This is a genomic window from Halorarum halophilum (assembly GCF_013401515.1).
Taxonomy (GTDB): Archaea; Halobacteriota; Halobacteria; order Halobacteriales; family Haloferacaceae; genus Halorarum; species Halorarum halophilum.
In genome coordinates this window covers 2,277,612-2,504,870 of record NZ_CP058529.1, presented here as the reverse complement: position 1 = coordinate 2,504,870, position 227,259 = coordinate 2,277,612, and the positions used below count along the sequence as shown (strand labels likewise).

General features: G+C 66.4%; 213 protein-coding genes, 5 tRNA genes, 3 rRNA genes and 3 pseudogenes (2 of these 224 running past the window's edge). 103 read left to right on the top strand and 121 right to left on the bottom strand.

Going from position 1 to position 227,259, the window contains the following annotated elements; all coding sequences use genetic code 11:
- On the bottom strand, positions 1–1,020 hold the 5' portion of the coding sequence (locus HUG10_RS12605) for an inorganic phosphate transporter (protein WP_179169909.1). Its footprint begins 150 nt before the window's first position; 1,020 of the gene's 1,170 nt are visible here — the first part of the coding sequence; the start codon lies at positions 1,018–1,020; the stop codon falls past the left edge of the window.
- A 94-nt stretch (positions 1,021–1,114) separates the two neighbouring features.
- Complete coding sequence (locus HUG10_RS12600) at positions 1,115–1,882, bottom strand: type IV pilin (protein ID WP_179169908.1); 768 nt, start codon at positions 1,880–1,882, stop codon at positions 1,115–1,117.
- A 114-nt stretch (positions 1,883–1,996) separates the two neighbouring features.
- Between HUG10_RS12600 and htpX the strand changes: the two genes are divergently transcribed.
- The 5 genes from htpX (at position 1,997) to HUG10_RS12575 (ending at position 7,065) form a co-directional block, all read left to right on the top strand.
- Positions 1,997–2,863 (top strand): zinc metalloprotease HtpX, encoded by an 867-nt coding sequence (gene htpX / locus HUG10_RS12595; RefSeq protein ID WP_179169907.1) that lies wholly within the window; start codon positions 1,997–1,999, stop codon positions 2,861–2,863.
- 646 nt (positions 2,864–3,509) lie between these two features.
- The gene (rmuC, locus tag HUG10_RS12590; protein ID WP_179169906.1) at positions 3,510–4,502 is read left to right on the top strand and encodes a DNA recombination protein RmuC; all 993 of its coding nucleotides are present in this window, start codon (positions 3,510–3,512) and stop codon (positions 4,500–4,502) included.
- A complete protein-coding gene (gene pspAB / locus HUG10_RS12585; RefSeq protein ID WP_179169905.1) occupies positions 4,502–5,113 on the top strand; it encodes a PspA-associated protein PspAB in 612 nt (203 codons plus the stop codon). The genes rmuC and pspAB overlap by 1 nt, the downstream gene beginning before the upstream one ends.
- Before the next feature lie 162 nt (positions 5,114–5,275).
- A complete protein-coding gene (locus HUG10_RS12580; RefSeq protein WP_179169904.1) occupies positions 5,276–6,469 on the top strand; it encodes a CaiB/BaiF CoA transferase family protein in 1,194 nt (397 codons plus the stop codon).
- Between the two features lie 218 nt (positions 6,470–6,687).
- The gene (locus tag HUG10_RS12575; RefSeq protein WP_179169903.1) at positions 6,688–7,065 is read left to right on the top strand and encodes a DUF7475 family protein; all 378 of its coding nucleotides are present in this window, start codon (positions 6,688–6,690) and stop codon (positions 7,063–7,065) included.
- A 91-nt stretch (positions 7,066–7,156) separates the two neighbouring features.
- Here the strand turns inward: HUG10_RS12575 and HUG10_RS12570 are convergent, their stop codons facing one another.
- The 11 genes from HUG10_RS12570 to HUG10_RS12520 all read right to left on the bottom strand — a co-directional run bounded on the left by HUG10_RS12570 (position 7,157) and on the right by HUG10_RS12520 (position 16,362).
- A complete protein-coding gene (locus HUG10_RS12570; protein ID WP_179169902.1) occupies positions 7,157–7,597 on the bottom strand; it encodes a DUF5518 domain-containing protein in 441 nt (146 codons plus the stop codon).
- A 125-nt stretch (positions 7,598–7,722) separates the two neighbouring features.
- Complete coding sequence (locus tag HUG10_RS12565; RefSeq protein ID WP_179169901.1) at positions 7,723–7,959, bottom strand: hypothetical protein; 237 nt, start codon at positions 7,957–7,959, stop codon at positions 7,723–7,725.
- Complete coding sequence (locus tag HUG10_RS12560; RefSeq protein ID WP_179169900.1) at positions 7,960–8,223, bottom strand: HalOD1 output domain-containing protein; 264 nt, start codon at positions 8,221–8,223, stop codon at positions 7,960–7,962.
- A gap of 120 nt (positions 8,224–8,343) precedes the next feature.
- Positions 8,344–8,823: an Lrp/AsnC family transcriptional regulator gene (locus HUG10_RS12555; RefSeq protein WP_179169899.1), complete on the bottom strand. Its 480-nt coding sequence runs from the start codon at positions 8,821–8,823 to the stop codon at positions 8,344–8,346.
- A gap of 147 nt (positions 8,824–8,970) precedes the next feature.
- A complete protein-coding gene (locus HUG10_RS12550) occupies positions 8,971–9,960 on the bottom strand; it encodes an NADPH:quinone reductase (protein WP_246310137.1) in 990 nt (329 codons plus the stop codon).
- Positions 9,957–10,511, bottom strand: coding sequence for a Zn-ribbon domain-containing OB-fold protein (locus tag HUG10_RS12545; RefSeq protein ID WP_179169898.1), 555 nt, complete (start codon positions 10,509–10,511; stop codon positions 9,957–9,959). The genes HUG10_RS12550 and HUG10_RS12545 overlap by 4 nt, the downstream gene beginning before the upstream one ends.
- On the bottom strand, positions 10,508–11,656 hold the full coding sequence (locus tag HUG10_RS12540) for a thiolase C-terminal domain-containing protein (protein WP_179169897.1): 1,149 nt from the start codon (positions 11,654–11,656) through the stop codon (positions 10,508–10,510). The genes HUG10_RS12545 and HUG10_RS12540 overlap by 4 nt, the downstream gene beginning before the upstream one ends.
- Before the next feature lie 54 nt (positions 11,657–11,710).
- Entirely contained in the window at positions 11,711–12,898 is a 1,188-nt protein-coding gene (locus HUG10_RS12535) for an ABC transporter ATP-binding protein (protein WP_179169896.1), read from the bottom strand.
- Positions 12,899–13,021: 123 nt separating this feature from the next.
- Positions 13,022–13,918 carry a carbohydrate ABC transporter permease gene (locus HUG10_RS12530; protein ID WP_179169895.1) on the bottom strand — a complete coding sequence of 299 codons (897 nt, stop codon included), beginning with the start codon at positions 13,916–13,918 and terminating at the stop codon, positions 13,022–13,024.
- Complete coding sequence (locus HUG10_RS12525) at positions 13,915–14,877, bottom strand: carbohydrate ABC transporter permease (protein ID WP_179169894.1); 963 nt, start codon at positions 14,875–14,877, stop codon at positions 13,915–13,917. The genes HUG10_RS12530 and HUG10_RS12525 overlap by 4 nt, the downstream gene beginning before the upstream one ends.
- A 57-nt stretch (positions 14,878–14,934) precedes the next feature.
- A complete protein-coding gene (locus HUG10_RS12520) occupies positions 14,935–16,362 on the bottom strand; it encodes an extracellular solute-binding protein (protein WP_179169893.1) in 1,428 nt (475 codons plus the stop codon).
- Between the two features lie 455 nt (positions 16,363–16,817).
- On the opposite strand from HUG10_RS12520, the gene HUG10_RS12515 reads away from it, so the two are divergent.
- The gene (locus HUG10_RS12515; protein ID WP_179169892.1) at positions 16,818–17,579 is read left to right on the top strand and encodes an IclR family transcriptional regulator; all 762 of its coding nucleotides are present in this window, start codon (positions 16,818–16,820) and stop codon (positions 17,577–17,579) included.
- Between the two features lie 200 nt (positions 17,580–17,779).
- Complete coding sequence (gene radA, locus HUG10_RS12510; RefSeq protein WP_179169891.1) at positions 17,780–18,811, top strand: DNA repair and recombination protein RadA; 1,032 nt, start codon at positions 17,780–17,782, stop codon at positions 18,809–18,811.
- 139 nt (positions 18,812–18,950) lie between these two features.
- On the opposite strand, the gene sufU is transcribed toward radA, so the two are convergent.
- The 5 genes from sufU to HUG10_RS12485 all read right to left on the bottom strand — a co-directional run bounded on the left by sufU (position 18,951) and on the right by HUG10_RS12485 (position 22,343).
- A complete protein-coding gene (gene sufU, locus HUG10_RS12505; protein WP_179171074.1) occupies positions 18,951–19,373 on the bottom strand; it encodes a Fe-S cluster assembly sulfur transfer protein SufU in 423 nt (140 codons plus the stop codon).
- A 240-nt stretch (positions 19,374–19,613) separates the two neighbouring features.
- On the bottom strand, positions 19,614–20,894 hold the full coding sequence (locus tag HUG10_RS12500) for an aminotransferase class V-fold PLP-dependent enzyme (RefSeq protein ID WP_179169890.1): 1,281 nt from the start codon (positions 20,892–20,894) through the stop codon (positions 19,614–19,616).
- A gap of 94 nt (positions 20,895–20,988) precedes the next feature.
- Positions 20,989–21,240, bottom strand: coding sequence for a hypothetical protein (locus HUG10_RS12495; RefSeq protein WP_179169889.1), 252 nt, complete (start codon positions 21,238–21,240; stop codon positions 20,989–20,991).
- A gap of 54 nt (positions 21,241–21,294) precedes the next feature.
- Positions 21,295–21,597 (bottom strand): DUF424 domain-containing protein, encoded by a 303-nt coding sequence (locus tag HUG10_RS12490; RefSeq protein ID WP_179169888.1) that lies wholly within the window; start codon positions 21,595–21,597, stop codon positions 21,295–21,297.
- Positions 21,597–22,343 carry a tetratricopeptide repeat protein gene (locus HUG10_RS12485; RefSeq protein ID WP_179169887.1) on the bottom strand — a complete coding sequence of 249 codons (747 nt, stop codon included), beginning with the start codon at positions 22,341–22,343 and terminating at the stop codon, positions 21,597–21,599. The genes HUG10_RS12490 and HUG10_RS12485 overlap by 1 nt, the downstream gene beginning before the upstream one ends.
- 74 nt (positions 22,344–22,417) lie before the next feature.
- Here HUG10_RS12485 and thpR point away from each other — a divergent pair, with 74 nt between their 5' ends.
- Positions 22,418–22,975 (top strand): RNA 2',3'-cyclic phosphodiesterase, encoded by a 558-nt coding sequence (thpR, locus tag HUG10_RS12480; protein WP_179169886.1) that lies wholly within the window; start codon positions 22,418–22,420, stop codon positions 22,973–22,975.
- 94 nt (positions 22,976–23,069) lie between these two features.
- Complete coding sequence (locus tag HUG10_RS12475) at positions 23,070–23,873, top strand: formate/nitrite transporter family protein (RefSeq protein WP_179169885.1); 804 nt, start codon at positions 23,070–23,072, stop codon at positions 23,871–23,873.
- Between the two features lie 99 nt (positions 23,874–23,972).
- On the opposite strand, the gene HUG10_RS12470 is transcribed toward HUG10_RS12475, so the two are convergent.
- The 6 genes from HUG10_RS12470 to HUG10_RS12450 all read right to left on the bottom strand — a co-directional run bounded on the left by HUG10_RS12470 (position 23,973) and on the right by HUG10_RS12450 (position 29,670).
- Positions 23,973–25,052 carry a CNNM domain-containing protein gene (locus HUG10_RS12470; protein ID WP_179169884.1) on the bottom strand — a complete coding sequence of 360 codons (1,080 nt, stop codon included), beginning with the start codon at positions 25,050–25,052 and terminating at the stop codon, positions 23,973–23,975.
- A 105-nt stretch (positions 25,053–25,157) separates the two neighbouring features.
- Positions 25,158–26,447 carry an adenosylhomocysteinase gene (locus HUG10_RS12465; RefSeq protein WP_179169883.1) on the bottom strand — a complete coding sequence of 430 codons (1,290 nt, stop codon included), beginning with the start codon at positions 26,445–26,447 and terminating at the stop codon, positions 25,158–25,160.
- Positions 26,448–26,628: 181 nt separating this feature from the next.
- Entirely contained in the window at positions 26,629–26,982 is a 354-nt protein-coding gene (locus HUG10_RS12460) for a hypothetical protein (RefSeq protein ID WP_179169882.1), read from the bottom strand.
- Positions 26,983–27,080: 98 nt separating this feature from the next.
- On the bottom strand, positions 27,081–28,415 hold the full coding sequence (locus tag HUG10_RS12455; protein WP_179169881.1) for an amidohydrolase: 1,335 nt from the start codon (positions 28,413–28,415) through the stop codon (positions 27,081–27,083).
- A 26-nt stretch (positions 28,416–28,441) separates the two neighbouring features.
- Positions 28,442–28,576 (bottom strand): hypothetical protein, encoded by a 135-nt coding sequence (locus tag HUG10_RS22030; protein ID WP_281375644.1) that lies wholly within the window; start codon positions 28,574–28,576, stop codon positions 28,442–28,444.
- Positions 28,573–29,670 (bottom strand): peptidase, encoded by a 1,098-nt coding sequence (locus HUG10_RS12450; RefSeq protein WP_179169880.1) that lies wholly within the window; start codon positions 29,668–29,670, stop codon positions 28,573–28,575. The genes HUG10_RS22030 and HUG10_RS12450 overlap by 4 nt, the downstream gene beginning before the upstream one ends.
- A gap of 80 nt (positions 29,671–29,750) precedes the next feature.
- On the opposite strand from HUG10_RS12450, the gene hisG reads away from it, so the two are divergent.
- Positions 29,751–30,602, top strand: a complete 852-nt coding sequence (gene hisG / locus HUG10_RS12445; protein ID WP_179169879.1) for an ATP phosphoribosyltransferase — start codon at positions 29,751–29,753, stop codon at positions 30,600–30,602.
- A gap of 52 nt (positions 30,603–30,654) precedes the next feature.
- Here the strand turns inward: hisG and HUG10_RS12440 are convergent, their stop codons facing one another.
- Genes HUG10_RS12440 through HUG10_RS12430 form a run of 3 tightly spaced genes read right to left on the bottom strand, consistent with a single transcriptional unit; the run spans position 30,655 to position 32,541 of the window.
- A complete protein-coding gene (locus HUG10_RS12440) occupies positions 30,655–31,626 on the bottom strand; it encodes a CPBP family intramembrane glutamic endopeptidase (protein WP_179169878.1) in 972 nt (323 codons plus the stop codon).
- A complete protein-coding gene (locus HUG10_RS12435) occupies positions 31,623–31,976 on the bottom strand; it encodes a DUF7473 family protein (RefSeq protein WP_179169877.1) in 354 nt (117 codons plus the stop codon). The genes HUG10_RS12440 and HUG10_RS12435 overlap by 4 nt, the downstream gene beginning before the upstream one ends.
- Before the next feature lie 4 nt (positions 31,977–31,980).
- Complete coding sequence (locus tag HUG10_RS12430) at positions 31,981–32,541, bottom strand: TATA-box-binding protein (protein WP_179169876.1); 561 nt, start codon at positions 32,539–32,541, stop codon at positions 31,981–31,983.
- A 133-nt stretch (positions 32,542–32,674) separates the two neighbouring features.
- Here HUG10_RS12430 and HUG10_RS12425 point away from each other — a divergent pair, with 133 nt between their 5' ends.
- Entirely contained in the window at positions 32,675–33,682 is a 1,008-nt protein-coding gene (locus tag HUG10_RS12425; protein WP_179171073.1) for a methyltransferase domain-containing protein, read from the top strand.
- A 29-nt stretch (positions 33,683–33,711) separates the two neighbouring features.
- On the opposite strand, the gene HUG10_RS12420 is transcribed toward HUG10_RS12425, so the two are convergent.
- The 3 genes from HUG10_RS12420 to HUG10_RS12410 are packed head-to-tail and all read right to left on the bottom strand — an operon-like array spanning position 33,712 to position 35,774.
- Positions 33,712–34,098 (bottom strand): hypothetical protein, encoded by a 387-nt coding sequence (locus HUG10_RS12420; RefSeq protein WP_179169875.1) that lies wholly within the window; start codon positions 34,096–34,098, stop codon positions 33,712–33,714.
- Between the two features lie 39 nt (positions 34,099–34,137).
- Positions 34,138–34,734: a protein sorting system archaetidylserine decarboxylase gene (locus HUG10_RS12415; RefSeq protein ID WP_179169874.1), complete on the bottom strand. Its 597-nt coding sequence runs from the start codon at positions 34,732–34,734 to the stop codon at positions 34,138–34,140.
- Positions 34,731–35,774, bottom strand: a complete 1,044-nt coding sequence (locus tag HUG10_RS12410) for an AAA family ATPase (RefSeq protein WP_179169873.1) — start codon at positions 35,772–35,774, stop codon at positions 34,731–34,733. Before HUG10_RS12410 ends, HUG10_RS12415 begins: the two co-directional genes overlap by 4 nt.
- A gap of 165 nt (positions 35,775–35,939) precedes the next feature.
- On the opposite strand from HUG10_RS12410, the gene HUG10_RS12405 reads away from it, so the two are divergent.
- A complete protein-coding gene (locus HUG10_RS12405; RefSeq protein WP_179169872.1) occupies positions 35,940–36,140 on the top strand; it encodes a DUF7542 family protein in 201 nt (66 codons plus the stop codon).
- A gap of 62 nt (positions 36,141–36,202) precedes the next feature.
- Positions 36,203–36,808, top strand: a complete 606-nt coding sequence (locus HUG10_RS12400; protein ID WP_179169871.1) for a hypothetical protein — start codon at positions 36,203–36,205, stop codon at positions 36,806–36,808.
- A gap of 15 nt (positions 36,809–36,823) precedes the next feature.
- On the opposite strand, the gene HUG10_RS12395 is transcribed toward HUG10_RS12400, so the two are convergent.
- The gene (locus HUG10_RS12395) at positions 36,824–37,621 is read right to left on the bottom strand and encodes an alpha/beta fold hydrolase (protein WP_179169870.1); all 798 of its coding nucleotides are present in this window, start codon (positions 37,619–37,621) and stop codon (positions 36,824–36,826) included.
- A gap of 203 nt (positions 37,622–37,824) precedes the next feature.
- Between HUG10_RS12395 and rnz the strand changes: the two genes are divergently transcribed.
- On the top strand, positions 37,825–38,775 hold the full coding sequence (gene rnz / locus HUG10_RS12390; protein ID WP_179169869.1) for a ribonuclease Z: 951 nt from the start codon (positions 37,825–37,827) through the stop codon (positions 38,773–38,775).
- 116 nt (positions 38,776–38,891) lie between these two features.
- Positions 38,892–40,859: a DUF460 domain-containing protein gene (locus HUG10_RS12385; RefSeq protein WP_179169868.1), complete on the top strand. Its 1,968-nt coding sequence runs from the start codon at positions 38,892–38,894 to the stop codon at positions 40,857–40,859.
- 248 nt (positions 40,860–41,107) lie between these two features.
- Here HUG10_RS12385 and ilvA read toward each other — a convergent pair whose 3' ends face one another.
- On the bottom strand, positions 41,108–42,328 hold the full coding sequence (ilvA, locus tag HUG10_RS12380; protein ID WP_179169867.1) for a threonine ammonia-lyase: 1,221 nt from the start codon (positions 42,326–42,328) through the stop codon (positions 41,108–41,110).
- 487 nt (positions 42,329–42,815) lie between these two features.
- Here ilvA and HUG10_RS12375 point away from each other — a divergent pair, with 487 nt between their 5' ends.
- A complete protein-coding gene (locus HUG10_RS12375; RefSeq protein WP_179169866.1) occupies positions 42,816–45,158 on the top strand; it encodes a DEAD/DEAH box helicase in 2,343 nt (780 codons plus the stop codon).
- Here HUG10_RS12375 and HUG10_RS12370 read toward each other — a convergent pair.
- Positions 45,101–45,796, bottom strand: coding sequence for an HAD family hydrolase (locus HUG10_RS12370; protein WP_179171072.1), 696 nt, complete (start codon positions 45,794–45,796; stop codon positions 45,101–45,103). The two genes, HUG10_RS12375 and HUG10_RS12370, sit on opposite strands and share 58 nt — an antisense overlap.
- 210 nt (positions 45,797–46,006) lie before the next feature.
- Here HUG10_RS12370 and HUG10_RS12365 point away from each other — a divergent pair, with 210 nt between their 5' ends.
- The 3 genes from HUG10_RS12365 to HUG10_RS12355 all read left to right on the top strand — a co-directional run bounded on the left by HUG10_RS12365 (position 46,007) and on the right by HUG10_RS12355 (position 49,917).
- Positions 46,007–46,765, top strand: a complete 759-nt coding sequence (locus tag HUG10_RS12365; RefSeq protein WP_179169865.1) for a topoisomerase DNA-binding C4 zinc finger domain-containing protein — start codon at positions 46,007–46,009, stop codon at positions 46,763–46,765.
- A 522-nt stretch (positions 46,766–47,287) separates the two neighbouring features.
- Positions 47,288–48,319: a tRNA-intron lyase gene (gene endA, locus HUG10_RS12360; RefSeq protein WP_179169864.1), complete on the top strand. Its 1,032-nt coding sequence runs from the start codon at positions 47,288–47,290 to the stop codon at positions 48,317–48,319.
- Complete coding sequence (locus tag HUG10_RS12355; RefSeq protein ID WP_179169863.1) at positions 48,316–49,917, top strand: tryptophan--tRNA ligase; 1,602 nt, start codon at positions 48,316–48,318, stop codon at positions 49,915–49,917. Before endA ends, HUG10_RS12355 begins: the two co-directional genes overlap by 4 nt.
- Before the next feature lie 69 nt (positions 49,918–49,986).
- Here HUG10_RS12355 and HUG10_RS21800 read toward each other — a convergent pair whose 3' ends face one another.
- On the bottom strand, positions 49,987–50,535 hold the full coding sequence (locus HUG10_RS21800) for a DUF5518 domain-containing protein (RefSeq protein WP_246310136.1): 549 nt from the start codon (positions 50,533–50,535) through the stop codon (positions 49,987–49,989).
- Positions 50,536–50,914: 379 nt separating this feature from the next.
- Between HUG10_RS21800 and pheS the strand changes: the two genes are divergently transcribed.
- The 8 genes from pheS to HUG10_RS12310 all read left to right on the top strand — a co-directional run bounded on the left by pheS (position 50,915) and on the right by HUG10_RS12310 (position 60,659).
- On the top strand, positions 50,915–52,420 hold the full coding sequence (gene pheS / locus HUG10_RS12345) for a phenylalanine--tRNA ligase subunit alpha (RefSeq protein WP_179169862.1): 1,506 nt from the start codon (positions 50,915–50,917) through the stop codon (positions 52,418–52,420).
- The gene (gene pheT / locus HUG10_RS12340; RefSeq protein ID WP_179169861.1) at positions 52,420–54,207 is read left to right on the top strand and encodes a phenylalanine--tRNA ligase subunit beta; all 1,788 of its coding nucleotides are present in this window, start codon (positions 52,420–52,422) and stop codon (positions 54,205–54,207) included. The genes pheS and pheT overlap by 1 nt, the downstream gene beginning before the upstream one ends.
- A 205-nt stretch (positions 54,208–54,412) precedes the next feature.
- Positions 54,413–54,565, top strand: a complete 153-nt coding sequence (locus tag HUG10_RS12335) for a hypothetical protein (RefSeq protein WP_179169860.1) — start codon at positions 54,413–54,415, stop codon at positions 54,563–54,565.
- Between the two features lie 348 nt (positions 54,566–54,913).
- The gene (locus HUG10_RS12330; RefSeq protein WP_179169859.1) at positions 54,914–57,334 is read left to right on the top strand and encodes an ATP-dependent DNA helicase; all 2,421 of its coding nucleotides are present in this window, start codon (positions 54,914–54,916) and stop codon (positions 57,332–57,334) included.
- Positions 57,331–57,828: a KEOPS complex subunit Cgi121 gene (gene cgi121 / locus HUG10_RS12325; RefSeq protein ID WP_179169858.1), complete on the top strand. Its 498-nt coding sequence runs from the start codon at positions 57,331–57,333 to the stop codon at positions 57,826–57,828. Before HUG10_RS12330 ends, cgi121 begins: the two co-directional genes overlap by 4 nt.
- A gap of 252 nt (positions 57,829–58,080) precedes the next feature.
- Entirely contained in the window at positions 58,081–59,025 is a 945-nt protein-coding gene (locus tag HUG10_RS12320) for a D-2-hydroxyacid dehydrogenase (RefSeq protein ID WP_179169857.1), read from the top strand.
- 97 nt (positions 59,026–59,122) lie between these two features.
- Positions 59,123–60,349: an MFS transporter gene (locus HUG10_RS12315; RefSeq protein WP_179169856.1), complete on the top strand. Its 1,227-nt coding sequence runs from the start codon at positions 59,123–59,125 to the stop codon at positions 60,347–60,349.
- Between the two features lie 212 nt (positions 60,350–60,561).
- A tRNA-Gly gene (locus HUG10_RS12310) sits at positions 60,562–60,659 on the top strand.
- Positions 60,660–60,741: 82 nt separating this feature from the next.
- On the opposite strand, the gene HUG10_RS12305 is transcribed toward HUG10_RS12310, so the two are convergent.
- The 4 genes from HUG10_RS12305 to HUG10_RS12290 form a co-directional block, all read right to left on the bottom strand.
- Positions 60,742–61,164 carry a hypothetical protein gene (locus tag HUG10_RS12305; protein ID WP_246310135.1) on the bottom strand — a complete coding sequence of 141 codons (423 nt, stop codon included), beginning with the start codon at positions 61,162–61,164 and terminating at the stop codon, positions 60,742–60,744.
- Positions 61,161–61,541, bottom strand: coding sequence for an amphi-Trp domain-containing protein (locus HUG10_RS12300; protein ID WP_179169855.1), 381 nt, complete (start codon positions 61,539–61,541; stop codon positions 61,161–61,163). The genes HUG10_RS12305 and HUG10_RS12300 overlap by 4 nt, the downstream gene beginning before the upstream one ends.
- A gap of 349 nt (positions 61,542–61,890) precedes the next feature.
- Positions 61,891–61,963: transfer RNA gene (locus HUG10_RS12295), tRNA-Gln, on the bottom strand.
- Between the two features lie 33 nt (positions 61,964–61,996).
- Positions 61,997–62,164: a hypothetical protein gene (locus HUG10_RS12290; protein ID WP_179169854.1), complete on the bottom strand. Its 168-nt coding sequence runs from the start codon at positions 62,162–62,164 to the stop codon at positions 61,997–61,999.
- Positions 62,165–62,203: 39 nt separating this feature from the next.
- On the opposite strand from HUG10_RS12290, the gene HUG10_RS12285 reads away from it, so the two are divergent.
- Positions 62,204–62,797: an IMP cyclohydrolase gene (locus HUG10_RS12285; protein WP_179169853.1), complete on the top strand. Its 594-nt coding sequence runs from the start codon at positions 62,204–62,206 to the stop codon at positions 62,795–62,797.
- Positions 62,798–63,003: 206 nt separating this feature from the next.
- On the opposite strand, the gene HUG10_RS12280 is transcribed toward HUG10_RS12285, so the two are convergent.
- Positions 63,004–63,513, bottom strand: coding sequence for a hypothetical protein (locus tag HUG10_RS12280; RefSeq protein WP_179169852.1), 510 nt, complete (start codon positions 63,511–63,513; stop codon positions 63,004–63,006).
- Positions 63,514–63,751: 238 nt separating this feature from the next.
- Between HUG10_RS12280 and HUG10_RS12275 the strand changes: the two genes are divergently transcribed.
- On the top strand, positions 63,752–64,435 hold the full coding sequence (locus HUG10_RS12275; protein WP_179169851.1) for a metallophosphoesterase family protein: 684 nt from the start codon (positions 63,752–63,754) through the stop codon (positions 64,433–64,435).
- Between the two features lie 38 nt (positions 64,436–64,473).
- On the opposite strand, the gene HUG10_RS12270 is transcribed toward HUG10_RS12275, so the two are convergent.
- Positions 64,474–65,838 carry a tryptophanase gene (locus tag HUG10_RS12270; protein ID WP_179169850.1) on the bottom strand — a complete coding sequence of 455 codons (1,365 nt, stop codon included), beginning with the start codon at positions 65,836–65,838 and terminating at the stop codon, positions 64,474–64,476.
- Between the two features lie 309 nt (positions 65,839–66,147).
- On the opposite strand from HUG10_RS12270, the gene HUG10_RS12265 reads away from it, so the two are divergent.
- Both HUG10_RS12265 and HUG10_RS12260 read left to right on the top strand, forming a co-directional pair.
- Positions 66,148–67,224, top strand: a complete 1,077-nt coding sequence (locus HUG10_RS12265; RefSeq protein WP_179169849.1) for a hypothetical protein — start codon at positions 66,148–66,150, stop codon at positions 67,222–67,224.
- A 35-nt stretch (positions 67,225–67,259) separates the two neighbouring features.
- Positions 67,260–67,526 (top strand): annotated as a pseudogene (locus tag HUG10_RS12260) (ribonucleoside-diphosphate reductase subunit alpha); the annotation flags it as partial.
- A gap of 184 nt (positions 67,527–67,710) precedes the next feature.
- Here the strand turns inward: HUG10_RS12260 and HUG10_RS12250 are convergent.
- The gene (locus tag HUG10_RS12250) at positions 67,711–68,889 is read right to left on the bottom strand and encodes an aspartate kinase (RefSeq protein WP_179169848.1); all 1,179 of its coding nucleotides are present in this window, start codon (positions 68,887–68,889) and stop codon (positions 67,711–67,713) included.
- Between the two features lie 182 nt (positions 68,890–69,071).
- Here HUG10_RS12250 and HUG10_RS12245 point away from each other — a divergent pair, with 182 nt between their 5' ends.
- Together HUG10_RS12245 and HUG10_RS12240 are read left to right on the top strand one after the other, a co-directional pair.
- Positions 69,072–69,506 (top strand): DUF2391 family protein, encoded by a 435-nt coding sequence (locus tag HUG10_RS12245; protein ID WP_179169847.1) that lies wholly within the window; start codon positions 69,072–69,074, stop codon positions 69,504–69,506.
- 111 nt (positions 69,507–69,617) lie between these two features.
- Positions 69,618–70,199 carry a DUF7090 family protein gene (locus tag HUG10_RS12240; RefSeq protein WP_179169846.1) on the top strand — a complete coding sequence of 194 codons (582 nt, stop codon included), beginning with the start codon at positions 69,618–69,620 and terminating at the stop codon, positions 70,197–70,199.
- Positions 70,200–70,217: 18 nt separating this feature from the next.
- Here HUG10_RS12240 and HUG10_RS12235 read toward each other — a convergent pair whose 3' ends face one another.
- The 5 genes from HUG10_RS12235 to HUG10_RS12220 all read right to left on the bottom strand — a co-directional run bounded on the left by HUG10_RS12235 (position 70,218) and on the right by HUG10_RS12220 (position 73,104).
- A complete protein-coding gene (locus HUG10_RS12235; protein ID WP_179169845.1) occupies positions 70,218–71,102 on the bottom strand; it encodes a DUF7089 family protein in 885 nt (294 codons plus the stop codon).
- A 3-nt stretch (positions 71,103–71,105) separates the two neighbouring features.
- A complete protein-coding gene (locus HUG10_RS22280; protein ID WP_449272351.1) occupies positions 71,106–71,195 on the bottom strand; it encodes a hypothetical protein in 90 nt (29 codons plus the stop codon).
- 285 nt (positions 71,196–71,480) lie between these two features.
- On the bottom strand, positions 71,481–71,996 hold the full coding sequence (locus tag HUG10_RS12230) for an OapC/ArvC family zinc-ribbon domain-containing protein (RefSeq protein WP_179169844.1): 516 nt from the start codon (positions 71,994–71,996) through the stop codon (positions 71,481–71,483).
- Between the two features lie 77 nt (positions 71,997–72,073).
- Complete coding sequence (locus HUG10_RS12225) at positions 72,074–72,463, bottom strand: DUF2073 domain-containing protein (protein ID WP_179169843.1); 390 nt, start codon at positions 72,461–72,463, stop codon at positions 72,074–72,076.
- Positions 72,463–73,104: an Era-like GTP-binding protein gene (locus HUG10_RS12220; protein WP_179169842.1), complete on the bottom strand. Its 642-nt coding sequence runs from the start codon at positions 73,102–73,104 to the stop codon at positions 72,463–72,465. Before HUG10_RS12220 ends, HUG10_RS12225 begins: the two co-directional genes overlap by 1 nt.
- A 1,382-nt stretch (positions 73,105–74,486) precedes the next feature.
- On the opposite strand from HUG10_RS12220, the gene HUG10_RS12215 reads away from it, so the two are divergent.
- Entirely contained in the window at positions 74,487–76,205 is a 1,719-nt protein-coding gene (locus HUG10_RS12215; protein ID WP_179169841.1) for a Cdc6/Cdc18 family protein, read from the top strand.
- A 96-nt stretch (positions 76,206–76,301) separates the two neighbouring features.
- Here HUG10_RS12215 and HUG10_RS12210 read toward each other — a convergent pair whose 3' ends face one another.
- Positions 76,302–77,156, bottom strand: a complete 855-nt coding sequence (locus tag HUG10_RS12210; RefSeq protein WP_179169840.1) for a S26 family signal peptidase — start codon at positions 77,154–77,156, stop codon at positions 76,302–76,304.
- 178 nt (positions 77,157–77,334) lie between these two features.
- Between HUG10_RS12210 and HUG10_RS12205 the strand changes: the two genes are divergently transcribed.
- Both HUG10_RS12205 and HUG10_RS12200 read left to right on the top strand, forming a co-directional pair.
- Positions 77,335–79,101, top strand: a complete 1,767-nt coding sequence (locus HUG10_RS12205) for a DNA-directed DNA polymerase II small subunit (RefSeq protein ID WP_179169839.1) — start codon at positions 77,335–77,337, stop codon at positions 79,099–79,101.
- Positions 79,102–79,369: 268 nt separating this feature from the next.
- On the top strand, positions 79,370–80,380 hold the full coding sequence (locus tag HUG10_RS12200) for a hypothetical protein (protein ID WP_179169838.1): 1,011 nt from the start codon (positions 79,370–79,372) through the stop codon (positions 80,378–80,380).
- 57 nt (positions 80,381–80,437) lie between these two features.
- Here the strand turns inward: HUG10_RS12200 and HUG10_RS12195 are convergent, their stop codons facing one another.
- Positions 80,438–80,860 carry a hypothetical protein gene (locus tag HUG10_RS12195; protein WP_179169837.1) on the bottom strand — a complete coding sequence of 141 codons (423 nt, stop codon included), beginning with the start codon at positions 80,858–80,860 and terminating at the stop codon, positions 80,438–80,440.
- Between the two features lie 84 nt (positions 80,861–80,944).
- Here HUG10_RS12195 and HUG10_RS12190 point away from each other — a divergent pair, with 84 nt between their 5' ends.
- On the top strand, positions 80,945–81,673 hold the full coding sequence (locus HUG10_RS12190; protein WP_179169836.1) for a class I SAM-dependent methyltransferase: 729 nt from the start codon (positions 80,945–80,947) through the stop codon (positions 81,671–81,673).
- A gap of 56 nt (positions 81,674–81,729) precedes the next feature.
- Here HUG10_RS12190 and HUG10_RS12185 read toward each other — a convergent pair whose 3' ends face one another.
- Entirely contained in the window at positions 81,730–83,295 is a 1,566-nt protein-coding gene (locus tag HUG10_RS12185; protein ID WP_179169835.1) for an FAD-dependent oxidoreductase, read from the bottom strand.
- Between the two features lie 261 nt (positions 83,296–83,556).
- Between HUG10_RS12185 and HUG10_RS12180 the strand changes: the two genes are divergently transcribed.
- Complete coding sequence (locus HUG10_RS12180) at positions 83,557–84,201, top strand: dihydrofolate reductase family protein (RefSeq protein ID WP_179169834.1); 645 nt, start codon at positions 83,557–83,559, stop codon at positions 84,199–84,201.
- A 15-nt stretch (positions 84,202–84,216) separates the two neighbouring features.
- Here the strand turns inward: HUG10_RS12180 and HUG10_RS12175 are convergent, their stop codons facing one another.
- From HUG10_RS12175 to HUG10_RS12165, 3 genes are read right to left on the bottom strand one after another with little or no spacing between them, the layout of a single operon-like run.
- Positions 84,217–85,308, bottom strand: a complete 1,092-nt coding sequence (locus HUG10_RS12175; RefSeq protein WP_394354962.1) for an ABC transporter ATP-binding protein — start codon at positions 85,306–85,308, stop codon at positions 84,217–84,219.
- Positions 85,298–87,055 carry an ABC transporter permease gene (locus tag HUG10_RS12170; protein WP_179169832.1) on the bottom strand — a complete coding sequence of 586 codons (1,758 nt, stop codon included), beginning with the start codon at positions 87,053–87,055 and terminating at the stop codon, positions 85,298–85,300. The genes HUG10_RS12175 and HUG10_RS12170 overlap by 11 nt, the downstream gene beginning before the upstream one ends.
- Positions 87,016–88,167, bottom strand: a complete 1,152-nt coding sequence (locus tag HUG10_RS12165; protein WP_179169831.1) for a thiamine ABC transporter substrate-binding protein — start codon at positions 88,165–88,167, stop codon at positions 87,016–87,018. Before HUG10_RS12165 ends, HUG10_RS12170 begins: the two co-directional genes overlap by 40 nt.
- A gap of 471 nt (positions 88,168–88,638) precedes the next feature.
- Here HUG10_RS12165 and HUG10_RS12160 point away from each other — a divergent pair, with 471 nt between their 5' ends.
- On the top strand, positions 88,639–89,781 hold the full coding sequence (locus HUG10_RS12160; protein WP_179169830.1) for an AI-2E family transporter: 1,143 nt from the start codon (positions 88,639–88,641) through the stop codon (positions 89,779–89,781).
- Positions 89,782–89,835: 54 nt separating this feature from the next.
- On the opposite strand, the gene HUG10_RS12155 is transcribed toward HUG10_RS12160, so the two are convergent.
- Positions 89,836–90,615, bottom strand: coding sequence for a sulfurtransferase (locus HUG10_RS12155; protein ID WP_179169829.1), 780 nt, complete (start codon positions 90,613–90,615; stop codon positions 89,836–89,838).
- 253 nt (positions 90,616–90,868) lie between these two features.
- Here HUG10_RS12155 and HUG10_RS12150 point away from each other — a divergent pair, with 253 nt between their 5' ends.
- Complete coding sequence (locus HUG10_RS12150; protein WP_179169828.1) at positions 90,869–91,735, top strand: sulfurtransferase; 867 nt, start codon at positions 90,869–90,871, stop codon at positions 91,733–91,735.
- A 248-nt stretch (positions 91,736–91,983) separates the two neighbouring features.
- On the opposite strand, the gene HUG10_RS12145 is transcribed toward HUG10_RS12150, so the two are convergent.
- A complete protein-coding gene (locus tag HUG10_RS12145; RefSeq protein WP_179169827.1) occupies positions 91,984–93,543 on the bottom strand; it encodes a stage II sporulation protein M in 1,560 nt (519 codons plus the stop codon).
- Positions 93,544–93,633: 90 nt separating this feature from the next.
- Here HUG10_RS12145 and HUG10_RS12140 point away from each other — a divergent pair, with 90 nt between their 5' ends.
- The gene (locus tag HUG10_RS12140) at positions 93,634–94,260 is read left to right on the top strand and encodes a transcription antitermination protein (RefSeq protein WP_179169826.1); all 627 of its coding nucleotides are present in this window, start codon (positions 93,634–93,636) and stop codon (positions 94,258–94,260) included.
- A gap of 25 nt (positions 94,261–94,285) precedes the next feature.
- On the opposite strand, the gene HUG10_RS12135 is transcribed toward HUG10_RS12140, so the two are convergent.
- A complete protein-coding gene (locus HUG10_RS12135; RefSeq protein ID WP_179169825.1) occupies positions 94,286–94,555 on the bottom strand; it encodes a DUF7553 family protein in 270 nt (89 codons plus the stop codon).
- A 272-nt stretch (positions 94,556–94,827) separates the two neighbouring features.
- Here HUG10_RS12135 and uvrB point away from each other — a divergent pair, with 272 nt between their 5' ends.
- A complete protein-coding gene (uvrB, locus tag HUG10_RS12130; RefSeq protein ID WP_179169824.1) occupies positions 94,828–96,897 on the top strand; it encodes an excinuclease ABC subunit UvrB in 2,070 nt (689 codons plus the stop codon).
- 42 nt (positions 96,898–96,939) lie between these two features.
- On the opposite strand, the gene HUG10_RS12125 is transcribed toward uvrB, so the two are convergent.
- On the bottom strand, positions 96,940–98,343 hold the full coding sequence (locus tag HUG10_RS12125; protein WP_179169823.1) for an MATE family efflux transporter: 1,404 nt from the start codon (positions 98,341–98,343) through the stop codon (positions 96,940–96,942).
- 189 nt (positions 98,344–98,532) lie between these two features.
- Here HUG10_RS12125 and lipA point away from each other — a divergent pair, with 189 nt between their 5' ends.
- The 4 genes from lipA (at position 98,533) to HUG10_RS12105 (ending at position 103,554) form a co-directional block, all read left to right on the top strand.
- Complete coding sequence (gene lipA / locus HUG10_RS12120) at positions 98,533–99,471, top strand: lipoyl synthase (protein ID WP_179169822.1); 939 nt, start codon at positions 98,533–98,535, stop codon at positions 99,469–99,471.
- A gap of 327 nt (positions 99,472–99,798) precedes the next feature.
- A complete protein-coding gene (gene pdhA, locus HUG10_RS12115; RefSeq protein ID WP_179169821.1) occupies positions 99,799–100,914 on the top strand; it encodes a pyruvate dehydrogenase (acetyl-transferring) E1 component subunit alpha in 1,116 nt (371 codons plus the stop codon).
- A 2-nt stretch (positions 100,915–100,916) separates the two neighbouring features.
- A complete protein-coding gene (locus HUG10_RS12110) occupies positions 100,917–101,918 on the top strand; it encodes an alpha-ketoacid dehydrogenase subunit beta (protein ID WP_179169820.1) in 1,002 nt (333 codons plus the stop codon).
- Between the two features lies 1 nt (position 101,919).
- Entirely contained in the window at positions 101,920–103,554 is a 1,635-nt protein-coding gene (locus HUG10_RS12105) for a dihydrolipoamide acetyltransferase family protein (RefSeq protein WP_179169819.1), read from the top strand.
- A gap of 229 nt (positions 103,555–103,783) precedes the next feature.
- On the opposite strand, the gene HUG10_RS12100 is transcribed toward HUG10_RS12105, so the two are convergent.
- Positions 103,784–104,467, bottom strand: a complete 684-nt coding sequence (locus HUG10_RS12100; RefSeq protein WP_179169818.1) for an SDR family NAD(P)-dependent oxidoreductase — start codon at positions 104,465–104,467, stop codon at positions 103,784–103,786.
- A 356-nt stretch (positions 104,468–104,823) separates the two neighbouring features.
- On the opposite strand from HUG10_RS12100, the gene HUG10_RS12095 reads away from it, so the two are divergent.
- Entirely contained in the window at positions 104,824–107,496 is a 2,673-nt protein-coding gene (locus HUG10_RS12095; protein WP_179169817.1) for a valine--tRNA ligase, read from the top strand.
- Between the two features lie 50 nt (positions 107,497–107,546).
- On the opposite strand, the gene HUG10_RS12090 is transcribed toward HUG10_RS12095, so the two are convergent.
- Together HUG10_RS12090 and HUG10_RS12085 are read right to left on the bottom strand one after the other, a co-directional pair.
- Positions 107,547–108,605 carry a quinone-dependent dihydroorotate dehydrogenase gene (locus tag HUG10_RS12090; protein WP_179169816.1) on the bottom strand — a complete coding sequence of 353 codons (1,059 nt, stop codon included), beginning with the start codon at positions 108,603–108,605 and terminating at the stop codon, positions 107,547–107,549.
- Positions 108,606–108,669: 64 nt separating this feature from the next.
- Positions 108,670–108,867 (bottom strand): AbrB/MazE/SpoVT family DNA-binding domain-containing protein, encoded by a 198-nt coding sequence (locus tag HUG10_RS12085; protein WP_179169815.1) that lies wholly within the window; start codon positions 108,865–108,867, stop codon positions 108,670–108,672.
- Between the two features lie 239 nt (positions 108,868–109,106).
- On the opposite strand from HUG10_RS12085, the gene HUG10_RS12080 reads away from it, so the two are divergent.
- The 6 genes from HUG10_RS12080 to HUG10_RS12055 all read left to right on the top strand — a co-directional run bounded on the left by HUG10_RS12080 (position 109,107) and on the right by HUG10_RS12055 (position 115,437).
- Positions 109,107–109,415, top strand: coding sequence for a non-histone chromosomal MC1 family protein (locus tag HUG10_RS12080; protein ID WP_179169814.1), 309 nt, complete (start codon positions 109,107–109,109; stop codon positions 109,413–109,415).
- An 813-nt stretch (positions 109,416–110,228) separates the two neighbouring features.
- Positions 110,229–111,702, top strand: a 16S ribosomal RNA gene (locus tag HUG10_RS12075).
- Between the two features lie 111 nt (positions 111,703–111,813).
- Positions 111,814–111,885, top strand: a tRNA-Ala gene (locus tag HUG10_RS12070).
- Positions 111,886–112,093: 208 nt separating this feature from the next.
- Positions 112,094–115,011 (top strand): 23S ribosomal RNA (locus HUG10_RS12065).
- A gap of 107 nt (positions 115,012–115,118) precedes the next feature.
- A 5S ribosomal RNA gene (gene rrf, locus HUG10_RS12060) occupies positions 115,119–115,240 on the top strand.
- The 16S, 23S and 5S rRNA genes sit together here with 2 tRNA genes alongside, the layout of an rRNA operon.
- Before the next feature lie 121 nt (positions 115,241–115,361).
- Positions 115,362–115,437, top strand: a tRNA-Cys gene (locus tag HUG10_RS12055).
- 50 nt (positions 115,438–115,487) lie between these two features.
- Here HUG10_RS12055 and HUG10_RS12050 read toward each other — a convergent pair.
- Positions 115,488–116,057, bottom strand: coding sequence for a DJ-1/PfpI/YhbO family deglycase/protease (locus tag HUG10_RS12050; protein ID WP_179169813.1), 570 nt, complete (start codon positions 116,055–116,057; stop codon positions 115,488–115,490).
- A gap of 204 nt (positions 116,058–116,261) precedes the next feature.
- Between HUG10_RS12050 and HUG10_RS12045 the strand changes: the two genes are divergently transcribed.
- The 4 genes from HUG10_RS12045 to HUG10_RS12030 all read left to right on the top strand — a co-directional run bounded on the left by HUG10_RS12045 (position 116,262) and on the right by HUG10_RS12030 (position 119,222).
- Positions 116,262–116,702 (top strand): hypothetical protein, encoded by a 441-nt coding sequence (locus HUG10_RS12045; protein ID WP_179169812.1) that lies wholly within the window; start codon positions 116,262–116,264, stop codon positions 116,700–116,702.
- Positions 116,703–116,704: 2 nt separating this feature from the next.
- A complete protein-coding gene (locus HUG10_RS12040) occupies positions 116,705–117,382 on the top strand; it encodes a DUF7546 family protein (protein ID WP_179169811.1) in 678 nt (225 codons plus the stop codon).
- An 86-nt stretch (positions 117,383–117,468) separates the two neighbouring features.
- Entirely contained in the window at positions 117,469–118,809 is a 1,341-nt protein-coding gene (locus HUG10_RS12035) for a hypothetical protein (protein WP_179171070.1), read from the top strand.
- A 116-nt stretch (positions 118,810–118,925) separates the two neighbouring features.
- Entirely contained in the window at positions 118,926–119,222 is a 297-nt protein-coding gene (locus tag HUG10_RS12030) for a DUF7410 domain-containing protein (RefSeq protein WP_394354992.1), read from the top strand.
- Positions 119,223–119,519: 297 nt separating this feature from the next.
- Here the strand turns inward: HUG10_RS12030 and ftsY are convergent, their stop codons facing one another.
- The 5 genes from ftsY to HUG10_RS12005 all read right to left on the bottom strand — a co-directional run bounded on the left by ftsY (position 119,520) and on the right by HUG10_RS12005 (position 122,765).
- Positions 119,520–120,635 carry a signal recognition particle-docking protein FtsY gene (gene ftsY, locus HUG10_RS12025; RefSeq protein WP_179169810.1) on the bottom strand — a complete coding sequence of 372 codons (1,116 nt, stop codon included), beginning with the start codon at positions 120,633–120,635 and terminating at the stop codon, positions 119,520–119,522.
- A gap of 3 nt (positions 120,636–120,638) precedes the next feature.
- Positions 120,639–121,136 (bottom strand): prefoldin subunit alpha, encoded by a 498-nt coding sequence (gene pfdA, locus HUG10_RS12020; RefSeq protein ID WP_179169809.1) that lies wholly within the window; start codon positions 121,134–121,136, stop codon positions 120,639–120,641.
- Between the two features lie 524 nt (positions 121,137–121,660).
- A complete protein-coding gene (locus HUG10_RS12015) occupies positions 121,661–122,326 on the bottom strand; it encodes a translation initiation factor IF-6 (protein ID WP_179169808.1) in 666 nt (221 codons plus the stop codon).
- Positions 122,327–122,336: 10 nt separating this feature from the next.
- The gene (locus HUG10_RS12010) at positions 122,337–122,612 is read right to left on the bottom strand and encodes a 50S ribosomal protein L31e (protein WP_179169807.1); all 276 of its coding nucleotides are present in this window, start codon (positions 122,610–122,612) and stop codon (positions 122,337–122,339) included.
- Positions 122,613–122,765 carry a 50S ribosomal protein L39e gene (locus HUG10_RS12005; RefSeq protein ID WP_179169806.1) on the bottom strand — a complete coding sequence of 51 codons (153 nt, stop codon included), beginning with the start codon at positions 122,763–122,765 and terminating at the stop codon, positions 122,613–122,615. It abuts the gene before it with no gap.
- A 200-nt stretch (positions 122,766–122,965) separates the two neighbouring features.
- Between HUG10_RS12005 and HUG10_RS12000 the strand changes: the two genes are divergently transcribed.
- A complete protein-coding gene (locus tag HUG10_RS12000) occupies positions 122,966–124,084 on the top strand; it encodes a DNA primase (protein WP_179169805.1) in 1,119 nt (372 codons plus the stop codon).
- 68 nt (positions 124,085–124,152) lie between these two features.
- Here the strand turns inward: HUG10_RS12000 and HUG10_RS11995 are convergent, their stop codons facing one another.
- Positions 124,153–124,356 carry a DUF7472 family protein gene (locus HUG10_RS11995; protein WP_179169804.1) on the bottom strand — a complete coding sequence of 68 codons (204 nt, stop codon included), beginning with the start codon at positions 124,354–124,356 and terminating at the stop codon, positions 124,153–124,155.
- A 174-nt stretch (positions 124,357–124,530) separates the two neighbouring features.
- Between HUG10_RS11995 and HUG10_RS11990 the strand changes: the two genes are divergently transcribed.
- Positions 124,531–125,190, top strand: coding sequence for an SWIM zinc finger family protein (locus tag HUG10_RS11990; protein WP_179169803.1), 660 nt, complete (start codon positions 124,531–124,533; stop codon positions 125,188–125,190).
- Between the two features lie 23 nt (positions 125,191–125,213).
- Here the strand turns inward: HUG10_RS11990 and hjc are convergent, their stop codons facing one another.
- The 4 genes from hjc to coxB all read right to left on the bottom strand — a co-directional run bounded on the left by hjc (position 125,214) and on the right by coxB (position 129,798).
- A complete protein-coding gene (hjc, locus tag HUG10_RS11985) occupies positions 125,214–125,705 on the bottom strand; it encodes a Holliday junction resolvase Hjc (protein ID WP_179169802.1) in 492 nt (163 codons plus the stop codon).
- A gap of 338 nt (positions 125,706–126,043) precedes the next feature.
- Positions 126,044–126,307, bottom strand: coding sequence for a cytochrome C oxidase subunit IV family protein (locus HUG10_RS11980; RefSeq protein ID WP_179169801.1), 264 nt, complete (start codon positions 126,305–126,307; stop codon positions 126,044–126,046).
- A 9-nt stretch (positions 126,308–126,316) separates the two neighbouring features.
- The gene (locus HUG10_RS11975) at positions 126,317–129,004 is read right to left on the bottom strand and encodes a cbb3-type cytochrome c oxidase subunit I (RefSeq protein ID WP_179169800.1); all 2,688 of its coding nucleotides are present in this window, start codon (positions 129,002–129,004) and stop codon (positions 126,317–126,319) included.
- A complete protein-coding gene (gene coxB / locus HUG10_RS11970) occupies positions 129,001–129,798 on the bottom strand; it encodes a cytochrome c oxidase subunit II (RefSeq protein ID WP_179169799.1) in 798 nt (265 codons plus the stop codon). Before coxB ends, HUG10_RS11975 begins: the two co-directional genes overlap by 4 nt.
- Before the next feature lie 149 nt (positions 129,799–129,947).
- On the opposite strand from coxB, the gene HUG10_RS11965 reads away from it, so the two are divergent.
- Positions 129,948–130,472, top strand: coding sequence for a DUF6789 family protein (locus HUG10_RS11965; RefSeq protein ID WP_179169798.1), 525 nt, complete (start codon positions 129,948–129,950; stop codon positions 130,470–130,472).
- 51 nt (positions 130,473–130,523) lie between these two features.
- On the opposite strand, the pseudogene HUG10_RS11960 reads toward HUG10_RS11965, so the two are convergent.
- A pseudogene (locus tag HUG10_RS11960) lies at positions 130,524–131,747 on the bottom strand (mandelate racemase/muconate lactonizing enzyme family protein).
- Positions 131,748–131,844: 97 nt separating this feature from the next.
- On the opposite strand from HUG10_RS11960, the gene HUG10_RS11955 reads away from it, so the two are divergent.
- A complete protein-coding gene (locus HUG10_RS11955; protein ID WP_179169797.1) occupies positions 131,845–133,137 on the top strand; it encodes a lactate racemase domain-containing protein in 1,293 nt (430 codons plus the stop codon).
- 77 nt (positions 133,138–133,214) lie between these two features.
- On the opposite strand, the gene HUG10_RS11950 is transcribed toward HUG10_RS11955, so the two are convergent.
- The 7 genes from HUG10_RS11950 to HUG10_RS11920 form a co-directional block, all read right to left on the bottom strand.
- Positions 133,215–134,414, bottom strand: coding sequence for an ABC transporter ATP-binding protein (locus HUG10_RS11950; protein ID WP_179169796.1), 1,200 nt, complete (start codon positions 134,412–134,414; stop codon positions 133,215–133,217).
- 94 nt (positions 134,415–134,508) lie between these two features.
- Positions 134,509–135,378 carry a carbohydrate ABC transporter permease gene (locus HUG10_RS11945; RefSeq protein WP_179169795.1) on the bottom strand — a complete coding sequence of 290 codons (870 nt, stop codon included), beginning with the start codon at positions 135,376–135,378 and terminating at the stop codon, positions 134,509–134,511.
- 1 nt (position 135,379) lies between these two features.
- A complete protein-coding gene (locus tag HUG10_RS11940) occupies positions 135,380–136,327 on the bottom strand; it encodes a carbohydrate ABC transporter permease (RefSeq protein WP_179169794.1) in 948 nt (315 codons plus the stop codon).
- A 27-nt stretch (positions 136,328–136,354) separates the two neighbouring features.
- On the bottom strand, positions 136,355–137,908 hold the full coding sequence (locus tag HUG10_RS11935; RefSeq protein ID WP_179169793.1) for an ABC transporter substrate-binding protein: 1,554 nt from the start codon (positions 137,906–137,908) through the stop codon (positions 136,355–136,357).
- Between the two features lie 109 nt (positions 137,909–138,017).
- Positions 138,018–138,836, bottom strand: a complete 819-nt coding sequence (locus HUG10_RS11930) for a fumarylacetoacetate hydrolase family protein (RefSeq protein ID WP_179169792.1) — start codon at positions 138,834–138,836, stop codon at positions 138,018–138,020.
- Positions 138,837–139,244 (bottom strand): cupin domain-containing protein, encoded by a 408-nt coding sequence (locus tag HUG10_RS11925; protein ID WP_179169791.1) that lies wholly within the window; start codon positions 139,242–139,244, stop codon positions 138,837–138,839.
- 225 nt (positions 139,245–139,469) lie between these two features.
- Positions 139,470–140,267 carry an SDR family oxidoreductase gene (locus HUG10_RS11920; protein WP_179169790.1) on the bottom strand — a complete coding sequence of 266 codons (798 nt, stop codon included), beginning with the start codon at positions 140,265–140,267 and terminating at the stop codon, positions 139,470–139,472.
- A 169-nt stretch (positions 140,268–140,436) separates the two neighbouring features.
- On the opposite strand from HUG10_RS11920, the gene HUG10_RS11915 reads away from it, so the two are divergent.
- Both HUG10_RS11915 and HUG10_RS11910 read left to right on the top strand, forming a co-directional pair.
- On the top strand, positions 140,437–141,315 hold the full coding sequence (locus HUG10_RS11915) for a hypothetical protein (protein ID WP_179169789.1): 879 nt from the start codon (positions 140,437–140,439) through the stop codon (positions 141,313–141,315).
- A gap of 295 nt (positions 141,316–141,610) precedes the next feature.
- On the top strand, positions 141,611–142,735 hold the full coding sequence (locus tag HUG10_RS11910) for a GNAT family N-acetyltransferase (protein WP_179169788.1): 1,125 nt from the start codon (positions 141,611–141,613) through the stop codon (positions 142,733–142,735).
- Positions 142,736–142,833: 98 nt separating this feature from the next.
- Here HUG10_RS11910 and HUG10_RS11905 read toward each other — a convergent pair whose 3' ends face one another.
- From HUG10_RS11905 to HUG10_RS11890, 4 genes are all read right to left on the bottom strand, one after another.
- A complete protein-coding gene (locus HUG10_RS11905; protein WP_179169787.1) occupies positions 142,834–143,556 on the bottom strand; it encodes a DUF7344 domain-containing protein in 723 nt (240 codons plus the stop codon).
- A gap of 101 nt (positions 143,557–143,657) precedes the next feature.
- Entirely contained in the window at positions 143,658–145,700 is a 2,043-nt protein-coding gene (locus HUG10_RS11900) for a bacterio-opsin activator domain-containing protein (RefSeq protein ID WP_179169786.1), read from the bottom strand.
- A 4-nt stretch (positions 145,701–145,704) separates the two neighbouring features.
- A complete protein-coding gene (locus tag HUG10_RS11895; protein ID WP_179169785.1) occupies positions 145,705–146,157 on the bottom strand; it encodes a response regulator in 453 nt (150 codons plus the stop codon).
- Between the two features lie 39 nt (positions 146,158–146,196).
- Positions 146,197–150,732 carry a PAS domain S-box protein gene (locus HUG10_RS11890; RefSeq protein ID WP_179169784.1) on the bottom strand — a complete coding sequence of 1,512 codons (4,536 nt, stop codon included), beginning with the start codon at positions 150,730–150,732 and terminating at the stop codon, positions 146,197–146,199.
- 54 nt (positions 150,733–150,786) lie between these two features.
- Here HUG10_RS11890 and HUG10_RS11885 point away from each other — a divergent pair, with 54 nt between their 5' ends.
- Together HUG10_RS11885 and HUG10_RS11880 are read left to right on the top strand one after the other, a co-directional pair.
- Entirely contained in the window at positions 150,787–151,083 is a 297-nt protein-coding gene (locus HUG10_RS11885) for a hypothetical protein (RefSeq protein WP_179169783.1), read from the top strand.
- A gap of 121 nt (positions 151,084–151,204) precedes the next feature.
- Positions 151,205–151,696: a DoxX family protein gene (locus HUG10_RS11880; protein WP_179169782.1), complete on the top strand. Its 492-nt coding sequence runs from the start codon at positions 151,205–151,207 to the stop codon at positions 151,694–151,696.
- A 199-nt stretch (positions 151,697–151,895) separates the two neighbouring features.
- Here HUG10_RS11880 and HUG10_RS11875 read toward each other — a convergent pair whose 3' ends face one another.
- The 3 genes from HUG10_RS11875 to HUG10_RS11865 all read right to left on the bottom strand — a co-directional run bounded on the left by HUG10_RS11875 (position 151,896) and on the right by HUG10_RS11865 (position 153,309).
- Positions 151,896–152,270 carry a DUF7344 domain-containing protein gene (locus tag HUG10_RS11875; RefSeq protein WP_179169781.1) on the bottom strand — a complete coding sequence of 125 codons (375 nt, stop codon included), beginning with the start codon at positions 152,268–152,270 and terminating at the stop codon, positions 151,896–151,898.
- 93 nt (positions 152,271–152,363) lie between these two features.
- On the bottom strand, positions 152,364–153,023 hold the full coding sequence (locus tag HUG10_RS11870; protein WP_179169780.1) for a helix-turn-helix domain-containing protein: 660 nt from the start codon (positions 153,021–153,023) through the stop codon (positions 152,364–152,366).
- Positions 153,024–153,203: 180 nt separating this feature from the next.
- A tRNA-Arg gene (locus HUG10_RS11865) sits at positions 153,204–153,309 on the bottom strand.
- A 101-nt stretch (positions 153,310–153,410) separates the two neighbouring features.
- Between HUG10_RS11865 and HUG10_RS11860 the strand changes: the two genes are divergently transcribed.
- Together HUG10_RS11860 and HUG10_RS11855 are read left to right on the top strand one after the other, a co-directional pair.
- Positions 153,411–154,013 carry an AAA family ATPase gene (locus HUG10_RS11860; RefSeq protein WP_179169779.1) on the top strand — a complete coding sequence of 201 codons (603 nt, stop codon included), beginning with the start codon at positions 153,411–153,413 and terminating at the stop codon, positions 154,011–154,013.
- Complete coding sequence (locus HUG10_RS11855) at positions 154,010–154,441, top strand: RNA-binding domain-containing protein (RefSeq protein ID WP_179169778.1); 432 nt, start codon at positions 154,010–154,012, stop codon at positions 154,439–154,441. Before HUG10_RS11860 ends, HUG10_RS11855 begins: the two co-directional genes overlap by 4 nt.
- Before the next feature lie 51 nt (positions 154,442–154,492).
- On the opposite strand, the gene HUG10_RS11850 is transcribed toward HUG10_RS11855, so the two are convergent.
- The gene (locus tag HUG10_RS11850) at positions 154,493–155,668 is read right to left on the bottom strand and encodes an alpha-hydroxy-acid oxidizing protein (protein WP_179169777.1); all 1,176 of its coding nucleotides are present in this window, start codon (positions 155,666–155,668) and stop codon (positions 154,493–154,495) included.
- Between the two features lie 153 nt (positions 155,669–155,821).
- Between HUG10_RS11850 and HUG10_RS11845 the strand changes: the two genes are divergently transcribed.
- Positions 155,822–156,253: a nuclear transport factor 2 family protein gene (locus HUG10_RS11845; protein WP_179169776.1), complete on the top strand. Its 432-nt coding sequence runs from the start codon at positions 155,822–155,824 to the stop codon at positions 156,251–156,253.
- 76 nt (positions 156,254–156,329) lie between these two features.
- Here HUG10_RS11845 and HUG10_RS11840 read toward each other — a convergent pair whose 3' ends face one another.
- The 3 genes from HUG10_RS11840 to HUG10_RS11830 form a co-directional block, all read right to left on the bottom strand.
- Positions 156,330–156,482, bottom strand: coding sequence for a hypothetical protein (locus HUG10_RS11840; RefSeq protein ID WP_179169775.1), 153 nt, complete (start codon positions 156,480–156,482; stop codon positions 156,330–156,332).
- Positions 156,483–156,551: 69 nt separating this feature from the next.
- A complete protein-coding gene (locus HUG10_RS11835; RefSeq protein ID WP_179169774.1) occupies positions 156,552–157,109 on the bottom strand; it encodes a magnesium transporter in 558 nt (185 codons plus the stop codon).
- Positions 157,110–157,164: 55 nt separating this feature from the next.
- Positions 157,165–157,749: a magnesium transporter gene (locus HUG10_RS11830; protein WP_179169773.1), complete on the bottom strand. Its 585-nt coding sequence runs from the start codon at positions 157,747–157,749 to the stop codon at positions 157,165–157,167.
- Between the two features lie 168 nt (positions 157,750–157,917).
- Here HUG10_RS11830 and surE point away from each other — a divergent pair, with 168 nt between their 5' ends.
- Positions 157,918–158,763 (top strand): 5'/3'-nucleotidase SurE, encoded by an 846-nt coding sequence (surE, locus tag HUG10_RS11825; RefSeq protein ID WP_179169772.1) that lies wholly within the window; start codon positions 157,918–157,920, stop codon positions 158,761–158,763.
- Positions 158,764–158,811: 48 nt separating this feature from the next.
- On the opposite strand, the gene HUG10_RS11820 is transcribed toward surE, so the two are convergent.
- The gene (locus tag HUG10_RS11820; protein WP_179169771.1) at positions 158,812–160,077 is read right to left on the bottom strand and encodes an MFS transporter; all 1,266 of its coding nucleotides are present in this window, start codon (positions 160,075–160,077) and stop codon (positions 158,812–158,814) included.
- A gap of 115 nt (positions 160,078–160,192) precedes the next feature.
- Here HUG10_RS11820 and HUG10_RS11815 point away from each other — a divergent pair, with 115 nt between their 5' ends.
- Together HUG10_RS11815 and HUG10_RS11810 are read left to right on the top strand one after the other, a co-directional pair.
- Complete coding sequence (locus tag HUG10_RS11815; RefSeq protein ID WP_179169770.1) at positions 160,193–160,504, top strand: hypothetical protein; 312 nt, start codon at positions 160,193–160,195, stop codon at positions 160,502–160,504.
- A 108-nt stretch (positions 160,505–160,612) separates the two neighbouring features.
- Entirely contained in the window at positions 160,613–161,629 is a 1,017-nt protein-coding gene (locus HUG10_RS11810) for a nucleoside recognition protein (RefSeq protein WP_179169769.1), read from the top strand.
- Between the two features lie 13 nt (positions 161,630–161,642).
- Here the strand turns inward: HUG10_RS11810 and HUG10_RS11805 are convergent, their stop codons facing one another.
- Positions 161,643–162,749, bottom strand: a complete 1,107-nt coding sequence (locus tag HUG10_RS11805) for a mandelate racemase/muconate lactonizing enzyme family protein (RefSeq protein ID WP_179169768.1) — start codon at positions 162,747–162,749, stop codon at positions 161,643–161,645.
- 91 nt (positions 162,750–162,840) lie between these two features.
- Entirely contained in the window at positions 162,841–163,479 is a 639-nt protein-coding gene (locus tag HUG10_RS11800; RefSeq protein ID WP_179169767.1) for a LysE family translocator, read from the bottom strand.
- 112 nt (positions 163,480–163,591) lie between these two features.
- Between HUG10_RS11800 and HUG10_RS11795 the strand changes: the two genes are divergently transcribed.
- From HUG10_RS11795 to HUG10_RS11785, 3 genes are all read left to right on the top strand, one after another.
- Positions 163,592–164,983 carry a signal recognition particle protein Srp54 gene (locus HUG10_RS11795; protein ID WP_179169766.1) on the top strand — a complete coding sequence of 464 codons (1,392 nt, stop codon included), beginning with the start codon at positions 163,592–163,594 and terminating at the stop codon, positions 164,981–164,983.
- Positions 164,984–165,502: 519 nt separating this feature from the next.
- Positions 165,503–166,093 carry a DUF7474 family protein gene (locus HUG10_RS11790; protein WP_179169765.1) on the top strand — a complete coding sequence of 197 codons (591 nt, stop codon included), beginning with the start codon at positions 165,503–165,505 and terminating at the stop codon, positions 166,091–166,093.
- Positions 166,094–166,135: 42 nt separating this feature from the next.
- A complete protein-coding gene (locus tag HUG10_RS11785; protein WP_179169764.1) occupies positions 166,136–167,452 on the top strand; it encodes an MFS transporter in 1,317 nt (438 codons plus the stop codon).
- A gap of 30 nt (positions 167,453–167,482) precedes the next feature.
- Here the strand turns inward: HUG10_RS11785 and HUG10_RS11780 are convergent, their stop codons facing one another.
- From HUG10_RS11780 to HUG10_RS11755, 6 genes are all read right to left on the bottom strand, one after another.
- The gene (locus HUG10_RS11780; RefSeq protein WP_179169763.1) at positions 167,483–168,100 is read right to left on the bottom strand and encodes a hypothetical protein; all 618 of its coding nucleotides are present in this window, start codon (positions 168,098–168,100) and stop codon (positions 167,483–167,485) included.
- A 108-nt stretch (positions 168,101–168,208) separates the two neighbouring features.
- Positions 168,209–168,826 (bottom strand): HAD family hydrolase, encoded by a 618-nt coding sequence (locus HUG10_RS11775; protein ID WP_179169762.1) that lies wholly within the window; start codon positions 168,824–168,826, stop codon positions 168,209–168,211.
- A gap of 86 nt (positions 168,827–168,912) precedes the next feature.
- A complete protein-coding gene (locus tag HUG10_RS11770; RefSeq protein WP_179169761.1) occupies positions 168,913–169,656 on the bottom strand; it encodes a DNA polymerase sliding clamp in 744 nt (247 codons plus the stop codon).
- A gap of 1,188 nt (positions 169,657–170,844) precedes the next feature.
- A complete protein-coding gene (locus HUG10_RS11765) occupies positions 170,845–171,384 on the bottom strand; it encodes an SLATT domain-containing protein (RefSeq protein ID WP_179169760.1) in 540 nt (179 codons plus the stop codon).
- On the bottom strand, positions 171,384–172,322 hold the full coding sequence (locus HUG10_RS11760; protein WP_179169759.1) for a CBASS oligonucleotide cyclase: 939 nt from the start codon (positions 172,320–172,322) through the stop codon (positions 171,384–171,386). The genes HUG10_RS11765 and HUG10_RS11760 overlap by 1 nt, the downstream gene beginning before the upstream one ends.
- A complete protein-coding gene (locus HUG10_RS11755; RefSeq protein WP_179169758.1) occupies positions 172,322–173,104 on the bottom strand; it encodes an apurinic/apyrimidinic endonuclease family protein in 783 nt (260 codons plus the stop codon). The genes HUG10_RS11760 and HUG10_RS11755 overlap by 1 nt, the downstream gene beginning before the upstream one ends.
- A 159-nt stretch (positions 173,105–173,263) precedes the next feature.
- Here HUG10_RS11755 and HUG10_RS11750 point away from each other — a divergent pair, with 159 nt between their 5' ends.
- From HUG10_RS11750 to HUG10_RS11705, 10 genes are all read left to right on the top strand, one after another.
- Positions 173,264–174,001: a TrmB family transcriptional regulator gene (locus HUG10_RS11750; protein ID WP_179169757.1), complete on the top strand. Its 738-nt coding sequence runs from the start codon at positions 173,264–173,266 to the stop codon at positions 173,999–174,001.
- Positions 174,001–174,453 (top strand): type II toxin-antitoxin system antitoxin SocA domain-containing protein, encoded by a 453-nt coding sequence (locus HUG10_RS11745; protein ID WP_179169756.1) that lies wholly within the window; start codon positions 174,001–174,003, stop codon positions 174,451–174,453. Before HUG10_RS11750 ends, HUG10_RS11745 begins: the two co-directional genes overlap by 1 nt.
- A 352-nt stretch (positions 174,454–174,805) precedes the next feature.
- Complete coding sequence (locus tag HUG10_RS11740) at positions 174,806–174,961, top strand: hypothetical protein (RefSeq protein ID WP_179169755.1); 156 nt, start codon at positions 174,806–174,808, stop codon at positions 174,959–174,961.
- Positions 174,958–175,293 carry a hypothetical protein gene (locus HUG10_RS11735; RefSeq protein ID WP_179169754.1) on the top strand — a complete coding sequence of 112 codons (336 nt, stop codon included), beginning with the start codon at positions 174,958–174,960 and terminating at the stop codon, positions 175,291–175,293. The genes HUG10_RS11740 and HUG10_RS11735 overlap by 4 nt, the downstream gene beginning before the upstream one ends.
- A 228-nt stretch (positions 175,294–175,521) precedes the next feature.
- The gene (locus HUG10_RS11730) at positions 175,522–175,800 is read left to right on the top strand and encodes a hypothetical protein (protein WP_179169753.1); all 279 of its coding nucleotides are present in this window, start codon (positions 175,522–175,524) and stop codon (positions 175,798–175,800) included.
- A gap of 20 nt (positions 175,801–175,820) precedes the next feature.
- Positions 175,821–176,120: an SWIM zinc finger family protein gene (locus HUG10_RS11725; protein WP_179169752.1), complete on the top strand. Its 300-nt coding sequence runs from the start codon at positions 175,821–175,823 to the stop codon at positions 176,118–176,120.
- Between the two features lie 378 nt (positions 176,121–176,498).
- Positions 176,499–177,368: a hypothetical protein gene (locus HUG10_RS11720; protein ID WP_179169751.1), complete on the top strand. Its 870-nt coding sequence runs from the start codon at positions 176,499–176,501 to the stop codon at positions 177,366–177,368.
- Position 177,369: 1 nt separating this feature from the next.
- Entirely contained in the window at positions 177,370–178,011 is a 642-nt protein-coding gene (locus tag HUG10_RS11715; protein ID WP_179169750.1) for a PH domain-containing protein, read from the top strand.
- Positions 178,012–178,220: 209 nt separating this feature from the next.
- Complete coding sequence (locus HUG10_RS11710) at positions 178,221–179,654, top strand: hypothetical protein (RefSeq protein ID WP_179169749.1); 1,434 nt, start codon at positions 178,221–178,223, stop codon at positions 179,652–179,654.
- Positions 179,655–179,723: 69 nt separating this feature from the next.
- Positions 179,724–180,422 (top strand): SOS response-associated peptidase, encoded by a 699-nt coding sequence (locus HUG10_RS11705; RefSeq protein ID WP_179169748.1) that lies wholly within the window; start codon positions 179,724–179,726, stop codon positions 180,420–180,422.
- Between the two features lie 303 nt (positions 180,423–180,725).
- Here the strand turns inward: HUG10_RS11705 and HUG10_RS11700 are convergent, their stop codons facing one another.
- The 9 genes from HUG10_RS11700 to HUG10_RS22180 all read right to left on the bottom strand — a co-directional run bounded on the left by HUG10_RS11700 (position 180,726) and on the right by HUG10_RS22180 (position 190,598).
- Positions 180,726–181,049 carry a hypothetical protein gene (locus tag HUG10_RS11700; RefSeq protein WP_179169747.1) on the bottom strand — a complete coding sequence of 108 codons (324 nt, stop codon included), beginning with the start codon at positions 181,047–181,049 and terminating at the stop codon, positions 180,726–180,728.
- 360 nt (positions 181,050–181,409) lie between these two features.
- Entirely contained in the window at positions 181,410–181,667 is a 258-nt protein-coding gene (locus tag HUG10_RS11695) for a hypothetical protein (RefSeq protein WP_179169746.1), read from the bottom strand.
- A 103-nt stretch (positions 181,668–181,770) separates the two neighbouring features.
- Positions 181,771–183,648: a DUF262 domain-containing protein gene (locus tag HUG10_RS11690; protein ID WP_179169745.1), complete on the bottom strand. Its 1,878-nt coding sequence runs from the start codon at positions 183,646–183,648 to the stop codon at positions 181,771–181,773.
- A gap of 1,036 nt (positions 183,649–184,684) precedes the next feature.
- A complete protein-coding gene (locus tag HUG10_RS11685; RefSeq protein WP_179169744.1) occupies positions 184,685–186,424 on the bottom strand; it encodes a helix-turn-helix transcriptional regulator in 1,740 nt (579 codons plus the stop codon).
- A gap of 290 nt (positions 186,425–186,714) precedes the next feature.
- Entirely contained in the window at positions 186,715–187,434 is a 720-nt protein-coding gene (locus tag HUG10_RS11680) for a recombinase family protein (protein ID WP_179169743.1), read from the bottom strand.
- On the bottom strand, positions 187,427–187,753 hold the full coding sequence (locus tag HUG10_RS11675; protein WP_179169742.1) for a hypothetical protein: 327 nt from the start codon (positions 187,751–187,753) through the stop codon (positions 187,427–187,429). The genes HUG10_RS11680 and HUG10_RS11675 overlap by 8 nt, the downstream gene beginning before the upstream one ends.
- Positions 187,754–188,502: 749 nt before the next feature.
- On the bottom strand, positions 188,503–189,087 hold the full coding sequence (locus tag HUG10_RS11670) for a hypothetical protein (protein WP_179169741.1): 585 nt from the start codon (positions 189,085–189,087) through the stop codon (positions 188,503–188,505).
- A 292-nt stretch (positions 189,088–189,379) separates the two neighbouring features.
- Complete coding sequence (locus HUG10_RS11665; protein ID WP_179169740.1) at positions 189,380–189,805, bottom strand: DUF6884 domain-containing protein; 426 nt, start codon at positions 189,803–189,805, stop codon at positions 189,380–189,382.
- Positions 189,806–189,884: 79 nt separating this feature from the next.
- Entirely contained in the window at positions 189,885–190,598 is a 714-nt protein-coding gene (locus tag HUG10_RS22180; RefSeq protein WP_179169739.1) for a hypothetical protein, read from the bottom strand.
- Between the two features lie 193 nt (positions 190,599–190,791).
- On the opposite strand from HUG10_RS22180, the gene HUG10_RS11655 reads away from it, so the two are divergent.
- From HUG10_RS11655 to HUG10_RS11640, 4 genes are all read left to right on the top strand, one after another.
- Entirely contained in the window at positions 190,792–191,718 is a 927-nt protein-coding gene (locus HUG10_RS11655; protein ID WP_179169738.1) for a hypothetical protein, read from the top strand.
- A gap of 282 nt (positions 191,719–192,000) precedes the next feature.
- Positions 192,001–194,076, top strand: a complete 2,076-nt coding sequence (locus tag HUG10_RS11650) for an N-6 DNA methylase (RefSeq protein WP_179169737.1) — start codon at positions 192,001–192,003, stop codon at positions 194,074–194,076.
- 2 nt (positions 194,077–194,078) lie between these two features.
- Complete coding sequence (locus HUG10_RS11645; RefSeq protein ID WP_179169736.1) at positions 194,079–194,882, top strand: hypothetical protein; 804 nt, start codon at positions 194,079–194,081, stop codon at positions 194,880–194,882.
- Complete coding sequence (locus HUG10_RS11640; RefSeq protein WP_179169735.1) at positions 194,879–195,535, top strand: HFX_2341 family transcriptional regulator domain-containing protein; 657 nt, start codon at positions 194,879–194,881, stop codon at positions 195,533–195,535. Before HUG10_RS11645 ends, HUG10_RS11640 begins: the two co-directional genes overlap by 4 nt.
- 581 nt (positions 195,536–196,116) lie before the next feature.
- On the opposite strand, the gene HUG10_RS11635 is transcribed toward HUG10_RS11640, so the two are convergent.
- The 3 genes from HUG10_RS11635 to HUG10_RS11625 are packed head-to-tail and all read right to left on the bottom strand — an operon-like array spanning position 196,117 to position 200,949.
- Positions 196,117–197,331, bottom strand: coding sequence for a restriction endonuclease subunit S (locus HUG10_RS11635; RefSeq protein WP_179169734.1), 1,215 nt, complete (start codon positions 197,329–197,331; stop codon positions 196,117–196,119).
- Complete coding sequence (locus tag HUG10_RS11630; protein WP_179169733.1) at positions 197,324–198,730, bottom strand: type I restriction-modification system subunit M; 1,407 nt, start codon at positions 198,728–198,730, stop codon at positions 197,324–197,326. The genes HUG10_RS11635 and HUG10_RS11630 overlap by 8 nt, the downstream gene beginning before the upstream one ends.
- Positions 198,727–200,949: a type I restriction endonuclease subunit R gene (locus tag HUG10_RS11625; RefSeq protein ID WP_179169732.1), complete on the bottom strand. Its 2,223-nt coding sequence runs from the start codon at positions 200,947–200,949 to the stop codon at positions 198,727–198,729. Before HUG10_RS11625 ends, HUG10_RS11630 begins: the two co-directional genes overlap by 4 nt.
- A 142-nt stretch (positions 200,950–201,091) precedes the next feature.
- Between HUG10_RS11625 and HUG10_RS11620 the strand changes: the two genes are divergently transcribed.
- Complete coding sequence (locus tag HUG10_RS11620; RefSeq protein ID WP_179169731.1) at positions 201,092–201,640, top strand: TATA-box-binding protein; 549 nt, start codon at positions 201,092–201,094, stop codon at positions 201,638–201,640.
- 17 nt (positions 201,641–201,657) lie between these two features.
- Here the strand turns inward: HUG10_RS11620 and HUG10_RS21670 are convergent, their stop codons facing one another.
- Positions 201,658–202,809 carry a hypothetical protein gene (locus tag HUG10_RS21670; RefSeq protein WP_218780590.1) on the bottom strand — a complete coding sequence of 384 codons (1,152 nt, stop codon included), beginning with the start codon at positions 202,807–202,809 and terminating at the stop codon, positions 201,658–201,660.
- Between the two features lie 207 nt (positions 202,810–203,016).
- On the opposite strand from HUG10_RS21670, the gene HUG10_RS11610 reads away from it, so the two are divergent.
- On the top strand, positions 203,017–203,499 hold the full coding sequence (locus HUG10_RS11610) for a hypothetical protein (RefSeq protein ID WP_179169730.1): 483 nt from the start codon (positions 203,017–203,019) through the stop codon (positions 203,497–203,499).
- Between the two features lie 204 nt (positions 203,500–203,703).
- Here the strand turns inward: HUG10_RS11610 and HUG10_RS11605 are convergent, their stop codons facing one another.
- The 3 genes from HUG10_RS11605 to HUG10_RS11595 all read right to left on the bottom strand — a co-directional run bounded on the left by HUG10_RS11605 (position 203,704) and on the right by HUG10_RS11595 (position 206,131).
- Positions 203,704–204,570: a hypothetical protein gene (locus tag HUG10_RS11605; protein WP_179169729.1), complete on the bottom strand. Its 867-nt coding sequence runs from the start codon at positions 204,568–204,570 to the stop codon at positions 203,704–203,706.
- Between the two features lie 124 nt (positions 204,571–204,694).
- Positions 204,695–205,726, bottom strand: a complete 1,032-nt coding sequence (locus HUG10_RS11600; protein WP_179169728.1) for a tyrosine-type recombinase/integrase — start codon at positions 205,724–205,726, stop codon at positions 204,695–204,697.
- Positions 205,727–206,131 (bottom strand): hypothetical protein, encoded by a 405-nt coding sequence (locus tag HUG10_RS11595; protein ID WP_179169727.1) that lies wholly within the window; start codon positions 206,129–206,131, stop codon positions 205,727–205,729.
- A gap of 53 nt (positions 206,132–206,184) precedes the next feature.
- Here HUG10_RS11595 and HUG10_RS11590 point away from each other — a divergent pair, with 53 nt between their 5' ends.
- Positions 206,185–206,964 (top strand): 23S rRNA (uridine(2552)-2'-O)-methyltransferase, encoded by a 780-nt coding sequence (locus HUG10_RS11590; protein WP_179169726.1) that lies wholly within the window; start codon positions 206,185–206,187, stop codon positions 206,962–206,964.
- Positions 206,965–207,121: 157 nt separating this feature from the next.
- Here HUG10_RS11590 and HUG10_RS11585 read toward each other — a convergent pair whose 3' ends face one another.
- From HUG10_RS11585 to HUG10_RS11575, 3 genes are all read right to left on the bottom strand, one after another.
- Positions 207,122–207,571, bottom strand: a complete 450-nt coding sequence (locus HUG10_RS11585) for a nucleotidyltransferase family protein (protein ID WP_179169725.1) — start codon at positions 207,569–207,571, stop codon at positions 207,122–207,124.
- Positions 207,572–207,736: 165 nt separating this feature from the next.
- Positions 207,737–208,474 carry a queuosine precursor transporter gene (locus tag HUG10_RS11580; protein ID WP_179169724.1) on the bottom strand — a complete coding sequence of 246 codons (738 nt, stop codon included), beginning with the start codon at positions 208,472–208,474 and terminating at the stop codon, positions 207,737–207,739.
- On the bottom strand, positions 208,467–208,646 hold the full coding sequence (locus HUG10_RS11575) for a ribbon-helix-helix domain-containing protein (protein ID WP_179169723.1): 180 nt from the start codon (positions 208,644–208,646) through the stop codon (positions 208,467–208,469). The genes HUG10_RS11580 and HUG10_RS11575 overlap by 8 nt, the downstream gene beginning before the upstream one ends.
- A gap of 445 nt (positions 208,647–209,091) precedes the next feature.
- Between HUG10_RS11575 and HUG10_RS11570 the strand changes: the two genes are divergently transcribed.
- A complete protein-coding gene (locus tag HUG10_RS11570) occupies positions 209,092–209,697 on the top strand; it encodes a MaoC family dehydratase (RefSeq protein WP_179169722.1) in 606 nt (201 codons plus the stop codon).
- An 89-nt stretch (positions 209,698–209,786) separates the two neighbouring features.
- Here the strand turns inward: HUG10_RS11570 and HUG10_RS22105 are convergent, their stop codons facing one another.
- The gene (locus HUG10_RS22105) at positions 209,787–212,558 is read right to left on the bottom strand and encodes a twin-arginine translocase subunit TatC (protein ID WP_179169721.1); all 2,772 of its coding nucleotides are present in this window, start codon (positions 212,556–212,558) and stop codon (positions 209,787–209,789) included.
- A gap of 309 nt (positions 212,559–212,867) precedes the next feature.
- Between HUG10_RS22105 and HUG10_RS11560 the strand changes: the two genes are divergently transcribed.
- The 3 genes from HUG10_RS11560 to HUG10_RS11550 all read left to right on the top strand — a co-directional run bounded on the left by HUG10_RS11560 (position 212,868) and on the right by HUG10_RS11550 (position 217,257).
- Positions 212,868–214,385, top strand: coding sequence for a twin-arginine translocase subunit TatC (locus tag HUG10_RS11560; RefSeq protein ID WP_179169720.1), 1,518 nt, complete (start codon positions 212,868–212,870; stop codon positions 214,383–214,385).
- A 123-nt stretch (positions 214,386–214,508) separates the two neighbouring features.
- Positions 214,509–216,470 (top strand): ATP-binding protein, encoded by a 1,962-nt coding sequence (locus tag HUG10_RS11555; RefSeq protein ID WP_179169719.1) that lies wholly within the window; start codon positions 214,509–214,511, stop codon positions 216,468–216,470.
- A 148-nt stretch (positions 216,471–216,618) separates the two neighbouring features.
- Positions 216,619–217,257 carry a histidine phosphatase family protein gene (locus HUG10_RS11550; protein WP_179169718.1) on the top strand — a complete coding sequence of 213 codons (639 nt, stop codon included), beginning with the start codon at positions 216,619–216,621 and terminating at the stop codon, positions 217,255–217,257.
- Between the two features lie 54 nt (positions 217,258–217,311).
- On the opposite strand, the gene larE is transcribed toward HUG10_RS11550, so the two are convergent.
- Positions 217,312–218,292, bottom strand: a complete 981-nt coding sequence (larE, locus tag HUG10_RS11545; RefSeq protein ID WP_179169717.1) for an ATP-dependent sacrificial sulfur transferase LarE — start codon at positions 218,290–218,292, stop codon at positions 217,312–217,314.
- Positions 218,293–218,974: 682 nt separating this feature from the next.
- Between larE and HUG10_RS11540 the strand changes: the two genes are divergently transcribed.
- The 4 genes and pseudogenes from HUG10_RS11540 to HUG10_RS22175 all read left to right on the top strand — a co-directional run.
- Positions 218,975–221,086 carry a helix-hairpin-helix domain-containing protein gene (locus HUG10_RS11540; protein WP_218780589.1) on the top strand — a complete coding sequence of 704 codons (2,112 nt, stop codon included), beginning with the start codon at positions 218,975–218,977 and terminating at the stop codon, positions 221,084–221,086.
- A gap of 167 nt (positions 221,087–221,253) precedes the next feature.
- Entirely contained in the window at positions 221,254–222,381 is a 1,128-nt protein-coding gene (locus tag HUG10_RS11535) for an ORC1-type DNA replication protein (RefSeq protein ID WP_179169716.1), read from the top strand.
- A 502-nt stretch (positions 222,382–222,883) separates the two neighbouring features.
- Positions 222,884–223,879 (top strand): tyrosine--tRNA ligase, encoded by a 996-nt coding sequence (locus HUG10_RS11530; protein ID WP_179169715.1) that lies wholly within the window; start codon positions 222,884–222,886, stop codon positions 223,877–223,879.
- 62 nt (positions 223,880–223,941) lie between these two features.
- Positions 223,942–224,043 (top strand): annotated as a pseudogene (locus tag HUG10_RS22175) (hypothetical protein); the annotation flags it as partial.
- 58 nt (positions 224,044–224,101) lie between these two features.
- On the opposite strand, the gene HUG10_RS11520 reads toward HUG10_RS22175, so the two are convergent.
- Positions 224,102–224,281, bottom strand: coding sequence for a DUF7470 family protein (locus tag HUG10_RS11520; protein ID WP_179169714.1), 180 nt, complete (start codon positions 224,279–224,281; stop codon positions 224,102–224,104).
- A gap of 111 nt (positions 224,282–224,392) precedes the next feature.
- Between HUG10_RS11520 and eif1A the strand changes: the two genes are divergently transcribed.
- The 4 genes from eif1A to HUG10_RS11495 all read left to right on the top strand — a co-directional run bounded on the left by eif1A (position 224,393) and on the right by HUG10_RS11495 (position 227,031).
- Positions 224,393–224,683 (top strand): translation initiation factor eIF-1A, encoded by a 291-nt coding sequence (gene eif1A, locus HUG10_RS11515; protein WP_179169713.1) that lies wholly within the window; start codon positions 224,393–224,395, stop codon positions 224,681–224,683.
- Between the two features lie 218 nt (positions 224,684–224,901).
- Positions 224,902–225,309, top strand: coding sequence for a DUF7344 domain-containing protein (locus HUG10_RS22275; RefSeq protein ID WP_449272350.1), 408 nt, complete (start codon positions 224,902–224,904; stop codon positions 225,307–225,309).
- A gap of 181 nt (positions 225,310–225,490) precedes the next feature.
- Entirely contained in the window at positions 225,491–226,363 is an 873-nt protein-coding gene (rio1, locus tag HUG10_RS11500; RefSeq protein WP_179169710.1) for a serine/threonine-protein kinase Rio1, read from the top strand.
- 95 nt (positions 226,364–226,458) lie between these two features.
- A complete protein-coding gene (locus HUG10_RS11495) occupies positions 226,459–227,031 on the top strand; it encodes a hypothetical protein (protein WP_179169709.1) in 573 nt (190 codons plus the stop codon).
- Here HUG10_RS11495 and HUG10_RS11490 read toward each other — a convergent pair.
- Positions 227,012–227,259, bottom strand: partial view of a hypothetical protein gene (locus tag HUG10_RS11490; RefSeq protein WP_218780588.1) — the end only. It continues 907 nt past the right edge of the window; only the last 248 of its 1,155 coding nucleotides appear in the window; its start codon lies off the right edge, out of view; its stop codon occupies positions 227,012–227,014. The two genes, HUG10_RS11495 and HUG10_RS11490, sit on opposite strands and share 20 nt — an antisense overlap.

Below are 227,259 nucleotides of genomic sequence, written 5' to 3'. Positions count from 1 at the left end.
GACCTCCCGCTCGCCCTCGCTCTCGGCGGTGAGCGCGTTCACCGACACCTCCGGGCGCTCGCCGCGGACCGCGTCACCGACGCTCGTCGTCCTGGTGGCCCGGCCCCAGCCGAGTCCGACGATGCACATCGTCGCCGAGACGGCCAGCGACGCGGGGATGTCGATGTACGAGAGGAACGTGATGAGGCTCGCGGAGACGACCTCGACGATGAGCGCCGCGAGCAGCGGCAGGTCGGTGAGGTCGTTGCCGACGGTGTCGAGCGTCCGCCTCGCGATGGTGAACGCGCCGAGGCCGATGGCGCCGCCGGCGACGAGGATGCCCGCCTCGATCGAGAGGTTCGCCTCGGGGCTCCCGACGAGCGGCGCGACGGCGTTGGCGGCGTTCGACGCCCCGGCGGAGAACGCCATGTAGCAGGCGATGACGACGACGACCACAGTTCCGACCAGTTCGCGGGTCGTCGTCCCGGGCGCGCGCCGGACCCGCGGGACGCCCCCGCCGACGGCGAACTCGACGATCGGACCGTCGGAGCGGTCGATGGCGAACTTGGCGTCGAGGTACGGGTAGAGGTAGCGGCCGATGACCGCGCACAGCCAGAAGGCGATGACGGGCGAGACGAGCCACCAGCCGACGATGCGGACCATCACGTCCGAGTTCAGGGTGTTCGTCGCCGCGCCCAGGCCCGCGATGGCGCCGACGGCGGTCATCGAGGTCGAGGCGGGGACGCCGAACGTGTTGGAGATGAGCAGCGCGAGGCCGACGAAGAAGAGGACGGCGACGCTCGCGACGAGCGTGAACTGGCCGGAGGGGACGATTCGACCCCCCATCGTGGCGATGACGCCACGGCCGACCGTCCACGCGCCCGCGAGCGCGAACCCGGTCATCAACCCCGCCGCGGTGAGTTTCGAGACGAGTCCGCTGCCGACCGCGGGGCCGAACGCGACGCCGGTGGAGGAACCGCCGATGTTGAAGCCGACGAAGACGGCGACCGCGAGCCCGACGAGGAGGAGGAGTTCGACCACAGCGACCAGAGCGGCCGATGCGAGATAAGTCCCACGTCCGGAGCACGCCCGCTAGGACGAGGTGACAGACCGGGCTGCTCGGACGTTGGGGGAGCTACCAGGGCCACCAGTTCCAGCCGCCGTCGCCCCGGTCGTCGGGGTCCTCCTGGCCGTCGTCGTCACCGCCCCACCAGTCGTCCCACCAACCGCCGTCGTCGTCGTCCACGTCGACCCGCCGGGTCCGCCCGTCGCCGCGGTAGAGGACGACGCGGAGGTCCGAGAACCGTTCGTCGGTCCGGAGCTCCACGCGGACGTTCTTGTGGTCGGGATTCGTCGCCTCGAAGAACTGTACTTCGGGCGGGGTCGGCACCGGCGTAGACGTGGCCGTGGGCTTGTCGGTCGGGGTGGCGGTCGATGTCGCCGTCGGCGTGGGGGAGTCCGTCGGCGTCGCGGTCGGCCCCGATCCGACCCGGACCGTCGTCCGGTCGACGACCGCCCCGGAGGGGCCGTGGACGACGAGGAGGTCGAGCTCGACCGCTCGGTCGAACGGGAACGGGATAGCGCCGTAGCGCCACGTCGATCCCGGCCGGAAGACGGCCCCGCCGCCCGCGAGCGTTCCGGCGGTGAACGGGCGGGTCGTGCTCCCGTTCGGGCCGCGAACGACCAGCGAGAGGTCGGAGAGGGGGGCGGCGTCGCCGCCGGCGTGCGTGACGGAGACGGCGGTTCCGTCGGCGTCGAAGCGGTAGTCGCCGAGCGCGGGCGCGGTGGACTCGGCGTTCGACATCGACTCGACGACGGCGAACCCGACGGTGAAGGCGAGCAGGAGAACGACGGCGGTGACCGTCACCACGCCGATGGCCTCGGTCTGTGCGCGCCCGGACACGGGATTCGTCTCCAGCGGTCCGCAGTAAAACGCCGTCGCCCCGAATATCGCGCCCTGATAGTGGGGACGGGCCTCCACGACAGCGTTTAAGCCGTGAAGCGATTACGATGGGGTATGGAGTGGAAAACGGACTGGGGCCTCCGCGGCCGCATGATCTTCACGATGTTCCTCCTGTTCGCCCTCTACATCGTCTTCGCGGCGGTGATCTCACAGACGAGCTACGCCGGTTTCCTGATCCTCATGGTACCGTTCCTGTTCGTCCAGTTCTTCTTCAGCGACAAGCTGGCGCTGTACTCGATGGGCGCCAAGAAGGTGAGCGAGGAGGAGTATCCGGGACTGCACGCGAAAATCACTCGGCTGAGCCAGCAGGCCGACCTGCCCAAGCCGAAGGTCGCGGTGGCCGACTCGCGCGTCCCGAACGCGTTCGCGACGGGGCGCTCGCAGAAGAGTTCGGCCGTCTGCGTCACGACGGGTCTCCTTCGCACCCTCGACGACGAGGAGCTGGAGGGCGTGCTCGCCCACGAACTGGCCCACGTGAAGAACCGCGACGTGATGGTGATGACCATCGCCTCGTTCCTCTCGACAATCGCGTTCATGGTCGTCCGCTGGGGCTGGCTGTTCGGCGGCGGGCGCAACCGCAACAACGGCGGCATGCTCGTCGCCATCGTCGCCTCGCTGGCCGTCTGGATCGTCTCGTTCTTCCTGATCCGGGCGCTCTCGCGCTACCGCGAGTACTCGGCGGACCGCGGCGGGGCGGCCATCACGGGCAAGCCGGGCGCGCTCGCGTCCGCGCTGCTCACCATCGACGGCCGGATGGACAAGGTGCCCGACGACGACCTCCGCGAGACCTCGGAGATGAACGCGTTCTTCATCATCCCGCTGAAGAGCGGGGTCGTCGGGAAGCTGTTCTCGACGCACCCGAGCACCGAGAAGCGCGTGGAGCGCCTTCGGAACCTGGAGCGGGAACTCGAAACGGTCTGATTCTTCTTCCGTTTCGACGTTTCCGGATGGGCGTGAGGTTCGGTTTCTCGAATGAGCGTTTCGACGAACGGGAACGGCTCGAAAGCCCCCCGACTTCTGCGCTCGCGCGGCACGCTCTGCGCTCCTCGCGCTCAGTCGCTCCACTCCTTCGCGCTGCGGTGCTTGAGGCGCCGTGCTTCGCACAGAAGCCGGCCCCTTTCAGTCCCGCCCCGTTGGACGGTCAGCCGCCATTATGTGCTGTCCCCAGGCCTCCCCGGCGGGCGCGGCTCGCTCACTCCGGTCGCTCGCGGTGCGCCCGCACGCATCCTATCGACCGTCGGCCGACAAACGATGGAGGAGACTACCGACGGCGTGCACACTCGGTAGTCGGGCTCCGTCGCTCGGTCGAACGTCCAGCGGGTGGGACTGAAAGGGGCCGCGGATCTCGGCGAATCCCGAGGCCTCAAGCACCCGCAGGAGGGAGGCCGCAGGCCGACCGACGAGGAGCGCAGAGCGTCTCGCGGGAGCCGAGACCCGCGGGGGCTTTCGTAATCGTGTCGAGTCCAGTAGAGCCAGTCACACGTGGAGCACTTGCAACGACGATCACACGAAGTCACCCGACGAATACGAACGAATCCTTTTACGGAGAGTTTCCGTACGCCGGTGTATGCTCCCGCTCCAGTCGGGCGGCACCACGTCGACGGTGCTGCTCGTGGCCGCCGTGACGCTGCTGCTCGTCGTGGCGTTTCTCCTGCTACAACTCTGGCTCTCCGTCCGGTCGCTCAGTGCCCAGGACACCGACGTCGAGGTCGACTCGGACGCGCTCACCACGGCCGTGAGCCGGACGTTCACCGACCTCGAGTTCGCCGAGAAGGTGGACCGCATCGAGCAGCACGCGGGGAAGATGCGGAGCCTCCACTCGGACCTCGACAGCATGCTCCGGGACCCCCGGAAGCGCGGCGCCTTCGGCGAGGAGCAGCTCGACGTGCTGCTCTCGGACCACCTGCCGCCCGAGATGTACGGCCTCCGCGAGCGCGTCGTCGACGGGAAGACGCCCGACGCCCACATCCGCACCTCGTCGGGGCTCGTCTGCGTTGATGCGAAGTTCCCGCTGGACAACTACGAGCGCGCCGTCGGGACCGACGACGAGGACGAGGCCGCCCGCTACCGCGACGCGTTCGCGCGCGACGTGGAGTCGCAGCTCGAGAAGATCGCGACCGACTACGTCCGTCCCGCGGCGGGCACGACCGACTTCGCGTTCGCGTTCATCCCCTCCGAGAGCGTCTACTACCACCTCGTCACCGAGGAGTACGACCTGCTCCGCGAGTACACGCGCCGCGGCGTGCAGGTGGTCTCGCCGCTCACCTTCGGCCACAAGCTCGAACTCATCAAGGCCGACGTGCAGGCGCGACAGCTCTCCGAGCAGGCCGAGGAGGTCGCCGCCGAACTCGACTCGCTCCGGGACGCGTTCGCCTCGGTCGAGGACGAGTGGGGCGTCCTGCAGACGCACGTCCGGAACGCGGCGAACAAGGCCGAGGACGTTGACCGGCAGTACCAGCGGCTCCGCGGTGAGTTCGACCGGATCGACGGGCCGTCGCTCGCGGCCGACGGGGAACTCGCCGCCGACGGGCAGGGCGCTGCCGACGGGGAGGGGAGCTGATGGGGCTGTTCGACTCCGTCAAGGCGGCGCTCGGCATCAGCGCCGAGAGCGACGCCACGCGCGACGCGGACCCCGACGACCTGTTCGGGATGAGCACCGCCTACGTGACGATGGAGGCCGACCTCGGCTTCGCCCCGGTCGGCGAGGCCGCGCTCTGCTTCTCCTCGGTCGACTCCACCGACTTCGCCTCGACCGTCGAGGAGGTCGAGGACATCCTCCACGCCGGGAGCGAGGAGACGGGCACCGAGTTCCGCCGGCACGAGGACGACCACGGCTACCACTGGGTCGTGCTCGCCGACGACGACCCCGAGGACCTGGTCACCTCGGTCCACTTCGCGGCGGATACGTTCGTCGAGCGCGGATACGGCTCGCGGCTGCTCGCGGCGGTCTTCGGGTTCGAGCGGACGAGCGATTCGAGCGACCGAGCCTACTGGGTGTACTCGTTCCGCCGCGGCGCCTACTACCCGTTCGCCCCGAAGGACGGCGAGCACGACAAGCGGATCGAGGGCAAACTCGAGTCGGTGCTCGACGGGGAACTCGACCTCGAACCCGAGAAGGAGTACTGGTACCCCCTCTGGCCCGGCCGCCGCGGCGGCCACCCCTGGGAGTAGGTCGGCCACCCCGAACCCGAACCGGAACCGGGGCCGTCCGAAGGGTCTGGTAACGTCTCGAGTCCATCCGGAGGGTCGATTGACCCGCCGAGTCCGCCCGACTGCGGCGACGTGAACGCGAAGCGGGGCAATGCTTTTTTCAGCGGCAGACGGCCGTCCCGTATGGACAACCGGATCTTCGAGGACCTGCTCGTCGTCGACCTCTCGACGTTCGTGACGGGCGGGTTCTGCTCGCTGATGCTGGCGAACCAGGGCGCCGACGTGGTGAAGGTGGAGCGCCCGGGCGTCGGCGACGACATCCGACACTCCGGGCCGCCGTTCGTCGACGGCGACTCGCCGTACTACTGGACGGTCAACTACGACAAGCGCTCCGTGGAACTCGACCTTAAGTCCGCTGAGGGGCTCGCCGCCCTCTACGACCTGGCGGCCGAGGCCGACGTGTTCGTGCAGAACTTCCGCCCCGGCACGGCCGAGAAACTCGGCGTCGACTACGATCGCATCCGCGAGGAGAACGAGGACGTGATCTACTGTGCCATCTCGGCGTTCGGCCAGACCGGCCCGTGGAGCCAGCGACCCGGCTACGACCTCCTCGTCCAGGGCATGTCCGGCATCATGTCGGTCACCGGCGAGGCCAACGGCGGCCCCGTGAAGGTCGGGCTCCCGCAGACAGACCTCATCACCGGGATGTGGGCGGCGTTCGGCATCTCCTCGGCGCTGTACCGACGCGAGCGCACCGGCGAGGGCGAGTACATCGACCTCGGGATGCTGGACGCCACGCTCCCGTGGCTCACGAAACAGGCCGGCAAGGTGTTCGCCGGCGAGGAGCCCGGGCGGATGGGGACGAAGGACCCCGTGCTCGCGCCGTACCAGTCGTTCGAGACCGCCGACGGCCACATCAACGTCGCCTGCCTGAACCAGAAGCTCTGGCGGGGCTTCTGCGAGGCGATCGACCGCGGGGACCTCCCCGAGGACGAGCGGTTCGAGACGAACGCCGACCGGGTCGGACACATGGACGAGCTCGAACGCGAGATCGAGTCGCGGCTCGCCGACCGGTCCACCGACGAGTGGATGGACGTCTTCGTCGAGGCGGGCATCCCCGCCGGCCCGGTCCGGGACGTCGAGGACGCCCTCTACAACGAACAGACCGAGTCGCGGGGGGTCATGCGCACGCTGGAGAAGGGCGGCACCGAGGTGCCGGTCATCGAGCACCCGCTGAACTTCGCGCACAGCGACAGCGGCTTCGAGTCGCCGCCACCGGACCTCGGCGAACACACTCGCGAGGTGTTCGCCGACCTGGGCTACGACGAGGACCGACTCGACGAGATGGCCGAGGCGGGCGCGTTCGGCGACGACTGAGGGCCGGTTTGGAATCTCGAAGCGACTCTCTTCGACGGATCGACGACAGACGAACAGTGGCGTGTGGGAGGACAGGTGTCGCGCTGTTCGCCCAGTACGGGGGAGCGATCCGTCGTCGAGATCCGTGACCTGGCGTCACTCGGCCGTCGGTAGTTCGACTACCCAATCGTCGCGAACCTGGTCACGATACCTTCCGTCCACCGAGAACGACCAGTTCCATGGCTGGTCAACCGGCTACCTCGCAGGAGTCCCGATCGGTGGTGAGTCCCCCGTCGCACTATCTGGGCTACGTCGTCGTCCTCGCGGCACTCGCCTCGGCCGCGATCCACCTGCTGCTGGCACCACGAGTGATGGCGTTCGATCGGACGACGGGCGTCCTCTTCTATCTGAACGGCCTCGGCTGGATCGGGGGAGTTCTCGTGTGCCTCAGCCGCTACTGGCGGCGTGAGCTCTATCCCGTCGCCGCCGGATACGCGATCGTAACGATCCTCGCCTTCTTCGACATGGGCGAGCAGGTCAACCCGCTCTCTATCGCCTCGAAAGTCGCCGAAGCCGTCGTCGCACTCGTCACGCTCTACCTCTATACGTCCGACTAGACCGCGCACGACCGCGGACCACCTCACCACTACTTCTTTCCGGAAGAACTCTCATTACGGAGCGTCCGTCCAACAACCCGTCGTAGGATCGTTACGGCGCGTTCGCGCCGGTCTTCCGTCGTGAGGCGACGGTGTCCGCCACCCACCCGCCGACACGACCGCATGCCAGACCGAATACGGGGGAGACGCACAGGACCAGCCCGATAGCAAGGACCCAGAAGAGGACTCTGGACGGCGGCCACGCCGCCGCCGTACCACCGACCGCGGCACTGACTACTGTCACAACGAGCGTGAGCACTGCGAGGACGCCACCGAGGAAACCGGCGCGGAGTCCGGCATCGTCCGGGTCCGTCGATCGGACTGCGGCGATAGCTCCCGCGATGAACGCTCCGATCACCATGATACCGCCACCGACGGTCGCCTCCGAGTTCGGCAGCCAGTTCACGATGGCGGCGACGGGCAGCGAGGCCAGCGCGCCGATGAGCGCGAATCGCCACGTCGACGGGGCGGTGCGGAGGAGCGACGGGGACATTCGTATCCGGAAGTCATCGAGAGCCATCATATAATCTTCGTACGGGCGGACGAAGCGCTGCTCACCACGTGTCCAGGCACTCTAGGGACCGATCGTGTTCCGGCAGTTCCCGAACGTCGAATGACTCATCTGTCGGCTGACTGCTGCCCCTCTCGCGAACTGATCTCGTTCGCAGTCCGCGGTTCCTCCGTGCAGGACGCAGGTTGGGTCGGCCCAGTGTTCAGTTGATCAGCCGCCAGCTCGACGTTGATGATCTCGACTTCACATCCACGATCCGCGTGTTCGTTGAAGTACTCCTGTGCCTGCTCGAGTTCCTCGATCAGCTCCCGTTCTTCACAGGTGTCACAGAGACACTGAAACATCTACCGCGTCTCCGTGTTTTCACGCACCTCAACCGCGCCGTCACCGTGGGCCTTCACCACCCACTGCTCGTACGGGAACGTCACGCTGATCCGTCGGTCGGCGTTCCCGAGTAGCTGTTCGAGGGCCCCGGAGTCGATCACGTCGAACAGCGGTAGGTCGAGGCTGGCTACGCCCACGTTTTCGGCCGCCGAGAGAGCAGTGAGAACAGTGTGTAGGATCTCGTCCGGATGGCCCTCAGTCGAAAATCTCGCTTGCGTTCGCATCACGTCCACCGAAGTTGGCCGTGACCAAAGCATTTGTCCAAACATGATTTCTGAGTAAGCAATTCGATATATATCCTTCTTATTTCTAACCCGCGGGCTCGAATACAGGAGCCGAGTTTCCTACTTCCAGGAAACCATGTGTTCGCCGAAGTGGTTGAACGGGCGTCGGTGAATTCGTCGGACGAGGCCCTCACGCTCGATCGTGAGGCCCAGATCGTCGATCCGCTCGGTGACCTCGTGAAGGTCTTCGGAGTGGTTCGTCACGACCATGATCCGAACGTTCTCGCGGGCGCTCAGCATCTCCTCTACGTCCACGACGTTGTGGAGTTCGAGCGCCTCCTCGGCGAGTTTCGCACGTTCCTTCACGGGAGCCGTGCAGACGAACTTGACCCGCAACGGGAACCCCGCCTTCTCGTAGTCGATGAGCGGGACGTAACCCTCGATGATCCCTCGGTCCTCCAGTTTCTCGATGCGGTTGCGGATCGTCGTGTCGGAGACCGGGAGTTCGTCCTCCATGTCGACCGGCGAGATGTGGCGCGCGTCTTCCTGAAGCAGATGGAGGATCCCGAAGTCGAGTTCGTCGAGTGGGTCCGTAGACATGGACGGAGTACGACAGACCGGGGCAAAGGATTTTCCGACAATCGCGGTACGACCGAACGATAGCCGCGCACTACCGAGCGGCGGTGTCACGTCGATTCGCGTCCGAGGAGACTGGTTGCGACGAAGCCCGAGACCGACCCGGGCGGATCAGGGTTCCAGCAGCACCTTGCCGCCTGTTCCCGTGGACTCCACCGCGCGGTGTGCCTCCGCGGCCTCCGGGAAGGGGTAGACGTCGGCCACGCGAACGTCGAACGTCCCGTCGGCCAGTCGCGGCGCCGTCCGTTCGAGCAGTCGCTTCTGGTCCTCGGCCGAGGCGACGATGGACATGAACCGGAGGTCGGCGTCGGCGATCTTGGCGTCCATCGACAGCGACGGCGACAGTTCGATCGGCGCCTCCTCGCCGATGACGACGACGCGTCCGCCGCGCGAGAGGAGGTCGAGGTCCCCCGCGAGGTTGCGGTCGGCGTGGGTTTCGAGGACGACGTCGACCGCGTCGACGCCGGCCGCTCGTACCGCCCCGGCCATGTCGTCGGCCCGGTAGTCGACGACGGCGTCGGCGCCGGCGTCCTCGACGAGTTCGGCGTCGTCCGGACGCGCGGTCGCGACCACCTCGGTGCCTGCGTGGCGGGCGATCTGGACCGCCGCGTTACCGACGCCGCCGGCGCCGCCCTGGATCAGGCAGGCGTCGCCGACCGTGAGACCGCCGCGGTCGACCAGCGCGCGCCAGGCGGTCGGGTACACCATCGCCGCCGCGGCGCCCGTCCGGAACGGGACGGCCTCCGGGAGGTGTGCGAGGCGGTCCGCGGGCACCGGGACGTACTCAGCGTAGCTCCCCTGTTCGAACAGACCGAGACCCGTCGCGAACGCCCGGTCGCCGGGTGCGAACTCGTCGACCCCGGCGCCGGCGGCGACGACGACGCCGGCCACGTCTGAGCCGACGACGTGGGGCAGGCCGTCCGCCGGCTCCGCGGCCCCCTCGCGCACGTACGTGTCGATCGGGTTGACCGACGCGGCCACTGTCCGGACCAGCACCTCGCCGTGTCCGGGTTCGGGCGTTGCGACCTCGGCCTCCGCGAGGATGTCCGGGCCGCCGTGGTCGTCGATTCGGACCGCGCGCATCCGGTCGGGGACCGTCACGACTCGCGCACCTCCCTGCGTGCCCGTTCGTCCCCGGTCCCCGTGGGGGCGTCCTCCCCGACGCCGCGCAGTCTGGCGCCGTAGATGCCGTCGCGGAGCGCCGATGATCCGGTCAGCTCCACCGCGTCGCCCACCTCGGGCCGGCGCTCGCCGGTCGGTAGCTGGGCGAGGACAGCCACGCCGCCGCCGAACTCGGCGAGGCCGAGGGGGTTCTCGTCGCGCACGTCGGCCGGCGTCACCCGGGCCGTCGTGGCGGCGCGGAGCGTGCCGACCCCGAGTTCGTACGTCGCGTGGTCCCCGCCGCCGCAGTCGGGACACCGCGCCCGGGCGTAGAACCACCGTTCGTCGCAGTCAGTGCAGACGTAGGCTGCGTCGGGCGCGTCGTGAGCGTGCATATCGTACTCGCCATACGCGTCCGCGTCGGCCTCGTCCGTGTTGGCCCCGTCCTTGTTGCCGGGTGGGTTGGCGGTCCCGTCGGTGTGCGCGCGCCTCTCGTCCGTCTCGTCAGTCTCGTCAGTCTCGTCGGTTCGATCGTATGGTTCGTCTGTCACGTGTCGGCCTCCAGTATCGTACAGATGCTGTTGTTCCCGAACCCCGCGACGTTGACCGCCAGCCCCGTGTACGCCGGGGTGGCCTGCCGGCCGACCGCCTCGCCGCGGAGTTGCCAGACCAGTTCGACCAGCTGGGCCACGCCCGTCGCACCCAGGGGGTGACCGCGGGCCTTCAGCCCCCCGCCGGGGTTGACCGGCAGCGTCCCGTCGACGGCGGTCTCGCCGTCGAGCACCGCCTTCCAGGCCGCCCCCGGCCCGTAGAAACCCAACTCCTCCAGTTCGAGCAGCTCCAGCACCGTGAACGCGTCGTGGACGCAGGCGACGTCCACGTCGGCGGGCGAGATGCCCGCCGCGGACAGCGCCCGCGTGCCGGCCTTCGCGACGCTCTCGACCCTGAGGACGCTCTGCCGCTCCGGGACGGCGTGGGTGCCGGTCGCCCCCGCGACTCCCGTGACGCGGACGTCGCCCTCTGGGGCGAGCACGACCGCGGCGGCCCCGTCGCTCGTGGGACAGCAGTCGTAGAGGCGGAGCGGGTCCGCCACGGCGGGCGAGGACTCCACCTCCTCGCGGGTGACCGGCGTCCGGAACTGGGCGTAGGGGTTGGCAGCCGCGTTGCCGTGGTTCTTCACGGCCACCTCGGAGAGCGCGGCGCGGTCGGCGTCGTGCTCCCGAAGGTAGGCGTCGGTGGCCACGCCCGCGAGCGACGGCAGGGTGACGCCGTGCCGTCGCTCGGTCCCGTGGACGATGCTCCCGACGATCTCGGTCGACCGTTCCCGGTCCACCGCGGACATGTGCTCGCCGCCGACGACGAGGACGCGCTCCGCGTGTCCGGCGGTGACGGCCTCGACGCCCCGCTTGAACGCGCTGGCGCCGGACGCGCTGGTGTTCTCGACGCGGTCCGCGCTCGCGCCCGTCGCGCCGACGCTGTCGACGAGAGCGTTCGCCAGCCCGGAGCGGTCCGTGAACGCCTCCGCGGCCATGTTGCCGACGACGACCGCGTCGAGTTCGGTCGGGGTCACGTCCGCGTCGGCGAGCGCGGCGAGCGCGGCGCGTTCGACGAGGTCGAGCAACCGGTCGTCGGTCTCGCTCTCGAAGGGCGTCATCCCCACGCCGGCGACGGTCGGGGCGGCGTCGCTCACGGCCATCGGACCCGTCGCCGCCGCGGTGTTGGAACCGTGTTCGAGCGGGACATGGCGGGATCAGTCCGACGTACTCCCCCGGCGTTCGGTCGCCGCGTCGTCGGTCGTCGCGGCGGCCGACGGGCCGGTGCGGGCGATGGTCGACCCGGACACGTCGTCGAAGACGTACCCCTCGTGCCGGTCGAGAGCGACGCCGACGGTGTCGCCGTCGGAAAAGCGCGTCGCGGCGTCCTCGACGACCCTGATCTCGCCGACCGGCGAGTCGAGATAACAGAGGCTGTCCTCGCCCATCGGCTCGATCAGGGAGAGGTCCGCGTCGAAGTCCCCCTCCCCCTCCGGGACGAGGCCGATGGCCTGCGGTCGGAAGCCGACCTCCACCTCGTCCGAACTCCGCTCGTCGATGCTCGTCTTCTCCTTCCGTTCGGCGTCGCCGGCGGCCTCGCGCAGGTCGAGCGACACCGCCTGCTCGCCGATGGCGACCGACACCGTCGACCCGTCGGTCTCGCCGCGCCAGACGTTCATCTCGGGCATGCCGACGAAGCCGGCGACGAACCGGTTGTTCGGCTCGTTGTACACCTCGTCGGGCGTGCCATACTGCTCGATGACGCCGTCGCTCATCACCGCGATCCAGTCCGAGAGCATCATCGCCTCCTCCTGGTTGTGGGTGACGTACACGACCGTCTGCTCGGTCTCCTCGACGACGCGCTTGAGCTCCTTGCGCATCCGGACCTTCAGCTTCTCGTCGAGGCCGGTCATCGGCTCGTCCATCAGGAACGCCCTCGGCTCCCGGACGATGGCCCGGGCGATGGCGATGCGCTGGCGCTGGCCGCCCGAGAGCTCGGCGGGGTGCTTCTCGACGAGCTCCTCGACCTCGAGGATCCGCGCGACCTCGCGGGCGCGCTCGTGGCGCTCGTCCTCGGGGACGCCCCGCACCTTTAGCGGGTAGGCGATGTTCTCGATGCACCGCATGTGCGGGTACAGCGCGATCTCCTGGAACACCATGCTGATGTCCCGTTCCTGGGCCGGGAGGGGGGTCACGTCGTCCTCGTCGTAGGAGACCGTCCCCTCCGTCGGCGACTCCAGGCCGGCGATACAGCGCAGGGTCGTCGACTTGCCACAGCCGGACGGGCCGAGCAGCGTCAGGAAGTCCCCGTCCGGAACCGTCAGCGTGGACCCCTCGACAGCGACCTCGTTCCCGCTCGGTACCTCGTACACCTTTCGCAACTCGTCGATGCGTATCTCGGACACGTTAGTTCACCTCGTCGCTCGATCGTTCGTCGGTTCGACCGTCGATTCGACCGTCAGTCCGGCGGCCGAACCGACTGCCGATTCGGTTGCCAGTTCGACCGCGACCGCGGCGCGCGAGGGCGGTCATCCGAGACCACCCACGCTGAACCCCCGGAGCAGGTAGCTCTGGAGGAAGTACACCAGCAGGAACGCCGGCAGCGCCATCATCACCGAGGCGCTCATGATGAGCCCCCAGTGGACCGCCTGCTGTTCGATGAAGCCGATCATCCCGATAGGGAGCGTCTTCATCGACTCCTGGGTCAGCAGGAGGTTGGCGAACGTGAAGTCGCTCCAGGAGATGGCGAACGAGAAGATGGAGACGGCGATGATGCCCGGCAGGGCCATCGGGACGGCGACGTCCCGGAGGGCGCGCAGGCGGCTGGCGCCGTAGATCCACGCGCTCTCCTCGTAGCTGATGGGGACGGTCTGGAAGAACTTCCACATCAGCCAGATGTCGAACGGCAGCGCGTGGGCCGTGTGGGCCAGGACGATGCCAGGGTAGCTGTTCAGCATCGCGAGGTCCCGCCAGATCATGAACATCGGCAGTCCGAGCAGCAGCGGCGGGAACATGTAGGAGAACAGCACCGACTGGGCGAGCCGCTTCTTCCCCGGGAAGCTGAACCGGGTCAGCGAGTAGCCCGCGAGGGTGCTGGCGACGACGCTGATGAGCATCGTCCCCAGCGCCGCGACGATGCTGTTCGCGTAGAACCGCACGAAGTTCGTCTCCGTGAACAGCCCCTCGAAGTTCTCCAGGGTCGGGTTCCGCGGGACGAACAGGAACGTGTTCGAGAACAGCTCCAGTTCGGGCTGGATCGACGCCTTCAGCATCACGTACGTCGGGAAGCCGACGACGACGACCGTCACCAGGATGAGCAGCCTGAAGAACCACTTCGACAGGCGCTTCTGGAGGTCGTAGGGGACCCGACGGACGTAGTAGTCGATGAGCCGCTCCATCGGCGACTTCGACGTGGAGTAGCTCATTCGACGCGCACCTCCTGTTCGGGGTTGAACTTGCCGAAGTAGACGGCGGCACCGATGACCAGCGTCAGGAACAGCGTCGACGCGATGGCCAGCGACTCGCCGAGGTGCCACTGGTTGAACGCCACCTTGTAGGCGTACACCGGCAGCGTCGTCGTCGCGCCGCTCGGGCCGCCGCGGGTCATGATCCAGACGATGTCGAACTTGTTGAACATCCAGATGCCCCGCAGCAGGACGACGAGGACGATCATCCCCTTCAGGTTCGGGAGCGTAATGTCACGGAACCGCTGCCACGCGTTGGCGCCGTTGACGCGGGCGGCGTCGTAGTAGCCGGAGGGGATCGCCTCCAGGCGGGCCAGCGTCATCATCACGACGAAGATGGACCACTTCCAGCTCGCGGCGACGATGATGGCGTACATCGCGATGTCGGAGTTCCCCAGGAAGTTGATGGGGCCGCTCAGGACGCCGAAGCGCGTCCCGAGGAGGTTGAACACCCCGTAGTTCGGGTTCATCATCCACTGGAAGACGAGCCCGACCACGATGACCGGCACCAGGTACGGGAGCAGGACGACCGCCCGCGCGAACGCGTTGCCGCGGAACGATCGCTGCAGGATGAGCGCGAACGCCACCCCGAGCACGATCTGGAGCGCGACCGACCCGAAGCCGAACACCACGGACTTGCCGGCGGCGGTCCAGTAGAAGCTGTCCTGGAGGAAGATGTGCTCGTAGTTCGAGAGCCCCGTCCAGTTCCACACCGGGTTGAAGGCGTTGATCTCGAAGAAGCTCCCCGCGAGCGCCCAGCCGATCGGCAGGACGGCCACGAAGAGGAACAGCACCATGACCGGCGAGAGGCTCCCGTAGCCGAGGAAGACCTCGTTGTCGAGGAGCGCCGCCAGACGGTCCTGTCGGGTGTCCTCCTCGTGCGTGGCGTCGAGCCCGCCCGTGCTCGTCGCCTCATCCATCGTCGGATTCCCCCGGCCACACCGGCCACCGATGACGTCGGTGAGGGCGGCCGGCGTTCATTTGTCGAATCCGTCCATGATGCTCGTCGCCTGCTCGCCGGCCTGGTCGATGGCCTGGTCGATCGAGGTGTCGCCGTAGAGGACGTTGTAGATCATGTTGCCGAAGACGTTCTCCGAGAACACCGGCGACGCGAGCGCGTTGTTCGGGTCCGTCTCGCCGACGAGGGTCTTCGCGTTCTCGACCATGGTGACGACGTCGTCGATGCGGATGTGGTCGTTGGGCCGCACCCACTCGTCGATGAACTCGTTGTCGAGGAACTCCTCGTCGTCGACGGCGGCCGGGAACGGCGGGAGGTTGTGCAGCGGCGCGATGTGGAGGAGTTCGTAGAGGGGTTCGGGACGGGACATGAACTTGATGAACTCCCGCGCGCCGTCCTTGTTCTCGGCCGGCTCGAACATCACCCAGCCCTCCGAGAACGCCTGGTGGGTCTGCTCCTCCTTGTGCGGCGGGCGCATCAGCCCCGTGTCCTCGGCGACCGCCTCGTTGTTCTCGACGGCCTGCTGGAGCGGCCGGGCGCCGAAGTACTTCACCTCGTTCACCTGTTCGGACCAGAAGGACTCGATCTGCTCGCTGTAGGCGTAGCCCGACCCGTCGACGGAGTACTGGTTCAGTTTCTCGATGTACTCGAGCACCTCCTTGGTCTTCGTGCGGTCCTGTCCCTTGTTCATCACCACCTCGACGTTCCCGCCGTTCCGGGCGAAGATCCGCCCCCCGTTCTGGAACATGTGGTCGATGTAGTACTCGGTGCTCATCAGGCTCTGCGCGGCCGGGACGACCGTGCCGCGGCGGTCCTCCACGCCGTCGGTGGCCTTCACGCCCTCGAGGAACTCCTGCCAGTTGGGGTTCCGGGGCGCGAATCCGGCGCCGTCCTGCCAGGCGCTCACCCGGTACCAGTCCATCGTCATGTTGACCCAGATGGGGACGACGTACTGGCTGCCGTCGAGCTGGAAGAGGAAGTCCTCGTTGAACGAGTAGCCGTACTTGTCCTCCATCCACGACGCCTCGTCGCTGAGGTCCGCGAGGACCCCCTGGAGCGCCATCCCGCCGCCCTTCTCGGGGGCCGTGGTCGTCAGTTCCGGCGGGTTCCCCGCCTGGAGGAGCTTCGAGATGCGGGCCGACTGGCTCGACCCGACGCCGACGAACTCCAGTTTGACGCCGTAGCCCGTCTCCTCGCTGAACCGCTCGGCCCACTTCTGGTAGTACTGCTTGAACGCAGAACTGTTCTCGGCCGAGAGGAAGTGGACCTCGCCCTTGTCGCCCGAGATCGTCTTCTGTTCGCCGGCCGGCGTTCCGCCGTCGCCGCCGTTACCGCCGCCGCCGGGACCGCCGTCCGAGTTTCCGGTACAACCCGCCAGTCCAGCCGTCAGTACCCCGGCGGCTCCCGTCCGCTTCAGGAAGCGCCGGCGCGTGTCTCTCTTTGCCATGGTATGCTACCACAGGGAACGGTATGGATACACCGCATAAATTCGTTACTAATGATTTGTTATATATGATTTCTTTAATATTCGATACAGGCACTTTCACGCGCCCTATCCTGCCGATAGGGAGATTAGGTGATTGTATTTTTTATGATGCAATGGGAGAAGAGGGCGGGGATCGCCTCCCTGGGGAGGGGAGCCCTCCAGGATCGCCCGATGACCGGTGGAACGTGCGTTCTACATCGAAGAATCGCTTCGAAGTCCCCAGGCACGGCCGCGTGACGGTCCTGTCCCACATCGATCGACCAGTGAGGACCCCTCTGCCGTTCCGTCACGTGAAACGGAACCGACCGGGGAACAGGGGTCAACTGACCCCGAAACCGCAAATACACCGTGCGGTCCGCGTGAAACTATATTCCGTAATGTGGGATATTTATCCGTGATGCGTGCGAACAGGGACCATGGCCGCCCAGCACGGGACGATCGGCGCGGTCGAACGCTCGCTCGACGTCGTCGACCACCTGCAGGAGGTCGGCTGGACCGACCTCGCCGAGATCACCGCCGAGTTCGACTGCGCGAAGAGCACGATCCATCGACACCTGGAGACCCTCGAACGCGCCGAGTACGTGGTCCGCGAGGGGAACGAATACGCGCTCAGCCTGAAGTTCCTGGAGCACGGCGAACTCGCCCGCGTGCGCGAACCGGCGTACGAACTCGCCGCCACGAAGGTCGAGGAGGTCGCCGCCGAGACCAACGAGCGGGCCCAGTTCATCGTCGAGGAGCACGGTCGCGGGGTCTACGTCCACCGCGCGACCGGGGAGAAAGCGGTCGACGTCAACACGCACCTGGGAAAGCGGGTACCCATCCACGCGAGCGCGGCGGGCCACGCCATCCTCTCGGAACTCCCCGAGGAGCAGGTCGACGCCATCGTGGAGCGTCACGGGCTGGAGCCGTTGACCGACCGGACCATCACCGACCGGACGGCACTGTACGAGGAGCTCGACCGCGTCCGCGAACGGGGGTACAGCATCAACGACCAGGGGTTCGTCGACGGCCTCCGGGCCGTGGGCGTGCCGATCTCGGACGGCGACGGCGGGGTGCTCGGCGGCCTCAGCGTCGCCGGTCCCATCAACCGGTTCCGCAACGAGCGGTTCGAACGCGAACTGCCCTCGCTCCTCCTCGGCGTCGCGAACGAGCTCGAACTCCGGATCGCCTACAACTGACTCACGGTCCGCCGGCCGAGTCTCTGGACGACACGGTTCTACTTCCCGAGCGTCGACGCGGTCCGTCTCGTCCTGCCGCCCCTCTTCACGTCTGAACCCTCGGAGACGCACCGACGTGACCCCTCCGAGGCACCGCGTTTTCACTTTCACTTTGGTGTTAACGAGGGTTTATGTGCGGAGCCGCACAAGCCGGGAGTACGATGGCAGAGGACGACCTCGAAAGCCTCCCCGGCGTCGGGCCGGCGACGGCCGACAAACTAGTGGAAGCGGGTTTCGAAAGCTACCAGAGCATCGCGGTCGCCAGTCCCAGCGAGCTCGGCAACACCGCGGACATCGGCGACTCGACGGCGAACGACATCATCCAGGGCGCGCGGAAGGCCGCCGACGTCGGCGGGTTCGAGTCCGGCGCACAGGTGCTCGAACGCCGCAAGCAGATCGGGAAGCTCTCGTGGCTCATCCCCGAGGTGGACGAGATGCTCGACGGCGGGCTCGAGACGCAGTCCATCACCGAGGTGTACGGCGAGTTCGGCGCCGGCAAGTCGCAGGTGACCCACCAGATGGCGGTGAACGTCCAGCTCCCCGCGGAGTACGGCGGGCTGGAGGGTAGCTGTATATTCATCGACTCCGAGGACACGTTCCGCCCCGAGCGCATCGACGACATGGTGCGCGGGCTGGACGACGAGATCCTCGAGGCGCTCCTCGAGGAGCGCGAGATCGAGGGGAACCCCGGCGACGACGCGGCGATGGAGGCGCTGCTGGAGGACGTGCTCGACAAGATCCACGTCGCGAAGGCGTTCAACTCCAACCACCAGATCCTCCTCGCCGAGAAGGCCAAGGAGGTCGCGAGCGAGCACGAGGACGACGAGTTCCCGGTCCGCCTGCTGTGCGTCGACTCGCTCACAGCTCACTTCCGCGCCGAGTACGTCGGCCGCGGCCAGCTCGCCGACCGCCAGCAGAAGCTGAACAAGCACCTCCACGACCTGATGCGCGTGGGCAACCTGTACAACTCGGTCGTGCTCGTGACGAACCAGGTCGCCTCCAACCCCGACTCCTACTTCGGCGACCCGACCCAGCCCATCGGCGGGAACATCCTGGGCCACACCTCCACGTTCCGGATGTACCTCCGCAAGTCGAAGGGCGACAAGCGCATCGTTCGGCTGGTCGACGCCCCGAACCTGGCCGACGGCGAGTCCGTCATGCGCGTCCAGGACGCGGGCCTGAAGCCGGAGTAGCCGGGCCGAGTCCCCCCGACACACGCGTCCCTCCAACTCGCTATCGGTTCGACCGAGATCCCGAGTAGCCGCGCCGCTCGACGGAGCGCAAGCGTGATCGAAACGACGGGAGCGAAAAACCTGGAACCCGCGGCCGGCGCTACTCCTCGGTCTTCGTGACGTCGAGGTCCTCGATCTCGCCCTCGTGGAGCTTCGCGCCGTCCTGGGCGACCTGCCGGGCGAGCACGGCGCACTTGATGCGCATCGGGGAGATGTCGACGCCGAGCATCTCGGTCACGTCCTCGACGTCGAGTTCCTCCAGTTCGTCGAGGGTCATCCCGCGGAGGCGCTCGGAGAGCATCGACGCCGACGCCTGCGAGATGGCGCAGCCGTCGCCCGAGAACGAGACGTACTCGATGGTCTCCCCGTCGTCCTCCAGCCGGACGTCCACGCGGATGGTGTCGCCACAGGAGGGGTTCTCCCCGACGTGTGAGAACGTGGGGTCGTCCATCTCGCCGTAGTTCCGGGGGTTCTTGTAGTGGTCCAGGATCTGCTGGCGATACATATCGGAGCCGCCACCGATTCCCATTGTTGGGAGATATAGGCGAGTCGGCCCGAAAAGGCTACCGCCCTACCTGTTACGCTGCACGGGCGGCTCCCTCGCGGTGGGCGTGCTGGTGCTTTCGGCACTCCGCAATCCACCGCGAACGAGGGTCAGCGGAGCCGACCCGAGCGAGCGGCTCTTTTTATGTGACTTTTTCGAGGATGGTTCGCGGAGGGAGCGAGCGTAGCGAGCGATCGGAGAAACCCGACGAAGAGAAATTTACGCGAAGAGCTGTCGGGCGTCGTCGACACCCTCCACGAGCGCGTCGATCTCCTCGCGGGTGTTGTACACGTAGAAGCTCGCGCGGGCCGAGGCGGCCGCGCCGAGGACGTCGTGCAGCGGCTGGGTGCAGTGGTCGCCGGCGCGGATGGCGACGCCGTGCTCGTTGAGGATGCTGGAGAGGTCGTGGGCGTGGACGCCGTCGACGTTGAACGAGACGAGACCGGCGCGCTCGTCGCCCGGCGGGCCGTAGATCTCGATGTCGTCGAACTCCGAGAGCCGGTCGTACGCGTACCGCGCCAGCAGCGACTCGTGTTCGTGGACCCGTTCCATCCCGACGTCCTCGAGGTAGTCGATGGCGGCGTGGAGCGCGATGCCCTGCTCGATGACCGGCGTGCCGGCCTCGAACTTCCAGGGGAGGTCCTCCCACTGGGTCTCCTCGAAGGTCACCTTGCGGATCATCGAGCCGCCGTAGAGGTACGGTTCCATCTCCTCGAGGAGGCGCTCCTTCCCGTACAGCACGCCGATACCGGTCGGGCCGCACATCTTGTGGCCCGAGAAGGCGAAGAAGTCAGGATCGAACTCGCGCACGTCGACCGGCATGTGCGGGACCGACTGGGCGCCGTCGACGAAGATCAGCGCGTCGTGGTCGTGCGCGAGGTCCGCCAGTTCCGCGACGGGGTTGACCGTTCCGAGCGTGTTCGAGACGTGGACGGCGCTCACCATCGCCGTGTCCTCGTCGATCAGCTCGCGGGCGTGGTCCATGTCGAGCCGCCCGTCGTCGGTGACCCGGATGAAGCGCGCCTCCGCGCCGGTCTTCCTCGCCGTCTGCTGCCAGGTGACGAGCGAGGCGTGGTGCTCCATCTGGGTGAGCACGACATTGTCGCCCGGTCCGATCTCGTTCAGCCCCCACGCGTACGCGACGAGGTTCTCCGCCTCGGTCGCGTTCTTCGTGAAGACGATCTCCTCGCGCCCCGCCGCGCCGACGAACTCGGCGACCCTGTCGTGGGCCTCTTCGTAGGCCACGCTGGCCTCCTGGCTCAACTGGTGGATGCCGCGGTGGACGTTCGAGTTGTACGAGCGGTAGTAGTCGGCGATGGTGTCGACGACCTGGTCGGGCGTCTGGCTCGTCGCCGCGTTGTCGAGGTAGACGAGCGGCGTCGTGTCGTCCTCGTCCTCGCCGGGGACGGTCGCGTCGCCGCCGACCTTCCGGTCAAGGATGGGGAAGTCCGCCCTGATCGCCTCGACGTCCAGGGGATACGGTTCCTGTGCTGGTTCCATTACCCGAAACGAGGGGTCGGAGGGGTAACATCCCTTCGGTCCTCGCGGCGTTATGAAACCGTTCCCCCTTACGCGCCGGCCGGAGCGGCCGAGATCAGGTTTCGCTCCCCTCCCGCACGTCGTCGTCCCGGAGCCCCTCGTCCGTCCGGAAATCCTCGTCGCCGACGCCCACGAGGAAGCCGAGGACGTACGACAGCAGCGCGTACAGGCCGAGCCCGACGACGACGAGCGCGCCGAGCCCCACGATCGGGTCCAGGGCGACGAGGTAGAACGTCGCGAGCAGGAGGAGCAGTGCGAACATCCCCAGGAGGGTGTCGATGCGGACGAGGAGGTCGGTGGTCACCATACCTCGGCCGACACCGCAACGGCCCAAAAAGGGCGGGGAGAGACCGCCGAGTCCCTACCTGAGCCAGAGCAGCTGCGCGTGGACCGTGTCGCCGACCTCCAGCACGCGGTCCTCGTCGATGATGCCGGCGTCGATGGCCACGGAGACGCACTCCTCGCCGACCAGGTTCGCCGTGCTCGCGGCCAGCAGGCTCTCGACGACCCGGTCCTCGTCGGCTGGCTCCGCGTCGTTGCCGCCGTAGAACTCCTCCGTCACCTCCAGGGTGACCGCGCCGTTCTCGTACGTCTCGCCGAGGCAGTCCGGGTCGCAGACCGACACCAGCGTCCCCTCGGGCGTGTCACGCTCCTTCAGCAGCATCAGCGGTCCTCGTACTCCTCGACCAGTTCCTGTTCGGCCTGCTGGCGGAGCTCCTCGGCGCGCTCGGCGACCGCCTCGGCCTCCTCCTCCTCGCCGAGTTCGTCGAGCGCACGGGCCTTCTCCTCGAGCACCTCGGCGTTGCGCATGCCGAGCCGGATGGCGTTGTCGAACGCGTTGACGGCGTCCTCCAGCAGGCCGCGCTCGACGAGGAAGAAGCCGCGGTTGTACCACGCCTGGGCGAACCGCGGGTCGATCTCGACGGCGCGCTCGGCGTGTTCGAGCGCCTCGGCGCTCTCGCCGAACTCCCAGAGCGCGTACGCCAGGTTCGTCTCCGCGCTGGCGGCGTGCTCGGAGTCGTCGTCGATGCGCAGCGCCTCCCGGTAGGCGCCGATGGCCTCGTCGTACTCCTCGAGCTGGGCGTGCGCGACGCCCTTATTCACCCACGCCTCCTGCTCGTCGAGGCTGTCGTCCTCGGCGAACTGGGCGGCCCGCGCGAACGTCTCGGTCGCCTCCTCGAACCGGTTGATGCCCATGTAGGAGAGCCCGACGTCGATGAGGCTCTCCACCTCGACCTGGTCCTTCGCGATGTTCCGCTCGTCGAGGAGGTCGGTGAGGACCCGGGTGTCGACGGGGTCCACCTGGGAGGGGTCGGCGTTCAACTCCTCCGGATCGAGGGTGAACTCCTCGTAGTCCTCGTCGAGCCCCTGTCCGGACGAGAACTCGTGGTCTCGCTCCTCGTCGGTCATACTATCGGATTGGCGAACCGTGCGGGTAAGGCTTGCGCGTCGGGCTTTTCACCGTTCGGCTCCCCAGCCCTCGTATGCCACGGCTGTTCGTCGCGCTCGACCTCCCGGACGGACTCGCCGACGAGTTCGCCGCCCTCCGGGACGACGCCCCGGACGCGCCGAGCCTCTCGTTCACCGACCCGACCGACGCGCACGTGACGGTGAAGTTCCTCGGCGACACCCCCGAGGACGAACTCGACGACCTGCTCGACGCGCTGGAACGCGCCGTCGCCGACGCCGACGTGGGGTCGTTCCCGGTCGAGGTGGGCGGACTCGGCGCGTTCCCGAGCGAGGAGTACATCCGGGTCGTCTGGACCGGGGTCCGGGAGGGCGCCGACGAACTGACGCGGCTCCACGAGGCCGTCGAGCGCGAGACGACCGCCCTGGGGTTCGACCCCGAGGAGCACGAGTTCACGCCCCACCTGACGGTAGCGCGGATGAGCGACGCACGGGGGAAGGACGCCGTCCAGCGGTTCCTCCGCGGGAACGACCCAGACGTGGGGTGGTTCGAGGCGACGGAGCTCCGGCTGAAGGCGAGCGAGCTCTCGTCGGAGGGGCCGACCTACCGGACCGTCGCATGGTTCGAGGTGTGAGTCGGGGACGGTCCCGCCGGGGCGAATCGAATTGGGGCGACGCGCCGGTCGCGAACCACGAGGGTTCATCCCTCGCGCGTCCGAACGGGCGGCCATGGACGACGCGGAAGGGGCCGTCGCGAGCGAGGAACGCGTCGCCGATCGGACCATCGTCGGACGGCTCGTCGAGACCGGCGTCCACGAGATGGAGCGTCCGAACTCGTCGCTGTTCCTCTCGGGACTCTCGGCCGGCCTCGACATCGGCTTCGGCCCGCTGCTCGTAGCCGCGACGCTCACGCTCACGACGGACGTGTACGCGGAGCCGACGACCCGGCTGCTCACCTCGTTCGCCTACGCGTTCGGGTTCGTGCTCGTCATCCTCGGCGGGACCCAGCTGTTCACCGAGCACACGTCGCTCGCCGTGCTTCCCGTCCTCGACGGCGAGGCCGGGCTGGACGACCTGGGCCTCCTCTGGGGGCTCGTGTTCGCGGGGAACGTGATCGGCGGCGCCGCCTTCGCCGCCTTCGCGGTCTGGTTCGCGCCCGAGTACGGCCTCGCCGAGGTCGCCGCGTTCGAGGACTTCGCCGAGCCGTTCATCAAGCAGACGGCGATGGCGCTCCTCGGCGGCGCCGTCCTGGCCGGCTGGCTGATGGGGCTGGTCGCGTGGCTCGTCGCCGCCGCGGACTCCTCGCTGGCACGGTTCACGGCCGTCGTCGTCATCACCGGCGCCATCGGGTTCGCACACCTCCCTCACTCGATCGCCGGCAACGTCGAGGTACTGATGGCGGTGTTCTCCCCAGCGGATGTCAGCATCCCCGAGTACCTCCGGTTCATGGTCCTGACGACCGCCGGCAACGCCGTCGGCGGCGCGGTGTTCGTCGCGCTCCTGAAGTACGGCTACGTCGTCCGCACGAGCTGACGAGGGACCGTGCCGGGGAGTCCCGACCGTTCCCCACCGGCCTTCACCGTCCTCCACCGGCCCCACTGATTCCGACCGGTCCACGACGCGGTTCCCGGGTCAGGCCCCGGTCGCCCGACCGCTCGTCGGCGCCCCGTCGTCGAGCGGGTCCTCCATCTGTCCCATCACCGCCTCGAACGCGTCGGTGGCCGTGAGCAGGCCGACCACCTGACCCTCGGCGACCACGAGCGCGAGTTCCTGCCGTTCGTCCTGGAACTGATCGACGGCGTCGCTGACGGTCGTGTCCGGCGAGAGCGTCATCGGCGACGCGGCGAGCTCCTCCAGGGTCGTCTCCCCGGCCCGCAGTTCGTCAACGGCGTCGAGGACCGTCGGGACGTACACGATGCCGACGAACTCCTCGGGCTCCTCGCCGACGATCGGGTAGCGAGTGTGCGGCGAGGACGCCAGCCGCTCGAAGTTCTCCTCGGCGGAGGCGGTCGTCGAGAGGAACACCACGTCGTCGACGTCGACCATCACGTCCACGACCGGGCGCTCCCCGGCGGTGAGCGCGTTCAGCACCTCCTCGTGACGCTCCCGGGAGAGGTCGCCCTTCTCGAGGAGCGTGTCGAGCCGGTTTCGGAGCTGCGCTCGGCTCTCAACCCGGTCCTCCTCCGCCTCGAGCCACGCGCCGGTCATCTCCACGCCGAAGAGGGCGAGCGTCCACTTCGCGATGTGGTCGCCGACCCACATCACGGGGTAGAGGAGCTTCGCGAAGTAGTACAGCGGCGTCGCACCGTACCGACAGACGAACTTCGTCCGCTCGACGCCGAGGTACGTCGGCGTCTGCTCCCCGTGGGTGAGGTGGACGAGGTTGATGATGAGGAACGCGATGATGCCGCCGGCGCCGACGGACGCCCAGAACGTGTTCGCGAGGTAGGGCTCGAAGATGGCCGCCAGCGCCGGTTCGGCGACGATGCCGACCGCGATGGAGGAGGCGGTGATACCGACCTGGCAGGTCGTGAGGTAGATCTCCAGGTCGTTGGTCATCTCCCACGCCCGGCGGAGCCCCGGCGCGTCGAACTCGGATTCGGGGTACTGTCGGACCCGGGTCAGCGCGAACTCGATGGCGACGAAGAAGCCGTTCGCCAGGATGAGCGCGACCCCGGCGAGGAGCCTGACGGCGATGACGGCGGCGTTCATGGTCGTAACTGGTGACCGGCATCACAAGACGGTGGTGGCCCGCTAGGGTGGAGGAACGAACCGGCCGAGTACCGGCGGGGCGGGGCCGACGTGGAGTCGGTCCGATCAGGTCCCGTGCTGCCAGGAGCCCATGTACTCGCGCTGTTCGTCGGTGAGTTCGTCGTACGCGACGCCCTCGGCCGCCAGTTTGATCTCCGCGACCTCGCGGTCGAGGTCGTCCGGCACCTCGTGGACGCCGGCCTCGTAGTCGTCGCCGTGCTCCACCAGTTCGCGGACGCAGACCGCCTGGACGCCGAAGCTCTGGTCCATCACCTCGACCGGGTGGCCGAGCGCGATGGGCGCCGCGAGGTTGACGAGTCGCCCCTCGGCGAGCACGTTCAGCCGGCGACCGTCGGGCAGCTCGTACGCCTCGACGCCGTCGCGCGCCTCGTAGCGGTCCACTGCCAGGTCGTCGAGGTCGTCGAGGTTCACCTCGATGTCGAAGTGGCCCGCGTTGGCCAGCAGGACGCCGTCGGGCATGACCTCGAAGTGCTCGCGCGTGACCACGTCGCGGTTGCCGGTCGTCGTGAGCACCACGTCGGCCTCCGCGGCGGCCTCGGCCATCGGCAGCACCTCGTAGCCCTCCATGTGCGCCTCGAGCGCCCGGCGGGGTTCGACCTCGGTGACGACGACGTTCGCGTTCTGGCCGGCCGCCTTCTTGGCGACGCCCTTCCCGCAGTAGCCGTAGCCGGCGACGACGACGGTCTTGCCGGCCCACGAGAGGTTCGTCGTCATCGCGATGGTCGCGAGCGAGGACTCGCCGGTGCCGTGGACGTTGTCGAAGAGGCGCTTCATCGGCGTGTCGTTCACGGCGAAGATGGGGTACTCGAGCGCCCCGTCCGCGTCCATCGCGCGCAGGCGGTGGACGCCCGTCGTCGTCTCCTCGCAGCCGCCGACGATGGAGTCGATGAGTTCGGGGTAGTCCTCGTGGACGGCCGCGACCATGTCCATCCCGTCGTCGACGGTGAGGGTCGGCTCGTGGGAGAGCACCGACTCGATGGCGGCGTAGTAGCCCTCGTCGTCGACCTCGCGGACCGCGTAGGAGGTGATGTTGTCGTGCGCGTCGAGCGCCGCGCTCACGTCGTCGTGGGTCGAGAGCGGGTTGCAGCCCGTGATGGCGACCTCGGCGCCGCCGTCGGCGAGCAGTTCGACGAGGTTCGCGGTCTTCGCCTCGACGTGCATCGCCATGCCGATGACCTGGCCCTCGAAGGGTTTCGACTCCTCGTAGTCCTCGCGGAGGTTCGAGAGGATGGGCATGTGCTGGAGCGCCCAGTCCATCTTTCGTCGTCCCTCCTCCGCGGCTTCGTCGGGGTCGTCGAGGTGCTCGGTGACCGGCGCGTAGGACGTTTCGCTCATATCACGTGGGTTCACGTGGTCGGGCCTTAACGCCGCCGAAGGAGGACCTCGGTGTGACTGCCCCGATGGCATTCACATTCACACGTGCGGGCGGGGCCAACGTGTGGGCGGGTAACCCACTCGGGGACCGGGGCTGATGGGGCCGGGAGACGCCCGATGCTGGTACGGACGACCGTTCGAGTCAGTCCGTCACGCGCAGCGACAGCTCCTCGGACTCGCAGAGTTCAGCGATCCGGTTCGCTAGCTTTCCCGCCTGCGCCTGGTGTGATCCCATACTGAACTGGAGCAGCCCGGCCCCGCCGCCGCCGGAGAGGATCGTAACCAGCGACGTCTCCTCGTCCAGCCGGTCGAGGAGTACCGTCGCCTGCTGGTCCGAGTTGTTTCGAAGGTAGTATCGTTCCACGACGACGACGTCGAACCCGTCCCCCTCGTACAGTTCCACGCTCCCCTTCCGCTCCGCTTTCAGCTCGCTGTAGAGGGCTCCCGGCAACTCGTCTACTGCGGGGCCATGGACGGTGAGTTCCCGTTTGTGCATCCGTCCTCCCGGTCGCACATTCCGCCTATATAACTGGCGACGGACACTACCAGTAGCACCGATCTCGGCGGGCGGGGATACCGCGGCGGCCGACGGCGTCAGCCCTCGGCCCGCGCCACCAACTCCCTCGCGGCCTCCTCGGCACGCTCCCGAACCGCCTCCTCGTCCAGCGTCAGCACCTCCCGATCCCGCATCAATACCTCGCCATCACACACGGTGTGGCGAACGTCGCTCCCCCGAGCAGCGTAGGCCAGGTGCGAGACCAGGTCGTGCTGTGGCGTCAGGTGAGGTGCCTCCAAGTCCACGACCGCGAGGTCGGCCTTCGCGCCCGTCTCGATCCGGCCCGCATCGAAGCCCAGCGCCTCCGCGCCGCCCTCGGTCGCCATCCGGACCGCCGCGTCGGCGTCGACCGCCTCCGCGTCGTCCGCGGCGAGCTTCCCGAGCATCGCCGCGTCGCGCAGCTCGTCGAACATGTCGAGGTCGTTGTTCGAGGCCGCGCCGTCGGTGCCGAGCGCGACGTTCACGCCGGCGTCGAGCAGGTCCTGGATGGGCGCCATCCCGGACGCGAGCTTCATGTTCGACGCCGGGCAGTGAGCCACGGTCGTGCCGGTCTCGGCGAGGCGCTCGATCTCCCCCGCGTCGAGGTGGACGCCGTGGGCGACCCAGGTGTCCTCGGCGAGGAGGCCGAGGTCGTCGGCGTACTCGGTCGGTCGCACCCCCGCCTCCTCCTCGACTGGGTCGAGGTAGGCCTCGGTCTCGTTGAGGTGGAAGTGCAGTGGGATGCCCGCCTCGCGTGCCTGGGGGACGAACTCCTCGAAGTACTCGGTGCCGACGGTGTGGGGCGCGTGGGGCATCACTGCCGTTCGAACCCGGCCGTCCGCGGCGCCGTCGAACTCCTCGGCCACGGACAGCGACTCCGCGAAGTCGGCTCGGGCCGCCTTCTCGTCCTTGCCGACGGTGACGACGCCGTGGCCGACCCGCGCCCGGAGGCCGGCCTCCCGGACAGCCTCGACGACCTCGCCGACGTGGAAGTACATGTCCGCGAACGCGGTCGTCCCGCTCCGGATCATCTCGACGGCCGCGAGCCTGGTGCCGGCGGCGACGTCCTCGGCGGCGAGTTCGGCCTCGGCGGGCCAGATGTCCTCCTGCAGCCACGCCTCCAGCGGCTTGTCGTCGGCGTAGCCGCGCAGGAGCGTCATCGCCGCGTGCCCGTGGGCGTTCACGAGGCCGGGAATCACGAGGCCGCCCGAGGCGTCCAGCGTCTCGTCGGCCGAGTCGACGAGGTCCGGGCCGACATCAAGAACTTCGCCGGAGTCGGCGTCGACCAGTACGTCGGCCTCGGCGATGGAGTGGTCAGATGCCCGAGACGACCTCGTTTCGTCGTCTCGGTGCGGGAGGAGGACGCGTCCGCCCGCGACTGCGAGGGTGCTCATGTCCCGGCCTGCGCAGCGCCGAACCCTCAATCCGTCGAAGGAGTCGGTGTCCCGTCCTCCCCGGTTCCGCCGCCGGTGCCGTCATCCCCTTCGTCCCCGCCGGCACCGCCGCCCGCCCGGTCCCGGATTCGGTCGATGCGGTCGCCGAGCGGGACCTTCACCGAGAGCGGATTCGGCACACGGCGGCGCGACGGTTCGAGGTTGTGGAACGCGGCGTATCGCTCGAACGCGTCGGCCAGGGCGTCCGCGCCGACCCGATCGACGGCGTGGTCGTCGGCCGCGAGGATGCCCGACGGGCGAGCCAGAGCCCGCCGACGAGCGCGAGGGCCGCTGCGATGAGCAGGGGCCACCGTGGTCCCCAACCAGACAGCGCAGCCACGAGCGGAAACACGGCGCCCACGAGCGCGCAGAACCGACGGACGAGAACGCGCGATCGCACCCGCCCGGCCTGGACCGCGAGCAGGGCGGTCGCCGCGTCGTCGTCGAACGCGTCGAGGAACGTGCTCGTGACGAACAGCCGGCGGTAGCCCGGCGGCCCGCGGACGAGCGCGCTCGCGGTCTCCTTGTCGTCGGTGTCGAGCACGCGGACGTCCCGGACGTCGAGGCCGGCGCGATCCCGGAGGGCGGCGAGGCGGTCGGCGTCGGCACCGGTGGGGCGGCTCGTCGACCGGAGTACAGCGACGAGCCACGGCGAGGCGGCGACGAGGACACCGACCAGGACGAGGAGGCCGGCAGCGACGGCGAGTGGGGAGTCGGCCCCGCCGAGACGGAACGGTGCGAACGCGAGCGCGAACAGCAGGCTGAGGCCGAGGAGGTAGCGCGCCATCGTCGCCAGGCTCCCCCGGGTTCCAAGGTCGATGTCGCGGGCGTCACTCACGGCGCGCACCGTCGGTGCGTAGACGGCCAACCCGACGATGCCGGCCGCGAGCATCGTGAGGAAGTCGGCGAGGACGACGCGGAGCGGTCCGGAGCCGGGGCCGACCAGCGGGGCACGCAACGCCGCCCCGAAGTCCAGCAGCGAGAGGACGCCGTAGGCGAACAGCCCGAACGGCGCGACGACGCCGAGGTATAGCAGGCGGAACTTCCCAACCGGGTTCGACAGTCGCCGGACGATGGCGGCGCCGACGAGACCCAGGACGAGGCCGACGAGACAGGGCACGACCCAGGCCGCGAGTGGCGGCCCGAGCGCGGGGGCTTCGGCCGTCGAGCCGGACTGGAGGACGACGGAGGGCGGGAACCGGTGGAGGGCGAGCACACCGGGGGCACAGAGCGATCGGGCAAATGCGTTCCGCTAGGAGGGAAAGACAGTTCCCGACCGACGCCCTCGACTCGCCCATGCGCATCGCCGTGCCCAACAAGGGGCGCCTGCACGAGCCGACGATGGACCTCCTCGAACGGGCCGGCCTGCACGTGGAGGAGACCGCCGACCGACAGCTGTACGCCGACACCGTCGACCCCGACGTCTCCGTGCTGTTCGCGCGCGCCGCCGACATCCCCGAGTACGTCGCCGACGGCGCCGCCGACCTCGGGGTCACGGGGCTCGACCAGGCGCGCGAGTCCGGGCAGGACCTCGCGGACCTGCTCGACCTCGGCTTCGGTCGCTGCCGACTCGTGCTCGCGGCGCCCGAGGACGGCGACATCACCGAACCCGGCGACGTGGCGGGCAGGACCGTCGCGACCGAGTTCCCGCGAATCACCCGCGACTACCTCGCCGAGCGCGGCATCGACGCGGAGGTCGTCGAGGTGACGGGCGCCACCGAACTCACCCCGCACGTGGAGATGGCCGACGCCATCGTGGACATCACCTCCACGGGCACGACGCTACAGGTGAACCGGCTCGCGGTCGTCGACGAGGTGCTGGCCTCCTCCGTCCGCCTGTTCGCCCGCCCCGACGTGGTCGACGACCCGAAGGTCGGCGAGGTGGAGACCGCCTTCTCGTCGGTAATCGCCGCCGACGGGAAGCGCTACCTGATGATGAACGCCCCGAGCGACCGGCTGGAGGACGTGAAGGACGTCATCCCGGGCATGGGCGGGCCGACCGTGATGGACGTGGCGGACGGCGAGGAGGACCACGTCGCGGTCCACGTCGTCGTCGACGAGCGCGACGTGTTCGGCGTTATCTCGGACCTGAAGTCGGTCGGCGCGAGCGACATCCTGGTCACCGAGATCGAGCGGCTCGTGGAGTAGACGGACGAAGTAACGAGTTTCTGCGGTCCGTGTCGGCCGACCGGCCAACCGATCAGCGGCGGTCGAGCGTCAGCACCCGACCGTCCAGCCCCCGCCCACCGCGCCACCGGACCCACAGGACCGTCGCCGCGATGCCGACGCAGAGCGCGAGCGTGCCGAGCAAGCCGGCCTCGGGGCCGAACGAGCCGCCGGTGACCACACGGGGGCCGGTCGGTTCCAGCGCGAGCAGGCTCGACTCCACGTTCAGCCCGCTGACGGGGAAGCCGAACACGCTCCCCTGCGCGTAGTTCCACGAGATGTGGACGCCGATCGGCAGGGAGAGCCGCCCGGTGAGCAGGTAGCCGAGGCCGAGGAAGACCCCCGCGAACGTGATGCCGAGCGTCGAGACGGCCGTCGAACCGGGGTTGGCGAGGTGGGCCGCACCGAACACGCCGCTGGAGGCGAGCAGGGCGAGGGCGGCCGCGCGGATCGACCCGGCGTGGCGCCCGAACCACTCGCCGAGGTTCGTGAGCAGGTAGCCCCTGATCAGGAGCTCCTCGTACACCCCGACCCCGACGAACAGCGCGAGCGTCGTCAGCAGGCCGATCGGCGGACCGACGAGCACCCCGGCGAGCCGGTACCAGCCGGCAGCGAGGCCCACGACCGCGACGAGCGCCTGGAGGCCGACGCCGAGCACGAGGCCGAAGCCGAGGTCCGCGAGCCAGCCCCGTTCCCGACGGAGGCCGAGGTCCGAGAGCCTGCGTCGGTCGACGAACCGGGCCACGAGTAGCACGGCGAGTGTGACGGCGACCGGCACCGCGAGGCCGGCGACGACGGTGAACGCGACGCCCGAGAGGGGGAGGACCAGGAGGAGGAACGACGTGCCGACCGCGAGGATCCCCACGACGATCAGCGCGGCGAGCAGGCGGAGCGGCGCGGTCGGGCGGCGCTCGTCGGCGATCCAGACGAACCGGCGGAGTCGGGGGAACCGGGCCGACCGATCGGGACGGTCCGACGGGCCGGGGGAGTCGGGCGCGCCGGTCACAGCGGGGCGTCCTGGTACAGCGCGAGCGAGTAGTTCGCGAACAGGGCAACGACGACGGTGAGCGTGTAGTGCATCGCGGTCACCAGCGCCGTCCCGCGGCGGTTCAACTCGTAGGCGAGCGAGACGGCGACGAAGTCGACGGCGAGCGCGAGCGCGATGACGGCGGCGACGGGCAGGACGGCGGCGGTGAGGCCGACGCCCGCCATCGCAATCCCCGGGAGCACGGCCCGGCGGAGCTCCGCGGCGTCGCCCATCACGAAGTAGGCGGCTGTGTTGGCGATGAACGTGGAGAGGAGGGCGATGAGGAGGAACCCGGCGACGACCCGGCCCGGCGAGGTCTGTAGGAGCATCCCGTCAGCCGAGCAGGCCGAGGTCCGAGAGCCGTTCGGTGATGACGTCTACGGCCTCCTCCGCGTCGACAGGCTCCTTCCCGCCGGTGATCACGAGCTTGCCCGAGCCGAACAGCAGCGCCACGACGTCGGGTTCGCCGAGGCGGTACACCAGCCCGGGGAACTGCTCCGGCTCGTACTCGATGTTCTCGAGGCCGAGGCCGATGGCGATCGCGTTGAGGTTGAGCGAGGCGCCGAGATCCGCCGAGGTGACGATGTTCTGGACGGTGATCTCCGGCTCGTCCTCGATGGGAATGTCGAGCGCGCGCAGCTCGTCGAACACGAGGTGGAGCGCCTCGTGGACCGCGTCGGTCGATTTCGCCCCGGTACAGACGATCTTGCCCGAGCGGAAGATGAGCGCGGCGCTCTTCGGGTTCTGCGTCCGGTACACCAGCCCGGGAAACTGTTCTGGGTCGTAGTCCGCCCCTTCGAGGTCCATCGCCACCGTCTGGAGGTCGAGTTCCTGCCCGATTCCCGTCGACGCGACGACGTTCTCGATGTGTATCGACTCCTTTGCGTCGGCCATCTCTCGCTTTAAGCGACGTATTTAAGGCTTAAAGTAGTACCGCCACCGGACACCGGCACGACAGGGCGCTCTCGATGTCGGCGGAGGCGGGCGAGTCGCGGGGTTGATACCCGACGCCCGCGACGTGCCGCCCGTGTACGGCCTCGAACTCGCCGGCGAGGAGGACGCCTTCGCGGCCCGCGAGGCGGCGACCACCGCGAGCGACGTGGACGTGGTCGCCCCCGGCCTCGCCGTCGCGGACGCGGTCGACCGGGAACGGGTCCGCGGCCTCGCCTACACCCGCCGCGCGCTCGACCTGCTCGGACGCGGGGAAGCCGACATCGCGAGCGCTCGCGCCATCGTCGAGGCGGCCAGCCTCGGGGGACCACGCGGCGACCCCGACGCGGCCGACGCCGATCGGGAACCGACCGTCGCGGTCCGCGCCCGCGTCGTCCGCGACGGGGCAGACGTGAGCACCGGCGCGGCCGAGCGCGAGTGCGGCGCGGCCCTCGTCGACCGCGGCTTCGCCGTCGACCTCGACGACCCGGACCGCGTCCTCCGGGTGCTGTTCGCGGGCGACGTCTGCCTCGTCGGCTGGGTCGTCGCCGAGTCGGTCCGGGACTTCTCGACACGCAAGCCGACCGACCGGCCGTTCTTCCAGCCCGGGAGCATGGCGCCGATGGACGCCCGGGCGTACGCGAACCTCGCCGGCGCCGGCCCGGAAACCCGGATTATCGACCCCATGTGCGGGACCGGCGGGGTCCTCATCGAGGCCGGCCTCGTCGGCAGCGCCGTCGTCGGCAACGACGCCCAGCCGAAGATGGTCCGGGGCGCCCGCGAGAACCTCGCACGGTACCTCGACGACGGCTTTGAACTCGTCCGCGGCGACGCGACCGAGCTGGGGATCCGGGACGACGCGGTCGACGGCGTCGTGTTCGACGCACCCTACGGCCGGCAGTCCAAGATCGCCAGACACCGGCTTGAGGACCTCGTGGCGGGCGCGCTCTCGGAGGCGGCGAGGGTCGCGCCGCGCGGCGTGCTGGTGGCCGACCGATCGTGGCGCTCGGAGGCGGAAGCGGCCGGGTGGACGGTGACGGACTCGTTCGAGCGTCGCGTCCACCGGTCACTGGTTCGGCACGTACTGGTTCTGGAGCGCGGGTGAGCGGCCGAACTACGGGTGACCGTGGCCCTTCACGCGAATCGGCGGTAGGTGTAGTACCCGAGCGGCGGCACCGAGAAAACGTACAGCGGCGGAAGGGCCGACGCGGCGAGGTGGACGAAACCGAGAAGGGCGGCGAGCGCCGGCTGCGGGGAGAAGGCGGCATCCCCGCGGCGGAGCGCCCTCGCATCGAGGACGAGCGCCGCGATGACGAGGAGCGCGACGACGACGCCCGCCCACGAGAGGACCGCCGAGAGGAGGAACGCGAGGACGGCCGCCAGCGCCTCCGTCTCGCCGGCGTGGCCCCTCAGCGAGAGGCCGAAGAACAACCGGGTTCCGGCGGTGGAGCCGAGCGACGCGAGCGGGGCGAGCGGGAACAGGGCGACGCCGTAGCGCCAGGGTGGGACAGAGGAGGGCACGGGCGGCGCTACGACGACGGGGTCTAAAACCGCCCCGGGTCACTCCGGGCGTGCGAGGATCGACCGGCCGGCACGAACCTTCTCGCCCTTCTGCACGCGAACGTCACCGAGGTCGTATCCCGACGGCAACACCACGTCGGCCCGCGAGCCGAACGCGATATGACCGATCCGGTCGCCGCGGTCGACCTCGTCTCCACGGGAAACGTAGGGGGAGATGCGGCGGGCGAACCAGCCCGCGATGAGCGCCCCGTCGACGTCGCCGACCGTGAACTCGACGCGCTCGTTGTGGACGGAATCCTTCGAGAACGCCGGTTTGTGTGCGGCGCCGCGGTGGTCGAGCCGCGTCACCTCGCCGCTCACCGGAGCGCGGTTGACGTGGACGTCGAACGGGCTCATGAACACCCCGACGCGAACGCGGTCACCCTCCTCGCGTAGCACCGTGACTCGGCCGTCTGCCGGCGAGACGACGCCCTCGCCGGCGGGAGTCCGTTCGGGGTCGCGGAAGAACCAGGCGAGGAAGCCGGCGAGCGCGACCAGCGCGAGGCCGACCGGCGCGGCGATGAGGAGCACCGGGAGGCCGAGCAGGAGCGGTGGGAGGACGTACCGCCAGGCGCCGGGGGCGAATCTCGCGCTCATGCCTCGCCGCGGAGCGGTTGCTCGGTCGTCCGGCGACCCGCACCCCACGCCGCGAGCAGGTGGGTGAGGTGGAGGCGGTCGTCGAGGCCGTCGGAGAGGTCGAGGTCGACCTCGCCGGCGAGCGCGTGGAGACGCGCGACGGCGTCGGGCGACGCGTCGGACTTCGACCGGGCGACGCGGCACAGTTCGCGGAGGAGGTCGTTCCCCTCGAACCCCTCGTCCGAGAGCAGGTCGTCGAGGGTGCTCCGGGCCCCCTTCAGGTCGCCCTCCCGGGCGGCATCCAGCGCCGAGAGCACCTCCTCGTCGGTGCCGATCTCGTTCAGCGTCTCGTAGGCGCCCTGCATCGTCACCTCGTCGTGCTCGACGGCGGTGGCCTGGGCCGACAGCACCGCCTTCCGGAGGTCGCCGTCGGCCGCGCTGGCGACGTACTCCAGCCCGTCGTCGTCGTACTCGACCGACTCGGCCTCGCAGACGTCCGCGAGGACGCCGATCGTCTCGTCGGTCGTGGGCACTCGCATCGGGACGGGGAAGCAGCGCGACCGGATCGGCGGGATGAGCTTCGAGGGCTGGCGCGTCGTGATGACGAACTGGGTCGTGCGGTGGTACCGCTCCATCACGCGCCGGAGCGCCTGCTGGAAGTCCTCGCGGATCGCCTCGGCGTTGTCCAGGAGCACCGTCTTGTACCGGCCGGACATCGGCGCGTTGGCGGCCGACTCCTTCAGCACGCGGTTGATCATGTCGCGTTTCGCCATGCGGCTCCGACCCTGGAGGAACGGCTCGAAGCGCGGGTCGGTGCGGATCTCCTTCTTCGTGCGGTCGAAGAAGTCGGCGACGTTGATCTCGATCAGGTCGTTGTCCGCGTCCTCGTGCGTCTCGCGGGCGAGCGCCCGCACCGCGGCGGTCTTGCCGACGCCGGGCGGGCCCTGCACGACGAGGTTCATCGGCTCGTCGACCGCGCGGGCGAGCCGCTCGCGCACCTCCGGCTGGGGGAGGTCCGCGAGGTCGGGGGCGTGCGTCTCGGTCCACAGCGGGCCGTCCATTGGGTCCCGGTAGTGGGCGGGGGGGTATGAACGTGGCCGTTCGGCCCCGGAAGACACCCACCGGGCGACGCAAACGGCGAGACGAGGGGCCCCTTCGAACCGGACGGGCGACGGGGCTTCGACCGGAGCAACGGGATTATCGTCCCGCCGCGCCTCCGTCGAGATATGACGGAACGCAAGGCGACCGTCACCTGTCCGACCTGCGGGCTCGAGGAGTCGTTCGGGACGCTCGCGGCGGCCCGGTCCCGCATCGAGGAGCATCGGGAGGGGACCGGCCACGACCCCCTGTGGGAGCTGAGCCGGCTCGCATCGGGGGTCGAACGCGCCGGCAACGAGGCCGGCGTCTGCGGGCGTCTCGACCCGTGAACCCCTTCGATGGCTGACGGATCCAACAGAACCATTGTACCGCGGGTGGACGGGGGGAACGCATGGTCTCCCGTACCACCACGATCGCGGTCGCCCTCCTCGCGTTCGTCGGCGGCGCCGCCGCCGGCGGCGTCACGACGGCCGTGGCCATCGACGACCCGTTCTCCGAACAGCCCGAATCCGCCCTCCAGAGCTTCGAAACGACCGCCGTCGGCTGCGTCGACCCGACCGAACCCGGCAGGGTCGACCGAACCGAGAGCACCCCGAACGACTCGGGAAGCGACCTCACGCTCCGCGAGAACCTCACTGTCCCCTCCCCCGAGGCCGGCCTCGACGCCCGCTTCGATCGCATCGCGCCGGAGACGTACCTCCTCGAGGTAGAGACGGTTCCGGGGAAGAGCGAGGCGACCTGCGAGTCGGGCCGATCCGAGGCGCGCTTCGCCGCGAACATGACCCTCCCCGACGAGTACACCCTCGTCCTGCTGCACGACGGCGAGTACGTCGGCGTGAACTACGCGTCGTCCGACGTCGCCGGCGGGAGCGCCGGCGCCGGTCGGAGCGTGTCGGGGGGCGACGCGGCCGGCGGTGATGCGGCCGGCGGAAACACGGACGACAACGAAACGGTCGGTGGCTCCGCCGGCGACGAGGCGACCGGTACCGAGTCCTGACCAGCGTCGTCCCCCCTACAGCGAGTTCACGAACTCGGTCAGCACCCGATTGAACCGTTCGGGTTCCTCGACCGTGGGGCAATGGCCGCTCCCCTCGAAGCGCTCGAACCGGGCGTCCGGAACGAGGTCGGCGGCGTACCGGACGGCCGCGACCGTCCGCCACTTCTCGTCCGCCCCGGCACACACCAGTGTCGGGACGTCGACGTCCGGGAGCACGTCCCGGTAGTCCCGGAGCAGTTCGAGGAGCATCGCGGCCTGGATCGGCGGCGGGGTCCGGGTACCCTCGTCGAGCATCATCGTTCGTAGCTCCCGGGACGGAGAGTCCTTCAGCAGGGCATCGATGTGGTCCTCGGTGAGACCCACGGGGTCGGTCTGGACTCCGACGAGGGCCGTCCTGAGCCCCTCGACCGTGTAGGTGCCGTGGTCGTAGCCCTCCCGTTGCAACGGCGACGGCTCCATGTCGACGTCCACCAGCGCCCGGATGCGGTCCGTTCCGAACTGGTCGACGTAGTCCCAGGAGACGAGCGCACCCATCGACCAGCCGACAACGACGACGTCGTCGAGGTCGAGCCGTTCGAGGACGGTACGCAGATCGCGAGCGTGCTGGGCCAGCGTGTGCCCTAGCTCCGTCTTCTCCGAACGGCCCTGTCCCCTGAAATCGAACGCCACCGTCCGGTGCTCGTCCGAGAGTCCCGTCAGCTGCGGCTCGAAGTAGCGGAGACCCGCCGCCATCCCGTGGAGGAAGACGATCGGACGCCCGTCTCCGAGATCCTCGTAGTAGAGTCCCGCGCCATTGCACTGTACGACCGGCATGACGCGAGTCGGTGACGCGACCCGATAGCTGTAGTTACAGGTTCGATACCGACGCTTGCCACGTACTACGGGGCCCGACGCCCGCGTCACGGTCGGGGGAGACGGTCGAGAAGGGACAGTCATGGCAGCGTGCACGCGGGGGCCGGACGAGGGGCCGACGGCGTTTCGACAGCGTTTCACCGGGGGCCGCCCGACTCCCGCCAATGACGCTGCGGGTGACCTTCCTCGGGACGAGCGGCGCGGTACCGACGGTCGAGCGCGCCCCCAGCGCGATCCACGTCAACTGCGAGGGCGAGGAGCTCCTGTTCGACTGCGGGGAGGGCACCCAGCGGCAGATGATGCGGTACGGCACCGGATTCGGCCTCTCGCACGTCTTCCTCACGCACCTCCACGGCGATCACATCCTCGGGCTGCCGGGGCTCGTCCAGAGCCTCGACTTCAACGACCGCGAGGAGGCGCTCGCCATCCACGGCCCGCCGGGGTCGAAGCGGACCATCCGCCAGCTCGTCCACGCCGGCGGTCACGACCCGAACTTCCCGATCCGGATCGACGAGGTCCGCCCGGGGAACGTCGCGCTCGCCCGCGAGGAGTACCAGGTCCGGACGTTCGAGACCGACCACCGGACGACCTCGATGGGGTTCGTGCTCGCCGAGGCGGACCGGAAGGGCCGCTTCGACCGCGAGAAGGCCGAGGAGGAGCTGAACATCCCGCCCGGCCCGGCCTACGGGAAGCTCCACGGCGGCGAGCCCGTCGAACTGGACGACGGCACGGTCGTCCGGCCCGAGGAGGTCGTGGGACCGCCCCGACCCGGTCGAACCGTCGTCTACACCGGCGACACCCGTCCGGTCGAGGCGACCGTCGAGGCCGCCGCCGACGCCGACCTGCTGGTCCACGACGCGACGTTCGCGGGCGACGACGCTGACCGCGCCCGCCAGACGGCCCACTCGACGGCCGTCGAGGCCGCCGAGATCGCCCGGCGGGCCGGCGCGAAACGGCTGGCCCTGACGCACATCTCCTCGCGGTACGCGGCCCGCGCGGGGCTTCTGGAGTCCGAGGCGAAGGAGGTGTTCGCGGAGTCGGGATTCGACGGTCAGGTGTTCGTCCCCGACGACGGCGACGAGGTGGAGGTGCCGTTCCCCGACGCGGACGGCTGAGGAAGGACTGACCCGTTTCGCGCAGCGGAGCTACCGGGTCGGGACGCCCCCGGTCCTCGCCGTCGGCGGTCGGTTCCGGCGGGGCCTTTTTAGCCCCGAACCGCCAACGAGAGGGCGTGAACGCCCGGACGAGCGTGCTCGACTCCCTCGTCTACGGAGTCGACGTGCAGAGCGGTGACATCCGGGGCGACGCGCCCTCCTACGCCCTGGTCACCTTCGACGGTGAAACGCTGGAACGCGACGTGGTGAGCCACCGGAAGCTCCGCCGGCTCATCGACGCCGAGGGGCCGGCGCTGGTCGCGACCGACAACATGTACGAACTGGCCGAGGACAAGGACGCCCTCGTCCACTTCCTCCGCGCGCTCCCCGCCGAGACGACACTCGTGCAGGTGACCGGCGCCGAGCGGCCCGAACCCCTCTCGCGGGTCGCGTCCCGCCACGGCGTCCCGTACGGCAAGGACCCGATGAAAGAGGCCGAGGCAGCGGCGCGGCTCGCGGCCGCGAACGTCGGCTACGCGGTGCGCGCGTTCGCCGACACGACGACCGTCAAGGTCTCGCGCGGCCGGTCGACCGGAAAGGGCGGGTGGAGCGAGGACCGGTTCACCCGCCGCATCCACGGTAACGTGAAGCGGCGCGCCCGCGAGGTCGAATCCACGCTCAAGGAGGCGAAACTGGAGTACGAGATGGAGGTGAAGGAGAAGTACGGCGGCTACGGCAACGCCGTCTTCACCGTCGAGGCACCCCCGCAGGACATCCCCGTCTCGCGCAACCGCTCGGGCGACACCCGGGTCGAGATCGAGCAGGAGCGCCGCGACGGCGTGGAGTTCGAGCCGCTGGCCAAGCGCCGGGACCACGTCATCGTCGGCATCGACCCCGGGACGACGACCGCGGCCGCCATCCTCGACCTCGACGGCAACGTGCTCGACACCCTCTCGACCAGGACCGCCGACACGGCGGAGGTCATCGAGTGGCTCGTCGAGCGCGGCCGGCCCGTCGTCGTCGCCGCCGACGTGCACCCGATGCCCGAGACGGTCGAGAAGTTCCGGCGCTCGTTCGACGCCGCCGGCTGGGCGCCCGACCGCGACCTGCCGGTGGACGACAAGCTCCAGCGGACCGAGGACGTCGCCTACGAGAACGACCACGAGCGGGACGCGCTCGCCGCGGCGCTGTACGCGTTCGACGCCCACGAGGACCAGTTCGAGCGCATCACGCGCAAGACGCCCGCCGGGGTGGAGCGCGGCGAGGTCATCGCCCGCGTCGTCGCCGGCGGGCTGTCGGTGGAGGCCGCGCTCCGGAAGCTCACCGACGAGCCGGAGGAGAACGAGGAGGAGTCGGGCCACGAGCCGCGCGAACTCACCGAGGAGGAGAAGCGCATCCGCGACCTCGAGGCCCGAGTCGACCGCCTCCAGGACCACGCGGACGACCTGAAGGACGACCTCGACGCGAAGGACGACGAGATCGAGGAGATGGAGGCCGAACTCACCGACGCCAGGCGCGAGGAGCGACGCGAGGCTCGGCGGGACCGCGAGGTGACGCGCCTCCGTCGCGAGAACGACCGGCTGGAGCGCGAGCGCGACGAGGCCAGGGAGGAGGCCGAGGAGCTGGAGGGGAAACTCGACCGACTGAAGGCGCTCTGGAAGCTCGACCACGACAACTTCGCGGACGTGGCCGAGGGCCGCGACCTCGTCCCGGTGAAGGTGGTCGAGCAGTTCACCAAGTCCGCCATCGAGCACGCGCAGGAGTCGTTCGGGCTCGCCGCGGGCGACGTGGTCCTCCTCCGCGACGCCTCGGGTGCCGGCCGCGCGACCGCGGAACTGCTCGCCGAAACCGAGCCCAGGGCGGTGCTCCGGACCGGCGGGCTCTCGGACGTCGCCGACGAGGTGCTGTTCGAGCACGAGATCCCGGTCGGGCCGGCCGACGACGTGGGGACCCAGGAGGTGGACGAACTGGCCGTCGCCCGCGAGAGCGACGTCGAGGCGCTGATCGACGACTGGCACGACCGGGCGGTAGAGCGCGAGCGCCAGCAGACCGTCGACATGGTCGACGAGATCATCTCCGAGCATCGGGCGAGCGGGGTCGAGTGAGCGAGCGATAGCGGGCGCGAACGATTCCGGAGAACGGCCAGTTGACCCCGTACAGCCCCGAGAGAAACGGTTAGTAGCAGACTAGAGACCCCGCTGTCGAACCGAGGGTGCGAACAGCTCACGAACGCATGACGGCGGCGCAAGAATTCTCCCGATCCAACAGTTCTCTACCCCCCTGTTTCGGGTGGAACGAGGGAAGTTACCACGGTGAGTAGTACCAATTACGAATCCGAGCGCTCGGCGTCCGTTCAGTTCACTCGCTCGACCTCGTAGCCCCCCTCGCGCACGGCCGAGAGCACCTGGTTCGCGTGCTCGCGGCCGCTGGTGACGACGCGGAAGACGAGGTACGCCTCGCCGACGCGGAGGTCGTCGACCGCGCGGTCGTGCCGGACGTGGCGAATGTTGGCACCCTGCGCGGCGATGCGGTCCGAGAGGCTCGCCATCTCACCCGGCTCGTCGTCGATGCGGACCCGCAGGTGGAGGAGCTGCTCGCGGTCGGTCATCGCGTGGGTGAGCACCGTCTGCAGCAGCGACATGTCGATGTTGCCGCCGCCGAGCAGCGGGACGACCGTCTCGCCCGCCACATCCACGTCCGGCGAGAGCATCCCCGCGACGGAGGTGGCGCCGGCGCCCTCGACGAGCTGTTTCGCGCGCTGGAGCAGCGTGAGGATGGCGTCGGAAATCTCGTCGTCGCTGACGGTGACGACCTCGTCGACGTGCGCCTCGATGTGGTCGTAGGTGAGCCCGGAGATGGCGCCTGTTGCGATGCCGTCCGCGATGGTTCGCGTCTCCGCGATCCCGACCGGTTCACCCTTGTCGAGGCTCTGCGGGACCGTGGCGGCCTCCTCGGCTTGCACCCCGACGACGCGGACCTCGGGCGCGACGGCGGCCAGCGCAGTTGCGACGCCGGAGATGAGCCCGCCGCCGCCGATGGGGACGACCACGGTGTCCACGTCGGGCACCTGCTCGGCGATCTCGAGCCCGAGGGTTCCCTGGCCGGCGACGATGTCCGGGTCGTCGTAGGCGTGGACGAAGAGGCTCCCCGGCTCCTCGGCCAGTTCCTCGGCGCGCGCGAGCGCCTCCTGGAACTCCCCGCCGTGGAGGACGACCTCCGCGCCGTAGCCCCGTGTGGCGTTCACCTTCATCTGCGGGGCGTTCCGCGGCATGACGATCGTCGCGGGGATGCCCTCGTGGGCGGCCGCGAGCGCGACGCCCTGGGCGTGGTTGCCCGCGCTGGCGGCGACGACGCGCTCGGCCTCGCCGGCCTCGGCGACCCGGGAGAGCTTGTTCGAGGCGCCGCGGGTCTTGAACGAGCCGGTTCGCTGGAGGTGCTCCATCTTGAGGCGCACGTCCGCGCCGGCGCGCTCGGAGAGCGAGCGCGAGCGCTCGACGGGCGTCTCGCGGACGATGTCGGGGTCGAACCGTTCGCGCGCCGCCCGGATGGCGGTGATATCGACGGCGTCGGTCATGGCCTCGGGTCGTCGCGCTGTTACAAAAATTGCGGGAATCCGCGTGTGTTGACACGGGTGAAGACGGTCGGAGTACCGCGGTTGCGTCCATGGACGCCGCCAGCCCGTCGATCTGCAACTCTGTCGGTGTCGATATCGTCACCGCTACTACCGTCGTGACGAGCGCGGAAGCCCCCGTGGCGCTCGCCGACCGACGGTCGAGGGGATGCGGCGGGCGCGACCGCGAGCGACCGCAGGGAGCGAGGAGCGCAGAGCGTGCCGCGCGACCCGAGAGCCCCGGGGGCTTTCACGGTCCCCACTACGGGAGCCCTACGCTCGACACCCCATCCGGCGCCGACGACGATTCCACACCTACCGAACACGAATCGGATCCAAATCACGGCAACCCGCACACGGAAGGAAACACCTATCCGCGAAACCCCCCCGACAACTACACAGCCCTCGGGCCGGTCCCCGTGGACCGGCCCAGAAGTCGAACATTCATCAAATGAAGGTCGCAGACGCCATCCCCGAGTTCGCCGACGCCTTCGGCTTCGAGGAGTTCAACCGGATGCAGCGGGAGGCGCTGCCCGGCCTGCTCGAGTCCGACGAGAACGTCGTCGCCGCCGCGCCCACCGCCTCGGGCAAGACCGCCCTCGCCGAACTCGCCATCTGCGAGACGCTGCGCGAGGGCGGGACGGCCCTCTTCATCGCCCCCCTCCGCGCGCTGACCAACGAGAAGGAGGCCGAGTGGGACCGCTTCGAGTCGCTCGGCTACTCCGTCTACGTCGTCACCGGCGAGCGGGACCTCAACCCCCGGCGCGCCGAGCGCGCGGACATCCTCGTGATGACGCCCGAGAAGGCCGACTCCGCGACGCGAAAGCACGAGTCGGCTCGCTACGGCTTCGTCACCGACGTGGACTGTTGCGTCATCGACGAGGTCCACCTGCTCGACTCGGAGAAGCGCGGCGCCGTCCTCGAGGTCACCATATCCCGGCTGCGCCGGCTGTGTGACCCCCGGATCATCGCCCTCTCGGCGACGATGCCGAACGTCGAGGACGTCGCCGAGTGGCTCGACGCGCCGCCCGAGACCACGTTCGAGTTCGGCGACGAGTACCGCCCGGTCGACCTCGAAACCGGCGTCAAGACGTACACCCACGGCGACAACACGTTCGCCGACAAGTACCGCCGCCTGTACCGCGCCCTTGACCTCGCGGAGCCGCACATCCGCGACGACGGCCAGTCGCTCGTCTTCGTCTCCTCCCGGCAGGACACCGTCATGGCCGCGAAGAAGGCCCGCGACGAGGTGGCCGAGCGGGACGTGCCGATGGGCGCCCGCGGCGACTACGACTTCCACACCGAGGCGAAGGACCTCAACAACGACACGCTCCGCCAGTCCGTCCCGGACGGCGTCGCGTTCCACCACGCCGGGCTCTCGAAGAACGACCGCGACAAGGTGGAGGAGTGGTTCAAACAGGGGAAGATCCAGCTCCTCTTCTCCACCTCGACGCTCGCCTGGGGCGTGAACCTCCCGGCCCGCTGCGTCGTCATCCGCGACACGAAACACCACGACCCATTGGAGGGCGAGGTGGACATCTCGGAACTCGACGTGCTCCAGATGCTCGGCCGCGCCGGCCGGCCCGGCTACGACGACGTCGGCTACGGCTGGGTCGTCTGCGACCGCGCGGACGCGGACAAGTACCGGCGCCTCCTGCGGGAGGGGAAGGACATCGAGTCGCGGCTCGCCGCCGAGGTGGACTCGCACCTGAACGCCGAGATCGCGCTCGGCACCATCACCGGCCTCGACGACGTGATGGACTGGCTGGAGACGACGTTCTACTACGTCCGCGCCCGGTCGAAGCCCGACGAGTACGGCTTCGAGGGCATCCGCGACCGCGTGCGCGACACGCTCGACTCGCTCGTCACGCGGGGGTTCGTCGAGACCGACGAGTCGCTCGCGGTCGCCGGCACGGCGCTCGGGCGCCTCACCTCGAAGTACTACATGCGCCTCGACACCGCCGAGCGGTTCCGCGAGTTGGCCCGGCAGGAGACCATCGACGAGGCCGGGATCCTCCGGGCCGTCGCCGGCGCCCGCGAGTTCGACTCCGTGTCCGCGCGCTCGTCCGAGCGGGACGCCGTGGACCGCGTGCTCTCGGACGTCTCGACAGACCTGGAGGGTGGGAACCGCAAGGTGCTGGCCATCCTCCGGGCCGCCGTCGAGGGAACCACGCCCTCGGACCTCCGCTCGGACGCCTGGGTCATCCGACAAAACGCGCTCCGCCTGCTGGCCGCGCTCGGCGAGTTCCTCGACGAGTTCGCCGGCCCGCGCGCCGCGAACCTCGCAGCCCGCGTCGAGGCCAGGGTCGAGCACGGCGTCCCCGCGGACGCGGTCGGGCTGACGGCCGTCGAGGGCGTCGGTTCGAGCCGCGCGGAGAACCTCGCCGCGGGCGGCATCACCTCCCCCGCGGACGTCGTCGACGCCGGCGTGTCGGAACTCACGAACGCCGGCCTCTCGGAGGGCGTCGCCGAACGCGTGGTCCGGCAGGCGAAGGCGCTCCCCCGGGCCGTGGTGGAGTGGGGCTCCTTCCCCGACTCGATCGGCGTCGGCGAGAACGACATGCGCGAGGTGACCGTGCGCAACGTCGGCGGCGGCGCCCGCGCGGGGATCCGGGTGACCGCGAACGGCGTGGAGATGCACGAGAAGTCGCTGTACCTCGGCGACGAGACGACCGTGCCGGTGGGCGTGTTCGGCCCGCCCGGCGAGGCGGAGATCGAGTACCGGATCGAGGTCGTCTACCCCGAACTGCCGCTGCTGCCCGAGGCCGACGCCCGGACCGTCTCGATCGACTGACGCACCGCCGCGAACAGTTCCTCCGGCCCCTCGACGACCTCGTCCGCCTCCGAGAGGTCGGTGTCGGCGTTGTGCTCGTCGCGGTAGGCGATCACCCGCGCACCGGCACGGTGTGCGGCGAGCACGCCGTTCCGCGAGTCCTCGATCACGACCGTGTGCTCGGGCACCGTCCCGAGGTCGTCGATCGCGTCCTCGTACACCCCCGGTTCGGGCTTCCCCAGCCCATCGAACTCGTCGGCGGAGGCCACGAGGTCGAACTCCAGATCGAAGCGATCCAGGACGATGTCGAGCCAGTGGAGGGGCGAGGAGGAGACGAGCGCCACGGGCACGCCAGCGTCGCGGAGGTCGTCGACGAACTCGCGGGCGCCGGGAAGCAGGCGGACGCGCTCGCCGTACACCTCGGTCGCGGTCTCGTCGTACAACTCGACGAACTCCGCCTCCGAGACGGTTACCTCGTACTCGTCGTCGAGGTAGTCGTAGATCTCGCGGTAGTTCATCCCGGTGACCTCGTCCAGGTCGGGGAGTTCGCCGGCGAGGACGGCCGGGAAGATGCGGTCGCGCTCGGCCGGGTGCCAGTAGTCCTCGGAGTCGACGAGGACGCCGTCCATGTCGAAGCAGACGGCGACCGGCGGGTCGATCGGACCCGACGAATCGGTGCCGCCCGCCGACCCGGTGGTGTCGGCCGAATCGGTGGTGTTCGCGGAGTCCGTCGCGTCGGCGGCCTCGTCGGCGGACCGGTCGGCCTGGGAGTCGCTCTCGCTCACAATCCCCTGTTCGCGCCCGCCGGCATCGTCCTTGCGGCTGGCGGGTCCGAGGGTCCAAGTAGGGTGACGGGACCAGGACCCCCCATGCCCGAGACCCTCCGCGTCTTCGCCGGCGACTGCAGCACCAAGTTCGACGCCCCGCGCGGTCAGCGCCTCCAGCGCGGCCACGTCCTGGTCGTCGCCAAGCCCGATAAGACGCTCCTCGTCCACGACGCGAACGGCTACCAGCCCCTCGCGTGGCTCACCCGCGCCGACTCGCTGACCGTCGAGGCCGACGACGACGGCTTCTCCGTCACCGCCCGCGACGGCGACCAGGTCCTCCGCGTCTGCTCGCACGGCCCGGGAGAACGCGCGACGTTCCCGGCGACCGAGGGCGGCACCCCCGTCGGCGAGTGCCCGGACTGCGGGAGCCCGATGGTCAGGGCCGGCGGCGACGTGGTCTGTCTCGACTGCGAGGAGCGCTACGGCCTCCCGTCGGGGGCGACCGTCACCGACGAGGCCTGCGACGACTGCGGCCTCCCGCTGATGCGCGTCTCGCGCGGCGAGACGTTCGACCTGTGCATCGATTACGCGTGCGACTCGCTCGCCGCCCGGGTCCGGGAGGCGCTCGACCGGACGTACGACTGCCCGGACTGCGGCGAGGACCTCCGAGTCGTGGAACACCGGGGCCGGACGTTCCTCGGCTGCGACGCCCACCCCGACTGCCAGACGGCGTTCTCGATCCCAGCGGGCGAGACCGTCGGCACCTGCGTCTGTGGCCTGCCCCTATTCGAGACGGCGACCGGCGTCAGGTGTCTCGACGGCACCTGCGAGCACGGTTCGGGCGCGAACGCCGGGCCCTGAACCATCGACGAACGCGGTTCCTTGGACCGGACCGCGACTGCCGGATTGTCGACCGAACGGCGACTGCCAACCCCTCCGACGGATGGCGCGCCAAAGTGTCCACTTCCGTCGAAGCTGATCCCTTCCATCGTGGCGCGCGGCGGCCGCGCCCCGTGCGCGGCCGAACCGCGCGAGGGGTGAGCGAGCCGAAGTTCTCGTGAGCGAAGCGAGCGAGAGCACGCGGGTCGAGCGGAGCGAGTCCCGCGAAGGCGAGCGAATCGGCTGGGGAGGACGAGGCAGTGGGTGGGACTGAAAGGGGCCGCGGCCATCGAGTCGGGGGCCTCGCTGTGCTCCTCAGCTCGGTCGCTGACGCTCCCTCGCCTGCGGTGCTTACTTTGTCCGCCTTCCTCGATGGCCGCGGGGGCTTTCGCGGTCGGCACGGTAGCGTTCGCCGAGTCACGACCAACTCGACCAGCAAATCCGAATCAGAATCGCTCACGCGGGACCGCAGACCCTAAACCCGAACCCCACCCCACACCGACAATGGAAGCCACGCTCCGCGACGACGTCGTGGTCGCCTCAGGCGACGCCCGCCAGCGGTTCCACGACTCGCGCGGCTACGGCCGGGCCCGCGGCGCCGAGGTCACGCTCGCCCGCATCGAGGCCGCCCATCTGCTGTACCGCGGCGACCTCGAGTCCGTCGACGGGAGCGGGTTCCGCGAGTTCTTCACCCGGTCGGTGGCGGAGGGGAAGCGGTTCGCCGCCCGGTTCCTGGTGTACGCCGACCTGCGCGAGCGCGGCTTCTACGTCACACCCGACCGCGACGGCTGGCCGGGCGAGGGCGCCGACCCGCTCCCGGACCTCACCGTCTTCGCCCGCGGGGAGAAGCCCGGCGGCGACGTGGCCTACCGGATTCGCGTCGCCGGCGAGCGCGAGGAGCTCCCGGCCCGCGACCTGGCCGACCTCTCGCTCGCCGTCGTCGACGAGGAGAGCGAGGTGACGTACTTCGACTGCGCGGCGGGCGGGGGCTTCGAGGGCGACACCGAGTACGACCTCCCCCGGTCGCTCGACGCCGACCTGCTGGAGGACCGCGTCGTCTGCTGGGACCCGCCCGAGTCGCTGTACGAGTCGGCGTTCTACGGCCAGCCGATCGCGGGGCGGGACGCCGCCGTGGTGGCCGGCCTCCAGCTCTCGCTGCTCGAGGCCGCCGACCTCGCCGAGCGCGGGACCGTGGCCCTCGATCCGGACGCGGTCGTCGAGCGCGGCCGGGAGGTCGAGGGGAGCAGGTTCGATCGCCGGCTGACCGTCTACCGACGCCTGCGCGACCGGGGCGTCGTCCCCAAGACGGGCTACAAGTTCGGCGCCGACTTCCGCACGTACGACGCGGTCGAATCGGTGGCGGACCTCCCGCACTCCGAGGCACTGGTTCGGGTCGTCGAGCCCGACCACCGGTTCCACCCGCGGGACCTCGCGCTAGACGTGCGCCTCGCCGGCGGCGTGCGGAAGCGAATGGTTTTTGCGCTGGCCGGCGACGATTCGGTCGCGTACCTGACGGTCGCACGACTCACCCCATGACGAGCGACGATTCCGCCCCCGACGGGGGCACGGCCGACGAGGTATCGAGCGGGGAAGCCGACGGTGGCGTCGCGCTCGACCCCTGGGGCTCGGCGACCGTCGGCGACTACCGGAACCTGTTCGAGGAGTTCGGCATCGAGGAGTTCGACGAGATCATCGACCGCGTCCCGGACCCCCACTACCTGATGCGCCGCGGCGTCATCTTCGGCCACCGGGGGTACGACGCCGTCGCGGACGCGATGCGCGAGGGCGAGGACGTCGCGGCCCTCTCGGGGTTCATGCCGACCGGCGACCCCCACATCGGCCACAAGCTGGTGTTCGACGAGCTGATCTGGCACCAGGAGCACGGCGCCGACACGTACGGCCTCATCGCGGACCTGGAGGCCCACTCGGCCCGTGGGATGACGTGGGCGGAGATCGACGAGCACGCGAGGGACTACCTGCTCTCGCTCCTCGCGCTCGGGTTCGACGCCGAGGAGGGGACGCTGTACCGGCAGTCCACGAACCGGGAGCTGCAGGATCTCGCGTTCGAACTCGGCGCCAAGGCCCGCTTCGCGGAGTTCGAGGGCATCTACGGCTTCGGCGGCGGCACCTCCGTCTCGCACATGCAGTCGGTCGTCACGCAGATGGCCGACATCCTCTACCCGCAACTGGTGGACGAGCCGAAGCCGACGGTCATCCCCGTCGGTCCGGACCAGGACCCCCACGTCCGCTTCTCGCGGGACATCGCGGCGCGGATGCGCTACTTCAAGGTGACCGACGCGTTCGCCAGCTTCGAACTCGACGACGACGAGCGCCGGGTGGTGGCCGTCGCGTACGACGACCGCGAGGAGTACGCTGCGGACGCGGACACGCCGCGGTGCGAGGAGGCGGCCGAGTACATCCGAGGCGACCCGGGGGGCCTCGACGCGGCAGCCGACGTGATCGACTCGACGATCGAGAAGCTCGAGAACGCCGGGATGGAGCCGCTCCGCCCGCGCGTCCGCTTCTTCGACCGCAACGCGACCGACGAGGCGTTCGAGGCGCTCATCGAGGCCGTCGACGGGGAGAAGCGCGTCTTCGAGGCGCACGTCGACGCCTTCGACCTCGACCGGACGGCGGCCGAGGAACTCGCCCGCGAGATCGAGGTCGACCACGACGGGTTCGGGTTCGTCGCGCCCTCGTCCATCTACCACCGGTTCATGACCGGCCTCACGGGCGGGAAGATGTCCTCCTCGGTGCCCGCCTCGCACATCTCGCTGCTCGACGACCCGGAGGACGGCTACGACAAGGTGATGGCCGCGACCACCGGCGGGCGGGACACGGCCGAGGAGCAGCGCGAACTCGGCGGCCGGGCCGACGAGTGCCCCGTCTACGAGCTGTACGCCTACCTCCTCGCGGGCGACGACGACGACTTCGCCGAACTGGTGTACGACGAGTGCGTCGGCGGCGAGCGCCTGTGTGGCGACTGCAAGGAACAGGCCGCCGGGCTGATGCGCGAGTTCCTCGCCGAGCACCAGGAGAAGCGCGAGGAGGCCGAGGAGGTGCTCGCCGACCTGGACATCGACCTCGACGTGGACGCGAGCAGGCGGGGCATCGCGCCGACCGCAGAGGAGTAGAGGAGCGTCACGTCGGCCGTCGGTTCGGTTTCCGTTCGGGTTTCTCGGGGGTTCGAAGGATCCGGAGCGTCAGCGACGATCGGCGTCCCACCCGTCGTCGGTCCGACTGTCGCGGCCGCGAACGTCCGCGTCGCCGGCGGCGGCGTCCCGCTCGTCGACGCCGGCGGGCGATCCCTCGAACGCCGGGCGTTCGGAGGCGGGGACGCGCTCGTCGCGGGCGGACTCCGGCTTGCGGTGGACGGGTTCGGGCGAGGTCCGCGCCGACCCGTCGAACTCCTCGTTGAGGTACGCGCCGAGGAGGCCGCCGAGCGCGCCGAGGCCGACGCCGTACAGCAACGCGACGAACAGCACGACGACGAAGAACACGACGAACGCCAGCGCCGCCCGACCCGGCGCGGCGATGACGAACACCGCGGTGACGAGCACCGCGAGCACCGCGAGCGGGACGGCGGCGATAGCGCCCGAGAGCGCACCGACGCGGAGCCCCTCGTCCGTGTCGCCGCCCTGGAGGTAGCCGGCCAGCGCCCCGCCGAGCGCCGGCGAGAACGGGAGGAAGAACAGGACGATGGAGGCCACCGCGCCGATCGCGGCGTTCTTTAGGGTGTCGTCGGCGGGCATGACGTGGAGTGGGCGACGTGAGAGGATAAAAACGCCGACGGCGTCGGGCCGGTGCCCAGCGAGGACGAGTCGCGCCCACGGCAACGCTTTTGTTCGAGAGGGTCACAGTCGGCGGTATGGCGCCCGAACCCGCCGCCGACCGCATCGCCCCCGAGACGACCACCGGCGGGTTCGGCTTCGACTTCTTCCGCGCCTGAGGGCGGCGGACCCGAGCGGGACCCGGGAGGGCCCGCGGCGCGAAACCGTCCCGTTCGGCGCGGCGCTCGGCTGAGGGTCCCCTCCCTCGCCCGGGCGGCTCATCGTCGGGCGGCGTTCTACCGCCGCCCGAGCTACTAACGGAACGCCTATCGGACGACACGCCACACACCAAGCCAAGAAGATGCCACGCTCAGAGGCAGAGGTCACGCTCCTGCAGGCCGCCAGCGCGACCGACGCGAAGACGGTAGAACAGCTCGCCGCGGAGACGGACCTGAAACCGGAGACAGTCACCCGCGCCGCCTTCGACCTCCGGGACGACGGGCTCGTCGCGGTCGAGGAGGCGACCGAGGAGTCCGCGACCATCACCGACGAGGGCCGGAGATACGCCGACGACGGGCTCCCCGAGGTCCGGCTCTACCGGGCCGCCGTCGACGCGGACGCCGACGAGGACCCCGTACAGATGGGCCAGGTCATCGGCGCGTCGGGGCTGGAAGGCCCCGAGGTCGACATCGCGCTCTCGAACTTCGCCCGGAAGGGGTACGGAACCATCGACTCCGGCGAACTCTCGGCCGACCCGGACGCCGACCCCGATTCCGACGCCGAGGCAGCCGCGCTCGCCGCGCTGGCGGCCGACGAACCCGTCGCGGACGACGACGTGCTCTCCCAGCTCGACCGCCGAGGGCTCGTCGAGGTGACCGAACGGACCGTCCGCTCGGTGACGCTCACCGACGAGGGCGTCACCGCCCTGATGGAGGGCGTCGAGGTCGCCGAGACCGCCGACCGCCTGACGCCCGAGATGCTGACCTCGGGCGAGTGGACCGACGCCGAGTTCTCCGAGTACAACGTCGAGGCCGACGCGCCCGACGTCGAGGGCGGGCGCAAACACGTGCTCCGCGGGGTCGCGGACCGCGTGAAGGACGTGCTCGTGGGGATGGGCTTCGAGGAGATGGAGGGCCCGCACGCCGACGCGGACTTCTGGATCAACGACTGCCTGTTCATGCCCCAGGACCACCCGGCGCGGACCCACTGGGACCGCTTTGCGCTGGACGTGCCGCCGGTCCGGGAGCTCCCCGAGCAGCTGGTCGAGCGCGTCGAGGCGACCCACCGCGAGGGCGTCGGCGAGGACGGCGACGGCTACCACTCGCCGTGGTCCGAGGACTTCGCGCGGGCCATCGCGCTACGCGGCCACACCACGTCGCTGACGATGCGCTACCTCTCGGGGTACGCTGGAGAGAACGTCGACCCGCCGAAACGCTACTTCTCGCTCGAGAAGGCGTACCGGAACGACACGCTGGACGCGACCCACCTGCTGGAGTTCTTCCAGATCGAGGGGTGGGTGATGGCCGAGGACCTCTCGGTGCGCGACCTGATGGGTACCTTCGAGGAGTTCTACCGCCAGTTCGGCATCACCGACATCGAGTTCAAGCCCCACTACAACCCGTACACCGAGCCGTCCTTCGAGCTGTTCGGGCGGCACCCCGAGACGGGCGAGGTGATCGAGATCGGTAACTCCGGCATCTTCCGCGACGAGGTGCTCGAACCGCTCGGCGTGGAGTGCGACGTGATGGCCTGGGGGCTCGCGCTGGAGCGGCTGGCGATGCTCACCACGGGCGCCGAGGACATCCGCGACCTCCACGGCACGCTCGCGGACATCGAGTTCCTGCGGAACGCGGAGGTGACCTACTGATGCCCGTCGTCGACATCGACACGGACGAACTGCGCGAACTGACCGGCCACGAGGAGAAGAGCGACGAGGAGTTCGAGGAGGACCTGTTCGCGCTCGGGCTGGAGTTCGAGGGCGAGACCGACGAGGGCGAACTTCAGTTCGAGTTCGGCCCGGACCGGCTCGACCGGCTCTCCGTCGAGGGCGTCGCCAGGTCGCTCCGGTACCAGTACGGCGACGCGCGCGGCGTCCACGTCCCGGACCCGAACGACCCGGACTGGACCATCGAGGTGGACGAGTCCGTCCCGGACGAGCGACCGTTCGTCACGGGTGCCGTGGTCCGAGGGCTGGACCTCGACGAGTCGGCGCTCGACTCGCTCATCCAGCTCCAGGAGAAGCTCCACGCGACGATGGGGCGCGACCGGGCGAAGGGCGCCATCGGCATCCACGACCTCACGATGCTGAAAGGGGAGGTGCTCCGGCAGGAGGGCGAGACGGCCGGCACGACGGGTGGTCCGGCTTCCCAGCTCAGCGGGACGCCGAACACCATCACCTACCGCGGGGTCGACCCGGACGGCGACCGCTTCGTCCCGCTCGATTCGGACAAGGAGCTCACGCCCGCCGAGGTGCTGGCGGAGCACCCGACGGGCGGGAAGTACGCCGACCTCGTGGAGGGGCTCAACCGCTACCCCGCCATCTACGACGAACTCGGCCTGTTCTCGTTCCCGCCGGTCATCAACGGTCGCCGGACGGAGGTCTCCACGGACTCGCGGGACCTGTTCGTCGAACTCACCGGCACCGACCAGTGGACCATCGACCGGATGTGCGTCATCATCTGCTACGCGCTCGCCGCGCGCGGCGGGACGATCGAGGAGGTCGAGGTCGTCTACGACGACGGCGCGACCCACCCCGACGAGTACGGGCCGGAGCTGATCCGCCCGGACCTGGAGACCGACGAGAAGTCCGTCACACACGAGCGCATCGAGTCGATCCTCGGCATCGAGCTGGAGCGCGAGGAGGTGGTCGACCTGTTCGAGCGCTCGGGGCTGGACGCCGCATACACCCTAGGAGAGGAGGAGACGACCTACGACGTGACGATCCCCCCCTACCGCGTCGACGTGCTCCACCCGCTCGACCTCGTGGACGACGTCGGCCGGGCCTACGGCTTCAACACGCTCGAACCGAAGTACCCCGACATCGGCACCATCGGCGGGCGCCACGAGCGCTCGCGGCTGGAGGACGCCGTCCGGACGACCCTGATCGGCCTCGGCTTCCAGGACACGCTGAACTTCCACATGACCAGCGCCAATGAGAACTACGAGCGCATGGGAATCGAGGAGGGGAACGACGCCTTCGGCGCCGGCGAGCGCGCCGAGATCACCTCCCCGTACAGCGAGGACTACACCCAACTGCGGACCTGGGCGCTCCCCTCGCTCGCGCAGGTGCTGGAGAACAACACTCACCGGTCGTACCCCCAGGACCTCGCCGAGGTCGGCTTCGTCGCCCACCGCGACGACGAGGTGAACACGCGCGTCGCCGAGGCCCACCACGTCGCCGCCGCGGTCGCCCGGACGGACGCGACCTACGAGGACGCGAAGGCGCGCCTCCAGGCGCTGTGTGACGACTTCGACGCCGACCTGGCGACCCCCGCGATCGATCATCCGAGCTTCATTTCGGGTCGAGTTGCGGAGATCGTAATCGACGGGGAGTCGGTCGGCGTGATCGGGGAACTACACCCCAAGGTGCTGGTCGAGCACGACATGGAGGTCCCCGTCGCCGCCTTCGAGTTCGACCTCTCCGCGTTGGCCTGAGGGTTCGTCTCGGTCGGCGTCGTTTCGGTTGCGTTCGGTTTCGCGTTTTCGACTGCTAACAGCCCCGAAGCCCCCGGTTTCTGGACTCGCGCGCCTCGCTGCGCTCCTCCGTCGTTCGGGCTTCGCCCTCACTCCCTGCGGTGCTTACGTCGTCGTGCTTCGTCCAGAAACCGGCCCCTTCGATTCCCACCCCGCTGGTAGGAGGATGGAACGTCGTGAAACCGGCCAGCCGGTCCGCGTTCCACCGGAAGTGAGGGGGTCGACGCTGGACCGGAAGACCGGCGTCGACGCGGTTGCAGTCGGCGCGCGTGACGGCGAGCCCCGGAGGGGCGAGGCGACGCGCGCGAGGGATGAGTGAGCCGGCGCGCCCCTGTGGCGCGCCACAGAGAGTGAATCGGTTGGGGAGGCTGTGGCTGTGGTGCGGGTACGGTGGGCGGGACTGAAAGGGGCCGTGGCTGTGGGCGACGGCGCGGACCGTCAAGCACCGCAGGAACGAGGCCGAAGGCCGAGTGACGAGGAGCGCAGCGGCCGCACCGAGCCGACAGCCGCGGGGGCTTTCGCGGTCTGCACTACGGTAGCCACACACCCGGTCCCACAACCGACAGCACCGACGAAGAAACCGAATCCACCCGAAACGACAGCACCGAATAATCACTTCCACCCCGGGTCCGACAGTTTAAACCACGGAACGGCGCTAGGGGACCCAATGAAGCCATCCGACCTCTCGACCCTCCCGCCCGGCGTCCCCGAGGCGCTGGAGGAGGAGGGGGTCGCGGAGCTCTACCCGCCCCAGGCCGCGGCGGTGGAGGCCGGCGTCGCCGACGGGGGGTCGGTCGTCGCCTCCGTGCCGACGGCCTCGGGCAAGACCCTCATCGCTGAGCTGGCGATGCTGTCGGCGGTCCAGCACGGCGGGAAGGCGCTCTACATCGTCCCGCTGCGCGCGCTCGCCTCCGAGAAGAAGACCGAGTTCGAACGCTGGGAGGAGTACGGAATCGACGTCGGCGTCTCCACCGGGAACTACGAGTCCGACGGCGAGTGGCTCGCCTCGCGGGACATCATCGTCGCCACCTCCGAGAAGGTCGACTCGCTCGTGCGCAACGGCGCCGCGTGGGTCGACGACCTCACCTGCGTCGTCGCCGACGAGGTCCACCTCGTGGACGACTCCCACCGCGGCCCGACCCTGGAGGTCACCCTGGCGAAGCTCCGCCGGGTGAACCCCGGCCTGCAGGTCGTCGCGCTCTCGGCGACCGTCGGCAACGCCGACGAGGTGGCCGACTGGCTCGACGCCGAACTCGTCGAGTCCGACTGGCGCCCCATCGACCTGAAGATGGGCGTCCACTACGGCAACGCCATCAACTTCGACGACGGGAGCCAGCGCGAGGTGCCCGTCGAGCGGGGCGAGAAGCAGACCGAGGCGCTCGTGGCCGACGCGCTGGACGAGCGCGTCGAGGGGCAGGGCGGCTCCTCGCTCGTGTTCGTCAACTCCCGCCGGAACGCCGAGGGCGCGGCAAAGCGGATGGCGGAGGTGACGAGCCGCCGCATCACCGGGGGCGAGAAGGCCGACCTCCGCGAACTCGCGGAGGAGATCCGCGACGTCTCCGACACGGACACGAGCGAGGACCTGGCCCGCTGTATCAGGAAGGGCGCCGCGTTCCACCACGCCGGGCTCGCCTCGAAACACCGCTCGCTCGTCGAGGACGCGTTCCGCGACCGCCTCGTCAAGTGCATCTGCGCGACGCCGACGCTCGCCGCCGGGGTCAACACCCCCGCCCGCAGGGTGGTCGTCCGTGACTGGAAGCGCTACGACGGCGAGTTCGGGGGGATGGCCCCGCTCGACACCCTGGAAGTCCACCAGATGATGGGACGCGCCGGCCGGCCGGGGCTCGACCCCTACGGCGAGGCCGTCCTGCTGGCGAAGGACCGGGACACGATGGACGAGCTGTTCGAGCGGTACGTCTGGGCCGAGCCGGAGCCGGTGCGCTCCAAACTGGCCGCCGAGCCCGCGCTCCGGACGCACGTGCTCGCGACGGTCGCCTCCGGGTTCGCCACCTCGCGGGAGGGGCTGCTCGACTTCCTCGACCGGACGCTGTACGCCAGCCAGACCGACGACGACGCGCGGCTGGCGGAGGTGACAGACCGCGTGCTGGAGTACCTGGAGGTCAACGACTTCCTCGACCGGGAGGGCGGGACCCTGACGGCGACGAGCATCGGCCACACCGTCTCGCGGCTCTACCTCGACCCGATGAGCGCGGCCGAGATCGTCGACGGGCTGGAGGCCGCCGAGGCCGGGCGGACGTCGCTCAGGAAATCCCCCGCCGGCCGGCGACCCGACGCGGAGGCGGCGGATGCGGGGGAGGACGACGCGGCCACCCCCGAAGAGGCCGGGTTCGTCACGGGGTCGGAGCTCGCCGACGCCGCAGCGGATGAGGAGGAGGGCGGGGAGATCACGCCGCTCGGCCTCTACCACCTCGTCTCGCGAACCCCCGACATGTACCAGCTCTACCTCAAGTCGGGCGACAAGGAGACGTACCGGGAGGAGTTCTACGAGCGCGAGAACGAGTTCCTCGGCGGCGCCCCCTCGGAGTTCGAGGACGTCGCCTTCGAGGAGTGGCTCTCCGCACTCAAGACCGCCCGGCTGCTCGAGGACTGGGCCTCGGAACTCGACGAGGACCACATCACGGAGCGCTACGGCGTCGGCCCGGGCGATATCCGCGGGAAGGTCGAGACCGCCGAGTGGCTGCTCGGCGCCGCAGAACAGCTCAGCACCGAACTCGGCCTCGACTCCACGGTCGCCATCCGCGAGGCGAAAAAGCGCGTGGAGTACGGCGTCGGCGAGGAACTGCTCGACCTCGCGGGCGTCCGCGGCCTCGGGCGCAAGCGCGCCCGGCGGCTCTACGAGGCCGGAATTCAGTCCCGCGCCGACCTCCGGGAGGCGGACAAGTCCGTCGTGCTCGGCGCACTCCGCGGGCGGCGCAAGACCGCCGAGCGCGTGCTGGAGAACGTCGGCCGGAAGGACCCATCGATGGACGGCGTGCAAAAGGACGCCAGCGCGTCGGCGGCCGCGACCGCCGCTGCGGACGGCGACGGGGACGGGGACGGACAGGCCACGTTCGGTGATTTCTCGTGAGGCTCGTCGAGGGGGTCGCCCAAGTCAACGACCTCGACGACTTCCTCGCAGACCTGGACGAGGTTTCCCGGGCGACCGGGACGACCGTGCAAGCGTTCGACGCCGGGTACGTCGTCGACCGAGCGCACCTCGAACGGGCGGTGGAACTCGCTGACCGGGCGTTCGACCGCGGCGAGAACGTCGCCCGCGACCGCGGCGTCGAGATCATGCTGTACGCCGCCGGCCGCCGGCAGATCGACCGGGCGCTCGCGATGGGCGTCTCCGAGGGCGAGGTGCCGGTCGTCGCGGTGTGCGTCGGCGACGACGAGGGGGCCGAGGCGGATGCGGCGGGGGGAGTTCGCGACCTGCTTGAACCGGGCGAGACGCTCGGCAACTACGACGAGGAACTGGTCAGGGAGTTCTTCGACGTGACCGACCGGGAACTGGCCGCGACGGCGGGCACACTCCCCGACGTGGTCCTCGAGCGAGTCGCGCTGCTGGACGTGGAGAAGTAGCGTCATCGGACGTTCGAATCGCAGTATCGAGATTCGTCTGACGCGCGACTGACGAACGTCGGACACACCCCTTCGTTTCCTGTGGAGAGAGCTATACGAGATCGGGGGAGGTGTTGCAGTTGAAACAAGTGTCCGGAGGTGGAGAGGTGACGTATCCTACCGTAGCCATCGGCCCACAGGCGAGATCGATTCTCGGAACCCCCTCAGTTCGGGACCCGACACGCGTTTACTCCCGGCGTCGAATCCTCCCGCATGCCAGTCGTCGTCGTCCGTCACGATCAGCCGATCGCCGAGGAACTCGAGGGAGCGCGGCCGGGCCTCTCGGTCGTCGACGCCGACACGAGGGCCGACGCGCTCGCGGTACTTCCGGACGCGGACGCCTTCGTCATCAATCCGACGAACTGGGACGACGAGTACCTCGACGGGCTCCAACCGGGGACGTGGGTGCAGGCGACCAGCACCGGCTACGCGGCGTTCCCCCTGGAGGCGTTCGAGGAGCGCGACATCGTCTTCACGAACGCCGTCGGGAACTTCGGTCCGCCGGTCGCGGACCACGCGTTCGCGCTGATCCTCGCGCTGGCACGGGGCGTTCCCGCCTGTCTCGACCAGCAGCGTGACCGCCGGTGGGACCGCGCCGTGGGGGACGCGCTCGTCGACCTCCAGGGACGGACGCTCACCGTCGTCGGCCTCGGCGACGTCGGCGAGTCGGTCGTCCGCCGCGCGCTCGGGTTCGACATGGCCGTCTACGGGACCAAACGCGACCCGGACAGCTACGGCGGCCGGCTTCCCGACGACCGGGTGCTGCCCGCCGACGACCTCCACGAGGTACTTCCCGAGACGGACGTGCTCGTGCTCGCCGTTCCGCTGACGGACGGGACGCGCGGTCTCGTGGACGATGACGCGCTGAGCGCGCTCCCCGACTCCGCCCTGCTCGTCAACGTCGCCCGCGGCCCGGTCGTGGACACGGAGGCGCTGCTGGCGGCGCTCGACGCGGGCGAACTCGCCGGCGCGGGGCTGGACGTGTTCGAGGCGGAGCCGTTGCCCGAGTCGTCGCCGCTCTGGGACCGGGACGAAGTCGTCGTCACGCCCCACGTCGCCGGACGGTCCCGGAACTTCGTCGGGCGGTTCGTGGAGCTGTTCCTCACCAACTACGACCGGCGAACCGCGGACGAGGCGTACGTAAACCGGATCGTCTGAGCCCCTCGGACACGCCGGCTCGGAACCGGAACCGTCGAATCGGGGACGGTTGCCCGCTCACCAAGGTTGATACGACGGGCTGGCGAGCCACACTGTCGTGTCGAGTCACGAGGGATCGGCAGGGAGCACGAGCGCCGACGGGGCGGGGACGGCGGATCGAGCTCCGTGGGGCCTCCTCGTCGGCGCGAGCCTCATCGCGGTGTCGCTCGGGGCCTACGAACTCGTCCCGGCGAGCGTCACGCCGCTCCTCCGCGAATCGCTCGGCGTCGGGCCGTCCGCGGCCGGCCTCCTCGTCAGCGTGACGTTCGGGACGGCCGTGGTCGCGAGCCTCCCCGTCGGCGTCGTCCTCGACCGGACGGACTCCCGGCGGGCGATCGCCGCGGCGGTCGGACTGCTCCTCGTCGCCGGCGTCTGGGGATGGCAGGCGGGCGCCGACGGCTCGTACCCCTCGTTGCTCGCCTCGCGGGTGCTCGGCGGCGTCGCCTACGTCGTCGTCTGGAACGCCGGCATCGACGTGGTCGGCCGGTCGTTCCCGGCGGACCGCCAGGCGACGGCGGTGGGGACGTTCACCGCGAGCGGCCCGCTGGGCTTCGCCGTCGGACAGGGGGTCGGTCCGATCATCGCCGACGCGCTCGGCTGGCCGGCCGTCTTCCCCGCGTTCGCCGCGAGCGCGCTCGTCGGGCTGACGCTGTTCTGGCCGACGAGCCGGGGACGCGGGCGGGCCGTCGACACGCCGACGCCGACCTTGTCCGACCTCGGCGCCGTCGTCACGAACCGGCGGGTCTGGATCGTCTGCGGGCTCGGGTTCCTCGCCTACGCGGTGTACCTGTTCATGAACAGCTGGGCGCCGTCGTACCTGACGGAGGAGCTGCGACTGTCGCTCGCGGTCAGCGGCGTGCTCGCCGCGCTGTTCCCCGCAGTCGGGATCCTCTCGCGGGTGACCGGCGGCCTCCTGTCGGACAGGCTGTTCGACGGACGACGCAGGCCGGTCGTCCTGCTCGCGTTCCTCGTGTCGACGCCGATCGTCGCCGGGTTCACCGCCCTCCGGACGGTCCCAGTGGTCGTGGCGGCGCTCCTCGTGGCCGGGTTCGCCATCCAGCTCTGTCTCGGGCTCGTGTTCGCCTACGTGCGCGAGCTGGTCGAACCCGCTGTGGCCGCCACCGCGGTCGCGTTCCTCACGAGCGTCGGGCTGGCCGGGGCGTTCCTGTCACCCATCGCGGCCGGCGCCCTCATCGGCGCCACGGGATACGGGGCCGCGTTCGCGGTCGCTGGCGTGCTCGGCCTGCTGGGCGTGGTTCTCGCGTGGTACGCGCCCGAGTCGTAGGGCACAGCGGTTATACGTGGAGCACGTCAAGGCCGCGTATGGATCGACAGCAAGTGCTCGCCATCGTGCTCGTCGGGCTGATGGTGTTCTCCTCGCTCGCCTACGCGGTCATGCTGTTCTGAGGCCCCGTCGTGATCCGGAGACGGGGATGAAACGGGGTTAACCGGGGAGTTACTAATCGTGTCCCCCCCGGAGGACCAGGTGCACAGCGTGGTAGGGTAGCTCGCTGGCAAGAGCACCACCCGTCCGAACGAGGTGGAGGCTGGTGGGAACCCGCTAGCCCCGTGTGGTTCGAATCCCACCCCTACCGTTCCCCCGAATCAACGGGCAGGAAGCGACCGCCTGGAGTCTCCTGACGAGTTCTCGAATACAGAGTGGAGAAGCGAGGGGAGCTACGAGCCCGGGACGCCCAGCGCGTCGGGCGTGACGATGCCGAGCTGGGAGAGCCCGAAGAGGATGAGAACGGCGACGATCCAGGCGACGAGCCCGATCCCGATCGCCGTCCCCCAGCCGCCGGGGTACTGCCAGTTGATGACGGCGATCCACGCCACGAGCATGAGAAGCGGGCCGAGGAGGGGAATCCACCCGAGGAACAGCCCCACGAGGGTGTACACGATCGCCCCGATCAGCGCCGTCACGGTGGCCCGACGGAAGCCGGTGTCGCGGTCGACCAGCAGCTGTGCCCCGAGGTGGATCGCCGCCGCCCCGACGAGGAGGCTGACGAGGAAGATGAAGACGGCGCTGACGATCCCCTCCGAACTGACCTCGGCCTGCAGAAGCGCACCGTTGACCACCCCGCCGAGACTCGCTATCATCGGTCCGTGTCGTCGTCGGTTCCCATCCCAGACTCCGAATCCTGTCCGAATTCCGACTCCGATCGGGACTCCGACTCCCGTCCGGACTCTTCACCCTGGCTGGATTCCGAGCCGTAGTTGGATTCGGCGGTGTCCTCGACCGGGTTCCACTTGAACTTGAGCACCATCTCCTCGGTGTCCTTACGGAGTTTTCGGGAGCGTTCGGTCACCGTCGCCTCCGACTCGATGCTGTCGGAGGGCGACAGGTGTACCGCCTTGTTCCCGACCGGCACCCGAACGCTCCCGCTTCCCGAACCCAGTTCGTCGGCGATCGACCGTAGATAGTTGGCCGTCTCCTCTCGAGTCATCTCGGTGGTGTGGGTGGTCGTTTCGGCCATGGTTGCATTCCTCTTGCTACGGGAGGATGACGCATCAATATGGTGGCTTATATAGCCGTATTCGGTCGTTCTACGCCCGTAGCACCCGGAACCGGGACGTGTTCTTAATTAGTTGACGGGATTCGGGTTTCTTTGACGGCACCTCGACGTCGCTCGAACCAGTGATCGCTCGGGGTCTCGCGCGCGCCCGTTCATCGCGCTCGCACCAGCGAGTAATCGTCGGGATTCGCCCGAAAACCGCGTGCAGGGACACGGAACGTGGCCACGCCGGGGACGCGCGGCACTCCAGCCGAAGCGCGGCTCACGCTCGGGATACACCTGTGGCTGAAGGGTTCGAACGTCGGAGGAGTAGTCCCAGAAGGATTCGAACCTTCGTCGTTGCCCCCAGAAGGCAACAGGATTGGCCACTACCCCATGGGACTGCGTACGGGAGAAGAGCGTTCGATAACTAAACCCTATCGCTTTCCGAGGACGGCGGCGCGTCCGGGGACGGTCCCCGAGGGTAACGGCGTTTCCGGAAGGGGGTGGGACTGCCCGAGCGTCGTCGCGAACTCGCCTTTCGCCGTCCGGAACGGGAGGCGGTCGAACGGCGAACCGAAGCCGACCCGGTCGAACGTGCACACACCGCCACCTATTTGCGCCGAGAATGCGCAGCTCCGTGCATGTACATCGGCCGCTTCGTCGTCGTCGGCCCGAAGGTCGGCGCCTACCGCGTCTCCTCCCGCTCGTTCCCGAACCGCGAGATCGTCCGCCGCGGCGACGAGACGCTCACAGTCGGTCCGACCGACGACGCCGAACCGACGGACAACCCCTACGTCTCGTACAACTGCGTCCGGATCGCGGGCGGCGACCGTCGCCGGGCGGCCGTCCTCGGCAACGGCTCGCACGTCGACCCGATCGCGGAGAAGTACGACCGGGGCTACCCGGCGCGGGACGCGCTCGCCGAGGCGCTGCTCGCGCTCGACTACGAGAAGGACGACTACGACACGCCCCGGGTCGCCGGTGTCGTCGACGGCAACGCGGGTTACGTGGGCATCGTGCGACGCGACGCACTGCTCGTCCGCGAGGTGGACGAACCGCACCTCGTGGCGACCTACGAGGAGGACGAGCCCCGACCGTTCGAGTTCGAACCGAACACGGCGGTCGCGGCCGCACGGACGGCGTACGGGCTCGACTACGAGCACGCCGTCTGCGCCGCGGGCGTCCACGTCGGCGACGACAGTACGGGGTTCGGAATCGAGAACAGCGACGAGTGAGCGGTCACGCGGGCGACGGGGACCACGCTCGACGCTGGAAACCCGACGATTGGGGTAGTCGCCGGTACGGTCCCGTTCGAAATCGCCCTCGAACCGGCCGCGACGGAGGCGGGGTCGTCACTCGAGCGAGCAGCGTGGAAAATCGATGGTTTCGCCGGCCGAGCGTTCGACGACCTGTCGGTCGCCGTTCGCCGCGGGCCGCACCGTCACGCCGCGGGCCGTTCGGACCGGTCGCGGGTCGCAGTTCTCGACCGCTCCCGGGTCAGCACGACCCCGAAGATTGCCCCGAGGAGCACGCCGTAGACGAGGTGCGTGAGGAACCCGATCGGGAGCAGGAACGGGACCGGAAGCGCCGCAGCGCCGACCGCGTTCGCCCAGACGGGGAGGACGATACCGGCTGCGACGAGCTCCAGGACGATACCGTAGGCGGCGCCCAGGCCGGTGATCCGCAGGACTCCGTACTCACGGAACGACGTGCTCGTGATCACGCCGGCGAAGAGCAGGGCGAAGACCACGCTGTGGAACAGGTGGGCGAACCACCCGGCCGCGACGGTCGGCTGTCCGTAGAGCGCCCCGACGAGGGGCATCGCGTTCATCAGGAAGTGCATCAGCAGGCCCATCCCGACGCCCGCGACGAGCCCGCCCGCGGCGGCTCCGCCCCAGAGCGTGGGGGACCGCATCGCGATTCCGGGGGATTGGTAGGTTTGCGAACTCACTGTTGTTCACCTCGTATGCATACGCCACGGAGGGAGAAAAACATATATTATCCGATACTACCCCATTGCGGCCCCGCGAGACGGTGTTTTCCGGCCCACCAGGTCGATCTTCACCGCCCGAACAATTTATCTGATGTCCTATATGATGCACCTCACCCGGAAGGGGGATACCATCCGCCGACGGCCGCGGTCGGCACCGGGGACCACCGCTAACTGCCCCGGACCCGAAACGGGGGGCATGAAGCTGGGCGTCATCTCGGACGTGCACGGCAACCGGGTCGCACTCGAGGCCGTCCTCGACGACATGCCCTCGGTCGACGGGCTGGTGTGCGCCGGCGACGTCGTCGGTTACAACCCCTGGCCGGCCGAGTGCGTCGCGGAACTTCGGGAGCGCGACGTGCCGACGGTGAAGGGGAACCACGACCGCGCCGTCGTCGCCGGGTCCGCGTCGGGGTTCAACTCGATGGGCCGGGCCGGCGTGGAGTACGCCCACCGCGAACTCGACGCGGAGGCGCTCGACTGGCTCGACGACCTCCCGGAGGGAATGACCGTGGCGGACGGCCGGGTCGCCGTCGTCCACGGCCACCCCGAACGCCGGGACCACTACACCTACCCCGAGGAGTTCGACCCGGAGCTGCTGGCGGCCGCCGGCGCGCCCGGCGGGGACGACCCGGACGTCCTCGTGCTCGGTCACACGCACGTCCAGGCGTACGAGCGGTTCGCAGAGGGCGTCGTGATGAACCCCGGGAGCGTCGGCCAGCCGCGGGACGGCGACCCGCGGGCCGCCTACGCCGTACTCGACCTCGACGACCTGACGGTCGAGGAGCGGCGCGTGGAGTACGACGTCGACGCGGTCGCGGAGGCCGTGGAAGCGGCGGGGCTGCCGAAGCGGATCGGAAGTCGACTGTACGACGGGCGGTAGAACCGTCGCGGCGGGATGCGGGGTTCGGCGACGTCCGCCTACTCCACGGGCCGCAGTTCGGCCGAGAAGTGCCGAAGTTCGGGGACGGGCGGCTCGGAGACGACTTCGAGGCCCCGGACCTCCCGGCGCCGGTCGAGGAGCGCGGCGCCGGCGTCGGCGACGTGCTCCAGGTGCTCGCGGGCGTACGTCCGGCGGGGGAGCGCGAGTCGGACGAGCTCCGGCCGGTCGACCCCCGGGAACGCGAAGCTGCCGAGTTCGACGCCGCGGACGCCCCCCTCGCGGTACAGTTCGCAGACGAGCGCCTGGCCGGGGTACTCGTCGGGGGCGACGTTCGGGAACAGGTCGCCGGCGTCGAGGTACACCGCGTGGCCGCCGACGGGGCGGTAGACCGGCAGTCCGGCCTCGGAGAGCAGGTCGCCGAAGGTCGCCACCTGGTCGATGCGCGCCTCGGGGTACGGCGGTTCGACGACCTCGCGGAGACCGACCGCCATCGCTTCGATGTCCCGGCCGGCCATCCCGCCGTAGGTCGGGAACCCCTCGTAGAGGATGCCGCGCTGCTTGGCGCGCTCGAACAGCTGGGCGGCCGCCTCGCCGCCGGGTTCCTCGGCGACCGCGACGAACCCGCCGACGTTCGACAGCCCCTCCTTCTTCCCGCTCATGACCAGCGCGTCCGCGTACGAGAGCTGTTCGCGGGCGATGTCCGCGACGGAGGCGTCGGCGAACTCGGCCTCGCGGCGCCGGACGAACTCGGCGTTCTCGGCGAACCGACAGGCGTCGATCACGAACGTCGCCCCGATCTCGCGGGCGAACTCGGCGACCTCGCGGGTGTTCGCGACGCTCACCGGCTGGCCGGCGGTGGAGTTGTTCGTGATCGTGAGCACCACGACGGGGACGTTCTCGTGGCCGACCTCGTCGACCGCGGCGCGGGCGCGGTCGAGCGAGAAGTCGCCCTTGAAGTCGCCCGCGATGTCGGGGTCGCGGGCGCCCTCGACCGGGCAGTCCACCGGTTCACCGCCGAGGTTCGCGACGTGCGCGCGGGTCGTGTCGAAGTGCGCGTTGTTGAGCACGACGTCGCCCTCCTCGACCAGGCAGCCGTAGAGGACGTTCTCGGCGCCCCGGCCCTGGTGGCAGGGGACGACGTTCGGAAACCCCATCACGTCCGACACCGCCTCCTCGAGGTGTGCGAACGACCGGCTGCCGGCGTACGACTCGTCGCCGCGCATCAGCGCGGCCCACTGGGCGTCGCTCATCGTCCCGGTGCCGCTGTCGGTCAGCAGGTCGATGTACACGTCCTCGGCGGCGACGTTGAACGCGTTGTAGCCGGCCTCCTCGAGGACCGCGTCGCGGCGCTCGCGGGAGGGGAGGGTGATGGGCTCGACCATCTTCGCCTTGTAGTTGCGCATGGTCGCCCTCGGCCGGGCCGCGCCTTAGATACCCCACGAGACGTAGTGGACATCGTTCGACACCTCCGGACGGCGATGGACTGGTCGGCACGGCGAGGGACACCTGTCGATGGATATCGGCGACCGCGACGCGAGGGTCGGTCGGAACTACCATCTAGCGTACAGGAAATAGCTTCAGCGAACCCTTTTGCTCGCGACTTCCGACGATCGTCGTATGCCGACCGACGAGGACCCCCGTTCGGACAGCACTCACCGACACCCCCTCCAACCGTCGTTCCACCTGAAACGCCCACACTGCCGGAGGCCACGATGACTGTCTGGCGAACCGCCGACCCCTCCGCGCGGCTCGCCGACCCTGCCGACGCCGCGCCGCCGCGCGAGACGACGCTCGCCGACGCCCAGGAGGAGGTGAACTTCGTCGTCTTCGAACCCGGGTGGCTCCCGGACGACTGCCGCGTGACGGCCGTCTCGCTGCGCCCCGAACAGCCGCCCGGCCGCCCCGGCGACGTTTCCGCCGCGGACATCGGACAGACGCCCCACAGCGATGGAAACCCGTGCAGCGTCCGCGTCGTCGTCGGGGGTGAGGATCGGCGGTTCCGGCTCAAGCAGTTCCTGTACGACTGGGCGCCCCCCGCCGCGAGCGTCGCGCCGCTCTGGCGCACGCCAGAGCCGACGCCGTTCGCGTGCGGCGACACCGTCGGCTGGCTGGGAACCGACTACGAGGACCGGCGGGGCGCCTGCGTCCAGCGCGACCGGACGCAGGTCGAACTCTCCGTCCTCGACGGCGGCTTCGACGACGAGGAGGTGCGGGGCGTGATGGACGGGTTGACCCGCGCGGCGCCGGACGCGGCCCGGGTCGTGCACGACGTTCCGTTCCACCAGTTGAGCTACTGGGTCCGGTACCGGTGCCGACCGGTCGCCGTCCCCCACGGCCTGTGGGACCACTCGCCCGTCCGACCCTACGAGGCGAGCCGCCCCCTCTCCCCCAGGGCGCTGGCCGGCGATCCGCCCGTCCGTCCGCTGGTCCCGTCGGATGATGGGTTCCGCCTCGACTCGGCAGTCGCGTTCCCCGAGGGCGACGCGGTCGAGTGCGTCTTCCGGCACCGTGAGAACGGGAGCGACCACCTCTGGCTGGCTGCGGCAACACCGGACAGCCCACTGGCGCCCTCGATCCCGCCGGAGCCGTCCGAGCAGTCTGCGGGGACGCGTCGGGCGGTCGACCTGCGCGGGACGACCGTCCACTACGCCGCGCTGACCGAGCAGAACGGCGCCTGGGAGGCGTTCTGGGTCGAGGACGGCGTCCACTACGCGGCGTGGGCCGGTTCGTCCCCGATTCTGGATGGCGATGAGTTCCGCGCGCTGGTTGAGTCGCTCGGCGCTCCCTAATGACCGATGGGCGGATCGCCGAACCGCTAAACAGGCAGTCAACGAGCGTCGAGTCCACCGGGACCGCCCCCTTCCGCAAGATCTCGAACGACGTGACGGGCGCCATCAACCGCTCCGGAAAGCGCCGGGGCGCGGCTTGCGCGTATCTGGAGGCGTGACACCTCGACTTCCCGCCGTTCCTCGACCTGAAGCGCAACACGGGCGACGAACGCTGACGGATCCACGACATGAACACCGCCGCGTGGGTTCCCGACCTGTTCGTGAAGCAGTTTTGCGCCGGCAAGCGCGGGACGGCGTCCTCGCACCTGACGTTCGTCGCCATCGACGCCGACGAGCACGTCCGGCCGGTGCCGGAGCTCGCCGTCGAGACGGACCGCGAACGGGAGTTACAGCGGTCGGCGCGGCGAGCCGAGTGACGTTCGAAAGTCCGGGTCGGCTTCGAAGTTCGAGTGAGGTTCGAACGGTTCGAGGGCGGAGCTGTCGGGGCTAGAACTCGCCCTGCACGATCTCGAGGACGTCCTCGCGGTCGCTCCAGTCTACGAACAGCGCGACCGACGTGGCCGAGGTGATGATGTCGTGGACGGTCATGTTGGCCGCCGCGATGGGGCCGACGATGTCCGAGATGACGCCGGGCCGGTTCGGCAGTTCCCCGCCCATCACGCGGACGACCGCGAACTCCCCCTCGACGGTGACCGAGGAGAGCGACTCGTCGCCGACGACCTCGTCGTGGAGGGTCGCCTGCGCCTTCTCGGCGATGCCGGTGTCGACGTAGAAGGTGATCGAGTCCATCCCCGAGGCGACCGCGTCGATGTTGATGTCCTCGTCCCGGAGCGCGACCGAGAGGTCCGCGAGGATGCCCGGCCGGTTCCGGATCGCGCGGCCCGCGACGGTGATACACGCGAGCGACTCCTCGCGCATGTCGATGAGGTTCTCGAAGGTCCCCTCGATGCGGGTGCCGCCCGCGAGCAGGTCGCCGTGCTGGTAGTGGACGACGCGGACGTCGAGGTCCTCGTCCTTGTAGACGAGCGCCGAGGGCGCGACGACCTCCGCGCCGCGGAACGAGAGGTTCCGCAGTTCGTCCACCGTGATGCGCGCGACGTTGCGCGCCCCCTCCACCACGCGGGGATCGCCGGTCATCACGCCCTCCACGTCGGTGACGATGACGACCTCGTCGGCGTCCATGAACTTCCCGAGCATCACCGCGGTCGTGTCCGACCCGCCCCGGCCGAGCGTCGTCACGTCGCCGGCGAGCGTCTGTGCCAGGAACCCGGTGATGACGGGGACCGTGTTCTCGAGGTCGGCCGCGAGCTTCGCCGCGCGCTCGCGCGTCGCCTCGGCGTCGAGTTCGCCGACCTCGTTGGTGATGACCGGCCAGTCCTCGCTACCCGGTTCGAGGAACGTCGCGTCGACGCCGCGGGCGGTGAGCGCCGCCTTCAGCATCCGGACCGACGTGCGCTCGCCCATCGAGACGATCTCGGCACGGTCGGCGTCGTCGACCTCGAACTCGATCTCGTCGAGCAGTTCGTCCGTCGTCGACCCCATCGCCGAGGCGACCACCGCGATCTCGTGTCCCGACTCCACCGCCTTCGCGATGGAGTCCGCAGCCCGCGCGACCCTGTCACCGGAGCCGAGAGAAGTCCCCCCGAACTTCGCGACGACCCGCATCTACCGTCGCACCCCCGCGCAGGGGTGCGAAGTGCCATCCGAGTGCATGGGGGCCGTAACACTGGTCGGCGTTTAACACTGTCCTCCGTCCCGAGGATTGCCGCGGTCGAATCCCGAGACGGCGTCGATGCACTCCGACGAGGCCTCGGGACGTTTTTATCCCGTCGTCGGCACGTAGGTTCATGGTCGGACGGAACCGCCGGTTCAAGCTCGCCGACACCGCCCAGCAGGTCGTCGGCGGCTTCCTGCTCGCGGGGCCGTTCGTGGTCACCGAGGAGGTGTGGACCCTCGCCGCCAGCATGGCGTGGTACCAGGCGGTCGCGACGGTGGTCATCGTGTTCGGCATCGGCTACGGCGCGCTGTACAAGGCCGACGCCGACCGCGACCCGGACCGGGAGACGGAGATCGCCGGGGTGCCGGTCCGGTTCGTCTCGCTCATCGCGGTCTCGTACCTTTCGGTGCTCATCCTCGCGCTCGCGTTCGACGCGCCCGAGACGTTCCTCGCGGAGACGTACGGCGACGGGACGCTCGCCCAGGCGCTCGTCACCCTGAAAGCGGTCAGCGTCGGCGCCGTGTTCTCCGTGGTGGGAGCCGCGACCGCGGACTCGGTGTTCTGATCGACTCGTTTCCGATCCCTACGTGTCGGGTGCGTGAACGCACGTCGCCCGCCGTCCCCGGAGTCCACGGAGTCCCCGCAGAATTAAGTCCGGGTAGGCGGACGTTCCGACATGGATTACACGCTCGCCATCGGGGACGAGGAGACCACGATCCCGGGGGGCACCGGCCTGCTGCTCCTCCACCCCAGCATCGGCGAGACGGACCGCATCGACACCGACTTCCTGAAGACCGACACCGACCGTTTCCTGGTCGTCTCGACCCGAACCACCGCCCGCGAGGTCGAACAGAAGCTCGAACACTACGACGTCGACGAGTCGCGTGCGGATATCCTCGACACCATCTCGGTCGAGCGCGGCTACTCCCGACGCTCCTCCGACCACTTCCACTACGTCTCCTCGCCCGACGATCTCGAAGGGGTCGTCATGCAGGTCGAGTCGTTCCTGGCGAGCACGGCCGGCAAGCGCCGCGTCAGCGTCGACTCGCTCACCGAGATGGCGTACTACGCCGACGTGGACGGGGTGTACGAGGCGGCCGCGGCCATCCTCGACCTGCTGGTCGAACACGACGCGGTCGGACTGTTCCACCTCTCGAAGGAGGTCCACGACGAGGAGACGCTGGACCGGTTCCGCAACCTCTTCGACGGCGTCATCGACCTCGAGGAGGGCGGGTCGGAGTCGGTCGAACTACGATAAGTCGGGGTGTCCTCGCGGTCAGGCGAGTTTCTCGAACGTCTTCTCCGCCCACTTCACCGCGTAGTCTGCGCCGTGGGTCCGGTAGGCGGCGGTGTCGAGCGCGGCGAACGGCGCCGGCAGGTCGAGGTCGTGTTTCACCGTCGAGCAGGCGTACTCCGTCGCCGCCGGGAACGACAGCTCGCCCCTCGCGACCTCGCCCGGCAGGCCGTCGAGCCGACCGGTCAACCGCTCGCCCGCGTCGACCCACGCCGCGTGGAGTTCCGGGTATCGGTTTCGTTCATCCGGGGGGTCGTTCCATTCCGTGTCGCTCCCGTCCCTGTCGCCCCCGTCCCTATCGTCCTCGTCTCCACCCCCGCCCCACGAGACGAACTCCGGGCGGGTGTGGAGTCCGACCCAGGCGTCGAACAGCGCCGCGGCGAGCTGGTACACCTCGCCCGGGCCGAGCGGGACCGCCGCGTCGAGGTCGCGGTACCGCTCGCCGAAGAACGGGAGGAAGTGCTCGGGGACGTCCGCCGACAGTTCGACGAACGCCTCCGCGACGAGGAACGAGCGGAAGGGCTCGGGCGTCCCCTCGGCGCGCTTCTTCACGATGACGGTCGGCGGGACGGTCTGGCGGGTCCGGACGACCGTGCCGTCGCCGGGCATCCCGACGGTGAAGTCGCCGCCGGCGTACCGCCGGAGGGCCTGCGGCGCGTCGTCGGGGAGCCACTCGGCCGGGTAGCTCGCCGGGTCGAGCGCGTCGACCAGGAGCCCGAGATCCTCCGCGGCGGCCGGCGGAACCGTCTCGAAATCCCTGTCCGCGTCGAGGACGAGACAGTCCGGCGCGTACGCGTCGCGTACCGCCGCGAGTTCGGTCGCGAGCCCGTCCGGGGGGTCGTCCCCGAGATCGCGTCGCGAGAACACGGTCTAGGCGAACGCGAGCACGAACACGAGCCCGATCGACAGGGTCGCCGAGATGCCGACAACGCCGAGGACGATCTTCGTCGCCTTGCTCATGGTACACGGTGGTCGCGGGCGCGGCATAAAGGCTTCAATCCGTGTCCGTCGACGTGCGCCGGTCCCCTCCGGTCGATGTAGACCAGTCGGGATCGGCCGGAGCACCTACGCCGACGCCCGCTGGCGCGACGTGCTCGCTGTGGATGGATGCTGGAGAGACGGTCGGAGACAGATGGCTGGATGGACGAGACCGGATCAGAACGGTGGATCGAGACTGCGAGCGAGGAGCGAGGGTCGAGTCCGTCGCTCGTGAGTTCCGGGGTTCGTTCCTCGCCTCCCCCCGGCTCACTCGTCGTCGGCGCCCCAGGTCTCGGGCATCTCGATGACGTACCGGCCGTCCTCGCGCAGGGAGATGATGTACTCCTCGCGGTCGTACAGCTCCATCAGGTTCAGCTCGTACTGCCCGGGGTTGAGGATGCGGATGGACTCGAACTGGTCGTTCAGTTTCTCCCGCAGTGCCGCGATGTCCGGGTCGTCCTCCTCGGACTCCGGGTCGTCCGTCGCTTCGGAGGCGGCCGACGAACCGGCGGCGCTCGACCCGGCGGACGCGTCGGCGGCGTCGGAATCGCCAGCCGTGCTGGGCAGTTCCGACGGGCTGACCATCTCGCTGCGAGCCGCCGCCTGCGCGCCGTCCTCCTCGCCGTCGCCGACTCCTTCGGGCGCGGGACCGCCGGCCCCCTCGTCGACGCTCCCCTTCGGCCTGAACTGGAACTTGTTGCTCCCGCAGTTCGGACAGCCCGTGAGCATCTCCTTCGACCCGTCGGGGAACGTTCGACCGCAGTTTGTGCACTGGTGGGGCAATCTACGTCCTCGCTGGGGCGGGCTCGGCTCCCGAGGTGGCTCGGCTCCGATCCGTCGTGGTGCGTACGCTCGTCATCCTACTTCCTCGAGACGAGCGCGCTGATGAGGTTCTCGTCCTTGTGGAGCGTCTCGATCTGGTTCGCCGGACCGATGACCGTGAGCTTCTTCGCCTCCTCGTCCTTGCCCATGATCCGGCCGAGGATCCCCCCGCTCTTCGCGTGCGAGTGCGGGTACGTCTCGATCTCGATGCCGGTGAAGTCGTCCGGGCTGATCTCGGTCATCGTCACCTCGATGAGCTTCGACTCCTCCTCCGGTGAGAGGCCCTCCTCGAGGACGACGATGTCGCCGTTGCGCACGGTGTCGAGGATCAGCCGGATCTTCTCCATCGACGTCAGCCCGTCCATCCGCGCGCCGCTGATCAGGTCGATTCGGACGGCGTCGTCGTCGGGAGCGGTGGCTTCGGGCATTATGCGAAGTACTCCGCGATCTTCTCGTACACTTCGTCCATGTTGTCCCCCTCAAGCGCCGACAGCGGTACCGTCTCGTGTTGCGGGAACGCGTCGGAGATGCGCTTCACGTCCGACCCCTCCAGGTCGGTCTTGTTCGCGAAGATGAGCACCGGGAGGTCCTGGCTCTCGATGATGCCGATGAGCATCGTGTTCACCTGCGTGAACGGGTCGGTCGAGGAGTCGAGCACGTAGATGACGCCGTCGACGTCCTCGCGGAGCCAGTGCATCGCCTCGGCGACGCCTTCGGTCGCCTCGCGGGACCGCTTGACGGCGTCGTCCTTCTCCATATCGTGGTCGAGGAACTCCTTGTAGTCGACCTTCGTGGTGACGCCCGGCGTGTCGACGATGTCGATGGTCACCGTCTTGCCGTTCCGCTCGATGGTGACGTTCTCCTTCCGGCGGGCGCGACGCGTCTCGTGCGGGATGTGGCTCTCCGGCCCGACGGCGTCGCCCGTCCAGTCGCGTGCGATACGATTCGCCAGCGTCGTCTTGCCGGCGTTCGGCGGCCCGTAGATACCGATGCGCTTCGGTTCGGCCTCCGAGAAGAGGCCGTCCGTGACGCGTGATATGCTGTCTCTGAGATTCGTGAGCAGACCCATCCTGACCTCCGTCCTCCCCTGGTAGGAGGGCGTTACCCCACCAAACCGGGGACGACACTTAAGCACTACGTCAGACGCCACCAGGCAGGCGTTTCGGGGGCCGACGAGGGGGATTCTGTTCCCGATGGGAGTGCGATCCAGTCGCGTCGCCGGGGACAACCCCTATCGGATCGCGGGGATCGATCTCGTGTATTGCCCTCGGTTTCCCCTCGAAACCGTCGGTGGAGCCGCGTCGGATGGCTACTCGGGAGGGCGGGGGCAACGTACCGCCAACTCGATTACCACGGGGCGGACGTTCGATGAGCGGGGTGAGTCGGGGTTCGCGAGAGTCGGTCGGACGGGTTCGGTCTCTCGTCGGACGACATCGCTCGATCGGAAGGGACGGCCCGCCGTGCCAGTCGTGTAGGCCAACTCCATGGCGCGGTAAGCCGAGGGGAGGACGGCGGCGGAGGTCGGTTACGGCGAGTCGGGACGGCGGGTGGGGACGGCGATGACGGGTCTGGTGCCGAGGGACGGGGGCGAGTGCCGAGCAGCCCCCTCCCCTACCCCCTCGTTTCAGGTGGAACCCGTCGGAGGGCGGGTGGTGGTCAGGTCGCTCGACCTCTCTAGACACCACACCGAACAGAAATAAAGCTAACTTGCTAGTCGTGCGGATATTGTTATCTCTGGAGTGGGATAAAGGTACCGGGTCCTAGAACCCCCTCCCCCACCCCACTGTTCCGCCTCTCCACCGGAAACGAAGGGGTGGGGGGGTTACCCGACCCGACTGAACCCGTCCACCGTCCATCGGTCCGACCGAACGACCTCCCCACCGTTTCCCGTCCGCGTCGAACGACACAGGGAGACGACGCGCGGCCACTGCCCGTGACCGACACCCCCGTTTCGGGTCTACCACCCCGTCCCTCCCCGTCCCCCCTCGACGAACCCCTTCCTTCGATTCGTCTCTGCGAGTCTACACGACGGTCGCCGCGGCATCGGGAGCTCCTATTTCCGCAGGAGCAGGCGAACGATCGGGGTTCGACTCCGCCGGTTTCGACGATCGTGTCTCCACGAGAACTGTCGATAACAGGCCGCACGCGGGGAGTTCGACTGCCTTACCGATCCCGAGAGGAGTAGGTTCGATCGACGAATCCGGCATCTCGCCCGGGGAATACACCGAGAATTTCACCGGTGGAACGCAGACGATCATCGAAGCTGGACCCGCCTGGTCCCGGATGAAGGGCAAAGCTTTTACTGGACCTGTTCATCTGCTTCGCCTGCATCATTTGGACGCCGGAGGCCGGTCTCGATATGACGAAACCGACGCTTCGAGGGGGTTCTCCCCCGTTTCACCGGCCTCGCGCACCGGCGTTCCAATCGAAACGAAGGGGAAATGGGAACCGATGACAAGGGACGAATCGAACGAGACTGACGGAGACACGGAGGTCGGGGAGCGGGGGGACCGGATCGACCGTGACGACGTATCGACGCGGACGGACGCGAGCGACGACTCGGATACGAGCGAGCGCGCGTCCGCTGGTGAGACGCCGTCCGACGAAGACCCCTCGGAGTCGGTTCCAGTCGAAAACGTCCCCTCGGAGGGGGGAACCGCCGGGGACGCTACCGGCGACGGCGCGAACGTCGGCGACACCGGCGGTGCCTTCGAGTTCGGGTCGCGGACCCGCACCGAGACGGAGGTCGACCTCGACGTCGACGAGGTGCTCGCCGACGAGGAGGACAACACCGGTCTGTTCGACGACCTGCTCTCGGGCGAGCCGATCTTCGAGAACAAGGAGGTCCTCCGACCGTCCTACACGCCGCACGAACTCCCCCACCGGACGGACCAGATCAACAAGATGGCGACCATCCTCGTCTCGGCGCTGCGCGGGGAGACGCCGTCGAACATCCTCATCTACGGGAAGACGGGGACCGGAAAGACCGCCTCCGCGAAGTTCGTCTCCCAGGAACTCGAGTCCACGAGCCAGAAGTACGACGTCCCCTGCGAGGTCGAGTACATCAACTGCGAGGTGACCGACACGCAGTACCGCGTGCTCGCCCAGCTCGCGAACAAGTTCATCGAGAAGAACAAGGCGGTCATCGACAACCGACTGTCCGAACTCCGGGACCTCCGGTCGCACGCCGCGGAGAACCTCGACGCCCTCGCGGGCACCGAGTTCGCGTCCGTCGACGACGTGGCCGACCGCATCGCCGACCTGGAGGGCGACAGGGAGGAGATCGAGGAGGTTCCCATGACCGGATGGCCGACCGACCGCGTGTACACGACGTTCTTCGACGCCGTCGACTACCACGAGCGCGTGGTCGTCATCATGCTCGACGAGATCGACAAGCTCGTCGAGAAGTCCGGCGACGACACGCTGTACAACCTCTCGCGGATGAACTCCGAGCTGGAGAACTCCCGCATCTCCATCATGGGCATCTCGAACGACCTGAAGTTCACCGACTTCCTCGACCCCCGGGTCAAGTCGAGCCTCGGCGAGGAGGAGATCGTCTTCCCGCCGTACGACGCGAACCAGCTCCGCGACATCCTCCAGCACCGCTCGGACATCGCGTTCAAGGACGATGCGCTCACCGAGGACGTCATCCCGCTGTGTGCCGCGTTCGCCGCCCAGGAACATGGCGACGCACGCCGCGCGCTCGACCTGCTGCGGACGGCGGGCGAACTCGCGGAGCGCTCGCAGGCCGACCTCGTCGAGGAGTCCCACGTCCGGCAGGCTCAGGACAAGATCGAACTCGACCGCGTCGTCGAGGTCGTCCGGACGCTCCCGACCCAGAGCAAAATCGTCCTCTTCTCCATCATTCTGCTCGAGAAGAACGGCGTCCACAACGTCAACACGGGCGAGGTGTTCAACATCTACAAGCGCCTCTGCGAGGAGATCGACGCCGACGTGCTCACCCAGCGCCGGGTGACCGACCTCATCTCCGAACTCGACATGCTCGGCATCGTCAACGCGGTCGTCGTCTCCAAGGGTCGCTACGGGCGCACGAAGGAGATCTCGCTCTCGGTTCCGATCGACGAGACCGAGGCCGTGCTCCTCTCGGACTCCCGCCTCGGCGACATCGAGGACGCCCAGCCGTTCGTCCAGGCACGGTTCGACAACTGACCGAACCCCTCGATTAGACCCCTTCGTTTCCACTGAACGGGGCGATTACTGCTATCGATTCTGAGGATAGAACGCTCCAGTCGAAACGATCGGATTTTACGCCGGAACGCGCGACGGACTCGCTGACGATAGTGAACCGTTAACGCTCGGCGACAGGGCTGCGGACGGCCCTTCGGAAGCCGACACCTGCGCTGGAACGGTAGTCTCTACAGGATCCGTTACTGCCGCTTCCGCCGAGGAACCGCCGACACCGGTCGGCCCCGGCGACCCGGCGACCGCGTCGACCGGTACCGGGGGGGACGTGGTCGCCGCGCCGGAGAAGACGAGGCGGATCCACCCGAGGTACGGCACGCGGACACGCGCGATCCCCCGCACCCACTCGGTCTTCACCGGTCGGGCGATGTTGAGCGCCTGGTCGTACTGCGCGTTGTTGTCGCCCTTGGTGATGAACCCGTCGTAGGGGGCGGGGCAGTAGCGGACCTCCTCGCACGAATCCCCTTCGACGTAGTCGGGGTTCGCCTGGTCGAACCAGTTCTCGCCCTCCTCGACGTGGAGATGCGCGCGGTGGATGATGGGGGACTGGCCCCGTCGCTCCCGGTCCGGCGTCTGGTAGATGATCACCGAACCGTAGCCGTCGAACGTCCGGTACCCCTGGTCCTCGCCGATCGATTCGGTGACGATGCCGGTGTCGCCGACGGCGAACGAGGGGGAGAAGCGATCGGGTTCGGTCATGAACACGAGATCGCCCGGATGCATGTTCGGCTCCATGCTCGGCGACTCGACGGCGACCATCGGCGGCCAGACGCCGGCGATCGCGAACAGGAGGAGTCCGACGAGGGCGACGGCGAGCGCGGAGGAGAGCACCTCCCGGGCGAACAGGAGCGGGCCCGAATCCGCCCGGAGAAACCGCGTCAACGGGTCCCCGTCGGGGGACCCTCGGTCGTCGGTCATTGCCCGCCATTCCGCCGCGCTGGTTTTGAACCTTCTGGGTTCACCCATTTCGATTCGGACGAACGAACTCGAACGAGGATCGTCGACGTCGGTTTTCAGGTAGGGTCAGTCCCCCACGTTACTGACCACCTGTTGCCGTTCGCTACCCTTTTGCCCTCGCCCGTTGACTGCGTTCCTTGTGCCACTGGAGACGCCTTCCCGGGTCGTGCAGGCGCTCGCGGGCCGCGGCTACAACGCCGAACGGGAAGCCGTCACCCTCATCGCGGAGGCCGAATCGCCGACGCTCGCGCTCGACGCCGCCATCGAGGCGGCCCCCGAGGACGCGCTCGTGCTGACCCGCGACCACGTCCGGTCGGCGCTCGCCACAACCCCCGCGCCGGATCCCGACGGGGTCGCGGCCGACGGCGCGTCGACGACCGAGCAGGCGCCGACTGAAGGGGCGACAACTGAGCAGACGCCGACCGAGCACGCGCCGACCGCGGACTCCGGTACGTCGACGTCCAGTGCGTCGACGTCCAGTACGCCGACCTCCGGGGCCTCGGCGTCGACGACCACGGATCCCGCCGCGTCCGCGTCGGCGACGGGATCCACGGGGACCTCCGATTCCGCGGGAACCGGCGGCGGTACCGCCACTGCGGACCCCTCCACTTCGACTGGAACTGCGGCCGGGCAGTCGGGCGGTTCCGCAGCCTCGGCTCCAGTCGAAACGGAGGGGTCGTCGCGCGTCGGGGGCCGGGACCCCCCGGCCCCGGGCATCGCGAACGACGTGACCGGCCGGTCGACGGGGACGGGCGAGTACGACGAATTCGTCCGGGTGTTCCGGGACCGCTACGACCGCCTAGCGGGGCAACTCCGCGGACGGGTGAACCACCGTCCCGCTGAGGCCATCCAGGACATGCCCGGCGGGAGCGAGGCGGAGCTGATCGGCCTCGTCAACGACATCCGCTCGACCGCCTCGGGCCACTGGCTGATCGAACTCGAGGACACCACCGGGACGTTCCCCTGTCTCGTGATGAAGGACCGCGACATCGCGGACCTCGTCGACGAACTCCTCATGGACGAGTGCATCGCCGTCCAGGGGACGCTCGCGGACGACGCGGGCATCATGTTCGTCGACGCCATCCACTTCCCGGACGTGCCCCGCACGTACCGCCCGAACACGGCCGACCGGCAGGTCGAGGCGGCGCTCATCTCCGACGTCCACGTCGGCTCCCAGGAGTTCATGGCCGACGCCTGGCATCGGTTCGCCGACTGGCTCCACACCGAGGAGGCCGACCGCGTCGAGTACCTCCTCATCGCCGGCGACATGGTCGAGGGGGTCGGCGTCTACCCGAACCAGGACGAGGAGCTCGACGTAGTGGACATCTACGACCAGTACGAGCGCTTCTCGGAGTACCTGAAGGAGGTGCCGGGCGACATGGAGATCGTGATGATCCCTGGCAACCACGACGCGGTCCGGCTCGCGGAGCCCCAGCCGGGGTTCGACGAGGAGCTCCGCGACATCATGTCGGCCCACGACCCCCGGATCTCGGGGAACCCCTCGACGGTCTCCGTCGAGGGCGTGAACGTCCTCATGTACCACGGCGTCTCGCTCGACGAGGTCATCGCCGAACTCCCGGCCGAGAAGGCGAGCTACGATGAGCCGCACAAGGCGATGTTCCAGCTGCTGAAGAAGCGCCACGTCGCCCCGCAGTACGGCGGTCACACCCGGATCGCGCCCGAGGAGAAGGACTACCTCGTGATGGACGAGGTGCCGGACGTGTTCCACACCGGGCACGTCCACAAGCTCGGGTGGGGGAAGTACCACAACGTCCTCGCGGTGAACTCCGGGTGCTGGCAGGCGCAGACCGCCTTCCAGAAGTCCGTCAACATCGACCCGGACGCCGGCTACGCGCCGATCCTGGAACTCGACACGCTGGACATGACCGTCAGGAAGTTCTCCTGAACCTCTTTTGCGGGGGTCCTCCTCGCTCGCTCGTCGAACCCCCGCAAAACCCGTCCATGTTGTGGGATTCCTCTGGAATCCCACTACTAACGGGAAATCGAAGATTTCCCGTGATGCCAAAATTCCGCTCGCTCGGTCGCTTCGCTCCCTCGTTCGCGGAGGGTGACCTGGCGACACCGTACCGCTCCCGCACGACCACCGTCTCCACTGCGGGCGAGTCCGGTCGCTTCCACCCCGATTAAGTGACACTCCCCCGTCCGGACGGTAGATGGCCGACTCACCCGAGGACTCGGAGGACGCCCGAGCCGAAGGGTACGGTTTCGAGTGGGTCGAGTCTGCGGAACCGTCGGACGTGGGAACGTCTGACGCACCCAGCGATTCTCCTGCGGAAACGGAGGTCACGGTCCGGATCTCGGGCGAACCGTCGCGGCGACTCGGCGGACCGGCCGAGGACGAACGGGGGGATTCGAACGAGCCGTCGGAATCGGGATCGACCGCGTCCGCGGAACTCCCGCGACCGCCGGCGGCGTTCCGCGAATCGGATCCGACGGGCGCCTCGTGGTGGCAGGTGCTCGCTGTCGGGACCGTCGCGTGGGCGTTCGTCGCGACCGCCTGGAGCCTCCCCTTCGCCATCGGCGACCTGCCGGTCCCGTCGCTCTCGGGGGGGCTGTCCTCCGCGGCCGAGGCGGGCGTCCTGGTCGCGCTCGCGGCGGCGGCGCTGGTGCGCCTGGTCGTCCTCCCCGCCGCACTGCTCCGTGACGCGACGCTGCTCCGACGCGCCGACGCGGTCGAGTGGTCGCCATCGCGCCGGTTCTACGGGCCCGCCGTTGTCCTGGCGCCGCTCCCGACCTGCTGTCTCTACCTGCTGAAGCGTCGGCGCTACGTCGGCACCCCGACGACGCGGTACGGGGACCGGTTCGCCTTCTACGAGGGGCGGACGGTCCCGTCGAACTGGTGGGTCATCGTGGCCGTCGGGGTCCTCCTCGGCGGCGTGACCGAGGTGCTGGTCGCCGTCTCCGAGGGGATCGATGCGCTCCCCGACGGCGTCGGGATGGTGCTGAGCGGGCCGTTGCTGGCCGCGGTCGCCGGCGTCCTGTTCCTTCGGGTCGTGCTGGTCCCGCTCGCCTTCTACCACGACGCGACTGCCGTCCGCCGGGCCGACGTGGGCTGGCGGCCGCTCGCGCTCTGGTACGCCATCGGGGGCCTGGTGCTCGCGCTCCCGTTCGGCCTATTCTACCTGTACCGACGGGTTCGCTACACGGACGTCGGGCCGTTCTGACTGAAGAGACGAGCTACCGGCCGGCTGTACAGCGTGACCGTCGCGACGAAACGGGTTTCAGGGCGCTTCGAGCCGGTAGCGGGTGGTCTGCTCCCCCTCGAATCGCGGGCCCGTCCCGACCCGGTGGAACCCCGCGCTCTCGGCGGCCTCGCGCATCTCGTCCTCCCCGTCGAGCACGAGGAGTTCGACGCCCATCGCCTCGCTGGACGCGAAACGCAGGGGTTCCTCGAGCAGGCGGGCACAGACGTCCCTGGCGCCGCCGAACTGGGTCACGTGGACGGTGCCGTCCCGGGCGTCGAAGCTGAGAAAGCCCAGCACGTCGTCCGGGTCCGTCTCCTCCTCCCCCGGGTCCGCGGGCGAGTCGTCGAGCGCGACGTAGACCGTCCGGTCGTGGATGACGCTCCGCATCGCCTCCGTCGGCGTGTCGGCGATGGTCGCGAGCGCGGCGGCGTCGGCTTCGACCGCGTCTCGGACGTGCATGTGAGCCGCTGGTTTGGCACCGACTACCGTAAGTCCCGCGGACGCCACCGCGGGGCTTACGTCCGCCGACCCGCTCCCCCCGGTATGAGCGTTCGCCAGGAGTTCGACGCGTGGGCCGCCGACGGCCGGGACCGGGGGATGGAGGAGCGGCACTGGCAAACCGCGAAGCACGCGCTCGCCAGGATGCCGGCAGGGCCGGGCGACACCGTCCTCGACCTGGGGACCGGCAGCGGCTACGCGCTTCGTGCGCTCGCGGACACGAAGGACATCGCCCGGGGGTACGGCCTCGACGGCTCCCCCGAGATGGCCCGGAACGCCCGCGAGTACACCGAGGAGGAGCCCTCGGCCGCGGACCTCGGCGGAGAGACCCCGGCCGCCTCGACCGCAGACCTCGGCTTCGTCGTCGGCGACTTCGGTCACCTCCCGTTCGCCGACGACTCGATCGACCACGCCTTCTCCATGGAGGCGTTCTACTACTCGGCCGACCCGCACGAGACGCTCCGGGAGGTCGCCCGCGTCCTCCGGCCCGGCGGGACGTTCCACTGTGCGGTGAACTACTACGAGGAGAACGTCCACAGCCACGCCTGGCAGGACAACATCTCCGTCGACATGACGCGCTGGGACGCCGACCAGTACCGCGAGGCGTTCGAGGAGGCGGGGCTCGCGGTCGCCTCGCAGGACAACGTCCCCGACCGCGACGTGGAGATCCCGCCGGCCGAGGAGTTTCCCACCGAGAACTGGGAGACCCGAGAGGAGATGGTCGAACGGTACCGGACCTACGGAACCCTGCTCACCGTCGGCGTGGCACTCTGAGATCTGAGCGTCCCCCGACTTCTTCGTCGCTCAGTCGTCGCTTCGTCCCCGCCCCGTCAGTCGTCCTTCGTCGGGAGGTCGTCGACGGCGGGCCCGTCGATGACGTGTCCGTCCGCCTCGAACCGGGAGCCGTGACACGGACAGTCCCAGGTCCCCTCCCCGTCGTTCCAGCTGACGACACAGCCCATGTGCGGGCACACCGCTGAGACGGCCTGCAGGTCGCCGTCCTCGCCGCGCGATACGCCGATCAGGTCGGTGCCCCGGCGGACGACCGTTCCCTCGCCGGGCGAGAGGTTCCGGAGCGTCTGGTTTCCGGGCGAGGAGAACGGTTTGCGCGCCCAGTCCTCCACGTACTGCCGGCCGACGTTCAGGTTCTCCCGGAGGAGCGTCCCCGTCCCCTCCCCGTCCGGAACGCGGGCCGGGTCGAACGACTGGGCCCAGTCGTTCGACCGGCCCCGGACGAGATCGGCTATGAGTCTCCCCGCGGCGGTGCCGTTGGTCATCCCCCACCCGCCGAACCCCGTCGCGACGTACAGGTCCTCGCGCCGCTCGAGTTCGCCGACGTACGGCCGTCGGTCGACCGACACGAAGTCCTGCGTCGACCACCGGTACGGGACCGCGGAGACGTCGAAGTGTTCGTGGGCCGACGCCTCGACCCGGTCGAACCGCTCGGCGACGCTGCCGCCCTGACCGGTCTTGTGGTTCTGTCCGCCGACGAGCGTCAGCGTCCCGTGCTCGTCGGTCTCGCAGGTCCGGACCGAGAGGTACGGCTCGCCGGCGCGGTAGAAGACACCCTCGTCGGGCGGGTCGGCGGCGTCGACGGCGACGACGTAGGACTTCTTCGGGTGGAGGCGGGCGAAGTAGAACGCCGGGTCGACCATCGGGAAGTGCGTGGCGAGGACGACGGCGTCGGCCGCCAGTTCCCCCCGGTCGGTGTCGACCCGACACGGGCCGTCGGAGCCGTCCTCGACGTCCACGGCCCGGGTCTCCTCGTAGATCCGCCCGCCGTCCTCGACGACGGACTCGGCGAGCGCGAGCAGGTATTTCCGGGGGTGGAACTCGGCCTGGTCGTCGAACCGGACGGCCGCCGCGGGCTGGTCGGGGAGTGGGATGGAGTCGACCGCCCGCGCGGGGATGCCGAGGTGGCGCGCGGCGTCGGCCTCGGCTCTGTAGCGTCGGCGCTCGTCGGGGTCGTGCGTGTAGACGTACGCCGGGAGCCGACGGAACCCGCAGTCGACGTCGAGGTCGTCGGCGGTCGACTCCACGTAGTCGATGGCGGCCTCGTTCGCCTCCGCGTAGGCGCGGGCGACCGTCGCGCCCGCCAGCTCCATCAGGTGTCGGTAGATGACCCCGTGCTGGGAGGTGACCTTCGCGGTCGTGTTGCCGGTCGCGCCGGAGACGATGCGGTCACGTTCGACGAGGGCGACCGACCGGCCCGCGGCGACCAGTTCGGCGGCGGCCGTCAACCCGACGATGCCGCCGCCGACCACCGCGACGTCGACGTGATCGCCGTCCGAGAGCGGGTCGTAGTCGGTCGCGGGGCTGGTCCCCGTCCAGACCGAGGTCCTCGTTCCGTCGGGGCGGGACGCGTTCGGGTCGTGAAACTCGTCGGTGGGGGACATGCTGGGACACCCGCAGTTCGGCCCGTAGTCGTAAACCACCGCGGCCGGGAGCAGCAAGCCGCGTTCCGAACGTCCGCCGGCGGCCGCTGGCAACGCTCCCGCGACGACCGCTGGCGGCGCCCCTGCGATCACCGCTGGCGGCGTTCCCCAGACGGTCGAATCCGAACCGCGGTAGAGCGGCCCCAGTGTCGGCAGTAGGACCGAGTTTTGCCGTCCGGACCGCCTCATAACAAGGTGATCCGGGGCCGACCTTCGACGACGATGACCGACACGGAACCGGACCGAACTGACGAGGAGGACGGCGCGGGGACCGCCCGGCGGTCGGTCGTCGTCTCGAACTTCGTGACGGTGGACGGTTGCTACGCCGGCCCGGACGGGGAGATCGACTGGTTCGTGTGGAACGACGAGACAGAACGGTACTCCAGGGACCAGATCGACTCCTTCGACACCATCCTGTTCGGACGAACGACGTACGAACTGATGGAGGAGTACTGGCCGACCTCCGCGGCGGACGAGGAGGACCCGGCCATCACCGAGGCGATGAACAGCCTGCCCAAGGTCGTGTTCTCGGAGACCCTCGAACGGGTCGACTGGGAGAACTCGCGCCTGGTCGACGGGGACGTCGAGGACGAGGTCCGGGAACTCAAGGCCCAACCGGGCGAGGACATCGTGATCTTCGGGAGCGGCAGTCTCGTGCAGACGCTGACGAACCTCGGCCTGATCGACGAGTACCGGCTCTTCGTCAACCCCGTCGTCCTGGGGCCCGGGAAACGGCTGTTCGAGGACGTCGAGGCCGAGGTCGACCTCGAACTGCTGGACTCGCGGACGTTCTCGAACGGCGTGGTGTTACTCGATTACCGGACGGCGGAAAGCGAGCAGGAGGCCCCCGCGGACGGTTCGACGTGAGTGGACCGCCGACGCTCACTCCACGGGGACCACGTGCGCGTCCGCAGGGTCGAAGCCGAACGTCACGGTCCCCGAGAGGTCGCGGTCGGTCTGGGCGGTGAGCGGCGCCCCGTCCCAGTCGCAGTGGACGCGCGTCGCGTCGCCGAGGAACTCCGTGCTCGCGACGGTCGCGGTCAACCGGTTCTCCCCGTCGTCGACGCGGAGGCGTTCCGGGCGGACGCAGACGGTCGCGCGGTCGCCGACGGAGAGTCCCGGACCGTCGACGACGAGGTCGTGCCCGCGGACGCGGACGGTGGCCCGGTCGCCGTCCGCGGCGACGACGCCGCCGTCGAACACGTTGTTGTCGCCGAGGAACTCCGCGACGAACTGGGTGTTCGGCTCCCGGTATAGCCGCCGCGGCGGCCCGACCTGCTCGACGCGACCGCCGTTCATCACCGCGACCCGGTCGGAGACGGCGAGCGCCTCCTCCTGGTCGTGGGTGACGTAGACGGTCGTGATCCCCAGTTCCTGCTGGATCTCCCGTACCTGCACCCGGAGGCGCTCGCGCAGGCGGGCGTCGAGCGCGGACATCGGCTCGTCGAGCAGCAGCAGGCGGGGGCCGGGTGCGAGCGCGCGGGCGAGCGAGACGCGCTGGCGCTGGCCGCCCGATAGCGTCGCCGGGTCGCGGTCGCCGAAGCCCCCGAGGTCCACCAGGTCGAGGAGGTCGGCGACGCGCTCGTCCCGCCCGACGCCGCCCGGCGCGTCCGAAAAGCGCAGGCCGTACGCGACGTTCTCGGCGACGTCCATGTGCGGGAACAGGGCGTAGTTCTGGAAGACGACGCCAACACCGCGGTCCTCGGGTGGAACCCCGCGCATCGACTCGCCGGCGATGTCGACGGTCCCGGCGGTCGGCGTCTCGAACCCCGCGATCGACCGGAGCGTCGTGGTCTTCCCGCAGCCGGACGGCCCGACGAGGGTGAAGAACTCGCCCGGTTCGACGTGGAGGTCGACGCCGTCGAGCGCGGCGGTCGCGCCGTACTCGACCCGGAGCCCGTCCAGCCGCACGTCGGCCGCGGACCGTCCGCCCGTTGCCGAATCCCTGCCGGTCGCGGACTCCTCATCGGCCACGGAAGCCACCCCCGACGCGCTCGATGACGACGAAGGAGGCGGCCGTCACCGCGAGCAGCACCGTCCCCATCGCCGTGGCGGGGCCGAGCCGTCGGCCGATGAACCGCTCGACGGCGACGGGCATCGTGTACGTCCCGCCGCCCTCGGCGAGCACGACCGTCGCGTCGAACTCGCCGACGCTGATGGCGAACGCGAACGCCGCGCCCGCGGCGACGCCCGGCCAGACGAGCGGGAGTTCGACGTCGAGGAGCGCGCGGACCCGCGAGGCGCCGAGGGACCGGGCCGACTCGACGAGCGTCCGGTCGAGGCCGTCGAGCGGCGGCGCGACGTTGCGGACGACGAACGGGTAGGCGGCGACGGCGTGGGCGGCGACGATGGCGGCTGGCCCAGACGCGGAGAACCGGTAGCCGAACGCCTCGATGCCGAACACCAGCCCCCGGAGCAGGCCGAGCCCGACGACGATGCCCGACACCGCCAGCGGCGCCATCGACAGCGCGTCGACGAGCGTCCGTCCGCGGAACTTCCGGGTCGTGAGCACGGCCATCGAGACGCCCATTGGGAGCGCGACGACCAGGGTGGCGACGCCGAAGAGGAGGGAGTTCAGGACCGCGGGGAGGGGTTTCACCTGGAACGCCGCGCCCGACACCTGCCGGCGGAGCAGGAACCGGTAGGCGTCGAGCGTGAGTTGCCCGTCGACGGTGAGGCTCGCGTACACCATGCTGACGAGGGGGCCGAGGACCACGACGGCGACGATCGCCGCGTAGCCGGCGATCGCGAGCCGGGAGGCGAGTCGTTCGCGGGTCCAGGCGGCCGCGCTCGTCCACGACTCGGGAACGAGTCGCTCTCGGGTGAGCGGCCGAACGTCCCGGCGCTCAGCGGTCTGTGCCCGTTCGTACCGGAGGTACAGCGCCGTGAGCGAGAGCGACACCGCGGACTCGACGGTCGCGAGCGCGGCCGCGTCGGCGTAGTCGAGCTGGCGGACCGCCGAGTAGATGAATACCTCGACGGTGGCGTAGCGCGCCCCACCGAGCGCGAGCACGATGGGGAAGGAGGCGAACGTGAACACGAACGTCAGGGTCGCGCCCATCAGCACTGCCGGCAGGAGCTGTGGGACGACCACGTCCCGGAACGCCCGCCGGGGCGACGCGCCCAGGGATCGGGCCGTCTCGACCGCGCCCGCGTCGACGGACTCCCAGGCGGCCGTCGTCACGCGGGTCACCAGCGGGGCGTTGTAGAAGGCGTGCGCGAGGATGATCGCGCCGAGCGAGGGGAGGAGGTCGAGTTCGCCGAGGCCGAGCGCCCCGAGCACGTCGTTGAGGGTGCCCGCCGCGCCGAAGGTCGCGTAGAAGCCGACCGCGACCATTACCGACGGGAGCACGAACGGCACCATCGTCAGCGACTTCAGCGTCTCGCGGCCCCGGAACTCGAAGCGGGCGAGCACCCACGCGCCCGGCAGGCCGAGCGCGACGCTGGCGAGCGTCGAGAGGAACGCCTGCCAGGCGGTGAACCCGAACACGCGGACGACGTAGAACTCGTTGCCGAGTACGTCCGCCAGGGGGCCGAAGGTGAACCGGCCGTCCTCCAGGACCGCCTCGACCAGCACCGTCGCCACGGGGTAGTAGAACAGCAGGACGAGGAGGAGGGCCGTCCCGACCGCGAGCAGCGGGAGCGCCCGCCGTTCGAGCGCGCCGGCCCGTCCGACCCTGCTCACCCGCCGGCGAAGCGCCGCGCCCACTGGTCGGTCCATTCCTCGCGATTTCCTTGCAACTCGTCGTACGTGAAGGTGACCGGTTCCGGCGGCTCCTTCGCGTACTGCGAGTAGTCCTCGGGCAGCGGGGCGTCGTCGATGGCGGGGAAGGCCACGTTGCGCTGGGCGATGCCGGCCTGGATCTCGGGCCGGAGCATGAACGCCATGAACTCCCGGGCGAGCCGCGGGGCGTCGCTGTCGGCGAAGCGGGCCATCCCTTCGGGGTTCGCGTACCCCTGGTCGTTCAGGAATCGGATCTGGTGCTTCTGGAGGTCCTTGTCTTCGGCGGCCGCGTACACCTGGTCGGTGGAGTAGGAGACGACCATCGGCGCCTCCTCGTTCTCGTAGGCGCTGTAGGTGTCCGACCAGCTCCCGAGCACCGTCACCCCGTTGTCACGGAGGCGGTCCCAGTAGTCGAGGTAACCCTCGGGGCCGAACTGCTTGATCGTGTGGAGCATGAACGCCTCGCCGGTCGCGGTCGTCGTGGGGTTCTGGACGATGAGGTCGCCCTCGTACTCGGACTCGGTCAGCCCCTCGAACGTCTCCGGGGCGACGAAGTCGCCGCCGTCCATCGTGGCGTTCCAGACGAGCGAGATGTAGCCGGTGTCGAACGGCACGGCCCGGTCCTGCGGGTCGAACATGAGCCCGTCGCGGACGCGGTCGAGCCCCTCCAGATCACCGGCCTCGGCGAACAGTGGGTCGGTGAACTTCCCCTCGCCCCGCCGGTTGTCGGCGTCGATGAGTTGGCCGGTGTCCAGCCCGACGTACACGTCGGCCTCGAAGTCGACGCCCTGGATGGCGCGCTCGAGGTAGTAGTTCAGCTCGCTCTCGGGCGTCTGGTAGACGAGCGTCGCGTCGAACTCCTCCTCGAACTTCCGCTTCAACCACGCGCCGGGGCTCGTGCTCGGGGCGTCCACGAACGGCGGGTACGCCGCCACGACGAGCGTGTCCGCCGTTCCGGGCGTCCCGGTCCCCGTCGTCGTCCCCGTCGGTTCGGCGCCGCCGTCGGGCGTGTCGCTGCCGTCGTCGACCGGATCGGCCTGACAGCCGGCGAGGAGCGCCGCGCCGCCCGCGCCCGCGGCCGTCAGGAACTGACGTCTGGTTCGACTCATTACCCGGTGGTTTCGGGCAGTGGTATTTAACGGACGTGGTCTGTGATGATTCGGATCGTGAGGCTCTATTTCCGTATGGTATCCTCATTCACCCCGCCTCACTTCTTCGGCCGTGAAGATCCAGAACACTACACCCGAGCGTGATGAGAGCCACACTTACCTCGGAGCACAGCTCCTCGGAACTCACCCTCGCTCCCGTCGGTCGCTCGCGTGAGCCTCCCCAGCCGATTCGCTCGCCTTCGCGGGACTCGCTCCGCTCGACCCGCGTGCTCTCGCTCGCTTCGCTCACGAGAACTTCGGCTCGCTCATCCCTCGCGCGCGTCTGCTCGCCCTCCGGGCTCGCAGTCACGCGCGCCATCCGCGACGGGAACGAAACGCCGTTTCTCGACATCGACTCGAGTAGGAGTGTCCTATCAGATCGCAACTCTCGGTAGGACAACCGTTTTGACCCGTGGGAACCCGGATGCGGACGTGCAGCCAAGTCGTCGGACCGTCCTCGCCGCGCTCCTCGCGGCGATGCTCGCGCTCACGGCGTTCGTGCTCGCCGACGTGCTCGCGACGGTCGTGTTCGCGATCACCGTCGCGTACGTCCTCTACCCGCTCCAGCAGGCGCTGAGGGGGCGTGGGTTCTCCACGCGCGCGGCGGCGGTCGCGGCGACGGCGACGGCGTTCCTCGCCATCCTCGCCATCGCGGTGCCGTTCGTCTACCTGCTCTACTCCCGACGGGCGGAGTTCGTGGCGTTCCTGCGGTCCATCCCGTCGGAGATCCCCGTCGAGGTCTCCGGGTTCTCGTACGTCGTCGAGACCGCGCCGCTCCTCGACGCCGCGGTCGCGGCGATCCGGTCGCTGGCAACGTCGGTGGCGACGACCGCGCCCGTGTTCGCGCTCAAGGCGCTCCTGCTCGTCATGGTCGTCTACGGGCTGTTGTACGCGCCCACCGCCCCCCGCGTGGCGCTGCTCCGACTCTGTCCCGGCGAGTACCACGACGTGCTGTTCGCGCTCCACCGGCGGACGGCGAACACGCTGCGGGCCATCTACGTGCTCCAGGCGGCCACGGCGTTCGGGACGTTCGTCGTCGCGTTCGCCCTCTTCGCCCTGCTCGGCTACAGTTCGCCGTTCGCGCTCGCGGTCGTCGCGGGGATGCTCCAGTTCATCCCCGTGCTCGGGCCGAGCATCGTCATCCTCGCGCTCGCGGCGATGGACGTCGTCGCCGGCAACGCCGTCCGGGCGCTGCTCGTGGCAGGGCTGGGGCTGTTCTTCGTCGGGTTCGTCCCCGACGCGGTCATCCGCCCGCGGCTCGCCGGCGAGACGACCGACCTCCCCGTGTCGGTGTACTTCGTCGGGTTCGTCGGCGGCCTGCTGTCGCTCGGCGCCATCGGGTTCGTCGTCGGCCCCCTCGTCGTCGCGCTGTTCGCTGAGGTCGTGAACCTCCTCTCGGACGGTCCCGTGAGCGAGCAGACGAAGCTCTCCGACCGACCCGCGGAGGAGGGGAGGGGGCGGTCGGTCGACGACCCGTCGGGACTGTCGGGCGGGTCGGTGACCGACTCGCTGGGCGCCACGGAGACGGCCGACGCCGGCGACGGCGTCACCCCCACCGACCCGACGGACGGGTGAGGCGGGAGCCGGCGGTGCCGGTCGCCCGCCCGAGGAACGGGCAGTCCGGGGAAGTTACGCGCCGGTCTCCATCGCGCCGCCGCGCTCCTCCCACTCGGTGAGGCTCCCCTCGTAGAACGCGAGGTTCCCGTACCCCAGGTGCCGGAGCACGAGGTACGTGTGGCTGATCCGTCGCGCCGTGTTGCAGTAGAGGAGCACCCGACGGTCGGGCGCGATGCCCCGGTCCGCGAGGACCGACTGGAGTTCGTCCCGCGGTTTCAGCCCGCGCGAGTCGGCGTCGACCAGTTCCATCCAGTCGAGCTGGACCGCCCCCGGGAGGTGGCCCTCCTCGTACTCCCACGCCTCGCGGGTGTCGACGAGTACGATCCCGTCGTCCGCCAGCGCCGCCTCCACCTCCTCGAACGTGACGAGGGGGGACTCGTCGGACTCGTGTGGCTCGTACTCGGTCGGCTCCGGGTCGGGGACGTCGGTCGTCACCTCGTGCTCGCGGCTCCAGGCGGAGTAGTCGCCGTCGAGCAGGTGGAGCTTCCCAGTGTCGTGGCCGTACAGCTCCGCAGTAACGAGGAAGCGTGCGGCGAACACGCCGTGGGTGTCGTCGTAGGCGACGACCTCGTCGTCCGCGTCGATGCCGGCGGACGAGAGGAGGTCCGCCCAGCGGTCGGCCCCGGGGAGCATCCCGGCGTCGCCGTCGCGACTCCGGAACTCGGCGAACGGGATGGAGACCGCGCCGGGGAGGTGGCCGATGCCCTCGTACTCCCAGCCGTCGCGGACGTCCACGACGCGCACGTCGTCGAGGCGGTAGGCCAGCCGCTCGGCCGAGACGAAGGTGTCCATACTCCCACTTCCGTCCGCCGGGTCAAAAGCGCGGCCGCACCGGCGAACCCGGACGACCGTCCGATACGCCGGCATAACTTGCCGCACCTGGCCGGACGCCTGGTCGGCGCACCCCCGCCTCGTCGGGATGGCAACCTGACACGTTTCCCGCCGCCCGAAACTACCGGAAACATCGTCCGGTACGTGGAACGAATGGCCGGCTCTGCCGGGGCGAGGGGTATTATGCTCCGGGGAGTCGTACGGTAGAGTCGCAATGACAGATTACGCAAAAGACGTTCTTGTGTCGGCGGACTGGGTGGAAGATCACCTCGACGAGTTCCAGTCGGACGACCCCGAATACCGGCTGGTCGAGGTCGACGTGGACACCGAGGCGTACGGCGAGGGCCACGCTCCCGGCGCCATCGGCTTCAACTGGGAGACCCAGTTGCAGGACCAGACGCGACGCGACATCCTCACGCAGGAAGACTTCGAGGAACTGAACGGCTCGCACGGCATCAGCGACGACTCCACGGTCGTCCTGTACGGCGACTCCTCGAACTGGTTCGCGGCGTACACCTACTGGCAGTACAAGTACTACGGCCACGACGACGTCCGCCTGCTCGACGGCGGCCGCGACTACTGGGTGGAGAACGACTACCCGCTCACGGACGAGGAGCCGGACTTCCCGGAGACGACCTACGAGGCGGAGGAGCCGGACGAGTCCATCCGCGCGTACCGCGACCAGGTGAGCGACGCCATCGACGCCGGTGTCCCCCTCGTCGACGTGCGCTCGCCCGAGGAGTTCAGCGGCGAGATCCTCGCCCCGCCGGGCCTGCAGGAGACCGCCCAGCGTGGCGGCCACATCCCGGGCGCCCGCAACATCTCGTGGGCCGCGACGGTGAACGAGGACGGGACGTTCAAGAGCGCCGACGAGCTGCAGGAGCTGTACAGCGAGGTCGTCGAGTCGGGCGACGACGAGATCGTCGCCTACTGCCGCATCGGCGAGCGCTCCTCGATCGCCTGGTTCGCGCTCCACGAACTGCTCGGCGAGGACCAGACCGTCAACTACGACGGCTCCTGGACCGAGTGGGGTAACCTCGTGCGCGCGCCGATCGAGACGGGCGAGGCGCAGCACGACTGAGGCGCTCGGACTTTCGACCCCGATTTCTTTCGAACGCTGTTCGACGAGCTGCGCTTCGGTGACTCACACGAGGAAGCGTCTCGTAAAGACTGCTACGTGCCCGAAAGCCCCCGCGAGTCTCGGGTCGCGCGGCCGCCGTGCGCCACGATGCATGATCTATCCTCGACTGAGAAGTGGGCACGTTGGCCCGCCAGTCGCCGGTTTCGACCGGCTTCCGCGACCGCCGACGATCCAGCCTGCACCGAACCTCACCCCAGCACGTACGCCGCGATCCTCGGCGTCAGGAACGCCTCGACGAACGAGGCGAGCACCAGCACCAGCGCGAGGCCGACGAGCACCCACGTCGCCCGCCGGAGCTCCGCGGCGACCGCGGCGGCGTCCGACTGGCCGCGGACCGCGCGCCACCCAACGACGCCCAGGTGAAGGCCGAGGCCGCCGGCGACGGCGATGGCCGGGAGCTCGAGGACGCCGTGCGGCGCGACGAGTGCGATGAACGCCAGCCGGTCGAACAGGCCGGCGAGCGCCCCGATGAGCACCCCGTTGAACAGCAGCGACGCGGCCGCGGGGACGCCGAACGCCAGCCCACCGAAGGCCGTGCCGGCGGAGACGAGCCAGTTGTTCGCGGCGATGTTCGCGAACGGGCCGATGGGGACCACGCCGAACACGCCCGCGACGTCCGCCGGCGGCGGGATCGAGACGCCCATCGGCGCCGTGTACGCGTAGCCGCCGGCGATGCCGGCGACGATGAGGAGCGCCCCGAGGACGTTCGCAATCGGGTGGTGGCGGACGAAGCGCCACAGTTCGCGCCAGCCGCCGCGGACGCCGCCCCGGAGGCGACTCCCGACCGTCCGTCGGTCGGCGGCCGCCGGGAGCCCCCGGCCGGCGTAGAGCGCGGTGGCGAAGGCGTCCAGCAGCGGCGCGACCGCGAGCGCGAGGATCACCCCGCCGATTCGACCCGCGCCGGCGACGTTCAGCAGTCCGACGAGGATCGACGCCCCGACGTACGCCCCGGCGGCCACGAGCACGAACGCGACCGTCACCCCAGGGTTCCGGCGGACGAACCCCACGCTCCCCCTGATCGCCCCCATCGCGCCGACGCCGTCGACGACGACCGCCGGACCGGAGAACGCCAGCAGCAGCAGCGTCGCCAGCACGACGAGCAGCCCGGCGAGCGCGAGGAGGCCGCCGACTGCCAGCCCGGCGGCGCCGCCGAGCAGGACGCCGACCGCGAGCGGGACGGCGACGGCGAGCCCGACGACGGCGATGCGGACGAGCACCAGCCCGAGGTACGACCGCCACCGGCCGGCGGTGGCGACGCCGTCGACCAGCGGCGGCCGCTCGTCGATCGCGGCCCAGAGGGTGCCGTAGGTGACGGCGCTGGCGACCGACTGCGCGAGCAGCGCCACGACCGCGGTGACGACGAGACCGGCGACGAGTAGCGCGCCGACCTCCGGAATCAGGAGCCCGTCGACGGCGGACTGGAGCTCCGGGGAGAGCGCCGGATCGGAACCGCCGCCACCGCCGAATCCCTCACCGAACCCGCCGGGGATACTGCCCTCGCCCTGCCCGCCACCCTCGGTCAGGACGGCCTCCTGGTCGGCGAGCGCCTGGACCAGCGGCTCGATCCGGCCCATGGAGGCGAGCAGGCCGACGGCGGCCGCGAACGCGGCCAGGAACGGGACGCGGGCGACCGGCACGACCGCGGTCGCGAGGAGGTAGGCCGACACGACGGCGACGGGGTGGTCCACGAGCACGCGACCCGCTGCGGTCAGCGCGTCGGAGAGCGACGGGGACCGGTCGGTGGACATGGCCCACATCTCGTCCCCCCGTCACGTAACCCTACCGTCGAAGCGGCCGACTCCGGGGGTTTCAAGCGCGTCACGGCCCAACCGACGAGCATGGACGGCGACACCCTTCTCTCCGACCTGCGCGACGACCACGAGACGGCGCTCTCGCGGTTAGGCTCCTCGAAATCGCTGTACGCCCTGACCGGCGGCGAGATGGCGGCGGACGCGGTCCGCGAGGCCGCGGCGGCGGAGGCCGAAGCGGCCGCCAAGCGGTTCGAGGCCTGGAGCGCCGACGAGGCCAGCGGCGACGCGGCGGCCCTGTTCGGCGACGTCGCCGAGGACGCCCGGGACCACCGCGACGCCGTCGCCCCGAACGGTTTCGACGCCGACGACGCCCGGGAGTTCCCCGAGTACGGCGTGCTCGCGGACCTGCAGTCGACGCCCGCCCGCGCCGGCGGCCTGCTGGCGCGCTGCCTGCTCGGGGACGCGCGGGCCGGGCAGATGGTCGGCTTCTTCGTCGGCAACGCGGACCCGACCGCGGCCGACGACTTCCGGGGCGTCCGGAACGACGTCTCGGACCGCCTCGACGACGCCGCGGACCTGCTCGACGCCGTGTGCGAGACCGACGAGGAGTGGGACGAGGCGCGCGAGGCGGCCGACGCGGTCGTCGAGGCGGCCTACGACGACTACGTCGAGACGCTCGAGGGGATGGGCGTGAAGCCGAAGAACGTCTGCTAGCCCCTGCTCGCCCCTCGACGGTACGTTAGACCCCCGAGACGCCCTCCCGGTAGGTGTTGATCCGGTCCACCGCCGTTTCGACGTGCTCCTTCGCCTCCCCGTCCAGCTCCTCGCCCAGTTCGCGGACGACGTGCGTGTGGCGGTCGAGCCACCCGTGGTCGGGGCCGTGCTCCCTGGTCGCGGCGTCCGCGAAGCGGTGCGCCTGCTCGCCCAGTTTGTCCCGCGTCTCCCCCTCCGCCCCCTCGGCGGCCTGGCGAAGGTGATCGCTCGCCTCCTCGAGTTCGGTTCGAACCATGTGCCGGGCTACCGCGTCGACCGACAAAACCGTACTCACTGCCCGGCGAGGGTTTTTATCCGAGTACGGGACCACCCCCGCCGTGACGTGAGAGCCGTCGCGGGGCGATGCGCGGTTGCGCGGCACGCCGTCCCGCGGACGAGACGCCCCGGTCCCTCCACGTGGTGTCTCCAGTTCGGCGGCCCGTCTCGAACCGGGTCGTCGCCCACCCGTGCCGCCTGTCAGCCACGGCGACCGCGCCCGTCAAGTGACTCGGGCCCCTGACTCCGACGATGAGCGAATCGCAGGGTCCGCTGACGCCGGACCGCCCCGGACTGGACCGCCCGCTTCGCGTCGACGCGCCGTTCGACCCGGCCGGCGACCAGCCCGAGGCGATCGAGAAGCTGGTCTCGGGCTACCGAGGGGGGATGGACAAGCAGACCCTCCTCGGGGTGACCGGGTCGGGGAAGACGAACACCGTTTCGTGGGTCGCGGAGCAACTTGACCGGCCGATGCTGGTGCTCGCGCACAACAAGACGCTCGCGGCCCAGCTGTACGAGGAGTTCAAGAACCTCTTCCCGGACAACGCCGTCGAGTACTTCGTCTCCTACTACGACTACTACCAGCCGGAGGCGTACGTCGAGCAGACGGACACGTACATCGACAAGGAGATGTCGCTGAACGAGGAAATCGACCGGCTGCGCCACTCGGCCACCCGGTCGCTGCTCACCCGCGACGACGTCATCGTCGTCGCGTCGGTCTCGGCCATCTACGGGCTCGGCGACCCGGCGAACTACCGCGAGATGTCGCTGGAACTCGAGGTCGGCGAGGAGGTCGGCCGCGACGAGCTCCTGGCCCGGCTCGTCGACCTGAACTACGAACGCAACGACGTGGACTTCCAGCAGGGTACCTTCCGCGTGCGCGGGGACACCGTCGAGATCTTCCCCATGTACGGCCGGTACGCCGTCCGCGTCGAGTTCTGGGGCGACGAGATCGACCGCATGATGAAGGTCGACCCGATGCAGGGCGAGGTCGTCTCCCAGGAGCCGGCGGTGCTGATCCACCCGGCAGAGCACTACTCCATCCCCCAGCAACGGCTGCAGACGGCGATCGAGGAGATCGAGGAGCTGATGGAGCGGCGCGTCCGCCGGTTCGAGCGCGACGGCAACCTCGTCGCCGCCCAGCGCATCGAGGAGCGAACCACCTTCGACCTGGAGATGCTCCAGGAGGCCGGCTACTGCTCGGGCATCGAGAACTACTCCGTCCACCTCTCGAACCGCGAGTCGGGCGACGCGCCGTACACGCTGCTCGACTACTTCCCGGACGACTTCCTGACGGTCATCGACGAGTCGCACCAGACCATCCCGCAGATCAAGGGGCAGTTCGCGGGCGACAAGTCCCGAAAGGACTCGCTCGTCGAGAACGGCTTCCGGCTCCCGACCGCCTACGACAACCGTCCGCTCACCTTCGAGGAGTTCGAGGAGAAGACGGATCGGACCCTCTACGTGAGCGCGACGCCGAGCGACTACGAGCGCGAGCACTCGGAGCAGGTGGTCGAGCAGATCGTCCGCCCGACCCACCTCGTCGACCCCGCGGTCGAGATCGCGTCCGCGACCGGGCAGGTCGACGACCTCATGGACCGCATCGACGACCGCATCGAGCGCGGCGAGCGCACGCTGGTCACGACGCTCACGAAGCGCATGGCCGAGGACCTCACGGAGTACCTCGAGGAGGCGGGCGTCGACGTCGCGTACATGCACGACGAGACGGACACGCTCGAACGCCACGAGCTGGTGCGCTCGCTCCGACTGGGCGACATCGACGTGCTCGTCGGCATCAACCTCCTCCGGGAGGGGTTGGACATCCCCGAGGTGAGCCTCGTCGCCATCCTCGACGCCGACCAGGAGGGGTTCCTCCGCTCGGAGACGACGCTCGTCCAGACGATGGGCCGGGCGGCGCGGAACGTCAACGGTGAGGTCGTCCTCTACGCCGACGACACGACCGACTCGATGGCGGGGGCCATCGAGGAGACCAGGCGCCGTCGCGAGATCCAGCGCGAGTTCAACGAGGAGCACGGCTACGAACCGCGGACGATCGAGAAGGAGATCGGCGAGACGAACCTCCCCGGCTCGAAGACCGACACCTCGGGGGTCACCGACGGCGACGTCGCCGACGAGGAGGAGGCGCAGGCGCGCATCCAGGCGCTCGAGGAGCGGATGCAGGAGGCGGCGAACAACCTCGAGTTCGAACTCGCAGCGGACATCCGCGACCGCGTCCGGGAGCTCCGCGAGGAGTTCGAACTGGCCCGCGAGGAGGAGGGCGTCGCGCCGCCGGAGCCGGGCGTCGGGGACGCCGAGTTCTGATCGGAAGCCCGGACTGAGGGCGGATTCACGGCGTTCGGCGGTTCAGTCGGCGGCGTCGGCGCCGCACGAGGACGTCGCCGCGCGGTCGAGCATCCCGTTGTCCGTCGAGTAACGGAAGTACGCGCAGAGCCCGACCGCCGCGACGACATTGGAGACTGTGACGGCCCAGAACGGGCCGTGCGCGCCGTACCCGAGGCCGAACGCGAGGACCGCGGCGACCGGGATGCGGACCGTCCAGTACTGGAGCATCGTCGAGTACATCGAGATGCTCGTCCTGCCGGCGCCGTTGAAGCCGGCTTCGACGGTGTAGATCGCGCCGAGCGCCCAGTACCCGAGCGCGAGTATCTGGAGGTACGCGATGGTGTACTCGAGGGTCTCGCCCTCGATTCCGGGCACGAACACCTCGGCGAGGAACCCGGGTACGAACCACTGGACGATGCCGAGAACGCCGACGCCGACGGCGCCGACGCCGACCCCGAGCCACGTCGCCCGCGTCGCCCTGTCGGGCCGGTCGGCGCCGAGGTTCTGGCCGACGAGCGTCGTTCCCGCAGAGCCGAGCCCGATTGCGGGCACGAACGCCACCGTCGAGATACGGGCGCCGACGGTGTACGCCGCGAGCGCGGCGCCCCCGCCGGTCACGGAGATGATGCTCACCATGACGAGCCGCGCGATCTGCCGGCCGCTCTCCTGGGCGGCCTTGGGCGCACCGACGTCGAGCAGGGCGCGGAACTCGTCGACGTCGATGCCGACCGCGTTCCGGGTCAGCGTGAACCCGCCGCGGCCGGAGAGGGCGACGCCGAGCGCGATGAGGAGTCCCACCGCGTAGGCGACGAGCGTCGCGTAGGCGGCGCCGGCGATGCCGTACGCGTCGAAGCGCCACATCCCGAACATGAGGATCGGGTCGAGCACGACGTTCACGACGATGGCGACGAGGTTCACGACGAGCGGGGTCCGCGAGTCGCCCGACCCCACGAACGCCGCCTCCATCGCGTCGCTCATCCCGCTGAACGTGTAGGAGAGCACCATCGTGCCGAGGTAGATCGCCCCGAGCTGGGCGACGCGGTCGCCGGGCTGGAACAGCTGCGTGATGTCGAGGGCGAACGCGTTGACGACGCCGGCGAGGAGCAGCCCAACGACGCCGGCGCCGACGAGGGCGTGGAACGCGGCGCGACGCGAGCCGGGGAGGTCGTCGGCGCCGACGCGCTGGGAGACGACGATCTGCCCGCCGAGAAACACCGCCATCGTGCCGGCGGCGAACAACCCGAGGAGCGGCATCACGAGGCCGACCGCGGCGACCTGGTCCTCGCCCAGTCGGCCGATCCAGAACACGTCGATGACCTGCTGGGCGACCAGCGCGAGCTGCTGGGCGACGATGGGAACCGAGAGGAACGCGAGCGCTCGCCCGAGCGATCCCTCGGTGATGTCCTTCGACGACACGTCCAGCATCCCGAATCATTCGACAGTTTGGTACCAACAATAAATGGTTATCGGTCCGAATCATACGGCCTGATGCCCCGTCGCGGACCGATCCAGTCCCGAACCCGACGCAGTTCGCGGGCGCTCCGTCAGCGGTTGCCAACGGTTCCTCACCGTCCACATCCGCATCCTTTTGCCCAGGGGGACGAAAGGGATGCCATGAGCAGTCGGCGGCGCAAGCCGGATTGGCTGAAGATGCGCCCGCCCGCGGGCCAGCGCTTCACCGAGATCAAGTCGACCCTCCGGGAGCACGACCTCCACACGGTCTGCGAGGAGGCGAACTGCCCGAACCTCGGGGAGTGCTGGTCGGGCCGCGACGGCCCCGGCACGGCCACGTTCATGCTGATGGGCGACCGGTGCTCGCGGGGCTGTAACTTCTGCGACGTCGAGACCGGGGGGATGGAGGCGCTCGATCCCGACGAGCCGTCGAACGTCGCGGAGGCCGTCGTCGAGATCGGCCTCGACTACGTCGTGCTCACCTCCGTCGACCGGGACGACCTCGCCGACGGCGGCAGCGCGCACTTCGCCGAGACCATCCGGGAGATCAAGCGCCGCGACCCGGAGACGCTCGTCGAGGTGCTCATCCCCGACTTCGGCGGCGACGAGGCGGCCGTCCGCCGTATCGTCGACGCCGGGCCGGACGTCATCGCGCACAACGTCGAGACAGTCGAGCGCCTCCAGTGGCCGGTCCGCGACCGTCGGGCGAACTACGGGCGGACGCTCGACGTGCTCGAACAGGTGAGCTGCGAGTCGGACGTGTACACGAAGACGAGCATCATGCTCGGCCTCGGGGAGTACGACCACGAGGTGTACCGGACGCTGCGGGACCTCCGGGAGGCCGACGTGGACATCGTCACGCTCGGCCAGTACCTCCAGCCGTCCCGCTCGCACCTCGACGTGTTCGAGTACGTCCACCCGGATGTCTTCGAGACGTGGCGACGGGTCGCGGAGGGGGAACTCGGCTTCCTCTACTGCGCCTCCGGTCCCATGGTCCGCTCGTCGTACAAGGCCGGCGAGTTCTTCGTCGAGGCGCTCCTCCGCGAGGGTCGGAGTGTCGAGGAGGCCCGTGCGCACGCCCGAGCGGCCAGCGGTGACTGACTCGGTAACAGTGCCGAAGCGTTCGGCATCGTCGCCGCGTTCGAGCGTGTCGTTCAGGCCGGTTCGACCGATGGGACGCCGATTCGGCGCCGCCGGCCGGCCGAGCCGCGCCGTCCTTCCCTATCGTTTGTCAAAAACCACGCGGGATTCCGGGGGTCATCAGGGAGGGATTCGACGCAGCGCCGCGAAAAGTTCCCATCCTCAAATTCGATCGGGCATCGATGGACACGTCTGGGAACGGAGGCAGTATTTCTGCTCACAGTAAACTATTTACGAAAACACTATGGCGCGGGCGGGCCAGATTTGGGGTATGCGAAGGAGGACAGCGTGAGCACGCTCGAGCGCGACCCCCGTGAGGGTATGGTCCAGGTCCTCGACGAGGAGGGCGGCGTCGTCGGCGACGTCCCCGCCCTCGACGACGACGAGCTCGTCGAGATGTACCGGAACATGAAACTCGCGCGCCACTTCGACACGCGCGCCGTCTCCCTCCAGCGGCAGGGCCGCATGGGGACGTATCCGCCCCTCTCCGGCCAGGAGGGCGCCCAGGTCGGCTCCGCGATGGCGCTCGCGGAGGACGACTGGATGATCCCGTCCTATCGCGAACACGCGGCCGCCCTCGTCCGCGGCTTCGGCCTCACGAGGACGCTGCGCTACTGGATGGGCGACGAGCGCGGGAACGCCCCGCCCGAGGACGCCAACATCTTCACCGTCGCGGTCCCTATCGCCTCCCAGATCCCCCACGCGACGGGGATGGCCTGGGCGGACAAACTGAAGCACGGCGGCAACCCCGAGAACGCCTACATCTGCTACTTCGGCGACGGTGCCACCTCCCAGGGCGACTTCCACGAGGGGCTCAACTTCGCCGGGGTGTTCGACACGCCGAACGTCTTCTTCTGCAACAACAACCAGTGGGCCATCTCGGTCCCCCGCGAGCGCCAGACCGCCTCCGAGACCCTCGCCCAGAAGGCCGTCGCGTACGGCTTCGAGGGCGTCCAGGTCGACGGCATGGACCCGCTGGCCGTCTACAAGGTGACGAGCGAGGCGCTGGAGAAGGCTAAATCGCCGGCCGAGGGCGAGCTCCGGCCGACGCTCATCGAGGCGGTCCAGTACCGCTACGGCGCCCACACGACCGCCGACGACCCGTCAGTGTACCGCGAGGACGACGAGGTCGAGCGCTGGAAGGCGAAGGACCCGATCCCGCGGATGGAGAAGTTCCTGCGGAACCAGGGCATCCTCGACGACGAGCGGGTCGACGCCATCCGGGAGTCCGTCGAGGAGGAGGTCGCGGCCGCCATCGAGGAGGCGGAGTCGTCCGTCCGGCCCGACCCGAGCACGATGTTCGACCACGTGTTCGAGGAGATGCCGTCCGAGCTGGCTGAGCAGGCCGAGGAGCTGGCGGCGCTGCGCGAGAAGTACGGCGACGAGGCGTTCCTGGAGGAGTGACAATGAGCACGCAAGAAACAGAGGCGACGCAGAACCTCACGCTGGTACAGTCGGTCCGAGACGCGCTCGCGACCGAGATGGAACTGGACGAAGACGTCCTCGTCATGGGCGAGGACGTCGGCAAGAACGGCGGCGTCTTCCGGGCGACCGAGGGGCTCTGGAAGGAGTTCGGCGAGGACCGCGTCATCGACACGCCGCTCGCGGAGTCTGGCATCATCGGCACCGCGGTCGGCATGGCCGCGATGGGGCTGAAGCCGGTGCCGGAGATCCAGTTCTCCGGGTTCATGTACCCGGGCTTCGACCAGATCGTCTCGCACATGTCCCGCCTGCGCACGCGCTCGCGGAGCAGGTTCACGCTCCCGATGGTGCTGCGGGCGCCCTACGGCGGCGGTATCCGCGCCCCCGAGCACCACTCGGAGTCGAAGGAGGCGTTCTACGCCCACGAGGCCGGCCTGAAGGTGGTCATCCCCTCGACGCCGTACGACACGAAGGGGCTGCTCATCTCGGCCATCCGCGACCCGGACCCGGTCGTCTTCCTCGAGCCGAAGCTCATCTACCGCGCCTTCCGCGGCGACGTGCCCGAGGGCGACTACGAGGTGCCCATCGGCGAGGCGTCGGTCCGCCGCGAGGGGAGCGACGTGTCGGTGTTCACCTACGGCGCGATGACCCGGCCGAGCCTGGAGGCCGCCGAGGAGCTCGCGGACGAGGGCATCGACGCCGAGGTCGTCGACCTGCGGACCGTCTCGCCGATGGATCGCGAGGCAATCGTGGAGTCGTTCAAGAAGACCGGCCGCGCGTGCGTCGTCCACGAGGCGCCCAAGACCGGCGGGCTGGCGGGCGAGATCACCGCCACCCTGCAGGAGGAGGCGCTGCTGTACCAGGAGGCGCCCGTCCAGCGCGTGACTGGCTACGACGTGCCGTACCCGCTGTACGCGATGGAGGACTACTACATGCCCAACGCGGCCCGCGTGGCCGACGGGATCAAGGACGCGGTGGAGTTCTGAGATGGCGACGAAGGAGTTCAAGCTCCCCGACGTCGGCGAGGGCGTCGCCGAGGGGGAGCTCGTCAACTGGCTCGTCGCGCCCGGCGACACGGTGTCGGAGGACCAGCCGGTCGCGGAGGTCGAGACGGACAAGGCGCTCGTCGAGGTGCCGAGCCCGTACGACGGCACCGTGAAGGAACTGCTCGCCGAAGAGGGCGAGATGGTCCCGGTCGGGAACGTCATCATCACGTTCACCGTCGGCGGCGACGCCGAGGCCGACGAACCGTCCTCGGAGTCGGGTGCGGACGCGGAACCCGACGCTCCGACCGAACCCGACGCGTCGGCGGAACCTGGCGCGTCCGCCGAACCCGAGGCGCCTGGCGCGGAGGCGGACGCCGTCGAGGCCACCGAGGGGCGCGTGTTCGCGCCGCCCTCGGCCCGCCGCCTCGCGCGGGAACTGGGCGTGAACGTCGCCGCAGTCAACGGGAGCGGCCCGGGCGGCCGGGTCACCGACGCGGACGTGCGCAACCACGCCGAATCCGGAGGAACGGGCGAGACGGGCGGCGAGGCGAAGGCGTCGAAGGGCCCCAAGCAGGTCGACATGAGTTCGGGAAAATCCGCCGTATCGCGGCGCGAGGACGCGGACGGCGAACCGGCGGGTGCGGGGACGGGTGGCGCGTCCGCGTCAGCCGCCCCGAGCACCGTCGAGCGGGCCGGGCGCGAGCGGACCCTCGCGGCCCCGGCGACCCGTCGCGTCGCCGACGAGGAGGGCGTGGACCTGAACGACGTGCCGACCGACGAGACGCGGGACGGCGAGGCGTTCGTCACCGCCGAGCAGGTCCGGAGCTACGCCGCCGATGTGGCGGCCGCCGAGGAGGCCGAGGCTGCCGGAGCGGGCGGCCCGAGCGCGACAGCCGGGGCCGGAAACGGCGCCGCGGCGGGAGCGTCGACGGCGACTGGCGGCGAGGAGACCGTTCCTTACCGCGGCGTCCGCCGGACCATCGGCAACCAGATGGCCGAGTCGAAGTACACCGCGCCCCACGTCTCCCATCACGACACGGTCGTCATCGACGACCTGGTCGAGGCGCGCGAAGAGCTGAAGGAACACGCCGCCGAGCGGGACGTGAAGCTCACCTACCTCCCGTTCGTGATGAAGGCGCTCGTGGCCGGGCTGAAGGAGTTCCCGGTCCTCAACTCCGAACTCCGCGAGGACGAGGAGGAGATCGTCCTGAAGAAGGAGTACAACGTCGGCATCGCGGTCGCGACTGACGCGGGGCTGATGGTCCCGGTCGTGAAGGACGTGGACCAGAAGTCCCTGCTCCAACTGGCCGAGGAGGTCAACGACCTGGCGAGCAGGGCGCGGGAACGGAAGCTCTCCCGCGAGGAGATGCAGGGCGGGACGTTCACCATCACCAACTTCGGCGCCGTCGGCGGCGAGTACGCCACGCCGATCATCAACTACCCCGAGACGGCCATCCTGGGGCTGGGCGCCATCGACGAGCGCCCGGTCGCCGAGGACGGCGAGGTCAGGGCCGCCCACACGCTGCCCCTCTCGCTCTCCATCGACCACCGCGTCATCGACGGCGCCGAGGCAGGCCGGTTCACGAACCACGTGATGGAGTACCTGGAGAACCCGCAGCTCTTATTGTTGGAGTAGTGGGTTCTCGTCGGTAGTCCCGCTTAAGCTCCCGCTCTACCCTCACCGTTCTCAGCTGTCAACGCTGACGTTACCGGGGTGACGACCGCGAAAGCCCCCGCGGCCCCTTTCAGTCCCATCCGACCCCCACCACGTCCTCCCCAGCCGATTTGCTCGTCGCTGACGCTCCTCGCTCATCCCTCGCGCGCATCCGGCCGCGCACGAGGCGCGGCCACCGCGCGCCAGTCCGCTAGAACTCCTCCACGTGGGGCCGGAGGTCGAGTTCGAGCGTCCACGCGCTCCGGTCTTGCTCCGCCAGGTGCCAGTAGCTCTCGGCGATGGCGTCGGGGTCGAGGTACTCCTCGGCGTCGGCCGCCGCGCCGGGCGGGCGGATGCCGCCGTCGATGACGACGTGCGCGACGTGGATTCCCTTCGGACCGAGTTCCCGGGCCATCGACTCCGCGAGCCCCCGTGCGCCGAACTTCGCCATCGAGAAGCCGACCGCGCCCTCGCGCCCGCGCACGGACGTGGTCGCGCCCGTGAAGATGATCGTCCCGCCGTCACCGTCGAGCATGTCGTCGACGGCCTCCCGCGAGCAGAGGAACCCCGCCCGCGGGCCGACCTCGTACGCCTGGTCGAACGCCTCGCGGTCCGTCTCCTGCAGCCCCGTCCACGAGGCGGCGCTCGCGTTGTTCACGAGGACGTCCACCGGACCGAGGCTGTCGCGCACGGTCTCGAACGCCGCCTCGATCTCGTCCGGTTCCGAGAGGTCCGCGGGCGCGGCGACCGCCTCGGTCGGGAGGTCGTCGGCGAGGTCGCGGAGGGAGTCCTCGCTGCGGGCGATCAGGCCGAGTCGACAGCCCTCGTCCGCGAACTTCCGGGCGACCGATTCGCCGAGACCGGGGCCGACGCCGGCGATGACAGCCGTCTGCATGCACGAACTGTGACGCGCAGAAGGCAAAGCCGTTCGGGGGCTCGGGGGTAGGGTCCCACCGCGTCCGATCGCTGTTCGATCGCTGGCGGTTGGCGCGCGTGACGCGACGCGCCCCCGGGCGCGAGCACACGTGCGCGAGGGATGAGCGAGGAGCGCCAGCGACGAGCGAATCGGTTGGGGAGGTTTGTGGCTCTCATCACGCTCGGGAGTAGTGATTCGCCCGTTCACACAGGAACCGAAGCTGAATACGTCGAGGAACCCCTCAACTTCTCCAGTCCAACTCGGCACACGATGCGCCACGAATCCCCCGAACAATCGAGTCGTTTAACAGCGGCTCGCGGGTACTACCTCCACGAATGCCCAGTGGAGACTACGACCCCGATTCCGTCGAGCCGAAGTGGCAGCGACGCTGGGTCGAGACCGACACCTACGCCTACGACGAGGACGCGGCGACGGACCCGAACACGACCTTCTCCATCGACACGCCGCCGCCGACCGTATCGGGCAGCCTCCACTGGGGCCACGTGTACGGCTCCATCCTCCAGGACACCGTCGCGCGGTACAACCGCATGCGCGGGCGGGAGGTGTTCTTCCCGTTCGGCTACGACGACAACGGCATCGCCTCCGAGCGCCTGACCGAGGAGGAGCTCGACGTACGCCACCAGGACTACGAGCGCCGGGAGTTCCAGCAGCTCTGCCGGGAGGTCTGCGAGGAGTACGAGGCCGAGTTCACCGAGAAGATGCAGCAGCTCGGCATCTCCATCGACTGGAACCAGACGTACCGGACCATCGAGCCGCGCGTCCAGCGCATCTCGCAGCTCTCCTTCATCGACCTGTACGAGAAGGGCCGCGAGTACCGCGAGAAGGCGCCCGCCATCTGGTGTCCCGAGTGCGAGACGGCCATCTCGCAGGTCGAGACCGAGGACGACGAGCGGGACTCCCACTTCCACGACATCGAGTTCACCGTGGCCGACTCGGGCGAACCGTTCACCATCTCCACCACACGCCCCGAACTCCTGCCGGCCTGCGTCGCCGTGTTCGTCCACCCGGACGACGAGGGGAACCGGCACCTCGTCGGGGAGGAGGCGACGATCCCGCTGTTCGGCCAGGAGGTGCCCATCATCGCCGACGACCGCGTGGACATGGAGACGGGTTCCGGCATCGTGATGTGCTGTACGTTCGGGGACCAGACCGACATCGAGTGGTACCAGGCGTACGACCTGGACCTGCGGATCGCCATCGACGAGTCCGGCCACCTCACCGGCGTCGCGGAAGGGTACGAAGGGCTCAGTTCCGCCGAGGCCCGCGAGGCCATCGTCGAGGACCTCGACGAGGAGGGCGCGCTGCTCGACCGCCGGGCCATCACCCACACGGTGAACGTCCACGAGCGGTGCGGAACGGGCGTCGAGTTCCTCGTCACCGAGCAGTGGTACGTGAAGATGCTCGACCGGACGGAGGAGTACCTCGCGGCCGGCCGGGAGATGGAGTGGTTCCCCGAGAAGATGTTCACCCGGTACAAGCACTGGATCGAAGGGCTCCAGTGGGACTGGCTCATCTCGCGCCAGCGATCCTCGGGCATCCCGTTCCCGGTGTGGTACTGCGGGGACTGCGGGGAGGTCGTCGTCGCCGAGAAGGACGACCTGCCGGTCGACCCGCTCTCGGACGACCCGCCGGTCGACGCCTGCCCCGAGTGCGGGGGCGACGAGTTCGAACCGGAGGACGACGTGCTCGACACCTGGGCGACCTCCAGCCTGACGCCGCTCATCAACTCCGGGTGGGACTGGGAGGGGGACGCCGAGGGGTTCTCGATGTCCAACCCGGAGCTGTACCCGATGGACGTGCGCCCGCAAGGCCACGACATCATCAGCTTCTGGCTGTTCCACACCGTCGTCAAGTGCTACGAGCACACCGGCGAGGTGCCGTTCGAGTCGGTGATGATCAACGGGATGGTGCTCGACGAGAACCGCGAGAAGATGTCCAAGTCGAAGGGGAACGTCGTCGCGCCCGACGAGGTGCTGGCGAAGTACCCCGTCGACGCCGCGCGGTTCTGGGCGACCGGCTCGGCGGTCGGCGACGACCTCCCGTACCAGGAGAAGGGCCTGCGAGCCGGCGAGAAGCTGATGCAGAAGCTCTGGAACGCCTCGAAACTCGTCGACTCGCTCACGCCCGACGAGGACCCGGACGTCGCTCGAGAGGACCTGCGGGAGCTCGACCGCTGGCTGCTCGCGGAGCTCGACGACCTGATCGGGACCGTGACGGGGCAGTTCGAACGCCGGGAGTTCTCGAAGGCCCGCGACGACCTGCGGAGCTTCTTCTGGCACACGTTCTGCGACGACTATCTCGAGGTGGCGAAGACGCGGGTTCGGGACGCTCCTGACGACGACCCCGCCGCCCAGTACACCCTCCGCGTCGCCCACAGGCGGTTCCTGAAACTGTTCGCACCGTTCCTCGCCCACGAGACGGAGGAGCTGTGGCAGGAGCTGTACGCGGACGCGAACGCCGACGTGGGGGACGCGACCGCGGGGGACGGCGGCTCCATCCACCGTACCGACTGGCCCGACCCGTTGGGGGTCGAAGCCGACCGCGCGGCCGGCCGGACGGCCACGGCGGTCATCGGCGCGCTCCGCCGCTACAAGAGCGAGCGCGGGCTCCCGCTGAACGCCGAACTCGGTCGCGTCGAGGTCTGGGGCGAGGGCGACGTCGCGGCCTTCGCGGACGACGTTCGCGGGGTGATGAACGTCGCGGACCTCGACGTGCTCGCGGGCGAACCGGAGATCGAGACGGTCGTGACCGGGATCGACCTCGACTACTCCCGGGTCGGCCCGCAGTTCGGGTCGAAGGTCGGCGACATCGACGCGGCCATCGCCGAGGGCGAGTACGAGGTCACGGACGGGGAACTCCGCGTCGCCGGCGAGACGCTCGGCGCTGACCTGTTCGAGATCGAACGCGAGCGGCGGTACGCGGGCGAGGGCGACCTGCTGGAGGCGGAGGACGCGGTCGTCATCGTCCACGGGACCGCCGAGAACTGAGTCGCCGTCGCGAACCTCCACCTCCCCTCCACCGCACTCGCGCCGCTCTTCTAGTCGAGGTCCGCGCCGACGGCGTCGGCGACGGAGTCGAAGCCGTCCCGTTCCAGCAGGCCGAGTAGCCCCTCGTTGATGTCGCGGGCGAGGCCCGGCCCCTCGTAGATCAACGCGGTGTACAACTGGACCACGCTCGCCCCCGCCCTGATCTTCCGGTAGGCACCCTCGGCGTCTGAGACGCCTCCGACCCCGACGACGGGGACGTCCGTTCGCTCGGCGATGAAGCGGACGAGCGAGGTGGCCGACTCCTCGATGGGCTCACCCGAGAGCCCGCCCGTCTCCGCGCGGTTCGGGCTCCGGAGCGAGTCCGGCCGCTCGGTCGTCGTGTTCGTCGCGACGACGCCGTCGAGGCCGAGGTCGTCGACGACGGCGAGCGCCTCCTCGATGGCCGGGCGGGGGAGGTCGGGGGAGAACTTCACGAGCAGCGTGTCGGCGCCGGCGTCGAGCAGTTCGCCGAGGATCGCCTCCAGGGCGTCGCGGTTCTGGAGTGAGCGCAGGCCGGGCGTGTTCGGGCTGGAGACGTTTACGGCGACGTAGTCGGCGTGCTCGCCGACGCGCTCGAAGGTGTACAGGTAGTCCGAGGGGGCCTCGTCGAGGGGTGTGGACTTCGACTTCCCGACGTTGACGCCGACGGGGACGTACGGGAGGTCGCTCGCTGCGAGGCGAGCGCCGATCTCGTCGGCGCCGTCGTTGTTGAAGCCCATCCGGTTCACGAGCGCGCGGTCCTCGGGGAGACGGAAGAGTCGGGGTCTCGGGTTGCCGGCCTGTGCCTCGGCGGTGACGCCGCCGACCTCCACGTGGCCGAACCCGAGCGCGGCGAGGAACCGCGGGACGTGCGCGTTCTTGTCGAAGCCGGCGGCGACGCCGACGGGCGTAGGGAACGAGCAGCCGAACGCACTCGTCTTCAACCGGTCGTCCTCGACGGCGTACCGGGCCCGAACGGCGTCCTCGACCGGCGTTCCCTGCGCGGCCCGCATCAACTGCGCGGTCAACCCGTGGGCCGTCTCCGGGGGGAGCGCGAACAGCGCCGGCTTGGCGAGATCGTAGGCCCTCATCGAACCCACCCACGGCTGGCGGGGGTTTGAACGCGCCGGCTCGTTCCGGAGTCAGTCCGGTGGCTCAGAAGTCGTGTTCGACCTCGTCGGGGTCCGCTGCCTGGATGATGATCTTCCCGTCGCGGACCCGAACGAACACCTCGTCGCCGATTTCCAGGCCCGCGACGGCGAGTTCGTCCTCGTGCAGGTTCACGTGGACGTTGTGGTACTCGCCGTTCTCGTCTTTGGCGCCACTCGGGCTGAGCGTCTTTTTCCGGACCATCGCCTTGTGTTACACCACGCTTCGCCGCACGGAATACATAAGTGTTGTTTCCGGTACGCGGTGCGGCGACGTGCGCGCGAGATACTACCCCCGGTGCCACCCCGCCGTCACCCCCGGGTTCTGGGCCCGAATCGACGGACGGCGCGCCTATGATACAAAAAGCTTTCTTCGAACAGTCCTCATTTCCCCGATATATTTATAACACAGTGTGTGCTGGCGTCACATGGAGGCGAAAAACCATGGTACGTGAGGACGGTAAGCGAAATTTCGCACTGCGCGAGACTGACGGGGACGAGGAGAGTGTCTACTCGGGGAACACCCCCAGGCAGGCGGCACTGAAGGCCGCACGCCGCCTCGAACCCGGGAACTCCGAGGAGGCCGCCGACCGGACGGAGCTCCGTCTCCGCGAGAAGGGGACGGACAAGGTCCACATCTACGACGGGTGGGCCTGGCGCGAGAGCGCGCCGGACAACAAGCCCGACTGGATGCCCGGCGAGATCACCGAAGCGAACGTCTCGAAGAAGGGCATCGAACATCTCGAGAGCTAGTCGGCGACGTTCTAGTTGTTCTTTGCGTACGCGCACGATCCGAAACACCCAGCCACTTTTCCGCGAATACGACCGGCGAACACGCCGCCCTGCCGTGCCCACCGTGAGTCACTTCCTAACCGTCGAGCGATCACGTCCGGAGAACGGTCCCATCCGTTAGCCACCGGGTACGGCTCCTCCACGCCGAAGCCGGCACGGGGCGACGTACACGGTTCTCCATGAGTCGGTCCACCGTGAAACCGCATGACGGTGTGTCGATGAAACGACGGCCTTTTACGTAACCCTCCCATCCGAATGAATGCGAAGGTCGCACGGGGCGCACCCGGGCGACACGGCACGCCCCTCAGGGGCGATGTCGAAGCTCATCCAACGCCCTTAAGTATACCAAGGCATTTCGGTACGAACGTGAATGGCAGACCCAAGCGGGGTCGAGCCAGGAACGATCCGGTGCCCTTAAGTGTATCAGGGGGCTTGGATTGAATGCGAAAGACACGACGCGAATCCGTCCGGTTCAACGCCGGACGAGTTCGCCGACGTTCGACGGACTCCGAAGGGCTTATACCCTTGCCGGGCGTTCGTTGAAATCCGAAAGAAATGAGGATTCCGCCCCTGCGGTCCGCCGCAAGACGGTATCTGATGTTAGCCTCGATAGTTCGGTGACACCCGATCGGTGTCACCGAGCTCGGACCACGCAATGCAGCGAATCGCGTCTTCGGATGCGATTCATTTGGTGATTCACGTCTTACGACGTGATCTTGGAGAACCACGTTTCACAACGTGATTCCCGCCACCCCGCTCCCTTACGGGAGCGACATTCCGGTTGATCCTGCCGGAGGTCATTGCTATCGGGGTCCGATTTAGCCATGCTAGTTGTACGAGTTCATACTCGTAGCAAATAGCTCCGTAACACGTGGCCAAACTGCCCTACGGACTGGAATAACCTCGGGAAACTGAGGCTAATTCCTGATACGGTTCCCATGCTGGAATGCCGGGAACCCGAAACGTTCCGACGCCGTAGGATGTGGCTGCGGCCGATTAGGTAGACGGTGGGGTAACGGCCCACCGTGCCGATAATCGGTACGGGTTGTGAGAGCAAGAACCCGGAGACGGAATCTGAGACAAGATTCCGGGCCCTACGGGGCGCAGCAGGCGCGAAACCTTTACACTGCACGCAAGTGCGATAGGGGGACCCCGAGTGCGAGGGCATACAGTCCTCGCTTTTCTAGACGGTAAGGCCGTCCAGGAACAAGAGCTGGGCAAGACCGGTGCCAGCCGCCGCGGTAATACCGGCAGCTCGAGTGATGACCGATTTTATTGGGCCTAAAGCGTCCGTAGCCGGCCGAGCAAGTCTGTCGGGAAATCCACCAGCTCAACTGGTGGGCGTCCGGCGGAAACTGCTTGGCTTGGGACAGGAAGACCCGAGGGGTACGTCCGGGGTAGGAGTGAAATCCTGTAATCCTGGACGGACCGCCGATGGCGAAAGCACCTCGGGAGGACTGATCCGACGGTGAGGGACGAAAGCTGGGGTCTCGAACCGGATTAGATACCCGGGTAGTCCCAGCCGTAAACGATGTCTGCTAGGTGTGGCGCTGGCTACGAGCCACCGCTGTGCCGTAGGGAAGCCGTGAAGCAGACCGCCTGGGAAGTACGTCCGCAAGGATGAAACTTAAAGGAATTGGCGGGGGAGCACTACAACCGGAGGAGCCTGCGGTTTAATTGGACTCAACGCCGGACATCTCACCAGCTCCGACAGTAGCGATGATCATCAGGTTGATGACCTCTATGTTGAGCTACTGAGAGGAGGTGCATGGCCGCCGTCAGCTCGTACCGTGAGGCGTCCTGTTAAGTCAGGCAACGAGCGAGACCCGCGTCCCTAATTGCCAGCAGTACCCTTGTGGTAGCTGGGTACATTAGGGAGACTGCCGCCGCCAAGGCGGAGGAAGGAACGGGCAACGGTAGGTCAGTATGCCCCGAATGAGCTGGGCTACACGCGGGCTACAATGGTCGAGACAATGGGTTCCTACCCCGAGAGGGGACGGTAATCTCACAAACTCGGTCGTAGTTCGGATTGTGGGCTGAAACCCGCCCACATGAAGCTGGATTCGGTAGTAATCGCGTGTCAGAAGCGCGCGGTGAATACGTCCCTGCTCCTTGCACACACCGCCCGTCAAAGCACCCGAGTGAGGTCCGGATGAGGCCCCCGTTGGGGGGTCGAATCTGGGCTTCGCAAGGGGGCTTAAGTCGTAACAAGGTAGCCGTAGGGGAATCTGCGGCTGGATCACCTCCTATAGACCGGGACCAGGGCGACGCCCTGGCCCACTTCGCTTGGTCCGGCTCGTGACGCCGATCGGGCACCTTCGAACTATCGAGGCTGACGACGTTACCCCCCGACGGGGGTGGGCCCGTAGCTCAGCGGTAGAGTGCCTCCTTTGCAAGGAGGATGCCCTGGGTTCGAATCCCAGCGGGTCCATGTCCTCGGGGCTCATCGTGAACCGCTCCCCTTAAGTGTGGGAGGGCTCTACGATGAGTCCCGAAGCAAGACCGATGCACCATCCCGCGAAAGCGCGGTTGGGAAGGGTTGAACACGGACACGGAAGACACCGTGACGTGTGATGAGACTGTATGTACGTGCAATCCAGACGCCCACTGGACCCGTTCATCGGGTCACAGTGACACACATCAATTGGCTACTGTGCCAGCTGGTGGATGGCTCGGCTCGAGAGCCGACGAAGGACGTGCCAAGCTGCGATAAGCTCCAGGGAGTCGCACGGAGACTAAGAACTGGAGATCTCCTAATAGGAATCCTCATAGCAATTGCTTTGCGCAATGGGGAACGTCCCGAATTGAAACATCTTAGTAGGGACAGGAAGAGAAAGCAAACTGCGATGTCGTAACTAACGGCGAGTGAAAGCGACACAGCCCAAACTGAAGCCCTCACGGGCAATGTGGTGTTCGGGCTGGTAACAAGCGGATCGTGTTCACGAGAAGTCTCCTGGAACGGAGCGCGATACAGGGCGACAGCCCCGTATCGTGAAGACGATCCGCGGACCAGTACCCAGAGTAGCGGGGGTTGGATATCCCTCGTGAATTTCCCAGGCATCGACTGGGAAGGCTAAACACTCCTCGAGACCGATAGCGAACAAGTAGCGTGAGCGAACGCTGAAAAGCACCCCGAGAAGGGCGGTGCAATAGGGCCTGAAATCAGTTGGCGATGGAGCGACGGGGCACAAAAGGTCCCGTGACGAACGACCGAGGCGCGAGCCTCCAGTAGGACTCACGGGAAGCCGGTGTTCCGTCGTACGTTTTGAAAAACGAACCAGGGAGTGTACTTCTTCGGCGAGTCTAACTTGATCATCAAGGAAGGCATAGGGAAACCGATACGGCCGCAGCGCTTTGCGTGAGGGCCACCGTGTTCAAGCGCGGGGAGTCGAAGTGGTACGACCCGAAACCGAGCGATCTATGCGGGGGCAGGGTGAAGCGCACCGAAAGGTGCGTGGAGGCCCGTTAGGGTTGGTGTCCTACAATACCCTCCCGTGACCTGCGCATAGGGGTGAAAGGCCCATCGAGCTCGGCAACAGCTGGTTCCAACCGAAACATGTCGAAGCATGACCTCTGCTGAGGTAGTTCGTGCGGTAGAGCAACCGATTGGAAGACCCGCCTCCGAGAGGAGTCGGCCTTCCTGTCGAACTCCGAACACACGAACGCTGGAGACGCAGAGAGTCCGGTGTCCCGGGGTAAGCTTGGGCACCATGAGGGGAACAACCCAGAGCCTGGTTAAGGACCCAAAGTGTGGACTAAGTGCGATTCGAAGGTTGTCTCGAGCCCTAAACAGCCGGGAGGTGAGCTTAGAAGCAGCAACCCTCTAAGAAAAGCGTAACAGCTTACCGGCCGAGGTTCGAGGCGCCCAAAATGATCGGGGCTGAAGTCCACCTCCGAGACCTGGCGGCGCGATTCACATCGCGATCCTGTAGGTTGGCGTTCTGTTTGGGTGGAAGTACGGGCGAGAGCTCGTGTGGACCGGACAGAAACGAAAATCCTGGTCACAGTAGCAGCGATATTCGGGTGCGAACCCCGAAGGCCTGAAGAGTAAGGGTTCCTCGGCACTGCTTATCAGCCGAGGGTTAGCCGATCCTAAGTCCCGTCGTAATTCGAGCGGGACAAAAGGGTAACTGGTTAATATTCCAGTGCTACCACGCACTGAACGCCGACGCTTTGGAGTCGGTCGAGCCGGACCTTCGTCCGGTCGAATCCTCAAAATCCGTGGAAGCCGTAATGGCACGAAGCGGATGAACGGGGAAATAGCGCAAGTCGACTCAATCTAGAGCCCGTGAAAAGGCAAGCGTGGTATTCGTACCGAGATCCGACACAGGTACTCTGGCAGAGCAAGCCAAGGCCAACGGGATCAACCGACGTTAGGGAATTCGGCAAATTAGTTCCGTACGTTCGCAATAAGGAATGCCTGCCCTCCACGGGGCAGGTCGCAGTGACACGGGCGCTCCGACTGTCTAGTAACAACACAGGTGACCGCAAATCCGCAAGGACTCGTACGGTCACTGAATCCTGCCCAGTGCGGGTATCTGAACACCTCGTACAAGAGGACGAAGGACCCGTCAACGGCGGGGGTAACTATGACCCTCTTAAGGTAGCGTAGTACCTTGCCGCTTCAGTAGCGGCTTGCATGAATGGATCAACGAGAGCGCCACTGTCCCAACGTTGGGCCCGGTGAACTGTACGTTCCAGTGCGGAGTCTGGAGACCCCCAAGGGGAAGCGAAGACCCTATAGAGCTTTACTGCAGGCTGTCGCTGGGACGTGGTCGCTAACGTGCAGGATAGGTAGGAGTCATTACACAGGTGCGCGCGCCAGCGCGTCGCCGAGACATCACTGAAATACTACCCGTTAGTGACTGCGACCCTCACTCCGGGAGGAGGACACCGGTAGCCGGGCAGTTTGACTGGGGCGGTACGCGCTCGAAAAGATATCGAGCGCGCCCCAAGATTTCCTCACGCGGGTCGGGAACCCGCGGAAGAGCGCAAGAGCAAAAGGAAGTCTGACAGTGTCATTCCCAACGAGTGACGCTGACGCGAAAGCGTGGTCTAGCGAACGGATCAGGCCTCTCCATGAGGCCGATTTACGACAGAAAAGCTACCTTAGGGATAACAGAGTCGTCACGCGCAAGAGCACATATCGACCGCGTGGCTTGCTACCTCGATGTCGGTTCCCTCCATCCTGCCCGTGCAGAAGCGGGCAAGGGTGAGGTTGTTCGCCTATTAAAGGAGGTCGTGAGCTGGGTTTAGACCGTCGTGAGACAGGTCGGCTGCTATCTATTGGGGGTGTCAAGGTACTTGACGGGAACGTTCGTATAGTACGAGAGGAACTACGAATGGTTGCCACTGGTGTACCGGTTGTCCGGAAGGGCAGATGCCGGGAAGCTACGCAGCACGGGGTAAGAGCTGAACGCATCTAAGCTCGAAACCCACCTGGAAAAGAAGTACCACTGAGGTCACTCGTAGAAGACGAGTTCGATAGACTCGGGGTGTACGCGCCGAGGCAACGAGGCGTTTAGCCCGCGAGCACTAACAGACCAAGCCACATTCATCTGCACTGCGGCCCATGAACGGGTCCAGGCGTTAACTGGATTGCACGTACATTACAGTCTTCAACCGACGCAGGCGTTACATCGGATCGTTCCCGATGGTCGGCCTTAAGGCGGCCACAGCGGCGGGGAAACACCCGTACCCATCCCGAACACGGCAGTTAAGCCCGCCAGCGTTCCGGCGAGTACTGGAGTGCGCGAGCCTCTGGAAAATCCGGTTCGCCGCCTACCACTCATACATCATCGAAAGCCCACCAGCACCGCGCTGGTGGGCTTTCTTCATTTTCGGAGACGCGTCGAAAAGCGGCGAATCCGCTAGGCTTAAGCGCCGCAACCGTCTTTCAATGCACGCGCCAAGGTGGCAGAGTTCGGTCAGACGCGACGGCCTGCAGAGCCGTTCTACGCCGGTTCAAATCCGGCCCTTGGCTTTTCACGATTTCGCACGATCAGACCGTAGAGCAGCAGCTTTGTCTGCCGGTCACTCGGCGCCCGCTGCGAACTCCTCGACGATCGTCTCGCAGAACGCGGGGAGGTCGTCCGGGTTCCGACTGCTCACGACTCCCCCGTCAGTGACGACCTCCTCGTCGACCCACTCGCCGCCCGCGTTGTGGACGTCGATCCGCGGGCTCGGATAGGACGTCAGCGTCCGGCCGTCGACCACGTCCGCCTCGACCAGCGTCCAGGGGCCGTGACAGATCACCCCGACCGGTCTGTCGGCCGCGACGTGTTCGCGCAGTAACTCCACCGCGTCGTCGTCGACGCGGAGTTTGTCCGCGTCGACGGTGCCCCCGGGGACGATCAGCGCGTCGTACTCGTCGGGGGAGACCTCCGAGAGGCTTCGCTCGACCTCGTACGTGTCGCCCGGATCGAGGTCGTCGTTGACGGTGTCGGCCTCGCCGGTCTCGACTCCCAGGACGTCGACGCGGGCCCCTGCGTCGGAGACAGCTTGGTTCGGCTCGGTGAACTCCACCTCTTCGGTACCCTCGGGCGCGAGGGAGACCCCGACCCTCGTCCCCTCGAGACGCTCGGACTCGGTCTCGCTCGTCACACGGACGGACGAGCGGAATCCTGGTTGTTGTTCCACTTGCTTCCGCAACTTCGCATTGTTGGGGGTGATCGGTGGTTTCCACCAGGAGTACCGTCACGCTAGAGGGCGACGTGACCGCCAGCGACCCGACGAACCGAGAGCGCCGGGGCCCGATCGCGACAATATTTATACCACTCCGGCTCTTCAGCAGTGCTAACTATCCCCATGGAAGCGAGTGGCTATCTCCTCAGCGGGGTTCTGACCGGGCTGTTCCTCCTGGGGACGGTCCTCGTCCTCGCGCGGAACCGGAACTGGCAGCACTACTCGCCGGCCGGGGACGCTTCGGGCGTCGGCGAAACGGTGGAGCGACTGGCCGGGAGCCCCGGCACGTGGATCGGGGGATTCGTCCTCCTGACGCTCGGTCTCGGCCTTGGGACCCTGGTGGTCGTCGGCGGCCTCCCGGTCCCCGAGGGTGTCCAGGGCGCGGCCACGGTCGCGATGGCGGTGGTGGTCCTCGCCGTGCTCGCCGGCTACGTCTTCCTCGGCGTCTACCACTCCGTCCGGTACCGCGGACTCTACCGATCGCAGGCAGCGGCGGCGGGCATCTGGATTGTCGCCACCCTCGCTGTCGCGGGCATCGCCGTGATGCTGCTCACCGCGGGGTGAGCGTGAGCGTCACGTTCGCCCGACTGTGGGACCCGGAGTTCCGGCACCGGCACGGCTGGCTGCTCGGCGTCGTCGCGCTCGAGTTGCTCTCGGTGGTCGCCTACTTCGGGCTCACGTCTGCACGGATCACCGACCTCCGCTACGTCCTCTACCCGTTCGTCTGGATCACGGTCGGGATCTGGGCGGTCGCCGCAGTCGACGTCCGATCCGACGCGCCGACGAGCCACCGCGTCGCGGCCGCGGTCGTCGCGGCGGCCTACTTCCTCGTCCTGGCGTGGCTGGCCGGCCTGATCGCGGTGTATCTCGGCGGGCACGCCCACGCCCACTCGCACATCCACGGGCTCCAGATCGGGATGGCCGCTCCCGGATGGGGGCCGCGGGTCGCCTACGTCACCCACGCGTTCCACGTGTACTTCGTCCCGTACCGCGTCATCGGCTTCCTCGCGCTGGCGTACCTCGTGTACGCGACCGTCGTCGACGCGACGGGTGCGGCCCTCTCCGGGGCGCTGGGGCTGGCCTCCTGTGTCGGCTGCACGTTCCCGATTTTCGCGTCGCTCGCGGCCGGCGTCGTCGGGCCGAGCGTGGCCGCGACCGTGACCGACCTCTCGGTGGACCTCTCGACCGCGGTGTTCCTCGCGGCCGTGGCGCTGCTGGTCGTCCGTCCGGGGTTCCGGCGGTGAGCGACGCGGGGCGTCCGGGTGGCGGGCCGCACGACCGATCGGCCGTTCGCCGGGGTTCGGTTCGACTCGCCGCGCTCGCCGTCCCGCTGTTCGTCTCGCTCGCGATCGTGCCGGTCGTCCGGGCCCACGTCGGCGGACTCGGCGGGACGATGGAACCGGTCGCCGTGCCGACCTGGCTCGTCATCACCACCGGCGGCGGCGTGGTCGGCGCCTCGTTCCTCTTCACCAGCCTGCTCACTGACCGCGGGCCGATGCACTCCGTGGCGGGGTGGCGCGGTCGCGTTCCCGGCGTTCCGTCCGTCGCCGATCTGTTCTCCAACGTCGGCCGTCGCGGACTCCAGGCGATCGGCGTCGTGGGGGTCCTGGCGGTCGTCGTCTCCGGCCTCCTCGGCCCGCCGACGTCGACGGCGAACCTCGCCGTCCTGCTCACCTGGGCCGGCTGGTGGGCGGGCTACACGATGACGGTGTACCTCGTCGGCGACTCGTGGCCGGCGGTGAACCCCTGGCGGACGCTCGCGGGCCTCCTGCCGACGCTCGACCGCGAGTACCCCGGGCGGTGGGGCGGGTGGCCGAGCGTCGCCGGCCTGCTCGCGCTGGTGTGGCTCGAAGTGACGAGCCCCGTCACCGACGACCCGCGGCTCCTGGCCGGCCTCGTCCTCGGCTACACCGCGGTCACCCTCGCCGGTGCGGCGGCGTTCGGCCGCGAGGCGTGGTTCGGCCACGTCGACCCGGTCGCCAGGGTGTTCCGGTGGTACGGACGCCTCGCGCCGATCCAGCGCACCGACGACGGCCTCGAACTCGTCGTCCCTGGCGCGGGGCTCGTCCGGACGACGCCAGAGCGGGAGGACGCCCCGGCGTTCGTCGTGGCGCTGCTGTGGGTGACGACGTTCGACGGTCTCGTCTCCACGCCGGCGTGGGCGGCGGTCGCCAGGCCGCTTGTCGGTCTCGGCGTCCCCTCGCGCCTCCTCTCGCTGGTCGCGCTCGTCGCCGGGTTCGGGCTGTTCTACGCCGCGCTCGTCGGCGCATCCCGGCTGTCCCGCGACACGGCGGACAGCTACGTGACCGCGGACTACGTCCGGCGCGCGCTCACCCCGTCGCTCGTCCCCATCGCGGCGGGCTACCACCTCGCGCACTACCTCGGCTACTTCCTCGGTCTGGCGCCCGCGCTCCTCGTTGCGCTTTCAAACCCGCTCTCGGGGGTCCCGGGGCCAACGTTGCTCCTCCCAGGATGGTTCGGGGGGCTCAGGCTCTCGTTCGTCGTGGTCGGCCACCTCGTCGCGGTCGGCGTCGCGCACGTCGTCGCCTTCGAGACCTTCCCGGGGCGCCTCCAGCCAATCCGGAGCCAGTACCCCTTCATCGTCCTGATGATCGCCTACACGATGACCAGTATATGGATCCTCACTCAGCCGTACGTCCAGCCAGTATGACCGACGCACGCGATTCCCCAGACCTCGCGAGCACCGCCGGCACCGCCGGGAGCGGGGACTCCGCCTCCACCCGGGTGGGGACGGACCGGTCCCGGGGCATCGTCAACGGCCCCCCGATCGGTCCGGTGGAGTCCCGCCGGGACGTGCCGACCCGGGTTCCGGACGGTGAGACGCCCGGGGGGCGGTGTCCCTACTGCGACCGCCCGTTCCGGACCGAGCGCCTGCGGGACCTCCACGTCGGCGAGGTCCACGGGGACGAACTGACTGACGCCGAGCGGGAGGCGCACGATGAGGCGGACGAGGCGGAGCTCGACGAGCTGTTCTTCTACCACATCAAGGTCGTCGTCCTCATCGGCCTGCTGTTCTCGGCGTTCGTGCTCGGCTACACGGTCGTGTTGAGCGGGGGCGTGTAGACCCTCGTTGAGACGAGGGGTCGTCCCTAGCGGTACGGCGGCGCGTGCCGGCGCGGCTCCGTTCACGCGAGCGAAGCGAATGTGAACTCACGGGACCGAAGGTCCCGGGTAGTCCGCGCCGGATGCGCGCGAGGGATGAGCACCACAGCGCGAGCAACGCGAGCGCGATGAGCGCAGTCGGCTGGGGAGGGCGTGGCTCTCATCACGTCCAGGTGTAGTGGTTCGCATCTTCACGGCCGAAGCCGCACGACGATACCGAACAGGAGGGCTCGACGAAAAACCGAATTCGACCGCTACCTACTCCTCGCCGAGTAGTTCGTCGACCAGCGCCTCGGGGTCGAACTGCACCAGGTCGTCGTACTCCTGCCCTGTCCCGAGGAACAGCACCGGCTTCCCCGTCACGTAGGCGATCGAGATCGCCGCCCCGCCCGAGGAGTCGGCGTCGGCCTTCGAGAGCACGACGCCGTCGATCTCGGCGGCGTCGTTGAACTCCGTCGCGCGTCGCACCGCGTCCTGGCCCGCGACCGACTCGTCGACGAACAGCGTCAGGTCGGGCTCGACGACGCGGTCGATCTTCTCGAGCTGGGCCATCAGGTCGTTGCTCGTGTGGAGCCTGCCGGCGGTGTCGCCGAGCACGACGTCGATGTCGTTCGCGTCGGCGTACTCCACGCCGTCGTAGATCACGGCCGCCGGGTCGCCGCCCTTGTCGTGGGCGATGAGCTTCCGGCCGAGCGCGTCGGCGTGCTCGCCGATCTGCTCGTTCGCGCCGGCGCGGTACGTGTCGCCGTTCGCCAGCACCGACGAGTAGCCTCGGTCCTCGAGCCACTCCGAGAGCTTCGCGATGGTCGTCGTCTTCCCGACGCCGTTGACGCCGGTGAAGACGACGGTCACGGGTTTGTCGGCCGCGGCGATGCGCTCCTCGAAGTCGAACTGGCCGACCGAGATGACCTCGAGCAGCGCGTCGTGGAGCGCCTCCGTGACGAGCTGGTCGGTCGTCTCGATCTGCGCGCGCGCCTCCCCGAGCATCTTCTCGCGGACCGTGTCGAGGATCTCCTCGGCGACGGTCATCTCCACGTCGCTGCCGAGCAGCGCGAACTCGAGGTCGCGCAGCGGCTCCTGGAGGTCCTCCTCCTCGATGATGACCTTCCCGGTGGCGAACGCCTTCGCGCGCGTGAACCGGCTCGCGGTCGGGCCGTCGTCATCGTCCGGCTCCTCCTCGATGGCTCCGCTCTCGTCCGGCTCGGCGGGCGCGGTATCGGCTTCGGTCTCGGCGACCGCCCCTGCGTCCTCGCTCTCGGCTTCGGCCCGCTCGTCCGCCTCGGCCTCGGCTTCCGCCTCCGCGGCCTTCTCCTCGACCTCCTCGGCCGCGTCCTCGCGGAACGAGGAGAGCTTGTCCTTCAGGCCGTCGAACATCGCCTACTCGTCCTCGTCCCCGGGTTCACCCTCGCCCTCGCCCATCATCCCCTGCATCTGCTGCATCTGCTGTTGCTGCATCTGCTGTTGCATCTGCTGGGCCTGCTGTTCGAGCTGCTGGCTCTCGGCCTGAAGTTCGCCCTTCTCGGACTGGAGCTCCGAGATGCGGTCGTCGAGCGCGTCGCGCTTGCGGTCGAGCGCCTCGGCGGCGTCGCCCTGGGACTGCTCGGCCGCGTACCCGCCGCCGAGCGAGACGATGATCTCGTCGATGTCCGAGACCTCCGCGCGGACGTACGCGCCGCCGCCGAGGGGCACCTGCACCGTCGAGCCGGTGTCGAGCGTCTCGATGGCCTCCTGGGCCTCGTCGATGTCGCGCTGCTCCTGGCGGATCTCCTCGATGTCGGCCTCGACCTCCTCGATCTCGGCGTCGATCGCCTGGAGTTCCTGGGAGAGCTGCTGAAGCTGCTGCTGACCCTGACCGCCGCCGCCACCGAGGCTCATGCGGCCACCTCGAGGGTCGCGCGCCGGTTGCCGCGGGTCCGGACCTCACCGCTCACGGGACACTGATTCATGCCCAAAAAACGCCCCGCGAGCGGGAAGTACCTTCCGACTCGGCTATTCGCGCGACTGCACGCGGTGGTTCGGATGTCGGTCGCCGTGACGCCGGCATGGTGTGGACTTCGGTATCCTCGTGACCTCGTTCAGTCCCGTCCGTGGTCATTCCGGGTCAGCGTCGCCGCTGGTCATTCGATCGATCGAGTTCTCGCGGTTGGGGCGCGTGACGCGAGCCCCCTCGGGGGCGAGCACACGCGCGCCAGGGATGAGCACCGCAGGACGCGAGCATGAGCAAGCGTCCGAGGAGCGCAATCGGCTGGGGAGGCCGGTGGTGTCTCATCACGCTCGGCAGTAGTGGTCTGCTAGGCCACGAAGCTGATCGATGGGTAGCGGCAGTCTTGGTTTAGCAGTCGATCAGCTCTGTCCCACCAAACAGATCCCAAAAACGCCAATCGAAACCAAAATCGCGCCTACTCGATGAAGCCGAGGGTGTCCTCGATGCGGCCGAGTTCCGGGCCGGTGGTGTCCTCGCCGACGACGTAGCCGTCGTCGTTGGCGAGCAGGCCGGAGCCGACGAGCGGGGCGCCGTAGTTCACGGTGCCCAGGTCGGCGTACACGTCGAGGTGCTCCTCGACGGCCTCTAGCTCCTCCTCGCGCGACTGGGGGTGGCACAGCACGCCGGTGTTGTTCGCCACGGCGGCGGTGCCGACGGTGTTCACGTCCGCGAGCGAGCCGCGCTCGACCGGCACGTCGAGGGTCCGCTCGACGACGCCGACAGCCTCGTCCGTGAGCTCCGGGTGGACCCACGCGCCGTAGTCGTTCGCGAGCACGACGTTGCCGGCGGCGTTGAGCCTCCCGGGGAGCCGTTCGACGGGGTCGCCGGTCGCCTCGCGGATGGTCTCGAGTTCGCGGTCGGTCGCCTGCCGGGAGACGAGCGTGCCGTTCTCGTTGCCGGCGGTCAGCGCGCCGACGGTGCCGGAGCCGCCGACGGTCGTCGCCGTCGCCGGGAGGTCGAACTCGTCTGCGAGGTCCTCGATGCGGTCCTCGCCCGCGTCGGGGCGCACGAGCAGGCAGCCGGTCGAGACGTGCGCGTAGACGCCGACGTACGACGAACCTTCGAAGGAGACGCGGAGCACGACGAACCGATTACGCGGGCTCGGCCTCGACGACGACTTCGCCGTCCTCGTCGAAGCGGGCCGCGCGAACGCGGAACGTGCTCGGCGGGTTCTGCCTGCCGCGCTCCCAGATCGCCTCGTTGACGGCGGGGTCGAGCCTGACGTCGCCCTCCTCGACCGAGAAGTGCTTGGCGAGGTGGCCGCGGATGAGCGACATGGCGCGGTCGCCCCGCTCCTGTTTCGGTGCCTGCTTGGCGTCGCGGAGGGGGACGGTGACGACCCGCTCCTCGAAGTCGTTGGCGCTCATTTACTCGTCCGTGTCGCTCCGCCGCCAGTGGCGACGCTTGGGGTTTCGCGTGACGTCCATGTCGGTCTTCATCATCACCCAGGCCGGGACGCGGCTGTTCTGCCGCTCCAGCTTGGCCAGCCGCTTCTTCTTGGCCTTCGATTTCTTGGTCATGGTATCGCGGGAGTTGGCCCGGACGGCTTAAATTCTTGTCCATCCGCCGTTCCGCGCGTTCGGGTGGCGGTCCGTCCTCCACCGGGATCGGATCGGCTCCCGAACAGGCGGACCCTACCAGTCGCCGCCGAACGGCGCGACCGCGACGATGGGAAGACCGTCGTGCTTAACCCACCCCGCTCGCAACCCGGAGTCCAAGTATGGACCCGCGCTACGCCCGCTACCCGTTCTTCGGGAACGCCCGCGAGGCGGTCCGCGAGGCGGGCGTGGACCTCGCGACGCTCGTCGCCGAGCGCGACCCGGCGGTCGAACGGGGGCGCGAACGCGTCGAACGCGCGCTGGTCGAGGGAACCGTCGCCTCCGAGACGCCCCATGAGTGGGACACGCGCGAGGAGTTGCTCTCCTACCCACTCGCGCGGATCCTCGTCTCGCTGCTCGACTCCCCCGCCGCGGTGGAGAAGTACGCCGGCGCCGAGGCCCGGACGGCCCACGAGCGGTTCACCGCGGACGTCGCGCGCGACGGCCCGCCGGACCCCGCCCGGGCCGACCTCCACACCCTCCTCCGGGAGTTCGACCTGGCCGACCGGACGCGCCCGGAGGACCCGCCCGCCGGCGCGCCCGAACCCCAGTGGTTCCGGCTCGGCGTCGGCGCGTACCTCGAGTACGTCGACCCGCGCTGGGGCGACGACTGGCGGCTGGTCAACCGGGAACTCGCGGGGGGCGAGGTGCGGGTCCCGCGCGACGGGCTGTTCCGCGTGCTCCGGGAGGCCGTCCGCGAGCGCGTGTCCGAGGGGCTCCCGTTCGAGGGCGTGAGCGAGGAGCTCTCCGAGGAACTGGAGACCGAGATCGCCGATCTCCGGGACCTGCTCGCCGAGCGCGCGACCGTCGCCGACTTCGACGTCGTCGCGCCCGAGCACTTTCCGCCGTGTCTCGCCCGCCTGCTCGACCGGACCCGGAACGGCGAGGGCGACGAGTTCGACCCGCAGGAGCGGTTCGCCCTGCTGTCGTTCCTCGCCGGCCTGAACCTCGACGTGGGAGGCGTCGTGACGCTCACCGAGGGCGGGCTCTCGCCCGATCGGGTGGCCGCGGAGTTCGCGTACCTCCGCGACGAATCGGGGGCGCAGTACCCGCCGCCGTCCTGTGAGACGCTTGGCGCCTACGGCGTGTGCGACAACGAGGACGAGCACCGCCGCGTCGCGCCGCACCCCCTGGAGTTCTACGCCCGGCAACTGCGCGAGGCCGACGAGGTCGTGGACTGGCGGGAGCGGCGGCGGAACGCGGGTACCGGTGCCGACGCGGACGCGGATGCGGACGCCTGAGCGGGGAGTGGGCCGAAGGCGGAACGGAAGGCGGCGTCAGAATGGGCCGGAAGCGGTTCGAGCGGAATCTACGAGGCGTCGAGGAACAGGCCGACGAGCGCCATCAGGACCACGAACAGCGCCACGATGCCGACGAGGGCGTAGCCGCCGACCTCGTTGAGGTGGTGGTCGTTCGTGTACTGACTCCCCACCACGACGACGAGCGCGATGAACACGCCGACCGCGCCGACGGAAACGGCGATCTTCCGGCGCATCTCCGCGTCGATTTCCATGCCGCCGCCTTCCCCGGCACCCGGCAAAAGGGCTTCGAAGCGCCTCGCAACACCGTGTTGGTTCCACTGTAGACGCCAGGGAAACCCACCCGAACGGGGTGGACTGAGGGGTGTGACGTTGCACGTGAAACGAGGGTTTAGGTCCGTCGAGCACGTAGAGACGGTCGATACGGGATGACGCACTCAGTACACACATCCGCGTCCGCAGCCCGTCACACGCTCCCCGACGACGGCCTCACCGGCCGGGCCGGGCGGGCCCGCCGCGAACCGATGGCGGTGCGGGCGCTCCGGGACGACACGTACCTCGTGGACACCGAGCACGACAGCTACATCGTCGACCTCGACGCCCGCTCGTGCAGCTGTCCGGACCGAACGATTCGAAACGCCCGCTGCAAGCACCTCCGCCGCGTCGCGATGGAGGTGAACGAGGGGCTCGTGCCGCCGCCGGGCAAGCGCGACGGCGCCTGCGCGGTCTGTGGCGAACCGATCTTCGTCCCCGTCGGGAAGGGGAGCTACCTCTGTCCAGTCCACCGGCCGGCTCGCGGCGAGTTCGTCCGGGACCGCGAGTCCGGAAGCCTGCTGCTCGTCACCGACGTGACGAGCGAGCGGTCCGACGAGCGCGAGACGGACGACGGCCGGCCCATCGCCGAGTACGACTCGAACCGCGACTACGGCGACCACGAACCCGTCGTCGAGGCGGTGTACGTCGGCCGCGCTCGTGCGGCGGACGGCCACCTCGACGTGTCCGGCCTCCGGCGCTACTCGTTCCCCGCCTCGCGACTGAAGCGGATTCCGGACGATATAGCCCCGAACCTCGCGGTCGTCGGAGTCTGACGGGGTCCTCGGAGAACACTCCTCTACTCCAGCATCTCGGCGGCCTCGTCCGCGGAGAGCACGCCCTGCTCGACCGCGTTGAGGACCTCGGCGACGGAGCGGTCGCTCCCGGCCTCCTCGCCCGCCGCCTTCAGGTCCTCGATTGTCTGCCCGTCCTCGATGGCGGTCTCCTTCTTCACGCGGTAGTTGCCGCCGTCGGTCGTGTGGAGGTCGCTCGGGTGGAAGAAGTACCAGTCCTCGCGGTCGAAACGCACGCCGACCTTCGGGCTCGCGCCGAAGTTCCGCGCGAAGTAGATGAGGGCCTCGACCTCCTCGCCGGTGAGGTAGATGGGTTTCCCGGAGGAGGACTTCGCCTCGACGGCGTAGAAGACGTCGGCGTCGCCTGCCAGCACGTCGGGGAGTTCCCGGTCGGTAGAGGAGCCGCTGGCGGGCGCGCGCATCACCGCGAACCCCGCCTCGTCGAGCCTGTTGACGAGTTCGCGCTCGCGGCGGTCGCCCTTCGGATTGCCCGGCATTTCTGGTGCAACTCCGGGAGGGCTCCGGATAAAGGGGACGGAAGCGAGGTGAAAGTGAACTACGGGTCGAAAGGCGGCCCACTGGCGGTCGGCGCACGTGACGCGAGCGCCCCCGTGGCGCGAGCACACGTGCGCGAGGGATGAGTGACCGAGCGAAGCGAGGGAGCGAATCGGCTGGGGAGGGCGTGGCTTTCATGACGCTTGGAATTAGCCCGTTGCTCCGAAACCGATGTACTCCGAAACCGACGTAACGACCTCGAAGGGATTCCCTCCTAATAGAACTCGAACGTCACCACAGCGATCGAACACCGACCGCGAAAAAACCGAACTCCCCGAACCTACATGATCGAGTACGACGCGGCGACGGTCAGCGCCAGCGCCGCAAGCAGCCCGCCGAGCATCACGTACGACACCGACCGCGGCTCCGAGCGGAGGTGCTGGTAGTAGCCCGCGACCACGATCGCCTTCGCGGTCGAGACGACCATGATGATCGCGAACGCCGTCCAGTAGGTGAACCCCTCGAACTGCTCGATGAGCACCTGCAGGGTCGCCAGTACGAACAGGACCACGTATATCGCCGTGTACAGTTTTGTTGACGTCATTTTGATCACCTAGAGGATGTAGAACAGCGGGAACAGGAACAGCCAGACGATGTCGACGAAGTGCCAGTAGAGCCCGAAGTACTCCACCGGGCGCTCGTCGTCCAGGTACGCCCCCTTGACCGCCCGGATCAGCATGTACAGCGTGATGAGCAGGCCGACGGCGACGTGGGCGCCGTGGAGCCCCGTCGTGAGGTAGAACGTCGACGACGCGACGTTCGTCGAGAGGTTCCAGCCGTGCGGGAACGCCTCCGAGTGGACGTGGAACAGGTGCTGCCACTCCAGCGCCTTGTTGATGAGGAAGCCGACCCCGAGCAGGAACGTCGCCGCGAGGCCGCCGACCACGCCCCACCGCCTGCCCTTCTCGGCCGCGACCAGGGCGAGCACGACGGTGAAACTGCTCGTCAGGAGCAGGTACGTGTTGATGAGCCCCGGGAGCGGGACGTGCGCCGCCGGGATGAGGTGGTGCCAGCTCTGCCACCCCTCCGCGACCCGGATGAACACGTACGAGCCGATGAACGCCCCGAACAGCACCACGTCGGAGGCCAGGAAGATCCAGAGCCCGAGCTTCGTGTTCTCGATGTTCTCGAACGGCCAGCTCGATCCGAACGGGCCGGTGAGCCCCTGGAACGGCTCGCGAGTCATCCCGACCAGCCCGTAGCCGAGCACGACGACCCCCACCGCGAGCAGCCCCGCGTAGGCGCCGCCGGCGATGCCGGGGACGAAGCTCCCCTCCCGGATGCCCGAGAGGCCCAGCAGGGCGAAGAACCCGCCGAGGCCGACGACGAACGGCCAGATGCTCGCGTGGTCGGCGCCGTGATCGTCGTGGGCGTGCGCCGCGTCGTCGACGTGCGCGCTGGCCGGCAGGCCGCCGTCCGCGGCGCTCGGCCCGCCCGAACCGATCGACGGGCGGAGGTCGTCGACGAACGAGAGCGACCCGCTCGCGTAGCTCGGCCGACCGGGGAAGTTGTCGAGCGGTGGGGGCGAGGACACCGCCCACTCGGCGGTCGTCGCGTGCTCCCAGGGGTTGTCCGGCGCCGGGTCGCCGGCCCAGAGGCTCTTGGTCAGGTTCCAGAACATGATGAGGAACGAGCCGCCGAGCAGGAACGCCCCGACGGTCGCCGTCTGGTGGTAGCCGGCGAGTGCCATCGGGTACTCGAAGACGCGACGGGGCGTCTCCCAGGCGATGAACATCGGGAAGTACAGCACGTTGAACCCGACGAAGAACACCGCGAAGTGGACCTTCCCGAGGAACTCGTCGTACATCCGGCCGGACATCTTCGGGTACCAGTAGTACAGCGCCCCGACGAGCGCGGTGACGCCGCCGACCATCACGTAGTGGAAGTGCGCGACGACCCAGTAGGTGCCGCGGAACTCGTAGTCGAGCACGACGGCGCCGAGGAACACCCCGGTGATGCCCCCGATGATGAACACGAGCAGCCCGCCGAACGCGAACAGGAACGGGGTCGTGAACCGAATCCGCCCCTTGATGGTGGTGTAGATGAGCGCGAACACCATCAGGTCGAACGGCAGCGAGATGCCGATGGTGGTCGCCATGAACAGCGTCTTGATCTGGAGGTTGATCGCCGTGAGGAACATGTGGTGCATCCAGACGACGAAGCTCTGGAGCGCCACCAGCAGCATCGCCGCGATGAACCACTTTCGGCCGACGATGCGGCGCCCGGTGAACGTCTGGAATATCTCCGCCATCGCCCCCAGCGCCGGGAAGAAGACGATGTACACCTCCGGGTGGCCGAAGAACCAGAACAGGTGCGCCCACAGCAGCGACCCGCCGGCGCCCGTCGCGGCGAAGTAGGTCGTCCCCAGCAGCCGGTCGGAGGTGAGGATCATCATCGCCGCCAGCAGCGCGGCGAACGCGAACAGCATCATCCAGACGGTGAGCAGGATGGATATGCTGAACAGCGGCATGTCCCTGAGCCGCATCCCCTCCGCGCGCATCCGGTGCATCGTCGTGAGGAAGTTCACCGACGACACCGTCACCGAGGCGACGAACATGATCATCGCGAGCACCGTCGTCGTCGCGCCGGGTTCGGGCGTGTACAGCGGGATGTTCAGCGGCGCGTACATCGTCCACCCGCCCGAGAAGGTGCCGCCCTGGAAGAACGAGACGAAGAACAGGGCCCCGGAGAACAGGTAGAGCCAGTAGGAGAGCGCGTTCAGCCGGGGGAACGCGAGGTCCTTCGCCCCGAGCTGGAGCGGGACGACGTAGTTCGCGAAGCCGAACGCGAACGGCGAGAGGAACCAGAACACCATCAGGAGCCCGTGGGCGGAGACGGCCTGGTTGTAGGCGTTCGCCGACAGGAAGCCGGTGCCGGGGACCCACAGCTGCAGCCGCATGAGCAGGGCCAGCACGCCCCCGAAGACGAGGAAGAACAGCGCCGTCACCGTGTAGAGGATGCCGACGTCCTTGTGGTTCGTCGTGACGAACCAGCGCGTCAGCGTCTCGGCTCCCGGCAACCCGTGGTGTTCGTCGGTCTCGGCGGCCGCCCCGGCCGTCCCGTGGCCGCCGTCGGCCTCGACTCCCGCGTCGCCGCCGTCGGTCGCCGGCGTCGGGTCGGTGCCGTCGTCGTCGTCGGTCGTCGGGGCCGTGCTCGCCCGCCCGTCACTGCCGGCGTCGTCGCCATCACTTCGGGCGTTCGGGTCGTCGATCCGGTCGTCGGTGTCGTCGTTCGTCGTCATGCTCCTCCGAGCGCGTGTGCCGTACTGTTGCTCGCCGTTCCGTTGCCCGCCGTCCCGTTCCCGGCGGTGCCGTTTCCGCCCGATGCGGTGCCGTTCTCGGCGGTCGTGTTCGCGTACCAGGCCTCGTACTCGTCCTGTGGCATCACCTTCACCTCGGCGGTCATGTACGAGTGGCCGACGCCGCACAGCTCGTAGCACTGCGCCATGTACGTCCCCCGCTCGTCGGCGATGAACCACGTGTCCGTGGTCTGGCCCGGGATGGCGTCGGACTTCACCCGGAGCTCCGGGACGCCGATGTTGTGGAACACGTCCTCGGAGGTGATCGAGAGCTTCACGTTGGTGTCGACGGGGACCCGGAGGGTCGAGTCCTGGTAGCCGTTCGGGTAGATGAACTTCCAGCCGAACTGGAACCCGACGACCTCGACTTCGACGGTGTCCTCGGGCGTCGGCGGGTCCTCGACGAACGCCAGCGCCCCGTACGTCCAGGCGATGAGCGAGATCACGATGACGGCGCTCAGCGTGAACGAGACGAACAGTTTGCCGCCGCCACCGCTGCCGGTGGGGAGTTCCCCCAGCGTCGGGAGGTCTTCGTTCCCCCGCTTCACGTCGGCGTCCGCCCGGTACTTGTAGGCGTTGTAGAGCATGTAGCCCACGACGACGACGCCGACGAGCGTTCCGAGCACGAGGAACACGTCGAAGATCTGCTGGAACACCTGTACACGCGTTCCCCGCGGGACGATGCCGTTCTGGAGCGGCGCCAGGCCTACGCCCGCCCCGGTGTGATCGAGTATCATGACATCCGTTAACCCAGCACGTTGCACCCAATCCCCCCCATGTACACTTATTCATTGCGGAGAATGCCCCCGGAAGTCGGCCAGAAGTGGTCGTTAAGCGGTCGAACGCCGGGACAAGCCTTTTATCATGAACGATGGTACCACACACCATGGAAGAGGAGAACTCACCGGGGACCGTTCAGGACGTCGAACTGGGCGAGGAGGAGGCCGAACCGGACTTCGACCACCTGTTCGGCGTCATCACCGACGGGTTCGTCGGCGCCGTCGGCGGCGCGGTCGGCACCGCGATCGTAACCGTCGGCCTGCTCGTCGCGCGGACGTTCGGCGCCTTCGAGATGACGGCGTTCGCCGAACTGGCCGAGATGACGGGGACCGTCGTGTTCTACCCGCAGCACCCGGTCGCGGTCGGCTACTTCGTCTTCCTGGCCGGCGGGATGGTCGTCTGGCCGCTGCTGTTCGCGTCGGCCGGGTCGTACCTGCCGGGGGATCGCTTCGCCACCAGAGGGATCACGTTCGGCGCCGTCATCTGGACCGGGTTCGCGATGGCGTTCTACGACCCGTCGTTCTGGCTGCCCGGCTACGTGTTCTTCACGCTCGTCGCCCACCTCGGCTACGGCTTCGGGCTCGGCGCGGTGTTCGACTACCTGTCGACCCGACCGGACACGCTGGTCTGAGCCGATCCTCCCGGTCCACCGACTCCGGCTCTTCTCCCGCCGCGCCGACCGTCACGACCAGAGGTCGCCGTCGCCCTTCGCGTGTTCGGCGGCCACGTCCTCGTCGAGTTCGACGCCGAGCCCCGGCGCCTCGGGCACGGCGACGTACCCGTCCTCGATGAGGGGGTCCGAGCGCGTCACGAGGTCGTCCCACCAGTCCACCTCCAGCGCGTGGAACTCCAGCACGCCGAAGTTCGCAATCGACGCCCCGAGGTGGACGCACGCCATCGTCCCGACGGGGCCGCAGACGTTGTGCGGCGAGAAGACGATGTAGTTCTCCTCCGCCCGGTTCGCGATGGCCCGCGACTCCGCGAGCCCCCCGCAGGTGGTCGGGTCCGGCGTCACGACGTCGACCGCGAACTCGTACAGCAGTTCGGAGAACTCGTGGACGCGGAAGCGGTTCTCCCCGGTCGCGAGCGGCGTGCTAGTCGAGCGGGCGACCTCCCGTTGCGCCTTCACGTTCTCCCGCGGGACGACGTCCTCGAGCCACATGAGGCCGTACGGCTACAGCGCGCGGGCCAGCCGCTTGGCGGCGTCGAGCGAGTAGTCCCAGTGGCAGTCGAACGCGACCTCCACCTCGTCGGGGACGGCCTCGTCGACGGCGGCGACGATCTCGCGCTTGTCCTCCACGTCCGCGGCCGATAGCCGGCCGTTGAACGGGTCCGGCTCGTTGTCCGTCGGCGTGTCGAGGTCGAACTTGATGGCGTCGAACCCGAGTTCGACGGCCTGCTCGGCGGTCTCGGCGTACGCCGCCGGCGTGTAGGACTCCTCCTCGCCGTACTCGGTGTAGCCGGTGTCGACCGCGTACGCCTCGCCCGCGTGGAGGTCGCAGTAGATGCGAACCTCGTCGCGGTACTTCCCGCCGAGGAGCTGGTAGGTCGGCACGTCGAGGAGCTTCCCCGCGAGGTCCCAGAGCGCGATGTCCACGACGGCGATGGCCCGCAGTATGGCGCCCTTCCGGCCGATCTGGACGGTGCCGTCGAACATTTCGCGCCAGAGGCGCTCGGTGTCGCGCGGGTCCTCGCCCTCGACCATCGGCGCGAGCACGTCCGTCACGGCGTCGGCGACGAGCCCCGCCCCGCCGTACCCGAGCGTGTAGCCGAGCCCCTCGATCCCGTCGGCGGTTCGGACGTACGTGATGGCGTGGTCGCGCTCCTCGACGGTCCGCGTCGCGAACGAGACCGGCTCGTCCAGCGGGATGGACACGGCGAAACTCTCGACCTCGGCGATTTCCATGCGGGACGGTTCGGTTCGAACCGGCAAATCTCTATGCCACATGGTAGCACGAACCACTTCCGACACCGTTTACCCGCCGCCCGTCACACTACCTCACATGCGATTCCCGGACGCAAGCGTCGTCGACGCGATGCTCCATCCGCCGGCGCTCCCCCGGTTCGCGTCGGTCCGGTACGAGCCGGAGACGCCGGAACTGGCGGACGTGGAGGCGGCGGCTCGGGGTGAACTCGCCGAACTCCCGCTCGGCGACCTCCCCGGGGGAGCGAGCGTCGCCGTCGGGCTGGGGAGCCGCGGCATCCACGACGTCGTCCCAATCGCGCGGGCGGTGATCGACGAACTGGAACGGCGCGGCTTCGAGCCGTTCGTCGTCCCAGCGATGGGGAGCCACGGGGGCGCGACCGCCGAGGGACAGCGACGGACCCTCGCCGGCATCGGCCTCACCGAGGAGGCGCTCGGCTGCCCCGTCGACGCGCGGATGGACACGACCACCCTCGGCGAGTCGGCCGTCGGCGCCCCGGTCCCGTTCTCGACGGCCGCGCTCGAGGCCGACGGCGCCCTCGTGATCAACCGCGTGAAGGCCCACACCAACTTCACGGGCCGGTTCGAGAGCGGGCTGACGAAGATGGCGACCATCGGGCTGGGCAAACAGCCCGGCGCGAAGGCGGCCCACGAGCACGCGCTCGTGAAGGGATACGTCCGCGTCCTCGCGGCCGCGCTCGACGTGGTTCGCGCGGAGGCGCCGCTGCTCGGGGGCCTCGCCATCGTGGAGAACTTCCACGACCGGACCGCCCGCGTCGAGGGCGTCCCCGCGTCGGCGCTCCCCGACGCGGAGGAGCCGCTGCTGGAACTGGCCGACGAGTACATGCCGACGCTCCCGTTCGACGAACTCGACGTGCTCGTCGTCGACGAGATCGGAAAGGACGTCTCCGGCGCGGGGATGGACACCAACGTCGTCGGCCGGTACAGCGTGCTGAACGCGGACGACCCCGAGCACCCCGCCATCAAGCGCATCGTCGTCCGGGGGCTCACCGAGGCGACCCACGGCAACGGCAACGGCATCGGCCTCGCGGACGTGACGACCCGCGCGGTCGCCGAGGAACTCGACCTCGACCAGGTGTACACGAACGCGCTCACGAGCGGGTCGCTCAGCAAGGCGAAGCTCCCGGTCGTCCTCCCCGACGACGAGCACGCGGTCACGGCGGCGCTCTCCACGATCGGCACCTACGACCCGGCGGACGTCCGCGTCGCCTGGATTCGCGACACGGCGTCGCTGTCGTCGTTCCGCGTCTCCGAGGCGCTCGCGCGCGACCCGCCCGCCGGCGTCACCGTCGAGGGCCGGGAGGAACTCTCGTTCGCGGACGGCGAGCCCCGCTTCGAGCCGCTCGGGTAGGCCGGATCGGTCGGGTAGGTCGGACCGGCCGAGGCGGTCGAACCGGTCGAGTACCGCCGCCGCGAGGAGCGGGACCGCTACCGGAGGACGTTCTCGCCGGTCCGGCCGTCGAACAGGTGCGCCTTGTCGAGTTCGACGCCGAGGGTGACCCTGCCCCCGATGGACACGTCGCTCTCGTTCGAGACGCGCGCCGTGAACTCGGCGTCCTCGTCGTCGGGGCGGTCGACCGGCGCGACCGTCACGTCCATGTGCGGCCCCATCGGCTCGATCACCTTCACCAGCACGTCGAACGTCGCTCCCTCGCCGGGGTCGCCCTGGACCGCGACGTCGAACAGGTGTTCGGGTCGGACGCCGAACTCGGCGTTCCCGAGGTCGCCGGTCCACTCGCGGAGCTTCGCGTCGTGCTCGTCGGGCAGGCGGAGGTCGAACGCGTCGGAGACGACCCACCACTCCCCGCCGCGCTCCTCGACGCGGGCGGTGAAGAAGTTCATCGGCGGCTCGCCGATGAAGCCCGCGACGAACTTGTTGGCCGGCGCGTTGTACAGCTCCTGGGGCGGCGCGAACTGCTGGAGCTGCCCGTCGTCGAGCACGACGACGCGGTCCGAGAGCGTCATCGCCTCGACCTGGTCGTGGGTGACGTACACCGAGGTCTTCCCGACGCGGTCGTGGAGCTTGTTCAGTTCGGTCCGCATCTCGATGCGGAGCTTCGCGTCGAGGTTCGACAGCGGCTCGTCGAACAGGAACACGGCGGGGTCGCGCACGATGGCGCGCCCGAGCGCGACGCGCTGCTGTTGCCCGCCCGAGAGATCCGACGGGCGGCGGTCGAGCAGGCCGGGGATGTCGAGCGACTCGGCGACCTCCTGAACGCGCTGTTCGACCTCCTCGTCCGGGTACTTCCGGATCTGGAGCGGGAACGCGATGTTGTCGTGGACCGTCTTGTGCGGGTACAGCGCGTAGTTCTGGAACACCATTGCGATGTCGCGCTCGCGGGGGTCGAGCCCCTTCACGTCGCGCCCCTCGATGACGATGTCCCCTCCCGTCGGCTCCTCCAGCCCCGCGATCATCCGCAGGGTCGTCGTCTTCCCGCAGCCCGAGGGCCCGACGATCACGACGAACTCCCCGTCGTAGATCGTCAGGTCCAGGTCCTCGACCGCGACGACGGTCGAACCGTCCTCCTCGGTGAACGTCTTGGTGACGTCCCTGAGTTCGACGCTGACGTCGCGATCCGTCCGTTGCGTCGTCCGCTCGTCCGCTTTGGGTCCTGCTGTGTCGCTCATTGGTCGATGGTCTCCGTGGTCGGTCGTGCGGCCGGTGCTTCCGGAGTCCCGTTCGCACGGGTGATCCGCGTCGCCGGGGGCGAGTGGGGCCCGGTCATCCCTTCATCCCTCCCGTCATGCCGACGACGATGTACCGCTGGAAGAAGACCACCACCAGCGCCGACGGGATGACGGAGACGATGGAGGCGGCGGCCATCGCCGCCCAGTCGATGCCCGCGTCCCCGACGAACAGGAACGTCGCCACCGGGATGGTCATCGAGGTGAGGTCGGTGCTGACGGTGAACGCGAACAGGAACTCCCGCCAGGAGTAGAGGAAGGTGAGGATGGTCCCCGCGGCGAAGCCGGGCAGGACGACGGGGAACACGACGTGCCAGAACGCCTGGATCTTCGTGCAGCCGTCGACCCTGGCCGCCTCGTCGAGGGACTGGGGGATGGTGATGAAGAAGTTCCGCATGATGTAGATGACGAGCGGGAGCCAGAGGTAGACGTTCGCGATGACGATGCCCGTCTTCGTGTTCAACAGCCCGAACGTCGTCATGATCCGGTAGTACGGCGTCACCAGCCCGATGGGCGGGAACAGCCGCGTGAACAGCACAAACACGAACACCGCGTTGTCGAACGGGAACCGGAACCGGCTGAACACGTAGCCGGCCGGCGTCCCGAGCACCATCACGATCGCCGTCGACACGGAGGCGATGATCACGCTGTTCACGACCGCGCGCCAGAACCCCCGATCGATGAGCGCCCGCTCGTAGGCTGCGATCGTCGGGTCCAGCGGCAGGTACGTCAGCGCGAGGACGCCCTGCGAGGTCTTGAACGACGTGATGAGCTGCCACACCAGCGGCGAGATGGTGAAGAACACGGCCGCGAACAGCACCAGATGAACGACGTACCGGCTCTCGACGGCGTCCCACATTCGCTGTCGACGCCGGTACTTCTCGACGGTGAAGTCTGCCCCCGCCATGTTACACCTCGATCTCCTGCATCCGTGCGAGGATGAAGTAGACGTACCCCGTGGCGACGAGCAGCGTCACCGCGACGAGGAACACTGAGACCGCCGAGGCGAACCCGTAGTCGAGCAACTGGATGCCGAAGCGGTGGATGTAGATGGCGAGGGTCTCGGTCGCGCCGCCCGGCCCGCCGCCCGTCGTCGAGAACGGGATGGCGAACGCGCGGAACGCGAACATCCAGGTGATGAGCCCGGCGACGAAGAACGACGGCCGCAGGTACGGTAGCGTGACGTGCCGGAACGTCTGCCACGTCGTCGCGCCGTCGGTCTTCGCGGCGTCGTACATGTCCTGCGGGATGGACTGGAGTCCCGCGAGCAGCACGATGGTCGCGAACGGGATGCGCGACCACGAGTCGGCGAGGATGACGACGATCATCGCGGACACGGAGTTCGACAGCCAGGAGTACCCGGCGTCGAGTACCCCGAGGTCGATGAGGACCTTGTTGACGACCCCCAGCTCGCCGTTGAACATCCACTGCCAGGTGACGCCGACGATGGACAGCGGCACCGCCCACGAGATGAGGATGAGCGTCGAGTAGGCGTCCCGCAACCGCTGGTTGACGAGCTTGTTCAGCGCGAGCGCGACGATCAGCCCGGCGCCCACCGAGACGACGAGCGAGCCGAACGAGTAGACGAGCGTGTTCTCGACCGCGTTCCAGAACGTCGGGTCGCCGAAGATGCGCCCGTAGTTGTACGCCGGTTCGAACGTCTCGCCGAAGCCGCGCGTGTTCTGGAGCGACAGCCACAGCAGCATCACCGCCGGGTAGATGAACACGAGGAACAGCGCTACTAGCGACGGGCCGAGCAGCACCGTCCGGATGTGGTCGTTCACCCAGTCGGAGATCGTGCCGGTGAGGCCGCCGCCGTGGGGGCCGACCTCGCCCTCGAACTCCTCAGTGGCCATGGCGGGTCGGTGAATACCTCCAGGTCATCAGTTGTTGACCTCGGAGTCCACGAAGCTCTGCACCTGGTCCATCGCCTCCTGCGGGGACATCTCGCCCTGGATCGCCCGCTGGGCCGGCGAGAGCATCTGCTGGAACACCGAGGCCATCTGCGGGAAGAGCTCGAGGACGCCGTTCTCGATGGCGTTCCCCATAACCTCCCCGAACGTGACGAAGTCGTTCTCCGCCGAGTCGGTGTAGACCTGGTCCATGTACGAGATGTTCCCCTCGTAGGTGAACTCGAGCCACTGGGTGAAGTAGCTCAGTTTCAGGTCGCCGTACAGCATCGAGGCCAGCTTGTGGCCGGTGTCCGAGAACCGGTTGATGCTCGTCGTGTTCGGCGCGACGAGTCCCGCCTGGGTCGGCGACGGCCCCGCGTTGGCAGCCGGCGGGACGACGACCTGGTACTGGGAACCGGCCTCGTACTCCTGGAGCAGCCGCGGGATGAAGTCGCTGAACGCGGTCGTGTACGCCAGCTGTCCCGACGCCATCAGATCCACGATATCCCCCTCGCCGTACGAGATGACGTCGCTGGGGACGTAGCCCGCGTCGCGCCACTCCTTCATCTTCTGGATGACGCGGACGGCCTCCGGGGAGTTCATCACGACCGTGCCGTCGTCCTGGACCATGCGCCCGCCCTGCTGGAAGAGGAGCTCCCGGAACGAGTACGCCAGGTACGTCGAGGTGCCGGCGTAGTACGCGAAGGCGTTCAGGTCGGTCCCCTTGAACGCCTCGCCGAGCTCCTCGAGGAGGTCCCAGGACCACTCGCCCTGGAACCGCGAGGGGTCGATCCCCTGCTCCTCGACGAGGTCCGTCCGGAGGTGGCCCATGCTCGCCTCGCCGATGTTCGGGTAGCCGAAGGTGTGGGTCCCCTCGTACTGGGGGTCCAGGTCCCACTGGACGAGGCTCTGGAGCGCCGGGATGTACGGTTCGTACCCACCCTCCGGGTAGAGGACGTCCGTGGCCTCGAGGTAGCCCTGCTCGACGAACACCGGAACGAGGATCCCGTCGACGTTGAACGCGTGCGGGCTCGGCTCCTCGGACGAGAGGAACTGCTGCTCGCGCGTGTTCGCCTGGTCGACGCCGATCTCGATGACGTCCAGCTCGATCCCCGTTTTCTCGGTGAACATCTCGTGGGCGGCCAGTGTCGCGGGGTCGAACTCCATGTTCGCCGCGCCGTGGTTGAGGATCTGGAGCGTGTCCACGTCGCCGGCGGCGGTGTCCTGCCACCCCTCCGGCGGCGTCCACACGTCGTTCTCGACGGCGCTCTGGAACGCCTCGCTGTCCGTCCAGGTCGTGGCGCTCTGGCGGTCGGGAACCTGCCGGCGCGCTTCGATGGGCCAGCTGTCCGCGGCGCCGATACGGCGCTGCTGCCAGTTGTTCGCGAGCCCCAGCCCCTCCGCGGTCGAGAGGAAGTCCTCGCTACCACCGCCGCCACCACCGCCACCGTCTCCGCCGAATCCCATGCAGCCGGCCGTCGCGGCCAGCCCCGTCGCGCCTGCCGTCACCAGAAACGCCCGCCGGTTCGTGCCGTGGTCTGACATACCGCGTTAACAATTCGCAGGACGGAATATAGTTGTTTTCACGAGAATGCCATTTGATATTTATATGACGGAAAGTTACCAGGAAGCGACCAGGGACGAAAGAACCGCGCTACCGAACGACGTCCGCAGCCACCGTCCCGACCTCGTCCACCTCGGCGCGGACTCGGTCACCGGGGTCGATGGGGTGGGCACCCGGCGTGCCCGTGGAGACGACGTCGCCGGGTTCGAGCGTCATCACGTTCGAGTGGAACGCCACGAGCTCGCGCGGCGAGAAGTGCATGTTCGCGACGACGTTGCGCGACTCGACGGCGTCGTCGACGACCGTCCGTACCTCCACGTCCTCGAGGTCCATCCCGGGGCCGGGAACTGCGAGGTGCGGGCCGAGCACGAGGAACGTGTCGTAGCTCTTCGCCCGCGTGAGGAACCGCGGGTTCCGTTCGAGCACGTCCTCGGCGGTCATGTCGATGATCGGCGCGAACCCCGCGATCACCTCGTCGGCCTCGTCGACGCTCACGTTCCGGCACGTCCGGCCGATGACGACCGCGAGTTCGGCCTCGGCGGTGACGCGCTCCGACTGCGACTCGGGCGGCAGGCGGATCGGACCGCCCGGGCCGGTCACCGCGCTGCTCGGCTTGAAGAAGCTCGCCGGCTCTTCCGGCGGGTCCTCTGAGAGGTCCGCGGCGTGGTCGGCGTAGTTGAGCCCGATGCCGAACAGCTTCCCCGGCTCCCCGACGAACGGGCCGAACGACAGGTTCTCGCGGGGCATCCGCCCGGCAGGGACGTCGTCGAGGTCGCGCAGGCCGCCCGGTGCCCGCGGGAGGACGTCGCGGACGCTCGACGCGTCCGGGTAGGCGGCCTGGAGCGGGACGAACCCCTCCTCGTCGCCGACGAGCGGCCGACCGTCGGCGCTCCGGGCGAGGTACTGCATCTACTCGCCCGCCTCCCGCTCGCCGTCGTCTGCTTCCCCGGCCTCCTCCTCGTCCCCCGCGTCGTCCTCGCGGTCGGTCCAGAAGTCGAACGAGCGCCCCGGCGCGAACACGTCCAGGCCGACGGCCAGTTCGTCGCCCGTGTTCTCGACGCGGTGGGGCTCCGACGACTCCAGCAGCACCGAGTCGTACTGCCCGAGCGTCACCGAGTCGTCCTCGGTGTGGATGGTGAGTTCCCCCCGCAGGACCATGCACACCTGTTCGTTCCCGTGATCGTGCATCGGCGAGGAGTGGCCCGGCGGCTTCTCGAACCACTCGAAGCTGAACTGGTCGCTGCCGGCGAGCGCGCGCCGCTGCCAGCCCTCGTCGGGTTCGTACGTCTCGGCCTCGTCGAAGTCGACCGGCTTCATGGAGTAGAGAGGGCACTCGCCGGTATTCAATGGTCGTGTCGGTTGGGTAGTTACGATCCATTTGGTCGGATGGTGTTTGACTGCTACCGGGGTGACGACCGCGGAAGCCGGAGGCTTTCGAGGCGTTCGTGTCGCGTACAGAGCCAGATGCGCTTCGGGCCGTACAGAACCGCCCAAACAGTCGCTCAGATCAGAGAGTACGAAACGAGAAACCGACGGATGAGGTTAGAGATTCGACGCGCCCGAGCCGCCGTCGATGGGGATGGCGACGCCGTTGACGAACCCGGACTTCGGCGAGGAGAGGAACGCCACGACGTTGCCCAGTTCGATCGGGTCGCCGATGCGCCCGAGCGGGACCTCCTCGCCGCGGGCCGCCAGCGCCTCATCGTAGGAGTCGTAGTCGCCGCGCTCGACGGCGTCCTCCATCAGGTTCTCGATGCGCGAGGTCTCGTGCGAGCCGGGGAGCACCGCGTTCGACCGGACCTCGGGGGCGAGTTCCGTCGAGAGCGTCTTCTCGAGTCCGACGACGCTCATCCGGACGGAGTTCGAGAGCACGAGGTTGTCGATGGCCTCCTTCACGCTCCGGGAGGTGATGTTCACGATGGTGCCGCCGCCGTCCGCGCGCAGCGGGTCAGCCGCCTCGCGCACGAGCCTGACGACGCTCATCACGAGCAGGTCGTACGCCTCGTACCAGTCCTCGTCGGTCGTCTCGAGGAACGGGCCGGCGGGCGGCCCGCCCGCGCTCGTCACGAGGTGGTCGAGCCCGCCGAACTCGTCGACGGTCCGTTCGACCAGCGCCGCGACCTCCGCCTCGTCCGTGAGGTCGGCAGGTTGCCCGACGACCGTCGCGCCGTCCGTCGCCTCCGCGGCGACGTCCTCGACGGCCGCCTCCAGGCGCTCCTCGTCCCGGCCGTTCATCACGACGTTCGCACCCTCGCGTGCCAGCGCCAGTGCGCTCGCCTTCCCGAGCCCGCTGCTCGATGCCGTCACGAGCGCCGCGTTCCCGCCGATATCGAAGTCCATACCTGGACCTCACCGCCGATTCGCAAAAAAGCCCCGGGCGGGCGGAGCCAGTGGATGCGGTCGTGACGGGGCGGGTAGACGGTCGGGTCAGAGTCGATGGACGACCGGACCGTCGCGGTCGTCCTCACAGAAAGTAACGGTTAAACGCCGGGCGCCCCGTCCTCCCCGTATGCAACGACGCGCCGCCGCCGTCTACGTCGCGTTCTTCCTCGTCGTGGGCGCGGTGTCGTTCTCCCTCATCGCCACCGCGAGCGCGCCGCACTTCTCGGTGGAGAACCCCGAGCACACGCTCCAGCAGGGGGAGAGCTTCACCGTCGACGGAACCGAGTACAACGTCCAGAGCATCGAAGCCGAGATGTCCGGCGGTGGGGGCGGCGGCCACGGCGGCGGTGGCGGCGAGACCCTGGAGCGCTCGGGCGCCCTCAACTGGACGAACACCTCGGCCCGGCAGACGCTGACGTGGGAGAACGGGTCGACCGTCACCTACGACGGCCAGGACTGGAACGTCACCGTCCCGACCGGCCAGAACGAGAGCGTCACGCTCAGCGAGGTACAGAACCGCCAGGCGATCCTCCAGAACGACTCCGCCGTCGAGAACCAGACGACCACCGTCGACGGCCAGGAGTACGTCGTCCGCTCGGCCAACGGGAACGGCTCGCGGGAGCTGATCCCCGCCGACGAGTACTTCCCCGCCCCGGAGGAGCGCACCTACTCGCAGGGCGACGAGGTGCCGAACGTTGAGAACAACACGGCGACCGTCGACACCGTCAACTCCAGCGGCGCGACGCTCGCGTGGACCGCCCCGCAGACGAACGAGGTCGAGGTCGAGGATCGGGCGAACGTCACGGTCGGCTCGACCACGTACTTCGCCTACTTCCCGGACAACGAGACGATGGTGCTCACCCAGCAGTTCGACCAGTATCAGGCCTACCAGCAGGAGTCGACCGACTACAAGACGCACAAGGACGGGCTCTGGGGCGTCACGCTGCTGAGCGGCCTCATCTCCATCTTCATGATCGGGCTGGCGTACCTCCCCTCGCGGTACTGAGATCGGATCGGCCGTTCGGAGGGCGCTTTTCGGGGTCGCACGGTTCCTCACTCATCGTACCCTTTCCGACGATTTCGACGATTGTGTCTGGTTGATATCGTTCGCTCCGCTCGACAAGGTAGGCTTACCTCACGGACGGTTCCGGAGCTAACGGACTCGATGGCCGGCAAACCCCATTTGTAGCGGCGCGACCGCCCGACGGGAACACCTACCGGCTGGTGACATCCCGACCGTCGAGGCGCCACTGAGGTAAGCTCCGATTACTAAACCCATCGGATGCGGTACGTAGAGGCCCATGACCGCCTCCGTCGAGGAACGGAACGATTACGACGTCCGATCCTACCGCCCGGACGACAGGGATGGGTTCCTCTCGCTGTACGAGCGCGTGTGGGGGCGAACGAAGGGGGCGGACTGGTTCGAGTGGCGGTTCGAGGAGAACCCGTACGCGACGGACGTCGAGATGGTCGTCGCGGAGCGGGACGGCGACCTCGTCGGCGCCGAACCGCTGCTCCCGCTCCCGCTTCAGTTCGGGGACCGCGACCTGTTCGCCTACCAGCCGGTCGACTGGATCGTCGACCCCGACCACCGGCGTCGAGGGTTGTTCACGCGGATGACCGAGCGGCTCATCGACCGCTACTCGGCGCGGGCGGACCTGCTGTTCAACTTCCCGAGCGAGATGCTCCTCCCGGGGCTCCGGAAGTTCGACTGGCGGGTGGTCGGCCCCTTCCCGCAGGCGTACCGGATGCAGAACCCGAGCGCAGTGGTGACCCAGAAGAAGGAGACGAGCGACCTCCCCGGAAGCACCGTCGTGGCGGGAGTGACCGAGCCGTTGCTCCACGGCTGGCTCCGCGTCCGCGACCGGCTCAGGGGGAGCGTCGACGACTTCACGGTCGAGCGACACGAGTCGGTTCCGGTCGCGGAACTCGCGACCCTCACGGCGGACGCCCGACCGGACCGGATCTCCGTCCCCCGCGACCGGGCGTTCTACGAGTGGCGCTTCGACAACCCGCGCTGGGAGACGACGACGTACCTCGCGCGTCGGGACGGCGACCCGGTCGCCGCCGTCGTCGCCGCCACGGAGCACCTCGACGGGTACACGTGCACGCAACTACTCGACGTCCAGCCGATGCGGGAGGGGGAAAGGGAGTCGGACGCGATCGCTGCGCTGCTCGCGGACCTCGTGCGGGACTACCGGGACGTCGACCTCCTGAAAGCTTCGTCGTCAGTCCACGAGGAGGTGCTTCGCGCTCGGGGGTTCCTGCGCGACGACGCGTTCCCCCTCTCGCGGGTAGCGACCCGGACGACGCAGGTCGTTCGGCCGCTCGCGGCCGACGGCGACCCGAAGTGGCACGTCGACGGCCGCGACCTCACTGACCCCGACGCCTGGCGGCTCGCGCTCGCCGACCTGGACGTCGAGTGACCGGTTCTGCCCCGGTTCGACGCCTCTCCCGTCCGCCGGGCGACGTCGTTACTCGCTGTCCAGGGCGACGTCGTTACTCGCTGTCCAGGGCGACGTCGTTACTCGCTCGGGTCCGACACGGCGACGTTGCTCGTCCCCTCGACGACGAGGTCGTAGATCTCGGGGACCGACTCGAACTCGACGGTTCGCTCCGCGGCGTCGTACTCGACGATGCCGACGTCGTCGAGCTTCGGCAGGTGGACGTGGTGGAGCGAGGCGACCGCGGACGTGACCGCCCGCTCCGGGGGCGGGGAGCCGGCCGTTCGCCCGACGGCCGCGACCGCCGACGCGAGGTCGTCGAGCGCGAACGCCCCCTCGTGCTCCCGGAGGATCGAGACGACGAGTTCCCGGGCGGAGTCCGCCAGGAGCGTGTCGACGACCTCGTCCGTCCGTCCCGTCGCGAACGCCGATTCGATGGCGTCGAAGGTGGGGTCGTCCGCGAGCCAGACCGCGGGTCCGACGCGGGGCTCCTCCTCGTCGTGCTGGTACACGACGAGGCCGGTGTCGGCGAGCGCCGGCACGTGCTGGTGGTGAAGTCCCGTGAGCGCCCGGTTGCGCCGTGCGTCCGTCACCTCGTCCGTCGCGACTCCCTCCTCGCGCGCGACCACGTGGGTCGCCAGGTCGCTCATGGCGAACTCTCCGTGGTCGCGGAGCGTCGCCAGGACCGCCCGACGACGGGGGACCGCCGCGGCCGCGAGGAGTTCGGCGTCCGAGCGTGAGCGTTCTAGGCATCCCTGGTTCGTCGACGATTCACAGGGCACCTCCGGGGGGGCTTCGCTCATACACCTTCCCTTCGACGGATACCGCATAGCCCCTCGGCCTAATTGTTTACCGTCCACCGCGTCGTCGGGTTTTCCTCCGCGATGACGGTCGCCACCGCCGGTCAACGCTCCGTGTCCGACGCCTCGAACACCGCCTCCAGGAGCTTTCGTTCGGCGGCCCGCAGGTGCTGGTGGAACGTCGGCGCGGAGACGTCCAGCGACTCCGCGACGTCTTCGCCGGAACTGTCCCGCGGCCACTCGAAGAAGCCCGAGAAGTACGCCGCCTCCAGGGCGCTCTGCTGGCGGAGGGTCAACTGCTCGTCGAACGCCTGCCGGACGTCGACCTGCGCCTCAGGTCGCCGCTCCGTGCGCCGCTGGGCGAGCAACTGCGTCATCGGGTACGCCTCCTGCATCGTGTCGACGACAGACCGTACGTTCGCGCCCGGCGGGAGGTGGACGGTCACTTCGAGCGCCCCGTCCTCGATGGTGGCGCGGTGGACGCGGCCGTGCGCGGACGCGATGGCCGTGAGCATCGTCGACCCGGAGAGGGTGAGTTCGAACCGTATCTCGTCGCCGCCCTCGGACAGCACTGTCACCGACTCCCAGGACGGGTCGTGCTCCCGCACCGCGTCGAGGACGTCGATGGCGTCGGCGCCCGCCCGCCCGTAGACGGCGTACCGATCGTCCCCGAGCGGAACGACCCGTTCGAAGGAGATCGAGTCGTCCGTGCCGCCGGCGACGCCGAGCGAATCGAGGTAGTTCTGGACGACGAACTTCACCTCGATGACCTCCTCGCTCATCAGCGCCTGCTTCCGTTCGATGGCCGTGATGGCGTGGCCGACGACTTGCCCGAGCTGACCGATGACCGCCCGCTCGTCGTCGCCGAAGGCGTAGCGGCGGTCCGAGTAGACGTTCAGGACGCCGTACAGCATCCCGTCGTGGACGAACGGGATGGCCGCCGACGAGTGGATGCCGTGTTCCTCGGCGTGGTCCCACCAGGGCTCGTAGTCGGGGTCCTCGTGGACGTTCCGGGCGACCTGGATGGTCCCCGTCCGGATCGCCCGGCCGGTCGGCCCCTGCCCCGTTGACCCGTCGTCGACGGTGATCTCCACGTCGCCGAGGTAGTCCTCGACGCCGGCCTCCGTGCGGACGACGACCTTCTCGGAGGCCGCGTCGACCTCGCCGATCCACGCGAACGAGTAGGAGTCGCTGCCGGCCAGCGCCTCGCAGACGGCCCGTTCGAGCTCCTCCCGGGTCGCCGACTCGATGACCCGGTGGGTGATCTCCTGGACGACGCCGTTCAGCTGGTTCAGCGCGGCGAGCTCCTCGCGCTGCTGTGCCAGTTGCTCCTCGCGCCGCTTCCGCTCGGTGACGTCCGTGGTGTAGAGGACGATGCCGTCGATGAGCTCCTCCTCGCGCAGGTCGCGCCCGCGGACCTCGAGGACGACCCACGAGCCGTCCCTGTGTTCGAACCGGAACTCCATGGAGGGGGCGTCGTCGGTCTCCAGGACCCGCTTGAGCGACTTCCTCGCCCCCTCGCGGTCGTCGGGGTGGACGTACTCGAACCCGTTCTCGCCCGTCAGCTCCCCGGGCTCGTAGCCGAGGACGGTCTCGACCGACGGGGTCACGTACTGGATGGTCCCGTCCAGGTCGACGACCGCGTTGACGTCGGTCGACTCCTCGATGAGCACCTCGTACCGCTTCAGCTCGCGCAGGTGGGCTCGGCGCTCGACGGCGTGGTACACCGTCCGGATCAGCAGGTCGCTGTTCACCTCGTCCTTCACGAGGTACTCGTCGGCGCCGCTGCGCAGCGCCTTGAGCCCACGTTCCCGGTCGCGGAGCCCGGTGAGCACGACGACCGGGGCCGATGCCCGGTCGAGTGTGGTCGAGAGCGTCTCCAGCCCCTCGCTGTCCGGCAGGTCGAGGTCGAGCAGCACGACGTCGACCGCGACCTCGTCGAGCAGGTTCAAGCCCGCCTCGAGCCTCGACTCGTGGTGGATGGTCGGCGCCGTCCCGTCCTCGTCGAACACCTGCCCGTCTCCCACCTCCTGGCTCCGGACCCGGGCCGAGAGCTCGGTGGCCTCCTGGAGCAGTTCGGTGATGTACCGGGCGTCCCCGGGGTTGTCCTCGATCAGCAGGAGCTGGAGCGGGTCGTCGTGGCTCATCGGATCACTCCACCGGGTCCGGAAGCCGGACCAGCGTGAACCAGAACTGCTCGAACGATCTGACGAGCTCCATGAACTCGTCGGGGTTGATCGGCTTCGTGAGGTACGCGTTCGTGTGCAGTTCGTAGCTCCGCACGATGTCCTCCTCGGCCTCCGAACTCGTCAGGATGATCACCGGGATCGACGTGAGGTCGGGGTCGTCCTTCACCGCTTCGAGCACCTCGAGACCGTCCACCTTCGGGAGGTTCAGGTCGAGGAGCACCAGTTTCGGCCGGGGGGCCGACTCGTGCTCCCCGCGCTGGTGGAGGAAGTCGAGCGCGGCTTCGCCGTCGGTGACGACGTGCATCGTGTTGTTGATGCGGGCCCCGGTGAACGCCTCCTTGGTGAGTCGCACGTCGCCGGGGTTGTCCTCGACGAGGAGGATGTCGACGGGTTCACACGACGTCTGCCCGGTCATCGGCACCCTCCCCCGGCCCGAACGGCGGTGGCGAAAGCGTCAGTCCTCATCTTGTCCTCCGAACGGGATGGTAAACCAAAAGGTCGCCCCTTCCCCCTCCTCGGACTCGACCCAGATGCGCCCCCCGTGGCGTTCGACGATCTTCTCGCACAGCGCGAGCCCGATGCCCGTCCCGGGGTACTCCTCGTTCGTGTGGAGCCGTTTGAACACCTCGAAGATGCGGTCGACGTGCGCCGGGTCGATGCCGATGCCGTTGTCCGAGATCCGGAACACCCACTCGCCGTCCCCGCGTTCGGCGTCGATCTCGACCCGCGGGGGCTCATCGTCCCGGTACTTGATCGCGTTCGAGACGAGGTTCTGGAACACCTGCTCGAGCTGGTTGCGGTCCGCGACCACCGTCGGCAGGTCGCCCACATCGATCTCCGCGTCGTTCTCCTCGATCTGCAGGCGGAGGTCGTCGAGGGCGTTCGAGACCGCCGCCCCGCTGTCGACGGGTTCCAGCGGTTCGGCCTCCGTCTCGACGCGTGAGTACGCGAGCAGGTCGTTGATCATCTCCTTCATGCGCTCGGCGCCGTCGACGGCGAAGTCGATGAAGTCGCGGGCGTTCTCGTCGAGTTCGTCCGCGTACCGCCCCTCCAGCAGCTGGAGGTAGTTCGAGATCATCCGCAGCGGCTCCTGCAGGTCGTGGGAGGCGATGTAGGCGAACTGTTCGAGCCGCTGGTTCGACTCGCGGAGTTCGGCGACCGTCTCGTTCAGTTCCTCCTCGTACCGCGCGCGCTCGATGGCGGTCGTCAGGATGTTCGCGACGCTCTGGACGAAGCTGACGTCCTTTGCGGTGAACCAGGTCCGGTCGGTGTCGTGGGTGCCGAGGACCCCCCACGGGTCCCCCGGCGGCCCGATGATCGTGCTGATGCCGGCCGACACGTCGTGCTCGACGAGCAGATCCGGGCCGCTGAACCGGGACTCCGTCGCGAGGTCGTCGACGACGACCGGCGCCGTCGAGTCCAGCGTGTACCCCGCCTGCGAGTCGCTCCCGGTCCCGACCGTGGCGTCGCCGACTAGCCCCTCGCGCCAGCCGACCCCGGAGCGCAACAGCATCTCGCCGTCCTCCTGCAACTCGAGCACCTTCGTGTAGTCGGTGTCGAGGGTGTCGGCGACCGCCTCGACCGCCTCGTCGAACAGGTCGGCGAGCGAGGGGTTCTCGAGCGCGCGCTGGCCCAGTTCGGACACGACGTCCTGCTGGCGCGCGCGGGCCTCGAGTTCCCGCTCGTGCTCCTTCCGCTCGGTGACGTCGACGAGGACGGTCTGTGCCGCCGGTTCGCCGCCGTAGGTGACGGGGATACTGGCGATGAGTACGTGCTTGACCTCGCCGTCGGCGGTGACGATCCGCCGCTCCGTCGGCGGGACCGACTCGCGGTCCTCCAGCATCGATCGGATGCGCCCCGTCGACTCCTCGCGCTCGTCGGGGTGGATGTACTCGATCGCGGGCGTCCCCACCAGCGACTCGGTGTCGTCGACGCCGATCAACTCGGCCGTGGCCTCGTTGGCGAACTGGATCTCGCCCCCGGCGTCGTACGTGACGATGGCGACCGGCGCGACGTCGACCAGCCGGCGGTAGCGTTCGCGCTGTTCCTCGATCTCGCGCTCGCGCTCGACGCGGTCGGTGACGTCCTGCACCATCAGCATCCCCGCGAAGATCTCGCCGTTACCGTTCCGTACGGGGAGCGTGTGCGCCTGCAGGTGGCGGTCGTGGTACTCCACCTCGAAGGTGGACTCCTCGCCCTCGAGGGCCCCGCGGAAGTACGGCTCGACCTCGGTGAGGAGGTCCTCCGGGAGGCGCTCGTCGACGGTGGCCCCGATGGCCTCCTCCAGGTCGATGCCCACCTTGTCGACGAGTTCGCCGCCCGCGGCCGTGTAGCGCAGGTCCTCGTCGAACAGGCCGACGAGGCCGTCGGGGAAGTGCTCGACGAGCGTCCGGTACCGGCGCTCGCTCTCCTCGAGCGCGCGCTCGTACGCCTTCCGCTCGCTGATGTCCCGGACGACGCCGACGCGTTCCGCGTCCCCCTCCTCGTCGGGGAGCATGGCGAACGTCGCCTCCGCGGTGACCGTCCCCCCGTCGGCGGTCGCGATCTCCGCCTCGATCTTGGCGGTATCCGTCTCGCCCGCGAGCAGTTCGCCCTCGAGTTCGCGGGCCGACGCCGCCACGTCGTCGTCGATGACGAGCGAGACGTGGGAGCCGACGAGTTCCTCGCGCGAGTACCCCGTCAGCTCGGCGTACGCCTCGTTGACCATCGTGAATCGCCCCTCGCCGTCGACGGTGTAGACGCCGTCGTTGACGGTCTCGACGATGGTGCGGAAGCGCTCCAGCTCACGCTCGTACCGCTTCCGTTCGGTGACGTCCTGGGACATCCCCATCGCGGCGAAGACGTCGCCGGAATCGTCCCGGACGGGGACGACCTGGAACTGGAAGAACCGGTCGCCGAGTTCGAGCTCGAACGTGCCGAACTCCCCGTCGAGTGCCGCCTCGTAGCGCGGGACGAGTTCGTCGGCGAGTTTCGACGGCAGGACCTTCTCCGCCGGCATCCCCTCGAGCTCCTCGACCGTGACGTCCGCCACGTCGAGGGGGGTGCCGCCGACGGTCCGGTAGTTCAGGTCCCCGTCGACGAGGGCGACGGCGCCGTTGGGGAAGTGCTCGATGAGCGTCCGGTACCGCTGCTCGGACTCCAGGAGCTGGCGCTCGCGCTCCTTCCGCTCGGTCACGTCCCGGAAGTACACCGACAGGCCCGTCTCCGAGGGATAGGCGTTCAGCTCGAACCATCCGTCGAGCGGCTCGAAGAACGTCTCGAAGGTGACCGACTCCTGGGTGTCCATCGCCCGCCGGTACTGGTCGCTGATCTCCCCCGCCGCGGCCTCCGGGAACTCCGCCCAGACGGACTTCCCGAGCAACTCGTCCGCGGAGCGCTGGAGGAGCTCCGCGGCCCGATCGTTGACGTGGGTGAACCGCCACTCCTCGTCCAGCGCGTAGAACGCGTCCGAGATCCGGCCGAGGATCTCGCTCAGCTCGCTCTCGAGCTCGTCCGTTCGCTCCTTGAGCTCGGTGATCTCCTTCCCCGTGGTGATCACGCGGTCCACGTCGCCCTCCGGCCCGACCACCGGCGCGGCGTTGATGGAGAACCAGATCCGTTCGCCGTCCGGCCGCTCGATCGCGATCTCCTCGTCGTAGACCGGTTCGCCCGTCTCGAGTACCCGGGCGGTCGGGCGCTCGTCGAGGGCCAACATCGTCCCGTCGGCGTCGGTGACGGCCCAGTCGTCGGTGATCTCGGTATCCTCGACGATCTCCCGTTCGCTGAGCCCCAGGACCTGCTGTGCCCGACGGTTCGCGAGGACGGTCTCGCCGTCCGCGTCCTGGACGGCGATGGAGACGGGGGCGGTCTTCAGCAGTTCCTCCGTCTGGTTCCGCTCCCGGCGGAGCTGGCGCTCCCGTTCCTTCAACTCGGTGATGTCGTCGCCGGTGGTGACGACCCGCTCGACCTCGCCGTCGTCGTTCGTGAGCGGGATGGCGTTCATCGAGAGCCACCGCCGCTCCCCGTCCGGCCGTTCGATCTGGCACAGCCGGTCCGGCACCCGCTCCCCGGTGGCGAGCGCCTCCGAGTAGGGGTGCTCCTCGGCGCTCATCGGCTCGCCCTCCTCGTCGAAGAACGGGAGGTCGGGGACCGAGTGGTTCGCGACTTCCTCCTCCGTGATGTCGAGGATCTCCGCGACCCCGCTGTTGGCGCGAGTGACGTTACCGTCGGCGTCGCGGACCATGATGCCGACCGGGGTGGTGTCGAGAACCTGGTCCAGCAAGTCGCGCTCCTCCTCGAGCGCCCGCTCGTAGTTCCGGCGCTCGGTCAGGTCGCGCGTCACCTTCGTGAACCCCGCGAGCGAGCCATCGTCGTCCCGGACCGCGGTGACGGTGACGTTCGCCCAGAACCGAGAGCCGTCGGCGCGCACGCGCCACCCCTCGTGCTCGGCGCGGCCCTCCTCGCGTGCGGTCTTCAGGATGTTCGCCGGGATGCCCCGCCTGACGTCGGTGTCCTCGTAGAAGACGGTGAAGTGCTCGCCGACGATCTCCCCCTCCTCGTACCCCTTGATCCGTCTGGCGCCCTCGTTCCAGCTGACGACGACGCCGTCGGGGTCGAGCATGAAGATGGCGTAGTCCTCGACCGCGCTCACGAACGCGCCGAACTGCTCCAGAACCGGCTGGTCCCCCTCGACGGACGGGACGGCGGCGGTCTCCGTCACCGCCGCGTCGGTCGACTGTTCGTCCGTCGGCTGTCCGTCCCGCGATGGTTCGTCCGCCGATCGGTCGGGGGGCGATCGCCACCAGATGCGACTTCGCGCCCCCGTCTTCTTGCTGTGGAGCTCCCCCTGCTCGCTCAACTCCTCCAGTTTCCGGTGGGCGGTCCGTCGCGTACAGTCGAGTTCCTCCGCGACCTCCGTGGCGGTCAACGGCGTACACGGTTCGTCCTGCCGTTCGAACACCTCCAGGGCGGCCTCCAGCGTCGTCTCCGGCGTCGGTCCCGGCGTTCCCATTACCCCACCATAGTAGACCAGCCCTATAACTCGTCCGTTGACGGAAGCGTTCGGATGGGGAGACGCTACTCCCGACTGACGAGGGAAGGCGGCACCGTGCGGACGTTCGGGGACAGGATGGAGACGAACAGTGACCGGTTCACTGTGGGTAGCCCCCGGTTTCGACTGGAACGCCCCGTCACCGACGCACCGTTCGTGTGCTCGGATCTCGACGGCGGTGGCGGTAGGGACACAGTGACGACGAGCGCCCGCCGAACGAGGAGAGTTACCAAGCGACAGCGCCGGAGTACGGTCCCCCTGCCGGACGTGACGATCGGTGGGGGTGTGGTCGGCGGTCGGTCGGGGACGTAGTCGGCGGTCCGATGCGGATCGCGCTCGCGGCCAGCGAACGTACCACATCCACGATATTTGCTGTCGGGGAACACGGAAATTAATTAGCGGACGGCGGGTGTACCCGAACTAGGTCCGACACATGTCATCGACCACTACCCCACGGAATCCGGCGAACGATCGATCGACCAGCATCGGGCTCCTACTGCTCCGGGTCGCCCTCGGCGTCGTGTTCGTGGTGACCGGCGTCGGCAAGGTGTTCCAGGTCGGGCCGGACGCGGTCCCCGTCGCCGCGCTGGCGGGGCTGATCTCGGGTCTCGGCTTCCCCGCGCCGACCGCCCTCGCGTGGTTCGTGAGCCTCCTGGAGATGGTCGGCGGCGCCCTCCTACTGTTCGGCTTCCTGACGAGGTTCGTCGCGGGCCTGCTCGCAGTCGACATGGCCGTCGCCACGTTCCTTTATCACCTTCCGAACGGCTTCGCCGTCGCGGACGGGGGCTACGAGTACACGTTCGTGCTCCTGTGTGCTACCGCCGCGCTCGTCTTCACCGGGCCGGGGCGCTACTCGCTCTCCTACGGCGTGCTCGGCGGGGAGTTGCTGCCGGTCGGTGGCGACTCATCTCGGAGCCACTCCTGACCGGCGAGTTTTCCGAGAACGGGCGTCTCCAGAATCGGGATCGAACCGACCGAGAGCGACGCGGTGGGAGGGGGCTACCCTTCCGGAACTGGTCCGGGAGCCGTGATCTGGCGACGACCGTCGCGACACGGGCGGTTCGTCGTCCGCCGACGCGATCCCGAAACCACGGCGGTACGTCGGTATCGCGTCGGTCCGTGCCCTACTCGGTCCGGAGCACGGGGTCCGCGATCGGGAGGGTCCAGCCGGGCCACACGAGGTCGCGGTCCTCGTCGATAGCGACGAAGCCCGCCCGGCTGAGCTTCGGAAGGTGAACGTGATGGAGCGACAGCCGAACCTCCCGCTCCAGTTCGTCGCTCCGCCTCTCAGATCCGGTGCCGGTTTCCAGCGCCGCGACCTCGCTGGCGAGTCTGACCCGTCCGACGGGTCGGGCCTCCGTGAGCAGCACCGTGAGGACGTGTCGCCGTCGAGTCGACGAGAGCGCGTCGAACAGGTTGTCCTCCTCGACGTCGGTGAGCGTCGTGAGGTGTTCGACCAGCTGTGCCGGCGACGGTTCGGCGGGCGCGTGTTCGCTCATCCTCTCACACGGTGCGAGTGGACGGTATCGGATACGAGTTGTAGTTGTTCGAACCACCGTTTTATAAGGATCGTCGACGGACCCGCGATTCGGCTACAACAGGTCGTTCGCGGACGAGCCGAGGACGTTCCGAAGGACCTTCTCGTTCCCCCTGCGGATCCGCTTCGAGAGCGCCTGCTGGGTGATGCCGAGGTCCTCGGCGAGGTCGTCGAGGCTCGCCTCGCTCGGGGTGGCGAAGTAGCCCCTGTCGAGCGCCAGCACGAGCGCTTCCCGCTGGTCGTGGGTCAGATCGAACGCCCGCACTCGGGAGGTCTCCTCGGTGAGCGTGTAGACGCGCTCGACGTGGACGGAGACGTCGTGTTCGGTGAGGTAGTTGTAGAACGCTGCCAGGGCTTGGTGGTCGGGGAACCGGACCCGGAAGTGCCACGTCCCGTTGCTCGTTCCTTCGAGGATTGCCCCGCCCATATCGTGTATTCCCTTCAGCAACACTCCGGTCTCCCCGACCCAGTCGACGCGGTAGTGCACCATGTCGTCGATCCGGTCGAGGGCGGTGAGGCCCGTCACCAGATCGCTCTCGCGGACTTGTGTTTCGAGCGCGTCGAAGTCACCCCCTGACGCCCAGAAAAAGGGGATGGACGACCCCCCCATCGGCACGAGCCGTTCGAGTTCGATGACCATTCCGGGGATGCCCCCGAGCGCCGTTCCCAGCGCGAACTCGTCCGAATCGATGGTGAACTCGAGGATGACGCTCACGAGTGTGCCTTATTCCGTCCCCAGGCGGAAAGGCGTGCGCCCTGCTAATGTGGCGTAGAAGCGGGCGCGACGGGATTTGAACCTCGGTCGCACGGTCGCCTCGTTTCACTCGGCGCTGCGTGCTCCCTGGTTCGGAATCCCGTGGGTCGCCCTCCGAGTCTCGCTATCGCTCGACCACTACGGGCGCGACGGGATTTGAACCCGCGACCGTCGGATGGCTCCCCACACCGGAAGCCCGGTGCGGTTAGAAGTCCGACGCTCTCAATCCGGACTGAGCTACGCGCCCTCGTCCGAGCAAACGCGGGCAACGGCAAAAACGACCCGATTCACCCCCCACGCTCGGCGGTCCCGCAGGTCTTAACACCGACAGCGGCGAACCGGGGAGCGATGCGAGTCATCGGTACCGTCGGGCTGCCCGGCAGCGGCAAGGGCGAGGTCGCCGCCGTCGCCGAGGAGGAGGACGTGCCCGTCGTGACGATGGGCGACGTCATCCGCGAGGAGTGTCGCAGCCGGGGACTCGACCCCGCCGAGCACCACGGCGCGGTCGCGAAGGCGCTCCGCGAGGAGGACGGCCCCGCCGCCATCGCCGAGCGGACCGTCCCGGCGGTCCGGGAGGCCGCGTCGCGGGCCGGGGCCGACGCCGTCCTGGTCGACGGCCTCCGCTCGATGGTCGAACTGGCGCGCTTCCGCGAGGCGTTCGGGGAGAGCTTCCTCCTCGTCGCCATCACGGCGCCGTTCGACCTCCGGGCCGAACGGCTCGGCGCCCGCGGGCGCGACGACTCCGACCTCGACGTCGAGGCGCTCCGGAAGCGCGAGGAGCGCGAACTCGACTTCGGCATGGGCGAGGTCATCGACGCGGCCGACGTGACCATCGACAACACGGGAACGCTGGAGGCGTTCCGACGGCATGCCCGGGATCTGCTCGTCGAGGACATCGAGCGATCGGCGGCCGACGGGACGCGGGAGGCCGACGCGGGGGGTCGAACGTGACGACCGTCTACAGCATCGACGCCCGGATCGAGGTACCCGTCCGGGACACCGAGGTCACCGCCCGCGTCGCCGACGCGGTCGAGAACCTCTTCCCGAACGCGGAGTTCGAACACGAGCCGGGCACGCTCGTCGCCGAGACCCACACCCTCGACCCGTTCTCCGATCAACTCCACGAACAGGAGATCCTCGACACCGCCCGCCGGGAGTTCGCGAAGGGCACGACCGAGGACGGCTTCTCGTTCTCGCTGAAGAAGCAGGCCGCCTTCCAGGGCGTGATCAACTTCTCCGTCGGCGAGCCGGACGAACTCGGCGACATCGAGGTGACGGTGACCGTCCGCGAGCCGACCGTCGAGGAGTATATCGACCACATCGCGCCGCCGACCGAGGACGGGCGGCCCGTCGACCCGAACGGCAACCGGCGGCGGTAGGCCGAAGCGTCGCGCGCCCCCTTTTCCCGAAGCACTGTTCCCGTACCCTGCTCAATCCGCGAGCACCGACTCGTCCACGTCGGACAGTTCTGTACACCCGATGAGCCCCATCGCCAGGTCGAGGTCGGCGAGGAAGTTCTCGCACACCTCCCGGACGCCGTCGGCGCCCCCGAGCGCCAGCCCGTACACGTACGGCCGGCCGAGCAGCACCGCGTCGGCGCCGAGCGCGAGCGCCTTCAGCGCGTCCGCGCCGCGGCGGATGCCGCTGTCGAACAGCACGTCCGCGTTGTCCCCGACCGCGTCCACGACGTCCGGGAGCTGATCCAGCGCCGCGACCGCGCCGTCGACCTGTCGGCCGCCGTGGTTCGAGACGACGACGCCCGCGGCGCCCGCCTCGACCGCCCGCTCCGCGTCGGCGGGGTGCAGGATTCCCTTCGGCACGACCGGCATGTCGCTGTACTCGCACAGCCACTCGAAGTCGTCCCAGGTGAGCGTCGGGTCGCCAAACACCTCGATGAACTCCTTGACGGCGGCCAGTTCGTTGTCCTGGACGTCGCCGTCCAGCCGGTCGCGGAACGTCGGGTCCGAGAAGTAGTTGGCGACGCCCTCGCCGTCGAGGAACGGGAGGTACGCCCGCTGCATGTCGCGCTCGCGCCACGCGAGCATCGGCGTGTCGAGCGTCACGACGAGCGCCTCGTAGCCCGACTCGGTCGCGCGATCGACGAAGCTCTTCGCGAGGTCGTGGTCCGCGCTCCAGTACAACTGGAACCACCCCGGCGCGTCTCCGAGTTCCTCGCGGACGTCCTCCATCGTCGTCGACGCGGCCGAACTGGAGACCATCCCCATCCCCAGGTCGTCGGCGGCGCGGGCGGTCACGCGCTCGCCCTCCTCGTGGATGATGGACTGGACGCCGACCGGCGCGAGCATGACGGGGTGATCGAGGTCCGTCCCGCAGACGGTGGTCGAGAGGTCGCGCTCGCTCACGTCGCGGAGCACCCGCGGGAGCAGGCGGCGTCGACGGAACGCCTCGCGGTTCCGGTCGACGGTGTCCTCCCCGCCCGCGCCGCCGGCGACGTAGTCGAACGCCTCGGGCGTGAGGGCGTCGAGGGCGGCCGCCTCCAGGTCCTCGAAGGACATCGGGAGGTCCGGCGTGACGTCCGCCATCCCCTCCATGAACACCCGCGTCTGCCGCCTCGGTCCGGGCTGGTCCGGGAATCCGTCGCTCATGGACGGGGTGTGTCGGCACGCCCGCAAATAGGTTCGCGTGACTGCGGGTTCGTCGCGGCTGGACCGTCGGGGAAACGGACTGACGCCACGAAACGGGCGATACGGGCACGACCGGGGGAACGTTTAGGCGCCCGTACGAACATCATCAACGTTATGGAAGAATACCGGACGATGACCGAGGAGGAACGGACGGACCTGGTGGAAACCTACTTCAGACGGCTCGACGCGGGCGAGGAGTTCCTCGACCTGTTCGCCGCGGATGCGCGGGTGTTCTACCCGAAGTGGGGCGTCGCGACCGGGACCGACGAGATCGGGGAGCTGTTCGGCGACGTGGGCGGGACGGTGACGAGCATGGCCCACGACTACGAGTACTTCAACTACGTCGTCGACGGCGACACGGTCGTCGTCGAGGGGACGAGCAGCGGCGAGACGGCCGACGGGGTCGAGTGGCACCCGGACGGCGAGCCCGGCGGGGGCCGCTGGTGCGACGTGTTCGAGGTCCGCGAGGGGGCGATCCGGCGGCTCTTCATCTACCTCGACCCCGACTACGCGGGCGCGGACACGGAACGCTACCCCTGGCTGTGAGCGGCAGCGGGGGCACCCGCCGGCGGCGGTCACACTCCATCCGTCGGGCGGGAGTGGTTCAGACAGTCCTTACGAGTTACCCGGTCCCTGCCTCCTCGCGCGGGTCGTGTCTCCGCCCGCACTCGTCGCAGACGTAGTGGGACACCCGCCACCCGCCGCCCGTGGTGTACCGCGCTCGGTAGGAGTCCGTCGCCCCGCACCGGGGACAGACGCGGGGTGCGGGTTTCATACTCGACTCTCGGTCCCCCGTCAGGTAAACGGTTCCCCGGGCGCCCCCCGAAGCGGCGGTGGAGCCGGCTCAGGTGAACACGATCACGGCCGCGAACAGCACCAGCACCCCGAGCACGTCGCAGACGTTCGTCACGACCGGGATCACCACGTCGTCCGGGTCGAGCGAGAACCGGTAGGCGGCGTACGTCGCGACGAGCGTCACCGCCACCGCGAGCACGGCGAGGGTGACGCCCGAACTCACCGCGACGAGCACGACGGTCCAGGGCGAGAGCGCGGTCGACCCCGTGAGCGCGGCCAGCGCCCACGCGCCGAGGCCGACGACCGGGAACAGCGTCGCCGCCAGCGCGACCGTCGCGAGCGCGTTGCCGGCCAGGTCGTCGTCCGTCGGCGAGAACGAGAGCGTCCCGAGGTGGAACGCCGTCGAGAGCCGCGAGGCCAGGATCGAGCCGAGGTTCCCCGCGGTGCCGATGGTCACCGGCACGAGCACGAGCAGCGACGGCGCCGACAGCAGGCGCTCCTCGAACGCGCCGAGCACCAGCCCCGAGCCGAGCTCCACGAGCGTGAGCACCAGGAGGAGGGGGACCATCGTACGCGAGATGCGCCGGACGGTCCACTCCTCGGTCATCCCTCGCCTCCGGCCGCGGCCGTCCGTTCGGCCGTGATCGGTCGCCCGACAGGCGTCATCCGCCACCCCCGACCAGCGCGAGCGTCGCCCGTACCGACAGCAGGAGGAACAGCGTACCGAACACGTCGCCCGTAGTTGTGACCAGTGGGCCGACCAGCGTGTCCGGGTCGAGCCCCCGCCGGTAGCCCGCGAAGACGACGAGGATGACCACACCCGCGAGCGCGACGCCCGAGAGCACCCCCGCCAGGGTCGCGACGAGGACGAGCGTCCCCGCCGGCGCGACCGGTTCGCCCAGCAGGGTGAGGACGAGGTACGCGGCGAGCGCGGCGAAGGCCGCGATGCCGATGCCGTTCGAGAGGGCGGCGGCGACCGCCCCACGCAGGCGTTCGTCACCCGCGCTGACCCGGGGTTCGACGAGCCCCTGGTGGAGCCCGGTCGAGAGCCGCGCGCCGAAGCTCCCGTACACGTTCCCCCGCGTCGCGAGCAGCGCGGGCACGAGGACGAGCAGGCCGGGGACCGCCCGGAACTCGGCGCGCATCCCCCCCAGGACGACCCCCGCGAGCAGCCCCCCGACGACGCTCGCCGACAGCGCCGGCAGCGCCTCCCGGTAGGCCGTCCGGGCCGTCTCCCCGATTCCCATAGCCCGCCCAAGACGCCGACGCGTCAAAAAATCGGGCGTGTGTCCGAATCACACGCCACCGTGCGGCGGCGGCCCCGCGGGGCCGGTCGAGGATGGATCGATCGCCGCCCGACGAACTGAGCCGGAACGGACCGACGTATCCTTTGCGACGCGGGCCGCACTCCTGGCATGACCGATCCGCACGTCCTCCTCACGAACGACGACGGCATCGACTCGCCGGGGCTCGCGGCGCTGTACGAGGAGCTCCGCGCGGTCGCCGACGTGACGGTCGTCGCGCCCGCGACCAACCAGTCCGGCGTCGGCCGGTCCCGCTCCCGCGCGGTCGACGTCGACGACCACGAGTGGGGGTACGAGGTCCACGGCACGCCCGCGGACTGCGCCGCCTACGCCCTCCGCGCGCTGGAGGCGGAGTTCGATCTCGTCGTCTCCGGCTGCAACCTCGGGCCGAACTGCGGAGAGTACCTCATGGGCCACTCGGGGACCGTCGGCGCCGCCGTCGAGGCGGCCTACCTCGGGACCCCCGGGGTCGCGGTCTCGGCGTACCACCGCCGGGAGTTCTTCCCACCGAACGGGTTCACCTTCGACGTGCCCGCCGCGGTCACACGCGAACTGGTCGAGCGCCTCCCGGAGTCGGGCGTCTTCGACGACGTCGACTACCTCTCGGTGAACACGCCGCTGGAGGAGCACGGGGAACTCCGCGCGGTGGAACCGCTGGCCGACTACGACGTCGACGTCCGCGAGGCCACCGACGACGAGCGCGAGCAGTACGACGGCGAGTTCCGACTGGAGAGCGACTACTGGGACCGCCTCGACCAGCCCGACCGCTACCCCACGCTGGAGCGGACGGCGTACTCCTACCCGGCCTGGTCGGACCGCGCGGCCGTCGTCGACGGCGACGTGAGCCTCTCGGCGATGCACATCCCCCAGGAGGCGGTCCACTCGGCGGCCGTCGACGACCTCGTCGCCACGTACAACGCCGAGGTGTCGGTGGGCGTCCCCGCGGCCGACGACTGAGCCGTCTCGCGAACCCGAGACTCGACCGGAGCGCCGGACTCCCAATTTTCACTCGCCGTCGAGCACGGCAGTCAGCGCCGTCAGCGCGACCGCCCCGACCATCGCCGCCGCCAGCACCGCGAACGCGACGCCGAAGTCGGTCGCGTCGGCGACCGCACCCACGACCGCGGGCGCGACCGCCCCGGCGATCATCAGCACCGTCCGGACGACACCGAGCCCCCCGCCGGCGAGGTCGTCGGGGATGACCTCGGTGAGGTACGCGGCGCGGACGGGCCGGTAGCCGTGCCCGCCGGCGCCGAACGCGACGATGGTCGCGCCGAGCACGACCGGTCCCGCCGTCCCGACTGCGAGCAGGGCGACGAGGCCGACCGCCGCGAGCGCCGTCGTCCCGCCCAACACCGACAGGCGGCCGACCCGGTCCGAGAGGTCGCCGGTGACGAGCTGGACGAAGCTGACGGCGAACAGGACGCTGTAGAGGAAGGAGGCGGTCGCGGGCGCCAGTCCGGCCTGCTCGGTCAGGTACAGCGGGAGGAACGCCACCGCGCCGTTGTACGCGAACGCGACGCAGAGCGTCACGCCGACGAAGGCGGCGAAGCGGGGCCTCCCGAACAGCGCCAGGTAGGTTCGAACGCCGGCCCCTCCGCTCTCACCTCCGCCACTGCCCGCCTCCCGGTCGACATCCGGAACCCGACGGGGGACCCTGAGCGCCACCGCGACCGCGAGGCCGATCCCCGCCACGCCGGCCGCGAGGTACAGCGCGTGCCAGTCGGCCACGTCGGCGAAGAACACGACCGCCGCGCCCGCGGCGACGCCGCTGAGGGCGCCGACGGTGTCGAGCACGCCGAGCGCCCGGCCCGTCCGCGCCGGGTAGGTCCGTGACAGCAGGCGGACGGCGGCCGTCTTGTGCGCGCCCGTTCCGAGTCCGACGAGCAACAATCCGGCGACGAGGAGGAGGAACCCGGCCGACGCGCCACCGAGGGCGGGGAGCGCGACCGGAACGTCGCCGGGAACCGGAACCGCGAGCACGAGCGCCCCGCCGGCGGCGACGAGGGCGCCGCCGACTACCACCCGGGTCGCGCCGAGGCGGTCCGCCAGCGCGCCGGAGGGGAACTGCATCAGCGCGTAGACGACCATCATCGCGGTGTAGGCGGCCCCGAGCACGGCGTTCGAGACGCCGAACTCCGCCCGGAACGAGGCGGTGGCGAACAGCGGCGGGAGGACGTACCGGAGGAACTTCGCGAGGAACCAGACGAGCGCCGTCAGCGCCAGCGCGTCGTAGACGGCCAGGCGTCGCAGGCGCGCGGTCGTTCCCATCGGCCGACCCGTCGGCGCGCCGGGCCAAAAGGTGAGTGAATGCGGCGGGATAGCCCGTCCGTGCGGGGATGCCGCCGTCCTCGGACTTTTCCCGGCCGGCGACGGCGCCCGGAGCGTGCACACCAGACGCGACGCGCTTCGGCGGGGCGCACTCGGCGTCGCCGCGGCGACGGAAGTGGCGGGCTGTCTCGTCGCCGGGGCCGAGGAGGACTTCCCGGACCCCGGTCGGAACACCACGAACACGCCGCGCGCGCCGGTCGGCGGCCTGCGCGAACCGCTCCACCGCGCCGCCGGGTGGGAGGAGTATGCCTTCGAGTGGCGCCCGCGCACGGTGCCCAACGAACTCCGCCTGGCGGTCGGTGTCTCGGTCGTCTGGGAGGCGGACGTGACCCACTACCTCGACGACGTCCGGGTCGACCCCCTGTAGCTACGGCCGTACGGTCGGCCGATGGGCGAGACCCGTGGACGCGAGGCGAACCGAGCACAAACGAACCGGAACGGACAGCGATTAGTCGCGCCGCCGCGGAGGGTCGGTGTGGACGTAGTCGGCCTGCTCCCGCTCTTTGCGGACGCCCTGCTCCGGGTCGCGCGCATCGCCGCGCTCGTCGCCGGCGGGGTGTTCCTCGCCAACCTCGCCGTGGAGTTCGGCGCCGTCGAGCGGGTCGCTCGCCTCTCCCGGTTCCTCACCGGCCCGGCGAACCTCCCGGACGAGGCGGGGACGGCCATCCTGACGACGGCGGCCTCGACGACCGCCGGCTACGGGATGCTCGCGGACTTCCGCGAGTCCGGCCGGCTCTCGGACCGCGCGACGCTCGTGGCCGTGACCATCAACACGTTCTTCGGCTTCGTCCAGCACGTCTTCACGTTCTACGCCCCGGTGCTGATCCCGATCCTCGGCTTGCAGGTAGGGCTGATGTACGTCGGCGCCCGCGCGGGCATCGCGCTCGCCATCACTCTGGTGGGCGTCCTCGGTGGCGCGCTGTTGCTCCCGTCGGAGGGGGCGTCCGGGGGGTCGAGTTCGACGGACGCCGAAGGGGGGACGACCGACGCCGAGGCGGCCGAACCTGGAGCGGCCGAAGCCGAGGCGACCGACGGCGGCACGGCGACGCCACGGGATCGCGTCCGGGCGGCCGCCGACTCCTCGATCTCGACGCTCCGGCGCATCGTCCCCCGCCTGGCGGTCGTCTACGTACTCGTGACCGTCCTCGTCGCGCGAGTGGACGTCGAATCCCTGTCCGCCGCGGCCGGGCCGCTCGCGGAGGTCGCGGGGCTCCCGGCCGCCGCGATCCCGGTCGTCGTGATCTTCGCGTTCGACACCACCGCGGGCGCCGCGACGGTCGCGCCGCTCGTCGGCGACGCGCTCTCGCCAGAGCAGGCGGTGGCGACGATGCTCATCGGCGGGATCGTCTCGTTCACGGTGTCGACGTTCAAGCGGTCGATCCCGTTCCAGTTCGGCGTCTGGGGGCCGGAGTTCGGCACGAAGGTGGTGGCGCTGAACACGGCGCTGAAGGTCGTGTTCATCGGGACCGCGGTGGCGTTCTTCCTGATCTGAGCGGGGGCGTGGGTCACTCGACGCGGTACTCGTCGACGACGCTTCCGTCGAGTTCGACGCCGAGTCCTGGGTCCTCGGGGAGCGAGACCAGGCCGTCCTCGACCGCCAGCGACGAGGTGAACAGCGCGTCGAACAGTGGAAAGTCGGTCGTGTCGAACTCCAGCCACTTGGTCGCTGGCGAGGCGGCCATCACGTGCATCGTCGCCGCGAGGCCGACCCCCGTCGTGAAACAGTGCGGCGAGCAGACGACGTCGAAGGCCTCCGCGAGCGTGCAGACCTTCTTCTCCTCCGTGATTCCCCCGCACCGCATCGTGTCGGGCATCGCGTAGTCGACCGCGTCCGCCTCGAACAGTTCGCGGAACCCCCACTTCGTGTACTCGTTCTCGCCGGTCGCGATCGGCACGTCGAGTTTCCCCCGGAGCGTCGCCAGCCCGTCCACGTCGTACGGGGAGAGCGGCTCCTCGTACCAGTATACGTCGTACTCCTCGAGCATCCGACCGACGCGCAGCGCGTCCGCCCGGTCGTACCCGCAGTTCATGTCGACCATCAGCGCCGCGTCGCCGATGGCGTCGCGAATGGCCGCGACGCGTTCCTCGTCGGCGTCGACCCCCCGCCCGAGGTGGGTCTTGACCGCCGAGAAACCCCGGTCGACGTACCCCGCAGCGCGGTCGGCCATCACGTCCGGGTCGTCCCAGAACAGATCGCTCGCGTACGCTTCGAGCCGACCACTTCCGTCGGCATCGCCACCGAGCAACCGGTAGACCGGCTCCTCGTGGTACTTCCCGGCGATGTCCCAGAGCGCGATGTCGACGCCGCTGGCCGCGGCGACGCCCTGCCCCTTCCGGTCCCAGTAGAGGTCGTCGGTCAGCATCGCACCCCACAGGCGCTCGACGTCGAGGGGGTCCTCCCCGATCAGCCGGGGGGCGTACTTCCCCTCGACGATGCGCTCGACGATGTACGGTTCGGGGCCGACCCCCTCGCCGATCCCCGTGATCCCCGCGTCCGTCTCGACGACTACGAACGCCGCGCTCCGGATGTCCGTCTCGCGACCGCGCGACACCCCCAGGGGCTCGTCGAGGTCGACCTGCACCTGCACCGTCTCGACGTCGGTGATATCCATGCCATTCGATACCACGCACTGTCCCTTATAGCCTCGACAGCCACCACTCGCCCCGTTTCCGACGGTCGGCCGGCGCGTCCCGATGCCCGGCTCACACCACGCTCGCGACGAGTACCCCGGCCAGCACCACCAGCACGCTGGCCGACACCACGCGAACGCCGCGTCGCTTCCGTGGGTCGTCGAGAAGTCGCCCCGCCCGGCCCGCCAGCGCGCCGACCGCCCCGAGGTAGAGGGCGCCGAGGACGGCGTACACGACGCCGAGCACGAGCATCGCGCCCGTCGCGTCCGGACCCCCGGCGAAGCCGGGGAGGAACGCGAGGAAGAACAGCGCCACCTTCGGGTTCGCGGCGTTGGTGAGCAAACCGCGCCGGTAGCCCGCGCGGACGCCCGAACCGGTATCGAGGGTGCCGTCGTCGTATGCTCCCTCCGACGCGGCGAACTCGTCGTCGCGGAGCGTCTCGACCGCGAGGTAGCAGAGGTAGGCCGCGCCGAGGAGCGCGACGGCGCGGGCGAGCGCCGGAACCGCGCGGAACAGCGCGGCCAGGCCGAGCGCCGCCGCGGTCGCGTGCCCGAGGACGCCCGTCGCGACCCCGAGCGCGGCCGCGACGCCGACGCGCGGAGAGCGGAGCCCGCGGGTAAGCACCACCACGGTGTCCTGGCCGGGGACGAGGATGAGCGCGCCCGCCGCGAGGACGTACGCGACGACGGTGGGGGCGTCGAGGCCGAACACGGTTCTGTGTCCGTGGGTAGCTGGCAAACGTGTTGTGAAGTCCGGATTCTCGCCGGACCGCCGCCGCCCAACGAACAAAGCCTTTACCGCGCGGACCGCCTACGTCCGGCAAATGGTACTCGACGACCTCGGGAGTTCCCTGCGGGACACGATGGACACCCTCCGCGGGAAGTCCCGGCTCGACGAAGCCGACGTCGAGGAGGTTGTCCGGGAGATCCAGCGCTCGCTCCTCTCGGCCGACGTCGACGTGGGCCTCGTGATGGAGCTGTCGGACAGCATCGAGACCCGGGCGCTGGAGGAGGAGCCGCCGGGCGGGACGACCGCGCGCGACCACGTCCTCAAGATCGTCTACGAGGAGATGGTCGGGCTCATCGGCGAGTCCACGGAGCTCCCGCTGCAGGAGCAGACCATCCTGCTCGCCGGCCTCCAGGGGTCGGGGAAGACGACCTCCGCCGCGAAGATGGCCTGGTGGTTCTCGAAGAAGGGGCTCCGCCCCGCGGTCATCCAGACCGACACCTTCCGGCCCGGCGCGTACGACCAGGCCAAGCAGATGACCGAGGACGCCGAGGTGCAGTTCTACGGCGACCCCGACGCGGACGACCCCGTGCAGATCGCCCGCGATGGGCTCGAGGCCACCTCGGACGCCGAGGTGCACATCGTCGACACCGCCGGCCGCCACGCGCTCGAGGACGACCTCATCGCCGAGATCGAGGAGATCGACTCGGTCGTCGACCCTGACCGCTCGCTGCTCGTGCTCGACGCGGCGATCGGCCAGGGCGCGAAGGACCAGGCCCAGCGGTTCGAGGAGTCCATCGGCATCGACGGCGTCGTCATCACCAAGCTCGACGGGACGGCGAAGGGTGGTGGCGCGCTGACCGCGGTCAACGAGACTGGCTCGTCCATCGCCTTCCTCGGCACCGGCGAGACGGTCCAGGACATCGAGCGCTTCGAGCCGAACGGCTTCATCTCGCGGCTGCTCGGGATGGGCGACCTGAAACAGCTCTCCGAGCGTGTCGAGCGCGCGATGGAGGAGACCCAGGAGGAGGACGACTGGGACCCCGAGGACATGATGGAGGGCGAGTTCACCCTGAAGGACATGCGCAACCAGATGCGCGCGATGGACCGGATGGGCCCGCTCGACCAGGTGATGGACATGATCCCGGGCCTCGGCGGCGGCATCATGGACCAGCTCCCGGACGACGCGATGGACGTGACCCAGGACCGGATGCGGAGCTTCGACATCCTGATGGATTCGATGACCGAGGCGGAACTGGAGGACCCGAGCGTCATCGGCGCGGAGCGCCAGCGCCGCATCGCCCACGGGTCGGGCGTGCCCGCGGAGCGACTCGAGGAACTGCTGGAGCAGCACCGGATGATGAAGCGGACGATGGAGCAGTTCGCCGGGATGGGCGACGGCGACATGCAGCGGATGATGAAGAAGATGCAGAACCAGGGCGGCGGTGGCGGCGGCGGGATGGGCGGGATGGGCCCGTTCGGCGATTAGGTGACGCTGCTGTCGTTACGGGGATTCGTTTCGAGCTCTTCGCTGCTGTGTTCGATTGGATAGCGACGACTGCTCCCGTAATGACGACCACGGAAGCCCCCGCGACTCTCGGCTCCCGCGAGCCACTCTGTGCTCCTCGCCTCGGTCGTGGTTCGAGGGAGCGAAGCTCCCTCGTCATCACGAGACGGCTTCGCCGTCTCGCACGACTCCGCTCCCTCGGCTGTGGTGCTTGAGGCCTCGGGGCTCGCCGAGAGTCGCGGCCCCTTCCATTCCCACCCGCCGGGGGTTCAGCCGAGCGATGCGACCCGACTACCGAACGTGCACGCCGTCGGTAGTCCGCAGGAGCGGTTGCCGCCCGACGGTTGGCGGGATGCGGCGGTCTCCACGTCGCTGGCGAACGCGCCGACGCGATATCTCGACTACTACTCCGCGAAGCACGCCACCCGACACCGACCACCACCTCCCCGCCGGAACCACGAAACCTAAGACCCAGTGTGAACACGGACACCAACGTCGACCATGCCGCGGTTCGCGTACCCCTGTCCGGGCTGTCGCACCAGCAACAGCCTGCACGACGCCGCCTGCGACTTCGAGGGGACCGCCTGGAACCGCGTCGAGAAGGCGTACACCGACCTGCTCGCGGTGCTCGTCCGGGAGACGATCACCGAGGACGCCCTCCGCCACGCCGTCCACGGCGAGTGGGGGCGGCTCCACAACGCCGCGCTCGACCTGCTCGTCCGCGAGGGCCGGGTGCAGGAGACCGACGCGGGCCTCCGGCTGCTCACCGCCGAGGAGTACCGCGAGGAGGTGTCCGAGCCGACGACCGAGCCGATGGCGACCATCTACCGCCAGGGGAGCTACCCCGGCGCCCACGACAACGCCGTGTTCGCGATGATCGCCTGGTACGAGATGGTCGGGCTCTCCTGGGAGGAGACCCGCCAGCACACCATCGAGTGGCTGGAGGAGTCGGGAACCTGGGCCCGCGGCGGCTTCGAGGAGGCCTCCCCCGGCGCGTTGGTGGACAAGAAGCGTCACGTGTACGAGGCCGGCTACGGCTGGAAGGAGAAGGCCCGGGCCGCGAAGCGGGTCATCGAGGCCCACAGGGGCTGAGACTGGCACAAGGCTAAGCCCCCGGCCGCCGAACCCGGCGACGTGTCGCTCACGCGCTCGGCCTCCGTCGGTGACACGGAGTCGCCGCCGGCAGGGTCCCGGCGCGCGGTCGCCGTCGTCGTCGGCGTCGTCTTCCTCGACCTGCTCGGCTTCGGTGTCGTCATCCCCGTCCTCCCGTTCTACGTCCGCTCGCTCGGCGTCAGCGACCTGTTTATCGGGCTGCTCGCCGCCTCGTACTCCCTCGCGCAGTTCCTCGCTGCCCCCACGCTGGGTCGTCTCTCCGACCAGTACGGCCGCCGGCCGGTCATCATGGGCTCGGTCGCCGCCGCGGCGGTCGCCTGGACCGTGTTCGGACTCGCCGCCGAGGTGGGGAGCCTCGCCGGCACCGCAGCGGCCGTCGCCACGCTGTTCGCCTCCCGTCTGCTCGCTGGCGCGGCCGGCGGGAACATCGCCGCCGCGCAGGCGTACGTCGCCGACGTGACGCCGGAGGACCGCCGCGCGGGCGCGCTCGGCCTCGTCGGCGCGGCGTTCGCGCTCGGGTTCGTCTTCGGTCCGGCCATCGGCGGCCTCGCCGCGAGCGACGGGGTCGTCGCCGCCGCCGACGGCGTCCTCCCGGCGTTCGTCCCGACGACCCGATTCTCCCTGCCCAGTTTCGTCGCCGCCGGCATGTCGCTGCTCGCGCTCGTCGCCGCCGCGCTCGTCCTGAAGGAGCCGACGCGGGAGCGTCGACCCACCCCCCGAATCTCGCTCGTCGAGTCGTTCCGGGCCGCGCTGGCGGATGCGACGCTTCGACCGCTCGTGATCGCCTTCTTCCTCGCGTCGGTCTCGTTCGCCGGCATCCAGGTGATGTTCATCCCGTTCGCGGCGGACTTCTACGGCTACGGCGCGACGGAGGCCGCGCTCTTCCTCACGTACATCGGCGTGATCGGCACGGTGAACCAGGGCGTGCTCGTCGGGAGACTGGAGCGTCGACTCGGCGCGGCCCCGCTCGCGCTCGCCGGCGGCGTCTCGCTCGCGCTGGCGCTGGCGCTGCTGCCGTTCACCCCGCAGGTGGGGAGCCTGCTCCCGTCGTTCGGCGGGCCGGCGTGGCTCGACGGCCCGCTGCTGGCCCTGCTCGTGGACGGCGCGCTGCTCTCCTTCGGCAACGGCGCGATCACGGTCTCACTGTCGACGCTCGTCTCGCGGGGGGCGAGCGAGGAGACCCAGGGCGCCGCCTTCGGCGTCACGCAGGGCGCCGGGAGTCTCGGACGGACGGTCGGGCCGCCGGTCGCGGCCGCCGCCTACGTCGCGGCCTACTGGTCGCCGTTCGTCGCGGGTGCGGTGGTGCTGGTGCCGGCGTTGCTGCTGTTGCGGCGGTGACGCTCTCGCTGGTCTCGATACGGAACCGAGTCACTGTCCGTGAACCCACGTCCAGGCGAGGAGGAGACCTCCAACGAGACACACACCGAGTGCCCCTAGCGTCCCCAGCAACACCGCGGCATCGGTCGACCGATACAGCCCCGCGAGGACGGGCAGAAGCGGGAGTGCGGCCGCGACGGCAACGACAACCGGCACGTACCCCATGCCGGCACGATAGCCCGCCACTCCGACGAACACAACGGCGAAACCGAGCGCTACGAACAGTCCGCGCTGTATCGGGCGCACGTCGATGGACGTCCCGGCGTACGTCGTCAGTTCGTAGTAGGTGCCGCCCTTCTCGATGACGTACATCCCCGACCCGTACTGTGCGTAATCGCTGTAGTGGAACTCGGGCGGACGGTTTGCCTCGCCGGTAACTGTGGTGTGTCCGTCCGAGGATGCGAGCGCGGCGTCGATCACGTGCCGAGCCTCGGGTGAGAGGTCGTCGTACTGGTGAATCTCGGCCTCCGAGGGAACGTCGCTCTCCTCGATCGGTTCGATGGAGTGCCGGTGCGCCGGCGGGTCGGCCGGAAGCGCGAGCAGGGCCGAGTTCCCCACGAGCGGAACTGCGACGAGGAGGGCGAGTCCGAGGGCGAGACGGGGCTTCACGTCGGCGTCATCCCGATCGGATTGTAAATGCTTTCAGGTCGACCACCCGTGAAAACGGCGCGCTCGAGGCAGACCTCTGCTGCTGTCGGTTCGGCGCGGGCCGGGGTTCTACCGAATCCTGGCCACGGCATCCCCCACCGACTCCGGGCCGTCGACGTGAATCGCCCGCCAGCCGCGTTCGCGAGCCCCCGCTACGTCCGCCTCGTCGTCGTCGCCGACCATCACGTGCTCGTCGGCCGGGAGGAGCTTCTCGGCCCTGGCGAACACCTCCGGGGCGGGCTTGTGCCGGCCGACCTCGTAGCTCGTCAGGGTCGCGTCGAAGTACCCCAGCAGCTCGTTGGCCTCCAGTTTCCCGCGCTGCCACTCCTCGAGCCCGTTCGTCAGGACGCCGAGCGCGACGCCGTCCGCCGCCTCGAGTTCGGCGAGCGCGTCGTGGACCGCCTCGGGTACCTTTGCCGCGTCGAACTCGGCTTCCCGGATGGTGTCGACGAACGCGACCGCGTCCACGTAGGACCCCGTGGCCATCACGGCGCGCTCGACGCCGGCGCGGAACGGGTCCGGGTGGTAGTTCCGGAACGCGTCGAAGAACCGATCGTAGTACGCCTCCAGGAACGCGTCGGTCGGGTCGATGCCCATCTCGACGCAGGCGTGCTCGACGACCGCGCCGTAGTCGTCGAACGCGAGGAGGGTCCCGTCGAGGTCGAACCAGACGGCGACGTCGCTCATGCGGAGAGGGGGCGCCGAACGGCCAAAAGTGTGGTGAGCGCCGGGACGACGGTCGGACCGGGGAGCGCGGGCGCGGTTGATCCGGTTCAGTCGCTCTGGATGCGCGGTGCGAGCATGAACGTGGTGTGGCCCATGCCCTCGGCGAACTCGTAGTGGAGCTTCACGGGGAACTCCTCGCCGAGTTCGATGCGGACCTCCGCGTCCGACGGAATGGCCTTGTTCATGTCCTTCAGGTAGTCGAGCGAGAACAGCGAGTCGGCTGGGCCGGCCTGGAGGTCGATGAGGTCCTCGCGGGGGAGCCGCAGGTCGACGTCGTCGGTGTCGCCCTCGGCCTCGATGATGAACGCCTCGTCGGCCTCGTCGACGCGGAGGCGGATGTGGTCGCTCACCATGTCGGCGGCCTTGATACCGCGGTCAAGCTGGGCGCCCTCCAGGACGATCTCGGCGGCCAGATCGAGGTCGGGGATGTCCGGCTCCTGGCGGATGGAGTCCGGGTCGATGAGAGCGAGCGTGTAGCTGAGCCCCTCCATCTCGATGTGGAGCTTGCGGGTCTCCTCGTCGAGTTCGAGGTGGACGAGGTCCCCGGAGCTGGCCATGCCGGCGATGTCCTCGAGCCGGTTGAGGTTCACGCCGATGACGCCGCCGTCGGCCTCGTAGGACTCGAACGCGGCGGCTTCGAGCGACAGGTCGACCATCCCCACGTTCGCGGGGTCCACGGCCCGGATCGCGAGCTCGTCCTCGTTCAGCCGGATCTTGCACTCGTCGACCAGCACGCTCACCGAATCGAGCGCGTCCCGGAGGGTCGACGCGCTCACGATGGCCTTGAACATATACGACCCGCTACGGTTGACCCCCTCAAAATACCCGCGGTTCGCGCCCCGAACGAACGGCCGCACGGCCGCCGGAGGCCGCTCAGTTCGGCGAGCTACCCCCGATGGTGAACGGTGGAATCGCGGGGCCTGATTGAACGTTCGCGAGGGTAGAATGGTGCAGTGAGGGTGGTGGAATGGTGCGATGAGGATGGAGAGTTCGGGCGAGGCGGAACGAACCGCATAACCGCCTCGGCCCGCTACTGAGAGGAAATGGGTCGCAAGGACGAGTACTACAACTACTTGTAGCTGATATGGATATCATATATCCACACACTTCTCACGAATATGTCTAAGACTCTCTATTTTTATTTACAATCGCTCACATTGGTTCCGGCGAGATATCCAATTCTCCAACTTCTATCAATCATAACCATTGAGCCCCTTCGTCCACCTTCGCCAAGCTTTATAATGGTCAAGGAGTAAGAGTTCCCTGTCCGTCACTCAGGCGGAAGTCAACTCCAACCGACGGACTGGCGACACAACCGCTCTCCCAACTAGTGGTGTGCCGCACAGTCGGGAAATGGAGCTGCAAAACCTCTAATCTGCACCTTTCAAAAAACACCGCCAGCAGTTAGCTGAGCGGGGTAATTCATCCCAACTTGTTAGTAGCCTGTTAGCACCAGATGTCGTACGCGCTGAGCGCGAATATCGATAGTCCTACCAAGACGAATATAGCCACAAGCACGAGTGCCGCGGTTGTTTCGCCCATCATCACGACGGCGCCGAGTGCCGCCAACAACAGTACGGTGCTGCAGAATACGACCATAGGGGCCGCAGAGAGCCGGGAAAAGTCGAACGTAATAGATGCTGCAGACATAATACTGCACCTTTCGCTTCCAAACCTCGTCCAGCGTAGATTTGCCTTCACTCATCGGTATGGTCACTAATGCATCCAGTTGTCTAGATGCTACCACTCCTTCCCTGCCATGTATGATAAATTCATCCGTAATCGCAAGGCTACAACGTCAAAGGCTGAGAGTGCTGTAAGCCTCCCGCACATCGTTACTACAAGAGGTTGAGGGGATTCTCTGATTGCACTGCTGGACTCGGTTCAGATTAGTGCTTGAACGAAGAGGGCGTCCATTGGTAGTTCGGAGTGGTTCAATTGTCAAGACGTATCTCTTACGTCATCTCCTCAAAGGCAACTCAATCGTTCTTGCCGGACAGTACCTCCCGAGCTTCAGGAGTCGTTGTAATTTCCTCCAGAATCTGGTCCTCACCTTTCCATTTGACATAACGGTACCAGACTTCACTTGCGTCGGGTGTCGTCTGGTTGAGGTCTCGACGCTCGTCACTAAGACGGTCAAATTCAGACCGCAGTTCCTTTGTGCTCAGTTCATCTGCGGCAAGGGTAATCATGAGGAAATCCCGATACTCATCAAACAGGACGTGATGGCGCCGTGCCGACCGTCGAAATTCCTCTGTCCTGTCCTCCAGATTTGTTCCCCTCCGATAACCCGTGATGGCCGCGATGAGCAACGCGGGTACCGCGATGTATCTGTTTGGCATGACCCCCCAGAAGTTAGTGGCGAGAATCAGTGCCGCGGCGACGAACATTACACAGTCTAATGCCCGAGATAGAGCCCGGTAGAAGTTGGCGGCGGCGAAGTGTTGCTTGTACGTGTAGCAAATTGAATCTGCTTTGTTCTCGGCCCGATAACGCAGCTTACTCCGGAGTCCCTCCATCAGTCAATGTCCTCCCCGAGAGCGTCTCCGTACTTTTCGTTCGCTGCTTCACTCTCCCCTCTACGTCGATGCTCACTTGCTTCCCGCATTCGCTTGCGGGCTGTCTTGGCCTTCTTTATGGCTTCTTTTCGGTTCGAGCGGTCCATGTTCGAGTCCAATCGGTCACCGTTGACGGGGTCCCGCGTGCCTCGTGAGACCCTCCGGGGAAGTTCCTCGACGAACCCCTCAACCAACTCCTCCGTTGAAGCATCTTGATTCGGATGATTATGAACGTAGTCGTAAGCCATCACCTCCATGTGATACGAGCTGATGGGGATGTTGCGATTCTCACGGAGCTTTTTTGCAACCCGAGCGACCTTTTGGAGTCGCCCTCCACGAGCGCTATCAACGGCCTCAAATCGTTGCTTGTAACCTCTCGGGTTTGTCCGCACCCACGAGCGTCCCTTGCTGTACGTGTCCGGGATTTTGTAGCCGCCAGTTCCATCTCGGAACGCTGGGGCAACATCTACAGTGAAGTCATGGAACTGGACGCTCACGACGTTCCGGTCGATACTCACCTTCGAGTTTGGATATCGTTTCTCCAGCGCACGCTTCACCGCACGCAAACAGTTCCTTGAACCATTCTTTCCACGTTCCCACTTTCCGTGCTCCTCACGGCTTAGTACAAACATCACGTCTGTATCGGAGTCTTCCGAGAGGGGGCCGACCATCGTTCCTCGTGTAAAGGACCCAAATTGGTGGCTCTCCACGATATCCATCTCTTCTTCCAGTATCTGCTGGATTCGCTCGCGACGTTCGTTGATTGTCTCTCCTTGCCGATTCGTGGGACCGGTCTCGTTAGCGTAGTCGTCTAACGAGGTTTGCTCGGAACTGGCCCCCACGGATTCTTCCTCCTCCCGATTGTCGGGATGGCCTGGCGGCGCGATTCCAGTGCCCATCACGCCCACCCCCGTGCATCCTCGAATGCATGAAGCGGCGGTTGCCCGATACAGAGAGCAGAAGTGACCTGTCGACTCCATCGGTCGTAGTCAAGTGCTGATTTCTCTATTGACACGTTACGAGGGTTCGATTTGCGTAACCATCGCTGACCGGCGACTCCGGTAATGCATGGTGGGAATTCCGATACCAAGTTCTCTGACTGGAAACCGATTAGCATCATGTTGTCTGGGTTGTATTCGAGTGAGATTCGTTGAATACGGTCTAAGAGTGCCTGATAGCGAAATCCATAGCTGAAATACTGCACACAGTAGTACGCGACCCTAGAACATCCGAGTTCATCGAATGCGTTGTAGCACAGGCCCCGTTCGAACTCGGTTTCTCCTTTTACCAAAGGAACCGTCTCAACGCCGGCAGCCTGAAACCTGGGAACGATATCCGAGAGGTCTGCTACGTACGTCTGGATTGTTTCAATTCGTTGAGCACGCGAGTCACGGTCATAGACTGGACGGTCGCACGGGACGATAGCATCGGCCCCGATGCGCTCGGCAAGCGCCAATTCCCGTTCTGGGAACCACTCTTCCAGTTCTTCGTCGGGAATCGTGGAGGTAAGAATGACTTTGGCGTCAAGTTCAGAGAGGTCAACTCCATTCTGCTCCAAGCGTCGCGCGTGAGGGTAATCGAGCATCATCGCCTCAGCTGTCCTCGCTTTCGAGATGAGTTCTAGATGCTCAGGCTTTGCTTCTATCCGTGGAACCGGTCCAGTGAGATAGCTACTATCCACCCGCGAACCCCCTGGTTTGCGCTCCTTTCGCCATGGTCGCGTTACGCTGACACAAACGGAGGGGGTGGGTTTATATCATAGCTTAAACCACGCAATTCGTTGCACCATTAGCACCACTGAGCGATGTTTTGATATACAACCACGTTTGTTGTTGTTTCTGTGGTAGATAGCTACGACCTCGATGAGTCGCTCCAAACAATCATGGAGTGGGGAAAGTACGAAGCAGCCGCTTACAGGGTCCTTGTTCGCTATGGGCCCTTAGAAGCATCTGAGGTCGTAGTTCGAGCGGACATCCCCCAAGGACGTGTTTACGATATCCTGAACAATTTACACAGCCAAGACGCGGTTGTGAAACAGGGTGTCCAACCGACGAACTGGGATGCGCAAAATCCTCGAAAGCTCATTGAGCCAAATCAGCGAAGATTCGAAGATATGGCTGTTGAGGCGATTGAGGCTCTGGAGCCCGCGTATGACCTAAATCTTGAATCGGAATCGCATCCCGCATGGGTAACTACCGGTGTCGCTGCTGCGTCGGTCAAGGCTCGTGAGCTCTTCGAGCAGGCGCAGGAACGAATTTGGATTCTTGAACGTACGTTCTGGCTTTCATCCAGAGACAAAGACCTCCTTCAATCGAAGGCTGAGGAAGGGATTGATGTGAGAATTGTGGGCTGGAGTGGCCGTCAAGCACTCCAAAACGTTGCAGAGGAGATTCCGAGTGCCAAATTCAGGGAAGCTGATAAGGTTGATACCTCGTTCTATGTGGGCGATGAAGGGACGGTATTGATTAATCTCAATCAAGGCGATACAGGGATGCTCTTCCATGATGCTGGCACAGCAAAGATTTTCACAGAGCACTTCGCATCAATTTATGAGTCAGCAAACAAGGTGCACGCATAATGCACAGGAAATTGCTCCCACTGGCATTATTGGGTGCTTGTGAGGGAGATGAAATTGAGGGTCGCACGCGCCTTCAGAAGCTCGTCTTCCTTATGGAGCAGGAGTTAGAAGAGGAGTCAAAGTCATCGCTTGACAGCCCAGACTACGGCTTCATCGCATACGACTACGGGCCATTCTCCAAAGAGTTGTACGATGATTTGGATTCATTGGAGGATGCTGACCTTATCGACGTCGAAGAAGAGGATATCACGGACGGGAAGGTGAAATACACCTACCGTCTCACAGAAGAAGGCCGGTCTTGGGCACGGCATTTAATAGATAACGAGGGAGCAACAGGGGTCTATTCGCTGGCCGAGGACCTCAAAGAAGAATACAACGATATGCTACTCTCTGACCTCATTAACAAAGTATACGCTGAATATCCTGAATATGCGAAGAACAGCGTTTGGTAGTTGACGTTCAATTCTACACGAGTAGTTGCATCGGCTGGCTCCTCTTCGATTTTGCAACTTTCCTTCGTTAATCAATTCTGTTCATCACTTCAGCACCTCTACACTGGGATTGGTGTTCGCGTGCCCGCATTGCATCCGAAGGGTGTGTGGTTGAAATGTAGTACTTCGTCCCACACTGCGGGCATGCTCGCCACGCATCGTCGTGCTCGCCGGGAGCTGGGGGCCACGTCTGTCTCAGGTGCTGAATCACTTCCATACTCCTCTCGCGAAGTAGGACCCTATTGGTTTGTTCCAGACCTGTGGCCTGCGTATAAGCTCTCGACCTCATATACAGCCGCGATGACATCACAGTATGGCATCGACAGAACCTGTTGACTGCGGGGACAACGCCTCCCACGAGTTAGTCGCAGAGGAGCAGCGAAGGGTCAACGTCGACCAGATGGACGGCATCAACACTGTCGGTGAGATGATGGCCCGCCGGGCTCTAACTGCGCCAGAGGGCGAATGACACTGGAGGATGCTGGGGTCGAGGGCCACGTTTCAGACCACATCAACTCCGACCGCATCGTAGACGGCCGACCAGTAGACCGACCGCACATCTGCGTGTACCGCATTCCTGAAGACGACGATAAGACGCTTGAGGAACCGCATGAGGCGCACGACGTAGTTCTTCGTGCCGCGGTGAATGAGGATGGGGCCCGTACCGTACGCGAGTCGTGGGGGTTCTTCTCGAGTACAAGAGAAGCAGCGCGGAAGGCCGTTGACCTCGCTGAAGAGGAGGATGCGGTTATCTGGGACGACATCATCGTTATTCGAGAACCAGACGAAGGGGCTGAATGACGCGGGAACCGCGGTGGGAACCAGAACGCGTTCCAATCGTTCCTGCGAGTGAGGACCCAGCTGACGAATTACGTGCGGAGTTGAGAATGGCACGCGAGCAACTCGCTCAGATGGAGATGATGGCTTCGTCTCGCGGCCCACCGCGAATGCCTGGCCCTTCAATCTCCCATCCACGGCTTAGGGGCTTGTCCCCAGACCAATTGCGAAAACACATCCGCCGAGTCGAACGTGACCTACAGGATTCCATCTCAGAGCCCGACTGGGAGCAGGAACTCGCTGACTGGGAAGAGGAGCAGGAACGGTTTGAGGAGAATTGGGAGGAATACAAAGAGGCGCAGAAGGGAGAGAGCGATGAGTGAGGAACCTCCCTGCCCGCGATGTGGGCTGGCTCACATCACGGAATCCGTCGATGGTCTCGCAGACCACCTCAAAGCCTGCCCAGAGTGCGAGATACGGTTCGACCTGCGTTACTTCGCTGACTGGTCGCCTGAGAGGAAGGGGGATTGACTCCAGAGTGGATGTTTCTCGTGGACGTGTTCTCGGTCACGTTCGCGCTCGACGAGCCAGAGCAGGAGTCGGAGGCGCACTGCAACTGTGATTACGACGGTGACTCTGAGGAGGACCCGTGCCGCCATATCAAGGCTGCCGCGGGGGCGTTCAAACTGGCCCTCGAAGGTGGTGAGGCGCAGATTCACCGGTCCCAGAGAGACGCACTTCGACGTGAGCGTGTGAGATTCGTCGACGGCCCTGACCCGATGACGAAGGACGACTGGTTGGACGCAACTGATGGCCGGTTAACGGTCGGTGGTATGGATTCCGTCGTCTGACCCACACCTTCATTTCTTCACAAGCTCAAAATGGAAATACAGTGGCAACCCAGGTGCGTTCAGTCAAGTCTCCTATGTGACTTCGAAGATATTGAGTCGAGGTTTATGGACGGATGAGCGTTATTGGAGCGCATTCTCGGAGAAGTGTGGGCTATGATGGATGAGAAGCTACTCTGTCTCATGTGCAACTAGATATTATAGAAGATACTCTCCCCGACATGTATTTAATGTCCTAGTTGTTTCCCACTCCAGATGAGTAGTTGTCGACGCCGGACATTCCTCTCCTCAATTGGTGCAAGCGCAATTGTTGGAGCTGGTCTCAGTTCTACGGTTTCAGCAGCGAACAATGCTGTCCTTCAGGGCCAAGTTGTAGACTATATGGGCGACCCAATCGCACAACGGGCGGTAGAGGTTGGCTCTAAAAAAGGAGGCAGTTCAAGGACAGTCACTGACCAAGAAGGACGATTCAAACAAGAGGTACCAGCGAATACTCACTGCCGAGTGGGGTTTTATAAATATAAATACGGCCCATTGCCACAAAAGCCGGACGGAATACCCCATGTCTGTTCGCTCGGTCGATATCCTACGGTTCCGGGAAATAATGACCTTGGTACGCTTCAGATTGAACAAGCCCATCTTGTAGAGGCTCGAGCGCTTGATTCTGAAGGAAATCCCGTTGGGAATGCTGATGTAAGATTATACGCGGAAGGTGTAGATGGTGATTATTGGGGAACGGGTCCGAACTCCCTTACCACAAACCACGAGGGTTTCGTCGTTGTCGATGACTCCCCGTACACCGGCATGGAGCTAATTGGGTCTATCGACTTCTCAATTTCAATCCCGAACAAGAACGGCGGCTCCATCGAATATGAGAGAAAATTCTACGTTGACGAACCGTTGTCAATCACAGCGCAGATTGGAGAAGGGATGACCATTAGCTCGGTGGAGAAGAAATCGACTGAGACACAGGAAATGACGCCAGTTGAGACTACTGCAGGTACGTCAGAACCGACAGTAGAACCCTCACCTAAAGCAACAGAGGCATCCGGTTCATTAACAACCAGACCGCCAAGAACTCAAACAGGGAACGAAACCAGCCAGAACGACAAGGTAGAGAGGAGAGGCTTCTTCTCCAATGATTCCGCCGGTGAGGAGTTCGAAGCGCTAAGTGACCCATTCGTGCTTACTGTCGCCGGGTTCGCCCTCTCTGCATGTGGAATTGCACATCAGCTTATCAGGGGGAGCTGATATGGTTCGAAATAACCCTCAACGGTGGAGTACGATTCTAGGAACTCCATTTGTAATTGCTGGTCTCTGGCTATATTTCGGCCAGTCTCAGTATCCGACCAACGTTGGCATCCCCTTCCTTTTCTTTGGAATATTCATCGCCGCTATCGGTGTGTATGTTCAACGAGTCTCACCAGAACCTCCCAGTCTCCAAGACAACGAGGAAATAGTCGCAACACGACATCCGACACAACGCGTTGCAGTTGTGAAGGTTGTTGTTGGCTTCCCCTTGTTAATCGCAACTGTATATTTGCTCTACTTCACACAGGTTCCCTACATTTACCCAACAATCTCACTCGTGACAGGGTTATTCTTTTTCTCCACTGGGCTCTACACATACTGGTCCAATCAGCTTACGAGCTATTACGTAACCACAGAGCGAATAATCAAAGAGTATCGATTTTTAGCATTACGAAGAGAGGAACTTCCCCTTAGAAAGGTTCGGGGAGTACAGGAGCGGAAGACCGTTACTGAGACTCTTGTGGGGCTGGGTAATGTACGGGTCGCTAGTGGTGGGGGGCGCTCGCTCGAAATCGTAATGCGGAACATGGGGAACCCTGAACAATTTGCAGCAGAAATTCGCAAATCAATGGCGGGCAAATAAGGTAACCACAAGAGTATAGCCGAGTTGGTAGTTTCTGTGAATCGCATTCTCCTCTTTCATCCCGGTAGTGGCCACTCTCAATATTGACTGGGGAATTGAAATGATTATATATGGCTACTTCACAGGCCCATTAGAGCTAACCTTCCCATCATATGTCCCGAACTCTCATTACTAAAGAAGAGCCAGAACCGACGACGCGTCTCGGGAAAGTGTACGCGTGGGCCGAGTGGTTTTTCCTTGGTCTCGTGTACCCGCTCCGCTGGTGGATGCGAGGGTTCTTCCCGTATCTGTACCACGTCGTCGGGTCTCTCGCTCGCACTGTCGCGTATCTCATCGTCACGCTACCACTCATGGCGGTCATCCTGTTTCTCGTCTCGTTGCCCGTGGGAGGCCCCGAGGTTGCAGCCCCACCGCTGTTCGCCCTGCTCCACCGAGTTGATGCGCTGTATCTCGCCGTGGAAGCGAGCCCAGCGTATCAGGCGGGCGTTGTGATGGTCGTCTACTTTGTTGGAGGTATTCTCCCGTACCAACCGAAGGACTGGCATCGAAAACAGTACCGGACGCATCGAGAGCCAAAAGCACCGTTCAGTTGGGAGTTCACGTGGTACAAGGTCCTCGCTGTCCTGCCGCCGGCCGTCATCTTCGCGCTCATCTGGGGCGCTCCCAACCTCATCACGCGTGTCCCCTACAAGCGGCTGGGGGTATTCACAGCACTCGTCGCCGTGATGTACATCCTGTCCCGGCTCGTCCGCTGGCACGCCCTTACGAGATACGACCTCTCGGATGTCGGTGACCAAATGTCGAGCAAGACGTTAACGGTCAACGGAAACTTGGCGCAGTTTCTCGGACTCACCATCGCTGCGTACTGCCTCTACACACAATCGCTTTCAACGGTATTCATCGGTGTCGCGTTATCGCTTTCCCTTCGCCTCAGGGATTTCCGGCGGATGCTTTATGAAGACCGTGACGGATTCACTGATATCGAACCGCGGCTGTGGGTCTGGGGGGCACTCGCTCGTGTCCCGTTCGGCTATGTGATAGTCCTCGCGTATCTCACCCGACCCGCCCGAGTGGTCAACTCTCCGATACTGCTCGCATGTCTATTCTCTCCTGTGGTGACGCTCACAGCGTACTACGTGGTGCGCTACTACGTGACTGATGGGCGGATGTACCTCCAGTTCCCGCGCGCTGCCGTGGCTCCTGACCCGTATGACATCAAGGAGGACCTCCGGCGGAACTCGGGCATGTTCAATCACAAGCAGGCACAGGCAATTCACCCGCGGAATCTCATGTGGAATTCGTTCCGCAAAGTTGGCGACACGGTTCGGACGCTGAATTCCGCGCTCGAAGCGGCCAACATCAATTACGAAGATGCGATGTTTCGCGGGTACAACCCTATCAACCTCGTGAAGATGGAGAAGAAGAACGGGAGTTCCTACTATGCGCGAGAGGACCATCTGCGTGACATCGAAGCGCATCTGCACGTGGTTCGCTCGCAGGTGGACTCGTTCGAGGGCCCGTACGCAGACGCTATCGTCGACGCAGTCGGTGAGGTGGAAGCCGCCATCGAAGATGCACGCGAGCGCAACGAGGAAATCGGGTCGACGACGTGGGACGACTTTCGACAGAAACTGTCGCGGTGATATCCAATCTCCCTCGAGTCCAGGCTGTCGACGCTATACCTAACTCCGTCCATGTTCAATTTCTTCAGTATGTGCGGCCGCACGTCACTCGCCATCGACCTTACCGTCCTCACGGAGCGGTTCGACGCCCATCCCGCTGCCGGCGTCACCATTCGCCCACGGTATAATATCGCTCCCAGGGACGACTTGCTCGCCATCCAGAACGACGCGCCCGCAGAGTTCGACCTGCTCGAGTGGGGCTTCATCCCCCAGTGGGCTGACGACCCCGAGGAGGGCCCCCAGCCCATCAACGCGCGCTCAGAGACTGTCACCGAGAAGCCCATGTTCCGCGAGGCGTTCGAGTCGCGGCGCTGTCTCATCCCCGCCGACGGCTTCTACGAGTGGACGGGCACGCGTGGGTCGAAGCAGCCATACCGCATCGAGCGCCCCGACCGCTCTCCGTTCGCGTACGCAGGATTGTGGGAGACTTGGACGCCCGCGGAAGGTGAGCCACGCGTCACCTGCACCATCCTCACCACAGATGCGAACGAGGTCGTCGCCCCAATCCACGACCGGATGCCCGTCATCCTCGAAGAACAGCACGAGGAGACGTGGCTCACTGGCGGGTCGCCCGACAAACTCCAGTCGGTGCTGACGCCGTACCCAAGCGAGGAATTACACGCCTACCCCGTGTCGACGCGAGTGAACAGCCCGCGGAATGATTCGGCGGACCTGCTTGAGGCACTCGACATCGGCGACCAGTCCGGGCTCGGCGATTTTGCCGGATAATGCGACATACGGAGGGTGGGAAGTCTAAATATCGATATTGTCTACTGCCATCGGTTTTCGTGGCGTTGAGGAGTCTTGAATCGGCTCCATTGTTTGCCTGCTCACCCTGACCGGCGTCGGCCTCCGGCTCTTCATGGTGGCGCTCGGGATGCTTATTCCCAGATTGAACCTCGGAAGCACGCTGACCGGGTGCATCACTCATCGCACGGCTGCACTGCTCGAGCATTCACCCTCACCAACCACAACTGGCCGGCGCGGTCGGCGGTGCACGCAGAGAGATGGGAATTGCGAAAGCCGTTTTACTCAGAGGACATAGATGTACGCGCTTTCATTCTCGTATTCCTCGGGAATCTCACCAACCCTCCATCCGCGACCGGTCGTCTCAATGTAGTAGTATCGAACGTTGTGCTTCTCGTAGTACGTTCCGGCGATGTCCTCACCGCCTTTCACATCCACTGCCATGTGACCTGGAAGCAAGAACAACGCCGTTCCATAACCAAACGAGTCCGCTGTCAGCAGACTTGCGAGCATAATCGCGGAATCCTCACAGTCGCCCCCTCCGTCAACCAGCGACTCCAACATTCGTTTCGCATAGTCGTCAGCCCCGGTACTGACGTCGTCTGGCACGTAGGGGAAGATTCTGGACGAAATCAATCAGGAACTCGACCTGCTCACGCTTACCAGTGATACCCTCGCTGGTCGCTTCCTCTGCTAGGAGTGCCGCGAACCCGTCAGCAACTCCGTCATCGTGAGCCTCGTACACGTACTCCCGATAGTCGGTATACTGCCGGGATTCGACACCCCTAATATAGCCGTGTTTATATGCAGTGAAGCCAGCGTTCCACGAGTTACCGAACGTTGACCCGGAGAATCGCAGCAAATACGCACCCCCACTATTTGTGCGCTCATACTGCGAGAGCTGATGCAATGAACCAATAGAGAAACGCGATTGCATAGCCCACATAGGCAATCATCTATTATTTGAGGCTATTCATCCTCAATAAACTCTCTCAATTCACACTCATCACACCTAAATCCGTTGACTACTACATTAGAACGAAGAGTGTGCTCTTCCACAATCTCTATTGCTTGATATTTATATCGACTACAATTAGGACACTCATCCATCGGGGTATATTTGTAAACTTTTGATTTGGCCATTATACCCCAACGCGGCATTGCGCTCCTCTTTACGAATTCTCTCCTCTTTCCGTCAATCCGTTCCTCAAACTCCTTTACGTTCACGAGAAGGCTAAAAAGTCAACCGTATTAACAGTATCTATGTCATTTCCATGCGCTTCAGCCTTCCTCCAATATTGCAGAATCACCTCTAAAAGTCAGATATTTGTCAATATGGGTTATTGAGGGGCAACGTCCGCCTCAGTTCTTCTCTTATGAGCTGCGTCCGTCCACGTTCATCCATCAAGAAACGTTCAAACCGCGGGTACTTGTGCAGAGATTCGTCCCGTGGAATTCGATGGATATCGAAGTACTCTTTTTTGTCGGTCAAATTATCTACTTTACTGGCTTCCACTCTTTCTAACCAATCACTGAAGTCACGGTCGCCTTTCGATTGGTTCTCTCCATCATTAGGGAGGAGCTGTAGATTCGCGATATGGTCTCGATGCTCCCGATACCAGCCCACCTGTTCTGGTGCGACATCGTGCTGCTTGAGGAATTCCTCTTTAGATAACTTCCCTCGTGGGAATATGTGGTCTACTTCGTACTCCGCGTGGCCAGCACGCCGGTCTCCATGATAGAGATGTGTTAATAGTACGTTCAGTCGAGCCCCCGACTGGTAGCTGACTTCATTTAGTAATTGGTCGAGAACCCCCTCGTCAAGATGTGTAGTCGCTCCGCGACCGCTCAAGTCCTCTAATATCTCTACTGCTGGGAATTCGTCTCCATCAGATTCCCAGACATGGTTTCGGGCTGTTTCGAGTACTTGCTGTGACCCGATGTCACCGAAGATGCTGTTCAACACTGACGTGGCAAGCCAATAGTGAATGTTCTCGTTCTCTCCAGATGTATCATAGTCATTCTCGTAGAGAAATTGGACAACCGGTGTAAGGACAGTCTTGCTGGAGAGAGCTGCATCGTGAAATCCCAGGTCTGCAGCGAGTTCGAACGCATCCTCAATGGCCTGTTCGAACTCGTTATCACGGAAGATGTCCTCTGCCGTTGTGAGAAGCTCACCGTCGTATCGGCCATCTTTTCTGAAAGAAGGTGTCTCGCCGGAAAGCAAGAGCAGAGTTCTGAGGGTGAATCGTTTGCCGAACGAGAATCCCTCTTCAGAAAGCCGTTCGTTTCCGGAGAGTCGTTCGGTGAGCTGTTCAATCTCATTTTTTGCATCTGTTGGAGTTCCCGCTTCCTCAACCGTGTCCCAATACCCCGTGAGCAATGCAAGCAGAATGTCGACTCCAGAGAGTTCTATCCCACCTTTGTTTCGACGGATGAACAACTCTCGAGCAGTCTTTTCGTCAGTAATCGTCGTTTCGTGCAGGATGGCTTCTCGCTCATGCACCCCCGACCACAGTTGCTTTGCGCTGTCCATCGCGTCCGACCGCTGAGCGTCGCTAAGTGATGTTGGAAATTCAGCTCGAACCTCGTCTAAGAACTGCTCCTCCTTGAGAAACGCATCCGTTGTGAGCTCGTCGTCACCCTCCATGAGAGCCCCTACCTTGAGCCAAAAGCTATCGCCGGCACTGTTGAGGCCCCCACTCTTCCTAAAGTCGAATTCGTGTACAAGACCGCGGTCATGGTTGTCATCCTTCGTTCCAGAGAATAGGTCAAGGTATAGGTGTCGACGATTGTATGAACTCTCGTTCTTCTTCCACGCTCCATGGATTCGCGTAGTATAACTCCCGAATATTCCGATATAGAACGAGGTCAACCGCTGTTGACCATCAAGAACCAGTGAGTATGATTCTGGAAAGTCAGGGAGTCGCTCGCTGTAACGACGAACCTCTTCTTCGTGTGAATAACCTCGTTCGTCGACGTAATGCCTGATAAACTCATAGGCGGGGTCTTCACGGTTTCTGCCCGTTCTCTCCCATATTAACAGGGACCCAAGTGGGAGACCGCGTAGCAACGAGTCCCAGAGCATTTCTACTTGCTTCTGACTCCAACAGTAGTCACGTTGAAGACACGGGATGAACAGTGAGTTGTTCAGTTGAGGGAGTGTCTCTGCGACTGAATTAGTCTCAGGCGTTAACTCGTCAACCACGGTGTCACCGAGTTGTAAGGAGATGTAATAAATGATAGGGCCCTGCGAAGACCTGCATCAGTACGTTGACCGATAGTTCCCGAACAGGGCAATATCGTACCATGACTGGGAAGTCCGGGAGTAACTCACCTGTGGCCATGCCGCGGACAAGCGCACGGACCTGCGGACCGCGACTTTGCCTGACCGTGGTCAACAGCTGCTGGTTGTCCTTGCGGAGGGGGCAATTGTAGAAATATACCTAAACCGGTGGCCCACAATTCAGTGATATGGAATGTTCAAACTGCCTCGATGGGGGGCTATTAGAACTCGTCCCCGTATCCGAACAGCCGCCGGATTTTGGAACTATCAACGGTGGCGTCCACGAGCGTTACGAGTGTGCTATCTGCGGTTCCAGGGGCTCAATGTACCACATTCGAGGTGAGTCTGCAGTCAGTACAGGAAACGTCTCTCTTTGACCAGATTCCTGTAGGGGGCTTTCAAAGGAGGTTGAGGATGGAGCGAACAACTCAAGCGCTGTTCTAACAACAGTACTGGCGATTCCTATATCAACGAGACGCGGAAGTCGGACTGGAGACTCGCGTACCTTTCGAGGCGAGAGTCACCGACCTGCGTACTTGTATGGTGCTAGGAAGTGTCGCATACCCTAATGAATCAAGATGTGACTTTCCTATAGTGCACTCCATTTCTGGGATGTTGAAACGGGCGCTCGCGTTCTGCGAGCGTCCCCGATATTAGCTCCCCGCGTTAGCGGCATATGCCTAAGGGAGGGTAGCCGACAAACTGGTGAGACAAGATAATTGAAACACCCGTCTGTGTACGCTTCAGGAGTTGAGCGTGCCATTCACACTTTCGAAACGTGGGTTCCGTTCTCTTCAATTTGCACAACCCTGTGAGGGACTAGCATACTGAACTCGGGTGTATCTCAGTACTGAGTGAGAATTTTTACCAATGTGGCGGGGCTGAACAGCCGGAATACCACGAAAAGAGAATATTGTTCATGGCTGTCGCTCACGACCGGGCTTCCCCGGGGGCGGGTCTACGAGTGGCGTTTCAAAGCCACATCATTCTCACCGAACACACCGTCGGTGAGGTACCACGCCACGTCTTGGAGACTGAAGCCAGTATCAGACAACGGAACCCATGTAGACTCGACAGAGTGAGTGTCCACGGTAGTCAGCTCTGGCGTTGACGGGTCGTCCTTCCTCCGCTCGTCGTCCTCGTCAGCGTGCTCGCGAGCAGTGTTGTTGTGGTCGCTCTTCGAATCGTCCGTTTCGCGGTCTTTGCGACGTTCGCGGAGTTCGTCTACGAACGTTCCGTGGTCACGCATCTTGTTGAGAAGGCCTGACAGGTGCTTCTTAGCGAACTCGCTGATGTGAACAAACATCCCTGCGCGTCCGTGAGATTCCTTATTGACTAGGTTCTCCTCTTCGAACGACTTCACGTGCTTTCCGATGGTAGACTTCGATAGGCCCGTTCGGTCTGCGAGGCGGTCGTACGACACACGACCGTTGTAGCTCTCGCGGACGATGAGGTGCATCAGGTCATGGGCGGACATTGTACGCCGATTGAACAGCATCCCAATGACGGTTTTCTGCAGGCCATCAGATTTGAAGTACTCCTTGAGTCTTGTCTTGTACGTCGTGGGGATGGTAGTCTCGATGGCATTGCCGCCGAGTGGGCCGTTCCCTTTAGGGTCGTACCAGTCATCGGCGATGAGGTCGTCCTGCTGGATGCCTGCCCAGTCCATATGGGCATTCAAGACGGTGTTAAGATGTTCGATGACCGCATCCCACGCGGGTGCGGGGTGGGCCTTGTAGAGTTTGGCCTCAAGTTTCGGATTGCCGAGCGCGTGGTTGGGGCCGAGCTGTTCGGCGAGTTGGTGCTGGTAGACCTTGAGGTAGTGCTTGTGACACTTGACCTCGTCAGTGTACGTTTCGCCGCGGAGGTCGTACTCGTACTCGATGGTGTCATCGAACCCGATTTCCTCAAGGTTCGTCGAACTGAAGCCCCAGAGCTTGTAGTGGCCTTTTTCGATTTCGCCTTTCTCTTTACCGTCGGCGTTTCCCGTAGCCACGAGACGAGCGGAGTCGCGGAGGGTCTCGACCGCGGCATCGGTCATCATCCGGTCGAAGCGGTGGTGAACTTCCACGCTATCGAAGCGTACGGTCTCGTCGATGACCCTGCTGGCGAACTCTTTCACCCTCTCCTTGCCGTACGCGGCGGCGAGGAGTTCGAGTGCGTCGACGACGACGTCTGTCAGGTCATCAACGTACGATGCTTGAACGGTGATGGCCGTGCCCTCGTAGGTCTGGTCCGAGTGCCATCCCGCTGGCCAACTGTACGCGTTCCCATCCTCGTACGTGAGTTCGGGCGACCGTTTGTGGACGATGACTTTGCGCTTCGCGGCGTTTTTGGCGATACCCTGCGACCCCGCCGACGGGTCGTCGTACAGGTTGTGGTGGTAGCTATTGTACTGCGTCCACGACCCGTCGTCGTTGGTGCGACCGTAGTGCATCACCGTGCTGAACATCCCCACGGTTTGGTAGTCGTCGTTGGTCGTCCACGAGGCGTTCAGACGACTCAGGGCGAACGGGTAATGCGAGTGGCCCTTCCGACCGGTCTCGCTGTGCATCTCGCGCCACGCCTCCAGACACTCGTCGTAGAACTGGTTGTTGTCGTTGAGTTGGAAGTGGACGTTGACCCCATGCGGGGCACCTGTGACGTATGTTTTTACGTCGTCGACGTCGCCGGTCGAGATGGATTCCTCACCATCCATCCTCACCACCTTGGGCCGCGTGAGACCGCTTGCTGGTAGTCTTAGATGCTATTCTTGGAGGGCTTTCAGAGCTATCCATACCCAGTCAACATCAAGGGGGCGTGTTTAAGCGTGTTCCGAGGTGGAAAGCAAATTCTTGCATATAAATGCACAACCGACCAACAATATACCCACACATACGCATGTGTGTATGTGGTGGCCGGCAGATTCCGTGGGTTATCCATACTCTGCTGTTTCTCCACTCGATGCCTGCTTCATGGTATAGTCTGAACCCGGACTGGAACTATCAACTACTGTTCAATCTCCCCAATACTGTCGGTATACGCCGGCCGCCACTCGTCATGGTTACGGAGGTATTCGTACATGGCTCGGCGTGAGAGGATGTTCGTCACGGTACCCGTAGCGACGCCGTACTCATCAGAGACCTCGGCATGCGTCTCGCCGTCTTCCTTAGCGGAGATTATGTTCATGACGGTTTCGTACTCGGCGCCGCGAGCGAGTCCTCGCTTGTCCGCGGTGTACTCCGTTCCCTTCGGTAGACCCCCGTGCCACCAACCGTTCTCTACGCGCAGTTGGATTTCCGCTTGAGCTTTCTCGATTTCTTCCCGTTTTGCGTGGTCAGACTGGCTCGCGTGAAATGCCTCCTGAACCATTGAGAACGGCTCGTCTGGGTCGATATACCCGCGGCGTTTCGTGTGGAGTTCGATACCCCACTCGGCGAGGTCTAACCACAGACGCATCCGTTCACGTTCGTCACGCCCGAGTCGCGTCCCGTCGCGAGCGATGACTGCATCGAACTCTTCGCGTTTGGCGGCGGCCCGCATCTCGTTGTATTGCTCGCGGGCATCGTCCCACCCGGACACGCGATTCCCCTCGTTGTAGACTTGGTCAACTTCGTATCCGTTCTCCTCGGCGTACTCGTGGATGTCCCGTATCTGCGATTCGATGGAAGAGTCGCTCTTGTCCGACCGGCGAACGTATCCAACGGCCACCTTCGGTTCATCACTCATCGTTTCCACCCCGTGTAGTCACGGACGCGTAGAGAGAGCCGTACTGAACGTCCCAATCTAGTTCACCATCTACGATGTGCATCGCGTACGCGAGGTGACGTGGAATCGTGACCGTGAACGACCCAGCCTGGTCGTCGTAGCGGACGACCGTTGTTGGACGGCTAGTCTTGGGGTTGGTTCCTTCCGGGGTAGCTCGGAGTCGGTCGCGTGACTCGACGTGCCACGAGAGGTGTTCGTCGGTGAGGCCGAGGGTCACCGCGTCACCCTTAGGGATAGTTGACGCGATTCGACCGCTCGGCTTGGTTTGGACGGAGGTCACGTGAACAGGTACTATACAGTACCTGCCACTTTATATGTATCCCTGTATTCACGAAGACCCGTCTCCGTGAACGTACGACCAACAGTGAGAGAGACACGCCCAAAAAAGTCGACAAAGGGAGTCTCGTCGATTGACCTAATTTGAACACACTCCTAACAGCGTTGTTAGTCGATGTTAGTGCTGGAGTGGTAGGAGCAGAAGTGAGCTGACGATGTGTATTTAAAAGATTGGACGACCTCTCATCCCAGCCAGCAACACAGCTATACCCCCCGAACTCATGTCGAGTGTACGAGTGGTTGTTGGTGGTAGAGTTAGCCGTGGGTATTTCTCAAACAATGGTGTAACAACGGTCTGTGAGTACAGTACCCCCTGAATCGGGACTAACAACACCGTTAGTTTGGTCTTCCCATGCTCTGACTCGGCTCGTTCTCTGAATTCTCGCATCTCAAACCGCGTAAGGGCAATTCGATGGAATCTCCTCGTACCGCCCTCTATGCAGCTAACAGATTGGAGTTAGGTGTGATAGGACTGTTCGGCTCCGGACGACCATCATCCTCGTCGCGATAGCCCAGGGAATTCTGACGGATGAGGCAAGTCGCCTATTAATCGGTGGAGAAACAACTGGACTATTGGACACCCCATCTCCGGAACGCCGGTCGTCGCTACCTTCACCAACGTCGTTTTGTCGGCTATACGCCTCGTGAGGGTAGGTTTCTTGCGCCACAAACGGAGAAACGGTCTTTGAGAATCTATACGTCCTCGAGTGCATCCGTGAGCGCAATGTCCTCGAAGTCCGCAATGTATACGGCTTCAACTATCTTTTCGTGCCATGCCACCGTCCCCTGGAGTTCATCCAGGGTGTTTGTAATCTTCCGCAGCGTCGCGGTGTAATCACAACTATCGCTCGTTGACGGGCTCTGCTGCGACATCAATTGGACCCGGGTTTCCACCTCCAGAAGTCGCTCTCGAATTGCTTCCATGGACTGAGGTGGCTCTGCTTCATCTTTGAGGTCGACGGCGTCCACTGTCCGTTGACCACGGTCTGAAAGTGTGGCCGTCCGTGGGTCATTCTGCTCAGGTCCGGCCCTGTCACCGATGATGTGACCTGCGTCCTCAAGCTTCTTGTGCCGATACCGAGTCTTCTCGTCACTGAATCCCGTTTCGCGACGAATCTGTGAGGTTGTGACCTCGTGACCGTCACACCGAGCCACAGCTTGGAGGAATCGAATATCATCGGTGGTGAGTTGAGTCATGACCCTCCATCTTCCATCCACCCCTATTGGTGTTGTCAGCACCTGTTCTAGCTGTTCAGATGGGTGGTGGAGGAACCCCATGGCAACAGATGGGGTAACACGCTACCGTCATCCCTCTATGGAGGGGGCTTTCTGTACCCACGAGATGACAAGGTGTTGAATTCAGTTGAGAGTAGCGCAGGACATCACGTAGCTCTGCAGGTGCCTATCGAATAGGTCCGCCTGCACCGAAGACACCACTGGCCAGTTCCACCCACCAATGGAGGATGTCAAGGTGCTCCTCAACAGTTAGCGATGAGTTCTCAGCATCACTACTGTAGTTCAATACTTCCGTGAGAATGTTTGTATGTCTCCTCTGCCTTCCGACCTACCCTCAGAGTCGGTCATTATACCACGATAGCGTCTCTCCAAACCGGAGCCCGTCAGTAGGCGTCTCAATCGAGATGTCTGCCTCTTCAAGGAGCGGGAGCAACTCGTCGTAATAGTCGCGTCCAGCGTGGAACACGAATCGGTTGCCGTCCTCAAGCAGGCCTTCTTCCGTGAGTTGGCGATACACTGTCTGAGCCCAGTCGCGCTTCCGGCTTACAGGCGCACCGCTCAGTGTATCATCGTATGGTTCAATCGCTGGGCCGTTTGGATTGAGGAGATGGTACTTCGCGGAGAGGATATACCAAGAGCCGTGGGCGGACTCAGCGTATTGGCGCGCCTTCCGAAAGAACGCTGACTCCATGTACAGGTCCGCTGGTCGTGCAGCGTGCTCACGCTTGCTCTTGGTGCAACTCAGAAGTCCGATTTCCATGGCCTGTAGTTGGAGTCGCGTCTGAAATATGTATCCTCACTGAGGGTCAAGGAGGTCGTGCTCTTGGAGTGACTCCTGATTAGTTGACTGCGGAGGTCTCCGCAATCTGCCTGCTCAGGTGGTTGAGGAACGCAGGGTCGTACTCCTCATCAACGTGATTGACGTTCCAGAGACCGGATTCGCGGATTTTCTCGCTGCGACTGTACGTGCCGAGCCAATCCCTCGACCGGGGGTCGATGGAGTTCCGTCGGTAGTTGCTTAGGAGGGCAATCATGTTCCGTTCGATGTAGGCTCGTTCGCTGTCGGCACTCGGTTCGTCGTCGACGTTCACCCAGAGGAATGGGAGCTCACGGAGATAGTCGCTTACTCGCCGTTCCAGCTCAAGTTCAGCGAGACGCTGTTCCCGTGCTGCACTCGACCCCTCCCCCCACCAAAGATACTCATCGTGCAACTCGTCACGTTCAATGAACGCTTCCCCCACACGCTTGCGAAACACGGACCCACGATGGTTCCCCCCACCTTCGTATGTCCCACGTTTGGCCCCACGATGGGTTCGGAGGCGGTCCCAGAGAGAGGTACTACTCCCTTCGGAGACGGCGTGCGTGCCAATGCGAGTAATTCGTGGTTGGGATTCGGATGCTCTTGATTCGTCGGGAGTAAAGAAGATGTAGATACCACGGTCTGGCCAGTCCATGTAGCCCGTACACTCTTTGAGCTTCTGTGGCCCCCCGACCCTTTCCTCTAACTCAACGAGTAGCCGATACAGATGGCCAACATCATCTACGCGCGTCATTAGTCCTCTCTTCTCTTCCTCCGGCCGGGGTTGAAAACGATTACGTAGAATCCAAGATAGCCTATTGTCACGACGCACCGATTACTTCGAAAACTCTCCTCAAGATTCAAAATCGGGGGAAGGACACGTACGCATCTGGTGGTGACGCACAACCGTGGTAGTATTTATACATGTGAATGTTCCAACACTCGCTGTGCCAGGACTCCACAAGCATAAAGGAAAGAACTCCTACTATTTCGTTCCACGCCGTCATGGTGATTACCACACGTACCAAATCGAGGACTTAGGCCGAGACATGATACTGCGGCATGGATACGGTGATGGGGACCGCGTCCCATGGAATATCTTCTACACGCTCAATGACCTCGGACTCCTCTATTTTAAAGAGAGTAACGCTGACCCGAGAACGACAGCCCCTGACCCAGATGAGGTTGACTATGACCTCGCTGAGGAGCTTACTATCAAAGAACGCTGCGAGTTCGTCGCTCACGTCTTGGATAACTACGCCTTGTCTGATATCGAGTCTGACGCGTTCTTTAACCTGCTCCTGTCTATCACTAACGCACCGACTGAATACCTGGACTCGGCCATTGAATCTATACTTTCCAATACACCCTTTTCGGCAACAGAAGTAGTAGAGGAATCAGAGGCGGTAGCAGATTATCCACCTCTATTGTTTGCCAGCCTCCTTTACTACTGGTATGAGATGCTCAGGCGCGGAAACAACGCCCAGACGTACGTCAAACAGTACGGTGGTGAATGCATCCACCAGAACGACGAATATGCATACTTTTTGGTCAACAGCGAGGCGGAGCCACCTGAGGACATAGATACGTCCGACCTTCAGCTTGAGATGCCACGGCTGTTATTAGATAGCCTATCTGACCCCGTTGATGGAGTCGACGAAGGATTGCCTGGCGACCTGTTTGAGGAGGTGACGGTCAAGTTGGAAACACGCAAACTGAACCAGGAAACCACTGTTACTGGTCCCGTGGTTGCGCAGGGAATTGCTGAGCTCGAGTTCGTTGGAACGGCAATCGTTCCACTATCTGAGATGAGAACATTGAGCCCGTTAGAAAAACTTCGAGCAGAACTCTCGCTGGACGGCGATTCGTCTTAGTTTATTAGTTGCTACGAAAGCAGAACATCGTTAGTAAGTGTCTCTGTAGCCCGGGCGGAGTTCGCTCAATGACCATCCATGAACTCGTCTATGAGCTCTCTGAACAGGTGTTTTGAACAACCCATGAAATGGTCGGGGTTCATGCGGAGAGGTCCAATTCCCACTAATGAGTCAAGCGATATTAATGCAAATTGGACCTACAATTGGAGTATTCTATCTGTACAAACTCCGCTTTGAGTGTCCAACCAAACGTGTAAATAGTGTATACTCATCTTCAGTCCTATGGACGAACACGGGGCACTAGACAAAGTCCAACGAGAACTTGAGGATAAGTACGGCCCCAAACGTGTTGTCCGTGAGCCATCTTTCGGAGAAGGTGGGAAGTCTCTTCGACCAGATATCCTTGTCTTTACAGATGAGGAGCGAACTACTCCTTTCCTTGCCCTCGAATATAGTAGCCTCAGCACTTCTCACAGAAGGAATGAGGATATTGAGCAGGTACGTAGCTATATCCAGCAGATTGGCGCGCCGTTTGGAGCGATTGTTTCTGGAGAGCTCCGATACATCTTCAAGATTGACCAACATGATGAGCTAATTGAGGTCCCGATTTCGGACTATCCAGATATTAGTGATGTACCAGATGTAGGTCCCAGACCAATCGGTTCCCATAACCTATTCGAGTTCCTCGTCGCCAGAACAAGGGACCAACTTTCGTCAGAACATTCCTGGCGAATTTCAAGTGAGTTCGCTCAACAACTCTATCGTAAATATGAGGCTGACAGCCTCTCGGTCTCCCTTCATTCAGGAGATGAGTTTGATGAGGGAATTGCACGTGTAGACACGTCTATTCAGCAGCGCCATGAGTCGTACGCCCCGGACGTAACCCCTATCGACTCCCCAGTACTTCGGACAGTTTTCTCTGTCTTCTCAAACTACGACCTTGCGAGTACGTCACTCGACATCCGGCGTCAAATTGTTGATGATACCTTCATGAGCGACTTCTTCGATAGTGAGGGGGAGAAATTTTCAACTCCTCCAGAAGTAGCTAACGCCCTTGTGGAGTTGCTGAACATTAACAATGAGGAAGTAGTACTTGACCCTGCTTCTGGATGGGGCTATACTCTCAGGGCAGCTAACGAGTACACCGACGATGTTGTAGGAGTAGAAGTTAATCCAGGCGTAAATAATGCCGCCCTGTTCTTCAACGACCTTCTGGAGAAGTCGGGAACGTACGTGACTGGAGACTTTCTGGAGATGGCTATCCAGGAGGAGCGAGATTCACTCCCCAATACTCAATTGAGCTGGTTTGGAACTGAAGCTGACGCTGATTCTCAGCCGCAGATTCCTGTTGAGTTTGACCGAATTATCTTGGACCCCCCCTATGGGGGTCGTCCCTCAGATGAGGTCATTGAATATATCAACGAGGGGGGCCGTGTGCAACTTCATGAGGCGTTCCTCTCACTGGCGTTAGACCGGCTAGCGGAGGGTGGGCGTTTAGCTGCCATCTTACCGACGACTACTCTAGCAGCGGACCGTAGCGCTTGGTTGCGAGAGAAAATCACCCTCGATTACGATGTGCGGGGAGTCATTGAGATTGGGAGTTCCCAACTTTTCCCCTATCTCAATCTCAGTTTGGTTATCCTTGTAATCGATAACACTAACGAGCGGAGAAGGGAGTTCCCGGGGGTCGTATTTGATGAAGGTACGAGTCCCACGGAAGAACTACCGCGAGCTGTCGAGCAAATCCTAAACCGTGAGGCGGAACTTGTTCGTATTGATGACCCCTCGGAGTCCATTCTGCCCAGTGAACTCCTTGGAATGGCACAAGCAGAGCGCCAACTTCATGAGCGATTTGATAGGGTGGCCTCCTTGGGAGAGGTTGCTGCACAAATTGATGGGGGGGCTCGTCTCTCTGATAATGAATTGGAAGGAAATGTACCCTATCTAAAACTCGGTGCTGACCTTGACGATTCCAAGACGTCCGTGGAGGATGACAAGCCCGTTGCGGGTTCCACTGATGTTCTCGTCGCTATCAAGGCGACCCCCGGAAAGATTTACCGGCCAGAGCAGACCGTTGTTCCCTCCTCAAATTGGGCAATCGTACGCTTCGATTCAGAGGACGCCGCACTAGTATACGCTGCGTATCTGGCCTCCGAACCTGGGAATCAACAACTCACGTCGATGTCACGGGGGGCGACGATTCAGTACGTGCCTCTTCGTCGAGTTAGTGACGTTATCGTCCCTGTTTACTCGGACAATGAACTCGCCGAGAAAGCGAGGCAGGTCCGCGCAAAAAGACAACAGCATCTCGCACAACAGGGAGAATTTTCTGACATTGATTTTGAGGGGGTGTTCTAGCCATGAGCGTAGGTGGTGCCCCTGAGACCGCGGACATACTGGAAGGCACTGTTCTTGAAGAACAATTCGAAGAATGTGATGAAATCATGAGGGATATTATGGCTGATAGACTGGACCCTCAGGATGAGGAGAATCTCTATACGAGAATCGACTTCCAGTACGGTAGAACAAAGGAGAAAACAGTGGAAGTCCTCTCTGACCGGTTCGAAGCAGACGGCCTCAACACCGCGATGAAAACTTTGATTGCAGGAATCATTGAGGCCCAAGGGTTCCACTTCAAACTTGAACGAAACGGGAAAAGAGATGATAGTCTAGAGAATGTAACTCGGTGGTTCAAACTCTATGCAGCCGTTGTCCTTGAGGAGTCTCCAGAGATTCCATTCGAGTTTGCCCTCACCCGGTTCAAGAAGTACAGGGACGTCGTGATTGTCCATCCAGATGGCATTCCGTCGGCGACAAATCGGCCTGAGGCGTCGCTGCTAGGTTTCCTCACTTTGGCATGGACGGCGATGGAGGAAATACTGCAGCTCTGGGAGAAGATTCTCGCAAAATCACAGATTGAATTAATGGGAAGAGAATCAGCTTTAGAAGGTGATAATCCAAAATATGGGTTCATTCACAATCGGTACGAAACACGAGGATTTGTAACGACATACGTCGAGGGACAAGAAGGGCCAGATACACGCTTTACGCTCGATTCTGCTAGGTATTTCCCTGATGAAGGTGACGTCGTAGAGTTAGAAGACGAGTCGGCGAGAGGGAGGGATTACCGAGAGGCTACGTACCTCCAACAGTACCAGCCGTGAACATACACATCGTCCCTCACGGTCGTATCACTTCCCACGTGAAGCGTGGGCTTCGCGCCTACTCGGGGGCCGATAAGGTGTGTCTCCTCACCAGTGATGCTTTTGAAAATGAGGGTGTTAAACTTCAAAACGACCTCGTCGAGTTTGGATACGATGTTGAAAGCCACCTGATTGATGCATTCGACATCCGAAGCGTGGTAGATACTATTGTCAGCATCGCCAAACAGTATCCCGCAGACAACTTCTTCATCAACATTACAGGAGGGACGAATCTTGTCGCAGGGGGTGCGACATCTTCTGCCTTCTTTATTGGAGCGACACCCTACTACGTCCTTGAACCGCAGGGCGAAGACGAGGATATTGATGACCTTGTTATCGAACTCCCAGCCCCTACCCAACCACTCACATTTGAAATTGAAGGACTCCAGAGAGACCTTCTCGTCACTCTCGGCAGATGGGATGAAGAAGGCCGAACCGGCGTTATAATGCGCGAGATTGGGGAGGAACTGGGAGAGTCTGCACAGAAAATCAGTTACCATGTCGACCAGCTGGAGGAACGGGGGTTAGTCGAGCGGAGCCCTTCTGGACGTACCAAACACGTCTCCCTTACGGATGTGGGGAAGCTGTATCTCAAGTGGACAGGAGTGGAGTGATTCCCATTGGCACCAGAAAACGATAGACTGCCTCACTGGACTTCGGCGATAATAGACTCTTGCTTTGTGAGAAATTGGTGAATTTCTGACGGAGTGTTACACCCATACTCCTGCAACTGTGAGTGAACCTTAGTCGGGTAGGGGAATGCCTGAACGGTTCCTTCTAAACACCACGAACAAACGACCTATCATGCCACAGTTCTCGGAGGGGGACCGGGTACGGATTGACTTCCCTGACGAGACGGACCCTGACCATGCCGGATACCACGGTGCACATGGAGTAGTGACCGATATTTTCAGGGATGATGCTGATGTAGTTACCGGGGACGACAGTTCCGTGGACATCTTTCGCGTTGCTTTAGAAGAAGGTAAGATGGTTGATTTCCGCTGGCGTGACTTACGACCTCCGCTGAAGTAGATTTTCTATAGTTTGTGGCCTTTGAGTGCCGAGGCCGAACTATTATCGACCTATTTGCCTTGGTCATTTATCATAGAACGATTGAAGGGAGACAACGGTGCACGACGTGAATACCAAAGATAATCAATACCGTGAATTTGACTACCCGTACTGCTCTTTCAAGTCAGAATTCACCAAGAGAGGCTTGTCCAGAGGAATTAATGTCTTCCTCCACTGTACTGGGTATACTATAGGACATTTCTCCGTTAAAGGCATCTTTTAACAGTGATTTAGGAAACCTATCGAGGATTTTCCTACTTGTTTTGATATCAACATCGATTTTCCGTATGGTACTTTCTAATGAATGTATTTTTGAGATTATTTTCTGTTGTTTTTCAATAGAGGGAAGGAGGATAGACATACTGTTGATTTCGCCGGTGTTGATATTTGCCTGACTTACGGCTTGCTTTGATTTTTCATTTATTTCGCTCCTTCCTAAGGTAGAATTCATGTACCGGACATAGAACTCTGGTAGAATTCGTTCTTTATCTAGATAAATCCGGATAAGATAGGATGCAAAGACCGCGTTCTCTAATCCCCCATCGTAGATGGCGGTCTTCCCAACAAGCTCCTTACTGTTTGTCCGGTTAAATAATACATCCCCCTCCCTGAGAGAATATTTCTCAAATTCGCTATCTGTGAGTTCAATGTGCTTCAAATCAGAATAATCCATTGACCCCTTTTCATCATAGTTACCCATACGAAGGATTGGATATCCTTGTCCATCTTCATTCATTGCCTCGGAAATACCGTACTGTGAATCCTCGATAACATCACCAGAGTTGACCTTAGTGGCGTTAGAAGATTTCACGCCACTTAGAAATATGGTGGATTCTAGCTGCTCACAAATCGTGTTTGCACGCTCAATTTCATCACTGCTTTCCTTGACAAGTGAGAATAGGTAGTCCAGCTTTTGCACAATACGTTTTTGCTCACTAATTGGAGGAATTGGAATAGATATCTCCTGCAAATCTCCCTTTCTAAGGCTAGGAACTGCACTAGACGTGTCATATCGTTCAAGGTCTAGGTATTCGAAGAAATAATAGAGATATCTTGGTATGGCCTCATTCTCATATACATCAGTATAAAAGGTAGTGTCTATTGCCCAGAAGGGTTCTGTAACAAACCAGACCTTATCAATTGAACCCTTTCTTCCTAATATAACGGCAGGCTGCTCGTAGAGTGCCTCATCATGATAACCATTAACACCGCCAGAACCGTAGACAGGCACATCTCCTCCATTCCTGTCACGTTTTGGAAGACCATCTCCGTAAGTGATTTCGCAGACATCACCAACGGCTTTTATTTCCCAGCATTTGGGTAAACGCTCCTCATTCATCTTCAGCGCCCTCTTCAAGTTCCTCAAGTACAGTTTCCACGTTCTCTGTAACAGTCTCTTGAATCGAGAGCAACTCTGTTATAAGTTCCTCGGGCTCTGGTATCTCTTCTTCTTCACTCTCAAATTGTTTGTATTTCTTATAGTTGAGTGAATATCCGTTCTCTTGTATTTCCTCAATGCCTGCTCTAAAGAACCCGTTACTTTTTTCACTAGAATTAAATTCTTCAAGGAATCCCTCAAAGTGTTCGATTGTTAGCGGGTTACTTTTCTTTATTTTCTCAATGTCCGTTCTCAAGTCATAGAACCATACTTCTTCTGTCGGTTCACCCTTTTCAAAGAATACGACATTAGTAGTTACATTCGTATATGGGTGAAACGCCCCAATTGGTAAAATCAAGACGGTATGGAGATTAAAGTCCCGTAGCAGTTCTTCTCTCACCCTTTTAGCATGTCCACTTTGGAAAAGGACTCCGTCCGGAACAACCATCCCGCACTTGCCACCCTCTTTTAGTAAACTCATGGCATGCTGGACAAAGTTGAGCTCAGGCGATTTCGTTTCGACCATAAAATCCTGTCGAGGCCGTTTCCTCTTCTGGTTACCTCCGTATGGAGGATTAGTGAGTATTATATCATATTTCTCTTCAATATGAGGACCTGGCTCAAGGGAATCACCAACAACGAAATTTTGCGGTTGGAGGTCATGTAACGCGAGATTCATTAGACCAAGACGACGTGTTTCAGGAACTAACTCCATACCCGAAAGATTCTCAGTCATTAGAGCTTGGCGCTCCTCCCGAGAGAGGTCCAGTCCCTCATTCGTCTTGTCTAAGATATGCTCAAATGCATGGATTAGGAACCCGCCCGTCCCTGCAGCGGGGTCATGTATTTTATCATCATGGTCCGGGTCAACAGCCTTTACAACTGCTTTGATAGCCGCTCTCGGGGTGAAGTACTGTCCTGCACCCTTCGCTTCCTCAGCGTACTTCTCAAGAAGTGACTCGTAAGCTGCTCCCTTGACATCAGTGTCAATTTCAGACCAATTCACCTCATCAATCTCACGCACAGCCTTTCGGAGATTGACCGGCGTTCGGAACTGGCTATTCACTCGTGCGAAAATCTCCCCAATAATTCCCTCCTGCTCGCCGAGCTGAGGCAATACGGTCGTATTATAGTGCGAAAGCAGCTCCTCTCCGTCTTTCTGTTTTAGTGTCTCCCAACGACACTCCTCAGGGACTTCTATCGGTTCCTCTCCAAATGTTTCCTTTTCGTCCATCATTTTCAGGAAAAGGAGGACCGTTACTTGCTCGACGTAGGTCCCAATGTGCATCCCGTCGTCGCGCAGGATTCCGCAAATGTCCCAAATCTTATTCTTGACATCCATCCGTCCGTTTTCGCTCATGCTAGAATCACTTCCTCGTTAAGTTCGTGAATCACGTCTCTTAACTCCTCTTCGCCACCGAACGCTTTCGCAGCAGACCTCCAACCTCCACGTCGTGAAAACGGGATACGGTTGAAGTCTTCCTTTTTAATGACCTTCTCCTGCACGAAGTGACGCTGAATCATGTTCAGCCAATCGCGCTCTTTTTCGGTGAAGTCCTTATCCTGAATCCAGGCGTCGAAGGCCTTCTCAACCCGGTCCTCCGTGGTGGGGAACTCGTCTTCACCGAGGGCGTGTTTGATGAAGCCGATGATATCGGTCATCTCCTGCCCATAGGCCTTTTGCAGCTTCTCTTCGGAGAACTTCTCCGGCTCGTCGTGAAGTTTTCGATTGAGTTCCCGGAGGTGCTTTCGCTTGAGGGCTTCCGGGGACTCCATTATTATCTTTATTGCTTCAATCTCGGACTGGTTCTGCCTCACGTACCGCTCGAAGTGAGTGACATAGTCGTCAGGCCGTATCTCCTTACCGTCCTCCGTCTCGAACATATACCCCGAGAACTCGAGGTGGTCCTGAACGTCGTCAGCGACGATGATTTCGTCGTCCTCGTGGTCCTCTCGCTTCTTCTTCCCGGACTTCTCTTCGTCGACGGTCCCATCAGGGCGATACGTGTTGAACGGCGGCGTCTCGCTGAAGTAATCGACGATACCGATGCAGTCGTAGATAGTGAACTTCTCTTTGCCAATCTCGTCGCAGGTGCGAGTCCCCCGGCCAATCATCTGGTTGTAGAGGACGGCGGAACGAGTTGGCCGGATGAAGATGATGTTCTCGATGGGTTTGACGTCAACTCCCGTGCTAACCATATCGACCGTCACCGCGATTTTCGGGTACTTCTGATTTCGGAAGCGCTTAATCCAGCCGTCGGGGTCGTCGGTCGTGTAGGTGATTTTCTTGACGTAGCGGTCGTCCTTGTCGGAGTAGACCTCTCTGAATATCTTCTCTAGCTCGGTAGCGTGACGGTCATTCTTAGCGAAAACCAGCGTCTTCTCGTCCTCGCCTGATTGCTTCCGGAACTCTTCTGCTATGAGGCGATTCGTAGAGGGGACGGTGATTTTGTTTTCGAGGTCTTCGGGATTGTACTCCTCATCCTCGTAGTAGAGACCGACCATGGTGATGCCCGTCTGAATCCGGTACGTCTCGTAGGGAACGACGTGACCATCATCGACGGCCTGCCAGTAGCCGTATTGGTAGACCCAATTTTCGTTGAAGTAGCTGAGCGTGTGCGTCGCCGGCGTCGCCGTCAGACCGAGCTGGAGGGCGTCGAAATGATTCAGAACGACGCGCCAGTCCCCGTAGATAGAGCGGTGGGACTCGTCGGAGATAATGAAGTCGAATGCATCCTGCGGGATGTCGAGTTCGTCGTGATTTTCGAGCAGACTGTACATTCCCTGGAGGGTTGCGACGACGATATCCGCGTTCTCGGGATAGATGCCGTCTTCAACTTGCTCGATGATGTAGATGTCGCTCAGCTTCATCGCCGGGCCGACGTCGTAGTTATTGAACGCGCTCTCGGCTTGATTCCCGAGGCTGTTACGGTCGACGAGGAAGAGGACGCTATTGACGTAGCCGGATTTCAGGAGGCGGTAAGTTTCAGCACAGGCCATCCGAGTCTTTCCAGTCCCGGTCGCCATCTGAACGAGCATCCGGCGCTTGTTCTCTTGGATAGACTCTTCGATGCTCTGGATTGCCTCGAACTGGTTGTCCCAGAGGTTAGGGTCGGACTCTCGAATCGGGTTATCCTCTAGCCACTCCTTCGCGGCTTTGTAATCGGTATTGAGGAACTGGTCGAGACCTTCGGGTCGGTGGAACCCTCGGAGTTTTCGTTCACGCGGTGCCTCTTCCCGAAGGTCCTGAAACCATACTTCGTCTGAGTTCGCGGTGAACACGAATGGGACGCCGTATCGCCCGGCGTAGTTCTCTCCCGTACCGATATCTTGTGCGTATCGTTTGGATTGGGTTAGAGCAGCGTAGGCGTCTTTCTGGGCTTCTTTCGCTTCCACGACCGCGATGGGCTTCCCTGAGACCAGGAGGGCGTAATCAACGGGACCAGAAGAAGTGGGATATTCCCTTTCGAAGCCCGTATCACCTCCCTCCTCTTCGAGGTCTACCCAGCCTGCTTCCTTTAGCTGGGTGTCGATGACCTCCCGGGCTTCTTTTTCGGGGTCGGTGCCTTTGTCAGCCATTGCTCACTACATTTCACTCGGGGTATAAGTGCTCTTCCGACAGTCACTCTCAATATACCCCACAGAGAGCGGAAACCAGCAAGTGTATTGACGAGGCATGAGGTAGTTTGAAATAAGATTTGACTGTGATTCGGAGGTCAAGATGGTAGAGATTGTAAATGTCGTCGCGTCGGGTGCTCTAAATGTCGAACTCGATTTAGAACGCCTCGCTGACGATATCGGTGAGCCGGTCGCTTGCTACGACCCGGACAAGTATCCAGGGATGTACCTCCGATTCGAGGAAGACGCGCCGCTAATAACGGTCTACAGAACGGGGAAATTCATCATCACCGGCGCGGACTCCGAGGATGAATCCTACTCGCTCCGAGAACAATTTCTGAGTCTGTTCTCTGACATGGGAGTTATTGAGGAACCGGAGGACAAATGGTTCGCTATTCAAAACTACGTCTGTACTGGTGAGTTAGAGCAGAATCTCGATTTGAATGCACTCGCTATCGGGTTAGGCCTCGAGAACACTGAATACGAACCAGAGCAATTCCCGGGTTTGGTGTATCGCCCCGAATCGGGGGAGAGTGTTCTGCTTATCTTCAATACGGGGCAGGCAGTTATCACTGGGGCGAGAGACTTACAGACCGCGGAGAATTCATTCAAAGAATTGAAAACAAGGCTCTCAGAGCTTTTCAAGTCCTAAAGCCAGTCAGGCGAGTTTCAAAGAATATCGTCCGTGGTTTCTGCTGTTCGGAACGACCCCAAGTCCGTGTACCGGAGCCCATAGGGCACACGTGTGGCTAGCGGAATTGGGTCGGACAACTCAAACAGGGAGTCCGGTTCGAATACGACGACTCGCTTGTCGCGGTCAAAGTTGGCTTGGTCACCAATATAGGATTCAAGCGAACGTGCGAGCGTCGCTTCCGTAGCCGGAACTATCTCTTTCACTCGAGCCACGTACGTGACGGCGCCCACGTCGCCAGTGATGTACATGCCAACGTACTCTGGGTCCTGGTTGACACGGACAAATCCCCATGCGTTGTTCTCTTTTAGAAAGGGAATCCCGTCCTCTCGAGAGGGGAAGATGGCAACCTTCGCATCATCAAGGCCTTCGAGGTTACTACGAGACAGCTGTCCAACGACGGCATTCGCGTCCACCTCTGGCGTCCACCCCCCGACCCCCTGTTCCGGTCCATTAGTGCCAGTCTGCACAGGCTCACGGAATTCGATGACATCTTGGACCAGCTCAACTAGTGACCCAACATTGATGGTATCCAGCGGGAGAAGCAGTTTCAGTATTTGCTCGTGTTGCAGGCCCGATTCCTCTTGAATCGCGAGGAGCGTGAGTAGGTGCGAGGCAGGTATTGTACGTATATGGTCGCGATACTCTGAGCCACGAATCGTACTCACGACGGTATCAACATCGTCATCGCCGATAACATAAAGGCCATACACCGACGACGAGTCGAGGTTCTGCTCGGCGACCAACTCGTCCATATAGCCGCCAGCCTGACCCGGGTCGATAGTATACGCAGTACTCTTCTTCGTCTCTACGACTAGGTGGACATCCTCGTCTCCTTCACTGGCGTTTGAACTCCAGAGACCGTCATTGCCGATAGTGTCTGTTGTCCCCTGATACGGCCCGTATTCCACAGTGAAGCCGAGACGTTGTCCAATGTTGTTGACGATGTCTTGGAGGGCCCGATTATGGTATGACTCTGACCCGTTTAACGCCTCATTCAGAAACTGTTCGACCTCTTCGCTCGTTGTCTGCTCATCTTCGAGGATACTTCGAAACTTCTCGGCACTCGTCGAACCATCACGATACTCCCCAGCAATGTCAACAAGGAGGTCAAGCGTCAGTTCAACCATAGACCAAGAGTTGAGCGCGTAGCATATAATCCCAAATGCCGACACCAGTGTCACTCATCCATTCAACCCACGTTATTCATCGATGTCAGAGACAAGTGATGTGGACTATTTTGCGTGGTCAACGGCAGAGAAGAGACTTTACCCACGGACTCCCTAGAAATGACTCGTAGGTACATTTAACAACGAGAGCCCCACGAGTTCAAGACCATGAGTTCCCCCACCAGTCCTTCAACCCTACGAGCATTCTTGGATATCCTTAAGGACGAGCTGGGCTGGCAATTCAATCTTAACGAGTTTGACGACCGCCTCCGGCTTCAGAAGTTCGTCTATCTCGCCTCCGCATTTGGCTTCGAGCACCCATATTCATACGGCATGCATCTTCGTGGGCCCTACTCTCCGCCGCTTGCGCAAGATTACTATTCTGACCTGAGTTCTATCGAGCCTGCTGACGACGCTCTTCGCACGTTCGATGTTGCGAACTTTACAGAGCTCGTAGAGAGCCGCGACGTTCGGTGGTTAGAAGTCGCGGCGACGTTGCGTGCCTACGTCATCCGCCTCCAACGGACGGGCACAGGAGGGAACGTCATTGAGCGTGCAATTGAGGAGACGATGGAGGAAAAGGACGAACCGCGACGCTATGTGGAGCAGGTCTACGATGATTTACGCCGTGCCCACGCCATTTCTGACTAAGAATTACAAACCAAATATCGTCCTGAGATGGTTGAAATTCTCAGCCGAAATACTCCAATCCACACGCTTAATAGAATTCGAGACCGTAACTACTAGCATGGACGCTGAGAGGGCATACCGCGAGGTACGTGAGCGAGCGGGGATGCGTTCGGATGTCCGCGACCGAATTCGGGAGAAGTCGCGCGCACTGTCTGACCTTCCCGATTACTGAGTAGCGGCTAGTCTATCGAGGAAGACTCGTTTTCCAGGGTCCTGTTCACCGATGAGCGTGTCGTATTCCGTCCGCTCAAGGATTTGGTAAACGAACTCTATGCTGAGTTCCCTGTGTTGCTGACGAAAGTGTGACCACGGGTCGTCAACCCAGATATTGTAGTCTTCGAACGCAGCAACGACATCATTCTTCCGAACGATAGAGGTGCATCCCCAATCCTCGATGTACCGGAACATCTTGGCCTTCCGTGCGAGCATTAGGAGCCGCTTCGATTCGTGGACATACTCCTCGGACCAGTCGAACCACTCGCCATGGACTCCTGTATCTGGAATTTCGAAATCGGGTTTGAAAGTCCCCAGGTACGTTTCCACTAAGCTTAGTGAACTGCGGTGGTTCGCGTTCGGTAATCCGTGGCCGAAGATAAGGTTCGAGAGAAGGCAGCCAGCAACATTCGGCACGGGTTGACGCCATTGTGTTCCCGTGACTTCCTCGACGATACGACGGAGTTCCGGCCGCTTATACCACTTGAGCGGGTCCCCTTCCTGCTCCCACTTCTTTTCAATAGACCGGAATGCTTCTAGGAGTGTCTCCACGATGAGCGACTCTCGCCGCGTGAGGCTGGCGATGTCCTCGTCTGGAAATTCGCGAGAGTATATCTCCGCGGTATAGAGGGCGTGAATTTGTTGGTCGTACCTCTGAGACACAATCTGCGACTCAAAGTGCTGAACCTCGTGCCCGGCAGCTTCTTGGAGGAGGTGCTGCTCCCGCGCCTCAACACGTTCCCGAGAAGGGTGGCAGAACTGCAGCGAGAGCACCGTGCCGTCGTCCAATCGACGATGGTACGACAGGTCCTCGGGCACAAGCAAATCCCTCACTGGGGATGGCGAAATAGCTTATCATCGGCCCTTAACAGCTCCTTGAGCAGTAGTCAACATTTCAACTGCCCCGTCTAATCCGAGATAGTCGTCTAACGAGAGGTGAAACTTAGGGTCTGTAGCGTCGCTCTGCTTCGTGTACGTCGTCGGGACGGAACTCAATGTAGCGGTCCTCCGTGATGTCGACGCTCGCATGTCCCATCAGTCGCTTGAGGTACGGTAACGGCATCCCGTTCTTCACCCGGTTGACAGCGTAACTGTGCCTGAAGGCATGTGGGAATATCCTCTTCTGGTTCTTCCCTCGTTGGTTCGGCTCCAGGTCCTCCTGTACTTCTGCCCGGTCTGCAACCTCATACACCGTCTTCCTGACCATTACAGGGGAGAACTCAGGGGTCTTCTGCGTGATGAGCAGACTGTCGCTATCGGTGTGGGTCGGGTACTTGTGACGGCCCCCGCGATTAATCCATTCCCGGAGGCGTGCGGCCGTTGCCCCGGTGTACCATACGTCGCGTGTCTCGACCTCGTCCTTCCTGGTCTTTGCGTTCGTGACGATGAGCCGATTCTCATCCATTATTACGTCATTTGTGTCCAGTCGAGTCAACTCACTGGCTCTCAGGCCACAATCCCACAGGATTCGGATGACAAGCTCCTCACGAAGCGTTTCACATGCCTCCACCATGCCTTCGTAGACAGGCTTCTCGAAGTAGATGATTTCCTGCCCTGACTGTTTTCTCAGTGTAGTTTCAGTAACTTCCTTGTCTATCTTAATCTCCGCAGCGGGGTTGTCCCCGGGGTCATCTTCCGATGCTGGTTCTAGACTTTCGTACCAGTCCAACTTTTCCTCCGGCTCCTCCCGTCGGTCAATCTCCATTGACGCTGATTCGGTCATCCAGGTCCACCACATCCGGATGTAGTACCAGCGTGTTCGGATGGTGCTGTTTGCGTATCCTTCTTTATCTCGTTGGTGCCGAATGTACTGCAGGAGGTCGTTGGACTCCAGGTCGTCTAAGTCGTCGATTCCTCTCTTATCAAGCCAAAGCAACAGGGGTTGAAGTGACTGCTCCTTACACCTGTTTGTCTTCTCGGGGTCACGACCGTCAGTGTACTCCCGCCAGTCGTCGTACGCATCGATTGGATGCATTCACTCTCCCCCGTCCTCGTCGTCTTCAGGGACCTCTGCAAATTCGAGTTCAAATGCATCCGTATCGTCGTCATCTAGCTCTTCACGGTAGATGTACGACTCGAAAAGAGGAAGAAGTGTTCCCTCTGCCCAATTCTGCAGGTCTTGACCATCGAGCGTGTCCTGATGTAGGTTATTGAGGCTCTGATTGTTTTGAGCTAAAGTAGCCTCAATGTTGGTTACCGTATCAAGGATTTCAAGCAGTTCGTCAGAGTGCCCTTCATCGTCCGCAGCGATGTACTGCTCTACAGCTAATCGGACCATCTCACTGGTGTTGTTAACCGCGGGGTCATCTTCCGCAGCGGTCTTCCAGCGTTCTTTTTGCTCGTCGTCGACAACGACGTGTATGGTCTTCCGTTTGCTCATCTACACGATGGGAGAACTGTTAGACGATAAAGCTATGGAGGCGATATGTCCATATGAGTGACGAGTACTACAACAAGGCGAAACAGCAGGGCTACCGCGCCCGCTCCGCCTACAAGCTCCAGCAACTGGACGACGAGGCGGACCTCCTCTCGCGGGGCGACACGGTCGTGGACCTCGGCGCGGCCCCCGGCGGCTGGCTCCAGGTCGCGGCCGAGCGGGTCGGCCCGGACGGCCGCGTCGTCGGCGTCGACTTCCAGCGGATCGACGACCTCGAACACGACACCGTGGAGACGGTCCGGGGGGACATGACCGAGGACCGCACGCGCTACTACCTCCGGAAGGCGCTCGGCGCCGAGGAGGACGAGCACGTCGTCGACGTCGTCGTCTCCGACATGGCGCCGAACATGTCCGGCGAGTACTCGCTGGACCACGCCCGGTCCATCCACCTCGCCCGGCAGGCGTTCGACACCGCGCTCGAACTCCTGAAGCCGGGCGGCGACTTCGTCGTGAAGGTGTTCGACGGCCCCGACCTCGCTGACTTCCGCGCTGCCGTCGGGGAGGAGTTCCAGTACGTCCGCGCCTACACGCCGGAGGCCAGCCGGAAGCAGTCCTCGGAGCGCTACCTCATCGCGAAGGGTCGCACCGACGCGCCCGTGGCCGAGGGCGACGAGGTGGAACTGGAGATCACCGACACCGGCGACGAGGGCGACGGCATCGCGCGGATCGACGGCTTTACCGTGTTCGTGAGCGACGCCGCGGAGGGCGAGACGGTCCGCGCGAGAGTCGGCGACGTGAAGCCGCGGTTCGCGTTCGCGGAGCGGCTCGACGGCTGAGATCCTAGCTATGCAGTGATGTAACTATCCGAACGCGGGTCGGAGTGCAACAGCTGGTCGGTCAAGTCTGCGACCGTCCCACTCTCGAGGTCACCCCGAACGAATTCCCACGTGAACCACACCGATATCACACTGGAATCTGATATCCATAGCCGACTCATCCGTCGGTCAGATCGAATTCGTCTTCCAGTCTATCGGCCGTGTCGTGTTTGTCTATCTTCCTGTAGGCTTCGACGAGCGGCTTGAGTGGAAGTAACGGAATCCCTCGGTCGGCAGTCGCCTCCAACTCAACGGCGCCTAAGTCGACAAGCGGCTCTTGGTGTTCCCTTTCGCGTTTGCTGAACAGTACCTCGAGTTCCTCATCGTGTACTCGATACTCGTCTATTTGTGACACGCCTATCTCGTGAGTCCCGACGAACTCGTCGGAGAACACCGCTCGAAACCGTTTGGCTCCAGATTCCGTGGTGAGAACATCGATATCGGCTGGGTCGTCGTCGAGTCCTCTCAGAACGGAATCAGTACTTCCGAACATGCACCAGGACACGCTGTTTGGGATGTTCACCACGAGTTCGTTCAATACGGCCTCTTGAGAAGCGGATAACGCCATATACCCATCTTCGGTCCACAGAATGTAAGAACTCTGTTAGACGTTGGACCGATACAGGATCTCAGCGGTTCATCGGCAGAAACAACGTACTGTTCTGATTGGAGGGACGACGGAACCTCTCACCGTTCGATGGTCCCGACCGAGCCGGCTACTCTATTCCAACCTTCAGTCGGCGTACACTCGGCGGTCCGCGGCCCCGCGGGACCGCACCGCGCCGACGACGAGGTAGACGAACGGCGTGTCGACCACGGCGATGAGCAGCTTCAGGACGTACTGGCCGACGACGAGCGCGGCGATGCTCGGCCCTGCAACGGCGGTCAGCGGCAGGCCGAGCTGGGTGCCGATCCCGAGTTGAGGCAGGACGTAGAACGCGACGCCGACGAACAGCACCGTGTCGATGAGCTGGCTCGTCGCCGTCGAGCCGACGTTGCGGAGCCAGAGGTGCTCGCCGTCGGTGGCGTCGCGGATACGGTGGAAGACGAGCACGTCCCAGTTCTGGCTCACGAGGTACGCGAGGAGGCTGCCGGCGACGATGTTCCCGCTGGCGCCGAGCACGGTCGCGAACGTCGAGGCGAACTCGGGGTCGGCCGCCGGCGCGGCGATGGTGCTCCACACCAGCGCCAGCACGACGAAGTTCATGAGGAACGCGACGTTGACCATCTCCTGGGCCGCCCGTCGGCCGTACAGCTCTGCGTAGCAGTCCGACGCGAAGAACGTCACGGCGTACGCCAGCGCCGCCCCGGGGAGCGTCAGCGACGCGCCCGCGAAGGGGAGCGAGACCGGGATGGCGATCGCCAGCAGTTTCGCCGCCGTCACCTGCGCGACCACCAGCGCCGTCACGAACAGCGCGACGATGGCGAGCCGGTCGATGGGGAGCGAGTCGCGTGCGGTCGCGCTACTCATCTTCCTCGTCCAGGCGGCCGTGGCGCTCGTCGATCTCGTCGAGCACGTCCAGCGTCTTGCGAATCGACGCGCGGATGGCGTCGCTCCGGTTGACGAACTTCCCGTCGTCGCCGACGTGTTCGTCGAGGTCCTCGAGGAGTTCGCCGGGGATCTCGACGCTTATCTTGGGCATACTTGGGGATTCTCTCGGGATTATTTGAATGCTCGCTTCGGTGTCGGCTCGGTTGAGGTCGAAGGTTGATGCTTCGAGACCGGCTCGAAAGCCCCCGCGACTCTCGACTCCCGCGTCTCGTTGCGCGCTTCGCTCGGCTCCCTCCGGTCGCCTCGCTGCAGTGCTTACGTCGACGGGGTTCGTCGAGTTACGGGAGAGCAGGCTCTCCAGAATTCACGGGCGCAAGCGCCCGTGAACGCTGCGGCCCCTTTCAGTCCCACCCGACCGCAGCCACACCCTCCCCAGCCTCTTGCGATGCTCGCTCACTCGCTCCGCTCGTTCGCTGCGCTTCTCGTCCCTCGCGCGCGTCTGCTCGCCCTTCGGGCTCGCTGTCACGCGCGCCACCGCCGGCATCCCGACCAGTGACGCCCGCACGTACTTGTCCCGCCCGTCCGTGAACGGACCCATGACTGACTCCGACTCCGATATGAACGAACACGCCGACTCCGAAGGACGACTCGTCGCGGGCTGGCACGGCCGCTACTACGAGGACTTCCAGGTCGGCGACGTGTACAAGCACCCCTTCGGGCGCACCGTCACGGAGACGGACAACGTCTGGTTCACGAACGTGACGATGAACCTCAACCCGATGCACTTCAACGAGGCGTACGCCGCCGGGACCGAGTTCGGCGAGCGCCTCGTCGACGGCACGTTCGTCATCGCGCTGGCCGTCGGGATGAGCGTGATCGACGTCTCGGTCAACGCGACCGCGAACCTCGGCTACGACGAGGTGCGCCACCACGCACCCGTCTTCCACGGCGACACCATCTTCGCGGAGAGCGAGGTGCTCTCGAAGCGGGAGAGCGACTCGCGCGAGCACGTCGGCATCGTCGAGACGGAGCTCCGGGCGTTCAACGGCGAGGGGACGAAGGTGCTCTCGCTGAAGCGGACGCCGATGGTGCTGAAGCGGGCACACGCCGACCCCTCCGCGGCCCGGCCGCCGGGGTGGCCCGCCGGGGTGGGCACCCAGCCGGAGGATCTCGCGGACGACGGGAGCGGGACCGACGAGTAGGTGGTTCCAAAGGGCAGGAGGGGTCGACGAGAGAGAAGATCGACGAGTGAGACGGGCCGACGAGTGGAGGGGGAGCGCCCCCGGCCCGGCTACGTTGTGCCGACCGGTTTGGCGAGGTTCCGCCGGCCGCCGAGCGTGAGCACGAACAGCACGACGAGGCCGACGCCGTACGCCGCCATCAGCGGCACCGTCATGAGGAACATCGTGATGACGTCCGCCGGGGTGAACAGCGCCGCGAACAGCATGATCGCGATGGTGACCTCCCGCCAGCGATCCCGCATCGCCTGGTAGGAGACGCCCGCCGAGTTGAGCAGCACCATCAGGATCGGCACGTCCGCGAGGACGCCGATGCCGAGCGTGGTGAAGATGACGAGCCAGAAGAAGTCGCTGATGCGGTAGCTGATGACGATCCCCGCCCGGAGCGCGTCGCCCACGAGCCACGAGATGATCGTCGGGGCGATGACTGTGTAGCCGAGCACGAGGCCGCCCAGCAGGCCGGCGAGCAGCATCGCGACCCACCCGAAGATGACCTGCCGGCGCCCGCGGACGAACCCGCGCTCGCGGAGCGCCGGCCACGCGTAGTAGGCCGCGAACGGGAGCACGGCGGCGATCCCGAGCAGCGTTGAGATCTTCACCTCGAAGATGAGCGCCTCCACCGGGTGGAGCACGATGACGCCGAACTGTTCGGCCCCCTCGCCGACGACCTCCGGGGGCAGGCGCTGGACGAAGTTCTCCCGGACGTCCCCGATACCGCCGGAGTAGAGCCACGCGAAGGTCCCGACCATGACGACGCCGAACACCGCGACCAGCACGAACAGCCGCGAGCGGAGCGAGTTCGCGACGAACGCGATGTCGTCGTAGTACCCCCCGATGTCGTCCTCGTCGGAGTCGCCGTCGGTCAGCCCCTCGAGGAACGTCCCGCCAGCCCGGGAGGCGCGGTCGCCGATGTCGTCGGACGCGCCGGGGACGGCCGCGCCAGCACCCGCTCCCCCGGCCCGGCCGGCCGCCTCGCGCGCTCGCTGGACGTCGTCGTGGCGGTCGAGGACGGCGCGCGCCTTCTCGGTGTCCCCGCGCTCTGCCGCCGAACTGGCGAGGAAGTTCGCCCGTCGCTCCGAGACGCCGGCGAACACCGCGTCCGGGGCGCGCCGGACCTCGTCGGCCGACAGCGCCTCGATGTCGACCGCGTCGGGGTCGCCGCCGGCCGCGTAGGCGAAGTAGAGCGCGAGCACCCCGCCGAGCAGCGCCGCGAGCAGCAGTCCGGCGGCGGCGAACAGCCCGAGCAGGGCGGTCCCGGTGGCGGGTACCGCGGGGGGAAGCGCCCTGGCCAACGCGCCGGTCAACGCGGCCGCGGAGGTGCCGTATTCGGTCAGGAGCCTGTCGGCGAGCTCGGGTCGCTCCACGAGCACGTAGCCCGCGGCGAAGACGAGTGCGGCGATGCCGAGCAGCACGTTCCACAGCGCGCCAATTCGGCTCCGCCAGTCGACGAACCCGGTCCCGCGCCGGACCCTCCCGACGACGCCGACGTCGCTCGCGAGGAGGTCCCGGGCCGGGCCGCTGGCAGCGGGTGTGGCGTCCGACTCTGGAGCCGCGCCCGTCCCGGCCTCATCGGCCGCTTCGGCCTCGTCGAACCGGTCGAGGATGGCCTGCGCCTTCTCCGGGTCGTCGTCGTCCATCGCGGCCTGCGCGGCCGCGAGCGCCTCCTCTTCGGTCATCCCGGCGAACGCTTCCGGGGGCGCCGAGCGGACGCCCGCGGCGTCGAGCGGCGCGAGGTCGATGCTCCCGGGTTCGCCGACGGGTTCGTCGACGGCGACGGCGGCGTCGAGTTCCGAGTAGACCAGGTAGGCCAGCGTGAGGATCACGGCGACCAGTCCGACGGCAACGGCGACGGCGATCGTGGCCGGGTCGGACAGGTACGGGAGCCGGGCGGTCGTGTACGGACGGATCGCCCGGTTGACGATCGTCGGGCCGTTCTGGAAGAAGAAGAGGCCGACGGCACCCCCGAAGAGGACGGCGACGCCCGCGAGCCTGTTCCAGTGTCGGCGGGCGGTCCCGGGCACGTCGACGCGGGCGCTCCCGCGCTTGGCGGTGACGACGACCTTCGCCAGGTAGAGCGACGCGCCGTACAGCACGAGGAGCGGCACCGCCCACATGACCTGCGTGAACGGGTCCGGCGGGGAGAAGAACGCCCCGAAGACGAAGATGAGCACGACCGCGTAGCGCCACTTCTCGCGGAACGTCTCGTAGGGGATGATCTCGGCGTACGACAGCGCCGTCACGACGAGCGGCATCTGGGCGGCGAAGCCGAACGAGAACGTGAGGAGCATGATGAACTCCGCCCACTTCACGATGGAGTAGTTCGGCTGGATGCCGGCCGAGAGGGCGTTGTTCGCGAGGAACGCGAACATGAACGGGAAGAAGACGAGGTAGCCGTACGCGACGCCGCCGGCGAACAGCCCCGCCGCGAGCAGGCCGATGATCACGAGCTTCCAGCGCGGCACGGGTTGCTGGGGCCACAGCCCCCGTTCGCGCAGCGGTTCACGGGCGAAGTAGAGGAACACCGGGATGGCCGTGATGATCCCGACCGCGAGGCCGATCTTCGCCTGCAACAGGATGACGTCGAACGGCGTCTGGGCGATGATCTTCACCTCCTGGGCGGTGAGCGAGTCGAGGCGGGCCTCGGTGACCGCCTTCAGGAAGTCCCAGACGTACAGCCGCAGCGAGTAGAACGTTCCGAGGAACCCGACGAGGAAGACGATGAACACCTTCTGGAGGTCCTTCTGGGCGGACCGGAGCATGGCTCGGGCCGTGTCCTGACCCTCCGCCAGCGCGCGCTGGGTGTCCTCGTCGAGTGCGCTCGACATACCCGAGGGGAGCCCCCTCGCGGTTATCAACTTTTTCACCTCACCTTCCGCCCTGCGCACGTTTGCTCGCCCTTCCGCCCTGCACTCGTCTGCTCGACTTTCGACCTGGCTCGGTCGGTTGGCGCGGCTTCGCCGCGCCTCGCTCGCGGTGGGTGACCTGGTTCGCGGTAGTGGACCGGAGTCCGACGGCCGTCGAGGCCCCGTCGATTCGAGGAACCTCGGTAGCCCTTACCGACCGGTAGACGCGGCCGCGGTCGTGACGAGCCAATCGGAAAAGGCCTATAACTGACCGGGGAGGTAGGTCGGGTGATGACCGAGGACGCGGACGGGCCGAAGGAGCCGACGCGCAGCGACGGCACCGACGAGTCCGCGTCCGACCGCGAGGACGACCCCACCGAGACCGACGCCGCGACGAACGGCGCCGGGGAGGGCGAAGCCGAATCCGCCGAGGGGGGGACCGACCCCGACGAAGCGGAGGCCGACTGGACCGAACCGAACTCGGACGCGGGTGACGACGAGGACGAAGCGAACTCGGCGACGGACGCGGACACGACGAGTCCGGCGACGGACGCGGACGAGGGAATCGACGGTGACGGCGACGCGACCGACGATGACGCGCTCGGCGGTGACACGGCCGACGGTGCCGACGATGGTGCCGTCGATGGCAACGACGACGATGGAGACGACGAGGTTGTGGTGGACCGTCGGAGCCCGTACGCCGACGACGGCGACGACGTCGACGATACCGACGATGCAGACGACACAGCTGCCGACGAAGGCGACGAGGGCGAGGGTCCGGAGAGCACGGACCACGACACGCCGCTAAGCGGCCCGGTGGAGGACGTCACGTCCGGGTCGGCTGACGACGGGAACCCGGGACAGGAGTCGCGGATCGAGGAGGTCGAACCGCCGGACGAGCCGGTGCCGGACGCCACCCCCCGCGACGCGCCCCCGGAACCCCCCGGCGGCTTTCCCGAGGAGGACGAGGAGCTGACGGCGGCCGAGAAGGGAATGCAGACCGTCGAGAACGTCGGGAACGCGCTCGGCGGCGGGGGCGAAGGCCCCGAGTCCGACCAGGAGATGCCGCTGACCGCGCACATCGAGGAGATGATGCGACGGCTCTCGGCGGTGTTCCTCGTCGCGGCCGTCGTCTCCGGGCTGGTGCTGTTCGTCGGGAGCGTCTCGCCGGCGGTGCCGAGCGCCGCCGAACTCATCCGCTACTTCTGGGACTTCCACGTCGGCCTGCCGTCCTCGCCGGGCGCCGACGACGGCTACTCGCCCTACGTGTACGGCCCGCTGGAGTACCTCCTCACGAAACTGAAGGTCGTCGGGCTGGCCGGCCTGCTCGCCGGCCTCCCGATGTTCGTCTACCAGACGTACCGCTTCATGCGCCCGGGGCTGTACCCGCACGAGCGCCGGTACTACCTCGCCGCCGTCCCCACGAGCCTCGTGCTGGGCATCGTCGGCGCCGCGTTCGCCCACTTCGCCGTCCTCCCGTTCGTCTTCGACTACTTCATCAGCTACACCGTCGGCACCGCCGAACTCGCGTTCGGTCTGAAGGAGACGTTCAACCTCATCCTCATCATGATGGGCTACTTCGCCATCGTGTTCCAGATCCCGCTGTTCATCCAGCTCGCCATCATGATGGGCGTCGTCACGCGCGAGTGGCTGGAGGACCGCCGGCTCATCTTCTGGGGCGCGTTCCTCGGGCTGGCGCTCACGTTCATCACCGTCGACCCGACGGGCTTCGCGCCCATCATCGTCGTCGCGACGATGATCGTCCTGTTCGAGGGGACGCTCGCGCTGCTGCGCTGGACGGGGAACTAGCCGTCGGGTGCGACCCGGTCGGCCTGCCACCGGTCGTGTCGCTCCGTACTATCGCACGAACCGTCGTGTGTGCACAGCGTCGATGGAAGACTTTACACGCACCTCTCTATTATCAGGTTTAGAATGGGTTCGACTTCCGATGCGGACGCGGAACTGCGCGAGCGGATCCGTCAACAGGAGGTCGTCGCCGAACTCGGCCAGCAGGCGCTCGAGACGGACGACCTCGACCAGTTGATGCACGACGCGTCGGTCGCCGTCGCCGAGACGCTGGACAACGAGTACTGCAAGGTGCTCGAGCTGTTGCCCGACGGGGACGAGGTCTTCCTTCGCCAGGGGATCGGCTGGCAGGACGGACTAGTCGGGAACGCGACGGCCCCGACCGACCTCGACTCGCAGGCGGGCTACACCCTGCTCTCCGAGGAGCCTGTCATCGTCGACGACCTCCGGACCGAGGAGCGGTTCTCCGGGCCGGACCTGCTCGTCGACCACGACGTCGTCAGCGGCATCAGCGTCGTCGTCGGCTCGCTCGAGGACCCCTGGGGCGTCCTGGGGGTGCACACGACCGAGGAACGGGCGTTCACCGAACACGACGCCAACTTCGTCCAGTCCGTCGCGAACGTCCTCGCGTCCACCATCGAGAACGAGCGGACGAAGCGACGGCTCGAGGAGGAGACGCGGGTCAAGGACCGGATCGTCGAGACCAGCCCGGTCGGCATCGTCATCGTCGGCGCGGACGGCGCGCTCCAGTTCGCCAACGAGCGCGCCGAGGAGATCTACGGCCGTAGCGAGGGGGAGATCGAGACGTACTCCCACGACGATTCCCGGTTCGACCTCGTCGACGCGCAGGGGAACCCCTTACCGGAGGACGAGGCGCCGTTCACACGGGTGATGGCGACCGGGGAACCGGTCTTCGACGTGGAGCTCGGCCTGCGCCAACCGGACGGACAGCGCGTCTGGGTCTCGGTCAACGGGTCGCCGTTACCGGCCAACGGCGGCGAGGGTGGCAGCGCGATCTTCGCCTTCACCGACATCACCGAGCGAAAACGGCTCGAAGGCGAGTCGAAGGAGATCCTGAGCCGGGTGACAGACGCGTTCTACGCGCTCGACGAGGAGTTCCGGTTCACCCACGTCAACGAGCGGGCCGCGGAGCTCCTCCAGCACTCCCCGGAGGAGCTGCTCGGCGAGAACCTCTGGGAGGTGTTCCCCTCCGCCGCCGAGATCGACGACGTCTGGGACGCCTTCCACACGGCGCTGGAGACGCAGGAGGCGACCAGCTACGAGCTCTACTACGACACGCTCGACTTCTGGGTCGAGGCGAACATCTACCCGTCCGAGACGGGCGTCTCCGTCTACTTCCGTGACATCACCGACCGCGTGGAGCGCGAGCAGGCGCTCGAAACGTCGAACGAGCGGCTCGAACAGTTCGCCTACGCCGCCTCCCACGACCTCCAGGAACCGCTCCGGATGGTGTCGAGCTACCTGCAACTGATCGAGCAGCGGTCCGACGAACTCTCCGAGGAGTGTCTCGAGTTCCTGGAGTTCGCCGTCGACGGCGCCGACCGGATGCGCGAGATGGTCGACGGACTCCTCCGGTACTCCCGGGTCGAGTCGCGGGGCGACCCGTTCGAACCGGTCGACCTCGAGTCGGTCTTCGCGAACGTCCGCGAGGACCTCCGGGTGCAGATCGAGGAGCACCAGGCCGAGATCACGACCGAGGACCTGCCGCGGGTCGAGGGCGACGCCGGACAGCTTCGGCAGGTCCTCCAGAACCTCCTGTCGAACGCGATCCTGTACAGCGGCGACGAACTGCCGCGTGTGCACGTCTCCGCGGAGCGATCCGGATCCACGTGGACGGTCTCCGTCGCGGACGACGGGGTCGGCATCGACCCCGGGAACGAGGATCGGATATTCGAGGTGTTCGAACGGCTCCACGGCCGCGAGGAGTACCCCGGCGCGGGCATCGGCCTCGCGCTCTGTCAGCGCATCCTCGAGCGTCACGACGGCGAGATCTGGGTCGACTCAGAACCCGGCGAGGGCGCGACGTTCTCCTTCACGCTTCCCGCAGCGGAGGACCCCGATCAGTGAACCGTCGAGTCTATCCCTGGCACTGAACCCTCGAGTCCGTCCCTGATGTAGTCAGGCGCGTGCTCGGCACTCGCCCCGGAGGGTAGCCGGAAGTCGCCCCGATCGTTCGGGGGCACCGCTTTTCTCACCACCACCCTAACTCCGGGCGATGGCCACGGTGCTGCTGTGTCGGCACGGCGAGACGACCTGGAACCGCGAGCGCCGCGTGCAGGGGTGGGCCCCGACGCCGCTCACCGGCCGGGGGCGCGATCAGGCGCGGGCGCTCGCGGCCCACGTCGCCGCCGAGTACGACGTCGACCGCGTGTTCGCCTCCGACCTCGAACGCGCCGCCGAAACCGCGCGGTTCCTCGGTCGTGCCGTCGGCGCGGACCCGGAACTCGACCGCGCGTGGCGCGAGCGGGACTTCGGGCGCTTCCAGGGGCTCTCGTACGCCGACCTGTTCGAGGGCCACCCGGAGTACGCGCTCGGCCGGACGGGGTACGCGGCCGCCGAGGCGGTCCCGGAGGGCGGCGAGAGCCTGCTCGCGATGCGCGAGCGCGTGCTCGACGCGTGGAACGCCGCGATCGCGGGGCTGGCCGACGCGACGATCGCCGTCGTCACGCACGGCGGGCCGCTGTACGCCGTCACCGGCGCCGTGAAGGGACTGGACGTCGTGACGGCGACGCTGGAACAGGAGCAGGGGAACTGCGCGCTCAACGAGTTCCGGGTGACGGACGGCGAGTCCGAACTGGTCGCGGAGAACGAGACAGGGTTCCAGCCGGAGCCGACCGTCCAGCCGAACCACTGACCCACTACTTACCACCTGGCCAGCCGGGCGACGAGAACGCCGCTTGCCGGCCGTCTATCGCCCGGTCGGGTACTCCCGCGAGAGGGCGTCCTCCGGGTCGGCGTCGTCGCCGAACCCCTCCGTTTCCACTCCGCCGGCGCCGGCCGTCGGTTCCGACCCGGCGCTCGGGGAGTTTCCCGCCCCGTTCTCGGCCGGACTCACACTCGCGGAGTCCTCCTGTCCGCTCGTGGCCGGGCTGACGCTCCCGGTCGTGTACCCCTCTAGGTCGAGGGTGACGTGGTCGAACCCGAGGTCCAGGAGGTGGTCGCGGGCGGCCGTCACGAAGTCAGGGTTCAGCGCCGCCTCCAGTTCGTCGGCGCCTACCTCGATGCGGGCGAGGCCGTCGTGGTCGCGCACGCGGAACTGCGAGAACCCCCAGGTGCGCAGCAGGCGCTCGGCCTTCTCGATGCGCGTCAGGCGCTCCTCGGTCACCTCGAGGCCGGTGGGGATGCGCGAGGAGAGGCAGGCCATCGAGGGCTTGTCGGCCACGTCGAGGCCGTAGTGGGCGGCGATCTGGCGCACCTCGTCCTTGGTGATGGCGGCCTCCAGCAGCGGCGAGGCGACGTTCAGTTCCTCGACGGCCTGCAGGCCCGGCCGGTGGCCCTCGCCGGGGTCCGAGGCGTTCGTGCCGTCGCAGACGGTGCCGATGCCGCGCTCCTGTGCGGCCTCGTACATCCGGGAGAGCCGCATCGTCCGGCAGTGGTAACAGCGGTCGTCGCCGTTCACCACGAAGTCCGGGTCGTCGAGTTCGGAGAACTCCACGAGCGCGTGTTCGATGCCGATGTCGTCGGCGACGCGCCGGGCGTCGTCGAGTTCCTCGGCCGGCAGCGTCTCGCTCTTGGCCGTGCACGCGACCGCGTCGTCACCGAGCGCGTCGTACGCGAGCGCCGCGACAACGCTGGAGTCCACGCCGCCCGAGAAGGCGACGAGGACGCCGTCGTGGGTCGATAGGGCCTCCTTTGCGGCGGCCACCTTCGCCGCGACGTCGTCGTTCATGGGTGTTCTGTGGACTCGCGGGCCAAAAGCCCCGCGTTTGGGGTGGTTCGTGTCGTGCGGAGTTCCGGTTGCAGCGCCAGCCGACAAGGTGGCAACGACCGCGAAAGTCCCACCCCGCACTCGTCCGGGGATCGGCGTAGCTACGATTCCGAACGCGTCGCAGTGGGAATCGGCCATTTCCCTTGCATCGCCCACCCGATTGGGCGCCTCTTGCGGGTGGCGCGCGTGACGCGAGCCCCCTCGTGGGGTTCTCGTGAGCCGAGCGGGACCGGAGGTCCCGCTGGAAGCCGGCGCTTCGCGCCGGCGACGACGACAGGAGCGAACGAGAGCACGCGGGTCGAGCGGAGCGAGTCCCGCGAAGCGAGCACACGCGTGCGAGGGATGAAGCGAACCGGCGCGCCCTCGTGGCGCGCCGACCGCGAGTGAATCGGCTGGTCACGCGAGCGTCAGCGAGTGTGACTTCCGAGGAGCGTGCTCCGAGGTAAGGGAGGCCGGTGATGTCTCGTCACGCCAAGCACTAGTGGTCTGCTTGTCTCCACAGCCGGCAAGAGAACGTCATCGCCGCGATTCCTCCACGCACGTACTCACCGAAATCACCCCGAGGAAACACCATTCCTACACAAACGACACCGTCCCACACACTCGGGAACGCTTTTGACGAGCGGGGATAACTCCCGAGCGAATGGAGTTCACGTCGATTCCGGGGGTGGGCGAGAAGACGGCCGACGCGCTCGCCGACCTGGACGACCCGGAAGCGGCCCTCAGCGCGGGCGACGTGGCGGCGATCGCCCGCGCGCCGGGGATCACCGAGGGTCGGGCGGCCGCCGTCGCGCGCGGCGCCATCCGCCGCCGCCACGACGACCCCGGCGGCTGGACCGCGACCGACCGCGCCGACGAGGTGTACGCCGACGCGCTGGGCCTCCTCCAGGAGCGCGCCGTCACCGACTACGCCAGAAAGCGGCTCCGCACGCTCTACCCCTCTGCCGTCCAGTCACGCATCGACGAGGTGCGCGCGTGGGCCCGGGAGGCCGTCGAGCGGGAGCCGAACTCGGAAGTACTCGACGCGCTCTCGGGCGTCGAACCCTTCGCGGAACCGCGCGGGCTCCGGGTTCGCGAACGGGCGCTCGCGACCGCAGACGCCGAGCGGTTCGCCGAGGCCGAGGCCGCCTTCCCCGAGCTCTCGGTCGAGGTCGTCGAGGACGCCCGCGACCTGGCGGAGCTCGCGCGGTCGTACTCGACCGTGATCGCGCTCGACGAGGCGTTCGCCGGCATCGACGTGGAGGGCGACGTCCGGGTCGTTCCCGACCCCGAGGACAACGTCGAGGAGGTCGCCCCCGAGCGCCTGCTCGCGTTCTTCGCGCAGAATCGCGGACGGCTGGAGGCCGCCGCGGCGGTCCACGAGGCCGCGGACATGGACCCCGTCTGCGACCTCGCGGCCCTCCGCGACGCGCTCTCGCGGCTGGACGAGGACGGCACCGTCGTCGGCGACGACGAACTCCGGCGGCTCTCGAACGCGGTGGACGACCTCGACGCGACGGCCGGCACCGCCGGGTCGGTCGCGAACGACCACCTCCGGGACGCCATCCGCGAGCAGGACGTGACCATCCAGGGCCAGGACTTCCTCTCGCTGGTCGAGCAGGGCGCCCGCGTCGACAAACTGCTCTCCCGGGAACTCGCGGACGAGTACGACGAGGCGCTGGCGCGGGCCCGCGAGCACTTCGTCGACGCGCTCGGGCTCGACTCGGGCGAGACCGAGTACGCGGAACGGATCTTCGCGGGCGACCCCACCTTCCCGGTCGAGCACAACGAGGAGCCCCTGAACCGCCTGCGGACCGAACTCAAGACCGCGCGGGACCGCCGCGCCTCGCGGCTGAAGGCCGACCTCGCGTCGGACCTTGCCGACCTGCGCGAGGACGCCGACGACCTCGTGCGCGACGCGCTCGAACTCGACGTCGAACTCGCCGTCTCGCGGTTCGCCCGCGACTTCGACTGCGTGTTCCCCGAGTTCGCGGGCGGGGCGGCGGGTGCGGGCGAGGCGGTGGGCGCGGACGAGACAGCGGGCGCGGACGGGGCGGTGAGCGGGGGCGGCGGAGCCGCCGGGTTCGCCATCGAGGCGGGGCGCTCCCCGCTGCTCGACGTCGACTTCGCGGACGTGGACCCCGTCGACTACGAGGTGTCGGGCGTGACGCTGCTCTCGGGGGTGAACTCCGGCGGGAAGACCTCGACGCTCGACCTCGTCGCGCTCGTCGTCACGCTGGCGCACATGGGGCTGCCGGTCCCGGCCGACTCCGTGCGCCTCCAGCGCTTCTCGGAGCTCCACTACTACGCGAAGTCGCAGGGGACGCTCGACGCGGGCGCGTTCGAGTCGACGTTGCGGGACTTCGGCGACCTCGTCGAGGGCGCGACCGGCCGACTGGTCCTCGTCGACGAACTGGAGTCCATCACCGAACCGGGCGCCTCGGCGAAGATCATCGCCGGCATCCTCGAGGCGCTCTCCGGCCAGGGCACGACGGCGGTGTTCGTCTCCCACCTCGCGCGGGAGATCCGCGCGGCGGCGGACTTCGACGTGGCCGTGGACGGCATCGAGGCCGTCGGGCTGGAGGACGGCGAACTGGTGGTGAACCGCTCGCCGCGGAAGGACCACCTCGCGCGCTCGACGCCGGAGCTGATCGTGGAGAAACTGGCCGGTGAGGCGCGGGAGGCGTCGGACGGTCGAGGGGCGGGGGACGGAGATGGGGACGCGAATCGTGGCGGGTCGGCGGGGTTCTACGACGGGCTGCTGGAGAAGTTCTAGACCCTGACCGATTCCGGTCGTCTGGGCGGAAACGGCCGCGACCGACGGACTGAAACTGAAACTGGAATCACCGCGAACCCCGGTACGACGCCCCCATCCGTACACTTTCACTTCCGCCGCGCCACCGCCAAACGGTTAAGTAGTCCGGGGCGAGACCTCTCAACACGATGCCCGGTGACCCCGAAGAGGGGATGCTCTCGTGGGACGAATCCGTGTTCAGGGACGAGCACGTCTTCGAGATCGACTACGTCCCGGAGACGTTCCGTCACCGCGAGAGCCAGCTGGAGTCGCTGAAGTACGCGCTCCGGCCCGCGGCGCGGGGCTCGCGGCCGCTCAACACGGTCGTGCGCGGCCCGCCCGGCACCGGGAAGACGACCGCGGTCCAGAAGCTGTTCGGCGAGCTGCGCGCCCAGACCGACGTCGAGACGGTCCGGGTGAACTGCCAGGTCGACTCGACGCGGTACGCGGTGTTCTCGCGCGTGTTCGAGGGACTGTTCGACTACGAGCCGCCGTCCTCGGGCATCTCGTTCAAGAAGCTGTTCGGCCAGATCACCGACCGGCTGGTCGAACAGGACGACGTGCTCGTCGTCGCGCTCGACGACGTGAACTACCTGTTCTACGAGAACGAGGCCTCGGACACGCTGTACTCGCTGCTGCGGGCCCACGAGGCCCACTCGGGCGCGAAGATCGGCGTCATCTGCGTCTCCTCGGACCTCTCGCTCGACGTGATGGACGACCTCGACTCCCGCGTCCAGTCGGTGTTCCGTCCCGAGGAGGTGTACTTCCCCACCTACGACACGAACGAGATCGTCGACATCCTCCGCGAGCGCGCCAAGCGCGGCTTCCACGACGGCGTGCTCGGGAGCCAGGAACTCGACCGCGTCGCGGAGCTGACGGCGGAGTCGGGCGACCTCCGTGTCGGCATCGACCTGCTCCGCCGCGCCGGGCTGAACGCCGAGATGCGCGCCTCGCGCACCATCTCGACGGAGGACGTGGAGGAGGCGTACGACAAGTCGAAGTACGTCCACCTGTCGCGCTCGCTCCGGGGGCTCTCGGAGTCCGAGCGCGCGCTGGTGGAGGTGCTGGCGACCCACGACGGCGAGCAGGCGGGCGCGGTGTACGAGGCGTTCCACGAGCGGACGGACCTGGGATACACGCGCTACTCGGAGATCATCAAGAAGCTGGAGCAGCTCGGCATCCTCGAGACGGAGTACGCCGAGGTCGAGGGACGCGGACGGTCGCGCTCGCTCTCGCTGGCGTACGAGCCGGACGCGGTGCTGGACCGGCTAGAGTAGGTCGGATTACGAGTTTAGCGTCTCTTCGTCGTTGCTGGCGGCTGTTGTTCGTGTATCGTTGCTGCCGGCTCGGTAGCGGAGCAGACCACTACTGCTGGGCGTGACGAGACACCACCGGCCTCCCCAGCCGACTGCGATGCTCGCTCGCTGACGCCTCGCGCGCGTCGCTCGCCTTCGGCTCGCAGTCACGCGCGCCATCCGCCAGCAAGCGCTAGACCGCACCGCTGCTGCTATCGCGACTGGCGGCCGGACGAGCGTCCCGGGGGACTACCGACGGCGTGCCACGCGATAGCCGGGCCGCATCGCTGGGACGAGTTTCCGGCGGGTGGGGCTGAAAGGGGCCGAGCGTGCGGGGGCTTTCGAGTTCGTTGCGGTCACGATCCTCGCGCCGATACCCGACCAAACACCTTCGATAAACTCGATCGAGAACCCGGCAGATCCCACTCAGAAGAATCAGCACACATCCGAAAGACGTAATCGGCGCACGCGAATCCCCACCTACATGGACGCCTACGAGCGGATCACCCGGAACGTCTCCGAGGTGGTCACCGAGGAGGAGGTGCGGGCGCTGGCCGAGGACCCCGAGGGCAGGCGGGCGTACGTCGGCTACGAGCCGTCCGGCGTCCTCCACATCGGGCACATGCTCACCGCGAACAAGCTCATCGACCTCCAGGAGGCGGGGTTCGAGATCGTCGTCCTGCTCGCGGACGTGCACGCCTACCTCAACGACAAGGGCACCTTCGAGGAGATCCGCGAGACGGCCGAGCGGATGAAAGCCCAGTTCGTCGCCTACGGGCTGGAGGAGGAGCACACCGAGTTCGTGCTGGGCTCGGAGTTCCAGCTCGACGAGGACTACGCGCTCGACCTCCACCAGCTCGAGCTCTCGACCACGCTCAACCGCGCCCAGCGGGCGATGGCCGAGATCCAGGGCGGCGACACCGCGAAGGTGAGCCACGTCGTCTACCCCCTGATGCAGGCGCTCGACGTCGAGTACCTCGACCTCGACCTGGCCGTGGGCGGGATGGACCAGCGGAAGGTGCACATGCTCCACCGCGAGGTCGTCCCCGACCTCGGCTACGACGCCCGGCCGTGCCTGCACACGCCGATCATCGCCAACCTCGACGACGGCGTCGGGAAGATGTCCTCCTCGACGGGCGTCACCATCTCGATGGAGGACTCGACCGAGTCGATCGAGGAGAAGGTCAACGCGGCCTACTGCCCGCCGACGCGCGACCCCGACCCCGACGGGGAGGGGAACGAGCGACGCAACCCCGTCCTGGAGATCTTCCAGCACCACGTGTTCCCGCGCTTCGAGACGGTCGTCGTCGAGCGCCCCGAGCAGTACGGCGGCGACCTCGAGTACGACGACTACGAGGCCCTCGCGGCGGACCTCGAGTCCGGCGAACTCCACCCCGCGGACGCGAAGGGCGCGCTCGCCCGGTACCTCGACGAACTCGTGGCGCCCGGCCGCGCGGTGCTCGCCGAGTACGACGAGTAGCCCCGCACCCTCTCCGAGTCCGTCGCTGCCTCCGTTTTTCACGACCCACCGACCACGAGGCCGATCTCATCGTGGTGGGCGCCCGCGACCGCTCCGGAGTCGGGCGACTCGTCTCGGCCGGCGCGGTCACCCCGCGGGTCCAGCGTCGCTCGGCGGTGCCGGTGCTGGCGGTGCCGGAACCGGACGAGAAGTGGCCGAACCGGTGGGGTCTCCTCGGTTCGACTACGCGAAGCCGAACTGCCGCATCAGGCCGCTCGCGAGGCCCTTCACGACGAGGCCGGTCCCCACGATCACCAGCGCGATTCCCGCCGCGACGACGAGGTCGGCGTAGGCGACGAGCGCGATACCGACGACCAGCAGCAGGAGGCCGACCAGTCCGACCGTACCGAGTTTGTCGAGCATGCTCGGTTCTCGCTTCCCCGGGGCCTAAACCGCCCCGGTCCCGTCGTCCCGGGCATTCCGTCGCGTTCCTCCCGGCGATTTTAAACCCCGCCCCGCCGAACTCCCCCCAACATGAGCGACGACGACTCCGGCGGGCGCACGGACCTCCGGATGCCCGAGGACGACGAGGTGTTCGCCGAGGTGACGGACATGCTCGGCGCCAACCGCGTGGCGGTGCGCTGTGCCGACGGCACGGAGCGGACCGCGCGCATCCCCGGCCGGATGCAGAAGCGCATCTGGATCAGGGAGGGCGACGTCGTGCTCGTGGAGCCGTGGGACTGGCAGGACGAGAAGGGCGACGTGACCTGGCGCTACGAGAAGGCCGAGGCCGACCAGCTGCGCGAGGAAGGCCATATCCAGTAGTATCGACTTCGCACCCGACGCGACCTCCGGCGTATTCGGCTATCTCGAACCCCCTGACGCTCGATACGTTTGATGCTTCCACGCTACGTACCGATGCTGGCACCACTCGGGGCGGGAAGTAGCGCGGGTGGGAGGTCGGAAGAGCGGGATTATCGGGCTACGTTTGTTTTCTTAATTAGGGGAAACAACTATGTATCGTAATTTCAAATACACAACAGATGTCTGACGCTCCTTCCGAGGAGTTCTCTAGCGGACTAAACCGCGGGGGAGGTCACCAACGCCGTCCGCAGATAGTGGAGGACGGCGGGGCCGAGATAGACCGGTTCTTCGACGCGCTCGGGGATACGCGTCGTCGCCTCGTCCTCCTTCACCTCAACCACCACGACAACGACGATCTCGAACACATCGTGGAGTCCATCGCGAAGTACGAGGGGGTCGAACCCAGCGACGAGGAGGTCGGACGAATCCGCGTCGACCTGTACCATCGCCAACTTCCGAAGTTAGCGGACCACGGGCTGATCTCGTTCGACACCCGGACGAACGAGATCTGCCTCGAACCCGTGCCGGAGGCAGTCGAGCGGATCCTGGATCTCACGCGGGACCTCGAGGGGCTGGACGACCGTTAAATCACGGACGGTGCGTCCCCGCCGTCTCTCGGGCCGGAAACGAGACGCCAGCGCCCCCTGTAACGTCTCGCAGAACGACGCGCGATACGGACGGCGTGTCCGGCTCACGTGACGGCGACCGATCACGATCCGACGATCGCACCTGTGGGGCTTTTCACGCCGGACGACGTAGCCATGGTGAATGACAGGTGAGTTCGGACTCGTCGACCCCGAGGAAGCCGACACGCCGGGCGACGAGTGGGAGTCGCTCGACGTCTCGGACGACGAGGCCGACCGCATCGCGCGCCGGCAGGACGCGGCGTTCAACGAGTTCCGGATCCGGGTAAAGGATACGGAGCAGTTCAAGGTCGAGGCGTCGGTGTTCGACGACGCGACGCTCGCGGCCGTGTACAAGCTGGTGCAGGACGGCCACATCGGCGCGTTCGGCGGCCCCGTCTCGACGGGCAAGGAGGCGAACGTGTACGAGGCGCTCGGGCACGACGACGAGGAGCTCGCGGTGAAGGTGTACCGCATCAACACCTCGAACTTCCGGCACATGCGCGAGTACCTCCAGGGCGACCCGCGCTTCGAGGGCATCGGCTCGGACAAGAAGAAGGTCGTGCTCGCGTGGGTACGCAAGGAGTACGCGAACCTCCTGCGCGCGAAGGCGGCCGGCGTCAGGGTGCCCGACCCCATCGCCGTCCAGCGGAACGTCCTCGTGATGGACCTCGTCGGTCACGCCGACGACCGCGCGCGCCGGCTCTCCGAGGTGGACGTGGAGAACCCGGAGACGGCCTACGAGGTGGTCCGGGAGTACATGCGCCGGCTCTACTCCGCCGGGCTGGTCCACGGCGACCTCTCGGAGTACAACATGATCATCCACGAGGGCGAACTGTTCGTCATCGACCTCGGGCAGGCGGTGACGGTCCACCACCCGAACGCCCGGGAGTTCCTCGAGCGCGACTGCGAGAACGTCGCCGCGTTCTTCTCCCGGCAGGGGATGGCGGTGACCGGCGAGGAACTGCAGGAGTACGTCACCGCGCCCGAACCCGAGCCGTCGGCCGACCTGGAGTAACCCGTCGGGGAACTGGGGCGTCGGCTCGCGACCGTCCGCCCCGGAACGTCAACGTATTTCACGCCCGCCGCCGTCGCCCCCGTGAGCGACAACCCGTGACCCGACACACGCGAACCCCTCCAGAACAGGTCGCCGAACGCGGCATCAGGTTCGCGCTCCTCGGCGTGTTCCTCGTCGGACTCCGCCGGCGGAGCCCCGGCGCGGTCGTGAACGCGGTCCTCGCGCTCGCGGCCACGTACCTCCCGGGCGTTCTCGAACGCCGGTACGACGTCGCGTTCCGACCGTGGCAGCGCGCGTACGCGGACGCCGCGATGCTCACCCACGCCGTCGGGATGCTCGGCCCGTACGAGGACGTCTGGTGGTGGGACCACCTCACGCACACCCACTCCGCGACCCTCCTCGCCGGCATCGTCCACGCCGCCACGCGCCGCCGCGGCCGCGACCCCCGCCCGCGCGTCGTCGCCGTCATCGTCTTCGTCGGACTCCTCTGGGAGCTCATGGAGCACGCCATCCACTGGGTCGCCCGCCGCTTCGGCCTCGAACCCATCCTCATCCCCTACGGGAAGACCGACACGCTCCTCGACCTCGCCTTCGACCTCCTCGGCGCGCTGCTCGTGCTGACGTTCGGCGATACCCTCCTCAGGAACTTCATCGGGACTCCCGACTAGCTCCCGGCCACCCCGACGGCGCTCGGTCGATCTCACTTCTCCTGCCGGGCGTCGTGAACGGGAGGGTCGCGACCGTCCGCTTCGTGACGGTCGCGATCCGGAGGACGAACGAGGCGAGGAGGGCGACCGGGAGGAAACAGACCGCCACGGCGACCAGGAGGACGACGAGGAGTACGGGCCGGGGGAGGGGCGACCCGTTGGACGCCGTGAACGACAGCAGGACCGCCC

Excerpts from the sequence above, each read along its gene's own strand:
- htpX (WP_179169907.1), top strand. The coding sequence starts at position 1,997 with ATGGAGTGGAAAACGGACTGGGGCCTCCGCGGCCGCATGATCTTCACG.
- rmuC (WP_179169906.1), top strand. The coding sequence starts at position 3,510 with ATGCTCCCGCTCCAGTCGGGCGGCACCACGTCGACGGTGCTGCTCGTG.
- pspAB (WP_179169905.1), top strand. The coding sequence starts at position 4,502 with ATGGGGCTGTTCGACTCCGTCAAGGCGGCGCTCGGCATCAGCGCCGAG.
- HUG10_RS12580 (WP_179169904.1), top strand. The coding sequence starts at position 5,276 with ATGGACAACCGGATCTTCGAGGACCTGCTCGTCGTCGACCTCTCGACG.
- HUG10_RS12575 (WP_179169903.1), top strand. The coding sequence starts at position 6,688 with ATGGCTGGTCAACCGGCTACCTCGCAGGAGTCCCGATCGGTGGTGAGT.
- HUG10_RS12570 (WP_179169902.1), bottom strand. The coding sequence starts at position 7,597 with ATGTCCCCGTCGCTCCTCCGCACCGCCCCGTCGACGTGGCGATTCGCG.
- HUG10_RS12565 (WP_179169901.1), bottom strand. The coding sequence starts at position 7,959 with ATGTTTCAGTGTCTCTGTGACACCTGTGAAGAACGGGAGCTGATCGAG.
- HUG10_RS12560 (WP_179169900.1), bottom strand. The coding sequence starts at position 8,223 with ATGCGAACGCAAGCGAGATTTTCGACTGAGGGCCATCCGGACGAGATC.
- HUG10_RS12555 (WP_179169899.1), bottom strand. The coding sequence starts at position 8,823 with ATGTCTACGGACCCACTCGACGAACTCGACTTCGGGATCCTCCATCTG.
- HUG10_RS12540 (WP_179169897.1), bottom strand. The coding sequence starts at position 11,656 with ATGGCCGTGAGCGACGCCGCCCCGACCGTCGCCGGCGTGGGGATGACG.
- HUG10_RS12530 (WP_179169895.1), bottom strand. The coding sequence starts at position 13,918 with ATGAGCTACTCCACGTCGAAGTCGCCGATGGAGCGGCTCATCGACTAC.
- HUG10_RS12525 (WP_179169894.1), bottom strand. The coding sequence starts at position 14,877 with ATGGATGAGGCGACGAGCACGGGCGGGCTCGACGCCACGCACGAGGAG.
- HUG10_RS12520 (WP_179169893.1), bottom strand. The coding sequence starts at position 16,362 with ATGGCAAAGAGAGACACGCGCCGGCGCTTCCTGAAGCGGACGGGAGCC.
- HUG10_RS12515 (WP_179169892.1), top strand. The coding sequence starts at position 16,818 with ATGGCCGCCCAGCACGGGACGATCGGCGCGGTCGAACGCTCGCTCGAC.
- radA (WP_179169891.1), top strand. The coding sequence starts at position 17,780 with ATGGCAGAGGACGACCTCGAAAGCCTCCCCGGCGTCGGGCCGGCGACG.
- HUG10_RS12500 (WP_179169890.1), bottom strand. The coding sequence starts at position 20,894 with ATGGAACCAGCACAGGAACCGTATCCCCTGGACGTCGAGGCGATCAGG.
- HUG10_RS12495 (WP_179169889.1), bottom strand. The coding sequence starts at position 21,240 with ATGGTGACCACCGACCTCCTCGTCCGCATCGACACCCTCCTGGGGATG.
- HUG10_RS12490 (WP_179169888.1), bottom strand. The coding sequence starts at position 21,597 with ATGCTGCTGAAGGAGCGTGACACGCCCGAGGGGACGCTGGTGTCGGTC.
- HUG10_RS12485 (WP_179169887.1), bottom strand. The coding sequence starts at position 22,343 with ATGACCGACGAGGAGCGAGACCACGAGTTCTCGTCCGGACAGGGGCTC.
- thpR (WP_179169886.1), top strand. The coding sequence starts at position 22,418 with ATGCCACGGCTGTTCGTCGCGCTCGACCTCCCGGACGGACTCGCCGAC.
- HUG10_RS12475 (WP_179169885.1), top strand. The coding sequence starts at position 23,070 with ATGGACGACGCGGAAGGGGCCGTCGCGAGCGAGGAACGCGTCGCCGAT.
- HUG10_RS12470 (WP_179169884.1), bottom strand. The coding sequence starts at position 25,052 with ATGAACGCCGCCGTCATCGCCGTCAGGCTCCTCGCCGGGGTCGCGCTC.
- HUG10_RS12465 (WP_179169883.1), bottom strand. The coding sequence starts at position 26,447 with ATGAGCGAAACGTCCTACGCGCCGGTCACCGAGCACCTCGACGACCCC.
- HUG10_RS12460 (WP_179169882.1), bottom strand. The coding sequence starts at position 26,982 with ATGCACAAACGGGAACTCACCGTCCATGGCCCCGCAGTAGACGAGTTG.
- HUG10_RS12455 (WP_179169881.1), bottom strand. The coding sequence starts at position 28,415 with ATGAGCACCCTCGCAGTCGCGGGCGGACGCGTCCTCCTCCCGCACCGA.
- hisG (WP_179169879.1), top strand. The coding sequence starts at position 29,751 with ATGCGCATCGCCGTGCCCAACAAGGGGCGCCTGCACGAGCCGACGATG.
- HUG10_RS12435 (WP_179169877.1), bottom strand. The coding sequence starts at position 31,976 with ATGCTCCTACAGACCTCGCCGGGCCGGGTCGTCGCCGGGTTCCTCCTC.
- HUG10_RS12430 (WP_179169876.1), bottom strand. The coding sequence starts at position 32,541 with ATGGCCGACGCAAAGGAGTCGATACACATCGAGAACGTCGTCGCGTCG.
- HUG10_RS12415 (WP_179169874.1), bottom strand. The coding sequence starts at position 34,734 with ATGAGCGCGAGATTCGCCCCCGGCGCCTGGCGGTACGTCCTCCCACCG.
- HUG10_RS12410 (WP_179169873.1), bottom strand. The coding sequence starts at position 35,774 with ATGGACGGCCCGCTGTGGACCGAGACGCACGCCCCCGACCTCGCGGAC.
- HUG10_RS12405 (WP_179169872.1), top strand. The coding sequence starts at position 35,940 with ATGACGGAACGCAAGGCGACCGTCACCTGTCCGACCTGCGGGCTCGAG.
- HUG10_RS12400 (WP_179169871.1), top strand. The coding sequence starts at position 36,203 with ATGGTCTCCCGTACCACCACGATCGCGGTCGCCCTCCTCGCGTTCGTC.
- HUG10_RS12395 (WP_179169870.1), bottom strand. The coding sequence starts at position 37,621 with ATGCCGGTCGTACAGTGCAATGGCGCGGGACTCTACTACGAGGATCTC.
- rnz (WP_179169869.1), top strand. The coding sequence starts at position 37,825 with ATGACGCTGCGGGTGACCTTCCTCGGGACGAGCGGCGCGGTACCGACG.
- ilvA (WP_179169867.1), bottom strand. The coding sequence starts at position 42,328 with ATGACCGACGCCGTCGATATCACCGCCATCCGGGCGGCGCGCGAACGG.
- HUG10_RS12375 (WP_179169866.1), top strand. The coding sequence starts at position 42,816 with ATGAAGGTCGCAGACGCCATCCCCGAGTTCGCCGACGCCTTCGGCTTC.
- HUG10_RS12365 (WP_179169865.1), top strand. The coding sequence starts at position 46,007 with ATGCCCGAGACCCTCCGCGTCTTCGCCGGCGACTGCAGCACCAAGTTC.
- endA (WP_179169864.1), top strand. The coding sequence starts at position 47,288 with ATGGAAGCCACGCTCCGCGACGACGTCGTGGTCGCCTCAGGCGACGCC.
- HUG10_RS12355 (WP_179169863.1), top strand. The coding sequence starts at position 48,316 with ATGACGAGCGACGATTCCGCCCCCGACGGGGGCACGGCCGACGAGGTA.
- HUG10_RS21800 (WP_246310136.1), bottom strand. The coding sequence starts at position 50,535 with ATGCCCGCCGACGACACCCTAAAGAACGCCGCGATCGGCGCGGTGGCC.
- pheS (WP_179169862.1), top strand. The coding sequence starts at position 50,915 with ATGCCACGCTCAGAGGCAGAGGTCACGCTCCTGCAGGCCGCCAGCGCG.
- pheT (WP_179169861.1), top strand. The coding sequence starts at position 52,420 with ATGCCCGTCGTCGACATCGACACGGACGAACTGCGCGAACTGACCGGC.
- HUG10_RS12335 (WP_179169860.1), top strand. The coding sequence starts at position 54,413 with ATGGAACGTCGTGAAACCGGCCAGCCGGTCCGCGTTCCACCGGAAGTG.
- HUG10_RS12330 (WP_179169859.1), top strand. The coding sequence starts at position 54,914 with ATGAAGCCATCCGACCTCTCGACCCTCCCGCCCGGCGTCCCCGAGGCG.
- HUG10_RS12320 (WP_179169857.1), top strand. The coding sequence starts at position 58,081 with ATGCCAGTCGTCGTCGTCCGTCACGATCAGCCGATCGCCGAGGAACTC.
- HUG10_RS12305 (WP_246310135.1), bottom strand. The coding sequence starts at position 61,164 with ATGATAGCGAGTCTCGGCGGGGTGGTCAACGGTGCGCTTCTGCAGGCC.
- HUG10_RS12300 (WP_179169855.1), bottom strand. The coding sequence starts at position 61,541 with ATGGCCGAAACGACCACCCACACCACCGAGATGACTCGAGAGGAGACG.
- HUG10_RS12285 (WP_179169853.1), top strand. The coding sequence starts at position 62,204 with ATGTACATCGGCCGCTTCGTCGTCGTCGGCCCGAAGGTCGGCGCCTAC.
- HUG10_RS12275 (WP_179169851.1), top strand. The coding sequence starts at position 63,752 with ATGAAGCTGGGCGTCATCTCGGACGTGCACGGCAACCGGGTCGCACTC.
- HUG10_RS12270 (WP_179169850.1), bottom strand. The coding sequence starts at position 65,838 with ATGCGCAACTACAAGGCGAAGATGGTCGAGCCCATCACCCTCCCCTCC.
- HUG10_RS12265 (WP_179169849.1), top strand. The coding sequence starts at position 66,148 with ATGACTGTCTGGCGAACCGCCGACCCCTCCGCGCGGCTCGCCGACCCT.
- HUG10_RS12250 (WP_179169848.1), bottom strand. The coding sequence starts at position 68,889 with ATGCGGGTCGTCGCGAAGTTCGGGGGGACTTCTCTCGGCTCCGGTGAC.
- HUG10_RS12245 (WP_179169847.1), top strand. The coding sequence starts at position 69,072 with ATGGTCGGACGGAACCGCCGGTTCAAGCTCGCCGACACCGCCCAGCAG.
- HUG10_RS12240 (WP_179169846.1), top strand. The coding sequence starts at position 69,618 with ATGGATTACACGCTCGCCATCGGGGACGAGGAGACCACGATCCCGGGG.
- HUG10_RS22280 (WP_449272351.1), bottom strand. The coding sequence starts at position 71,195 with ATGAGCAAGGCGACGAAGATCGTCCTCGGCGTTGTCGGCATCTCGGCG.
- HUG10_RS12225 (WP_179169843.1), bottom strand. The coding sequence starts at position 72,463 with ATGCCCGAAGCCACCGCTCCCGACGACGACGCCGTCCGAATCGACCTG.
- HUG10_RS12220 (WP_179169842.1), bottom strand. The coding sequence starts at position 73,104 with ATGGGTCTGCTCACGAATCTCAGAGACAGCATATCACGCGTCACGGAC.
- HUG10_RS12215 (WP_179169841.1), top strand. The coding sequence starts at position 74,487 with ATGACAAGGGACGAATCGAACGAGACTGACGGAGACACGGAGGTCGGG.
- HUG10_RS12210 (WP_179169840.1), bottom strand. The coding sequence starts at position 77,156 with ATGACCGACGACCGAGGGTCCCCCGACGGGGACCCGTTGACGCGGTTT.
- HUG10_RS12200 (WP_179169838.1), top strand. The coding sequence starts at position 79,370 with ATGGCCGACTCACCCGAGGACTCGGAGGACGCCCGAGCCGAAGGGTAC.
- HUG10_RS12195 (WP_179169837.1), bottom strand. The coding sequence starts at position 80,860 with ATGCACGTCCGAGACGCGGTCGAAGCCGACGCCGCCGCGCTCGCGACC.
- HUG10_RS12190 (WP_179169836.1), top strand. The coding sequence starts at position 80,945 with ATGAGCGTTCGCCAGGAGTTCGACGCGTGGGCCGCCGACGGCCGGGAC.
- HUG10_RS12185 (WP_179169835.1), bottom strand. The coding sequence starts at position 83,295 with ATGTCCCCCACCGACGAGTTTCACGACCCGAACGCGTCCCGCCCCGAC.
- HUG10_RS12180 (WP_179169834.1), top strand. The coding sequence starts at position 83,557 with ATGACCGACACGGAACCGGACCGAACTGACGAGGAGGACGGCGCGGGG.
- HUG10_RS12170 (WP_179169832.1), bottom strand. The coding sequence starts at position 87,055 with ATGGACCGACCAGTGGGCGCGGCGCTTCGCCGGCGGGTGAGCAGGGTC.
- HUG10_RS12165 (WP_179169831.1), bottom strand. The coding sequence starts at position 88,167 with ATGAGTCGAACCAGACGTCAGTTCCTGACGGCCGCGGGCGCGGGCGGC.
- HUG10_RS12155 (WP_179169829.1), bottom strand. The coding sequence starts at position 90,615 with ATGGACACCTTCGTCTCGGCCGAGCGGCTGGCCTACCGCCTCGACGAC.
- HUG10_RS12150 (WP_179169828.1), top strand. The coding sequence starts at position 90,869 with ATGACAGATTACGCAAAAGACGTTCTTGTGTCGGCGGACTGGGTGGAA.
- HUG10_RS12145 (WP_179169827.1), bottom strand. The coding sequence starts at position 93,543 with ATGTCCACCGACCGGTCCCCGTCGCTCTCCGACGCGCTGACCGCAGCG.
- HUG10_RS12140 (WP_179169826.1), top strand. The coding sequence starts at position 93,634 with ATGGACGGCGACACCCTTCTCTCCGACCTGCGCGACGACCACGAGACG.
- HUG10_RS12135 (WP_179169825.1), bottom strand. The coding sequence starts at position 94,555 with ATGGTTCGAACCGAACTCGAGGAGGCGAGCGATCACCTTCGCCAGGCC.
- uvrB (WP_179169824.1), top strand. The coding sequence starts at position 94,828 with ATGAGCGAATCGCAGGGTCCGCTGACGCCGGACCGCCCCGGACTGGAC.
- HUG10_RS12125 (WP_179169823.1), bottom strand. The coding sequence starts at position 98,343 with ATGCTGGACGTGTCGTCGAAGGACATCACCGAGGGATCGCTCGGGCGA.
- lipA (WP_179169822.1), top strand. The coding sequence starts at position 98,533 with ATGAGCAGTCGGCGGCGCAAGCCGGATTGGCTGAAGATGCGCCCGCCC.
- HUG10_RS12110 (WP_179169820.1), top strand. The coding sequence starts at position 100,917 with ATGAGCACGCAAGAAACAGAGGCGACGCAGAACCTCACGCTGGTACAG.
- HUG10_RS12105 (WP_179169819.1), top strand. The coding sequence starts at position 101,920 with ATGGCGACGAAGGAGTTCAAGCTCCCCGACGTCGGCGAGGGCGTCGCC.
- HUG10_RS12100 (WP_179169818.1), bottom strand. The coding sequence starts at position 104,467 with ATGCAGACGGCTGTCATCGCCGGCGTCGGCCCCGGTCTCGGCGAATCG.
- HUG10_RS12095 (WP_179169817.1), top strand. The coding sequence starts at position 104,824 with ATGCCCAGTGGAGACTACGACCCCGATTCCGTCGAGCCGAAGTGGCAG.
- HUG10_RS12090 (WP_179169816.1), bottom strand. The coding sequence starts at position 108,605 with ATGAGGGCCTACGATCTCGCCAAGCCGGCGCTGTTCGCGCTCCCCCCG.
- HUG10_RS12085 (WP_179169815.1), bottom strand. The coding sequence starts at position 108,867 with ATGGTCCGGAAAAAGACGCTCAGCCCGAGTGGCGCCAAAGACGAGAAC.
- HUG10_RS12080 (WP_179169814.1), top strand. The coding sequence starts at position 109,107 with ATGGTACGTGAGGACGGTAAGCGAAATTTCGCACTGCGCGAGACTGAC.
- HUG10_RS12045 (WP_179169812.1), top strand. The coding sequence starts at position 116,262 with ATGGAAGCGAGTGGCTATCTCCTCAGCGGGGTTCTGACCGGGCTGTTC.
- ftsY (WP_179169810.1), bottom strand. The coding sequence starts at position 120,635 with ATGTTCGACGGCCTGAAGGACAAGCTCTCCTCGTTCCGCGAGGACGCG.
- pfdA (WP_179169809.1), bottom strand. The coding sequence starts at position 121,136 with ATGAGCCTCGGTGGCGGCGGCGGTCAGGGTCAGCAGCAGCTTCAGCAG.
- HUG10_RS12010 (WP_179169807.1), bottom strand. The coding sequence starts at position 122,612 with ATGAGCGCCAACGACTTCGAGGAGCGGGTCGTCACCGTCCCCCTCCGC.
- HUG10_RS12005 (WP_179169806.1), bottom strand. The coding sequence starts at position 122,765 with ATGACCAAGAAATCGAAGGCCAAGAAGAAGCGGCTGGCCAAGCTGGAG.
- HUG10_RS12000 (WP_179169805.1), top strand. The coding sequence starts at position 122,966 with ATGGACCCGCGCTACGCCCGCTACCCGTTCTTCGGGAACGCCCGCGAG.
- HUG10_RS11995 (WP_179169804.1), bottom strand. The coding sequence starts at position 124,356 with ATGGAAATCGACGCGGAGATGCGCCGGAAGATCGCCGTTTCCGTCGGC.
- HUG10_RS11990 (WP_179169803.1), top strand. The coding sequence starts at position 124,531 with ATGACGCACTCAGTACACACATCCGCGTCCGCAGCCCGTCACACGCTC.
- hjc (WP_179169802.1), bottom strand. The coding sequence starts at position 125,705 with ATGCCGGGCAATCCGAAGGGCGACCGCCGCGAGCGCGAACTCGTCAAC.
- HUG10_RS11980 (WP_179169801.1), bottom strand. The coding sequence starts at position 126,307 with ATGACGTCAACAAAACTGTACACGGCGATATACGTGGTCCTGTTCGTA.
- HUG10_RS11975 (WP_179169800.1), bottom strand. The coding sequence starts at position 129,004 with ATGACGACGAACGACGACACCGACGACCGGATCGACGACCCGAACGCC.
- coxB (WP_179169799.1), bottom strand. The coding sequence starts at position 129,798 with ATGATACTCGATCACACCGGGGCGGGCGTAGGCCTGGCGCCGCTCCAG.
- HUG10_RS11965 (WP_179169798.1), top strand. The coding sequence starts at position 129,948 with ATGGAAGAGGAGAACTCACCGGGGACCGTTCAGGACGTCGAACTGGGC.
- HUG10_RS11955 (WP_179169797.1), top strand. The coding sequence starts at position 131,845 with ATGCGATTCCCGGACGCAAGCGTCGTCGACGCGATGCTCCATCCGCCG.
- HUG10_RS11950 (WP_179169796.1), bottom strand. The coding sequence starts at position 134,414 with ATGAGCGACACAGCAGGACCCAAAGCGGACGAGCGGACGACGCAACGG.
- HUG10_RS11945 (WP_179169795.1), bottom strand. The coding sequence starts at position 135,378 with ATGGCGGGGGCAGACTTCACCGTCGAGAAGTACCGGCGTCGACAGCGA.
- HUG10_RS11940 (WP_179169794.1), bottom strand. The coding sequence starts at position 136,327 with ATGGCCACTGAGGAGTTCGAGGGCGAGGTCGGCCCCCACGGCGGCGGC.
- HUG10_RS11935 (WP_179169793.1), bottom strand. The coding sequence starts at position 137,908 with ATGTCAGACCACGGCACGAACCGGCGGGCGTTTCTGGTGACGGCAGGC.
- HUG10_RS11930 (WP_179169792.1), bottom strand. The coding sequence starts at position 138,836 with ATGCAGTACCTCGCCCGGAGCGCCGACGGTCGGCCGCTCGTCGGCGAC.
- HUG10_RS11925 (WP_179169791.1), bottom strand. The coding sequence starts at position 139,244 with ATGAAGCCGGTCGACTTCGACGAGGCCGAGACGTACGAACCCGACGAG.
- HUG10_RS11920 (WP_179169790.1), bottom strand. The coding sequence starts at position 140,267 with ATGGACTTCGATATCGGCGGGAACGCGGCGCTCGTGACGGCATCGAGC.
- HUG10_RS11915 (WP_179169789.1), top strand. The coding sequence starts at position 140,437 with ATGCAACGACGCGCCGCCGCCGTCTACGTCGCGTTCTTCCTCGTCGTG.
- HUG10_RS11910 (WP_179169788.1), top strand. The coding sequence starts at position 141,611 with ATGACCGCCTCCGTCGAGGAACGGAACGATTACGACGTCCGATCCTAC.
- HUG10_RS11905 (WP_179169787.1), bottom strand. The coding sequence starts at position 143,556 with ATGAGCGAAGCCCCCCCGGAGGTGCCCTGTGAATCGTCGACGAACCAG.
- HUG10_RS11900 (WP_179169786.1), bottom strand. The coding sequence starts at position 145,700 with ATGAGCCACGACGACCCGCTCCAGCTCCTGCTGATCGAGGACAACCCC.
- HUG10_RS11895 (WP_179169785.1), bottom strand. The coding sequence starts at position 146,157 with ATGACCGGGCAGACGTCGTGTGAACCCGTCGACATCCTCCTCGTCGAG.
- HUG10_RS11890 (WP_179169784.1), bottom strand. The coding sequence starts at position 150,732 with ATGGGAACGCCGGGACCGACGCCGGAGACGACGCTGGAGGCCGCCCTG.
- HUG10_RS11885 (WP_179169783.1), top strand. The coding sequence starts at position 150,787 with ATGGGGAGACGCTACTCCCGACTGACGAGGGAAGGCGGCACCGTGCGG.
- HUG10_RS11880 (WP_179169782.1), top strand. The coding sequence starts at position 151,205 with ATGTCATCGACCACTACCCCACGGAATCCGGCGAACGATCGATCGACC.
- HUG10_RS11875 (WP_179169781.1), bottom strand. The coding sequence starts at position 152,270 with ATGAGCGAACACGCGCCCGCCGAACCGTCGCCGGCACAGCTGGTCGAA.
- HUG10_RS11860 (WP_179169779.1), top strand. The coding sequence starts at position 153,411 with ATGCGAGTCATCGGTACCGTCGGGCTGCCCGGCAGCGGCAAGGGCGAG.
- HUG10_RS11850 (WP_179169777.1), bottom strand. The coding sequence starts at position 155,668 with ATGAGCGACGGATTCCCGGACCAGCCCGGACCGAGGCGGCAGACGCGG.
- HUG10_RS11845 (WP_179169776.1), top strand. The coding sequence starts at position 155,822 with ATGGAAGAATACCGGACGATGACCGAGGAGGAACGGACGGACCTGGTG.
- HUG10_RS11840 (WP_179169775.1), bottom strand. The coding sequence starts at position 156,482 with ATGAAACCCGCACCCCGCGTCTGTCCCCGGTGCGGGGCGACGGACTCC.
- HUG10_RS11835 (WP_179169774.1), bottom strand. The coding sequence starts at position 157,109 with ATGACCGAGGAGTGGACCGTCCGGCGCATCTCGCGTACGATGGTCCCC.
- HUG10_RS11830 (WP_179169773.1), bottom strand. The coding sequence starts at position 157,749 with ATGGGAATCGGGGAGACGGCCCGGACGGCCTACCGGGAGGCGCTGCCG.
- surE (WP_179169772.1), top strand. The coding sequence starts at position 157,918 with ATGACCGATCCGCACGTCCTCCTCACGAACGACGACGGCATCGACTCG.
- HUG10_RS11820 (WP_179169771.1), bottom strand. The coding sequence starts at position 160,077 with ATGGGAACGACCGCGCGCCTGCGACGCCTGGCCGTCTACGACGCGCTG.
- HUG10_RS11805 (WP_179169768.1), bottom strand. The coding sequence starts at position 162,749 with ATGGATATCACCGACGTCGAGACGGTGCAGGTGCAGGTCGACCTCGAC.
- HUG10_RS11795 (WP_179169766.1), top strand. The coding sequence starts at position 163,592 with ATGGTACTCGACGACCTCGGGAGTTCCCTGCGGGACACGATGGACACC.
- HUG10_RS11790 (WP_179169765.1), top strand. The coding sequence starts at position 165,503 with ATGCCGCGGTTCGCGTACCCCTGTCCGGGCTGTCGCACCAGCAACAGC.
- HUG10_RS11775 (WP_179169762.1), bottom strand. The coding sequence starts at position 168,826 with ATGAGCGACGTCGCCGTCTGGTTCGACCTCGACGGGACCCTCCTCGCG.
- HUG10_RS11770 (WP_179169761.1), bottom strand. The coding sequence starts at position 169,656 with ATGTTCAAGGCCATCGTGAGCGCGTCGACCCTCCGGGACGCGCTCGAT.
- HUG10_RS11765 (WP_179169760.1), bottom strand. The coding sequence starts at position 171,384 with ATGGAGGGACTCCGGAGTAAGCTGCGTTATCGGGCCGAGAACAAAGCA.
- HUG10_RS11760 (WP_179169759.1), bottom strand. The coding sequence starts at position 172,322 with ATGGGCACTGGAATCGCGCCGCCAGGCCATCCCGACAATCGGGAGGAG.
- HUG10_RS11745 (WP_179169756.1), top strand. The coding sequence starts at position 174,001 with ATGCACAGGAAATTGCTCCCACTGGCATTATTGGGTGCTTGTGAGGGA.
- HUG10_RS11740 (WP_179169755.1), top strand. The coding sequence starts at position 174,806 with ATGGCATCGACAGAACCTGTTGACTGCGGGGACAACGCCTCCCACGAG.
- HUG10_RS11735 (WP_179169754.1), top strand. The coding sequence starts at position 174,958 with ATGACACTGGAGGATGCTGGGGTCGAGGGCCACGTTTCAGACCACATC.
- HUG10_RS11720 (WP_179169751.1), top strand. The coding sequence starts at position 176,499 with ATGGGCGACCCAATCGCACAACGGGCGGTAGAGGTTGGCTCTAAAAAA.
- HUG10_RS11715 (WP_179169750.1), top strand. The coding sequence starts at position 177,370 with ATGGTTCGAAATAACCCTCAACGGTGGAGTACGATTCTAGGAACTCCA.
- HUG10_RS11705 (WP_179169748.1), top strand. The coding sequence starts at position 179,724 with ATGTGCGGCCGCACGTCACTCGCCATCGACCTTACCGTCCTCACGGAG.
- HUG10_RS11685 (WP_179169744.1), bottom strand. The coding sequence starts at position 186,424 with ATGGATGGTGAGGAATCCATCTCGACCGGCGACGTCGACGACGTAAAA.
- HUG10_RS11680 (WP_179169743.1), bottom strand. The coding sequence starts at position 187,434 with ATGAGTGATGAACCGAAGGTGGCCGTTGGATACGTTCGCCGGTCGGAC.
- HUG10_RS11670 (WP_179169741.1), bottom strand. The coding sequence starts at position 189,087 with ATGGGGTTCCTCCACCACCCATCTGAACAGCTAGAACAGGTGCTGACA.
- HUG10_RS11665 (WP_179169740.1), bottom strand. The coding sequence starts at position 189,805 with ATGGAAATCGGACTTCTGAGTTGCACCAAGAGCAAGCGTGAGCACGCT.
- HUG10_RS22180 (WP_179169739.1), bottom strand. The coding sequence starts at position 190,598 with ATGACGCGCGTAGATGATGTTGGCCATCTGTATCGGCTACTCGTTGAG.
- HUG10_RS11650 (WP_179169737.1), top strand. The coding sequence starts at position 192,001 with ATGGACGAACACGGGGCACTAGACAAAGTCCAACGAGAACTTGAGGAT.
- HUG10_RS11645 (WP_179169736.1), top strand. The coding sequence starts at position 194,079 with ATGAGCGTAGGTGGTGCCCCTGAGACCGCGGACATACTGGAAGGCACT.
- HUG10_RS11635 (WP_179169734.1), bottom strand. The coding sequence starts at position 197,331 with ATGAATGAGGAGCGTTTACCCAAATGCTGGGAAATAAAAGCCGTTGGT.
- HUG10_RS11630 (WP_179169733.1), bottom strand. The coding sequence starts at position 198,730 with ATGAGCGAAAACGGACGGATGGATGTCAAGAATAAGATTTGGGACATT.
- HUG10_RS11625 (WP_179169732.1), bottom strand. The coding sequence starts at position 200,949 with ATGGCTGACAAAGGCACCGACCCCGAAAAAGAAGCCCGGGAGGTCATC.
- HUG10_RS11620 (WP_179169731.1), top strand. The coding sequence starts at position 201,092 with ATGGTAGAGATTGTAAATGTCGTCGCGTCGGGTGCTCTAAATGTCGAA.
- HUG10_RS21670 (WP_218780590.1), bottom strand. The coding sequence starts at position 202,809 with ATGGTTGAACTGACGCTTGACCTCCTTGTTGACATTGCTGGGGAGTAT.
- HUG10_RS11610 (WP_179169730.1), top strand. The coding sequence starts at position 203,017 with ATGAGTTCCCCCACCAGTCCTTCAACCCTACGAGCATTCTTGGATATC.
- HUG10_RS11600 (WP_179169728.1), bottom strand. The coding sequence starts at position 205,726 with ATGCATCCAATCGATGCGTACGACGACTGGCGGGAGTACACTGACGGT.
- HUG10_RS11595 (WP_179169727.1), bottom strand. The coding sequence starts at position 206,131 with ATGAGCAAACGGAAGACCATACACGTCGTTGTCGACGACGAGCAAAAA.
- HUG10_RS11590 (WP_179169726.1), top strand. The coding sequence starts at position 206,185 with ATGAGTGACGAGTACTACAACAAGGCGAAACAGCAGGGCTACCGCGCC.
- HUG10_RS11585 (WP_179169725.1), bottom strand. The coding sequence starts at position 207,571 with ATGGCGTTATCCGCTTCTCAAGAGGCCGTATTGAACGAACTCGTGGTG.
- HUG10_RS11580 (WP_179169724.1), bottom strand. The coding sequence starts at position 208,474 with ATGAGTAGCGCGACCGCACGCGACTCGCTCCCCATCGACCGGCTCGCC.
- HUG10_RS11575 (WP_179169723.1), bottom strand. The coding sequence starts at position 208,646 with ATGCCCAAGATAAGCGTCGAGATCCCCGGCGAACTCCTCGAGGACCTC.
- HUG10_RS11570 (WP_179169722.1), top strand. The coding sequence starts at position 209,092 with ATGACTGACTCCGACTCCGATATGAACGAACACGCCGACTCCGAAGGA.
- HUG10_RS22105 (WP_179169721.1), bottom strand. The coding sequence starts at position 212,558 with ATGTCGAGCGCACTCGACGAGGACACCCAGCGCGCGCTGGCGGAGGGT.
- HUG10_RS11560 (WP_179169720.1), top strand. The coding sequence starts at position 212,868 with ATGACCGAGGACGCGGACGGGCCGAAGGAGCCGACGCGCAGCGACGGC.
- HUG10_RS11555 (WP_179169719.1), top strand. The coding sequence starts at position 214,509 with ATGGGTTCGACTTCCGATGCGGACGCGGAACTGCGCGAGCGGATCCGT.
- HUG10_RS11550 (WP_179169718.1), top strand. The coding sequence starts at position 216,619 with ATGGCCACGGTGCTGCTGTGTCGGCACGGCGAGACGACCTGGAACCGC.
- larE (WP_179169717.1), bottom strand. The coding sequence starts at position 218,292 with ATGAACGACGACGTCGCGGCGAAGGTGGCCGCCGCAAAGGAGGCCCTA.
- HUG10_RS11540 (WP_218780589.1), top strand. The coding sequence starts at position 218,975 with ATGGAGTTCACGTCGATTCCGGGGGTGGGCGAGAAGACGGCCGACGCG.
- HUG10_RS11535 (WP_179169716.1), top strand. The coding sequence starts at position 221,254 with ATGCCCGGTGACCCCGAAGAGGGGATGCTCTCGTGGGACGAATCCGTG.
- HUG10_RS11530 (WP_179169715.1), top strand. The coding sequence starts at position 222,884 with ATGGACGCCTACGAGCGGATCACCCGGAACGTCTCCGAGGTGGTCACC.
- HUG10_RS11520 (WP_179169714.1), bottom strand. The coding sequence starts at position 224,281 with ATGCTCGACAAACTCGGTACGGTCGGACTGGTCGGCCTCCTGCTGCTG.
- eif1A (WP_179169713.1), top strand. The coding sequence starts at position 224,393 with ATGAGCGACGACGACTCCGGCGGGCGCACGGACCTCCGGATGCCCGAG.
- HUG10_RS22275 (WP_449272350.1), top strand. The coding sequence starts at position 224,902 with ATGTCTGACGCTCCTTCCGAGGAGTTCTCTAGCGGACTAAACCGCGGG.
- rio1 (WP_179169710.1), top strand. The coding sequence starts at position 225,491 with ATGACAGGTGAGTTCGGACTCGTCGACCCCGAGGAAGCCGACACGCCG.